General features: G+C 64.5%; 205 protein-coding genes, 5 tRNA genes, 1 other RNA gene, 1 pseudogene and 1 riboswitch. Of the genes and pseudogenes, 98 read left to right on the top strand and 114 right to left on the bottom strand.

Annotated elements, in window-relative coordinates; translation table 11 throughout:
• Window positions 1-87 precede the first annotated feature (87 nt).
• Window positions 88-705: a c-type cytochrome gene (locus WFP39_RS03380; protein ID WP_336917725.1), complete on the top strand. Its 618-nt coding sequence runs from the start codon at window positions 88-90 to the stop codon at window positions 703-705.
• Window positions 706-767: 62 nt separating this feature from the next.
• Here WFP39_RS03380 and WFP39_RS03375 read toward each other — a convergent pair whose 3' ends face one another.
• Both WFP39_RS03375 and WFP39_RS03370 read right to left on the bottom strand, forming a co-directional pair.
• Window positions 768-1,466 carry an RlmE family RNA methyltransferase gene (locus WFP39_RS03375; RefSeq protein WP_336917724.1) on the bottom strand — a complete coding sequence of 233 codons (699 nt, stop codon included), beginning with the start codon at window positions 1,464-1,466 and terminating at the stop codon, window positions 768-770.
• Window positions 1,466-2,737, bottom strand: a complete 1,272-nt coding sequence (locus tag WFP39_RS03370) for a Ppx/GppA phosphatase family protein (protein ID WP_336917723.1) — start codon at window positions 2,735-2,737, stop codon at window positions 1,466-1,468. The genes WFP39_RS03375 and WFP39_RS03370 overlap by 1 nt, the downstream gene beginning before the upstream one ends.
• 155 nt (window positions 2,738-2,892) lie before the next feature.
• Here WFP39_RS03370 and WFP39_RS03365 point away from each other — a divergent pair.
• Window positions 2,893-2,966: transfer RNA gene (locus WFP39_RS03365), tRNA-Gln, on the top strand.
• A 92-nt stretch (window positions 2,967-3,058) separates the two neighbouring features.
• Window positions 3,059-3,970: an LOG family protein gene (locus tag WFP39_RS03360; RefSeq protein WP_377923243.1), complete on the top strand. Its 912-nt coding sequence runs from the start codon at window positions 3,059-3,061 to the stop codon at window positions 3,968-3,970.
• 4 nt (window positions 3,971-3,974) lie between these two features.
• On the opposite strand, the gene thiD is transcribed toward WFP39_RS03360, so the two are convergent.
• The 3 genes from thiD to glmM are packed head-to-tail and all read right to left on the bottom strand — an operon-like array spanning window position 3,975 to window position 6,285.
• On the bottom strand, window positions 3,975-4,727 hold the full coding sequence (gene thiD, locus WFP39_RS03355; protein WP_336917721.1) for a bifunctional hydroxymethylpyrimidine kinase/phosphomethylpyrimidine kinase: 753 nt from the start codon (window positions 4,725-4,727) through the stop codon (window positions 3,975-3,977).
• A complete protein-coding gene (locus tag WFP39_RS03350; RefSeq protein WP_336917720.1) occupies window positions 4,724-4,948 on the bottom strand; it encodes a DUF1272 domain-containing protein in 225 nt (74 codons plus the stop codon). The genes thiD and WFP39_RS03350 overlap by 4 nt, the downstream gene beginning before the upstream one ends.
• A complete protein-coding gene (gene glmM / locus WFP39_RS03345) occupies window positions 4,948-6,285 on the bottom strand; it encodes a phosphoglucosamine mutase (RefSeq protein ID WP_336917719.1) in 1,338 nt (445 codons plus the stop codon). Before glmM ends, WFP39_RS03350 begins: the two co-directional genes overlap by 1 nt.
• A 159-nt stretch (window positions 6,286-6,444) precedes the next feature.
• On the opposite strand from glmM, the gene WFP39_RS03340 reads away from it, so the two are divergent.
• Window positions 6,445-7,056: a superoxide dismutase gene (locus WFP39_RS03340; protein WP_336917718.1), complete on the top strand. Its 612-nt coding sequence runs from the start codon at window positions 6,445-6,447 to the stop codon at window positions 7,054-7,056.
• Between the two features lie 60 nt (window positions 7,057-7,116).
• On the opposite strand, the gene WFP39_RS03335 is transcribed toward WFP39_RS03340, so the two are convergent.
• From WFP39_RS03335 to WFP39_RS03325, 3 genes are all read right to left on the bottom strand, one after another.
• Complete coding sequence (locus WFP39_RS03335) at window positions 7,117-8,304, bottom strand: AI-2E family transporter (protein ID WP_336917821.1); 1,188 nt, start codon at window positions 8,302-8,304, stop codon at window positions 7,117-7,119.
• Between the two features lie 100 nt (window positions 8,305-8,404).
• Window positions 8,405-9,052 carry a sigma-70 family RNA polymerase sigma factor gene (locus WFP39_RS03330; protein ID WP_336917717.1) on the bottom strand — a complete coding sequence of 216 codons (648 nt, stop codon included), beginning with the start codon at window positions 9,050-9,052 and terminating at the stop codon, window positions 8,405-8,407.
• On the bottom strand, window positions 9,049-9,222 hold the full coding sequence (locus tag WFP39_RS03325; RefSeq protein ID WP_336917716.1) for a NepR family anti-sigma factor: 174 nt from the start codon (window positions 9,220-9,222) through the stop codon (window positions 9,049-9,051). Before WFP39_RS03325 ends, WFP39_RS03330 begins: the two co-directional genes overlap by 4 nt.
• Before the next feature lie 265 nt (window positions 9,223-9,487).
• Here WFP39_RS03325 and WFP39_RS03320 point away from each other — a divergent pair, with 265 nt between their 5' ends.
• Window positions 9,488-11,140: a CHASE domain-containing protein gene (locus WFP39_RS03320; protein ID WP_336917715.1), complete on the top strand. Its 1,653-nt coding sequence runs from the start codon at window positions 9,488-9,490 to the stop codon at window positions 11,138-11,140.
• A gap of 62 nt (window positions 11,141-11,202) precedes the next feature.
• Here the strand turns inward: WFP39_RS03320 and WFP39_RS03315 are convergent, their stop codons facing one another.
• The 11 genes from WFP39_RS03315 to WFP39_RS03265 form a co-directional block, all read right to left on the bottom strand.
• A complete protein-coding gene (locus tag WFP39_RS03315; protein ID WP_336917714.1) occupies window positions 11,203-13,428 on the bottom strand; it encodes a xanthine dehydrogenase family protein molybdopterin-binding subunit in 2,226 nt (741 codons plus the stop codon).
• On the bottom strand, window positions 13,421-13,891 hold the full coding sequence (locus WFP39_RS03310; RefSeq protein ID WP_336917713.1) for a (2Fe-2S)-binding protein: 471 nt from the start codon (window positions 13,889-13,891) through the stop codon (window positions 13,421-13,423). The genes WFP39_RS03315 and WFP39_RS03310 overlap by 8 nt, the downstream gene beginning before the upstream one ends.
• A 124-nt stretch (window positions 13,892-14,015) precedes the next feature.
• Window positions 14,016-15,308, bottom strand: coding sequence for an NTP/NDP exchange transporter (locus tag WFP39_RS03305; protein WP_336917712.1), 1,293 nt, complete (start codon window positions 15,306-15,308; stop codon window positions 14,016-14,018).
• Window positions 15,295-16,224: an aldo/keto reductase gene (locus WFP39_RS03300; RefSeq protein ID WP_336917711.1), complete on the bottom strand. Its 930-nt coding sequence runs from the start codon at window positions 16,222-16,224 to the stop codon at window positions 15,295-15,297. The genes WFP39_RS03305 and WFP39_RS03300 overlap by 14 nt, the downstream gene beginning before the upstream one ends.
• A 148-nt stretch (window positions 16,225-16,372) precedes the next feature.
• Window positions 16,373-17,449, bottom strand: a complete 1,077-nt coding sequence (locus WFP39_RS03295; protein WP_377923242.1) for a glycoside hydrolase family 43 protein — start codon at window positions 17,447-17,449, stop codon at window positions 16,373-16,375.
• A gap of 91 nt (window positions 17,450-17,540) precedes the next feature.
• Window positions 17,541-18,338 carry an ABC transporter ATP-binding protein gene (locus WFP39_RS03290; protein ID WP_336917710.1) on the bottom strand — a complete coding sequence of 266 codons (798 nt, stop codon included), beginning with the start codon at window positions 18,336-18,338 and terminating at the stop codon, window positions 17,541-17,543.
• A complete protein-coding gene (locus tag WFP39_RS03285; protein ID WP_336917709.1) occupies window positions 18,338-19,330 on the bottom strand; it encodes a FecCD family ABC transporter permease in 993 nt (330 codons plus the stop codon). The genes WFP39_RS03290 and WFP39_RS03285 overlap by 1 nt, the downstream gene beginning before the upstream one ends.
• Complete coding sequence (locus WFP39_RS03280) at window positions 19,327-20,082, bottom strand: ABC transporter substrate-binding protein (protein ID WP_336917708.1); 756 nt, start codon at window positions 20,080-20,082, stop codon at window positions 19,327-19,329. Before WFP39_RS03280 ends, WFP39_RS03285 begins: the two co-directional genes overlap by 4 nt.
• A 158-nt stretch (window positions 20,083-20,240) precedes the next feature.
• Window positions 20,241-22,154 (bottom strand): TonB-dependent receptor plug domain-containing protein, encoded by a 1,914-nt coding sequence (locus tag WFP39_RS03275; RefSeq protein WP_336917707.1) that lies wholly within the window; start codon window positions 22,152-22,154, stop codon window positions 20,241-20,243.
• Window positions 22,155-22,264: 110 nt separating this feature from the next.
• Complete coding sequence (locus WFP39_RS03270) at window positions 22,265-22,654, bottom strand: ArsR/SmtB family transcription factor (protein WP_336917706.1); 390 nt, start codon at window positions 22,652-22,654, stop codon at window positions 22,265-22,267.
• Window positions 22,651-23,280 (bottom strand): peroxiredoxin, encoded by a 630-nt coding sequence (locus tag WFP39_RS03265; RefSeq protein WP_336917705.1) that lies wholly within the window; start codon window positions 23,278-23,280, stop codon window positions 22,651-22,653. Before WFP39_RS03265 ends, WFP39_RS03270 begins: the two co-directional genes overlap by 4 nt.
• 106 nt (window positions 23,281-23,386) lie before the next feature.
• On the opposite strand from WFP39_RS03265, the gene WFP39_RS03260 reads away from it, so the two are divergent.
• The 12 genes from WFP39_RS03260 to WFP39_RS03205 all read left to right on the top strand — a co-directional run bounded on the left by WFP39_RS03260 (window position 23,387) and on the right by WFP39_RS03205 (window position 37,387).
• On the top strand, window positions 23,387-24,304 hold the full coding sequence (locus WFP39_RS03260) for an MBL fold metallo-hydrolase (protein WP_336917704.1): 918 nt from the start codon (window positions 23,387-23,389) through the stop codon (window positions 24,302-24,304).
• Entirely contained in the window at window positions 24,301-24,741 is a 441-nt protein-coding gene (locus tag WFP39_RS03255) for a YeeE/YedE family protein (RefSeq protein ID WP_336917703.1), read from the top strand. Before WFP39_RS03260 ends, WFP39_RS03255 begins: the two co-directional genes overlap by 4 nt.
• Window positions 24,738-25,154: a YeeE/YedE family protein gene (locus WFP39_RS03250; RefSeq protein ID WP_336917702.1), complete on the top strand. Its 417-nt coding sequence runs from the start codon at window positions 24,738-24,740 to the stop codon at window positions 25,152-25,154. The genes WFP39_RS03255 and WFP39_RS03250 overlap by 4 nt, the downstream gene beginning before the upstream one ends.
• A 39-nt stretch (window positions 25,155-25,193) precedes the next feature.
• A complete protein-coding gene (locus WFP39_RS03245) occupies window positions 25,194-26,774 on the top strand; it encodes a bifunctional protein tyrosine phosphatase family protein/NAD(P)/FAD-dependent oxidoreductase (RefSeq protein ID WP_336917701.1) in 1,581 nt (526 codons plus the stop codon).
• Between the two features lies 1 nt (window position 26,775).
• A complete protein-coding gene (locus WFP39_RS03240) occupies window positions 26,776-28,548 on the top strand; it encodes a SulP family inorganic anion transporter (RefSeq protein ID WP_336917700.1) in 1,773 nt (590 codons plus the stop codon).
• The gene (locus tag WFP39_RS03235) at window positions 28,545-29,147 is read left to right on the top strand and encodes a c-type heme family protein (protein ID WP_336917699.1); all 603 of its coding nucleotides are present in this window, start codon (window positions 28,545-28,547) and stop codon (window positions 29,145-29,147) included. The genes WFP39_RS03240 and WFP39_RS03235 overlap by 4 nt, the downstream gene beginning before the upstream one ends.
• Before the next feature lie 145 nt (window positions 29,148-29,292).
• Complete coding sequence (locus tag WFP39_RS03230; RefSeq protein ID WP_336917698.1) at window positions 29,293-29,922, top strand: peroxiredoxin; 630 nt, start codon at window positions 29,293-29,295, stop codon at window positions 29,920-29,922.
• A gap of 94 nt (window positions 29,923-30,016) precedes the next feature.
• Window positions 30,017-31,426 (top strand): cytochrome ubiquinol oxidase subunit I, encoded by a 1,410-nt coding sequence (locus WFP39_RS03225; RefSeq protein ID WP_336917697.1) that lies wholly within the window; start codon window positions 30,017-30,019, stop codon window positions 31,424-31,426.
• The gene (cydB, locus tag WFP39_RS03220) at window positions 31,423-32,421 is read left to right on the top strand and encodes a cytochrome d ubiquinol oxidase subunit II (RefSeq protein ID WP_336917696.1); all 999 of its coding nucleotides are present in this window, start codon (window positions 31,423-31,425) and stop codon (window positions 32,419-32,421) included. Before WFP39_RS03225 ends, cydB begins: the two co-directional genes overlap by 4 nt.
• Complete coding sequence (locus tag WFP39_RS03215) at window positions 32,421-32,528, top strand: DUF2474 family protein (protein WP_336917695.1); 108 nt, start codon at window positions 32,421-32,423, stop codon at window positions 32,526-32,528. Before cydB ends, WFP39_RS03215 begins: the two co-directional genes overlap by 1 nt.
• Before the next feature lie 86 nt (window positions 32,529-32,614).
• The gene (locus WFP39_RS03210) at window positions 32,615-34,591 is read left to right on the top strand and encodes a TonB-dependent receptor domain-containing protein (RefSeq protein WP_336917694.1); all 1,977 of its coding nucleotides are present in this window, start codon (window positions 32,615-32,617) and stop codon (window positions 34,589-34,591) included.
• A gap of 168 nt (window positions 34,592-34,759) precedes the next feature.
• The gene (locus tag WFP39_RS03205; protein WP_336917693.1) at window positions 34,760-37,387 is read left to right on the top strand and encodes a G8 domain-containing protein; all 2,628 of its coding nucleotides are present in this window, start codon (window positions 34,760-34,762) and stop codon (window positions 37,385-37,387) included.
• 39 nt (window positions 37,388-37,426) lie between these two features.
• Here the strand turns inward: WFP39_RS03205 and WFP39_RS03200 are convergent, their stop codons facing one another.
• From WFP39_RS03200 to WFP39_RS03185, 4 genes and pseudogenes are all read right to left on the bottom strand, one after another.
• Entirely contained in the window at window positions 37,427-39,229 is a 1,803-nt protein-coding gene (locus WFP39_RS03200) for a hypothetical protein (protein WP_336917692.1), read from the bottom strand.
• A 268-nt stretch (window positions 39,230-39,497) separates the two neighbouring features.
• Window positions 39,498-39,866 (bottom strand): annotated as a pseudogene (locus WFP39_RS15225) (class I SAM-dependent methyltransferase); the annotation flags it as partial.
• Between the two features lie 336 nt (window positions 39,867-40,202).
• Window positions 40,203-40,278, bottom strand: a tRNA-Thr gene (locus WFP39_RS03190).
• 63 nt (window positions 40,279-40,341) lie between these two features.
• Window positions 40,342-40,415, bottom strand: a tRNA-Cys gene (locus tag WFP39_RS03185).
• 93 nt (window positions 40,416-40,508) lie between these two features.
• Here WFP39_RS03185 and WFP39_RS03180 point away from each other — a divergent pair.
• The 3 genes from WFP39_RS03180 to WFP39_RS03170 are packed head-to-tail and all read left to right on the top strand — an operon-like array spanning window position 40,509 to window position 43,749.
• A complete protein-coding gene (locus WFP39_RS03180) occupies window positions 40,509-41,798 on the top strand; it encodes an aconitase X catalytic domain-containing protein (RefSeq protein WP_336917690.1) in 1,290 nt (429 codons plus the stop codon).
• On the top strand, window positions 41,798-42,241 hold the full coding sequence (locus WFP39_RS03175) for an aconitase X swivel domain-containing protein (protein ID WP_336917689.1): 444 nt from the start codon (window positions 41,798-41,800) through the stop codon (window positions 42,239-42,241). The genes WFP39_RS03180 and WFP39_RS03175 overlap by 1 nt, the downstream gene beginning before the upstream one ends.
• Window positions 42,238-43,749, top strand: a complete 1,512-nt coding sequence (locus WFP39_RS03170; protein WP_336917688.1) for an FAD-dependent oxidoreductase — start codon at window positions 42,238-42,240, stop codon at window positions 43,747-43,749. The genes WFP39_RS03175 and WFP39_RS03170 overlap by 4 nt, the downstream gene beginning before the upstream one ends.
• An 18-nt stretch (window positions 43,750-43,767) precedes the next feature.
• Here the strand turns inward: WFP39_RS03170 and WFP39_RS03165 are convergent, their stop codons facing one another.
• From WFP39_RS03165 to WFP39_RS03140, 6 genes are all read right to left on the bottom strand, one after another.
• Window positions 43,768-44,319 carry a beta-xylosidase family glycoside hydrolase gene (locus tag WFP39_RS03165; RefSeq protein ID WP_336917687.1) on the bottom strand — a complete coding sequence of 184 codons (552 nt, stop codon included), beginning with the start codon at window positions 44,317-44,319 and terminating at the stop codon, window positions 43,768-43,770.
• 23 nt (window positions 44,320-44,342) lie between these two features.
• Window positions 44,343-45,407, bottom strand: coding sequence for a glycoside hydrolase family 43 protein (locus WFP39_RS03160; RefSeq protein WP_336917686.1), 1,065 nt, complete (start codon window positions 45,405-45,407; stop codon window positions 44,343-44,345).
• 52 nt (window positions 45,408-45,459) lie between these two features.
• Window positions 45,460-47,109: a dihydroxy-acid dehydratase domain-containing protein gene (locus WFP39_RS03155; RefSeq protein WP_336917685.1), complete on the bottom strand. Its 1,650-nt coding sequence runs from the start codon at window positions 47,107-47,109 to the stop codon at window positions 45,460-45,462.
• 12 nt (window positions 47,110-47,121) lie between these two features.
• Window positions 47,122-48,564, bottom strand: a complete 1,443-nt coding sequence (locus WFP39_RS03150; protein ID WP_336917684.1) for an MFS transporter — start codon at window positions 48,562-48,564, stop codon at window positions 47,122-47,124.
• A 52-nt stretch (window positions 48,565-48,616) separates the two neighbouring features.
• Complete coding sequence (locus WFP39_RS03145) at window positions 48,617-49,405, bottom strand: winged helix-turn-helix transcriptional regulator (protein WP_336917683.1); 789 nt, start codon at window positions 49,403-49,405, stop codon at window positions 48,617-48,619.
• 95 nt (window positions 49,406-49,500) lie between these two features.
• A complete protein-coding gene (locus WFP39_RS03140; RefSeq protein WP_336917682.1) occupies window positions 49,501-50,700 on the bottom strand; it encodes an LL-diaminopimelate aminotransferase in 1,200 nt (399 codons plus the stop codon).
• Window positions 50,701-50,857: 157 nt separating this feature from the next.
• Here WFP39_RS03140 and WFP39_RS03135 point away from each other — a divergent pair, with 157 nt between their 5' ends.
• The 3 genes from WFP39_RS03135 (at window position 50,858) to clpS (ending at window position 54,312) form a co-directional block, all read left to right on the top strand.
• Window positions 50,858-52,762, top strand: a complete 1,905-nt coding sequence (locus tag WFP39_RS03135; RefSeq protein WP_336917681.1) for a PHA/PHB synthase family protein — start codon at window positions 50,858-50,860, stop codon at window positions 52,760-52,762.
• Between the two features lie 472 nt (window positions 52,763-53,234).
• Complete coding sequence (locus WFP39_RS03130; RefSeq protein ID WP_336917680.1) at window positions 53,235-53,690, top strand: phasin family protein; 456 nt, start codon at window positions 53,235-53,237, stop codon at window positions 53,688-53,690.
• Window positions 53,691-53,907: 217 nt separating this feature from the next.
• Window positions 53,908-54,312, top strand: a complete 405-nt coding sequence (gene clpS, locus WFP39_RS03125) for an ATP-dependent Clp protease adapter ClpS (protein ID WP_336917679.1) — start codon at window positions 53,908-53,910, stop codon at window positions 54,310-54,312.
• Window positions 54,313-54,335: 23 nt separating this feature from the next.
• On the opposite strand, the gene WFP39_RS03120 is transcribed toward clpS, so the two are convergent.
• Entirely contained in the window at window positions 54,336-55,385 is a 1,050-nt protein-coding gene (locus tag WFP39_RS03120) for a hypothetical protein (protein ID WP_336917678.1), read from the bottom strand.
• Window positions 55,386-55,540: 155 nt separating this feature from the next.
• Between WFP39_RS03120 and WFP39_RS03115 the strand changes: the two genes are divergently transcribed.
• A complete protein-coding gene (locus tag WFP39_RS03115) occupies window positions 55,541-56,809 on the top strand; it encodes an LptF/LptG family permease (protein WP_336917677.1) in 1,269 nt (422 codons plus the stop codon).
• Window positions 56,799-57,899, top strand: coding sequence for an LPS export ABC transporter permease LptG (gene lptG / locus WFP39_RS03110; protein ID WP_336917676.1), 1,101 nt, complete (start codon window positions 56,799-56,801; stop codon window positions 57,897-57,899). The genes WFP39_RS03115 and lptG overlap by 11 nt, the downstream gene beginning before the upstream one ends.
• 1 nt (window position 57,900) lies before the next feature.
• Here the strand turns inward: lptG and WFP39_RS03105 are convergent, their stop codons facing one another.
• Entirely contained in the window at window positions 57,901-59,439 is a 1,539-nt protein-coding gene (locus tag WFP39_RS03105; protein WP_336917675.1) for an MBL fold metallo-hydrolase, read from the bottom strand.
• A gap of 89 nt (window positions 59,440-59,528) precedes the next feature.
• Window positions 59,529-60,593: a fatty acid desaturase family protein gene (locus WFP39_RS03100; protein ID WP_336917819.1), complete on the bottom strand. Its 1,065-nt coding sequence runs from the start codon at window positions 60,591-60,593 to the stop codon at window positions 59,529-59,531.
• Between the two features lie 155 nt (window positions 60,594-60,748).
• On the opposite strand from WFP39_RS03100, the gene WFP39_RS03095 reads away from it, so the two are divergent.
• Both WFP39_RS03095 and WFP39_RS03090 read left to right on the top strand, forming a co-directional pair.
• A complete protein-coding gene (locus WFP39_RS03095; protein ID WP_336917674.1) occupies window positions 60,749-61,909 on the top strand; it encodes an N-acetyltransferase in 1,161 nt (386 codons plus the stop codon).
• A gap of 299 nt (window positions 61,910-62,208) precedes the next feature.
• Window positions 62,209-63,000: a response regulator gene (locus WFP39_RS03090; protein WP_336917673.1), complete on the top strand. Its 792-nt coding sequence runs from the start codon at window positions 62,209-62,211 to the stop codon at window positions 62,998-63,000.
• 4 nt (window positions 63,001-63,004) lie between these two features.
• On the opposite strand, the gene WFP39_RS03085 is transcribed toward WFP39_RS03090, so the two are convergent.
• From WFP39_RS03085 to WFP39_RS03040, 10 genes are all read right to left on the bottom strand, one after another.
• The gene (locus WFP39_RS03085; protein WP_336917672.1) at window positions 63,005-64,360 is read right to left on the bottom strand and encodes an MATE family efflux transporter; all 1,356 of its coding nucleotides are present in this window, start codon (window positions 64,358-64,360) and stop codon (window positions 63,005-63,007) included.
• A 22-nt stretch (window positions 64,361-64,382) separates the two neighbouring features.
• Window positions 64,383-65,384, bottom strand: coding sequence for an alcohol dehydrogenase catalytic domain-containing protein (locus tag WFP39_RS03080; protein ID WP_336917671.1), 1,002 nt, complete (start codon window positions 65,382-65,384; stop codon window positions 64,383-64,385).
• 13 nt (window positions 65,385-65,397) lie between these two features.
• The gene (locus WFP39_RS03075; protein WP_336917670.1) at window positions 65,398-66,285 is read right to left on the bottom strand and encodes an MBL fold metallo-hydrolase; all 888 of its coding nucleotides are present in this window, start codon (window positions 66,283-66,285) and stop codon (window positions 65,398-65,400) included.
• Between the two features lie 23 nt (window positions 66,286-66,308).
• The gene (locus WFP39_RS03070; RefSeq protein WP_336917669.1) at window positions 66,309-67,427 is read right to left on the bottom strand and encodes an NAD(P)-dependent alcohol dehydrogenase; all 1,119 of its coding nucleotides are present in this window, start codon (window positions 67,425-67,427) and stop codon (window positions 66,309-66,311) included.
• Window positions 67,428-67,454: 27 nt separating this feature from the next.
• On the bottom strand, window positions 67,455-68,306 hold the full coding sequence (locus tag WFP39_RS03065) for an SDR family NAD(P)-dependent oxidoreductase (protein WP_336917668.1): 852 nt from the start codon (window positions 68,304-68,306) through the stop codon (window positions 67,455-67,457).
• Window positions 68,303-68,863, bottom strand: coding sequence for a 2,4'-dihydroxyacetophenone dioxygenase family protein (locus tag WFP39_RS03060; RefSeq protein ID WP_336917667.1), 561 nt, complete (start codon window positions 68,861-68,863; stop codon window positions 68,303-68,305). The genes WFP39_RS03065 and WFP39_RS03060 overlap by 4 nt, the downstream gene beginning before the upstream one ends.
• 13 nt (window positions 68,864-68,876) lie before the next feature.
• On the bottom strand, window positions 68,877-69,413 hold the full coding sequence (locus tag WFP39_RS03055) for a 2,4'-dihydroxyacetophenone dioxygenase family protein (protein ID WP_336917666.1): 537 nt from the start codon (window positions 69,411-69,413) through the stop codon (window positions 68,877-68,879).
• Between the two features lie 13 nt (window positions 69,414-69,426).
• The gene (locus tag WFP39_RS03050; RefSeq protein WP_336917665.1) at window positions 69,427-69,960 is read right to left on the bottom strand and encodes a 2,4'-dihydroxyacetophenone dioxygenase family protein; all 534 of its coding nucleotides are present in this window, start codon (window positions 69,958-69,960) and stop codon (window positions 69,427-69,429) included.
• Window positions 69,961-70,041: 81 nt separating this feature from the next.
• Window positions 70,042-71,337: an MFS transporter gene (locus WFP39_RS03045; protein WP_336917664.1), complete on the bottom strand. Its 1,296-nt coding sequence runs from the start codon at window positions 71,335-71,337 to the stop codon at window positions 70,042-70,044.
• Between the two features lie 11 nt (window positions 71,338-71,348).
• Window positions 71,349-71,894: a VOC family protein gene (locus WFP39_RS03040; RefSeq protein WP_336917663.1), complete on the bottom strand. Its 546-nt coding sequence runs from the start codon at window positions 71,892-71,894 to the stop codon at window positions 71,349-71,351.
• 132 nt (window positions 71,895-72,026) lie between these two features.
• Here WFP39_RS03040 and WFP39_RS03035 point away from each other — a divergent pair, with 132 nt between their 5' ends.
• Both WFP39_RS03035 and WFP39_RS03030 read left to right on the top strand, forming a co-directional pair.
• Complete coding sequence (locus WFP39_RS03035; RefSeq protein WP_336917662.1) at window positions 72,027-72,800, top strand: class II aldolase/adducin family protein; 774 nt, start codon at window positions 72,027-72,029, stop codon at window positions 72,798-72,800.
• 18 nt (window positions 72,801-72,818) lie between these two features.
• On the top strand, window positions 72,819-73,379 hold the full coding sequence (locus WFP39_RS03030; RefSeq protein ID WP_336917661.1) for a (2Fe-2S)-binding protein: 561 nt from the start codon (window positions 72,819-72,821) through the stop codon (window positions 73,377-73,379).
• Window positions 73,380-73,398: 19 nt separating this feature from the next.
• Here the strand turns inward: WFP39_RS03030 and WFP39_RS03025 are convergent, their stop codons facing one another.
• Entirely contained in the window at window positions 73,399-75,498 is a 2,100-nt protein-coding gene (locus tag WFP39_RS03025; protein ID WP_336917660.1) for a TonB-dependent receptor, read from the bottom strand.
• A gap of 317 nt (window positions 75,499-75,815) precedes the next feature.
• On the opposite strand from WFP39_RS03025, the gene WFP39_RS03020 reads away from it, so the two are divergent.
• Window positions 75,816-76,442: a class I SAM-dependent methyltransferase gene (locus WFP39_RS03020; RefSeq protein WP_336917659.1), complete on the top strand. Its 627-nt coding sequence runs from the start codon at window positions 75,816-75,818 to the stop codon at window positions 76,440-76,442.
• A 6-nt stretch (window positions 76,443-76,448) separates the two neighbouring features.
• Here the strand turns inward: WFP39_RS03020 and WFP39_RS03015 are convergent, their stop codons facing one another.
• Window positions 76,449-77,267 carry a glycerophosphoryl diester phosphodiesterase membrane domain-containing protein gene (locus WFP39_RS03015; RefSeq protein WP_336917658.1) on the bottom strand — a complete coding sequence of 273 codons (819 nt, stop codon included), beginning with the start codon at window positions 77,265-77,267 and terminating at the stop codon, window positions 76,449-76,451.
• 78 nt (window positions 77,268-77,345) lie between these two features.
• Between WFP39_RS03015 and lipB the strand changes: the two genes are divergently transcribed.
• Together lipB and WFP39_RS03005 are read left to right on the top strand one after the other, a co-directional pair.
• On the top strand, window positions 77,346-77,999 hold the full coding sequence (gene lipB / locus WFP39_RS03010) for a lipoyl(octanoyl) transferase LipB (RefSeq protein ID WP_336917657.1): 654 nt from the start codon (window positions 77,346-77,348) through the stop codon (window positions 77,997-77,999).
• Window positions 78,000-78,002: 3 nt separating this feature from the next.
• Window positions 78,003-78,284, top strand: a complete 282-nt coding sequence (locus WFP39_RS03005) for a hypothetical protein (protein WP_336917656.1) — start codon at window positions 78,003-78,005, stop codon at window positions 78,282-78,284.
• Between the two features lie 16 nt (window positions 78,285-78,300).
• On the opposite strand, the gene WFP39_RS03000 is transcribed toward WFP39_RS03005, so the two are convergent.
• From WFP39_RS03000 to WFP39_RS02985, 4 genes are all read right to left on the bottom strand, one after another.
• Complete coding sequence (locus tag WFP39_RS03000) at window positions 78,301-79,185, bottom strand: HpcH/HpaI aldolase/citrate lyase family protein (protein WP_336917655.1); 885 nt, start codon at window positions 79,183-79,185, stop codon at window positions 78,301-78,303.
• A gap of 98 nt (window positions 79,186-79,283) precedes the next feature.
• Window positions 79,284-80,192 (bottom strand): restriction endonuclease, encoded by a 909-nt coding sequence (locus WFP39_RS02995; protein ID WP_336917654.1) that lies wholly within the window; start codon window positions 80,190-80,192, stop codon window positions 79,284-79,286.
• Window positions 80,189-81,178 carry a quinolinate synthase NadA gene (gene nadA / locus WFP39_RS02990; RefSeq protein WP_336917653.1) on the bottom strand — a complete coding sequence of 330 codons (990 nt, stop codon included), beginning with the start codon at window positions 81,176-81,178 and terminating at the stop codon, window positions 80,189-80,191. The genes WFP39_RS02995 and nadA overlap by 4 nt, the downstream gene beginning before the upstream one ends.
• Window positions 81,179-81,231: 53 nt before the next feature.
• A complete protein-coding gene (locus tag WFP39_RS02985) occupies window positions 81,232-82,119 on the bottom strand; it encodes an MBL fold metallo-hydrolase (protein ID WP_336917818.1) in 888 nt (295 codons plus the stop codon).
• Between the two features lie 25 nt (window positions 82,120-82,144).
• Between WFP39_RS02985 and glpK the strand changes: the two genes are divergently transcribed.
• On the top strand, window positions 82,145-83,620 hold the full coding sequence (gene glpK / locus WFP39_RS02980; RefSeq protein ID WP_336917652.1) for a glycerol kinase GlpK: 1,476 nt from the start codon (window positions 82,145-82,147) through the stop codon (window positions 83,618-83,620).
• Between the two features lie 3 nt (window positions 83,621-83,623).
• Here the strand turns inward: glpK and WFP39_RS02975 are convergent, their stop codons facing one another.
• Together WFP39_RS02975 and WFP39_RS02970 are read right to left on the bottom strand one after the other, a co-directional pair.
• Complete coding sequence (locus WFP39_RS02975; RefSeq protein ID WP_336917651.1) at window positions 83,624-84,091, bottom strand: DUF1465 family protein; 468 nt, start codon at window positions 84,089-84,091, stop codon at window positions 83,624-83,626.
• A gap of 117 nt (window positions 84,092-84,208) precedes the next feature.
• Window positions 84,209-84,406 (bottom strand): YdcH family protein, encoded by a 198-nt coding sequence (locus tag WFP39_RS02970; RefSeq protein ID WP_336917650.1) that lies wholly within the window; start codon window positions 84,404-84,406, stop codon window positions 84,209-84,211.
• Between the two features lie 194 nt (window positions 84,407-84,600).
• Between WFP39_RS02970 and WFP39_RS02965 the strand changes: the two genes are divergently transcribed.
• From WFP39_RS02965 to tilS, 5 genes are all read left to right on the top strand, one after another.
• Window positions 84,601-84,756, top strand: coding sequence for a DUF465 domain-containing protein (locus WFP39_RS02965; protein WP_336917649.1), 156 nt, complete (start codon window positions 84,601-84,603; stop codon window positions 84,754-84,756).
• A gap of 189 nt (window positions 84,757-84,945) precedes the next feature.
• On the top strand, window positions 84,946-87,219 hold the full coding sequence (ptsP, locus tag WFP39_RS02960; RefSeq protein WP_336917648.1) for a phosphoenolpyruvate--protein phosphotransferase: 2,274 nt from the start codon (window positions 84,946-84,948) through the stop codon (window positions 87,217-87,219).
• A gap of 125 nt (window positions 87,220-87,344) precedes the next feature.
• Window positions 87,345-88,322: a helix-turn-helix domain-containing protein gene (locus WFP39_RS02955; RefSeq protein WP_336917647.1), complete on the top strand. Its 978-nt coding sequence runs from the start codon at window positions 87,345-87,347 to the stop codon at window positions 88,320-88,322.
• 148 nt (window positions 88,323-88,470) lie between these two features.
• On the top strand, window positions 88,471-89,451 hold the full coding sequence (locus tag WFP39_RS02950; protein WP_336917646.1) for a tetratricopeptide repeat protein: 981 nt from the start codon (window positions 88,471-88,473) through the stop codon (window positions 89,449-89,451).
• Window positions 89,417-90,391 carry a tRNA lysidine(34) synthetase TilS gene (gene tilS, locus WFP39_RS02945; RefSeq protein WP_336917645.1) on the top strand — a complete coding sequence of 325 codons (975 nt, stop codon included), beginning with the start codon at window positions 89,417-89,419 and terminating at the stop codon, window positions 90,389-90,391. Before WFP39_RS02950 ends, tilS begins: the two co-directional genes overlap by 35 nt.
• On the opposite strand, the gene WFP39_RS02940 is transcribed toward tilS, so the two are convergent.
• The 13 genes from WFP39_RS02940 to WFP39_RS02880 all read right to left on the bottom strand — a co-directional run bounded on the left by WFP39_RS02940 (window position 90,360) and on the right by WFP39_RS02880 (window position 105,083).
• On the bottom strand, window positions 90,360-91,130 hold the full coding sequence (locus tag WFP39_RS02940) for a L,D-transpeptidase family protein (protein ID WP_336917644.1): 771 nt from the start codon (window positions 91,128-91,130) through the stop codon (window positions 90,360-90,362). The two genes, tilS and WFP39_RS02940, sit on opposite strands and share 32 nt — an antisense overlap.
• Before the next feature lie 97 nt (window positions 91,131-91,227).
• On the bottom strand, window positions 91,228-93,999 hold the full coding sequence (locus tag WFP39_RS02935) for a phosphoenolpyruvate carboxylase (protein ID WP_336917643.1): 2,772 nt from the start codon (window positions 93,997-93,999) through the stop codon (window positions 91,228-91,230).
• Entirely contained in the window at window positions 93,999-94,619 is a 621-nt protein-coding gene (gene eda / locus WFP39_RS02930) for a bifunctional 4-hydroxy-2-oxoglutarate aldolase/2-dehydro-3-deoxy-phosphogluconate aldolase (protein WP_336917642.1), read from the bottom strand. Before eda ends, WFP39_RS02935 begins: the two co-directional genes overlap by 1 nt.
• On the bottom strand, window positions 94,616-95,602 hold the full coding sequence (locus tag WFP39_RS02925) for a glucokinase (protein WP_336917641.1): 987 nt from the start codon (window positions 95,600-95,602) through the stop codon (window positions 94,616-94,618). Before WFP39_RS02925 ends, eda begins: the two co-directional genes overlap by 4 nt.
• On the bottom strand, window positions 95,602-97,428 hold the full coding sequence (gene edd, locus WFP39_RS02920) for a phosphogluconate dehydratase (protein ID WP_336917640.1): 1,827 nt from the start codon (window positions 97,426-97,428) through the stop codon (window positions 95,602-95,604). The genes WFP39_RS02925 and edd overlap by 1 nt, the downstream gene beginning before the upstream one ends.
• The gene (gene zwf / locus WFP39_RS02915; protein ID WP_336917639.1) at window positions 97,421-98,863 is read right to left on the bottom strand and encodes a glucose-6-phosphate dehydrogenase; all 1,443 of its coding nucleotides are present in this window, start codon (window positions 98,861-98,863) and stop codon (window positions 97,421-97,423) included. Before zwf ends, edd begins: the two co-directional genes overlap by 8 nt.
• Before the next feature lie 171 nt (window positions 98,864-99,034).
• Window positions 99,035-99,835, bottom strand: coding sequence for a transglutaminase-like domain-containing protein (locus tag WFP39_RS02910; RefSeq protein ID WP_336917638.1), 801 nt, complete (start codon window positions 99,833-99,835; stop codon window positions 99,035-99,037).
• 58 nt (window positions 99,836-99,893) lie between these two features.
• Window positions 99,894-100,310 carry a secondary thiamine-phosphate synthase enzyme YjbQ gene (locus WFP39_RS02905; protein WP_336917637.1) on the bottom strand — a complete coding sequence of 139 codons (417 nt, stop codon included), beginning with the start codon at window positions 100,308-100,310 and terminating at the stop codon, window positions 99,894-99,896.
• Window positions 100,311-100,312: 2 nt separating this feature from the next.
• Complete coding sequence (gene rimO, locus WFP39_RS02900) at window positions 100,313-101,683, bottom strand: 30S ribosomal protein S12 methylthiotransferase RimO (protein WP_336917636.1); 1,371 nt, start codon at window positions 101,681-101,683, stop codon at window positions 100,313-100,315.
• Between the two features lie 49 nt (window positions 101,684-101,732).
• On the bottom strand, window positions 101,733-102,794 hold the full coding sequence (locus WFP39_RS02895; protein ID WP_336917635.1) for a potassium channel family protein: 1,062 nt from the start codon (window positions 102,792-102,794) through the stop codon (window positions 101,733-101,735).
• A 2-nt stretch (window positions 102,795-102,796) separates the two neighbouring features.
• A complete protein-coding gene (surE, locus tag WFP39_RS02890) occupies window positions 102,797-103,552 on the bottom strand; it encodes a 5'/3'-nucleotidase SurE (protein ID WP_336917634.1) in 756 nt (251 codons plus the stop codon).
• Complete coding sequence (serS, locus tag WFP39_RS02885) at window positions 103,552-104,832, bottom strand: serine--tRNA ligase (protein ID WP_336917633.1); 1,281 nt, start codon at window positions 104,830-104,832, stop codon at window positions 103,552-103,554. The genes surE and serS overlap by 1 nt, the downstream gene beginning before the upstream one ends.
• 62 nt (window positions 104,833-104,894) lie before the next feature.
• Complete coding sequence (locus tag WFP39_RS02880) at window positions 104,895-105,083, bottom strand: YgaP family membrane protein (RefSeq protein WP_336917632.1); 189 nt, start codon at window positions 105,081-105,083, stop codon at window positions 104,895-104,897.
• Window positions 105,084-105,235: 152 nt separating this feature from the next.
• Window positions 105,236-105,337, top strand: a riboswitch (SAM-I-IV-variant riboswitch).
• 45 nt (window positions 105,338-105,382) lie between these two features.
• On the opposite strand from WFP39_RS02880, the gene WFP39_RS02875 reads away from it, so the two are divergent.
• Entirely contained in the window at window positions 105,383-105,691 is a 309-nt protein-coding gene (locus WFP39_RS02875; protein WP_336917631.1) for a hypothetical protein, read from the top strand.
• Window positions 105,688-106,002 (top strand): hypothetical protein, encoded by a 315-nt coding sequence (locus WFP39_RS02870; RefSeq protein ID WP_336917630.1) that lies wholly within the window; start codon window positions 105,688-105,690, stop codon window positions 106,000-106,002. The genes WFP39_RS02875 and WFP39_RS02870 overlap by 4 nt, the downstream gene beginning before the upstream one ends.
• A gap of 27 nt (window positions 106,003-106,029) precedes the next feature.
• On the opposite strand, the gene WFP39_RS02865 is transcribed toward WFP39_RS02870, so the two are convergent.
• From WFP39_RS02865 to WFP39_RS02855, 3 genes are all read right to left on the bottom strand, one after another.
• Window positions 106,030-106,788, bottom strand: coding sequence for an HpcH/HpaI aldolase family protein (locus tag WFP39_RS02865; protein WP_336917629.1), 759 nt, complete (start codon window positions 106,786-106,788; stop codon window positions 106,030-106,032).
• Window positions 106,789-106,865: 77 nt separating this feature from the next.
• Window positions 106,866-108,434, bottom strand: a complete 1,569-nt coding sequence (locus WFP39_RS02860; protein ID WP_377923237.1) for an alpha-N-arabinofuranosidase — start codon at window positions 108,432-108,434, stop codon at window positions 106,866-106,868.
• A gap of 16 nt (window positions 108,435-108,450) precedes the next feature.
• Window positions 108,451-109,377, bottom strand: a complete 927-nt coding sequence (locus tag WFP39_RS02855) for a Gfo/Idh/MocA family protein (RefSeq protein WP_336917628.1) — start codon at window positions 109,375-109,377, stop codon at window positions 108,451-108,453.
• Between the two features lie 128 nt (window positions 109,378-109,505).
• On the opposite strand from WFP39_RS02855, the gene WFP39_RS02850 reads away from it, so the two are divergent.
• Entirely contained in the window at window positions 109,506-110,294 is a 789-nt protein-coding gene (locus WFP39_RS02850; RefSeq protein ID WP_336917627.1) for a FadR/GntR family transcriptional regulator, read from the top strand.
• Here WFP39_RS02850 and WFP39_RS02845 read toward each other — a convergent pair.
• Window positions 110,279-111,598 carry a sugar MFS transporter gene (locus tag WFP39_RS02845; RefSeq protein WP_336917626.1) on the bottom strand — a complete coding sequence of 440 codons (1,320 nt, stop codon included), beginning with the start codon at window positions 111,596-111,598 and terminating at the stop codon, window positions 110,279-110,281. The genes WFP39_RS02850 and WFP39_RS02845 overlap by 16 nt on opposite strands.
• 178 nt (window positions 111,599-111,776) lie before the next feature.
• Between WFP39_RS02845 and WFP39_RS02840 the strand changes: the two genes are divergently transcribed.
• From WFP39_RS02840 to WFP39_RS02825, 4 genes are all read left to right on the top strand, one after another.
• A complete protein-coding gene (locus tag WFP39_RS02840) occupies window positions 111,777-112,895 on the top strand; it encodes an aldose epimerase family protein (protein WP_336917625.1) in 1,119 nt (372 codons plus the stop codon).
• A gap of 8 nt (window positions 112,896-112,903) precedes the next feature.
• Window positions 112,904-114,703, top strand: a complete 1,800-nt coding sequence (locus WFP39_RS02835; RefSeq protein ID WP_336917624.1) for an IlvD/Edd family dehydratase — start codon at window positions 112,904-112,906, stop codon at window positions 114,701-114,703.
• A 25-nt stretch (window positions 114,704-114,728) separates the two neighbouring features.
• Window positions 114,729-116,675 carry an NPCBM/NEW2 domain-containing protein gene (locus WFP39_RS02830; RefSeq protein WP_377923236.1) on the top strand — a complete coding sequence of 649 codons (1,947 nt, stop codon included), beginning with the start codon at window positions 114,729-114,731 and terminating at the stop codon, window positions 116,673-116,675.
• Between the two features lie 155 nt (window positions 116,676-116,830).
• Window positions 116,831-118,321, top strand: coding sequence for an MBL fold metallo-hydrolase (locus tag WFP39_RS02825; RefSeq protein WP_336917815.1), 1,491 nt, complete (start codon window positions 116,831-116,833; stop codon window positions 118,319-118,321).
• Here WFP39_RS02825 and WFP39_RS02820 read toward each other — a convergent pair whose 3' ends face one another.
• Window positions 118,322-118,768 carry an XRE family transcriptional regulator gene (locus tag WFP39_RS02820; protein ID WP_336917623.1) on the bottom strand — a complete coding sequence of 149 codons (447 nt, stop codon included), beginning with the start codon at window positions 118,766-118,768 and terminating at the stop codon, window positions 118,322-118,324.
• A 106-nt stretch (window positions 118,769-118,874) separates the two neighbouring features.
• On the opposite strand from WFP39_RS02820, the gene WFP39_RS02815 reads away from it, so the two are divergent.
• A complete protein-coding gene (locus WFP39_RS02815) occupies window positions 118,875-119,555 on the top strand; it encodes a murein L,D-transpeptidase catalytic domain family protein (RefSeq protein WP_336917622.1) in 681 nt (226 codons plus the stop codon).
• A gap of 57 nt (window positions 119,556-119,612) precedes the next feature.
• Here WFP39_RS02815 and WFP39_RS02810 read toward each other — a convergent pair.
• Together WFP39_RS02810 and sppA are read right to left on the bottom strand one after the other, a co-directional pair.
• Window positions 119,613-119,687 (bottom strand) — tRNA-Val (locus tag WFP39_RS02810).
• Between the two features lie 76 nt (window positions 119,688-119,763).
• Window positions 119,764-121,686: a signal peptide peptidase SppA gene (gene sppA, locus WFP39_RS02805; RefSeq protein ID WP_336917621.1), complete on the bottom strand. Its 1,923-nt coding sequence runs from the start codon at window positions 121,684-121,686 to the stop codon at window positions 119,764-119,766.
• Window positions 121,687-121,795: 109 nt separating this feature from the next.
• Here sppA and WFP39_RS02800 point away from each other — a divergent pair, with 109 nt between their 5' ends.
• Both WFP39_RS02800 and WFP39_RS02795 read left to right on the top strand, forming a co-directional pair.
• Entirely contained in the window at window positions 121,796-122,833 is a 1,038-nt protein-coding gene (locus tag WFP39_RS02800) for an aspartate carbamoyltransferase catalytic subunit (protein WP_336917620.1), read from the top strand.
• Window positions 122,830-124,062 (top strand): dihydroorotase, encoded by a 1,233-nt coding sequence (locus tag WFP39_RS02795; protein WP_336917619.1) that lies wholly within the window; start codon window positions 122,830-122,832, stop codon window positions 124,060-124,062. Before WFP39_RS02800 ends, WFP39_RS02795 begins: the two co-directional genes overlap by 4 nt.
• Window positions 124,063-124,075: 13 nt before the next feature.
• Here WFP39_RS02795 and WFP39_RS02790 read toward each other — a convergent pair whose 3' ends face one another.
• Genes WFP39_RS02790 through WFP39_RS02780 form a run of 3 tightly spaced genes read right to left on the bottom strand, consistent with a single transcriptional unit; the run spans window position 124,076 to window position 126,846 of the window.
• On the bottom strand, window positions 124,076-125,554 hold the full coding sequence (locus WFP39_RS02790) for an SPOR domain-containing protein (protein WP_336917618.1): 1,479 nt from the start codon (window positions 125,552-125,554) through the stop codon (window positions 124,076-124,078).
• A 16-nt stretch (window positions 125,555-125,570) separates the two neighbouring features.
• A complete protein-coding gene (locus WFP39_RS02785) occupies window positions 125,571-126,122 on the bottom strand; it encodes a hypothetical protein (RefSeq protein ID WP_336917617.1) in 552 nt (183 codons plus the stop codon).
• A gap of 1 nt (window position 126,123) precedes the next feature.
• Window positions 126,124-126,846: a ParA family protein gene (locus tag WFP39_RS02780; protein ID WP_336917616.1), complete on the bottom strand. Its 723-nt coding sequence runs from the start codon at window positions 126,844-126,846 to the stop codon at window positions 126,124-126,126.
• Window positions 126,847-127,134: 288 nt separating this feature from the next.
• Between WFP39_RS02780 and WFP39_RS02775 the strand changes: the two genes are divergently transcribed.
• The 4 genes from WFP39_RS02775 (at window position 127,135) to bfr (ending at window position 130,490) form a co-directional block, all read left to right on the top strand.
• On the top strand, window positions 127,135-128,259 hold the full coding sequence (locus tag WFP39_RS02775; protein WP_336917615.1) for an SPOR domain-containing protein: 1,125 nt from the start codon (window positions 127,135-127,137) through the stop codon (window positions 128,257-128,259).
• A gap of 33 nt (window positions 128,260-128,292) precedes the next feature.
• Window positions 128,293-129,576 (top strand): DUF418 domain-containing protein, encoded by a 1,284-nt coding sequence (locus WFP39_RS02770; protein ID WP_336917614.1) that lies wholly within the window; start codon window positions 128,293-128,295, stop codon window positions 129,574-129,576.
• Window positions 129,577-129,669: 93 nt separating this feature from the next.
• Complete coding sequence (locus tag WFP39_RS02765) at window positions 129,670-129,861, top strand: (2Fe-2S)-binding protein (RefSeq protein ID WP_336917613.1); 192 nt, start codon at window positions 129,670-129,672, stop codon at window positions 129,859-129,861.
• 146 nt (window positions 129,862-130,007) lie between these two features.
• On the top strand, window positions 130,008-130,490 hold the full coding sequence (bfr, locus tag WFP39_RS02760; protein WP_336917814.1) for a bacterioferritin: 483 nt from the start codon (window positions 130,008-130,010) through the stop codon (window positions 130,488-130,490).
• A 15-nt stretch (window positions 130,491-130,505) separates the two neighbouring features.
• Here the strand turns inward: bfr and WFP39_RS02755 are convergent, their stop codons facing one another.
• The 3 genes from WFP39_RS02755 to WFP39_RS02745 all read right to left on the bottom strand — a co-directional run bounded on the left by WFP39_RS02755 (window position 130,506) and on the right by WFP39_RS02745 (window position 132,839).
• Window positions 130,506-130,715: a hypothetical protein gene (locus WFP39_RS02755; protein WP_336917612.1), complete on the bottom strand. Its 210-nt coding sequence runs from the start codon at window positions 130,713-130,715 to the stop codon at window positions 130,506-130,508.
• A 65-nt stretch (window positions 130,716-130,780) separates the two neighbouring features.
• On the bottom strand, window positions 130,781-132,316 hold the full coding sequence (gene der, locus WFP39_RS02750) for a ribosome biogenesis GTPase Der (RefSeq protein ID WP_336917611.1): 1,536 nt from the start codon (window positions 132,314-132,316) through the stop codon (window positions 130,781-130,783).
• A gap of 67 nt (window positions 132,317-132,383) precedes the next feature.
• Window positions 132,384-132,839, bottom strand: a complete 456-nt coding sequence (locus tag WFP39_RS02745) for a VOC family protein (RefSeq protein WP_336917610.1) — start codon at window positions 132,837-132,839, stop codon at window positions 132,384-132,386.
• Between the two features lie 102 nt (window positions 132,840-132,941).
• Here WFP39_RS02745 and WFP39_RS02740 point away from each other — a divergent pair, with 102 nt between their 5' ends.
• Window positions 132,942-133,694 (top strand): SIMPL domain-containing protein, encoded by a 753-nt coding sequence (locus WFP39_RS02740; protein ID WP_336917609.1) that lies wholly within the window; start codon window positions 132,942-132,944, stop codon window positions 133,692-133,694.
• Window positions 133,695-133,756: 62 nt separating this feature from the next.
• Here the strand turns inward: WFP39_RS02740 and WFP39_RS02735 are convergent, their stop codons facing one another.
• Window positions 133,757-134,485 carry a TorF family putative porin gene (locus WFP39_RS02735; protein WP_336917608.1) on the bottom strand — a complete coding sequence of 243 codons (729 nt, stop codon included), beginning with the start codon at window positions 134,483-134,485 and terminating at the stop codon, window positions 133,757-133,759.
• A 313-nt stretch (window positions 134,486-134,798) separates the two neighbouring features.
• Here WFP39_RS02735 and WFP39_RS02730 point away from each other — a divergent pair, with 313 nt between their 5' ends.
• Complete coding sequence (locus tag WFP39_RS02730) at window positions 134,799-135,596, top strand: metallophosphoesterase family protein (protein ID WP_336917607.1); 798 nt, start codon at window positions 134,799-134,801, stop codon at window positions 135,594-135,596.
• A gap of 22 nt (window positions 135,597-135,618) precedes the next feature.
• Here WFP39_RS02730 and rnpB read toward each other — a convergent pair.
• The 4 genes from rnpB to WFP39_RS02710 all read right to left on the bottom strand — a co-directional run bounded on the left by rnpB (window position 135,619) and on the right by WFP39_RS02710 (window position 138,301).
• An RNA gene (gene rnpB / locus WFP39_RS02725) (RNase P RNA component class A) lies at window positions 135,619-136,045 on the bottom strand.
• 56 nt (window positions 136,046-136,101) lie between these two features.
• The gene (aqpZ, locus tag WFP39_RS02720; RefSeq protein WP_336917606.1) at window positions 136,102-136,797 is read right to left on the bottom strand and encodes an aquaporin Z; all 696 of its coding nucleotides are present in this window, start codon (window positions 136,795-136,797) and stop codon (window positions 136,102-136,104) included.
• Between the two features lie 100 nt (window positions 136,798-136,897).
• Window positions 136,898-137,620 (bottom strand): N-acetylmuramoyl-L-alanine amidase, encoded by a 723-nt coding sequence (locus WFP39_RS02715; protein WP_336917605.1) that lies wholly within the window; start codon window positions 137,618-137,620, stop codon window positions 136,898-136,900.
• Window positions 137,621-137,635: 15 nt separating this feature from the next.
• On the bottom strand, window positions 137,636-138,301 hold the full coding sequence (locus WFP39_RS02710) for a histidine phosphotransferase family protein (protein ID WP_336917604.1): 666 nt from the start codon (window positions 138,299-138,301) through the stop codon (window positions 137,636-137,638).
• 116 nt (window positions 138,302-138,417) lie between these two features.
• On the opposite strand from WFP39_RS02710, the gene WFP39_RS02705 reads away from it, so the two are divergent.
• From WFP39_RS02705 to WFP39_RS02690, 4 genes are all read left to right on the top strand, one after another.
• Window positions 138,418-139,386: an RluA family pseudouridine synthase gene (locus tag WFP39_RS02705; protein WP_336917603.1), complete on the top strand. Its 969-nt coding sequence runs from the start codon at window positions 138,418-138,420 to the stop codon at window positions 139,384-139,386.
• 122 nt (window positions 139,387-139,508) lie between these two features.
• Window positions 139,509-140,411, top strand: a complete 903-nt coding sequence (gene rpoH, locus WFP39_RS02700; RefSeq protein WP_336917602.1) for an RNA polymerase sigma factor RpoH — start codon at window positions 139,509-139,511, stop codon at window positions 140,409-140,411.
• Between the two features lie 82 nt (window positions 140,412-140,493).
• Window positions 140,494-141,165 (top strand): monofunctional biosynthetic peptidoglycan transglycosylase, encoded by a 672-nt coding sequence (gene mtgA / locus WFP39_RS02695; RefSeq protein ID WP_336917601.1) that lies wholly within the window; start codon window positions 140,494-140,496, stop codon window positions 141,163-141,165.
• A gap of 6 nt (window positions 141,166-141,171) precedes the next feature.
• Window positions 141,172-142,089: a cation diffusion facilitator family transporter gene (locus WFP39_RS02690; protein WP_336917600.1), complete on the top strand. Its 918-nt coding sequence runs from the start codon at window positions 141,172-141,174 to the stop codon at window positions 142,087-142,089.
• Here WFP39_RS02690 and WFP39_RS02685 read toward each other — a convergent pair.
• From WFP39_RS02685 to WFP39_RS02675, 3 genes are all read right to left on the bottom strand, one after another.
• Complete coding sequence (locus tag WFP39_RS02685) at window positions 142,086-142,442, bottom strand: DUF1648 domain-containing protein (RefSeq protein WP_336917599.1); 357 nt, start codon at window positions 142,440-142,442, stop codon at window positions 142,086-142,088. The two genes, WFP39_RS02690 and WFP39_RS02685, sit on opposite strands and share 4 nt — an antisense overlap.
• Window positions 142,443-142,461: 19 nt before the next feature.
• Entirely contained in the window at window positions 142,462-143,730 is a 1,269-nt protein-coding gene (gene clpX, locus WFP39_RS02680; protein WP_336917598.1) for an ATP-dependent Clp protease ATP-binding subunit ClpX, read from the bottom strand.
• 171 nt (window positions 143,731-143,901) lie between these two features.
• Entirely contained in the window at window positions 143,902-144,585 is a 684-nt protein-coding gene (locus tag WFP39_RS02675; protein ID WP_336917597.1) for an ATP-dependent Clp protease proteolytic subunit, read from the bottom strand.
• 139 nt (window positions 144,586-144,724) lie between these two features.
• Between WFP39_RS02675 and WFP39_RS02670 the strand changes: the two genes are divergently transcribed.
• Together WFP39_RS02670 and WFP39_RS02665 are read left to right on the top strand one after the other, a co-directional pair.
• Window positions 144,725-146,239, top strand: a complete 1,515-nt coding sequence (locus WFP39_RS02670; protein WP_336917596.1) for an amidase — start codon at window positions 144,725-144,727, stop codon at window positions 146,237-146,239.
• A 131-nt stretch (window positions 146,240-146,370) separates the two neighbouring features.
• Window positions 146,371-148,500: a TonB-dependent receptor plug domain-containing protein gene (locus tag WFP39_RS02665; RefSeq protein ID WP_336917595.1), complete on the top strand. Its 2,130-nt coding sequence runs from the start codon at window positions 146,371-146,373 to the stop codon at window positions 148,498-148,500.
• 63 nt (window positions 148,501-148,563) lie between these two features.
• On the opposite strand, the gene tig is transcribed toward WFP39_RS02665, so the two are convergent.
• A complete protein-coding gene (gene tig, locus WFP39_RS02660; RefSeq protein ID WP_336917594.1) occupies window positions 148,564-150,105 on the bottom strand; it encodes a trigger factor in 1,542 nt (513 codons plus the stop codon).
• Window positions 150,106-150,163: 58 nt separating this feature from the next.
• Window positions 150,164-150,248, bottom strand: a tRNA-Leu gene (locus tag WFP39_RS02655).
• Between the two features lie 153 nt (window positions 150,249-150,401).
• Here WFP39_RS02655 and WFP39_RS02650 point away from each other — a divergent pair.
• From WFP39_RS02650 to WFP39_RS02625, 6 genes are all read left to right on the top strand, one after another.
• The gene (locus WFP39_RS02650; RefSeq protein ID WP_336917593.1) at window positions 150,402-150,731 is read left to right on the top strand and encodes a DUF3297 family protein; all 330 of its coding nucleotides are present in this window, start codon (window positions 150,402-150,404) and stop codon (window positions 150,729-150,731) included.
• Window positions 150,732-150,935: 204 nt separating this feature from the next.
• Window positions 150,936-152,453 (top strand): glycosyl transferase family protein, encoded by a 1,518-nt coding sequence (locus WFP39_RS02645; RefSeq protein WP_336917592.1) that lies wholly within the window; start codon window positions 150,936-150,938, stop codon window positions 152,451-152,453.
• Window positions 152,450-153,709: a hypothetical protein gene (locus WFP39_RS02640; protein WP_336917591.1), complete on the top strand. Its 1,260-nt coding sequence runs from the start codon at window positions 152,450-152,452 to the stop codon at window positions 153,707-153,709. The genes WFP39_RS02645 and WFP39_RS02640 overlap by 4 nt, the downstream gene beginning before the upstream one ends.
• A gap of 54 nt (window positions 153,710-153,763) precedes the next feature.
• Window positions 153,764-154,675, top strand: a complete 912-nt coding sequence (locus WFP39_RS02635; protein WP_336917590.1) for a sulfite exporter TauE/SafE family protein — start codon at window positions 153,764-153,766, stop codon at window positions 154,673-154,675.
• Window positions 154,672-155,451 (top strand): TIGR02186 family protein, encoded by a 780-nt coding sequence (locus WFP39_RS02630; RefSeq protein WP_336917589.1) that lies wholly within the window; start codon window positions 154,672-154,674, stop codon window positions 155,449-155,451. The genes WFP39_RS02635 and WFP39_RS02630 overlap by 4 nt, the downstream gene beginning before the upstream one ends.
• A gap of 108 nt (window positions 155,452-155,559) precedes the next feature.
• On the top strand, window positions 155,560-157,326 hold the full coding sequence (locus WFP39_RS02625; RefSeq protein ID WP_377923233.1) for an ATP-binding protein: 1,767 nt from the start codon (window positions 155,560-155,562) through the stop codon (window positions 157,324-157,326).
• A gap of 9 nt (window positions 157,327-157,335) precedes the next feature.
• On the opposite strand, the gene WFP39_RS02620 is transcribed toward WFP39_RS02625, so the two are convergent.
• From WFP39_RS02620 to WFP39_RS02610, 3 genes are all read right to left on the bottom strand, one after another.
• Window positions 157,336-158,808: an MATE family efflux transporter gene (locus WFP39_RS02620; protein ID WP_336917588.1), complete on the bottom strand. Its 1,473-nt coding sequence runs from the start codon at window positions 158,806-158,808 to the stop codon at window positions 157,336-157,338.
• A complete protein-coding gene (locus WFP39_RS02615; RefSeq protein WP_336917587.1) occupies window positions 158,805-159,539 on the bottom strand; it encodes a 7-carboxy-7-deazaguanine synthase QueE in 735 nt (244 codons plus the stop codon). Before WFP39_RS02615 ends, WFP39_RS02620 begins: the two co-directional genes overlap by 4 nt.
• Window positions 159,540-159,774: 235 nt before the next feature.
• On the bottom strand, window positions 159,775-162,474 hold the full coding sequence (locus WFP39_RS02610) for a valine--tRNA ligase (protein ID WP_336917586.1): 2,700 nt from the start codon (window positions 162,472-162,474) through the stop codon (window positions 159,775-159,777).
• A 120-nt stretch (window positions 162,475-162,594) separates the two neighbouring features.
• Between WFP39_RS02610 and WFP39_RS02605 the strand changes: the two genes are divergently transcribed.
• The 4 genes from WFP39_RS02605 to WFP39_RS02590 are packed head-to-tail and all read left to right on the top strand — an operon-like array spanning window position 162,595 to window position 166,195.
• Window positions 162,595-163,704 carry an MlaE family ABC transporter permease gene (locus tag WFP39_RS02605; protein WP_336917585.1) on the top strand — a complete coding sequence of 370 codons (1,110 nt, stop codon included), beginning with the start codon at window positions 162,595-162,597 and terminating at the stop codon, window positions 163,702-163,704.
• Window positions 163,705-163,709: 5 nt separating this feature from the next.
• The gene (locus tag WFP39_RS02600; protein ID WP_336917584.1) at window positions 163,710-164,651 is read left to right on the top strand and encodes an ABC transporter ATP-binding protein; all 942 of its coding nucleotides are present in this window, start codon (window positions 163,710-163,712) and stop codon (window positions 164,649-164,651) included.
• 9 nt (window positions 164,652-164,660) lie between these two features.
• On the top strand, window positions 164,661-165,608 hold the full coding sequence (locus WFP39_RS02595; protein ID WP_336917583.1) for an MlaD family protein: 948 nt from the start codon (window positions 164,661-164,663) through the stop codon (window positions 165,606-165,608).
• A complete protein-coding gene (locus tag WFP39_RS02590) occupies window positions 165,605-166,195 on the top strand; it encodes an ABC-type transport auxiliary lipoprotein family protein (RefSeq protein ID WP_336917582.1) in 591 nt (196 codons plus the stop codon). The genes WFP39_RS02595 and WFP39_RS02590 overlap by 4 nt, the downstream gene beginning before the upstream one ends.
• Before the next feature lie 7 nt (window positions 166,196-166,202).
• Here the strand turns inward: WFP39_RS02590 and WFP39_RS02585 are convergent, their stop codons facing one another.
• Genes WFP39_RS02585 through crcB form a run of 5 tightly spaced genes read right to left on the bottom strand, consistent with a single transcriptional unit; the run spans window position 166,203 to window position 169,434 of the window.
• A complete protein-coding gene (locus tag WFP39_RS02585) occupies window positions 166,203-166,898 on the bottom strand; it encodes an ATP12 family chaperone protein (RefSeq protein WP_336917581.1) in 696 nt (231 codons plus the stop codon).
• Window positions 166,895-167,146 carry a hypothetical protein gene (locus tag WFP39_RS02580; protein WP_336917580.1) on the bottom strand — a complete coding sequence of 84 codons (252 nt, stop codon included), beginning with the start codon at window positions 167,144-167,146 and terminating at the stop codon, window positions 166,895-166,897. The genes WFP39_RS02585 and WFP39_RS02580 overlap by 4 nt, the downstream gene beginning before the upstream one ends.
• Window positions 167,130-167,816: an HAD-IA family hydrolase gene (locus WFP39_RS02575; RefSeq protein WP_336917579.1), complete on the bottom strand. Its 687-nt coding sequence runs from the start codon at window positions 167,814-167,816 to the stop codon at window positions 167,130-167,132. Before WFP39_RS02575 ends, WFP39_RS02580 begins: the two co-directional genes overlap by 17 nt.
• Window positions 167,813-169,030 (bottom strand): RluA family pseudouridine synthase, encoded by a 1,218-nt coding sequence (locus WFP39_RS02570; protein ID WP_336917578.1) that lies wholly within the window; start codon window positions 169,028-169,030, stop codon window positions 167,813-167,815. Before WFP39_RS02570 ends, WFP39_RS02575 begins: the two co-directional genes overlap by 4 nt.
• A complete protein-coding gene (gene crcB / locus WFP39_RS02565) occupies window positions 169,027-169,434 on the bottom strand; it encodes a fluoride efflux transporter CrcB (RefSeq protein WP_336917577.1) in 408 nt (135 codons plus the stop codon). Before crcB ends, WFP39_RS02570 begins: the two co-directional genes overlap by 4 nt.
• A gap of 246 nt (window positions 169,435-169,680) precedes the next feature.
• Between crcB and rpsU the strand changes: the two genes are divergently transcribed.
• From rpsU to gatB, 7 genes are all read left to right on the top strand, one after another.
• Window positions 169,681-169,887, top strand: a complete 207-nt coding sequence (gene rpsU / locus WFP39_RS02560; protein WP_336917576.1) for a 30S ribosomal protein S21 — start codon at window positions 169,681-169,683, stop codon at window positions 169,885-169,887.
• 114 nt (window positions 169,888-170,001) lie between these two features.
• The gene (locus tag WFP39_RS02555) at window positions 170,002-170,589 is read left to right on the top strand and encodes an FKBP-type peptidyl-prolyl cis-trans isomerase (protein WP_336917575.1); all 588 of its coding nucleotides are present in this window, start codon (window positions 170,002-170,004) and stop codon (window positions 170,587-170,589) included.
• Window positions 170,590-170,616: 27 nt separating this feature from the next.
• Complete coding sequence (locus WFP39_RS02550) at window positions 170,617-172,296, top strand: DUF4153 domain-containing protein (RefSeq protein ID WP_336917574.1); 1,680 nt, start codon at window positions 170,617-170,619, stop codon at window positions 172,294-172,296.
• Window positions 172,297-172,356: 60 nt separating this feature from the next.
• Window positions 172,357-172,659 carry an Asp-tRNA(Asn)/Glu-tRNA(Gln) amidotransferase subunit GatC gene (gene gatC, locus WFP39_RS02545; protein WP_336917573.1) on the top strand — a complete coding sequence of 101 codons (303 nt, stop codon included), beginning with the start codon at window positions 172,357-172,359 and terminating at the stop codon, window positions 172,657-172,659.
• On the top strand, window positions 172,659-174,143 hold the full coding sequence (gene gatA, locus WFP39_RS02540) for an Asp-tRNA(Asn)/Glu-tRNA(Gln) amidotransferase subunit GatA (RefSeq protein ID WP_336917572.1): 1,485 nt from the start codon (window positions 172,659-172,661) through the stop codon (window positions 174,141-174,143). The genes gatC and gatA overlap by 1 nt, the downstream gene beginning before the upstream one ends.
• A complete protein-coding gene (locus WFP39_RS02535) occupies window positions 174,134-174,319 on the top strand; it encodes a glutamyl-tRNA amidotransferase (protein ID WP_336917571.1) in 186 nt (61 codons plus the stop codon). Before gatA ends, WFP39_RS02535 begins: the two co-directional genes overlap by 10 nt.
• Window positions 174,316-175,812: an Asp-tRNA(Asn)/Glu-tRNA(Gln) amidotransferase subunit GatB gene (gatB, locus tag WFP39_RS02530; protein WP_336917570.1), complete on the top strand. Its 1,497-nt coding sequence runs from the start codon at window positions 174,316-174,318 to the stop codon at window positions 175,810-175,812. Before WFP39_RS02535 ends, gatB begins: the two co-directional genes overlap by 4 nt.
• Before the next feature lie 30 nt (window positions 175,813-175,842).
• Here gatB and WFP39_RS02525 read toward each other — a convergent pair whose 3' ends face one another.
• The 4 genes from WFP39_RS02525 to WFP39_RS02510 form a co-directional block, all read right to left on the bottom strand.
• On the bottom strand, window positions 175,843-176,862 hold the full coding sequence (locus WFP39_RS02525) for a hypothetical protein (RefSeq protein ID WP_336917569.1): 1,020 nt from the start codon (window positions 176,860-176,862) through the stop codon (window positions 175,843-175,845).
• Window positions 176,863-176,872: 10 nt separating this feature from the next.
• Window positions 176,873-177,505: a hypothetical protein gene (locus WFP39_RS02520; RefSeq protein ID WP_336917568.1), complete on the bottom strand. Its 633-nt coding sequence runs from the start codon at window positions 177,503-177,505 to the stop codon at window positions 176,873-176,875.
• A 207-nt stretch (window positions 177,506-177,712) separates the two neighbouring features.
• Complete coding sequence (locus WFP39_RS02515) at window positions 177,713-179,245, bottom strand: methyl-accepting chemotaxis protein (RefSeq protein WP_336917567.1); 1,533 nt, start codon at window positions 179,243-179,245, stop codon at window positions 177,713-177,715.
• Window positions 179,242-179,577: a hypothetical protein gene (locus WFP39_RS02510; protein ID WP_336917566.1), complete on the bottom strand. Its 336-nt coding sequence runs from the start codon at window positions 179,575-179,577 to the stop codon at window positions 179,242-179,244. The genes WFP39_RS02515 and WFP39_RS02510 overlap by 4 nt, the downstream gene beginning before the upstream one ends.
• 139 nt (window positions 179,578-179,716) lie before the next feature.
• On the opposite strand from WFP39_RS02510, the gene WFP39_RS02505 reads away from it, so the two are divergent.
• Window positions 179,717-180,175, top strand: coding sequence for a tRNA (cytidine(34)-2'-O)-methyltransferase (locus WFP39_RS02505; protein ID WP_336917565.1), 459 nt, complete (start codon window positions 179,717-179,719; stop codon window positions 180,173-180,175).
• Here WFP39_RS02505 and chrA read toward each other — a convergent pair.
• Together chrA and WFP39_RS02495 are read right to left on the bottom strand one after the other, a co-directional pair.
• Entirely contained in the window at window positions 180,172-181,380 is a 1,209-nt protein-coding gene (gene chrA / locus WFP39_RS02500) for a chromate efflux transporter (RefSeq protein ID WP_336917564.1), read from the bottom strand. The genes WFP39_RS02505 and chrA overlap by 4 nt on opposite strands.
• Before the next feature lie 19 nt (window positions 181,381-181,399).
• Entirely contained in the window at window positions 181,400-184,204 is a 2,805-nt protein-coding gene (locus WFP39_RS02495) for a M16 family metallopeptidase (RefSeq protein ID WP_336917563.1), read from the bottom strand.
• Window positions 184,205-184,514: 310 nt separating this feature from the next.
• On the opposite strand from WFP39_RS02495, the gene clpB reads away from it, so the two are divergent.
• Window positions 184,515-187,094, top strand: coding sequence for an ATP-dependent chaperone ClpB (clpB, locus tag WFP39_RS02490; protein ID WP_336917562.1), 2,580 nt, complete (start codon window positions 184,515-184,517; stop codon window positions 187,092-187,094).
• A gap of 39 nt (window positions 187,095-187,133) precedes the next feature.
• Here the strand turns inward: clpB and WFP39_RS02485 are convergent, their stop codons facing one another.
• Both WFP39_RS02485 and WFP39_RS02480 read right to left on the bottom strand, forming a co-directional pair.
• A complete protein-coding gene (locus WFP39_RS02485) occupies window positions 187,134-187,934 on the bottom strand; it encodes a hypothetical protein (protein WP_336917561.1) in 801 nt (266 codons plus the stop codon).
• Between the two features lie 106 nt (window positions 187,935-188,040).
• A complete protein-coding gene (locus tag WFP39_RS02480) occupies window positions 188,041-191,493 on the bottom strand; it encodes a TonB-dependent receptor domain-containing protein (protein ID WP_336917560.1) in 3,453 nt (1,150 codons plus the stop codon).
• Between the two features lie 374 nt (window positions 191,494-191,867).
• Between WFP39_RS02480 and WFP39_RS02475 the strand changes: the two genes are divergently transcribed.
• The 3 genes from WFP39_RS02475 (at window position 191,868) to WFP39_RS02465 (ending at window position 194,093) form a co-directional block, all read left to right on the top strand.
• Complete coding sequence (locus WFP39_RS02475) at window positions 191,868-192,650, top strand: SDR family oxidoreductase (RefSeq protein WP_336917559.1); 783 nt, start codon at window positions 191,868-191,870, stop codon at window positions 192,648-192,650.
• A 16-nt stretch (window positions 192,651-192,666) separates the two neighbouring features.
• Window positions 192,667-193,548, top strand: coding sequence for an S-methyl-5'-thioadenosine phosphorylase (mtnP, locus tag WFP39_RS02470; RefSeq protein ID WP_336917558.1), 882 nt, complete (start codon window positions 192,667-192,669; stop codon window positions 193,546-193,548).
• A 71-nt stretch (window positions 193,549-193,619) separates the two neighbouring features.
• Window positions 193,620-194,093 (top strand): MarR family winged helix-turn-helix transcriptional regulator, encoded by a 474-nt coding sequence (locus WFP39_RS02465; RefSeq protein ID WP_336917557.1) that lies wholly within the window; start codon window positions 193,620-193,622, stop codon window positions 194,091-194,093.
• Window positions 194,094-194,174: 81 nt separating this feature from the next.
• Here the strand turns inward: WFP39_RS02465 and WFP39_RS02460 are convergent, their stop codons facing one another.
• The 7 genes from WFP39_RS02460 to WFP39_RS02430 form a co-directional block, all read right to left on the bottom strand.
• The gene (locus WFP39_RS02460) at window positions 194,175-195,173 is read right to left on the bottom strand and encodes a type II secretion system F family protein (protein ID WP_336917556.1); all 999 of its coding nucleotides are present in this window, start codon (window positions 195,171-195,173) and stop codon (window positions 194,175-194,177) included.
• Window positions 195,174-195,195: 22 nt separating this feature from the next.
• Window positions 195,196-196,167, bottom strand: coding sequence for a type II secretion system F family protein (locus WFP39_RS02455; RefSeq protein WP_336917555.1), 972 nt, complete (start codon window positions 196,165-196,167; stop codon window positions 195,196-195,198).
• 93 nt (window positions 196,168-196,260) lie between these two features.
• Window positions 196,261-197,550, bottom strand: coding sequence for a pilus assembly protein CpaE (locus WFP39_RS02450; RefSeq protein WP_336917554.1), 1,290 nt, complete (start codon window positions 197,548-197,550; stop codon window positions 196,261-196,263).
• A 4-nt stretch (window positions 197,551-197,554) separates the two neighbouring features.
• Window positions 197,555-198,211, bottom strand: a complete 657-nt coding sequence (locus WFP39_RS02445) for a CpaD family pilus assembly protein (protein ID WP_336917553.1) — start codon at window positions 198,209-198,211, stop codon at window positions 197,555-197,557.
• Window positions 198,212-198,225: 14 nt separating this feature from the next.
• Window positions 198,226-199,773, bottom strand: a complete 1,548-nt coding sequence (locus WFP39_RS02440; protein ID WP_336917552.1) for a type II and III secretion system protein family protein — start codon at window positions 199,771-199,773, stop codon at window positions 198,226-198,228.
• Window positions 199,774-199,853: 80 nt separating this feature from the next.
• Window positions 199,854-200,897, bottom strand: a complete 1,044-nt coding sequence (gene cpaB, locus WFP39_RS02435; RefSeq protein ID WP_336917551.1) for a Flp pilus assembly protein CpaB — start codon at window positions 200,895-200,897, stop codon at window positions 199,854-199,856.
• Window positions 200,898-200,975: 78 nt separating this feature from the next.
• Entirely contained in the window at window positions 200,976-201,467 is a 492-nt protein-coding gene (locus WFP39_RS02430) for an A24 family peptidase (protein WP_336917550.1), read from the bottom strand.
• On the opposite strand from WFP39_RS02430, the gene WFP39_RS02425 reads away from it, so the two are divergent.
• From WFP39_RS02425 to WFP39_RS02415, 3 genes are read left to right on the top strand one after another with little or no spacing between them, the layout of a single operon-like run.
• Complete coding sequence (locus tag WFP39_RS02425; protein ID WP_336917812.1) at window positions 201,393-202,529, top strand: alpha/beta hydrolase; 1,137 nt, start codon at window positions 201,393-201,395, stop codon at window positions 202,527-202,529. The two genes, WFP39_RS02430 and WFP39_RS02425, sit on opposite strands and share 75 nt — an antisense overlap.
• Window positions 202,529-203,623: an NAD(P)/FAD-dependent oxidoreductase gene (locus tag WFP39_RS02420; protein WP_336917811.1), complete on the top strand. Its 1,095-nt coding sequence runs from the start codon at window positions 202,529-202,531 to the stop codon at window positions 203,621-203,623. The genes WFP39_RS02425 and WFP39_RS02420 overlap by 1 nt, the downstream gene beginning before the upstream one ends.
• A 36-nt stretch (window positions 203,624-203,659) precedes the next feature.
• Window positions 203,660-203,836 (top strand): YegP family protein, encoded by a 177-nt coding sequence (locus WFP39_RS02415; protein WP_336917549.1) that lies wholly within the window; start codon window positions 203,660-203,662, stop codon window positions 203,834-203,836.
• 12 nt (window positions 203,837-203,848) lie between these two features.
• Here WFP39_RS02415 and rnhA read toward each other — a convergent pair whose 3' ends face one another.
• Genes rnhA through ispH form a run of 3 tightly spaced genes read right to left on the bottom strand, consistent with a single transcriptional unit; the run spans window position 203,849 to window position 206,264 of the window.
• Window positions 203,849-204,295 carry a ribonuclease HI gene (rnhA, locus tag WFP39_RS02410; RefSeq protein ID WP_336917548.1) on the bottom strand — a complete coding sequence of 149 codons (447 nt, stop codon included), beginning with the start codon at window positions 204,293-204,295 and terminating at the stop codon, window positions 203,849-203,851.
• The gene (gene thrB, locus WFP39_RS02405) at window positions 204,292-205,266 is read right to left on the bottom strand and encodes a homoserine kinase (protein ID WP_336917547.1); all 975 of its coding nucleotides are present in this window, start codon (window positions 205,264-205,266) and stop codon (window positions 204,292-204,294) included. The genes rnhA and thrB overlap by 4 nt, the downstream gene beginning before the upstream one ends.
• 8 nt (window positions 205,267-205,274) lie before the next feature.
• Window positions 205,275-206,264 carry a 4-hydroxy-3-methylbut-2-enyl diphosphate reductase gene (ispH, locus tag WFP39_RS02400; RefSeq protein ID WP_336917546.1) on the bottom strand — a complete coding sequence of 330 codons (990 nt, stop codon included), beginning with the start codon at window positions 206,262-206,264 and terminating at the stop codon, window positions 205,275-205,277.
• A 77-nt stretch (window positions 206,265-206,341) separates the two neighbouring features.
• Here ispH and WFP39_RS02395 point away from each other — a divergent pair, with 77 nt between their 5' ends.
• The 9 genes from WFP39_RS02395 to tatC all read left to right on the top strand — a co-directional run bounded on the left by WFP39_RS02395 (window position 206,342) and on the right by tatC (window position 213,638).
• Complete coding sequence (locus tag WFP39_RS02395) at window positions 206,342-206,989, top strand: hypothetical protein (protein WP_336917545.1); 648 nt, start codon at window positions 206,342-206,344, stop codon at window positions 206,987-206,989.
• 69 nt (window positions 206,990-207,058) lie between these two features.
• Window positions 207,059-208,804 (top strand): arginine--tRNA ligase, encoded by a 1,746-nt coding sequence (argS, locus tag WFP39_RS02390; protein ID WP_336917544.1) that lies wholly within the window; start codon window positions 207,059-207,061, stop codon window positions 208,802-208,804.
• 3 nt (window positions 208,805-208,807) lie between these two features.
• Entirely contained in the window at window positions 208,808-209,539 is a 732-nt protein-coding gene (locus WFP39_RS02385) for an SPOR domain-containing protein (protein ID WP_336917810.1), read from the top strand.
• Window positions 209,540-209,616: 77 nt separating this feature from the next.
• Window positions 209,617-210,630 carry a beta-N-acetylhexosaminidase gene (gene nagZ, locus WFP39_RS02380; protein ID WP_336917543.1) on the top strand — a complete coding sequence of 338 codons (1,014 nt, stop codon included), beginning with the start codon at window positions 209,617-209,619 and terminating at the stop codon, window positions 210,628-210,630.
• 26 nt (window positions 210,631-210,656) lie between these two features.
• Window positions 210,657-211,433 (top strand): segregation and condensation protein A, encoded by a 777-nt coding sequence (locus WFP39_RS02375; protein WP_336917809.1) that lies wholly within the window; start codon window positions 210,657-210,659, stop codon window positions 211,431-211,433.
• Window positions 211,430-212,047 (top strand): SMC-Scp complex subunit ScpB, encoded by a 618-nt coding sequence (gene scpB, locus WFP39_RS02370; RefSeq protein WP_336917542.1) that lies wholly within the window; start codon window positions 211,430-211,432, stop codon window positions 212,045-212,047. The genes WFP39_RS02375 and scpB overlap by 4 nt, the downstream gene beginning before the upstream one ends.
• 34 nt (window positions 212,048-212,081) lie before the next feature.
• Complete coding sequence (gene tatA / locus WFP39_RS02365; protein WP_336917541.1) at window positions 212,082-212,327, top strand: twin-arginine translocase TatA/TatE family subunit; 246 nt, start codon at window positions 212,082-212,084, stop codon at window positions 212,325-212,327.
• A 24-nt stretch (window positions 212,328-212,351) separates the two neighbouring features.
• Window positions 212,352-212,804: a Sec-independent protein translocase protein TatB gene (gene tatB, locus WFP39_RS02360; RefSeq protein WP_336917540.1), complete on the top strand. Its 453-nt coding sequence runs from the start codon at window positions 212,352-212,354 to the stop codon at window positions 212,802-212,804.
• Window positions 212,805-212,807: 3 nt separating this feature from the next.
• The gene (gene tatC / locus WFP39_RS02355; protein ID WP_336917539.1) at window positions 212,808-213,638 is read left to right on the top strand and encodes a twin-arginine translocase subunit TatC; all 831 of its coding nucleotides are present in this window, start codon (window positions 212,808-212,810) and stop codon (window positions 213,636-213,638) included.
• Here the strand turns inward: tatC and WFP39_RS02350 are convergent.
• The gene (locus WFP39_RS02350) at window positions 213,635-215,404 is read right to left on the bottom strand and encodes an amidohydrolase (RefSeq protein WP_336917538.1); all 1,770 of its coding nucleotides are present in this window, start codon (window positions 215,402-215,404) and stop codon (window positions 213,635-213,637) included. The two genes, tatC and WFP39_RS02350, sit on opposite strands and share 4 nt — an antisense overlap.
• Window positions 215,401-216,315 carry an NAD(P)-dependent oxidoreductase gene (locus WFP39_RS02345; RefSeq protein ID WP_336917537.1) on the bottom strand — a complete coding sequence of 305 codons (915 nt, stop codon included), beginning with the start codon at window positions 216,313-216,315 and terminating at the stop codon, window positions 215,401-215,403. Before WFP39_RS02345 ends, WFP39_RS02350 begins: the two co-directional genes overlap by 4 nt.
• Window positions 216,316-216,396: 81 nt before the next feature.
• Between WFP39_RS02345 and WFP39_RS02340 the strand changes: the two genes are divergently transcribed.
• The 4 genes from WFP39_RS02340 (at window position 216,397) to WFP39_RS02325 (ending at window position 225,042) form a co-directional block, all read left to right on the top strand.
• On the top strand, window positions 216,397-217,644 hold the full coding sequence (locus WFP39_RS02340) for a threonine ammonia-lyase (protein WP_336917536.1): 1,248 nt from the start codon (window positions 216,397-216,399) through the stop codon (window positions 217,642-217,644).
• A 168-nt stretch (window positions 217,645-217,812) separates the two neighbouring features.
• Complete coding sequence (locus WFP39_RS02335; protein ID WP_336917535.1) at window positions 217,813-218,664, top strand: arginyltransferase; 852 nt, start codon at window positions 217,813-217,815, stop codon at window positions 218,662-218,664.
• 31 nt (window positions 218,665-218,695) lie between these two features.
• A complete protein-coding gene (locus WFP39_RS02330; protein ID WP_336917534.1) occupies window positions 218,696-220,816 on the top strand; it encodes an autotransporter assembly complex protein TamA in 2,121 nt (706 codons plus the stop codon).
• On the top strand, window positions 220,816-225,042 hold the full coding sequence (locus WFP39_RS02325) for a translocation/assembly module TamB domain-containing protein (RefSeq protein WP_336917533.1): 4,227 nt from the start codon (window positions 220,816-220,818) through the stop codon (window positions 225,040-225,042). Before WFP39_RS02330 ends, WFP39_RS02325 begins: the two co-directional genes overlap by 1 nt.
• The last annotated feature ends 71 nt before the right edge of the window (window positions 225,043-225,113 follow it).

Below are 225,113 nucleotides of genomic sequence, written 5' to 3'. Positions count from 1 at the left end.
ATCGCACTTGCGCCTTGCCGCTTGCCTTACTAGAGCGCCCGGAAACGGGCTTTTTGCCTCTGGTTCACTCTGGCAGATGATTCACCCATGACTGACCGTCTCAATACCATTTTCGGCTGGCTGCTGTTTGCCGGTGTCGTCGCGCTGCTGCTGCGTTTCGTGGTGGGCCTGATCATTCCCGATCCCGAACGGCCGGAAAATCTGGGCTATGTGATCGAAGGCGTGGAAGCCGGCGGCGCAGCCGAAGGGCCATCGCTTGCAGCGCTGCTCAACACCGGTGATGCGGCTGCGGGCGCGGCCAGTTTTGCCAAGTGCGCGGCGTGCCACACGATCGAACAGGGCGGCGCAAATGGCATCGGGCCGAACTTGTGGGCGATCATGGGCCAGCCGGTGGGCCAGCACATGGCGGGCTTTGCCTACTCCAGCGCGCTGTCGGGCCATGGCGGCGTCTGGGATTTCGAAAATATGGATGCCTGGTTGAAGAGCCCGCGTGCCTTTGCCAATGGCACCAAGATGAGCTTTGCCGGCCTGTCCGATCCGCAGGAACGTGCCAATGTGATCCTCTATTTGCTCTCGATGGGCGGTGGTCCGGCGATCCCGCCGCCTCCCGCCGCGGAAGAAGAGGCAGTGGAAGGCGAGGCTGCGGAAGTCGAAGCCGGAACCGAGGGTGAAGCAGCACCGGCCGAAGAAGCCGCTGCCGCCTGAGCCGGTAGACCCTTCCAGTCACGCGAAAAGGCCGGGTGCAAACCCGGCCTTTTTCGTATCTTCTATCCGTGATTCTCCGGCTCGTCCGGTTCGGCAGTGGCACGTCCCTTGAACCCCTCTGCAATCACATACCATTCGCTGCTGCCCTTGCGGCTGGCAGGCGGCTTGGCATGTTTGACGCTCCGGAAATGCGATTTGAGCAGGGAGAGCAGTTCGGTATCGGTGCCGCCCGCCAGCACCTTGGCGACGAAGGCCCCGCCGGGCGCCAGATTCTCAATCGCGAACCACGCACCCGCTTCCACCAGCGCCATGGTGCGCAAGTGATCGGTCTGCTTGTGACCCACCGTGTTCGCCGCCATGTCCGACAGCACCAGATCGGGCGGACCGTCGAGCGCGGCGGTCAGCAGGCCCGGCGCCTTGTCGTCCATGAAATCCATTTGCAGGATGGTCACGCCATCCAGTGGCTCTGTTTCCAGCAAGTCGATGCCGACAATGACTGCCCGCGGGGCAAGCTTGCGCACGACCTGCGCCCAGCCGCCTGGCGCGATGCCCAGATCGACCACGCGGGTGGCGCGTTTCAGCAAGTCGAAGCGTTCGTCCAGCTCGATCAGCTTGTAGGCGGCGCGGCTGCGATAACCATCGGCCTTGGCGCGCTTGACATAGGGGTCGTTCAATTGGCGTTCGAGCCACTGGGTGGAGCTTTGCTTGCGCCTGCGGTTGCTTTTGAGCCGCCGCGTCGAATCCTGTCCTGCACGCGCCATTACGGAATCTTTCGGCCAAAGGCGGCGGCGTTGCGCGCGCCGGCCAGATCGGTTGACATCAGCGATCGCAATATGCCCTCGCGGATACCGCGATCGGCCACGCCCAGCCGGGGCGCGGGCCAGATGTCGAGTATTGTTTCCAGAATGGCGCAGCCCGCCACCACCAGATCGGCCCGTTCGTGGCCGATGCAGGACAATTGCCGGCGTTCCTCTGGCTCCATGGCCGAAAGGCGGGCGGAGATGCTGCGCATCGCCTCTGCCGGCACGATCAGCCCGTCCACCGCGCGTCGGTCATATTGCGGCAGATCGAGATGCAGGCTGGCGAGCGTCGTCACCGTCCCGCTGGTGCCCAGCAGCCTGAGATCGGGTGCGCGGTGCGGCGCCAGCCGCTCGGCAAACGCACGGAAGCTGTCATGCACCAGCGCCTTCATCCGGGCATAGCGGGCAATGCGGTCGCCGGGCGCGGTGCCTTCCTCTCCCACGGTTTCGGACAGCGAGACAACCCCCCAGGGCACGCTCTGCCAGTCGAGGATGCGCGGCGGGCCCGCCACTATTCCGCGGCGCGCGGTCTTGTCCGGCTCGATCAGCACCAATTCGGTGGAGCCGCCGCCGATATCGAATATGACCGCCGGGCCGGGGCCATCTTCCAGCAGAATATGGCAACCCAGCACGGCAAGGCGCGCCTCCTCCTCGGCGCTGATGATGTCGAGCGCTATGCCGGTCTCGGCGCGCACGCGGGCGATGAATTCAGGCCCGTTCTCCGCCTGCCGGCAGGCTTCGGTGGCGACCGAGCGGGCAAGATGCACATTGCGCTTGCGCAGCTTGTCGGCACAGATCCGCAGCGCGCCAACCGCGCGGTCCATTGCCGCGTCACTCAGCCGGCCCGATTGCGCCAGTCCTTCGCCAAGCCGCACCACGCGGCTGAACGCGTCGATCACCACGAAGCCGTCATCACACGGCCGCGCGATCAGCAAGCGGCAATTATTGGTGCCTAGGTCGATTGCGGCATAGGCCTGCCGCAAGCCGGGGGAGCTTTCCGGTGCGCCGGTAGGCCGGACAGCAATTTGCGGGGCGCGCGCAGCGGCAGGCGACAGCGCAAAGGGGCCTGGGGGCAGGGGGCGTCCGCCGGCGCTGTGGCTGGCCTTGCCGAACCTGCTTTTGCCGGTATGCGGGCGCTTCTTGCCGGGCTTGGCGGAAGGGCGCGCACCGCGCCTGCCCCTTGGTCCACCGGCCCTGTTGCTGCGGCCGTCCGGCGGAATCTGATCCGCCATGAAATACTCACTTGCTCTGCAAAACCCGCCACATCGGAGCGGAACCTGCCACGTGGTTACCCGATGTGAACCCCACGGGCAAGCAGGCTGAGGCACGGGGCCCTTGCGAACCCCTTGACGCGATGGGGCACGCATTATAGAGGCGCGCGCTCTGTTGCCCCGTCGTCTAATGGTAAGACTACGGATTCTGATTCCGTCTATCGAGGTTCGAATCCTCGCGGGGCATCCATTCTCTCCCTCTTTATCGGCCTGTGCTGCCTTGCCACGGCAAAGCGCTCTCCCTAGGTCAGCGGCGTGATGAGTGGAGAAGATGCCTTGGATATGCCTGCTGACCGCCCCGAAGATGGTGATAACGAGCTGGGCGAACGCAAGTTCTACCCCGCCAAGAAGGAAGCCGATTTTGCCGACAAGGCCCCGGCTTCCACTGCGCAGACGCGGCATCCTTCCTATCGCCTCGCCTTTCGGGACACCGATTTCCTGCTGCGTGAAGAGCTGCGGCCCGTTCGTTTCCAACTGGAATTGCTCAAGCCCGAAATGATCCTGGAAGAAGCGCGTGTCGGCTCCACGCTGGTGATGTACGGGTCGGCGCGCATTCCCTCGCCCGAACAGGCGGAGAAAATGCGCGAAGGGCTGGGCTACTTGTCCGACCGCGAGCGGACGGTTCAGGAAAACCTGATCGCCAAGGCGAAATATTACGACGAAGCCTACAAGCTGGCGCGAATGGTCAGCGAAAAGGGGCTGGTCGATCAGGGGCAGCGGCAATTCGTCGTCTGTTCAGGCGGCGGCCCGTCGATCATGGAGGCCGCCAACAAGGGCGCGAGCGATGCAGGGGCGGAAAGCATCGGACTCAATATCGTCTTGCCGCATGAACAGGCCCCCAATCCTTATGTGACGCCTTATCTCTCGCTCAATTTTCACTACTTCGCGCTCAGGAAAATGCATTTCCTCATCCGTGCGCGGGCGGTGGCGATCTTCCCCGGCGGCTTTGGTACCTGCGACGAATTGTTCGAGCTTCTGACGCTGGTGCAGACGGGCAAGATGAAGCCGGTGCCGATCATGTTGTTCGGCCGCCAGTTCTGGAACCGGATCGTGGATTTCGAGGGGTTGGTGGAGGAAGGGACGATCAGCCCGGCCGATCTCGACCTCATCCACTGGTGCGAAACGGCGGATGAAGCCTGGCAGTATATCTGCCAGTTCTACAAGCTGAGCGATCCGATCATGGGCTGCGATTGATCGTTCAGCGCACTGCCTGATGGCCCATGGGGCCGTGGCCGGACCCGTATCCCGGCGCGGCCTCCATCGCGCGGCGCACGAACTGGCGCGCCTTTTCAATCGCGCTCTCCAGCTCCTGCCCCTGCGCCAGCAGCGTGGCAATGGCACTGGCGAGCGTGCAGCCGCTGCCGTGGGTGTGGCGCGTCTGGATGCGCGGGCCTTCCCACATCACTGGCACGCGGCCGGGGCGGTGGAGCACGTCCTCTACCGTTGCCCCTTCGGCATCACCGCCCTTGGCAAGCCAGGCAATCTCCTTCGCATCCAGCGCCGCCGCGCCGCCCAGCGCGGCGAGTTCGGGCACATTAGGCGTGGTGAGTGTGGCAAGGTCCATCAGCCAGCCGAACACATCGCGCGTCGCCTCGTCCGCCAGCACGCTGCCGCTGGTGGCGACCATGACGGGATCGAACACGATGGGACAGGGCAGATCTTCCAGCCGGTCGGCCACCACCTCGGCAATGTCGGCGCTGCCCAGCATCCCGATCTTGACCGCGTCGACGCCGATATCGGTCATGCAGGCGTCCATTTGCGCTGCGACCATATCGGGGCTGAGCATTTCCACGCCGGTCACGCCGCGCGTATTCTGCGCGGTGACGGCGGTGATGGCCGTCATGGCATAGCCGCCCAGCATGGTGACGGTCTTGATGTCGGCCTGAATGCCTGCGCCGCCCGAACTGTCCGATCCGGCAATGATCAGGATGCGGGGCGGACGAGTGGTCATGCCTTGTGCCGCCGTACGGTGGAGGGGGGATAGGCGGCGTGATGCCGCCGCGCCCGCGTTGGCCGGTCGAGCAGTTCACCGCCGCAATTAGGACACAGCTCGTCCAGCGCATCGGCGCAGGGCGCGCAATAGGTGCATTCAATGCTGCAGATGAAGGCACCGGGCGCCTCGGCGGGCAGATCAGCGCCGCAACGCTCGCAATCGGGGCGCATTTCCAGCATCAGATGGCAGCTTCCACCGCGCGGCAGATATCGTCCACCACGCGTGTCACCAGCGCCTCGTCATCGCCTTCGGCCATCACGCGGATGAGCGGTTCGGTGCCCGATTTGCGGATGACCAGACGCCCGCCGCTGCCCAGATCCGCCGCGCCATCGGCGATCGCCTGGCGCACGCTGGCAATTTCAAGCGGATCGCCCGCCTCATAGCGCACATTCCTGAGCAATTGCGGCACACGGTCGAACAGATGCAGCACTTCGCTGGCAGGCTTGCCGGCACGCACCAGCGCGCACAGCACCTGCAGCGCGGCAATCGTGCCGTCGCCCGTGGTGGCGTGATCGGTCAGGATCATGTGGCCGGATTGCTCGCCGCCCACATTGTATCCGCCGCGCCGCATCTCCTCCAGCACATAGCGGTCGCCCACCTTGGTGCGCACCAGATCGAGGCCTTGCGCGGCCAGATGCCGTTCCAGCCCCAGATTGGACATGACGGTGGCCACCACGCCGCCGCCGCGCAACTGCCCGCTTTGCGCCATGGCCGTGCCGATCAGCGCCATGATCTGATCGCCGTCCACCTCGCGGCCCTTCTCGTCGATCACGATCAGCCGGTCGGCATCGCCATCCAGCGCGATGCCGATATGTGCGCCTTCGGCCACCACGCGCGCCTTGATCGCGGCGAGATCGGTGGAGCCGACGCCGTCATTGATATTGGTGCCGTTGGGCGACACGCCCATGGCGATCACTTCTGCGCCCAGTTCCCAGATCGCGGTGGGCGCCACGTTGTAGGCCGCACCATGCGCGCAATCGACCACGATTTTCAGGCCATCGAGCCGGATATCGTCGGGCACCGATTGCTTGACTGCGTGGATATAGCGGCCGCGCGCATCGTCGATACGCCGGGCGCGCCCGATATGGTCGCCCTGTGCCAGCTCCTGATCGCGCGCCATTTCGGCCTCGATCGCTTCCTCGTCCGCGTCCGACAGCTTGTAGCCATCCGGGCCGAACAGCTTGATGCCGTTATCGGCAAACTTGTTGTGGCTGGCCGATATCATCACGCCGATATCGGCGCGCATTTCGCGCGTCAGTAGCGCCACGGCAGGCGTGGGCAGCGGGCCGGTGAGGATCACGTCCATGCCCACGCTGGTAAAACCGGCGGTCAGCGCGTTTTCCATCATATAGCCCGACAGGCGGGTATCCTTGCCGATTACCACGCGGTGCTTGTGCGCCCCGCGCAGGAACAGCTTGCCGGCGGCCTGCCCCACCTTCATTGCGGTGGCGGCATCCAGCTTGCCGGCATTGGCGCGGCCCCTGATGCCATCGGTCCCGAAAAGCTTGCGCGCCATGGATATTGTATTCCTTTTTCCCCTGACAGGATTCCTGCGCTTGCAATGCCCAAGGTGAACACCAATGTCACGCCTGCAATCGGGTGGGCAACCAAAGCGCCATTGGCGCGTTAGAGGATGACCCCCGCATGGCGTCAACACTGGCAAGGATTTTCCCCCATGGCTTTCGATCTTCTCCCGCTTCCCTATGACAACGAGGCGCTGGCGCCGGCTATCAGCGCGGAAACGCTGGGCTTTCACCACGGCAAGCACCACAAGGCCTATATCGACAAGACCAATGCCGCGATCGAGGGCACGGACCTTGCGGACAAGAGTCTGGAAGACGTGATCGCAGCCGCCCGTGGCAGCAATCAGGGCCTGTTCAACAACGCGGCGCAAAGCTGGAACCACGGTTTTTACTGGCATTCGCTGGCGCCTTCCACCAACGGCCCCAGTGGCGATCTGGCGGACAAGATCGACGAAGCGTTCGGCTCGCTCGACGATCTCAAGAAGCAGCTCAAGGATCGCGGCGCGGGCCATTTCGCCAGCGGCTGGGTGTGGCTGGCGGAAAAGGGCGGCAAGCTGTCGATCGAGGAAACGCATGACGGCGACACGCTGGTCGATCAGGGCTTCAACCCGCTGCTCACCGTGGATGTGTGGGAACACGCCTATTACCTCGACCACCAGAATGCCCGTCCGAACTATCTGGCGGCGGTGATCGATAATCATCTGAACTGGGATTTCGCGGCCGATAATCTGGCGCGTGGCAGCGCCTGGACCTATCCGGCCTGATAGCGCGATTGCGCGACCGCCAGGGCCCGCCGCGCCGCATCCGGCGCGGCGGGCCTTTGTTCAATCCAGATCGCTCAGTTCGAGCACATTGGCGGCGAACAGCGGCTCGCCAAACAGGAAGCCGATCAGATTGGGCTTGCCCAGATGATCGACCAGCGCGGTCAAGGCCAGCAAGATGGGCACAGACAACAGCGCGCCGGTGACTCCCCAGATCCAGGTGAAATAGGACAGGGCCAGCAGGATCATCACCGGGTTCATGGTGAAACGCGCACCCAGCACTGCCGGGGTCAGCACATTCGATTCCACCGTATGCAGCGCCAGATAGGCCGCCGCCGGCAGCAGCCCGATCAGCGCCACTTCGGCAGAACCAAGACCAAACAGCGCCAACAGCGCCGTCATCACCAGCGGGCCGACATAGGGGATGAAGTTGAGCAATGCGGCAAGTCCGCCCCACATCACCGGCGCATCCAGCCCCATCGCCCACGCCCCCAGCGCCACGATCACGCCCACGCCGAGATTGATGACGCCCACCGTCAGGATATAGGCGGCCACCCTGTCCTGCACATCGCGCATCACCCGCGCGGCCTTGAGGCTGGCATCGACCGGGCTGCGCTGGCCGGAGAGGCGACGGCGCAGCCGCACCCGCGCCTCGATCATGAAGAAGGCGAGCAACAGAGTAAGCAGCACCTCCAGCAACACGGTGGGCGTGGCAAAGGCCAACTGCTCCAGGATACTCGGCCCGGCCAGCACGACTTCACGCCCCTTCTGTTCGCCCACGATCGCGGCAATCTGTTCGTTGAGCTGGGTCACCCAGGCCAGGCTGCTGCGCAACTGGCTGAAATGGTCGCCCACGCGTGCGATCATGGCGGGCACCTGATCATAGAGCGAGACCGCCGGGCGCAGCACCGCAGTCAGCGCAAGCGCCAGAATGCCGATAAACACCAGCATTGCGCACAGCGAGGCGAGGAAATTGGGCAGGCCCAGGCTTGCCAGCTTGTCCGCCAGAGGAGACAGGAGGACGGTAAGAATAAGCGCGGCAACCAGCGGCAGGAACACGACTGCGCCGATGGACAGCACGAAGGGCAGAGCGAGGAACAGGCCCACCGCGATCAGCAAGACAAGCGCGGAAATCAGCCGCAATTCCTGTTCGGCCAGCGCGGTTGCGCGGCGGCGAGGTGCTGGTCCGGTAGCTGGCCCCGTAATTGGCCCTGCCGGCTTCGCGCTCTTGCTGTCACCCCCGGAACTCATCACCGCGCTGCCCCATTCCGGATCAGGCCGTTATCCGACCTTCCCGCACCTGTTTCCGCAACCTTGATGGCGCGGCGCCAGATTACATTCAAGGGAGGCGTCAGCGAAGATGTGCGGACAAACCGTTTCCTGCTGCGACCATTTCCAGTTCGTCCATGATGGCGCGATGTGCGGCAGGATCGCTGCTGGCGCGGTCGGGAACGGTGCCGTCCTCGATCATGCTGGCAAGCGCGGCGCGCGCGCGGCCCACCCGGCTCTTGATCGTGCCCACGGCACAGCCGCAGATTTCCGCCGCTTCCTCGTAGGAAAAGCCGCCTGCGCCCACCAGCAGCAGGGCTTCGCGGCGCTCAGGAGGCAAGGTCAGCAGCGCGCGGTGCAGGTCGGAAAGGTGGATCGGCCCTTCCTGCCCGGCAGGTGCAATCATGATGCGTTCGGCCACCGTCTCGTCATACTCGCCGCGAAAGCGGTTGCGGCGCATATCGGTCAGAAAGACATTGCGCAGGATTACGAAGGTCCAGGCGCGGATCGATGTGCCCGGTTCGAACCGGTCCTGCGCGGCCCAGGCCTTGAGCAGCGTTTCCTGCACCAGATCATCCGCCATGTCCGGACGGCCGCACAGGCCGCGGGCAAAGGCGCGCAGATGCGGCACAACATCGGTGAGCTGTTGTTTGAAGGCGCGCTTTTCCTGAGCCGTGCGGACCGGCGAAGCGCCGACGCCTTCCTGCGCGGCCGGAAGGGGCGCGCTCATTTCTCACCGTCGGCGTCAAGACTGGCGAGCAGTGCCAGCATATCATCGGGCAGCGGTTCGTTCACCACCGAATCGTAGATGTTGCGCAGGCCATCCGCCCATTGGGGCGAGGGTTGGTCGCCCGCACCATTGCCACGGCCACGCCGCCCCTGATTGCGCTTCTCACTCATGTGCTGTTGCATCAAATACCTGGTTTGCCCTCGGCAAAGCTTGCCTCCAACCCTGCCCTGCTGCAAGTGCGCAAGGACAGGGCTGGGGGCCATGTGATCATTTTGCTCGAAAGTTGGAACGAAATCGCCGCAATCCGGTTCCCGCACATGAATTGCTTTTTCTCGCGCGCGAATGATCGTGCAACGGGCAGGCCATGGCGTAAGTGATCTCAGTGTGCGTCGATACGGCGCGCAAGGCGGAGTTTTCTAGGTGGACGGGCGGATTGTGAGGCGCAGGAAAGCCAACAAGTGGCTTATCGCTTATCCGCGCGCCCTGCCTGTGGGGATCTTCATCCTTGTGGCCGCAATCACGATCCTGTCCATCTTCGCCATCGAGAAGAGCGAGGCCGACCGGCTCAACGCGCAATTGAACAGCCGCACCGTTGCCATCGCTTCCGCGCTGGAGCGGCGGGCCAATGCCAGCAGCGCCTATCTGCGCGCAGGTGCCGCCTTGCTCGCCTCGCTCGACGCGGTGGAGCGGGACGGGTTTCGTCGCTTCGTCTCCGAACTGCGGCTCGATTCCGATTACCGCGGCGCGGACGGCCTGGGATGGGCGATGGTGGTGCGTCCGGGCGAGGAGGAACGGTTCGAGGCGATCCTTAACGAAGGATCGCCCGTTCCGCTCCGCATGTTTCCCCGGCCAACGGGCGATCTGCCCTATGCGGTCCCGGTAACCTTCCTGCAGCCCGATACTGAGCGCAACCGCCGGGCGCTGGGTTTCGATATGTATTCCGAGCCTGTGCGCCGCCGCGCCATGCTGGAGGCGGAACGCAGCGCAAGCCCGGTGGCGAGCGGGAAGGTCGTGCTGGCGCAGGAGGTGGACCAGGACAGGCCCGGCTTCCTGATATATATGCCGGTGTTCGAGGCGGCGCCTGGCGGGCGGCGCCTGAAGGGATTCATCTACAGCCCCTTCAATGCCGAGGATTTCCTCGCCAGCGCGCTGGCGCTGGAGGAAAGCGGTGATTTCGGCGTCAGCTATTACGATGGCAGGGTGAGCGAGGAAAACCTGATGGCAAGCACTCTGTCCGATGCGCAGGACAGGATCACCATGCCAGGGGTAACTGTGCCTATCGCCAATTCGCCTTTCATTCTACAGGTCACGCGGCGGCCTGCCGGGGTGTTGACCGGCCTGTCGATGGCCACGCTGATCTTCGGTCTGCTGGTGGCAAGCCTTCTCATGCTGTTGGTTCGTATGCTCACGCGTCAGGCAATCGAGGACGAGCGCTCGCTGGTATGGTTCGAGGAGCAGGCATCGATCCGCAACTCGCTCACCCGCGAACTCAATCACCGGGTGAAGAACACGCTGGCGAATGTGCTTTCGATCATTGCGCTGACCCGCCGCCGGGCCGACAATGTGGATGATTTTGCCAACTCGCTCGACGGGCGCATCCGTGCACTTTCCGCCACGCACGATCTGCTGACACGTTCGGACTGGGGGACGACACCGGTAGCTGAAGTGGTGCGCGCGGAACTGCGCCCCTATGCGCATGAGGCCGACCGTGTGGTCGACATGGGCGGGCCGCCAGTGGAACTGGCCCCGAACGATGCGCTGTCGCTGGGGCTGGCGATCCATGAACTGGCGACGAATGCCGCCAAATACGGCGCTTTGAGCCAGCCGGGCGGACGGGTCAGCGTGATGTGGGAACTGGCCGCGCCCGACCTGGTGCGGGTGGACTGGCGGGAAAGCGGCGGCCCGCCCGTGCCCAAGCAGCGCGGGCGCGGTTTCGGCACCGATCTGATCGAACGGATTGTCGCGCATGAATTACGCAATCCGGTGAAGCTGGATTTTGATCCTGAGGGCGTACGCTGCCGCCTGTTGATCCCCGTGCGCCAGCGCAGCGAATTCGCCATCCGCGCGCAAGCGGCAAGCCTGTCCTAGACAGCAAAACGCCCCCTTCCGGGTGCCGGAAGGGGGCGGGCCTGTTTCGCTGCCTGTATACCTCAGGCGAACAGCGAGGTATCGATCGGCAGGCTGCGCACGCGCTTGCCGGTGAGCGCAAACAGCGCATTGGTCAGCGCCGGGATCACCGGGGGCAGGGCAGGTTCGCCAAGGCCTGTGGGCGGGTTGTCGCTCAGCACGAATTCGGCATGAATCGTGGGCGTCATCGGCATACGCGGCAGTTGGTAATTGTGGAAATTGGACTGCTTGACCGCGCCGCCCTCGATCTCCACCGCCAGTTGCAGCGCCTGACCGATCCCGTCGATGATCGATCCCTCGACCTGGTTCATCGCGCCGTGCGGGTTGATGATATGCGCGCCCACATCGCCGGCGCACCATACATTGTGCACCACCACCTGGCGGCGGGCATCAAGGCTGGCTTCGACCACTTCGGCGAAATAGCCCTGGTGGCTGTAGTAATAGCCAAAGCCCAGCGCATGACCTTCCGCCACCGGCTGGCCCCACTTCGCCATTTCCATGACCTTGCGCGTCACCGCGCGCACGCGGCGCGGGTCGAACCCGGCCTGCGGGCCGGTAAAGCCCATCACGGTGCCTTCCGGCTCTGCCCCTTCGAGAATATCGAGCAGGAGCGTGGGCAGATCGCGGCCGCTTGCGTGCGCCACTTCGTCAAGGAAGCTCTGGAACACAAATGCGACCGCGTTGGAGGTAGGCGCACGCAGCGCACCCATCGGCACCGCGGTGCGCATCTTGGTCTGTCCATAGCGGACATTGGGCACGAACTTGGCCGGAAACTCGTCCGCCGGCATGGCCGCGGGGTTGAACGCGCCGCCGTTGATGTCGAAGGTGACGAAGTGATCCTCCAGCCCCACGATCTTGCCGCTGGCATCCAGCCCCGCGCGCAATTTGTGCCATCCGGCCGGGCGGTAGAAGTCCGACCGGACATCGTCCTCGCGGCTCCAGATCAATTGCACCGGCGTGCCGGGCATCCGGCGGGCAATCGCGGCCACCTGCACCATGTAATCGTTATTCAGGCGCCGGCCAAACCCGCCACCCATGCGAGTGATGTTTACCTTCACCTTGTCCGGCGTGGTCCCCAGATATTGCGCCACGGCCATCTGTCCCGCTTGCGGCAGCTGGCTGGGGGCCCACATTTCCATCACGCCGTTTTCATGCAGCAAGGCGGTGCAGTTCATCGGCTCCATCGCCACATGCGCAAGGAAGGGATAGGAATATTCCGCCTCGATCACCTGCGCGGCAGAAGCAAGTGCCGCATCGACATCGCCGGTATTGGTGAACACTTCCTGCGGGTGGCCTGCCGCCATCGCGGCGCGGGCATCGGCATCGTATTTGGCGGTGGAATGGGTGGCCCATTCGCCGTTGTCCCACTGCACGTTCAGCCGTTCGCGCGCCTTGTTGGCGAGCCACCAGTTGCGGGCAATCACGGCAACGCCATCCACCAGCTCGTCTGCCTTGCCATTGCCCTCCACCACGAAGGCGTCGATCACGCCGGGTGCGGCCTTGGCGGCCTCGATGTCGGCCGACACAAGCTTCGCACCGAATACAGGCGAGCGTTCATAGGCGGCATAGACCATGCCGGGCAGCTGCGTATCGACACCGAAAATGCCTTCGCCGCGCACGATCCTGGGGCTGTCGATCCCGCCAATAGCGCGACCGATGATGCGGAAATCGGAGGCGTTCTTGAGCCGCACGCTGTCCGCCGCCGGAACCGGCAGCAGCGCTGCATCGCTCGCCAGTTCGCCGTAAGTGGCGCGGCGGCCTGATGCGCGGTGCACCACCACGGAAGGTTCGGTGGTCAGTTCTGCCATCGGCACGCCCCACCGGGCGGAGGCCGCGCCCAGCAGCATGGCGCGTGCGGCAGCGCCGGTCTGGCGCATGGGGATCCAGTTCATCGGCGTGGCAAAGCTGCCCCCCGCAATCTGCGGGCCGTATTTGGCCGCATCGGTATGGCCCTGCACGATTTGCACCTGATCCCAATCGGCGTCCAGCTCCTCGGCAATCAGCATGGGCAGCATCGTCTTGATACCCTGGCCGATTTCGGGGTTCTTGCCGACAATGGTTATGACATTGTCCGGGCTGATCGTGACAAAGGCGTTGAGTTCGGCAGACGCGGCCCCGCCCGCCGCTGCATGGGCGGCAACCGGGAAGCTGGCTGACATTGCCAGCCCGCCGCCCGCCAGCGCGGACACTTTCAGGAAAGCGCGGCGGCCCAGCTGCGGCCCGCGCTCTTGGGGCAGGTCCTTAAGCATTGGCCACGCCCTCCTTTGCGACTTCCGCAATCGCGCGGTGGATGCGGGTATAGCAGGCGCAGCGGCAGATATTGCCCTGCATTGCGCCTTCGATCTGCCGGTCGGTGGGATTGGGGTTGTTGGTGAGCAGTGCGGTGGCGGTCATCAACTGGCCCGCCTGGCAATAGCCGCACTGCATTACATCCTCGTCCAGCCAGGCCTGTTGCAGCGCCTGGCCCACGGGGGTCTTTTCCAGATGTTCGATCGTGGTCACCTGCCGGTCGCCGATCGAACCGATGGGAAGCGAGCAGGAACGCGCGGCCTGCCCGTCCACATGCACGGTGCACGCGCCGCACATGCCGATGCCGCACCCGAACTTGGTGCCGACCATGCCCAGTTCCTGGCGCAAGACCCACAACAGGGGCATTTCGGCGGGCGCGTCAATCTCGCGCGTTTCGCCGTTGATAGTGACCGAAAAGGCCATGCAGCGTCTCCCGATAAAACCAGCGCGCGGATGGTAGGACGGCGCGCGAAATTGATCCTGTCCGGAATGCAGGATACCCCGTGGCGCCTCTTGTGCCAAGTGGGCCAAGGGCCATGCGCCTGCATCAATGTGTCGCAGGAATATCCGCGACCCGGTCATGCCGCCTGCCGATGGCATATCCCAGCAACGCCCAGATGCCTGCCGCTGCCATCCCGGCAAATCCGACCATGCTGAGCGAGGCGACCGCGACAATGCCCGTATAGGCCCAGCCCGAAATCAGATCGCCCCCACGGTAAACCAGCGTGTCGATGGCGTTTTTCGCCTTGTACTTCGTTTCGGCATCGAGCGGCGCGAACAGCATTTCGCGGCCCGGCCGCACCAGCGCATATTCCCCCACACGCCGCACGATCATCACGAAAGCGAGCACCGGGAATGTTGCCGCCATGGCGAGCAGGCCAAAGCCGAACATCATCATGGCCGGAACCGCCACCAGCAGCACCGTCACACCCAGCCGCCGCGCCAGCCGTCCAGTGAAGAACAGCTGGATGCCGATGGTAAGTGCCTGCACCGTCACATCGAGTGCGGCAAATACCTGCGTCTGCTGCGCCCGGTCCGGGAAAGTCGCCTCCACGATGCGGGCCTGTTCAAAATAGAGGAAGGTGGTGGCAGTCGTCAGCAGCAGAACGAAAGCGGAAATCGAGAGAAGATAGGGCGAACGCGCAATCAGCGTCAGCCCTGCCCAGACAGACCCGGCAATGCGCGGCGGCGGCGGGCCGTCGGCACGCGGGCCCATCCTCTCGCGCCAGGCCAGAAGGCGGCGCACGAACACCAGCGTCACGAGCAACAGCGCGGTGGAAATCAGCAGCAGCCCCGGTTCGCCCACATGGCCCACCAGCAGTCCGGAGATCAGCGGCCCCGCCAGCCCGCCCAAACTCGCCCCGGCGGCGATCTGCCCGAACAGCCGGTGGCCGCGGTCGCGCTCGAACATGTCGGCCATCAGGCTCCACGCGATGGAGATGACGAACAGGTTCATCACCGACAGCCAGATGTAGAAGGCGCGCGCGATCCACACATTGTCCGGGTCCAGCGCCAGGCTGGCGGCAAAGCCTGCCATCACGACGGCAGATACGGAATAGAGGATCGGCAACAGCCGTCGCCGCTCCATGCGCGAGGCGACCCAGCCATAAAGCGGCACCACTACCAGCGTGGCGACGAAAGTGCCCGTCCACAGCCATTGGATATTGTCGACGCCGCCCGCGATCGCGAAAGTCTCACGCACCGGGCGCAGCATGAAATAGCTGGCGAACAGGAAGAAGAACAGCGCGAAGCCATCGGCCACTGCGGGCACTTCATCCCGTTCGGCCACGATCAGGCGGGCAAGGCCCCTTATCGGAGCCGCCCCGTCAGAGCGCGTCAATGAACGCTTCCATTCGCGCACGCAGCGCGGCATCTGGCAACACGCCCGCGGCCGCGCCCAGATTGTCCTCGGCATAGGCGACCCGGTCGGTGCCCGGAATGGCGATGGGCCGGCAGGGGTGTGAGATGATATATTTCAGGAACACCTGCGCCCAGCTCGTCGCGCCGATGTCCGCCGCCCAGCCGGGCAATTCCAGCCCGCGCGTGACCGAAAACAGGCGTTCGCGGCCAAAGGGGAGATTGATCATCACCGGCAGGTTCAAGTCCTGCGCCAGTGGCAGGATGCGTTCGGCGGCGCTGCGGTTGTCGAGCGCGTAATCGATCTGGATGCAATCAAGCGGCTCGCGCCGCATCACCGCTTCGAATTCCTCGTATTGCGGCTTGAACGAGGTGGTGATGCCCACCGCCCCTACGCGGCCGGCATCCTTGGCCCGGCGGATCAGCGCCAGCTGGTTATCCAGATCGCGCAGATTGTGCACCGCCACCAGATCGAGGAAATCGGTCTGCAGATGCGCAAAGGACTGCTCTAGCTGCGCCGCGCCTTCCTCTGCGCTGCTCGCGCCGATCTTGGTGGCGATGTAAAGCTGGCTGCGCGTCCCGGTTTCGGCGATCAGGCGGCCCAGCACTTCCTCTGCCCGGCCATAGGACGGTGCAGTGTCGATTACTCTGCCGCCCAGCTCGGCGAAGCGGGCGATTGTGGCGCGTAAGGGGGCGTGATCCTCTTCGGTCTGCGGATCCTGGTAATTGCGCGCGGTGCCCATGCCCACCAGCGGCACATCGCCCGCGGGGGGCAAGGGGCGCATATTGTATCCGGCCTGCGCCAGCGCGGCGTTGCCAAGCAGCGTGCCCGACGCAGCAGTGACCAAGGGGGCGGCGGCAAGACCAGCCAGGAATTCGCGACGATCAAGAGCCCGCATCAGCCTGTCCTCGTGATGAACCCGTCCGGGCGGAAGTCTAGCATTGCGACCCTTTCGCAAACCAGTCGCATTTTGTCGCAACGCAAAAGGGCCGCCTCCCCATCCCGGAAAGCGGCCCTTTCATGCAGCGGTTTGCACCGCCTGATTTTTACTTGAACGGGTTGATCGTCTGGATCGTGCCGTCTTCGTTGAAAGTCAGCGGGGTCATCTTCACATTGCGCAGGTGGGTTTTGCCCGACAGCTGCGTGTCGTGATAGGACAGATACCACTGGCCGTTGATTTCGGTGATCGAATGGTGCGAGGTCCAGCCCTGCACCGGCTCCAGCACGCGGCCGCGATAGGTGAAGGGGCCATAGGGCGACGTGCCGGTGGCATACACGATGTAGTGCGTGTCACCGGTCGAATAAGTGAAGTAATAGGTGTCGCCGCGCTTGAACACCCACGCGCCTTCGAAGAAGCGGCGCGCATTGTCTCCGCCCAGAAGCGGGTTGCCCTCTTCGTCAAGCAGCATCACCTCGCGCGGAGTTTCCGCAAATTCCAGCATGTTGTCGGCCATGCGCGCAATGCGTGGCATGATCGCGGGCTGATCGGGCTGGCGCAGATCGTCCACCGTGCCGTTGGGGTCGTAAACGCCGTTCTGCCAGCGCTGCAGCTGGCCGCCCCAGATGCCGCCGAAATACATGTAATGCGTGCCATCGCTGTCGCGGAACACGTTCGGGTCCATCGAATAGCTGCCCTGAATGGGCTGCGGCTGCGCGGTGAAGGGGCCAACCGGGCTGGTGCTGGTGGCAACACCGATGCGGAAGATGTCTTCCTTGTCCTTGGCCGGGAAATACAAATAGTATGTGCCATCCTTGTAGGCGGCATCAGGCGCCCACATCTGGCGGCCGGCCCAGGGCACATTGGCAATATCCAGCGCCACCGGATGCACCGTTACCGGCCCGCCCACGCGATCCATCGACAACACCTGATAATCGCGCATGGCGAAGTGGCTGCCCAGATCATCTTCGGGAATGCCCGATTCGATGTCGTGCGAGGCGTAGATGTAGATCCGCCCGTCTTCCCACACATGGGTGGAAGGGTCGGCGGTGTAGATTTCGCTTACCAGCGGCTCGTCCCGGAACTGCGGGCCAGCCTCGGTCTCGATCGTGGATGCTTGCGAGCAGGCGACTGCTCCGAAAGCGATGATAGCGCTACCAATTGCAAGAAAACTCTTTCGCACCAGTCTCTCCGTTCGCTTCTTTTGGGGATGAGTGGGTTATGCGGGATTGAATCGGCGCTGTCAAAGGGATGCGGCTGCAACCCGGCCAGATGGCCTATTCCGGGCGCAATTCTGCCCCCTTTTCATGGATTTCCCACGGCAACAGCCACGCCTCGCCGTCATGCACGCCAGCCAGTGGCTGCACCCCAAAGACCGCTGCGATCCTGTCTGGCACGAGCACTTCGAGCGGTGGGCCGTCGGCGACGATCTGCCCCCGGTGCATCAGGATCACCCGGTCGAGAAAGCGTGCAGCCAGCGGCAATTCCTGCAATACTGCCAACACACCCGTCCCGGCCCGCGCACGGGCGCGCAGCAATTCCATCACCGCCAGCTGGTGCCGGGGATCGAGGCCGGCGACCGGCTCGTCCGCCAGCAGCAGCGGTGCTTCCACCGCCAGTGCACGGGCGAGCAGGACGCGCGCCTTCTCCCCGCCGGACAGGACATGGGCCGGGCGCGTGGCAATCGCGGCGATACCGGTTTGCGCCATGGCGGTTTCCACCGCCGCAGCATCGGCCATCGAAGGCGGCGCCAGCGCCCGGCGATGGGGGAAGCGCCCCAGCGCCACCACTTCGCGCACCGGCACGGCCCAGGCGATGGTCCGATCCTGCGGCAGATAGGCGAGCAGGCGCGCCCTTTCACCGGGATCAAGCCGGTCGAGGCGGTGCGCGCCAAGCAGCACCTCGCCTTCCGCCCTGGCGGTGCCGACACCGGCCAATGCGCGCAGCAGGGTGGATTTGCCCGCACCGTTCGGCCCCAGCAGGCCCACCAGTTCCCCTCGGCCGAGGCGCAGGGAAATCCGGTCGATGATCGGACAGGTGCCCGCGCGAACGGTTACTCCGCGTGCCTCCAGCATCAGCCCGCTCCCCCGCGCGACCGCAGCACCAGCCACAGAAAGAACGGCGCGCCAACAAGCGCGGTCACCACACCCAGCTTCAGCTCGGCACCCGGCGTCACCAGACGCACCGCGATGTCGGCAAGCAGCAGCAGAAGGCCGCCGCCCAGCGCGCTCATCGGCACCAGCAAACGAGGGCGATGGCCCAGCACGGGGCGCAGCAGGTGCGGCACGACGAGGCCGACAAAGCCGATCACGCCCGCCACAGCGGTTGCCGCCCCCACGCCGAGCGCGGTGCCCAGCACCACTTGCCAGCGCAGGCGTGCGAGATCGACGCCCAGACTTGCCGCCGCTTCTTCGCCCAAGGTCAGCACGTCCAGCGCGCGGGCGGCGAACAGCAGAAGCATAAGGCCAGCAAGGATGAAGGGTGCGGCAAGGGCGACATGCAGCAGCGAGCGATCGGTCAGCGATCCCATCAGCCAGAACACGATTTCCTGCGCGGCAAAGGGGTTGGGCGACAGGTTCAGGACAAGCGCGGTGAGCGCTCCTGCCAGGCTCGACAAGGCAACGCCTGCAAGGATCAGCGTCAGGATCGAGGCCCGGCCGGCCAGCGCATACAGCAACCCCGCCGCCAGCAGGGCCGCACCGATGGCCAGCAGCGGCAAGGCCAGCGGCATGGCGGCGGACAGTCCAGTATAGAGTGCAATCACCGCCCCCAGCGCTGCCCAGGCCGAGACGCCGATCACGCCCGGTTCGGCCAGCGGATTGCGCAGGAAGCCCTGCAAGGCCGCGCCCGATGCGCCCAGCGCCGCGCCGATCAGCAGGGCCAGCAAGGCGCGCGGCAGACGGATTTCGCGCATGATCAGCGTGGCGGCATCGCCGTGCAATTCGGGCCCCGGCACGAACAGCGCCGCAGGATGGATAGCCACCGGCCCCAGCATCAGCGAGGCGGCAAAGGCCAGCGCGGCCGATGCGGCAAGCGTGGCGCCGATCAGGGGTGGGATGCGGTTCATGCGTCAAGCCCCCGCCGCGCCGCCACCAGCGCCTCCAGCGCCCGCAAAGTGCGCAGATTGCCGCAGGCGGTGTAGCGCGACGGAATCGCCAGCACTTTGGCATCGTGCAGCACATGGCGCATGGCCGGGTGGCGCGTGTTTTCCTGCGCCAGCGCGGGTGCGGAGCCGGGATCGCCCAGGTCAATTACCGTGGGAGGGGTGTGCAGCATTTGTTCAAGCGAAACCTGCCGCACGCCGTTCCATCCCAGATGCTGCCCCAATGTGCGAAACCCCGCGCGATTGGCGACCTCTGCCAGCAGCGTGCCGTTCCCCGACGAAAAGCCGTTGGCGGCATAATCTGCGTAAAGCGGTGCATCTTGCGGCGCGGGCGGCACGGCGGCGAGGGCGGTTTCCAGCTCGCGCACCAGCGCTTCGCCGCGTTCCCGCTCCCCCACGGCGGCGGCGAGGAGCCGTATATTGGTGGTAATTGCGGCGAAATCGCTTTCGGGCGCAAGCTCGACCACCGGATAGCCCAGTCGCCTCAGCATCGCGACCGCCTGTCTTGCGCTGAATGTGCCTGCCAGCACGAGATCGGGCCGAAGCGCGATGACCTCCTCTGCCGTGCCGCGGGTGACGGGCAGTCGCCGCGCTTCGGCGGCCATGGCGGAGAAATGCGGATCGGCGGCAAGTTGCGTGACGGCCGCAATGCGGCGAGGTTCCACCAGTTGCATCAGCAGTTGATCGGTGCACAGGTTGAGCGAAACGATACGCATCGGGCGCGGGTCTGTGGCCGATGGCGGTGAAACCATACTCGCACGATCGGGCGCAAGGCCAACCCCGGCCATTAACAGCAGGCTTGCCGTTGCGACGGCTGCCCCCGCTACTGCCGTCAAGCCCGCCATCCGCCGCACATCAACCCTCGCTAAACCTGTCAGGGAATTACAACCCTCAGTCCAGCATAAGCGGCGCGGCCCGGCGCGCCATAGCTGATCGCCTGTTGATAGGTTTCATCGAGCAGATTTTCGACGCGCGCGGTCACTTCCAGCCTGTCCGATACCCGCAGCGAACCCGCCAGTCGCAGCAACACAAGGCGGTCGAGCGGGGTCTTGGTGGCCGCGAAATCCACGAAGAAGTCGCGGAAATCGGTGTCGAGCATCCGCCCGTTATACACCGCACCCACCGCGATGCGGCCTGCGCCAATCTGCGCATGGGCATCAAGGCTGGCCTGGTGGCGCGGTCGGCGCACTTCACGTGTGCCATCCGGATCGCGCGCAGAAAGGCGGGTGAAACTGCCTGCAAGGCCAAACCAGCCCAGATCCATCCGCCCGCTCACCTCGACGCCGTGGCGGCGGCTGCGGCCGGCATCGTTCACCACGGTGGGAAACAGGCTGACAATCTCGTCGCGCAAGGTGGCCGTGAACCAGGTCGCATCCACCAGCAACCAGTCGGCCACGCGCTGTTCTACCCCGAAGTCGAAACCGCGCGCCTTTTCGGGGCGCAGATCGGGATTGCCTACGAAGGTGCCGGGGTTGAAGCCGAATTGTTCGGTGAAGGTCGGGTTGGTCACGCCGGTGCCAAAACTGCTGTGCAGCCGTGTCCCGGTGCCGGGAAGCTGCCACGCGGCGGTGAGTGCCACGGTGGTCGCATCGGCAAAATCCTCGTTATCGTCATGCCGTGCCGATGCACGCAGAAACACCTGGTCGAACAAGTCCACCCGGTATTCAGCGCCCAACCCGGCCATGCTGCGGCGCTGCACGGGAATCTGTTCGGGCGCGAAAGGGAATGTGTTGCGGTAGCGTTCGGTTTCGTAATCTGCGAAAACGGTGATGCGGTGCACCGCATCGCCGCCACTGCTGGCAAAAGCATATCCGCTGCGCGCGGAAATCCGAAGCCGCGCGCCCCGATCACCGAAGAAATCGGCACCATCCGCCCCGCCGGTCAGCCGGCCGAAGGAGTAGCTGGCTGAAAGGGCTGCGTCCCACCCCTCCATCGGAGCAAGGGCGAGGGTGGCGCCAGCCGCGATGTCGCGCGTGTCGGAATAGCTTTCATCATCCACCGCCAGCCCTTGCAGCGGGCCACCCGAAAAATCGAACCCGTCGGTCTGCGTGCGCTTGTCGACAGCGCGCAGCATCGCGTCCAGCCTCACGCCCGTTGCCAGTGCCGCCCCGCCGCGCAGATTCAGGCTGGCATTGCGATCGCCATCGCGCTCGGTGCCGATGGCTGCTGCGCTGATGCCGTCGGTGCGGCGGTATTGCGCCGTCGCGGCAAGGAAGGTCTCGCGGTTGCCGATCGCCGTTGCGGCATGGCCCATCACAGTGCCGAAGCTTCCCGCTTCCATCGCCGCTGCAAAGGCCGGGCCATCGCCCCCACGCGTGACAATATTGATGACACCGCCCAGCGCATTGGAGCCGTAAAGGCCCCCCTGCGGGCCGCGCAATACCTCGATCCGGTCAATCGCGCCGGTGAGCAGGGTGGAGAAATCGAATTCCCCGTTGCCGACAGGGGCCACTTCGATCCCGTCGATCAGCACCAGCGTGTGGTTGCCCTCTGCCCCGCGGATACGCACTTGCGCCAATTGCCCGACGCCACCCGGCTGGCTTACGGCAAGACCCGGCACGGCGCGCAGAAGATCGATGACATCGGTATCGCCGCGCCGCGTGATGTCCGCGTTCCCGATCACCGTCAGCGAACTGCCGATGCGCGGGGCGGGCACGGGCAGGGCGCTGCCGGTCACGACAATCGGCTCCTGCTCCGGCGGGGCATTCTGCGCGGCGGCCGGAATCGCCGCCATGCTCAGGGCCAGCAGGGTTGGAACAAGGGCGGCATAACGTGGGTAACGTCGCATATGCTTAGGGGATGCTCCTCGCGGTAGTCGCGGCGCCCTAGACAGGATATTCGGTTGCAAATCAAGGGGATCGGCGGCGATCAGCTGCCTGGGCCAGTGTCGTGCACCCTTTATCGCACGATCCGCGCAAAGCCCGCCACGCCGCCGGGCGTCATCTCTGCCACGGCGGCGCGGGTCGATGCGGCCGGCGCGGCAATCTGATCCTGGCCGCAGAACACCGCTTCCATCGTCTGAACACATGATATCACCCGGTCATCCGCCAGCGCATACCACACTTGCTTGGCTTCCTTGCGCGTATTGACCAATTCGGCACGGCGCAGTTCCGCCAGTTGCTGGCTGAGAGCGGGCTGGGTGATGCCCGTAATTTCGCCAATTTCGGCGACAGTGCGTTCGCCGCGCAGCAGGCAGCTCAGGATCATCAGGCGCAGCGGCTGGGCGTAGACGCGCAGGCGTTCCGCCACATCAGCGGCAATGTCGCGGTTTTCGAAAAGCGCGGTCATGCCAATGTGCGGCAGAACCAGTCCGCCTCCTTGTTGGTGGCTACTGCACCGTCAGGTGGCGGCGCAAGCAGCGGATCGCCCGGCTGCCAGCCGGCGGGGGCAAAACCCTTGCCATCCTCCGCCGCTTTCAGTGCGGCGACGAGGCGCAGCATTTCCTCGGCGCTGCGGCCAACATTGTGCGGGTAGGTGGTAATGGCACACAAAACGCCCGCAGGATCGATGAAATAGGCTGATCGCATCGCCATGGCATCGGGGCTGGAATGGTCGATCATGCCATAGGCCTGCCCGATCACCATGCTGGGATCTTCGATAATGGGAAAGCTGATGGGGACGCCAAAGAGTTCCTCGATCGCCTTGACCCATGCAAGATGTGCGTAGAGGCTGTCCACCGACAGACCGACCAGCGCACAATCGAGTGCATCGAATTGCGGTTGAAGCCGCGCCAGCGCCACAAACTCGGTTGTGCAGACCGGCGTGAAGTCCGCCGGGTGCGAGAAAAAGACCACCCAGCGCCCGCGCTGTGAAGACAGCCGAAACGGCCCCTTGGTGGAGCGGGCGATGAAATCCGGCGCGGTGTCACCAATGCGCAGCGGGCGGGCATGGGAAAGGGTGGGCGTATCGGTCATTTCGTCGGGTTTCTCATCCGGTCTCTCTGCCAAGCATAGGGACTTGACGCAATGGCCCTACAAGATTACATAGTTTATGTAAATACGATTTCAAAAGGAGAGTGTTATGGCCGATTCTGCCGTTGCCAAGGCTTCCGCCCAGATTGCCGCTGCGCAGGCTGGCGTGCCGCAGATCAAATCGTTCTTCGATCCGGCGACCTTTACGGTCACCTATGTGGTGCACGATCCTGAAACGAAAATCGCGGCCATCATTGACAGCGTGCTCGACTTCGATCCGGCCTCAGGTCGCACATCCCACGCCTCGGCCGATCAGGTAATTGCCTATGTCGCGGACAAGGGGCTGACGGTCGAATGGCTGCTGGAAACGCACGCGCATGCCGATCATCTGACCGCCGCGCCTTATCTTCAGCGCAAGCTGGGCGGGAAGATCGCCATTGGTGAACATATCACCACGGTGCAGGATGTGTTCGGCAAGCTGTTCAATGCGGGCGAGGATTTCCGCCATGACGGCTCGGATTTCGACCAGCTGTGGAAGGATGGCGACCAGTTCAAGATCGGCAATCTGAATGTCACCGTGCTGCATGTGCCGGGCCATACGCCGGCCTGTGTCGCCTATGTCATCGGTGATGCGGTGTTCGTGGGTGATACGATGTTCATGCCCGATTACGGCACGGCGCGTGCGGATTTTCCTGGTGGCGATGCGCGCACGCTCTACCGTTCGGCGCGCCGCATTCTGAGCCTGCCGCCCGAAACCCGGCTGTTCATGTGCCACGATTACCTGCCTGCCGGACGCACCGAATATGTCTGGGAAACCACGGTGGAGGCGGAACGCGCCGCCAATATCCACATCCATGATGGCATTACCGAGGACGAGTTCGTCGCCATGCGTGAAGCGCGTGACGCAACGCTCGACATGCCGCGCCTGATATTGCCGTCCGTGCAGGTGAATATGCGTGCCGGCCATTTGCCGCCGGCAGAGGAGAACGGCGTGACTTACCTCAAAATCCCGGTGAACGCGGTATGATCCCCGGCTTTCCCCATGCCATGCCGGTCGAAGGCTTTGCCGGCGGCTTGCTGATCGGCCTTTCCGCAGCGGTGATGCTGCTGGGGCTGGGCCGTATCGCGGGCGTCAGCGGGATGGCGGCACGCGCCACCGGCATCGCCGATACAGGCGCGCCGCGCGGACTTGCCATTGCCTTTGTCGTTGGCCTGCCGCTGGGCGCGCTGGTTGTCTCGCTGCTGGCGGGCGGGGTGGAAGTGCGCTTCCCCTCTTCCGTGTGGCCGTTGGTGATCGGCGGCCTGCTGGTGGGCTTTGGCACGCGGCTGGGTTCGGGTTGCACGAGCGGCCACGGCGTGTGCGGCCTGTCGCGCCTGTCGCGCCGGTCGATGGTGGCAACGGGCCTGTTCATGGCGAGCGGATTTGCGACCGTCGCCGTGCTGCGCATGGGAGGCTTGCTGTGAAACAGAACCTTATCGCTCTGGCGGCAGGTGTGCTGTTCGGCGCAGGGCTTGCCTTTTCGGGCATGGCGGATCCTGCGCGCGTGCAGGGATTTCTTGATCTGTTCGGGCAGTGGGACCCCACGCTCGCCTTCGTGATGGGCGGGGCGATAATCCCGATGGCGCTCGCCTGGATGCTGCAGCGCCGGATGCAAAGCCCGCTGGCCGTGTCGAAGTTCAGCCTGCCGGGCACCACGCAACTCGACCGCCCGCTGGCAGTGGGCGCGGTGCTGTTCGGCATGGGCTGGGGCATTGCCGGCCTTTGCCCCGGCCCGGCGCTTGCGGATCTGGCGATCGCGCCAACGGCTGTGCTGCCTTTCGTGGTGGCAATGGTGGCAGGCATGGCGTTGCACCGGATGCTGCCTTCGCAACATTAGGGAAAAGGCGCCGCTTCCGGTGCCGGATTGGAAAAGAATATGTCCATCACACCGATTACGCCTGCCTTTTCCGTGACTGGCCAGCTTCGCGCTGCCAATCTGAAGGCTGCGGCAGAGCAAGGCTTCAAATCTGTCATCTGCAACCGCCCCGATGGGGAGGAGCCCGATCAACCCACCGCCGCGGACTTGCAGCGTGGGGCGGAAGGTCTTGGCCTGCAGTTCCGCCATATTCCCGTGGTGCCCGGCATGTTCACCGATGCCGGTGCGGCGCAGATGGCGCAGGCTTTGGCTGAAATGCCCGCGCCCGTACTGGCCTTCTGTCGCACCGGCGCGCGTTCGACCAAGCTTTTCGAAATGGCGCAATCGGCGCAGCAACTGCCCGCCTCCGCGCCCAAAACCTACGACATCGTCATCGTGGGCGGCGGCAGCGCGGGGATCGCCACTGCATCCAGCATCCTGCGCCGCCGCAAGGGTCTTGCCATCGCCGTGATCGAGCCGAGCGAGGTGCATTATTACCAGCCCGGCTGGACGATGGTGGGCGCAGGGGTGTTTTCCGCCGAATTCACCCGCCGCACCGAAAAATCGGTGATGCCACGCGGGGTGGATTGGATCAAACAGGCGGCAGCGGGCTTTGCGCCCGAAAGCAACCGGGTGCTCCTCGCCGATGGCAGCGCGGTTGAATATCGCGTGCTGATTGCCTGTCCCGGCATCAAGCTCAACTGGGGTGCGATCGAAGGGCTTGCCGAAACGCTGGGCAAGAACGGCGTCACCTCGAATTACCGCTATGACCTTGCCCCCTACACCAACCGGCTGGTCAAGGATCTGAAAGGCGGGCGTGCGCTGTTTACGCAGCCGCCCATGCCGATCAAATGCGCCGGCGCGCCGCAGAAATCGATGTATCTGTCGTGCAGCAAATGGGAAAAGGCCGGCGTCCTGAAAGACATCGACGTGCAGTTCCACACGGCAGGCGCGGTGCTGTTCGGCGTGGCCGCCTATGTTCCGGCGCTGATGGAATATGTCGAGCGTTACAACGCCCACCTCAATCTTGAATCCAGGCTCGTCGCAGTGGACGGGGCGCGCAAGGTCGCGACCTTTGAACAGAAGCGCGGCGAGGAAGTGGTGCGCGTGGAAGAACCTTTCGACATGATCCACGTAGTGCCGCCGCAAGTCGCGCCCGATTTCGTGGCGAGCAGCCCACTCGCCGCCGCCAGCGGCTTTATCGAGGTGGACGAGGCAACCTTGCGCCATGTCCGCTATCCCAATGTGTTCGGCCTTGGCGATGCCTGTTCGGCCTCCAACGCCAAGACGATGGCCGCCGCGCGCAAACAGGCGCCCGTGGTCGCAGTCAACGCGCTCGCCGCGCTGGATGGCAAGCCGCCGGTGGCCGATTACGATGGCTACGGCTCGTGCCCGCTTACGGTGGAAAGCGGCAAGGTGGTGCTGGCCGAGTTCGGCTATGGCGGCAAGCTGTTGCCCAGCTTTCCCAATTGGCTGATCGATGGCACGCGCCCGTCGCGCCTTTCTTGGCTGCTGAAAGACACCATCCTGCCGCCGATCTATTGGCACGGGATGCTGAAAGGGCACGAATGGATGGTCAAGCCGCACAAGATCGGCGCGTAAGATGAGGGCTTTGGCGCGGTATCTGCCCATTCTGGAATGGGGGCGGGGCTATAACCGCACAGTGCTGACCAGCGATCTGGTGGCGGCGATGATCGTCACCATCATGCTGATCCCGCAGAGCCTTGCCTATGCCATGCTTGCGGGACTGCCGCCCGAAGTGGGCCTTTACGCCTCTATCCTGCCGATCTTCGCCTATGCCCTGTTCGGCACCAGCCGGGCTCTGGCGGTGGGGCCTGTGGCGGTCATCAGCCTGATGACGCTGACCGCGGCGAGCAGCGTTGCCGCGCCGGGTAGTCCGGAATTTATCGCCGCCGCGCTTATCCTCGCGCTGCTGTCGGGCCTGATGTTACTTGCCATGGGCATATTGCGGCTCGGCTTTCTGGCGAACCTTCTGTCGCATCCGGTCGTATCGGGTTTCATCACGGCCAGCGGCATCATCATTGCCACCAGCCAGGTCAAATCGTTGCTGGGCGTGCAGGCCAGCGGGCAGGCCATGCCTGAACTTGTGAGCACGCTTGTCAGTTCGATCCCGCAGACCAATCTCCCCACACTGGTGATCGGCGTTGCCGCCACCGCGTTCCTGTTCTGGGTGCGCAAGGGCCTGAAGCCTTTGCTGGTGAAAGCGGGCCTGCCGCCGCGCCCGGCGGATTTGCTGGCCAAGGCCGGGCCGATTGCAGCGGTGGCGGTGTCTACGCTGGCGGTGATTGCCTTCGATCTGGAGGCGCAGGGCGTCAAGGTCGTCGGCGATATCCCGCAAAGCCTGCCGCCCTTCACCGTGCCGCTGTTCGATGCCGAATTGTGGGGCAAGCTGGCCGTGCCAGCTCTGCTGCTCTCGATCATCGGCTTTGTCGAAAGCGTTTCGGTGGCGCAGACCTTGGCTGCCAAGAAGCGCCAACGCATTTCGCCCGATCAGGAATTGATCGGTCTTGGTGCGGCGAATGTCGCGGCCAGCTTTTCGGGCGGCTATCCGGTGACGGGCGGCTTTGCCCGTTCGGTCGTCAATTTCGATGCAGGGGCCGAAACCCCGGCGGCGGGCGCGTTTACCGCCATCGGTATCCTGATCGCTGCGCTGTTCCTGACCCCGCTGCTTGCTTCCTTGCCCATTGCGACGTTAGCGGCGACGATCATCGTGGCCGTGCTGAGCCTGGTTGATTTCAAGACTCCGCGCGAGGTGTTCAGGTATTCACGCGCCGATTTTGCGGCGATGATGGCGACGATCCTTGTCACACTGCTGGTGGGGGTGGAGCCGGGGGTGATCGCGGGTGTCGCGCTCAGTCTGGCGCTGTTCCTATGGCGCGCGTCGCGCCCGCATGCCGCGATTGTGGGTCGGGTGCCGGAAACTGAGCATTTCCGCAATGTGAAGCGGCACAAGGTCTTTACCGATCCGCGTGTGCTGACCATCCGCATCGACGAAAGCCTGACCTATCTCAACGCCCGGTGGCTGGAGGAGTTCGTGCTGGAGCAGGTGGCCGACGCGCCGCAGCTCCGCCACCTGATCCTGATGTGTTCGGCGGTGAACGCGATCGACGCATCTGCTCTGGAAAGCATGGAGGCGATCAATCACCGCCTGTCCGATGCCGGGGTCACGCTGCATCTGTCGGAAGTGAAAGGGCCGGTGATGGACGCGCTGGAGCGCAGCCATTTCCTCGACGCGCTGACGGGCAGCGTGTTCCTGTCGCAGAACGCTGCTTTCGACGCGGTGGTGGCTCTCGCCAATGCCGAGGAAGCATCAAACGGGGAGCCCGATCCGTTGCTGGCAAGGGGGATGATATGAGGGCGCCCGGAATTGCCGGCTCGGCGCTAGGCCTCGCGCTTGCCTTGTCTTCTTGCGCCACCGTGCCGGTTCAAGCGCCTGATCTGGCGCGGGCAAGCGCCATTGCCGACCAGTTCCAGCAACGCCTGTCGCTGCAACTGGTAACCGCGCTGCGCGAAGGCGGGCCGGTTGCCGGGATCGAGGTTTGCGCGCGTGAAGCGCCCGCGATTGCCGCGGCGCTTTCGGCGGAAACGGGCGCCGATGTACGGCGCATATCCTTTGCCCCGCGCAATCCGGCGGCGATGGCCCCGGAGCATTTGCTTGCACCATTAAGCGATTTGGAGGCCCGTCCGCTTGATGAAGACGGCCGCCCCCGCATGATCGGCTGGATCGAAGGGCGGGGCGCTGCGGCACGGCAAGTGACGCTGCGCAGCTTGGTGATGCAGGATCAGCCCTGCGGCACCTGCCACGGGCACGATATCGCGCCTGATGTGCAGGCGGCGCTGGCTCGGCTATATCCGCAAGACCGGGCGACCGGCTTTTCCGCCGGGCAATTACGCGGAGCGATCCTGGTGAGCCAGCCGGTCGCGCCTTCTGCCGAGAATGCCGCGACGCGGTGAGAGACAGGCCAAGGGATCGGCCCAAGGGGAACGAAAGAGCACTTACAGATTTCTAATCTATAGATTACATTAATCGTGTAATTAGGTTTGTGCCAGCTCGGAGTCGGGTGTAAGAAGGCTGGGTTACGAGGCGAAAGGAACTCTCATGGCATTGCACATTGGCGATATCGCCCCCGATTTCACCACCACGACCCAGTTCGGTCCGTTCAGCTTTCACGAATGGGCGGGCGATTCCTGGGTGTTCTTCTTCAGCCATCCGGCCGATTTCACCCCGGTCTGCACCACCGAAATGGGCCGCACCGCGCAGCTGGCGGGTGAGTTTGCCAAGCGCAATGTGAAGCCGCTGGGCCTCTCCACCGACACGGCGGAAGAGCATCTTGCGTGGATTGCGGACGTGAACGACACGCAGAACACCGATCTGCAATTCCCGATCCTGGCCGATGCCGACCTGTCGGTGGCACGCCTGTATGACATGATCCACCCGCATCAGAGCGAAACGGCGGCGGTGCGTTCGGTGTTCATCATCGATCCGGAAAAGCGCATTCGCCTGACCATGACCTATCCGATGAGCGTGGGGCGCAACTTTGCCGAAATCCTGCGGGTGATCGACGCGCTGCAGACCAGCGACAAGTACCGCATTGCCACCCCGGCTGATTGGGAAGTGGGCAAGGACGTGATCATCCCGCCTTCGATCAAGGACGAGGAGGCGGCCAAGCTCTTCCCGCAAGGGTGGAAGGAATACCGCCCCTATCTGCGGACAACCAAGCTGGATTGACGAAAACGAAATCCGCCCGGCCTGCGTGAAGCAGCCGGGCGGTTTTTCGCATGAAATGTGTTGAAAGCACCCAGGGATCAAAGGACGGCGGGTTATGGTGATCGAACAGGAATGGGCCATCTTGCTGGCGCGCATCCAGTTTGCGTTTACGGTCAGCTTTCATTTCCTTTTTCCCGCCTTCTCCATCGGCCTCGCCAGCTATCTGGCGGTGCTGGAAGGGCTGTGGCTGAAAACGGGGAAGGGGGTTTACGCCAATCTCTACCGCTACTGGCTGAAGATATTCGCCGTGGTGTTCGCCATGGGGGTCGTGTCGGGAATTGTCATGTCCTACCAGTTCGGCACCAACTGGTCGGTTTTTTCGGACAAGGCCGGGCCGATCATCGGGCCGCTGATGGCCTATGAAGTGCTCACCGCCTTCTTCCTTGAGGCCGGCTTTCTGGGCGTCATGCTGTTCGGCATCAACAAGGTGGGGCGCAAGCTGCATTTCGTGGCAACGCTGGCGGTGGCCATCGGCACATTCATTTCCGCCTTCTGGATCCTGTCGGTAAACAGTTGGATGCAGACGCCGGTGGGGTATGAAATTGCCGCCAACGGCCAGTTCCTGCCGGGCGACAGCTGGTGGACAATCGTGTTCAATCCCAGCTTCCCCTATCGGCTGGTGCATACGCTGCTGGCGGCCTATCTGACCACCGCCTTTATCGTGGGCGCGGTCGGCGCGTGGCATTTGCTGAAGGATCGCGCCAATGAAGGCGCGCGCAAGATGTTTTCGATGGCAATGTGGATGGCGGCGATTGTCGCGCCGCTGCAAATTGTCGCAGGCGATTTTCACGGCCTCAACACGCTGGAACATCAGCCGGCGAAAGTGATGGCGATGGAAGGCCATTACCAGAGCCACCCGGATGGTGCGCCGCTGATCCTGTTCGGCATCCCCAACAGCGCCAAAGAGCGCGTGGATTACGCGGTGCAGATCCCCAAGGCGTCCTCGCTGATCCTGAAGCATGATCTGAACGCGCCGCTGGCGGGCCTCGATACCATTGCCGAGGAAGACCGGCCACCGGTGGGCATCGTGTTCTGGGCCTTCCGCATCATGGTGGGTATCGGCTTTGCCATGCTGGGCATCGGGGTATGGAGCCTGTTCGCGCGGTGGCGCGGCAGACTGTATGACTGGCCGCTGCTGCACCGGTTTGCCCTGCTCATGGGGCCATCGGGCCTTGTCGCCGTGCTTGCGGGCTGGGTGGTGACCGAAGTGGGGCGCCAGCCGTTTACCGTCTACGGCCTGCTGCGCACGGCGGACAGCGCCTCGCCATTGGATGCGCCTGCCGTGGCGGCATCGCTGGTGGCGTTCGTCGTCGTGTATTTCGCGGTGTTCGGCACGGGCATCTGGTATCTGCTGCGCTTGATGAAAAAGCCTCCGCAAGCGCACGAACCCGCGTTGGAAGATGCGCCCATCCGCAGCGCCGGTATCACGCCTGCCCCGGCTGTTCTGGAAGGAGAACCGGCATGATCGACCTGACCGTGATCTGGGCCTGCATCATCGGCTTTGCCATCGTCGCCTATGTCGTGATGGACGGGTTTGACCTGGGCATCGGCATCCTGTTTCCCTTCTTCAAGGTGGGCAAGGATCGCGACACCGCGATGAACAGCATCGCGCCCGTATGGGACGGGAACGAGACATGGCTGGTGATGGGGGTGGGCGGATTGCTCGCCGCCTTTCCGCTGGCCTATTCGATCATTCTGCCCGCACTCTACGCGCCGATGATTGCTATGCTGCTGGGCCTTGTGTTCCGCGGGGTGGCGTTCGAGTTTCGCTGGCGCGATCCGGCGCACCGCGCCTTCTGGGACCGGGCGTTCACGACGGGTTCTGTGGTCGCGACTTTTGCGCAAGGGGTGGCGCTGGGCGCGCTGCTGCAGGGCATTACGGTGGAAGGGCGCGCCTATGCGGGCGGCTGGTGGGAATGGCTTTCGCCGTTCAGCGTGCTGACCGGATTTGGTCTGATGGTGGGATATGCGCTGCTCGGCGCGTGCTGGCTCAACTGGAAGACCGAGGACGCGTTGCAGCGCCAAGCGGTAACCTATGCCGGGAGGTTGGGCCTTGCGCTGCTCTTGATGATCGGCGTGATCAGCCTTGCCACGTTGACGCTGGAGCCGCGCTACCTCGACCGTTGGCTCAGCTTCCCCGGCGTGCTGGCCACCGCGCAGGTGCCGCTGGCCACGCTGATCGTCACCTTCCTGTTCTACCGCGCGCTGCGCCGGGGCAAGGATGCGCAGCCCTTCTTCTGGGCGCTGGCACTGTTCGGCCTGTGTCTGGTGGGTTTGGGCGTGTCGATCTGGCCCGATGTGATCCCGTCGCGCGTCAGCATCTGGGAAGCCGCTGCCCCGCACCGCAGCCAGGTGTTCATGCTGGTGGGGGCGAGCATCATGATCCCCATCATCCTTGCCTATACCGCCTGGTCATACTGGGTGTTCCGCGGCAAGGTAGGCCACGACGGATACCATTGATGCGCAAGGGGCTGAAACAGCTGGGCTGGTTCGTTGCCATCTGGGCGCTGAGCGTGCTGGCGATCACTGCTGTGGGTTTCGTAATCCGCACGGTGATTGCGCCCTAGATCACGCCCAAAGTTCCGCTGGCTGACGCGCCATCTGCGACAAATAGCGTATATGGCGAGGGGGCGGGCAACCCTACGAGCAGGGTATGACCCTCCTGATTGGCTCTGCCCGCATTTCGGGCCGCCCGCGCCTGCGCACCGCTGTGTTACCCCTGCTGGCGCTCGCCCAGCTTCCGTGCCATGCGGTGCAGGCCCAGGTCAGCCGGACCGAGGATAACGCAATTACCAATGCCGATGATGCCTTTGGCCAGTCGGTCGGCAATGAGCGTGTGGGCCTTTATGGCGCCGACGATGTGCGCGGGTTCAACCCGACCGAAGCCGGCAATGCGCGGATCGAGGGGCTGTATTTCGTGCAGGCATCGTCTCCCGGTGGGCGCGCCATTTCGGGGAATAGCATCCGGGTGGGTCTGTCGGCACAGGGTTATCCGTTCCCTGCGCCCACGGGGATCGTCGATTACACGCTGTTCCGCAATTTTGGCGGGCTTGGCGGCAATCTGCGCCTCGAATACGGGCAATATGGCTCGCCCATCCTGCTCGCTGATGCGCAATTGCCGTTGGGTGCTGATGCGGGCGTTACGCTCTCGCTCAACCTGCGCGAACAGGAACGCCACGAAGGCGGCCGGGCGAACAATATGGGCTTCGGGGCAACGGCGGCGGTCCGCCCGTGGGAAGGCGCGCAGATCATCGCCTTCGCTTCGGAATTCCGCTTCTGGAAGGATCCTGCCCCGCCGGTATCCTTTCCCGATGGCGATTTCCTTCCCCCCAAATACAAGCGGCGCGAGCTGCTGTCCCAACCCTGGGCGCTGCGCGACAACAGCAACAGCCTGTTCGGCGCGGTGGCGAAACTGCCTTTTGGCGATTGGCGCGTGGATGCGGGCATCTTCCAGTCCGGGCGGCGCGTGCCCGAAACCTATGCGGATCTGTTCACCCGGCTGCGCCCCGATGGCACCACGCCCGCCCGCGTGATCGTGGCAAACGGCAACAACCGGCATGACGAGACATCGGGCGAGGTCCGGCTGACGCGCAGCCTTGTCACCGGGCAAGTAGCGCACAAATTGATGGTAAGCGCGCGCGGTCGCCGGGGCGAGAGGGTGTTTGGCGGCCCGCAGCGGATAAACCTTGGGGAAAGCACGCTGCTCGCCCCCGATTTTCGGGACCCGCCCGCGATCATGCTGGGGCCCGACAATATCGACCGCGTGCGGCAGGGCAGCCTTGGCCTTGCCTGGAGTGCTACTGCGCCGGGTCGATTCTCGATTGATGGCTCGGTCACGCAGTGGAGATATCGCAAGGATGTCGATTTCGGCCCGCCCGCGCGTGAGGACGTGCTTGTGCGTGACACGCCGACAACGGGCAGCCTGACCGGTTCGGTATTCCTTACGCGCGATCTGGTGCTGTTCGGCGGCCATGTGCGCGGGTTCGAGGAAGCGCTGGTGGCACCCGAAGTCGCGGTAAACCAAGGCGATGCGCCGCCGGCCTTGCGCACGCGCCAATCGGATATCGGGCTGCGCTATGCCCTGCCGGGCAATATCCGGCTGGTCGCCGCGCTGTTCACTATCTCCAAACCCTATTTCAACCTCGATGAGAACCAGGTTTTTCGCGAACTGGGTTCCAACACCAACCGCGGCGCGGAATTGAGCCTGGCGGGACAGCTTCTGCCGGGCCTCAACATTGTCGCCGGCGCGGTGCTGCTGGATTCGCGGATCACCAGTCCATTGGTCGATGCGGGGATCATCGGCAGCAGGCCGATCGGCACTGCACGCCGCCGCATGATCTTCGATGCGGATTGGCGACTGGACGGCGGCGACAGCCCGTTTTCCTTCGACATCAGCGTGAACGGGCTGTCCGCACAGGTGGGCAATGCGGCGGGCACCTTGCTGGCCCCGGCCAACACCACTCTCGATCTGGGGATGCGGTATCGCTTCACCATCGGCTCCGTCACCGCGCTGCTGCGCGGACAGGTGTTCAACATCGCGAACAGTTATGGCTGGACGGTGTCTTCGAGCGGAGCCTTCCAGTACCGCCCGCGCCGCCATGCCAGCTTGGCTCTGATCATGGATATCTGATCCGGCCAGAGTGCTCCCTGAGGCGGTTCCGGCCCCTTCGTGTTACAATGAATTACAATTTGGACGCGGCTTGTCCGTTGGACCGGCTTGGCAAGCGGGGCCGCGCAATGCATCCTCTCCGATCAAAAGAAGCAGGGCGCGAAAGTCCTGCGGGAGGGGAGAAGAGTGATGCGCAAGCGGCTGGGCCAGCATCTGTTGGCGTTGCTTGGTCCTGTTTTGGTGGCGGGTGTCGCCAGTTTGAGCGTTGCCGCCCAGACCGATAACACGCTTGCCGGCCATCACGACCACGCGGCAGATGCTGCACCCGCACCATCCGCGCCGACACAGAACGCCCGGTGGTCCGATCCTGCCGCATGGCCCGATGGCCGGGTTCCTGCGGCTGGCGACGCGGTCACTATCGGCCGCGGCGTTGCCATGCTGCTTGATATCCAGCCGCCTGCCCTGCGCAGCCTGACGATAGAAGGCAGCCTGACCTTTTCGGACGAACGCGACATTGAGCTCGTGACCGACTGGATTTACCTGCGCGGCGGGGCGCTCCACATCGGCAGCGAAGCCGTGCCGCACACGCGCAATGCAACCATCACCCTGACCGACACGGTGCCGGGCGAAGACATCAACACGATGGGGGATCGCGGCATTCTGCTGATGGCGGGCACGCTCAGCCTGCATGGCAACCGGGATCACAGCTGGACGAAGCTGGCCCGCACGGCCGAAGCCGGCGCCACGCAGATCGAAGTGCTCGACGCGCGCGGCTGGCGCGTGGATGACGAAATCGTGCTCGCCTCCACCGATTTCGACCCAAGGCAGGCCGAAAAGCGCACGATCACGGCTATTTCGGGCAACAGGATCACGCTCGACCGGCCGCTGGAATACATGCATTTCGGCGAAGTGACCTTCGGCGTCGACCAGCGCGGCGAGGTTGGGCTGCTGACACGCAATATCCGCATCCGCGCTTCCGAGGACGCCGAAAGCAGCTATTTCGGTGGGCACATCATGGCGATGATCCGGTCGCAGGTGCAGGTCTCAGGCGTCGAACTCACCCGTATGGGGCAGCATCTGAACCTGGCGCGCTATCCCATCCACTGGCATTTGCTGGGTGAGGGGGAAGGGCAGTATCTGCGCAATTCCGCGATTCACGACACCTATAACCGCTGTGTCACGGTGCACGGCACCAACAATGTGCAGGTGGAAAACAACGTCACCTTCAACACGGTGGGGCACTGTTTCTTCCTTGAAGACGGGATCGAGACGGGCAACCGCTTCGTGCGCAATCTGGGCATTCAGACCAAGTGCCACCCGACGCTGCCCTGCGTGCCGACCAATCTGGCGCCGGGGCGCGGTATCGGCACCCCGTCGGGCCAGCGGTCGGAGAATGTGCTGATCCCGTCTGACAACACGGTCACGACCTTCTGGATCACCAATCCGGACAATATCTTCATCGATAATGTGGCGGCCGGGTCTGACCAGATCGGGTTCTGGTTTGCCCTGCCGGTGCACCCGACCGGCGCGTTCGAAGGATCGGAACTCAGCCGCAACACCTGGCCACGCCGCACCCGTGTGGGCGAATTCCGCGGCAATACCGCGCATTCCAATTTCGACGGGTTGATGTTCGACCGCGGGCCAAATCCCGATGGCACTTTCAGCGTGGGCGGCAGCAATTACCATTTCCCCACGGCCGATCCGGCCGATCCGAACAGCGAGCCGCTGGTTTCGCATTTTGCCGATTTCACCGGCTACAAGAACCGCAACGGCGCAGTCTGGGGGCGCGGCGAACTGCACCTGTTCACCAATCTGCGCGTGGCCGATAATGCCATCGGCTTCACCCACGCCGCATCCGCTGTGGGCCGCGCGCCCTACACCTCCAAGGTGGTGGATTCGATCTTCGTGGGAGAAAGCGCGAATATCGGCAATCCGCGCACACCGGCGGAGGTGGCCTATGGCCGCAGCTTGCCCAGCGAACATGCCGATTTCCCCATTCGCGGCTATGAATATTACGACATGCGCCACGATGTGGAGAACACCACTTTCATCAATTTCCAGCCCAATGCGCAGCGCGACGCCGGGGCGGTGTCCTATCTCATGTATACCAGTTTCGGCATGAGCACGGAAAACGCCATCGAAGGGGCGACTTTCGTCAATTCCAAGCGGGTCAGCTTCCCCCCGGTGGTGCGGCGCTGGGCGTCCGATTTCGGGCGGCAGAATGCGTGGCGCGGCGCGGCCTTCCTTGACCGCGACGGCTCCGTCGGCGGGGTGCCGGGCGCCTATATTGTGATCGACAACGGCATCGCGTCTGACGAGGAAGCCTGCGATATCCGGCCCGACTGGGGCGCAGCGGTGTGCCGGGGCGATTTCGGCCGGTTCGGCGTGGGCGGCAATTTCGGTTTTGGCAGCGAGCCCATTACCGACCCGGTAATGATGAGCCGGGGCGGTCGCCGGTTTGAATATACCGGCGAAACCACGATCCGCAGCGGGGCCGAAGTGCGGCTGGAAACCGCGCGGCAGGCGCTGTCGCTGTCCCTGCGCGAAATGGACAATGGCTCGTGGGTGATCTTCGAACTGCCCGGCTTCACTACCCCCGCAGGCGGCGTAGAGATGGCGAGCCTTGCCGATCTGCGCGCGGCACAGCAGACTGCCTACTACAAAGCCGATGGCACGCTGTGGGTAAAGCTGGTGGTTGATAACGGTGCGGGCCTCAACGTCACTATCGGCCGCCCTGGTGCCGGTGTCAGCACCGTGGGCACCGGCCCCGGCGGCGCGTTTCAGGCCGGCGCCAGCCTCGATGTGAGCCGGTCTTGAACTGATAGCGCGGCCTGTCTCCGTTGGCGCGCGGGCGCATCATCGCCATGACGCCAGCGCCTGTTCCAGTTGGGGCATATCGGCAATCTGGGTGAACGTGCCCGAATAGGTCGACAGGATCCGGATGAGGACATCCTCAGGCTCCGCCACAAAAGCGATTGCGGTATCGCAGCGGTCAACCGGCAACCCGTGCGTCGCAACCGTTTGCGGATCACAGACAATGAACAGACGCTCTGCCAGGGGATTGCGCAGGACCTGTCGTGTCTGCACGTAGAGCTGATTCTCTGGCGTGCATCCTTCGGCGAAGTTGCCGGCAAGGGGCGTAGTGCCCACCCCACATCGCCCACCGATAACCCACCCGTCGTTGGCGTGGATGGGCAGGGCACGGCCTATCGCTTCATGTCTGGCGGCCTCGGTTGGCACCAGCATTACAGGGATACGGGCCGCTTCATCGCCCAGGATTTTCTGTCCCACCACTTCGGGCGGGATACCGGCGACGATGGGCACGCGCAGGCCCGGTGTTTGATTGACCTCCAGCACCGCGCCTTGTGTGGTGAATGACGCCTCGATGTCCTCGCAAACATAATCGATGCCGCAAATCGCAAATCCCAGCGCATCGGCCAGCATTTCGGCCATGCGGTGAATGTCGGGGTGGGCCTTTGCCGTGACATCGAAATGAACAGCCCCGGTGGCGAGCAGCGGCACCTTTCGCAACCGGATTTCCACACCCTGCGGCACTATATCGTCGAGGCGGATATTCTGCCGCTCCAACTCGTCGTGCAAATCGCGGTCCAGCGGCGTCTCCCCGCGGAAACTACCGGGCCGCCGCGCCTCGGCAAGGCGACGGTTATGATCATCGACAAGCTTTTGCAGCGTTCGCCGCCCATCGCCGGTGACAAACGGGGGCGAGCGGCGAATGATCCACGCAACCCTGCCGCGCACAACCATGATGCGATAGACATCGCCCGGAACGAAACGCTCGACCATGATCGGCGCTGAACTGTTCGCGCGCGCTGCACGGAAGGCTTCCACCAGGGCAGGCAGGCCGGTGACATTGGTCGTCACCCCGATGCTTCGCCCCCGATCGGACGGCTTGACCGCGCAGGGCCACCCAATACTTACCGCTGCCGCCTCCAGCTCTGTTTCGGTATTGACCAGCCGGTGCGGGGCGAAGGGGATGCCCAGCGCTTCGAACAGGATCTTTGTCGCCGGTTTGTTCTGCGCCACATGGGCGCCAAGCCAGGAATCGGCCATGGACGCGGATTCAAGAAAGACGCGCCCGTTGCAGCCCCATCCGTATTTCCATAACCGCATATTCGGGACGAAGGGAAGAAACGGAATATCCCTGCTGCGCGCGCCCTGCATGACGAATTGCGCTTGGTAATCGGGATGCGATTGTTGGCACGCCTGCCACAGATGCGCGAAATGGCGTTCCACATCGACGGACGATATCGGGCCGGTGCCGTTCACCAGATCAAGCACACGCGCCACTGCCAGCAGGCTTACCTGCTCGTGGTGATAGCCAAGATAGATCCGCAGTCTGCCGTCTTCGTCCACGACCAGCGCGGACTGGATGTCGCCCCTTATCTCGTTGAGAGCGGCGCGCGATAGACCAGCGACAAATCGGGCAATATCGCGCGTGCTTTTCAGCGCGGCGGCAGTTTCATCGCCATTCCCATCCGTGTTGCGGAACCAGGTGCGACAGGCCACGCCAATCTCTTCGCAACGCGCACACGCTGTGGCGATATCCACCGCATCCAGATCGAGGCCGATCAGAAGGCCCGGCTCCGCCCCGTAGATATTGGGCCCCTTGAAGGTTCTTAGCAGATGCGCGCGGATCACGGGCGTAACATCCAGGCTTGCGCGCGTGGCAATAGGACAGCTGCCATTCGACAAGGCACGTATCACCCAGTTCGTGAATGGTGAAATAGCTGTCCAACGCCCGGTCGATTTCTGCGCAAGGCAGATCGAGGTTGAACAAGCCTTGGAAGAATGTGGCGATCTGCGTTCTCTCGCCAAAAACCCAGGGCACATCGCGAACTTCTTCGGTGATGGCGACGAAACCGACACCTGCGGCGAGGCGCGACATGCTTCCGACTTCGGGAAAATTGCCATCATGTCCCGCCGGACAATGCGCATCGACGAATTCATTGAACCAGCTGGCGAGACGGCTGGCCCTTGGCACATCGCAAATCGCCATTTCGCCCCCTGGCTTCAGGACACGCCACGTCTCGGCAATCGTCGCCCGGTGCGACGCGCTGTGGTGCAGGCCGATCAAGCCCAGCGCCAGATCGATCGAATGATCGGGAATGCTGGCGAATTGCTCGACCGGATCGGCAAGTGCACGGAAGGCCGGATTCAGGCGCGCGCGAAGTTCGGGATTGGGTTCCACGCAGACAAGCGACACTGCACCGTTCAATCGCCGATACACTTCATCGGACAGATATCCACCCGCAGCCTGAATATCGAGAACGCTCATCTCCGGAGAAAGCGTGACGTAATCCAGCAGCCTGTCGCGCTCATTATCCCGCACATGAGGAAAGTTGCGCATCGCGGCTGGTGCCGAAACGGTCGGAAAATTGTGCGCGGCGACAAGATCAGACATCGCCTATCCCCATCAATGCGACCGTGTGGCACAGGCGCTCCCAGACGGAGGCTAAACGAGACGCCCATGATCGATCATCGAATTTTGCCCGCCAGGGTTCGGACGGACCATACGAAAGCCGCCACGCCGAACTCCGCACGAAACTGGCGAAAGTGCGTGCCCGCAGCACGCCACGGTGTGGCTTTCAGGGGGTGTTGGCGAATGGTCTGATGGTGCCGCTTACAGGACTCGAACCTGTGACCCCCGCATTACGAATGCGATGCTCTACCAACTGAGCTAAAGCGGCCCGTCATGTGCCTTGGCCCTGCCCATATCGCCAGCAAGGCGCTGGCGCAATGCGCAAGTAAGGTGGAGGCCCGAGCCGGAATCGAACCGGCGTGCAAGGATTTGCAGTCCTCTGCGTAACCACTCCGCCATCGGGCCGGAAGGCGCGCACCTAGCGAATGGGACGAAGGCTTGCAATGTGTTTCATGCCCGCGCATTGCCTTACCCAGTGCAAAGGGAGATTGCGCGGCAATGGTAAGGCTCAGCGATGATGAGCGGGCGATGCTCGACGGGCGCGATGGCGCGGCCGTGGCGCGGGCGATGGACTTGCTGGTCCGCTATGCCGAGGCGCTGGGTGCAGAGGGTTTCGTCTATACCAACAATGTCGCAGGCGTGCCCGGTTCCTCCCCGCAATGGGTGAAGGATTACTATGCCGCGGATGGCGGGGATTACCGCGCCGTGTTCAGCCGGTTCGACCTTGATTCGGATGATGTGGTAGATGTGCCGGTAATTCAGGGCTTTGCCTGCCATCTGCAAGGCGGGATGGACCCCGACCAGTGGCGCGAAATGGGCATGTCCGAGGCGGCAAACGCCAATTTCCGAAGCGACGAGGCCGAGGTTGCCGCGCATGGCGTGCAGGTGCTGAAAACCTGCACCCCCTATTTGGCGGGCAATGTGCCGGTGATGGGCGAACATTGCGCGTGGATGGAATCGAGCGCGGTGGTCTTTGCCAATTCGGTGATCGGCGCGCGCACCAATTGCGAAGGGCGCGAATCGACCAGCGCCGCAATGCTGGCCAAGCGGATCCCCAATTGGGGCTTTCACCGGCCCGAAGGGCGGCGCGGGCACCATTCGATCCGCGTGGATGTGCCGGTGGATTCGATCTTCGAATGGGGGATGCTGGGCTATTACACCGGCTGGGCGGTGGAGGATGCGATCCCGGTGCTGGAAGGCCGTGTCGCCGCGCCCAGCCTGATCAAGCACAAGCATTTCGGTGCCGCAGCGGCAAGTTCGGGCGGCGTGGAGATGTATCACATGGTCGGCATCACGCCCGAAGCGCCCACGGCAGAGGCGGCCTTTGGTGGCGCGCGGAGGGGGGAGCGCTTCGCCTATGGCGCGGCGGAGCGGCGGCGGGTTTACGAACGGCTCAATTCCATCGGCGACAGCCGCGATGTTGACTACGTGATGCTGGGTTGCCCGCATGCCAGCATTGACCAGATTGCCGAGATCGCCGCGCTGCTGGAAGGGCGGCGGGTGCATGAAAACAGCGCGCTGTGGGTGTTCACCAGCCGTGCGGTGAAGGCGACCGCGATGGCCAGCGGCCATGTCGCCCGGATCGAGGCGGCGGGCGCGCGGGTGATGACCGATACCTGCTCTGCCATCAGCCAGGCGGTGCCGCCGGGGACGCGCGTTGCCGCGTTCGACAGCGCCAAGCAGGCGCATTACCTGCCCGCGATGATGGGGATCGAGGGGTGGTTCGGCACTACGGCGGAATGCGTGGATGCCGCCTGCACCGGCACATGGGCGGGGAGGCTTGCCTGATGGCGACAGTGGACATTCGCCCGCCCGACATTGTGCTGCGCGGCCGCCGCGTCGTGGGCGGCGTGGCCGAAGGCGAGGCGCTGGTGACACGGCAGACGATCAGCGGCTGGGGCGGCATCAATGCGATGACCGGCACCGTCATCGAAAATCACCATGAACTCAAAGACATCAGCTTTGCGGGCAAGATTCTCGTCTTTCCCGGAGCCAAGGGATCGTCCGGCTGGTCGGGCGCGTTCCACACCACGCGGCTGACCGGCAAGGCGCCGCTGGGGATGCTCTATACCGTCACCACCACCAAGGCGGCGCTGGGCGCAGTGGTGATGCGGGTGCCGACATTGACCGATTTTGACCGCAATCCGATTGATCTCATCGCCACGGGCGACCGGGTGCGGATCGATGCGGATGCAGGCGAAGTGCTTATCTGGAAGGCAGACACAAAGTGACAGACACCCCCCCGAATGCGACCGGCCCCGGCGGCGTGAAGCTGCAACGCGTCGAAGGGCACAGCGAGGAGCGGTTCCTCGGTTCTGACGTGTTTGAAAGCAATGCGCGCAACCTGCCGCCGCCCAACGGAACCGGAACGGTGCGCGAGGAAGCGCGTGACATCGCGATCTATCACGAATGCGATGTGGCGGTGATCGGCGGCGGCCCGGCGGGCTGCGCGGCGGCATGGGCGGCGGCCAAGGCTGGTGCGCGGGTCACGCTGGTGGAGCGGTACAATTGCCTTGGCGGCCTGAGCACTGGCGGGCTGGTGATGTGGATCGACCGCATGACCGATTGGCAGGGCAACCATGTGATCCAGGGCTATGCCCGCCACTTCATCGACCGGATGCCCGCCGATGGCGTGGCCGGCCCCCCGCGCGAGGATTGGGGCAGCCGCGATCCCGCCAAGTTCGCCTATTGGGGCAACCGCACCACCGCGTTTCACGGCATTGTCCAATGGGCGCCCACGCTGTGCCCGGAACGCATGAAGCTCAACAACCAGGAAATGCTTCTGGAAGCGGGCGTGCGCATCGTGTTTCACGCCTTTGCCGCCCGCCCGTTGGTGCAGGATGGCGCGGCGCGCGGGGTGATCTTTGAAAGCAAGATGGGCCGCCACGCGCTGATGGCGAAGGTGGTGGTCGATACCACGGGCGATGGCGACATGTTCGCGCGCGCAGGTGCGGATTTCGATACCGATATCGAGGAGGGCGATGTCCACCATTCGATGAATACCGGCTGGGTGCTGGGCGGGGTCAATATGGACCGCTGGATCGACTGGAAAGTGCATCACCCGGACGAGCTGCGCCAGTTCATGGAGCGTGGGCGGCAAGAGCTGGGCTATTTCCAGACACCCTATGTCAGCTGGCGGCCCGATATCGCGCTGTTCCTGGGGCCGCGCCAATCGGGCCTGTCGGCGCTGGATGTGGACGACATGACCGAAGTCGAAATCCGCAGCCACCGCTTGATGGAAGGGCATTGCCAGTTCTTCCGCCGCCACGCGCCGGGTTTCGAGAATGTCTACAGCCTGCAAAGCGCCAGCCAGCTTGGCGTGCGCCACACGCGGCGGCTGGCGGGCGTGGGCCGGATTGAACGCAAGGATTGGGGCAATGGCACACCGGTGGCGGACGAGGTGGGCGTGTCCCCCTCGATCAGCCCGAAGTTCCCGGTGATCTCCGTTCCTTACGGCGCGCTGGTGCCGCGCAATCTCGATGGCCTGCTGGTGGGCGGGCGGCATATCAGCTGCGATGCCAACAGCCACGGCTTCATGCGCGAGATTCCGCAATGCTGGCTGACGGGCCATGCGGCGGGCGTGGGTGCAGCGCTGGCGGCGGACAAGGGCGTTCAGCCGCGCGCCGTGCCGGTGGACGACATCCGCCGCGTGCTGCGCGAACAGGGCGCGCATCTTTCGGATGACAGCGCGGTGGCCGCAGTGCGGGCAGGGCAGGCGGAGCCGGTGGCGGCGAAATGATGCCCAGCAGGGCGGGGCTTACCGCTCCGCCCCGTCCACCGCGAATACGCCGGCTTGTGCGGCATCGCCCGTGGGATCGCTGATGGGCGGGCCAAGGCTCTGCCAGTCGCCGCCTTCCACCCGGTAGGCCAGCGCGATCATTGTGCCCTCGCGCTGCATCCGCAAACCGATGCGCCCTTCGTACCAGCCAGGAACGGCGGTGGTGGCGATCAACCGTCCATGCACGTGTGGCTCGCCCGGTGCATGGCGGCGGGCGGCGATGAGCAGCGCCGGGGTGATATGTTCCAGCTGGATGCTCACCCAGCCGCCATTTGCGCCGCGAAGGGCAATCCCCGCTTCATCCCCGTCGCGCAAATGCTGATAAATCAGCGTGGTGGTGAGTGTGAAATCGCCCGGCGGGAGGGGTGCGCCCGAAAAGGCAGGCTCACGCGGCCCGGACAATCCGCTGCGCCCGGCTTCCACCACAACCGGCAATGCGGGGCCACCGGGCAGAGACCATTCCTCAACCGTTATCGCTGGCGGCTGATGCGTTTGGGCAGATGCCGATGTGGCAAGCCCGACCGCTGCCACAGCAGCGCAGCAGATGGCGAACCTCACGGCCGGGGCAGGATGCCCCGCGCGGTGTGCTGCACCGGCAGGATCAGGCCGTTTTCGTCAAACTCCATTCGCTCCACCGCCACCGCGCGGCGGCCAAGGCCGCCCGGCTGGTCGCCAATGTCGAGCGTGCCGACATGGTAGAACAGATACCATTCGCCCTGAAACTCGACCACGCCGGGATGGATGGTGAAGCTGTTCGCGGCAGAGCCGGTGACTTCGCCGCGCCATGTCCACGGCCCTTCGATCGAGGGCGCGGTGGCGTAGGAGATCCGCTCATCCGGGCTGATCGCCTTGTCCATGCTGGCATAGATCAGATAATACAGGTCGCCGCGCTTGAAGACCCACGGCCCTTCCTCGAAATCGGGCAGGTCGATCAGGCGGATGGGGCCGTCGAGGCTGATCATATCCGGCGCCAGCCTGGCGATCTTCACCTCGGCATTGCCCCAGATCAGCCAGCTTGTGCCGTCCTCCTCGGTCCACACGGTGGGGTCGATATCGTCCCAGTGATGCGGGCCATTGGTGTCCTCGTTGCGGACCAGAGCGCTGCCGCGTGCATCGACAAAGGGGCCAAGCGGATTGTCCGCCACGGCGACGCCCACCGCCTTGCCGTGCGATCCCTGCACCTCGTCATGTTCCACCGTGGTGTAGAACCAGAACCGGCCGTCCTTTTCGTGCACCTGGCTGGCCCAGGCATCGCGGCTGGCCCAGCTGAAATCGGTCGGGCGCATGATCGGGCCGTGATAGGTCCAGCTCTGCATGTCCTTGGTCGAATAGGCGAGCCATTCGGTGATGTTGAACATCTGGTCGCCGCGCGCCTCGTCATGGCCGACATAGAGGTAAAGCGTATCGCCCACCACCAGCGGCGCGGGGTCGGCAGTGTGCCGGTCGCGGATCAGCGGATTGCCGGTGTTGGCAAAGGTGTCGCCCGGTTGCAGCGGGGCCACAGCGGGCACCGGCGGGGCGGCGACCGCAGGCGATGCACCCGCGGCATAGGTCTGCGAACAGCCAGCCAGCGGCAGGGCGCAGGCCAGAGCAATGAGAGGGCGAGTTATCAAGGACATGACACCCCTGATAACTCCGACAAATGAAGATGCAAAGCCTTGTGAGCTGAAACTACTCCGGCAAAAGAACCCCGCCGGTTTCGAGCCCGCGCACGGCCTGTCGGAAGTTCGCCAGATAGCCGGTGGCAGGCACGCGCACGCCCACGCCTTCGCGCCGCGCCAACTCGTCAGCGGGAACATCGATGTCGATGCTGCGGTTCGCCACGCTGATCCGGATGATATCGCCGCTTTGCACCTTGCCGATGGGGCCGCCGGTGGCGGCTTCGGGGGAGACCTCGGCCACGGTCAGCCCTTTCAGGCACAGGCCCGACAATTGCCCGTCGGTGACAAAGGCGGTTTCCTTGGCAAGGCCCGCGGCATCAAGCGCGAACAGGATCAGCGAGGCACTGCCGCCCATCGCCGGTCCGCCCACCAGCCCCTGATTGCGGCTGATGACGACATCGCCGGGCTGCACCACCTTGTCCTCGATCGCTTGCAGACATTCCGTCGTGCTTTCGAACACGCGCGCGGGGCCGACGAATTCCTCCGGCCGGCTGCCATCGCGAATGCCCAGCCGCACCACTGCGCTGCTGGCAAAGCTGCCTTTCAGAATGGCAATCGCGGGGCCTTCGCTCACCGGATCGTCAATCGCGTGGATCACGTCCGGGCCGGGAATGACATAGCCTTTCAGATTCTCGGCCAGCGTCTTGCCGGTGCAAGTCAGCGCCTGCGTATCGATCCGGTCTTCCAGCCGTTTCAGCACCGCGCGCGCGCCGCCCGCGTCCTCGAACGTCTCGATCCGCACATGCCCGGTGGGGCGCACGGCGGAGAGGACGGGCACATCGGCCATCTCCTCCATCAGCGTGAAGATATCGAGATCGAGGCCCGCCTCGACCGCGGTTGCCTGCATATGCTTGATCGCGTTGATGCTGCCCGACACGGCGAGCAGCGTGGCAACGCCGTTGCGAAACGCGCTTTCGGTCAGGATCTGGCGGGGCAGAAGCTGTTCGTGCACCATTTCCACGATACGGCGCGCGGCGGCGCGGGCATTGGCCTGCATCTTGGGGCTGTTGCCGCGCACCGGCGCGTGGCCGGGAAGGCACATGCCCAGCGCTTCCACCACGCAATGCATGGTGTTGGCGGTTGCCATCCCCGCGCAAACGCCGGGGCCCATGATGGCGTTTTCGGCCATGTCCTTCACCGGGAATTTCGGCTGTTTGCCAAAGCGCACGCCGATCTGGCCCGACCAGACGTCTTCGACATCCACCGGCTCGCCATCGATCTCGCCTGCCTGCTGGTATCCGCCGATAACGAGGATGGTGGGGATGTTGAGGCGCGCGGCCGCCATCAGATGACCCGGCGGGGTCTTGTCGCAACTGGTCAGGCAGATCATCCCGTCAAGCAGCGCGGCTTCGACCTGCACTTCGATATCGTTGGCGATAATGTCGCGCCCGGCGAGGATATAGCTGCCCGTCTTGCCTGCGCCCGTGATGAAATCGGATGGCGCGGCGGTGCGCACTTCGAACGGGACGCCGCCCGCCGCGCGGATTTCCTCTTTCACCATTTGCGCGATGCCATCCAGATGCGCGTAGCAGATCGCCAGTTCGCTGCTGGAATTGACCACCGCGATCTTGGGCTTTTCCATGTCTTCGGCCGACAGGCCCAGCGCACGCCAATTGGCGCGGCGGCTGGGGGAATTGGCGGCTAGGCTGCGCAAGGTCATGTCAGGGAAATCCTATTCGGCGGGTTGATGGGCAGGGGCATTGGCCCGTTCGCGCAAGCCCCGCGCAAACCACGAGAGCGCCAGCACACACACCGCGATGCCCAGCAGGCAACCCACAGTGAAGATATAGCCATCGAGCGCGCCCTGCCGCCCCGCAAGAAACTGCGCCCCGAATATCGGCGCGGCAACCGCGGCGAACTTGGCCATGAAACTGGCCCAGCCGCCGCCGGTGGCGCGCACCGCGCTGGGGTAATAGATGCTGGTGATCGATATAACCGCCGCATGGCCTGCGCCCACCAGTGTCGCGCTGATCAGCAGGAAGGGTACGAACCACGGCCCGCCTTCCACCATGTCGAGACCAATCAACAGGGTGAAGGGAAGGGCGATGAGAGGCGCGAGCGCAATCCAGCCTGGCCCGCGCTTTTCGGTCATCATCAGCAGGATCACCCCGCCAATCGCGCCCATGATACCCGATGCGCTGCCCAGCCAGGCGGCATCGGTGCGCGCCATGCCGAGGTTTTCCATGAAGATCACGCCGTAGCTGCTCTTGAGGTAGATCGCGAAGCTGGAGAAGAAATAGGCTGCCCAGATCAGCGGAGTCACGATCAGCAGCGCGCCGATGAACAGTTCGCGGAACTTGAGCAGGGGGTTGGCGCTGTCGGTTGTCTTGCGTTCATCGGGCAGGGTGAAGGCGTCGTAATCCTCTGCCCGGAAAGCCGGGTTGAACCGGGTCAATGCCGGCGCGATGCGTTCCTTTGGCAGGTTCTTCGCCACCATCCAGCGCGCGCTTTCGGGCAGGGTGAACAGCAGGATCAGCGCGAACACGCCGGTCATCGCGCCGCAGACCCAGAAAATGCCCTGCCAGCCGAGCACGGGGGCAACCCAGTTGGCAATCGGCGCGGCGGATGCGCCGCCGAAGGAAAAGCCCATCATGATGACCGTCACCGATGTGGCACGCATCGATTTGGGCATGGATTCAATGCTCAGCGCCCAGACCGGTGCCAACAATCCGCCAATCGCCAGACCGGAAATGAAGCGCAGCGCGATCAGTTGTTCTGCCGAACCGGCAAAGCCGACAATGGTGGTGAACACCGCACTGCCGATTGTGCAGGCGATGATAACCGGCCGCCGCCCGAAGATATCGCCCAGATAGGAGCCGAACAGCGACCCGATCATCTGACCCAGAAACGCCGCCGCGCTGACATAGCCGGTCATCTCGTTTGTCAGCGCCATATCGTCGCGAATGTAAGGCAGGGCATAGGCGAGCGCGGAAAAATCCTGCCCGTCGAAAAAGGTCACCAGGCTGCACAACAACAGCAATTGCAAGTGATACGCGGTCAGCCCCGTATTGAACCCTTTGCGCAGGAAGGGCAGCCGCAAGGTTACAAAACGCTGCGGTTCGACCTCTTGCAGGAATTGCGTAACGTCGAGCGTACGGGCCGCTTGGCGTGTCATTGGTGATCCTCTCTCCCAGGAACGTCGTCGGACGATAATGCGCCTGCCGCTGCTAAGCTAGCGGCGATTTTGTGGCAGACTGTCGCAGATAGGTGTCATCGGCCGGCAACTCCGAAGCATGGCCCGCACCCTTCCAATCGAGATCGCGCAAGAAGCGATCCAGCCGGTCGGCTCCGGCAGGCGGCCGACCAAACATGAATGGGGCATTGCCGCCCAGCCGGTATCCCCCCTGCGGTACGGTTTCCACCAGCCGTTCGCAGCCGACAGAGGCGAGCTTGCCGCGGAGGCGCGACACATGCACTTCCACACTGTTGGTGCCCGGTTCATGCGCCAGCCGCCAGACATCGGTCAGCAATTGCGCACGGCTTACCGCCTCGCCCGGATTGTCTGCCAGCCGCCAGAGCACGCCAAATTCGCGCGGATGCAGGTTGAGCCAACGCGTGCCATGGCGCACATCGCGGTGAAACAGGTCAAGCGTCAGCGGCCCCAGCAGCCGCCAGCGCGGCAACAGGTCGAACATGTCGGCCACCCGCTGCGCGCGGGCAGCCAGCTCGCCAATCGTGGTGGAGGCGGACAGCGCTTCGGCGCAGCCGATCGAGAGCAGGTGCGCGCGTTCAGCCGGTTCCTCCACGCCGATCAGGATCAGCCGCCAGGCGGGCCGATCTGCTTCGGCAAGGCCGGTCCTTTGCTCCGGCGTAAGGCGCCGCACATCGCAGGCGAGGACGTGTCGGCAATCGGCGCGATGTCCCCCTTGCCCGTGGCACAGCGTCCATCCCTCCTGCCGCAAATCCCATTGCGGTGCGGGCATTTGTTCGGCAGCGACCCAGCCGAAAGTTTTCACATTGCCACTCCCGCCATTGTGGGCTGTGCATGGCAAAGGCAATCGGGCGCGAAAACAAGCCCGGCATGATTGCGGACCCGGTCAATAATACGCGATCAGGCGGCCGTTGAATTCACACCCATGCTTTGCAGATAGCGTTTGATGTTGCGGGCTGCCTGGCGCAGCCGCTGTTCGTTTTCCACCATGGCAATCCGCACGAAGCCTTCGCCATCCTCTCCGTATCCCACGCCCGGCGCCACTGCGACTTCGGCATGGGTGAGCAATTGCTTGGAAAACTCCAGGCTGCCCATTTCCTTCAGGGCCGGGGGCAGCGGTGCCCAGGCGAACATGGAGGCAGGCGGCGCGGGAATCTCCCATCCGGCGCGGCCAAAGGCTTCCACCATGACATCGCGCCGCTTGTGGTAGAGCTGGCGGTTTTGTTCCACGATATCCTGCGGGCCGTTGAGCGCGGCAACGGCGGCGGCCTGCATCGGGGTGAAAGCGCCGTAATCGATATAGCTTTTCACCCGTGTCAGCGCGGCGATCAGCGTCTGGTTGCCCACCGCAAAGCCGATGCGCCAGCCGGCCATCGAATAGGTCTTGGACAGCGAAGTAAACTCGACCGCGACGTCCTTTGCGCCCTTCACTTGCAGGATCGAAGGGGTGGGCTTGCCGTTGTAGTAGAGTTCGGAATAGGCCAGGTCAGACAGCACCCACACCTTGTGGAAGCGCGCCCAGTCCACCAGCTTTTCATAGAAAGCCAGATCGACCACTTCGGCGGTGGGATTGCTGGGGTAATTCACCACCAGCACCGTGGGGCGCGGGACGGTGAAGTTCATCGCCTTTTCCAATTCCGCCCAATAGCGGTCATCCGCCGTGGTGGGCACATTGCGGATGCTGGCCCCGGCGATGATGAAGCCGAAGGTGTGGATCGGATAGCTGGGATTGGGCGCAAGGATCGTATCGCCCGGCGCGGTGATCGCGGTGGCAAGGCTGGCGAGGCCTTCCTTCGAACCCAGCGTCACCACCACTTCGCGTTCGGGGTCCACTTCGACGCCCCAGCGCCGTTCGTAATAGGCGGCCTGGGCGCGGCGCAAGCCGGGGATGCCCTTGGACTGCGAATAGCCATGCGCGCCCGGATCGCGTGCCACTTCGCACAATTTGTCGATCACGTGCTGGGGTGGGGGCAGATCGGGATTGCCCATGCCCAGATCGATGATGTCGCGCCCTTCCGCACGTGCGGCCGCGCGCATCGCGTTGACTTCAGCGATGACATAGGGCGGCAGGCGCTTCATGCGGTAGAATTCGGTATCCATGGGCACTTTCGAAATGACAGGTTGATAGGATCGCGCAAATGTGAACGAATCCGCCGCGTTGCGCAACGCGCCGCTAACAGCTTGCTTGCCCTTGCCCAAGAGGGTGCGTGGCAATCTGTGTCTCCCCATCGCCAATTTTCCTGCTTATGCTGCCGGCATGAGCACAGGCAGCGTCACAACGGGCAGCGGCAGCGATGCCGCGGACATCTTCACCGAACTGCTGCGCATCCAGGGCGAAGCCGCGCGGCAGGTGATGGCCGCCTTCGTCCCCGCCGCGGCCGAGGCGCTGCCGGACAAGCAGGACATCGACGCGTTGGGCGCATCGATCATCGCGTTTCAGGACAAGTGGTTCCGCCTCAATTCGCGGCCCGACGGGCAGGGCGGGGTGCTGCCCTTTCCCTTCTGGGCGGATCCCGCGCAATGGCTGGAGATGGCGCAGGCGATGCAGCGCCAGTTCCCCGCGCTAGACCCCGTACGGCAGGCGGAATTGTGGGAAGAAGGCGCCGAATTGTGGGAACGCATCCTTGCTCACTTCACGCCGGAAGGTGCGGCGCAGGATGCGCAGGCAGGCGCGCTTGATCCGCATTTTCCGAGGGCCGATCGCCGTTTTGCCGATCCGCGCTGGCGCGACCAGCCTGTCTTCGCACTGATCCATCAGACCTATCTGTTGCTGGCCGAACGCGTGGCTGAGGCGGTGGATGCGGTGGACGGCCTGGACGAGGAGGAGCGGGCCCAGCTTCGCTTTGCCACCCGCGCGGCGCTGGACGCGATGAGCCCCGCCAATTTCCCGCTGATGAATCCAGTGGTGCTGGAGCGGACAATCGAAAGCCAGGGGGAGAACCTCGTCAAGGGAATGCAGCGGCTGGCCGCCGACCTTGAAAAGGGGCAATTGACCCACACCGACACCAGCCGTTTCGTGCTGGGCGAAAATGTGGCGGCAACACCGGGCAAGGTCATCTACCGCAGCCGGTTGTTCGAAATCCTCCACTACACGCCGACGACCGAAAGCGTTCTGGCGGTGCCGTTGCTGATCTTTCCGCCATGGATCAACCGGTTCTACATCCTCGACCTGAACCCGGCCAAGAGCTTCGTGCGCTGGGCGGTGGAACAAGGGCTTTCGGTGCTGCTTGTCAGCTGGCGCTCGGCGGATGAAAGCATGGCCGATGTGGGGTGGGACGATTATGTGCGCGCCCAGATCGAGGCGATCGATTTCGTGCGCGACCGGCTGAAAGTGCCCGCGGTGCACACGATCGGCTATTGCGTGGCGGGCACCACGCTGGCCGCCACGCTGGCGGTTCTGGCGCGCCGGGGGCAGGCCGACAAAGTTGCCAGCGCCACCTTCCTGACCGCGCAGGTGGATTTCTCGCACGCGGGCGAACTGAAGCTGTTCATCGACGATGCGCAGCTGGAACTTATCCGGCAGGCCAGCCAAGGTGGCTATCTCGACGGGCGCTATATGGCGGCGACCTTCAACCTGTTGCGCGGGCCGGACCTGATCTGGAACTATGTCGTCAACCATTATCTGCTGGGCGAGGATTATCCGGCGTTTGACCTGCTGTATTGGAACGGCGATGTCACCAATCTGCCGGCCAAATGGCACCAGGCCTATTTGCAGCATTGTTACCGCGACAATCAGTTGGTTGTGCCCGACGCGCTGGAGGCGGACGGCACGCCGATCGATCTGACGCGCATTACTGTGCCCGCCTATGTCCAGGCAGGGCGCGAGGATCACATTGCTCCGCCCGAAAGCGTGTTCCGGATGCTGAAGCATCTACGCGGCCCGGTGCGCTTCGTTCTGGCGGGCAGCGGACATATCGCCGGCGTGGTCAACCCGCCATCGGCCAACAAATACCAGTATTGGACCGGCCCCGCGGATGCCCCATCGCTGGAGGATTTCGTGGCTGTGGCGGACGAACACAAGGGCAGCTGGTGGCCCGATTGGGTCGCATGGGTGGAACGCCTCGCCCCCGCGCGGGTCAAGGCCAGCGGGCGCCGCATTCCCGGCGGCAAGGGTAACCCGGTGCTGGACGATGCGCCCGGTTTGTACGTGCGCCAGCGATAAGACCCGATGGCTGGTCATATCGGGGCCGGAAAGCGGCCCGATATGACCGAATTGTGCACTGCACCATTTTTCTTGACTTTCTCGCCCTGGATGCTTATTGTGCGATGCAACATGACGCGATCGCGCGTCGATGGACGATACAAACAGCAAGGGTTGAACCATGGCAGAGCAAAGCGAGACAAAGCCCGAAACGCCCGTAAAGGCGGCGGAGGCTGCCGTGCCCGCTCCCGCCGCGGCTGCCCCGCTTGTCGAGCAGCCAGATCCCGCGCCGGTTGTGGCTCCGGCAGCTCCGGCGCCCAAGAAGGATGCCGCCAAGGCTGCCACACCCAAACCGGCTCCCGCAAAACCGGCTTCGGCCAAATCCGCAAAGCCCGCCCCTCGGCGAGCAAAGGCGACAGCTCGCAAGGTCTCCCCCCGGCCTGTGCCTGCTTTCGCCGTCAACTCCAGTGTTACCGAATTGAAGGAAAAGATCATGGCTACCAAGAACACCGCCGCCGACCTGACCGGCATGATGAGCAAGTCGATGACCGACGCCGTGGCCGAAATGCAGGCCAAGGCGCAGGAAGCCTATGACAAGGGCACCAACATGGTTTCGGAAATGACCGAAATGGCCAAGGGCAATGTCGAGGCGCTGGTGGAAAGCGGCAAGATCCTGGCCGCCGGTATGCAGGACATGACAAAGTCCTATGCCGAAGAAGCCAAGGCCGCTTACGAAACAATGACCGCTGACCTCAAGGAAATGGCGAGCGTCAAGAGCCCGACCGAACTGTTCCAGCTTCAGGGCAAGATCCTGCGCCGCAATTTCGACGCGATGATGGCCTCCACCAGCAAGGCGCCTGCAAGCGCGATGAAGCTGGCCAACGACGTGATCGCTCCGATTACGGCGCGCGTGAACCTGGCGGTGGAAAAGATCTCCAAGGCCGCCTGAGGCACCTTTACGAACTCTCCCTCGCCGGAATCTCTCCTCTCTCCCTTCCGGCGAAACGAGCGGGCCGGGCAGGCAACTGCCCGGCCCGTTTGCGTTGGCGGTCCCTCGCGCCATCCGCCACCCGACCAAGGGCCATCATGCGTGGGCGCCTGTCTCGCGGCAAAAATGCGCGCGCCATCTTGCACCTCGCATTGCCGATACGATATTTGAAGGCCCGATGACTTGCCCGTATGATCTCCATCTGCCGCCGCTGGCCGCCTTTCCCGTTTTCGCCGGGGACGATGATGATGCCGGTGATGGCGGCGGCGCAAGCGGTCCCGGCACCGGCGGACAGGTCGGCCTTGCCACCCGCACACGCACACGGCCCAAGAAGCCCAGCATGTACAAGGTGCTGATGCTGAATGACGATTACACGCCGATGGAATTCGTGGTGCTGGTGCTGAAACGCTATTTCCGGATGGATCTGGAACAGGCGACGCGGGTGATGCTCCACGTCCACCAGCGTGGCGTGGGCGTCTGCGGCATCTTCCCGCTCGAAGTGGCTGAGACCAAGGTCAACCAGGTGATGGACTTTGCCCGCCAGAACCAGCACCCGCTGCAATGCACGCTGGAGAAGGCGTGATTGCAGGGGGGTGGCAGCATCGGCTAAGAGGCTGGCCGAAGCGAAGGCACCCAGTTGGGGGGGAATGAATTGACAGGGGCCGCCGGTTCCGTCGTCGTCTCCGGTGCCGAACCATCCGGCGCAACTGGCGCAGCCGGATCTGGCGAACCTTGGCCATCGCCTGCTCCGTCTCCGGCTCCGTCCCCGGCTCCATCACCTGCTCCCTCTCCCTCTCCATCACTTCCCGGCGCAGGGGCCGCATCTTCCGGCTTCGTTGCCGGTGCAGGGGTCGGTTGAGCCCGGCTTGCTGCGATAGCTTCGATTGCAGCCGCCTCAATATTGTTCGACAGGCACAGTTCCACATAACCTTGGATGGCGCGCATGGCTGCCGCACGGCTGGTGTAGCTGTCAGGTAAGGCGCTGACATAAGCGCGTTGGCGATCTTCCACCATGCGGCCAACCACTTCGGGAGGAAGCGAGAACAACAGGCTACTGCCGGCATTCTGGATGGTGTCGTTGACCAGGGTAAACCCCAGCGGCGTCAGGCCCACCAATTGGCGCGAGGCATCCAGCACTTCCATTGCGGCCGCCGAAGCAGAGCCGAACAGTTGCGATTGGCGGCTCGCGGCATTTTTGGCTCGGTTCAGCCAGAATACCGCCTGCATGTAACCGCTGCAGCGGACATCCACGTAGTGTATACCGGCATCGACCACTGGGCGAAGATCGGCTTTAAGCGGAGCAGGGGGCGTGGCCTCGGCTGCACCTGCTTGACCGGCATTTGCCGCAGGGGCCTGATCTGCAACGGCAGCCGGGGTTTGTTCTTCTTCGGCAATCGGAGCTTCTGCCGGTGTTTCATCGTCAAGCTTCACACCAGCAAGAAGTGCGAACTGCCGGAAAATGGCATTCTGGGCCGCGACAAAATCTTCCACAGCTCCCAAGGCCAGCGCCGGACTGTTGGCGTTGTAGGCGTTCCAATGCTCGTTCACATTTGTGCACGCGCCCAGCAGCGCACACCCCGCGAGGGCAGCCAGTTTTTGCATGATTGATCCCCAAGACCGCCGGACCCCGATTCCGGCATGGGCAGAGAGTTTCATGAAATATCCTGCAGACAAAGCGGCAAATGTCCTGCACGTGGGTATTTTCGGCAATCCGGTGCATGACCTGCCCGCCATTCTGCGTTAAGGCGAGGTCATCCAGACTTTGCCGGAACGATCCGCTACCGCTTTCACGCCTGAACGAGACCTCCTCCTTGTCCCGCTTCATCACCGCCACCGACCGCTATATCTTCCGGCTCGTTCTGGTGCCGATGCTGGGCATTTTCGTGCTCGCCGCCAGCCTGCTGATGCTGGAAAAGATGCTGCGCCTGTTCGAATTCGTGTCCACTGAAGGCGGGCCGATCAACATTGTGTTCGAAATGCTCGTCAACCTCATCCCCGAATATGCCGGGCTGGCAATTCCGCTGGGGCTGATGCTGGGCATCCTGTTTGCCTTCCGCCGCTTGGCAATAACCAGCGAGCTCGATGTGATGCGTGCGGTCGGTTGGTCCTATTTCCGGCTGCTGCGTGTCCCCTATCTGATGACCATCGCGCTGATGGCGCTCAATTTCGCGATTGTCGGCTATATGCAGCCCAAGGCGCGCTTTGCGTATGAGGAGATGGAGTTCCGCCTGCAGTCGGGCGCGCTGGGCGCATCGATCCGGGTGGGCGAATTCAACACGATCGAGGACCGCATGGCGCTGCGGATCGAGGAAAGCCGCGATGACGGGCGGCAGCTCGTGGGCATTTTTGCCCGCGTAGCGAACGACAAGGGGCAGGTGTTGTCGATCTCCGCGCGCGAAGGGCGTTTCCTGGCCAATCGCGAAGACCGCAACACCATCATCCTGCGGCTGACCGACGGCACCATCATTCATGCCGTGCCCAATGGCAGCCCGCGCGTGCTCAGCTTCAGCCAGCACGATCTGCCGATCGATCTTCCCGCGCTCGAACGGTTCCGTGCCAGAGGCGAGGATGCGCGTGAATTCGTCATACCCGAATTGCTTGAAATCGGGTGGAGCCGCGATTCCACGGTCGAGGAACGGCAAAGCAGCCTTGCCAATTTCAATTACCGCATGGTGGAGGTAGTGATGATGATCATGCTGCCGTTGCTGGCGGTGGCGCTGGCGGTGCCGCCCAAGCGGTCGACATCGGCGCTGGGCATATTCCTGTCGATCGTGATCGTGGTCGCCTATCACAAGATCAACCAATACGGCGAAAGCGTGGCGCAGCTGGGCCGGGTCGATCCCTTCCTGGCGTTGTGGGGGCCGTTTGCGGTGCTCTTCTGCCTGATTGGCTGGATGTTCTACCAGATTGCCTTTGTCCCCGGCGGACAGCCCATCGGTGCTCTGGAAAATGTGTATGGCAAGCTGGCGCGCAGCGTGAAGAAGCTGCTGCGGCGCGGCGACCGGCGACGCGGGATAACCCATGCCGACGATGCGGATGATCCTTATCTTGCGGGGGAGAGCGCGCTTCGTGCTGCTTAATTTCTTCCCTTCGCGCCAGCTGACCTTCTACATCGGCAAGATGTTTGCGGTGCGCATTATCGCGGTGCTGGCCATGCTGGTGCTGGTGCTGATGATGCTCGACCTGCTCAGCCGCACGGGCGACATTCTGGCCTATGCCGGCAATGGCGAGGCGGAGCTGCTGCAATATGCCTCGCTGCGCATGCCGCAATTGGTGAAGCGCTTTCTGCCCTATTCGGTGCTGCTGGCCACCATCATCACGCTCGCCACGCTCAACCAGAACAGCGAAGTGACCGCGATGAAGGCGGCAGGCCTTTCCGCGCATCAGATTCTGGCACCGCTGCTGCTGGTGGCGGTGGTGGTGGCGGGCGCAAGCTTTGCCTTCAACGAGCGGGTGGTGACCCGCGCCACCGCTACGCTCAAGGCGTGGGAGCGGGTGGATTATGGCCCGATCCCAACTGATCCCGACATCCGCACCAATGTCTATTTCAACGATGGCAACGATGTGCTGATGGCGCGCGAATTGTCCGGGCAGGGCGCGGATACGGTGCTGACCGGGGTGACCTTCTACGAACGCGACGATGCCGGTATGATTGCGCGGCAGATTACCGGCTCGCGCGCCACCTATGCCAATCCCGGCTGGCTGCTGGAGGATGCGCAGATATTTTCGGTTGCCACGACGCAGACGGTTTCGGCCGATGGCCCGCTGCTGGTTGCACCGGGCACGACGCTCGATCAGGTGGCGCTGCGCCGGGTGGATGCCGACGCCGAAACGCTGGCGCAGCTTGCCGATTCCATCGCCGCGCTGAAGGCGGCTGGCCGCCGCACGGCGGAATTGGAGGGGCGCTGGTGGGCCAAGATATCGGGCCCGTTGTCCGCCATATTGATGCCCCTGCTGGGGGCGGTGGCGGGCTTTGGCCTTGCGCGCAGCGGCAATCTGTTCATCCGCGCGGTGATCGGCATGGCGCTGGGCTTTGCCTATTTCGTGGTCGAGAACGCTGCGCTCGCCATGGGCAGTTTCGGCGGATATCCGCCACTGCTTGCCGCATGGTCGCCCTTCGTGCTGTTCCTGCTGGTGGGCGAGACGGTGCTGATCCGCACCGAGGAATAGGTCAGCGCGGCTCCAGCGGCACCGCCCCCTCCGCATCATATTGCACGGGGCAGCCCATCACGAAGCGGCCGCCCGCCTCGGCGTTCCGGCAATATTCGACCGCTGCGGCAATCTGCCGACGGGTATTTGCGAACACCTGTTCTATCGGGACCGGGCCTGCGCCATGGACCGGCACATTGGTTTCGGGCGCAATCCTGTAATGGCGGATATTGGCGGCATAGGCGCTGCCCCACCAATGGAGCTGCCATGCTTCGTCGCCGAGGTCGCCTTCCAGCAAGATCCGTTCGGCGGGCAGATAGGCGAACACGGCATTGGGCATGTGGCTGTGTTCGATCACCCGGTAGATTTCCAGCCGCCGCGTCGCGTCTTCCAGCACCATATGTTCGTCCACAGGGGTGAAGCGCAGCGGATGCGGATGGCGGGCCAGCGCATCGGGGAACACCGTGGCGGGTCGCTCCACCATCTCGCGGATGATGCCTTCGTTGCCGCGGTGCGAGATCACTTCCAGCCCGCGTGAGACAGCGGCGCGCAGGCCGCCGGTATGGTCGAAATGGTGGTGCGACACGATCACGGCCTCCACGCGCTTGCCGGGGACAAGCGCGTTGGCTGCATCGATACGCAGCAGCGTCTGCGCCTCGCCGCCATAGGCTTCGAACATGACGAGGCGATTGGCAAACTCCACTACCGCGCCGCCTGCCCCGTTCACCCGCACATCCCAAACGCCCGGTGATAGCTGCGTGACTTGTGTCGACGGTGGCCGGACAGGCTCGGCCGCTATTGGCTGGGCAAAGGGTGGCAGTTGAGCGGCGGAGGCGTTCACCCGGTAGGAATCCACCTGAAACATCAGGTTCACCTGGCCGCGCCAGTCGAGAACCTGCATCAGGCCCATCGGCAATTGCACACCGTCGAACGGCAGATAGCCGGAAAACCACGCGGTGGTTGTCAGGTCGCCCAAATTGGGGTGCGGGGCCACCCAGCGGGTGAACCGGGGCAGGTGCGTAGCCGGATCCATGCCGATCCACGCCGGCGTGCGGTCGACCTGAAAGCCGACCACGATCAGCCCATCCTCCTGCGTCACCGCGCCCAACCTTGTATCCGGGTGCAGCGCAGCAAGCAAAGCGGGCAAAGGATGATCGAGCACCAGCTCGCCGGACTGCACGGTTTGGCGTCGCGGGAAATCCATTCCAAACAGGCCGGCAAACGGGAATTCCTGCCCCCAACGCTCCTGATAGAGCGCGCGGCCGCCGGGCAGATCGCGGGCGCCAAGATCGAATGTCCGCTGGACATCGGTGAGCTGTTGCCACTTGGTCGGGGCCATGGGATCGCCGGTGATATTGCCGCCGCCCTGGAAATAGGCGCGCTGGCCGAAACCGGTATAGACCACGCTGTCAAGCGATTGCAGCCGATCCAGCCCGCCCATCGCCTCTGCCGCGCGCATCAGCACGGCGCGGGGATCGTCCTGCGCCAGCGCGGGGCGCGTAAATCCGAATACGGCGCACAGGATCAGGCAGGCAGCGGCAAATATGCGGCGCATCGTCATGGCAATCCCCTCCCGGACATCTCTTGTGCGGGAGTAGACCAGCAAGCGCGCCGCTGTGCAACAGGGGCGCGGGAAGCGTGTAAAGGGGGTTAGCCGCGCCGCATCGTGCTGCGGGCAATCTTCGCTACCAACGGGATCATGCCCTTGTGGTTCGCGCCTTCATAGGTCGATCCGGCGCCCAGATGCGCGGAGATGCGGCGATGCGCTTCGTGCAGCGAGTGATAGGGCAGGCTGGGCAGCAAATGATGCGTGGCGTGGTAACGCAGGCCCACCGGCGCCCAGATCGCCGCCGACCAGTGCGGCACATTCACCGAATCGAGATATTGCGCGGTGGTCGACAGGCGATCGCCGTCATTCTCCCACAGATGCGCCACCAGCGTGCGCAACTGGTTGAACACTGCCACCAGCGAGGTGATCGCCATCGCGACCAGCAGCGGCTTCCACCCCAGCCAGAACGGCGTGGACATCACGAACAGTGCCCACAGGCTGGCCCCCGCCTGCTGCCAGGCGAACCAGCGGCGCTGCTCCGGTGTTTCGGGCGCGCGGCGGCGGAAGTCGGGATTGATCGACAGCGACGAACCGCGCTCCCACGCGAACGTGCGCACTGCTGGAAACACCACGCCCAGCGGCGCGAGCACACCCCAGCGGAAAAGCAGCGCGATCGGGGCGAGCGCGGCGATCAGGATGAAGGCGGGCAGGCTCCACGGCTTCATCAGCGCGAGCGGCAGATATTCGGGATCCTCCGCCGTGCCATATCGCATCCGCGAATGGTGGATCGTGTGCACCTGCTCATACATCAGGCTGGGGGTGAGCATCGGAATGCCGACCAGCAGGTTCCACGCCGTGCGAAAGCCGGGCAGGGCGTTGCGATGCAGATGGGTGATTTCGTGAATGAACAGCAGCGCCCGGTACAGCGCCATCACCGCCACCGCACCGCTCAGCACCGCCAGCCACAGCGGCTGGAACAGGATAGCGCCTGCCAGCGCGGCATATCCGATTGCGGCGGAAAGCAACATGTCGGGCCAGTAGATATCGGGCCGGGCCTTTGAAATGTCGCGGGTAAGCTCCGCCGCGGCGCGCAGCATGGCCATGTCGTCCGGAATGGCGGACTTCTTCGCCGGCGCGGCGCCGGCCGTGTCGATCGCAGTGGTCATGTTCATCGTGCGGCCTCTGGCCAAACCTTTGCATTTTCGCCTTGCATCCGCTTTGTCGCGGATCAAGGCCCTTATCCGGTTTCCCCGACGCTTGACATCGGCGCCCAAGCACACGCACTGAAAACGGCGCATGAACGCATGAGGAAACACGCAGCTTGACCGACAAAATAGATATCGCACCTGTATCCGGCAAGCGCGACCTCGATGCCTTTATCGATCTGTCTTATCGGCTGAATGCAAATGACCCCAATTGGGTGCCACCCCTGCGCGCCGATATGGTGGAATTGCTCACCCCCGGCCGCAACCCGTTTCACGATCATGCGCGCGTCCAGTATTTCCTTGCCCGCCGCGCCGGCCGCGTGGTGGGGCGCATTTCGGCGCATATTGATGAACTGGCACTGGCGCAGCCGGCGGAACAGGGCATGGGCCCCGGCACCGGCAATTGGGGGCTGATGGAGGCCGAGGACGAGGCGGTGATGCACGCGTTGATCGGTGCCGCCGAAAACTGGTTGCGCGAACAGGGCATGACACGCGTGGTCGCGCCGCTGTCCATGTCGATCTGGGAAGAGCCGGGCCTGCTCACCATGGGCCACGACCACCCCCCGATGATCATGATGGGGCATCATAACGCCGCCTATCAGGGATGGGTCGAGAGCGCGGGCGGTTATCAGGTTGCCAAGAAGCTTTACACCTACGACCTCGATCATGTGCGCGAAGGGTTTCCGGAGCTGGTCAACCGCATCGTGGCGATGGGAGAGAGAAACCCGCGCATCCGCATCCGCCGCGTGAACAAGGCCGATTTCGAGAATGAGGCGCAGATCATCATCCGCATCCTGAACGAAGCCTGGTCGAAGAACTGGGGCTTTGTTCCCTTTACCGAGCGCGAAAAGTCCTATGCCGGCAAGAAGCTGAAACCGATCATCCTCGAAGGCACCAACATGATCGCCGAACTGGACGGCGAACCGGTGGCCTTCATGATGAGCCTGCCCGACATCAACACCCGGCTGATCCACATGGGCGGAAAGCTTTACCCGTTCAACTGGGTCAAGCTGTTGTGGTGGCTGCGCAACCCCAAATGCGAGAATTTCCGCGTGCCGTTGATGGGCGTGGTCACCCGCCTGCAGAACAGCCGCATGGCCAGCCAACTCGCTTTCATGATGATCGAATATATCCGCCGCAGTGCCGCGGGGGATTACGGCGCACGCCGCGCCGAAGTCGGCTGGATCCTGGAGGATAATCAGGGAATGGTCGCGATTGCCGATGCCATCAATTCCAAGCCCAATCGCGAATACACGATCTGGTCCAAGAGCCTTTAAGGCAAAAGAAAAGGGCCACCGCTCGGGGGAACGGTGGCCCCAGAAAGCAAAAGAAAAGGGCCACCGCTCGGGGGAACGGTGGCCCTGGGGATCGTGTCACCGTCGGCTTGGACGGGAGGGGGGTGTCTCGGCGGTGACAAAGGGATAACGACGACCCCGCGGCCCGGTTCCCGCCGTGGGGCAACATTTTTATCATTGGCGATTTTGCCCCTCATCCGGCAAAATGCGCGCAAGCCGGGAACCGCAAGCTCAACAGCGCGTTACCGCCGGGTAGAGTTCAATCCGGGAAGGGACCCTTCATGTCGATCGGGGCTGAAATTGCCGCACACCTGCCATTCCTGCGCCGTTACGCGCGTGCGCTCACCGGCTCGCAGGCGACTGGCGACGCCTTTGTAAAAGCCACGCTGGAAGCCGCCATTGCCGATGCCGAGCTGGCGGAAAGCCTTCGCGGTGGGCGCGTGCCGCTCTACCGGGCGTTCAGCAAGCTGTGGGCGAGCGCTTATCTGGAACCCGTTGGCGATCCGCGCGGCGCATCGCTGCACGAACTGGCGGCGCAGAACCAGCTTGCCCGCATCACCCCGCCCGCGCGGCAGGCGCTGCTGCTCACCACGGTGGAGGATTTCAGCCTGGCCGAAGCTGCGCAGATCATCGACCAGGATGAAGACACGGTACGCGATCTCGTGGCCGAAGCGATTGCGGAGATCGACCGCGAAGCCGCCACCAGCGTGCTCATCATTGAGGATGAACCGCTGATCGCGATGCAGTTGGAAGATCTCGTTTCCTCATTGGGCCACGAGATTTGCGGCACTGCCGCCACCCGCACGCAGGCGGTCGAGGTGGTGGAACGCAATATGCCGGGGCTGGTTCTGGCCGATATCCAGCTGGCCGATGGCTCGTCGGGCCTTGATGCGGTGGACGATATCCTCGCCATCGCCGAAGTGCCGGTGATCTTCATCACCGCCTATCCCGAACGCCTGCTGACGGGCAACCGCCCGGAACCGACCTACCTCATCACCAAGCCTTTCCAGGAAGACACGGTGAAGGCGGCCATCAGCCAGGCGCTGTTCTTCGGATCCAGCCGCCCGCTTTGACGCGCTATCCTGTCGCATCGTCTTTGCGGCGGTGCGACAGGAAATACCACGCCAGCGCCATCGAGACCGTCCCGCCAAGCAGATTGGCGGCGAGTTCGGCACCGTAAACCGCGTCCGCGCCCCATACCGGGCGCAGAAGCAGCGCGAGCGGAATCATTACCATCGCCACCCGCGCAAGGGACAGCGCCAGCGCGGTGCCGGCATGATCGAGCGCATTGAACGCGCCATTGCCCATGATGAACAGGCCATAGGCGGCATAGCCCCACACCGCGATTTCGAGATAGCGCGCAGCCGCAGCCACCGTGGCCGCGTCGCTTGCGAACAGGCCTGCGAGCCAGAACCGCGCGAAATAGAGGATCAGCGCGGCGGCGATGCCGTAAATCACGCAGAACATGCCCGCCTGAACCATGGCAAGCCGTGACCGGTCCGGCTGCCCCGCGCCCCAGTTCTGCCCCACAATCGCCCCGATCGAGCCGGACAGCGCCAGCAGCGGCACCACGGCCGCAATCTGCAGCCGCCCGCCCACGCCAAAGCCCGCAATCGCTGCTTCGCCCGCGCCCGCCAGCAAGCCAGTCATCACCGCAAGGCCCACGGGATTGATCGAACTCGTCACCGCCGCAGGCACTGCCACACGTCCGACCGCACGCAGCGAAGGGCCAAGGTCGCCCCCCAGAAGGAGGCGCGGACGGAACGGCACCTCGCCATTGCGCACCAAATAGAGGCCCAACGCAGCGCCGATCACCCATCCGGCAACCGTGGCCCAGGCCGCGCCCGCAATCCCCATGCCCTCCCAGCCGAATATGCCGTGTATCAGAATTGGATCGAGCGCCCAGTTCGCGCCCGCAAAGCAGAGTGATATCAGCGTGCTCCTGGTGGCGGCGCCTTGCGCGCGCAAGACGCCGTTCATGCCCGATATCGCCAAGAGCAGCGGAAAACCCAGCGCATAGGGCAGCATGTAAAGGCTGATCTGCCGCAGCATCTCGCCATCCGCCCCCATCGCGCCGAACAACAGATCGTGCCCCAGCGCCAGCAAGGCCGCGGCAACCAGCCCGGTGGCAAGCCCCAGCACCACGCCCAAGGCAGCGCAGCGCAGCGCCCGTTCGCGGTCGCCCGCGCCAATCGCCCGCGCCACTACGGACGAGGTGCCCGCCATCACCCCCACGCCCACGCTGCCCAGCGCGGTGGACACAGGGAAGATGAAGCTCATCGCGGCAAGTTCCGTCGGCCCCAGCCAGCCGACATAATAGGCATCGACAAGCCCGATCGACATCATCGCGCTGACGCCCACCACCAGCGGCGCGGTCTGCCGCAGAAGATGTCCGGAAATCGAGCCGCGCGTCAGCCGCGCCTGCTGGCTCATCGTTTTGCGGGGAAGTGTGCCATCACGGCGCGATCATGACCTTGCATTGCTGCGTGCGATGCTTGAGCGCTTCGTATACCGCAGGCGTTTCGGCAAGCGTTATCGTGCCCGTCACCATGACGCGCGGGGTCACTGCGCCTGATTCCAGGGCTTTGAGCGCAGCCTCGTATTCCTGCACGGTGAAGAAGGCGGAGGTGACCAGCCGCACTTCCTTGCTCAGCATGGCAAAGGAATTGAAGGTGTCAGGCTTGGTGCACAGGCCCAGCAGCAGGATCGTGCCGCGCGGGCGCACCTGCTCCACGGCTTGCGCGATCAGGCCGGGCACGCCGACACATTCGAACACGATATCGGCCTTTCCGCCTAATGCTGTTTCAGCGCTGGCAACCGGATTGGCGGGATCAACCACAAAGGCATCCGCGCCCATCTCCAGCGCGCGTTCTTGCTGATAAGTGGCGATGTCCTGCACCGCCACGCGCGATGCCCCCAGCCGCCGCGCCCAGAAGGCGACCGCCAGCCCAATCGGCCCCGCGCCCAGCACCAGCACCTTGTCGCCTGTCTTCATGCCCGACAGGTTGATGCCATGCAGCGCCACGGCCAGCGGTTCGATCAGCGCACCGTCAGCCAGCGTCAGATCGGCGGGGAGGGGCACGCATTGATTGGGCCGGGTGACGGCATATTCGGCGTAGCCGCCGCCTTGCAGGCCAAAGCCGGTGCACCACTGCACTTCGCCCTTGCGGCAGGGTTCACACCCACCGCAGCTTCTGAGCGGGATGACGCTGACCAGATCGCCCACCTTTGGCCCGGTCGTATTCTTGCCCAGCGCCACCACTTCGCCTGCGAATTCGTGGCCGAGGATATCGCCGTGCTTGCAGCCATAGGCGGCATCCTCGGTCATGTGCAGATCGCTGCCGCAAATGCCGCAGCGACCGACCTTGACGACCAGCTCACCCTCGCCCGGCGTGGGATCGGGGATTTCCTCGAAAGCAAGCGGGGTGTGCAGGCCTTGGAAGGTGACGGCTTTCATCTTGTATGGCGTCCTATTCGGTCCAGATCGGCTGTTCGCCCTTGGCAACCTCGGTCGAGTTCACAAGGATGAAATTGCCGAGCACATCGATAGTGGTGGGGAAGGCGGCGCGCACACGCGCCTGCATATCGGCCGCGCTGCTGCTGGCGGCGACAAGACCCGGCCAGGCCGCCAGATAATCGCGGGTGAAACGCAGGCCGGAAATATCATCGGGCAGGCCGGGGCGCGCATGGCCTGCGACAACGATGGCAGGATCGAGCGCGAGCAATTGCTCCACCGTCTCGCTCCACGCCTGCACGGCGGCGGCATCGTGTTCGCCCAGCCACAAATGCACCTCGTTGAACACGATATCGCCGGGAAGCAACGCGCGGATTGCGGGGATCCACAAGGCAGTCGAATGGCGATGGTCACCCATCATCGGCCCCAGCACGCGCAATTCATGCCCTTCCAGCATCAGCACATCGCTGGTGAGCGCCTGCGGTGCGGAGGGGTAGGCCGGGCCGTTCGCGCCCAGCATCGGGCTCCACCGCGCGACCTTGAAGGGCAGGCTGCGCCAGATGTCGGCGACCACCGTGGGATGCGCCACCACACGGGCATTGGGGAAGGCTTCGGTCAGCACTTCCATCGCGAAGAAGTGGTCGGGATGGTCGTGCGTTACGAAGATGTGGGTGAGCTCTTTCCCGCTGTCGAGCACCATGCCCGCCACGCGGTGCGCATCGGCCAGGGTAAAGGGCGGATCGACCAGCACCGCCTCCCGCTCGCCCATGATGAGCGCGGAATTGACGTGGAGCGACCCTTCGCTGGTGCGCAGCACTTCGATGGTGAGGGGAGGGGCGGTTTCCTGCGCAGCAAGAGGTGCCGCCAGCAGCAGCGCCAGCAGCGAGAATAGCCATTTCACCATGCGTTCCTCCCCCTTGTGTGCGGCTACTCCGCCGCCATGCGCAGCACAGGCTTCACCACATGGCCCGCCTCGCTCGCCTCAATCGCCTCGTTGATCTCGTGAAAGTCGAAATGCCGGATCAGCCGGTCGAACGGGAAATTGCCCGCCACATGGTGGTCGAGCAGTTCGATCAGGAACGGCGCGCCGTCCGAATTGCCACCCAGAATACCCATCACCGTGCGCCCGCCGCCCATGAAGGCCGCTTCGTTGAAAGTCAGATTGTCGGCCGGGTCACTCGCCCCCACAATGCCGCAAATGCCCTTGGGCGCGAGCAGGCCCCAGGCATCCTCGATCACCTTGTTGATGCCCGTGGTGTCGAAGGCATAGCCAAGACCCTGCGGCACCAGCGCCTTGATCTGGCCGATGGCGTCATCCTTGGCATTGAAGGCATGTGTTGCGCCCAGTTCCTTCGCCAGTGCCAGCCGGTCGTCATTCACGTCCACCGCGATGATGGGGCTAGATCCCGCAATCTTCGCCGCCATGATCGCGGCCATACCCACGGTGCCTGCGCCAAACACGGCGATAGGCAGGCCTTCGCGCACCTGCATCGCGTTGAGCACCGCACCCGCCCCCGTCATCAATCCGCAGCCGATGGGGGCAATCATGTCGAGCGGGATGGAATTGAACCGTTCGGGCAGGACAATGGTGTTGCGTTCATGCGCAATGGCCTTGGTGGCAAAGGCGGACTGGCCGAAGAAATTGGCCGCCATCGGTGCGCCGTTATGGTGCATGGTGGGTGTGCCATCGGCGCGGCTGCCGCTCCAGTTGTGCGGGAAGAAATTGTAGCAATAGGTGGGCGCGTCCACATCGCAGCTGGGACAGTGGCCGCAGGAATTGAAGCTCATCACCACCCGGTCACCCGGCTTGGCAGATGTGACGCCGCTGCCCACGGCCTCGACAATGCCGGCGCCTTCATGCCCCAGCACCACGGGCAGCGGCACGGGCAATTGCGCGTCGCGCACGGCCAGATCGGTGTGGCAGATGCCGCAGGCGACAATGCGCACCAGGATTTCGTCGGGCGCAAGTTCAGCCAGTTCCACCGGCTCGATGGTAAAGGGATGGTCGTGTCCGCGGCAGATCGCAGCGTTTGCGGTGGTGGTCATTTTGCGTCCTCAATTCTGCAAACGGTTTCAGGTCAGCGGCTTGATCGGCCCCAACTGCATTCCCCCATCGATCATTACATGCGCGCCGGTCATGTAACTGCCCGCATCCGAAGCCAGCAGCAGCGCAAGCGGTTTTATCTGATAGGTTTCCGCCATGCGGCCCACGGGCACCAGCTCGTCCCATGCCTTCTTGGCCGCCGGGTTCTTCTTCACCCAGCCATCGCCGATATTGGTAACGAAGGGGCCGGGAGCGATGGCGTTCACGCGGATGCCATAGGCGGCCAGTTCATAGGCCGCATGGCGCATGAAGTGCTTCACGCCCGCCTTGGCCGCCATATAGGGCACGCCGACAATCGCCTCGTTCACCTCGGCCGCGTTGGAGCTGGTGATGACGATCGAGCCGCCGCGCCGGTGTTTGTTCGCCTTCATCACACGCGCGGCCTCGCGCACCGTGTGGAACACGCCGTTGAGATTGATGCCAATGCTCTTGTACCAGCGGTCGGGATCGTAAACGTCGATCTGCCCTTCGGGATTGCGCGTGCCTTCGGGCGTCCAGAAGCCGTTGCCGACATCAAGGCCCGCATTGGCGAAGGCCACATCGCACCCGCCATAGGCCGCGACATGGTGATCGAATGCGCGGGCAACCTCGTCCAGTTTCGACACGTCGCACACATCCCAGCGCGCCTCGTAACCCTGATCGACCAGCCGGGCGCATTCGCGCGCCGCGCCTTCGGCGTCGATATCGGTCAGCGTGACCTTTGCGCCCGCCTCGGCCAGTACTTCGGCATAGGCAAGGCCGATCCCGCTGGCCGCCCCGGTGACAAGTCCGGAGCGGCCCGACAGGTCAAACTGGTCGAGCGTCTTGGGCTGCCCACTCACAGATAGAGCTGCCGGTTGATCGGCAGTCCATGTTCCTTGCAGTAGTTTTCGTAGTGCGACATGAACCACCACACATCGAGCGTTTCGACGAAATTGCCGTTTTCGTCGTAGAACTCGTTGGCGCCCTGCATCCAGAAGAACGCTTTCATGCCGCCCGGCTCGTCGGTGACGAGCGTATGCGCGTGGCCCGGAAATTCGGTGATGAAATCGCCGGGGCCAGCGATCCAGTCATATTCCAGATAGCGGAACGTGCCTTCCAGCCCGATCGCCCACACCATGCCGCGGTGCTTGTGCGTGCCGATCACGCCGGGCGACTTGATCCACAGCACATTGGCATAGACATTGTTGCGCACATCGAAGGCGAGATGCCGAATGGCGGCGTTGTCGCCAAAGGGAACCCAGGGGCTCTCCTCCTCGGACTGCCCGACATAGGTGCCCGAAATGCAATACTGGTCCAGCATTGCCTTGTGCGGTTCGGGCACACTGACGATCTTGTAGGCACCGCTGGGCGGTGCCTTGATGCCGCCCAGGCTGGCGGGCTTTTCCTGCGTTGCCATGATGGCCCCTCCCTTACAGATACAGCTTGGGATTGGGCTTCATCTGGTGATCGCGGCAATGCGTTTCGTAATGGTTGATCATCCAGAACACATCGACCGTTTCGACAAGATTGGCATCGCCATCGTAGAAATCGATCGGGCCTTCCATCCAGCCGAACAGCTTGCATCCCTGAGGATGTTCGGTGACCAGCGTGTGGCTTTCCCCCGGCACTTCCAGGATCAGGCCGCCGGGGCTGGCAACCCAGTCATACTCCAGATAACGCACACTGCCTTCCAGGCAGACCATGGTGATGGTGCCGCGGTGGAAATGCGTGCCGATCACGCCCGGTCCCTTCACCCACAGGATGTTGGAAAACAGGTTGCGGCGTACGTCAAAAGCCAGGTGCTTGATCGCGGCGTTATCGCCAAAGGGCACCCATGGGCTGTCCACATCGGTCAGCGCATCGATATAGCGGCCGCCGGGCGAGGTTCGCTCGACAATCTCGCGATAGGGATAACCGATATCGACGATTTCGGCCTTGTCGCTGGGGGGCGCGGTCATGGTTGCCATTGGTAACTCTCCCTTACCTGATCAAACTATCGACATAGGCGGCACCGATGCCGACCTGTTCGTAATGGTCGCGGGCCATTTTCATGTAATCGAACACGTCGAAATGGCCCACCGTGTTCCCCTGTTCGTCCAGCCACATTAACGGGCCGGACACGACGAAAAATACCTTCATCGGGTCAGGGTGTTCATACGCGACGAGGGTATGGCTCTCGCCCGGTGTTTCATAGATGAAATCGCCCGCAGTGGCGGTCCAGTCGTGCTCCAGATAGGCCCATTTGCCGCTGATCGTGTAGGCCCAGATCGGCTTGGGGTGGTAATGCCGGTTCACGATGCAGGGCTTCTTCGCCATCAGCACATCGGCCCACATGTTCAGCGTGGGGCTGATCCAGACGGGCTTGGAATAGACATTCTCGACAATCGGCACCCAGTAACGCTCGTCCCCTTCGGCGATCTTGGCCATATAGGCTTCGGGCATCGCGCCGGGGCGCAGTGCATGGGGCACGGGCGGGGTGCCGGCCCATGGCTCGGTCGTGGGGGCTTCGGGCATTGTGCGCTCTCCGTTTCAGGCTCTCTCACATCCGGCCCCGTCTTGTGCGGGACTCGGCAGGATGGGGCACTCTAACAGGCGTTAGAGTGCCGGGGAAGCTTCGCCGCGCCGCGCCAGCACGGCGGGGGCGGTTTCCTTCAGGCCCATGGCGATAAAGCCGCTGACGATCGACAGGCCGATCAGCAGCCACAGGAAGCTGTCCATGCCAAAGGCATCATTCAACGCCCCGCCGATCACCGGGCCGAACACGCCGCCCAGCACTTCGCAGCTGCCCATGGCAAGGCCCAGCACGGTGGCGTGATGTTGCGGCTTGAAGGTCTCGGACGGGATCGTCGCCATGAAGATCGGGAACACGCCGTTCACCGCCCAGCCGACGAAGAAGATCGCCGCAAGGCCGATCGCCCCGCCTTCCCAGAACATCGCGCCCAGCGGGCCAAGCACGGCGAGGAAAGGCAGCCACACCATCACCGGCTTGCGGCCGATGTAATCGGAAAGACCGGCAATGGTGAAGGAATAGATCGCCGCCGCAATACCCAGCGAGCCCATGATCCAGCTCATCGTGGAGGGGTCATATCCCTTCACCGTGGTGAGGTAGAGCGGCATGAAGGCCCAGGTGGTGACGAAATGCGCCACCATCAGCACGCCCACCACCACGCAAATCCACATATTGCGCACCTTCATCGCCGCACCGACTTCCTTGAGGTAATCGGAGAAGGCCGCGCCAAGGCTCTGCTTGGGCTTGGGCGGGGCCTTGGGCATTTCCGGTTCGCGCAGCATGAACCAGATCATCGCGGCGGAAACGAGGCCCGGCACGGCGGCAAGGTAGAACGCCTCGCGCCAGCTGAACATGGTGGCAAACCACACCAGCACCACCGGCGCGGCAAAGCTGCCCAAAAGGTTGGAGCCAAGGTTCTGCGCCACGCCCTGCGCCAGCCCGCGCCGCTTGGGATCGACTTCGGAGGCGACCATCGCATGGCTGATCGGCATCACGCCGCCTTCAGCCGCGCCCATCAGCAGGCGGGCGGCGAACAGGAACAGGAAGCTGGTGGCTATCCCCGACAGGAAGGAACACAGCGAAAAGGCGACGGTGGCGATCACCAGCAGCAGTTTGCGCTTGCCCAGGCTGTCGGACAGGCGGCCCACGAAGAAGGCGGCAATTGCCCAGCTGAACGACAGGCCGCTCGCCAGCAGGCCGATCTGCGTCTGGCTCAGTTGCAGATCAGGTTCAACGAAGGGCATCAGCGCATTGAGCGCCTGCCGGTCGAAGAAGACGATTCCGAAATTGAGCGCCAGCAGGAACACCAGCAAGGTCTGGTAGGCGGGCGAATTCTTCATCCAGTTGCCGGTGGTTCCAGCATTATCGGGGGCATGAGCCATTTATCGGATCCTTACGCGAAGGGGCGGATGGGGTCGCGGCCGTCCCAGTTGCGGCTCGCTTCCCAGAAACGGGTGAAGGTTGCGTCCATGCCGGGGGTCACCGGCAGAAGTTCGATGAAGCCGGTGGCCGCACCGCTGCCATTGTCGAGATAGACCACCTCGCCGCCGGTGGGCACCGCGGCGCGATACGCCTCGTGCCAGCCGCGCTGCGCATAGGCGGCGACATCGGCTTCCACATCGGCGCAGGCAATGCCCATATGGTGATAGCCGTAGCCGCGCGTCTCGATCGTTTCGCGGTAGACCGAAGGATGATCATCCAGCGGCTGGATCAGTTCGATCATCATGTGCCCGGCAAAACCCATGGCGAGCGTCACATCGGCGCGGCTTTCCTGCCCGCGATAGGTCTGGCCGGGGACGAGCAGATGCGGCAGCACGAAGAACGGCCCGGCGCGCATATCGGCGGCCCATTGACGGATCGCCGCCTCCAGATCGGGCACGATGAAGGCGGTTTGCGCCACACCTCCCATTGGCTGGCCAAAGCCCAGCTCTTGCGTCACCCGCGAATCCTCCCCGAATTATCCTCTGCCGCCGGTTATCGCCCGGTCGTGCATCCGCATGGCTTGCAAGTCGCGCTGACAAAGTCAACTTCGCTGTGCTATCCGGGACGAAAGGATAGGGAGAAGACAGCCATGGCCACGCAGATCAAGCCCAGCGAAAGCAGACCTCCCATCGATTGCAGCGCAGAGGAATGGCAGGCACGGCTGGACCTTGCCGCCTGCTATCGCATTTTCGACCATCTGGGCTGGTGCGAGGGCATCTATAACCACATCACCCTGCGCGTGCCGGGTGAACGGGATGCGTTCCTGATCAACCCCTTCGGCCTGATGTGGGACGAGGTGACGGCATCCAACCTCATCAAGATCGACGGCGATGGCAACAAGCTGTCGGACAGCCCGCACCCGGTCAATCTGGCAGGCTTCACCCAGCACGCGACCTTCCACCGCGCGCTCGACTGGGCGCACGCCATCGTCCACACGCATACCCCCGATACGATGGCGGTGTGCTGTTCGAAGGAAGGGCTCACCCCAACCAACTTCTATTCCTGCTTCTTTGAAGGCATGGTCGGCTATCACGATTTCGAAGGGATCACCGTGCGCGCGGAGGAAGGCGAGCGGCTGGTGCGCAATCTGGGCAACCGGCAGGTGCTGATGCTGCGCAACCACGGCCCCGTGCTAATGGGCAAGACCATCTACGAGATGTTCTTCCTCTATTACATGTTCCAGCGCGCCTGCGAGGTGCAGGTAAAGACGCTGGCGATGGGCGAGCCGATCGTCGTTCCGCCCGAAGTGATCGAGGTGCACCAGCGCGACCGCGACCTGATGCTTGTGGACGATTTCGGCAAGCTGGATTTCCGCGCCTGGACAAGGCGTATAGACCGGATCGACCCCAGCTGGCGCAATTGAAGGTAAATTGCTGATTTCATGCCTGCCCTGACGCTCAATGACCGCCCCGTGCAGTTCGAAATGGACGCGCAGACCCCGCTTTTGTGGGCGCTGCGCGATGCAGCCAATCTGACCGGCACCAAATATGGCTGCGGGGTGGGCGATTGCGGCGCGTGCATGGTGCTGATCGACGGAGAGGCGCTGCGATCCTGCCTTGTGACGCTGGCGGAGGCGGAGGGGCGCTTTGTCACCACGATCGAGGGCCTAAGCCGGGATCGCAGCCACCCGGTGCAACAGGCGATGGTGGCTGAACAGGCCATCCAGTGCGGATTCTGTACGCCGGGCATCGTGATCGCGGCGGCCGCGCTGATTGCGCGCAATCCCTCCCCGTCAGAGGAGGAGATTGTCGCTGCCGTGCCCAATCTGTGCCGCTGCGGCGTCTATCCGCGCTTGGTGGCAGCGATCCAGCGGGCCGGCCGCGTGGCGAGGCGGCGCGAACGCCTCGATGCCGCCCCTGCGCCGGGGATTGACCCGGCCGATGCGGCGCTGGCCGTGCCCGCGATGAGCAGGACCACGGCAGCGGAAGCGGGCGGCGAGTAAACCCGCCGCCCCATGACCTTCAGAATTTGATCCGCGCGCTGAGCGTGGCGTTGAACGGCTCGCCCGGCTGGATGTTGTTGTCGTTGTGCGACGAGGGGTAATAGGTCGCGTCGAACAGGTTCTCGACATTCAGTTGGAATGTCAGTTCGGGGCTGACATCATAATACAGCGCCGCATCGACGCGGGCATAGGACGGCAGCTCCACCGCATTGGTCAGCGTGGTGAACTGGCTCGACTGGTGGATCAACCCTGCGCCGATGCCAAACTGCCGCGTCAGCTGATACCGCGCCCAGGCACTCACCTGATGGCCGGGCACCTGCTGCAATTCGCGGCCCGCCGGGGCAGAGCTGGTGGTGCGCGTGATCTTGCCGTCGAGCAGGGTGTAGCCCAGCGTCACTTGCAGGTCGTCAGTCACCTCGCCCGCCAGGCTCAGCTCTATCCCCTTGGTGCGCGTGGCGCCCGTCAGGATAATCTGGCCCGGATTGGCGGGATCGGGCGACTGGGTATTGGTGCGGTCAAGCTGGAACACGGCGGCGGTTGCCACCAGTTCGGGCGTGATCGCATATTTGACGCCCGCTTCCCAGTTCTCGAACTTTTCGGGCACCAGCGTTTCGCTGACTGCCGAAAGCACGGTGAACTGGTCGCCCGATTGCGGCAGGAAGCTGGTGGCATAGCTGGCATAGAGCGACAGTGCTTCAGTCGGCTTGACGATCACGCCAAGGCGCGGGCTCCACTTCTCGTCCACCCGCTCGCCCGCAAAACCGTTGCGGATGTTGAGCGTTTCAAGATCGAACCGGTCGTAACGCAACCCCGCCACCAGCTGCACCAGGCCGAAATCGATCTGATCCTGCACATAGAAGGACAAGGTGTTCAGGCTCGATTCGCTTTGCGAATTAGGCACGATGGTGAAGGCAGGAATGGTGAAGCTGTTCGCCAGCGGCAGGGTGACACTGCCCGCGCCGCCAAAGCTGACATCGTTGCGGATGGCGGTGGAATCCTGATCCATCGCCTCTGCACCCAGCAGAAGCGTGTGACGCGCAGGGCCGGTTGCGAATTCTGCGACCAGATTGGCCTGGCCGATCAGGTTCTGGCGCGTAGTGCCGCTTTCATAGCCGGACAAAGTGACCGTGCGGGCATTGGCCGGGCCGCCCAGCGCACCGGGCAGGATATTGCCATAGAACTTGTCGTAATCGGCAAACTGCACCGATGCGTTGAAGCTGAGCGCTTCGCTGAACGCATGGTCGATCCGCGCGCGGGCGATATGCGCCTGGTTGGTGCTGATGTTGTAACCACGGGTATCGCCAAAGAAGACCTTGTCGAATCCGCGCAGCGGCGCGCCATTTTCCGACGGGATGCCGCGATCGACCACACGCCGGTCGTCGTCATAGGTGTAGCTGGCCGTCAGCCGCGTGTTCGGGCCAAGCTCCGCCGTTAGAGTGGGGGAAATGCCGAAGAAGCGCCCGTCATAGAAATTGCGGTGGTTGTTCAGTTCCTCGTAAGTGCCCGTCACGCGCAGCGCCACATTATCGGTCAGCGGCTGGTTGAGGTCGACCGCGCCCGAAAAGCCGCCAAAGCTGTCCACGCTGAAATCGGCACCGACAAGGCTGCTCATGGTGTCGGCGGTCTTCATCACGCGGTTGATCGCGCCGCCGCCCGCGCCGCGGCCGAAGATCAGCGCATTGGCGCCCTTGAGCACCTCGATCCGCTCCACATTGTAAAGCGGGCGGTAATATTGCGAATCATCGCGCAGCCCATCGATGTAGAAATCGGCGGTGGTGGACTGGCCGCGCAGCACAATCTGGTCGCGGTGGCCTTCGCCCGTGCCCAGCGACACGCCGGTGACGAAACGCAGCGCATCGTTGAGGTTGCGCAGCGCCTGGTCCTCGATCTGGTCGGAAGTGATTACTGTCACTGCCTGCGGCACATTGATGAGCGGGGTGGGAGTCTTGGTCGCGGTGGAGCCGTCCTCGGCGGCATAGCTGTCGCGCTGGCCGGTCACGATAATCTCGCTGCCCAGATAGTCGCGCTGCGTTTCATCGGCTGCATGGGCGGGAATGGCGGCGACAAGCGCACTCCCGGCGAGGATGATGGCACGAAAACGGATGGCAGAACGGATCATGTAAGGCCCCTGGTCTTGTGGCAAACTGAGCAGTCAGAATGCTGTTGCGAATAATTTGCAAGAGCCCCTATTGCGAATCATTTGCAGTTGCAACACCAAAGTGCGCGGCGGTGCGGATTTGATTGCTGACCCTTGCGGACAGGCCTGTGCGACGGCCCGCAAAATACCGGGCCGCACCGATTGCAGGCGGAGAAGCGGCGGTGGCCCATTGCCAAGTGGCGCGGCATTTGCAATCGCGGTTTCGGGATCAACCGGCTTTGGCCCGTGGCAATCCATGCCATGGGGAACGGGTGCAATGGGGAGCAGTTGCCACCTTTATGTCCAGCAATGATATCGCCACTTCGCGCCTGCGCGACCGGATCAGCGCCCGCCTTTCGCGAATGAAGGGGCCAGGCTGGATTTTCCTGCGCGGCTTTCTGGAACATCCGCGCATGGTGGGGGCGATCATCCCGTCGGGCCCGGTGGTGGTGCGCACCATGCTGTCGCGCGTGGACTGGGCCAATACGCGACTCTTTGTCGAATACGGCCCCGGCGTCGGCACCTTTTGCCAGCCCGTGCTCGACCGCCTGCCGCGCGATGCGGAGTTGCTGGTGATCGACACCAACCCGCTTTACATTGATTATCTGTCCCATGCGATCACGGACAGCCGGTTTCATGCCGTGCTCGGCTCGGCCGAAGATGTCGAGGAGATAATCCGCTCCATCGGGCATGAGCAGGCGGATTATGTTCTGTCGGGCCTGCCCTTTTCCACGCTTCCCGATGGGGTCGGCCCGGCGATTGCGGCCGCCACCCAGCGCGTGCTGCGCAAGGGCGGCGCGTTCCTCACCTATCAATATGCCGGCACTGCGCGCGATTTGACCGCGCGCTACTTCCCGCGCGTGGAAAGCTGCCGCGTCTGGGCCAATGTGCCGCCATGCCTGCTCGCCTGGGGCTGGAAAGCCTGAGCACGCCTATTCGAAGGTGCTGGCGGTTCCCTGGGCATGGCCCGAAAGCTGTTCCCACAAGGATACCAGAATGGCGGCAAGCACCAGGGCCACTGCTGCCCCGGCGACGCCATTGATCAGCCCGGTGACAAACAGGCTGCCCGCCAGTCCCACCACTGAAAACAGCAGCATCGAAATCACCAGATAGGCGATCATCAGCAGGAAGAAGAACAGCACCAACTGCCGACGCACAGGCTTTGTCAGCCGCCAGGACCGTTTGAATGGGGCCAGCGGATTGCGCTCCCCCTCCAGCATCACCACCGGCACCACCAGAATGAACCGCAGGGCCAGCGCGAAAAGCACCGCTATCAGCACAATCACCCCGATAGTCGCGGCAACCGCCTGCCCCACTGCAACCGCCAGAACAGCGCCGATCAGCCCCACGGCGAGAGCACCGATGATGACCACCGCGCTGTAACCGATCACCCCGACCGCCAGTGTGCCCAGCAAGACAGGAAAGGCGCGCATCGCTGCGCCCAGAGCTTCGCCCACCGTGGGACGCGACGGGCCGAGCAGCGCAACCATCGCGCCGTAACCCAGCATCGAGAACAGCGCCGCCAGCATCACCACGAACAGCAGCGGCCCCAATTGCGCGCCCAGTTGCTCGGCCATCAGCTCCGGATCGCCGCCTGGCCCGATCAACATCCCCATCATGTCGGGCATGGCAATCACCAGCGCCAGATTGGGCAGCAGGAAGAAAACGCCGGCAATCAGCGATAGATACTGCCAGTTGGCCCGCACCATCGCGAGCGATTGGGCCCAGGTGCGGTTCATGTCGAATGTCATTATGCGGTTGGCCCTTTCACTCGGCATGTCTTGGGGCTTGATAAACGCTTTGCCCTTCGCCACGCAATCGCTTCGAGTATGCCGCACCTTGACCCCACCTTTCCCGAATGGCGTGTTTCGGCCGCGCCCGTGCCCTATGCGCAGGCGCTGGCGGAGCAGGAGGCGCGCGCGGCGGCCATTCGTGCCGGGACGGCGGACGAACTCATCTGGCTGCTCGAACATCCGCCCGTCTACACGGCGGGAACCAGCGCAGACCCTGCCGAAGTGCTCGACCCGCGTTTCGAGGTGGTCGAAACGGGGCGCGGCGGCCGGCACACCTATCACGGGCCGGGCCAGCGGGTGACCTATGTGTTGCTAGACCTCGACCGGCGCGGGCGCGATGTGCGCCGCTTTGTCCACGCGCTGGAAGGCTGGGTGATCGCGACGCTTGCCACCTTCGGCGTGGAAAGCTGGGCGGTTCCCGACCGCGTGGGCATCTGGACGCGCGACGTGGACGGAGGCGAGGCGAAGATTGGCGCGATCGGCGTGCGTGTGCGCCGGTGGGTTACTTTGCACGGCCTTGCGGTCAACCTTGCGCCCGACCTGTCGCATTTTGGCGGGATCGTGCCCTGCGGCATTGCCGAATACGGCGTGACCAGCCTGGAAAAGCTGGGCATCGCGCTTGCGCCGGAGGCTTGGGATGAGGCATTGCGAGCCACAAGCGGCGCGTTTCTGGCCGCGCTGGAGGATTAACCGATGCCGCCATTGCGCCCCGTTGCATTTCCTGCCCTCGCCGCCCTGCTGGCGCTGGCCGCCTGCGGTGACGGTGCGGCCCTCGTGGCAGAGGAAGGCACGAGTTCAGGTGAAGTGCTGCCCGGATCGATCAGCGATACCATGCTGCCGATCGACAGCACGCGCAGCGAACCGCCTCTGATCGAGGAAGCGCCCGTGGCCACGGCCACTGCTCCACCTGGCGCCGCACCTGTCGAGGCACCAGAGGATGGGCCGGCGGCAGAGCCGGAAAGCGTCGCAGAATAGCCGGGCGGCTTGGCCTTCAGCCTGCGCGGTCCAATATCCGCCGCGCCCAATCCAGATGTGGCTTTTCCACCATGCGCCCGTCCAGCGGCAAGGCTCCCGCGCCCGGATTGGCGGCAAACAGATCGACAATGGTTTGCGCCTGTTCGACCTGTTCGGGCGTGGGGGTAAAGGCCGCGTTGATTACCGGCACCTGATCCGGGTGGATCGCCAGCATCCCGGCAAAGCCATCGGCGCAGGATGCTTCGGCAATGGCCTTCAGCGCAGACAAGTCCCGATAATCCGCATGGATTGTATCAATCGGCGTCAGGCTGCGGCTGCGCGCGGCGAGCAGCACTTGCGCGCGCACCATGCGGAACACATCGGCCCATTGCCCGCTTGCATCGCGTTTGCGCGTGGCCCCAATGGCGCTGGCAAGATCTTCCGCCCCCCAGGTGAGGCCAGCAAGGCGCGGCATATCCTCGCGCGCGTAATCTGGGATGCTGAGAGCCGAGAGCGGCGTTTCGCCCAATTGCGGCAGGATCCGGGTGGAGCCGCTGGGAACGGCGTTGCGCTGCTCCTGCTCGTATATTTCGGCGGCAAGGATGCGCAACTGATCCGGCTCTGCCACCTTGGGCACCATGATGCCATCGGGTCGCCCCTGCATCGCCGCGATCAGATCATCGCGCCACAAATGGCTGCTGAGCGCATTGATGCGCACAAACCGGCCGAACCCGCCGCCCGCCACGACCTGCCGGCTGTGGGCGCCAAGCCACCGCGCCGCCAATTCGCGCGCGGATGCCTTGGCAGGAGGCGCGACGGCATCCTCCAGATCGACCACGACAACATCCGCGCCCACACTGGCCGCCTTGGCCAGCTTGGCCTCGCTGTCACCCGGCACGAACAGCCAGGAACGGGTTTTCATCGTGCGCGTCCTTTCCCGCAACGCTTTAACCCGCTGACGGATAGGGGCAAGGCGTTGGAAACGCGTGCAAGGACAGGGTTAAGCACGGAGTAGGGGGATCAATCGAAGAAATCTTCGTCAAAGTCTTTCACATGCAGCGCGTATTTATCCCGGCAACCGACATTGTAACGCACCATCAAACGGCCAAGCTGATGCCCGTCAATCAGCACAATGCGCCCACCGATTTGGGTAGCTGTCTCAAGCGCGCTCTTGGTGAAGCCTGATGTGGTGACAAAAATGCCCTTCTGCGCCTTCTTCATGCTGAGTGCGCCAAAAAACTCGCGGATTGCTGCGGGGCCTACAATATTGTCCGGCTTGTAGCGCTTGGCCTGAATATAGATTTGATCCACGCCGAGCGGGTCTTGGTCTATGACGCCATCCACCCCGTCATCCCCGGCTTTGCCGATTGCCCTTCCAGCGTCTACCGAGCTTCCCCCGTAACCCATTGCTAGAAGTAACTCGACGATCGCTTTTTCGAAAAAGGCTGGTGAGCCCGCGATCAGCCTGTCGATCAGTTCGGTGATAAAAGCATCCGTGATTTGTTGATAGGCGGCGGTGAGGACATCTTCAGGGGAAGCGCTGGCGTCCGCCTGCGTTTGCGGAATGGTTATGTCGCCATCTGACTTTTTCCCGCGCTGCTTGAACCGACGAAACTCCTCAAACTGGTCGAGGAATGCGTTATCGATCCGTTCGGGTGCATTTTGGAGCACTGCGCGCCCACGATCAGTTATGCGGAAATGACCTCGTTTGGTTGGTTCAACCAGCCCGGCTTGTGTGAGATAGGCCTTGGCCCAATGCACGCGGCTGCGGATCGTCGTGAGTTTTCCACTGGGCAAGAGTTCGTTGCGCTCGTCTTCGGTCAGATTGAAGAGATCTGAAACTGTCTCGGTCGCAGCGTTTATACTTGCCTCGCCTTCTGCTGCCAGTCGCAAAACTGGCAACATTAGGGTTTGGTAGTCCGGGATCACCCGCGCGCCCCCAGGTCGCCCTTGCCCACGGTGCCGCTGGCCATTTCCAGCATCCGGTCGAGGCTCTGCTTGGCTTTGAGGCGCAGGCCTTCCTCAATCTCGATCCGGGGTTGCAGGTCGCGCAGCGCGACGTAGAGTTTTTCGAGCGTGTTCAATGCCATATAGGGGCAGATATTGCAGTTGCAGTTGCCGTCAGCCCCCGGCGCGCCGATGAAGGTTTTTTCGGGCAGCGCCTTTTCCATCTGGTGGATGATGTGCGGTTCGGTCGCCACGATCAGCGTGTCACCGGGGAAAGTCTTGGCAAAATTGAGGATGCCGCTGGTCGATCCGACATAATCGGCATGGTCGATGATGTGCGGCGGGCATTCGGGGTGCGCGGCGACGGGGGCATCGGGATGCTCGGCCTTCAGCTTGAGCAATTCGCGCTCGCTGAAGGCCTCGTGCACGATGCACACGCCCGGCCACAGCAACATTTCACGGTTGAACTTGCGCGACAGATACCCGCCCAGATGGCGGTCCGGCCCGAAGATGATCTTCTGATCCGCCGGGATTTGCGACAGGATCGTTTCCGCGCTGCTTGAGGTGACGATGATGTCGGACAGCGCCTTCACCTCGGTCGAACAGTTGATATAGGTCAGCGCGATGTGATCGGGGTGGCGTTCGCGAAATGCGGCGAACTTTTCGGGCGGGCAGCTGTCTTCAAGGCTGCAACCGGCTTCCATGTCAGGCAGCACGACGATCTTGTTCGGCGACAGGATCTTGGCCGTCTCCGCCATGAATTTCACCCCGCAAAAGGCGATCACCTCGGCGTCGGTTTCCGCTGCCTTGCGGCTGAGTTCCAGCGAATCGCCCACGAAATCGGCCAGATCCTGCAATTCGGGGCGCTGGTAATAATGCGCCAGGATCACCGCGTTGCGTTCCTTGCGCAGGCGGTTGATCTCTGCGATCAAATCGGTGCCGACGGGGTTCGGGGTCTGGACGCTCATCAGGGGTTCCTTGCTGCAATGCCCGCCATATAGCGCGGGCAGCGTGGATTGCATTACCGCTTTGGGGCCGGACGCCAAATGTCTCCGTCAAGCCGGGCGATACCCCGTCGTTCCAGATCGAGCAGGTGGGCGTGCACGCTTTGCGCGGCGGCGGGCCAGAGATATTCGGCCACGCCCTTGTACATCACCGGCACCAGCGCGGCGATGGATCGCGGCTGTTCGCCCAGCAGCTTCACGATCTGCCGCTCGCGCATCAGGCGGTGGCCGATCATGCCGCGCACCAGTTGGCGGGGCTTGGTTACCGCCGGGCCATGCGCCGGGTAATAGATGCGGTCGGCGCGGTTATACAGCTTGTCGAGGCTGGCCATGTAATCGGCCATGTCGCCATCGGGGGGCACCACCACGCTGGTGGACCAGGCCATCACATGATCGCCGGTAAACAGCGCGTCCGTCTCCTCCAGGGCATAGCACAGATGGTTGGAGGTGTGGCCGGGCGTGGCGACTGCGGTCAGCGTCCAGCCGGGGCCGCTGATCTGCTCGCCATCGGCCAGCACACGATCGGGCGCATAGCTCTTGTCGAACGGGGCATCGACGCGCGGCGCGTCGCTTTCAATATGCAGGGCTGCGCAGCCAATGATGGGCGCACCCGTGATAGCCGCCAGCGGGGCGGCGGCGGGGGAATGGTCGCGGTGGGTGTGGGTGCACAGGATCGCCAGCACGCTCCGCCCGGCAATGGCGCTATCCAGCGCCGCCAGATGCACCGGATCATCGGGGCCGGGGTCAATTACTGCCAGCCCATCCTCCGATCCGACAAGATAGGTTTGCGTGCCGGTAAAGGTGAAAGGCGAACCGTTGGGCGCCAGCACGCGGGCGATAAGCGGTTCGACCTGATCGGCAAGACCCGTAGGCCAGGGTTGCGGGGGCAGGGACATGGGCGGCATATGGCGCAGGAGAGAGGGGAATGCCATGACCGATAAGCTGATCCTTGTCCTTGACGAAGGCACCACCTCCACCCGCGCCATGCTGTTCGATGCGGAGGGCCGCGTGCACGGCGTGGCGCAGCGCGATCTGACGCAGTTCTATCCCGCCGCGGGCTGGGTGGAGCATGATGCGAACGAGATCTGGGCGCGCACGCTGGCCTGCGCGCTCGACATGGCGGGGCAGGTGGGCGGCGCGGGAAATATCGCCGCCATCGGCATCACCAACCAGCGCGAGACGGTCGTGGCGTGGGATCGGGTGACGGGCGAGCCGCTTGCCCCGGCGATCGTATGGCAAGACCGGCGCACTGCCGACGCCTGCGCGGAGCTTAAGGCAGCGGGACACGAGGCGGGAGTCCAAGCGAAAACAGGGCTGCTGCTCGACCCCTATTTTTCCGGCACAAAAATGCGCTGGCTGCTCGACAACGTGCCCGCCGTGTCCGATGCGGCGCGCGAAGGACGGCTGGCACTGGGAACGGTGGAAAGCTGGCTGGTGTTCAGGCTGACCGGGGGGCAGGCGCATATCACCGATGCGACCAATGCCAGCCGCACGCTACTGATGGCGTTGGACGGCAAGGATTGGGACGGGCACCTGCTCGCCCTGTTCAATGTGCCGCGCGCCTGCCTGCCCGCCATTTGCGACAATGCCGGCGTGCTGGCGACCACCGCACCGCATTTGCTGGGCGCATCCGTCCCGATTTGCGGCATGGCAGGCGATCAGCAGGCAGCCACCATCGGGCAGGCCTGCCTCGCCCCCGGCGAGACGAAGGCGACCTATGGCACCGGTGCCTTTGTGCTGGCGAATATGGGCGCAACCGTCCCGCAATCGGCGCACCGCCTGCTTGGCACCGTGCTGTGGCAGCTTGGCGGTCAGCGCACCTATGCGCTCGAAGGCTCGGTTTTCGTCGCCGGATCGCTCATCAAATGGCTGCGCGACAGCCTGGGGGTGATTTCCAGCGCATCCGAAACCGAAACGCTGGCCCGCAGCGTGCCCGACAATGGCGGTGTGGCGCTGGTGCCCGCGCATTCGGGCTTGGGTGCGCCGCATTGGCAACCCGATGCGCGCGGGCTCATCACCGGGCTGACGCTGGGAAGCACAAAGGCGCATCTGGTTCGCGCAGGACTGGAGGCGATGGCACACCAGACGGCAGACCTTGCCGCCGCCTTTGCTGCCGATGGCGCGCGGTGGTCGTGCCTGAAGGTCGATGGCGGGATGGTGGCAAACGGCTGGATGGTGCAGGACATTGCAGATATCCTCGATCTGCCGGTGATCCGCCCGGCGCTGGCCGAAACAACGGCGCTGGGCGCAGCCATGCTGGCCGCGGTCGGGGCGGGCATTTACGCCAGCCTTGCCGATGCCGCCGGTGCGATGAGCGGGGAGGCGGAACAATTCACCTCGCAAATGGACGGTGCTACGCGCGCGGCGCGCAATGCGCACTGGCAGGCGGCGATCAGCCGAGTGTAGCGGCTAGAGGCTCTGCACCGCCTGACCCAGCCGCTGACGAAGGCGGTGCACGGCGGCGGGCTGCATCGTGAAACGGCTTTGCCAGGCCTGATCGAGCCGTTCGATCCGCGCATAAAAGCGCCGTGTGCGCAGCACCAGATCCTGCAGCGGGAGCGGAAGCAGCGCGAAATGTTCCGGCTCGCTTTCGGGCTGGGCGGGCGGCAGGCGGCCATGGCGGCGCAGCTGGAATTCGGACAATTCGCCGGCAAAATAGGCGCGGTGATTGAGCAGCCATGCCAGCGCGTGCATCATGCGCGTGGTGGTGCGCAGCGCCTCGCACGACAAGGCAATGCGCGCGACTTGCGCGTCGCCGCTCACCATATCGAGCCGTCCCGACAGGTCGAACGCGGCGCGCGCTTCATCCGCCAGCGCCAGCGCATCGCCGTAAAGCGCATCCACGATGGCGGGGCTAATATCGGCAGGCTCTCCCATACCGTTATCGCTAGCCTGCGCGGGAACCTTTCGCCAGTGGCGCAAGACGCAATTCCCCAGATCGAATTGCGTTGTCCCGCCGCGAAACGCTTTGGCGCAATGCTTTGCGCCCGTGCATCAGGCGATGATGTCGGGCGTCAGGTAATCTTCGAGCAGCGCGATCTGGTCCTTCAGCGCCAGCTTGCGCTTCTTCAGGCGCGCGATCTGCAACTGGTCGCCGCTGCCTGTCTCGCTGAGCGCGGCGATGGCGGCGTCGAGATCGCGGTGTTCGACCTTCAACTGGGTCAGCCGCTTGCGCATTTCCTGTTCGGTCAAGCTGCCATCCCCTGCCAACCCTGGCCGCATCCTTTCCGGCCCATCAATGCAACGCCTCGTAGCAGGCCTGCATTGCTGATCTAGGGCTTCTGTGATTTGATGACAATTGCGCGGCTCGTGAACGAGTTGCGAGTCGCGTTTGTGTTCGCTGAGGGTGCCCTCTCGAAGGGTGCCCCTACGACAGGAGAACGCCCATGGAACAATCACATATCGCTTCCCTTCAGGCCAAGCATGAAGGGCTGGAACGCCGTCTCAAGGAGGAGATGAGACGACCAGCGCCCGATATGTCGATGATCCAGAAGCTCAAGAAGCAGAAGCTCCGCCTGAAGGAGGAGATTTCGTTCCAGTAATGGCCTTTTGGGCATTGGATTGACCGGCGGCGGCGACGGTGGGGGCGGCAGGACAGCCGCACCATCGCCGTCTCCGCCAGACTGGGCAATCCGTCCTGCCTGATCGCCCGGCGTGATGGACAGACATTGGCGGTATCCGCTTGCCGCAACCCGTTTCCAAAGGCTTCGTAATGCTATAGGCCTCTGCCCATGCAAGGAGCCGCCGCAGCCGCCAGATCGATCCTCACCCGCCTGCACGAAGTAATGGCCGCGCGCAGCCATGCGCAGGCCAAGCTGAACCAGGTGGTCGAAATCATCGGCGATGCACTGGATAGCGAGGTGTGCTCGGTCTATCTGCTGCGCGAGGGTATGCTGGAACTCTTCGCCACGCGCGGCCTCAACCAGAGCGCGGTGCACGTCACCCGGCTGGGGGTGGGCGAAGGGCTGACCGGCACGATTGCCGCCAATATCGAAACGCTCAACCTCGATGAGGCCGCGACTCATCCCGAATTCCAGTACCGCCCTGAAACGGGCGAGGAAAAGTTTCACTCCTTTGCCGGCGTTCCCATCGTGCGGCGCGAGCGGGCGATTGGCGTGCTGACCGTGCAGCATGTCGAGCCGCGCCGGTATGAAGATGTCGAGCTCGAAGCGCTGCAAACCGTGGCCATGGTGCTGGCCGAACTGATCCACAACGCCGGATTGGTGGACGAGGAGGAGCTGGGCCAGCGAACGGGTGCGCAAAGCGGGCAGCAGGTGATTGCCGGCCTTGGCCTGGTGAAGGGACTTGGGCTGGGCAAGGCAGTATTTCACCAGCCGCGCGTGCACATCGAACAGACCATGGCCGACGATATCGAAGCCGAGCGCCAGCGCGTCTACCTCGCCTTTGACAAGATGCGCGAGCAGATCGAGCAGATGGCAAACCAGGCCGATTTCGGCACCGGGGGCGAGCATGAGGAGGTTCTCGAAACCTACAAGATGTTCGCCTATGACGAAGGCTGGAGCCGCCGCATCAACGAGGCGATCGACAGCGGCCTGACGGCGGAGGCCGCGATCGAGCGCGTGCAACAACGCACCCGCCAGCGCATGCGCGAGATTTCCGATCCGCTGCTGGCCGACCGGATGCACGATCTGGAAGATCTTTCGAACCGGCTGCTGCGCATCGTCTCTGGCCAATTGGGCACGGCGGCCAGCATGGGCCTGCAAGGCGACACGGTGTTGATCGCCAAGAATCTGGGGCCTGCCGAACTGCTCGAATATGACAAGCGCCGCCTGAAAGGTGTGGTGCTCGAAGAAGGCAGTCTGACCGCGCATGTCGTCATCGTCGCGCGCGCGATGGGCGTGCCGGTGATCGGGCGTGTGCGCAATGTGCGCGGCCTCGTGCGCGAAGGCGACACCGTGCTGGTCGATGGCGATGCTGCCTCGGTCACGCTGCGCCCGGCACAGGGCGTGCTCGATTCTTTCGAAACGCGGCTCGCCGCGCGCAAGCAGAGGCTGGCCGAATATGCCAAGCTGCGCGATGTCGAACCCTTCACCCGCGATGGCGAACGCATCGAGGTGATGATGAATGCGGGCCTGCGTGACGATGTGGCGATGCTGGGCGTGACCGGCGCCGATGGCATCGGCCTTTACCGCACCGAATTCCAGTTTCTTGTGTCGGCGCAATTGCCGCAGCGTGACCGGCAGACGCGGCTGTATCGCGATGTGCTTGAAGCGGCCGGCGACAAGCGCGTGATCTTCCGCACCGTCGATATCGGCGGGGACAAGTCGCTGCCTTATCTGTCGAGCGATACAAGCCGCGAGGACGAAAACCCCGCGATGGGGTGGCGGGCACTGCGTCTGGCGCTGGAACGCGGCGGCCTGATGAAAAGCCAGGCGCGCGCCTTGCTGGAAGCCGCCGCAGGCCGCGAACTCAACGTGATGTTCCCGATGGTGAGCGAACCGTGGGAGTTTGACGAGGCGCAGGCCGTGTTCCAGCACCAACTCGATTTCCTGCGCAAGCAGCGGCGCAAACTGCCAAGCGCCATTCGCTATGGCGTGATGCTGGAAGTGCCTTCGCTGGCCGAAACGCTCGATATGTTGCTGCCGCGCGTTTCGTTCATCTCGATCGGCACCAATGATCTGACGCAGTTCCTGTTTGCGGCGGACCGGGCCAATCCGGCGCTGGCCGAACGCTATGACTGGCTCAGCCCGGCGATCCTGCGCTTTTTGAAGCGCGTGGTGGTGACCTGTTCGGGCTGGCCGGTGCATCTGGGTGTCTGCGGCGAAATGGGCGGGCGGCGGCTGGAAGCGCTTGCGCTGATTGGCCTCGGCATCCGCCGCCTGTCGATCACGCCGGCCGCTGTCGGCCCGATCAAGGCGCTGGCCCGGCAAGTGGACAGCCGTGAAATTGCCGAGGCGATGAACGGCTGGCTTGCCAATCCGCCCCCATCGCTGCGCGCCAGCCTGCAAGCCTGGGCGGAGGAACGCGGCATCGAGGTGGAATAGACGCAGAATAACGGCGTTCTGGCGTCACTGTCCTTGACTTGTCATGCCTCAGCCGCATTGTGGCGCGCAAAGTGGCGCAGCCCATTTTGGGACAGGGACTGCGCCAAAGGGTCGGCGGGAACTTGATGACCGAACAGATTGAAATGCCTGAAGAGTCGCTGTTGCCCAAGGGCGCTGGCGCGCAATTGCGTCTGGCGCGCGAGAAGATGGGTCTCAGCATCGCGCAGATGGCCGAACGCACACGCATCCCGCAGCGACAGATCATGGCGATCGAGGCGGGCAATCTGTCCGCGCTCCCCGGCCGCGCCTATGCGGTGGGGTTTGCCCGCACGATGGCGCGCGAATCCGGGCTGGACGAGGAAGCTATTGTCGCCGCTGTCCGGGTGGAACTCGACCAACTCGGCCCCACCGAACGCGACCAGCGCCAGACATATGAGCCGGGCGATCCCGCGCGTGCGCCGTCTGCGCGGCTGGTGTGGATCTCAGCGATTGCCGTGCTCGTATTGCTGGTCGGCCTGTTCATGGCCGCACGCGTGCTGTTTGCGCCCGCTGCGCAATTGCCTTCACTTGTCGAGGAGCACGAGGAGGCGGGACAGTCCACTGGCACCGATGCCGTTGCGCCGGCAGCGCCGGATCCATCGGGCGCAGTAACATTCACGGCCAAGGACACGGTCTGGGTGCGCTTTTCCAACAGCGATGGTACGCGTTTGATGGAAGGCGAACTGGCTGCCGGACAAAGCTACACCCTGCCTGCCGATGCCAGCGGGCCGCGGATCCTGACCGGGCGGCCAGATCTGCTTGAGGTGACGATTGCCGGGCAAGCGGTGCCGCCCTTGTCCACTCTGCCGCAAACGGTGAGCAATGTGCCCGTAGACGCGGCATCGCTGCTCGCCCGCACCGCGGCGCCCGCCGCAAGCGCCAGCCCGGCGGCGATTCCGCCGGGGGCGCAGGGCGCTGCCAGCCGTCGTCCGGCAGCGGCAGCCGCCCCGACCCGCGCGGGAACGGCTACCACAGTCCCTGCCGACACGCCTACCGCATCGCCCGAAATTGCCCCGGCGCCCGAACGCGATGCGGACGGGACACCGGAATCGCCGGTGCAATAGGCGTTTAGGTAATGCCCGCAGGGGATTTCGCCCTCGCACACCTCCCCGCGGCGTGGTTAATCCGCTATTCGGTTGGCAACAGGCACATGGGGAAATGGGGACCCTGCCCATGCAGCGGCAGTCGGCCCTTGTGAAAGGAAGGATTGGGATGGCTCGCACACTGGCAATCTGGCGCGGATCAGGAACGGCGGTGACCGCATCGCTGATGGCGGTTGGGCTGGCGCTGGGAACGGTGCCGCAAGCTGCATGGGCGCAAAGCCAGCCCTCGGCCGACCAGCGCCTGCAAAGCATCGAACGCCAGCTGCGCGCCTTGCAGCGCGCGGTATTTCCCGGCGGTGACCAGCGCTTTTTCGAAGCCGAGATCGCGGCGCAACCCGCCGACAGCGCCGCGCCTTCGGCCAATGCGCCTACGCCCGGCGCGCTGACCGGCGTGCTTGACCGGCTGGAAGCGATCGAACTGCAACTGGCCCGTATGACCGAGGCAACGGAGATCAACCAGAATGCGCTGAGGCAGATGGAAACCCGTCTGGCTACGCTGGAGCAACGCGCCGCAACGGCCAGTGCGGCCCCGGCCTTGTCGAACCCGCCGGCCCCTGCGGCCGGGGCGGTAGCAGGGGCGGTAACTGCGCCAGCTGCCTCCACGCCTCCGCCCGCTGCCGCTGCGCCCCCTGCTGCAGCCCCGGCTCCCAGTGCCGAGCGGCTGGCGCGGGTTCAGGCCGTGCTCAAGCCCGCCACCGCCGATCCGGGCGAAGACGAATATGTCTATGGCTTCCGCCTCTGGGAAGCGCAGCTTTATCCCGAAGCGCAGCAGCAACTCGCGCTGTTTCTGGAGCGTTACCCGAACCACCCGCGCGTTACCTATGGCCGCAACCTGCTGGGCCGGGCCTATCTGGATGCGGGCGATCCGCGCCGCGCGGCGACCTTCTTCTTTGAAAACTACCAGGCGAACAAGCAGGCCGCCCGTGCGCCCGACAGCCTGCTGTTTCTGGCCGAGAGCATGATTGCGCTGAACGATACCAACCGCGCCTGTATCGCGCTGGCAGAGTTCGGGGAAACCTATCCCGCGCTCGCCACCGGGCGGCTGGCGCAGCAATATGACGCAGCGCGGGGCCGTGTCCGCTGCCAGTGAGGCCATCCCGGCCGAAATGGCGGGGCAGTTCAAGGCGGCACTTGATCGGCTGAACGCTGGCGAGGACCGCATTGGCCTTGCGGTCAGCGGCGGGCCGGATTCGCTGGCAATGCTGCTGCTCGCCCACGCCGCCATTCCCGGCCGTTTTGCCGTGGCGACGGTCAACCACGGCCTGCGGGCAGAAGCGGCGGACGAATGCGCATTGGTGGCGCAGATTTGCGCCGAGCGCGGTATTGCCTGCGACATCCTGCGGGTGGAGGTGGCTGCGGGCAATGTGCAGGCCGAAGCGCGCCGCGCCCGCTATGCCGCGCTGGAAGCGTGGGCGGTTGAACGCGGCCTTGCCGCCGTCGCCACCGCCCATCATGCCGATGACCAGGCTGAGACGCTGCTGATGCGTCTCAATCGGGGCAGCGGGCTGGCCGGCCTTGCGGGTGTGCGTTCAACGGGCGCTATCGGCAGACTGCGCGTCATCCGCCCCTTGCTCGATTGGCGGCGTGCCGAGCTGGCCGCAATCTGCCGCCTCGCCGCCATCAGCCCGGCGCAGGACCCTTCCAACAGCAATGCCGATTACGACCGTGTGCGCATAAGGCAGGAATTGGCGCAGGCGGGCTGGCTCGATCCGCTGGCGCTGGCGCGCAGCGCCCGGTTCCTGGCCGAGGCCGAGGCGTTTGTAGAGCAGACGGTCGAGGGCGAATGGCTCCGCCGCGTCACGTGCGAGGGACAGCAATGGCGCTTTAACCCGTGCGACAGTGCCTTTGCGAATGTGGAGATTGTGCGTCGTATCCTGCGCAGGCTGGGCGGAGAGGTCAGCCGCACCGATCTGGCGCGCATGGTCGAGCGCCTTGCACAAGGGCACAGCGCGTCTTTGGCAGGAGTGCTCGCCCGCATGGACAATGGCGCGTGGCTGTTCAGCCCTGAACCGCCGCGGAAATCGGCCTAGTTCCGTTGGCGAGCGGCGTGCCCACACCGGCACGCTGGCCATCGGTGATGATCACCCGGTCGCCCACGCGGGCAACCGCGAACAGACGGCTGGCAAATTCATCGGGCACCCCGATGCAGCCGTGGCTGGCATAGCCCCGCTCCACGGTCGATCCGCCATGGATGGCAATCCCGTCCCATGTCAGGCGCAGCGTCCATGGCATGGGAGCGTTGTTGTATTTCTCCGAAACGTTGTGGCGTTCCTTGGTCAGGATGGGGAAACTGCCCACGGGCGTGGGGTGTTCGGGCGTGCCCAGCATCGCGGCCGCCGCGCCGATTTCATACCCGTTGCGGAACACGCTGATGACGCGCGCCTGCAAATCCACCGTGACAACCAGCGGGCCGGCAGGCACGCCTTCATCGTCCCAGTGCCATTCGCCATAGCGGATCGGGCCGTCGATAGGCAGCACGCGCTTGATGACGAAGGGGTTGTCGGCATCGTAAGCGGGTGCCTGTTGCACAACCGGTTCGGAAACAAAGGCGGGCATTTGCACATTGCGCGCATCGACGGAGAAATCGATCCCTTCAGCCGCGCCCGCCAGCGGCGCTTCCTCGCCCAGCACATCTTCGGCGGCGAGCCAGCTTGCCGTCTCCCGATCGGTATCGCCTGCAATCAGCGCATTGCCGCCAAACACGAGCGTGCCGATCATCACCAGCACCACCAGGGTCGTTCCCCCGATCCATTTCACGATTGCGTCCATAGTGGTGATTATGCGCCCGAATCGCCGGTTTTCCAACGGCTCACCGCGCCAAGTCCCGTTTCTGGACGCCTGCCGGGCAAGCGCTTAACGCGCCCTTTCACCCATGCGCGCCGAAGATATTCGCAATCGCGGTGGTGATGCGCAAAGACAAGTCGTAGGCCTGTTCGATCGGGTCGATGAAATCGCGCCGGATGGCGGCATAACCCTGATCCTCGCCTTCCGGATAATCGGTGGGCTCGTCGAGCTGGAAATCGGTGATCTGCGGAAAGCTGGTGGGATAGGCGCGCCTGAGTTGGGACAGCGCTTCGTCCACGCGCAGGGTGAAGACCATTTCCAGCACATCGTCGCGGCTGACATCGTTGGCGCGGCTGAAGACCGGCACACTAACCGCCCGGATGAACATGTGCTGGAACAGCGCCAGCCGCAGCGCCTGTGCCGCGCCGATCATCCGGCGGGTATCCTCGCTGGCTGGTACGCTGTTTTCTTCGGGTATCAACGCCAGCAGGCGGTGCAGTTTCAGCGCATCGACGCGCAGGCGGCTGGCGAGGCGTCGGAACACGCCCACCCGGTCGTCCTTCACCAGATATTCGGCCAGATATTCGCATGCCGACGCCAGATGGCTTTCGGTGCCGCGATAGGGGCGGCTGGCCCAATAGGCGGAATTGAACAACTCGCCATAGGCGGCGACCGTCTTCACGCTGGCCAGCGCATTGGCGGCGCGCACAAGGCGGATCAGCTGGCGGCCCCGCTCGCTGTCTTTCAGCAGCGCAGCCATTACCTCGTAATTGCCTTCGGCGGCTTCGCCTACGCCCGCAATCACATTCACCGGATAGCCCAGCTGTTGCAGCACCGCATTGTGCGGAATGGCGCGGATTTGGCGCAGGCTCATCTCGCGGTCGGAGGAGATATCGCTTTGCCGGCGCGACACGCGGCTGCCGGTGGGATTGAGCATCCCCAGGCCGAACGCCGTCACCGCGCGGGCATAGGTGCGGCTTGCCAGATGCGCGCGCTGGTGATCCTTGATCGCGCGGTAGAAATCGAGCGAGAGGTCGGTGCGCTGGTAGAACGGATCCTTGGGCGCATCGGGATCGGTATCGGCAGGGGCAAGTTCGGCAATGCGGGTGAGTGTTGCCAGCGCCAGTTCGGGGGTGGCGAACCACAGATAGCCGTCGCCGCCTTGAAAGCTGACCTCCGGCTCCAGCGCGATCCCCGCACGGGCAAAGCGGCGCCGCGCCCAGAGGCTGAGCGGCCAGGCGAGGCGATCCTCCAAGCTGGAGGGGTGCGCGCCGCGCCCCATGCTTTCGCCATGCGTGTTGAAGATCAGCGCAGCAACATCGGCCATGCCGTTTTTCGCCATCGCTTCGGCCAGTCGCCCTTGCAGCCGCTCGATGGCAAGGCTTGCCGGGATTTGCCCGACAAAGCGGCCCGCATCCGAAAAACCGGTCTGGATCGCCACCCGGCCACGCGCGCGGGCGTAATCGCGGTAGATTTCCTCGGCCAGCAATTCGTCCAGAAAGCGCCCGCCATGTTCCAGCGCGCTTTCGGTTTCGAACAAAGGCGAGACATCGACCTTGTCCGCAATCCCGAACAGCTTGGCGAAATAGAGCGCGCAGAGCAGCGTTGCCGGCTCCTCGCACTCGGCAATCAGCATCCGGATCGGCGCGTCGGCATCCACATGGTGCAGGATCTGCGCCATCGCCAGGAATTGCCGGATCGCGGTGCTGCTTTCGATGGCCAGCGCGGCAAAGTTGGAGCGGTGCGGCGTTACCTGTTCAATCGCGCGGCGCAGGTGAAGGATAGCGCCCTTGCTGGCGAGGTCGAGCGTGCCTTCGGGGTCAAGCTTGCGGCGGATCGCATTGCCCAATTGCTTGGCGTTCACGCGGAAATGGATCCAGCCCATGCCAAGGCCATCGGCGCGCATCGCTGCGGCGAGTGTTTTGAGCGCTATGGCCCGCTCGGCCCCCGTCTGTGTCGCTTCGGTTTCCAGCGCGGCGATCAGCGGTTTGAGCGACAGGAGCTTGCGCGGGTCTTTCGCGGTCAGCCGGTTGGCGGCAACCGAAAGCGCGGCAGGATCGGAAAGGTCGGCGGCAAAATCGCTCGCCCGGTCGGCCGCGTAACCGGCAGCAGGGCGCAATTCCTTGAGCAGCGGATGCCCTGCGTCAATCGCGGCCAATTGATCGCAATACCGGGCCAGCCGCTCGGCCTTTTCCGCCAGCCGGAACCCGATGGATGCCGACCAGGTGATATCGGTGCGGCCGTCCATGTCATAGCCGACCCAACTGGCAAAGCGGAAAGGCAGAGGGGCAAGTTCATGCCAGCGATCGGGCCATGTCTTTGCCGCATGCGCCAGAATGGCGCGCACGATCTGGTCGCGGGCATCCTGCGCATGGGCAATCGCGCGCATGGCCTCCGCATGTTCGTGCGCCAGCGTTAGCTTGGGCCTTGGCCCCTTGATGGCGGCGGGCATGATGGGATCTGCGCTGGCGGTAGCCAATGCCAGCGCCTCAGTCTGCGCCGGGGTGAGCAGGAAAGTCGGATGCGCGGTGAAGACCGCGTGCAATTGCGGCCGCTGCCAGCGCGCGGCGAAGGCATCGAAAGCGGTTTCGGTGAAGCACGAGGCGAGCGCGGCGGCATTGTCTGCGGCATCGGTCGGGGACAGCAGGCGGCCGAGATGCCGCGCCCGGTGCGACAGCGCGCTGCATTCCAGTTCGGTTATCAGCGCGGCGCAATCGGCCAGCGTCAGTTCCCCACTCTCGATCAGGCGCGACAGATCGAGCGAGAGCTGGAAGACGGGGTTGAACAGCGGCGTTTCGGCGGTGCGCAGGTGCAATTCCTGCAAGCGGTGGGTGAGGTGCGCCAGCGACCTCATCAGCCTTGCGCCCCGCCAAGCGCGGCAGCCTCGACCGCCAGCGCGTGTATCTGCTCCGGACTCGCACCCGGCTTGACGATCCAGCTGCCTCCCACGCACAGGACTTGTGGATGGGCCAGCCAATCGGGTGCGGTGGCGGCGGTGATGCCGCCGGTGGGGCAGAACTTCGCCCGGAAGAACGGCCCGGCCAAGGCTTTCAGAGCAGGCAGGCCGCCCGCAGCCATGGCGGGGAAGAATTTGAAATGTTCCAGCCCCAAATCCATCCCGCGCATGATATCGCCTGCCGTGGCGGTGCCGGGCAGGAAGGGCACGCCCGCCTTGATCGCAGCCTGTCCCAGCGGCTCGGTCAGGCCGGGCGAAACGATAAACTCGGCACCCGCCGACAGGGCGCTGTCGAGCTGCTCCTTGTTCGTCACTGTGCCCGCGCCCACAATCGCGCCGCGCACAAGGTTCATCCGCCGGATCACGTCGAGAGCATTGGCGGTGCGCAGCGTGACTTCGAGCACTTTCAGACCGCCTTCGACGAGCGCATCGGCAATCTCGCGCGCTTCGCCGGCATCCTCGATCACCAGCACGGGGATGACGGGCGCGGTGCGCATGATTTTCTCGATGGGGGTCATGTCGTATGCTCCGCTGCAAAGGCTGCCGCGGCGCCGAACAGGCCGGGCTGTGGGTGAGTGATAAGCTTGACCGGGATTTCGGCCATCATCGATTCAAAGCGGCCCTTGGCGCGGAACCTTTCGGCAAAGCCCGAACGCGGCAGAAGGTCGCGCAGGCGGTAACCCAGCCCGCCAGCGATCACTACGCCGCTTGCGCCCTGCGCCAGCGCGGTATCACCCGCCACCGCGCCCAGCGACAGGCAGAACCGATCCATTGCGGCGGCGGCCAGGCTGTCCGATCCGTCCATCGCGGCGGTCCAGATCGCCACGTCCGACATGGCAGGGACAGAGCGCCCCTCCATCGCGGCGAGCGTGTTGTAGATTTCCACAATTGCCGGGCCGGACACCACCCGTTCCACCGAAACGCGCAAATGCGCCTTGCGCAGGCGGGCAAGGATCGCGTCCTCGATATGGTCGAGCGGGGCGAAATCGACATGGCCGCCTTCGGTCGCCTGCACATGAACAAAGCCGTGCCCGTCGCGCCGCAGCCATGCGACGCCAAGGCCCGTTCCGGGGCCAAGCACGCTGATGACGCCGCTGGCCGGCAGCGGACGATCCGGCCCCGCCAAATGCAGGAACTGCCCTTCCGGCGCGGCGGCGACGGCATGGGCAATGGCGGCAAAATCGTTGACCAGCGTATAGGCGTCCACGCCCAGCTTTTCGGGGATCAGCGCGGGGCGGATGATCCACGGATTGTTGGTAAAGCGGATCACCTCGCCGCCCACCGGCCCGGCAATGGCGATGGCCACGCGGGGAGGCAGGGTGCCGCCCATGCGGCCGCGGAAATCCTCCCACGCGGTCTGGAAACTGGCGTGATCGCTGGTGTGCAGCGTGACCGGATCGTCCAGCGTGATCGCCCCGTCTGCGCCTATGCGGGCGATGGCAAGGCGCGCATGGGTGCCGCCGATGTCGACCGCGACCAGATCGGTGGCCTGCGCGTCCATCACAGGCCTGCCGCCGCCATCATCGCGCTGCCGCCTTTTTCCGCCTCGTCCGCGCCGAGGCGGAACATCGCAAAAATCTCGCGGCCTGTGCCGCTGGCGGGCGGGGGCGGTGGGGCGGGGGTACGGGTCGAGAGATCGGCCGTGGTCGAGAGCGTTCCGTCGCGCGCACACAGCCGCACCACATCGCCATCCTGCAGCAGCGAGAGCGGCCCGCCGCCAAGGGCTTCGGGGCTCACATGGATCGCAGCGGGCACCTTGCCGCTCGCCCCGCTCATCCGGCCATCGGTGACCAGCGCGACCTTGTAACCCTTGTCCTGCAACACCCCCAGCATCGGGGTGAGCGCGTGGAGTTCGGGCATGCCGTTGGCGCGTGGCCCCTGAAAGCGCACGACGACGACCACATCGCGGTCCAGTTCGCCCGCCTTGAAGGCGGCAGCCACGTCCTTCTGATCGGCAAAGATGCGGCACGGCGCCTCGATCGTGTAGCGGTCGGGGGTGACGGCGCTGGTCTTGAAACAGGCGCGGCCCAGATTGCCGGTGACAAGCCGCATCCCGCCATCCGGTTGGAACGGATCGCTGGCCGGGCGCAGCATCGAGGGATCGCCGCTTTCTCCCACATCGCGCCAGTTCAGCCTATCGGCGTCCAGCCAGGGTTCGCGCGCATATTCGGCCAAGCCTTGCGTGCCTTCGGGGCTGCCCACGGTCAGGATGTCGTCATGCGCAAGGCCCGCTTTCAGCAATTCGCCCACGACAAAGCCGATGCCGCCGGCCGCGTGGAAGTGATTCACATCGCCCGCGCCATTGGGATAGACATGGGCGAGCAGCGGCACGGCGGACGACAGCTCGTCCAGATCGGTCCAGTCGATAATCACCCCCGCCGCGCGGGCAAAGGCGGGGATGTGGATCGCGTGATTGGTGGACCCGCCCGTGGCGAGCAGGCCGACAGCGGCGTTGATCACCGCCTTTTCATCCACGCACTGCGCCAGCGGACGGTAATCGTTCCCTTCGCGCGTAATCGCGGCAAGGCGGTGGATCGCTGCCCGGTCCAGAGCCTGACGCAGCGGCGTGCCCGGCTGCACAAAGGCCGCGCCGGGCAGATGCAGGCCCATCAGTTCCATCATCATCTGATTGGAATTGGCGGTGCCGTAAAAGGTGCAGGTCCCCGGCGAGTGGTAACTTTTCGCCTCGCTTTCCAGCAGTTCGGCGCGGCCCACCTTGCCTTCGGCGTAAAGCTGACGGACAGCCTGCTTTTCCTTGTTGGGGATGCCGCTGGGCATGGGGCCGGACGGCACGAACATGGCTGGCAGCCAGCCAAACCGCAGGCTGCCCATCAGCAGGCCCGGCACGATCTTGTCGCAAATGCCCAGCAGCGCGACCGCATCATACATATGGTGCGACAAGCCAACCGCCGTGGCCAGCGCAATCACATCGCGGCTGAACAGCGACAGTTCCATCCCGTCGGCGCCCTGCGTCACCCCGTCGCACATGGCGGGCGTGGCCCCGGCCACCTGCGCGGTTGCGCCCACCTCGCGCGCATAGACTTTCAGGCGTGGGGGATAGGCGCCATAGGGCTGATGCGCGGAAATCGTGTCGTTGTAAGCGGAGATGATACCGATATTCGGCCCCGCGCGGGTGGCGATGGCCTGCTTGTCCTCCCCCGCCGCGGCAAAGCCGTGGGCGAGGTTGGAACAGGGCATCTTCGCGTTGCGATCCGCATGACGCTCGGCCTCCTCGGCCATCAGCGCGAGATAGGCACTGCGGCTGGCGCGGCTCCTCTCGATGATCCGGTCGGTAACCCGTTCAAGGGCCGGGTGCAGCCTACTCATGCCAGCTTACTCCGTCTCGTTCGGCCAAGGCGATCGCCGCGCTCGGCCCCCACGAGCCCGCGGCATAGGGTTTGGGCGTGATCCCCTCGCGCGCCCAGGTTTCGCGGATGGCGTCGATCCACTGCCACTGCGCCTCGACCTCGTCCCGGCGGACGAACAGCGTCTGGTCGCCTTCAATCAGATCGAGCAGCAGGCGCTCATAGGCAATCCGCTTGAACTTGCCCGAAAAGGCATCGGGCATGGCGATATCGAGCGGCACGCTGCGCAGCACCATGCCTTGCTGATCGATCCCCGGCACCTTCGCCATCAGGGTGAGCGAAATGTTCTCTTCGGGCTGGATGCCGATCACCAGCCGGTTGGGCTTCATCTTCGCGCCGGGGAAGATCGAATGCGGCACCTGTCGGAACTGCACGATGATCTCGGTCACGCGGCGGGCCAGTCGCTTGCCCGTGCGCAGATAGAAGGGTACGCCGCGCCAGCGCCAGTTGTCGACATGCGCCTTCAGCGCAACGAATGTCTCGGTATCGCTGTCCCGGCCCAGCTCCTCGTCATAGCCGGGCACGATCTGGCCGGCGCTTGCCCCGCCGCGATATTGGCCGGTCACGATCTCGTCCGCCGAAACGGGTCGCAGCGCGCGCAGCACTTTCACCTTTTCATCGCGCACGGCGTTGGCATCAAAGCTGCCCGGCGGCTCCATCGCCACCAGCGCGAGGAGTTGCAGCATATGGTTCTGCACCATGTCGCGCAGCGCGCCGGCATCGTCGTAGAAATCGACTCGGCTTTCGAGCCCGACCGTCTCGGCCACGGTGATCTGCACATGGTCGATATACTGGCTGCGCCACAGCGGTTCGAAAAACAGGTTGGCAAAGCGCAGTGCCAAGAGGTTCTGCACCGTTTCCTTGCCCAGATAGTGATCGATGCGGAAAATGCGGTTTTCGGGGAAGGCGGTTGCCACGGCATCGTTGATCGCGGCGGAGGAGGCCAGATCGCTGCCCAGCGGCTTTTCCAGGCTGATGCGCGCGCCCTTGCCATCCTTGGCCCCGGCAAGGCCGGCACTCGCCAGCCCTTCGATTGTTGGCTTGAACAGGCTGGGCGCGGTGGACAGGAAAATGGCCAGATCTTCACCCGGCCCCGCCTTCTTGGCCAATTCGGCATAGCCTTCGGGCGCGGTCACATCGAGCTGCTGATAAGACAGGCGGTTGAGGAAATCGGCCATTCCGCCGCGGCGTTCGGCAGGCAGGAATTTTTCCAGTGCGTCGCGCGCAAAATTGCGGAACTGCGCATCGTTCATTTCCGAACGCGCGGTGCCCACGATGCGCAAATCTTCGGGCACCAGCTTTTCGGCATGGAGCGCGCAGAGTGAGGGCAACAGCATGCGGCGCGACAGATCGCCCGTGGCACCAAACAACAGCAAGGTATGGGCGCGGCCCGTCATGCGATTCCCCCGCGAAAATCCAATTCGCCGTTCATACTATCCCCTCGTTCATGCTGCGCCGCAATAGAGCGCGGGCAAAAAGTGCCTGTCCATCCCAACGGACATTATTGGGAGCGCTATCATTGCTTTTCAAAAACGGGAAGAGGCGATGGCGGTGCAAAGCGGCGCAGATCAATCGCGCGCGGTGACTTTCACTTCGTGTTCGCCGTAATCGGCATTGCCGAACACGGTCATGAAGCTGACATCGGCGGCATCGTGGCCCACCCCAATCTTTGCCGTGTGGGCCGGGTCGGCCATGCCGGTTGCGTCGACCATATGCCACGCCCCGCCGCCCGGTGTTTCAGGATTGGCGAGGAACACTTCGGCAAGCGCATGAAAATCGGGCGGATCGACGCCGGGCGCGTAACAGCTGACATAGCGAGCCGGAATGGCCGAAGCGCGGGCAAACGCGATCAGCACATGGGCAAAATCGCGGCAGACCCCGCGCCGTTCCACGAAGGTATCGAGCGCGGTGGTGTCGCTCGTGCTGGAGCCGGGAGCATATTCAATCTCGCAGGCGATCCATTCGCGCATGAGATTGATCCGCGCGCCGCCTTGCAGGCCGCCAAACCGCGTGGCGACAAAACTTTGCAGCCGGTCGGCCTGGCAATAGCGCGAATCGAACAGATAGCCGACCGTTTCGGCAGGCAATTCGTGCGGATCGAGCGCGGGCAGGGCGGCAATGTCGGCGAGCTGGCGCTGCACCTCCACCTGCGCGGCATAGGATACCTCAAATTCCCCTTCGGCGCGCAGCAGCAGGCGTTCCCCAATTTGATCGGTCGAAGGAACGCGCGCAAGGTGGAGTGTTTCGCTTAACCGGGTATCGGCGCGCAGCACCGCCTGTTCGGGCAATTGCGCAGCTTCGAACTGCAAAAGCACATCGGTTGGCGTGTCGAGCCGGAAGGTGAAGCGGGCAGAGATGTCGAGAGGCATATGGGATTCCCTATGCCTCAGCCGTCGCGCGGTTCCCAGCGCCGTGTTGGCGCGGTCGCTAATCGGTCAGCAAATGCGCCACAATCTGCCGCCGGTGCGGGTGCGCGCGGTGTTCGGCAAGGTAGATGCCCTGCCATGTGCCCAGAACCATTCGCCCGTCCACCACGGGGATGGAGAGGCTGTTGCCGGTTAGTGCGCTGCGCAGATGCGCGGGCATATCGTCCGGGCCTTCGTCGTCATGTTCATATCCCGCATTTTCCGGGGCGATCTTCTCCAGCCAGCGCAGGATGTCGCGTTTTACCGCGGGGGCGGCGTTCTCGTTAATGAGCAGGCTGGCCGATGTGTGGCGGCAGAACAGGGTAAGCAGCGCTGTTTGCGCGCCGGTGGAGGCAACCCAGGCGGCCACATCGCGGGTGATTTCCACCAGCGCCTTGCCGGATGTCTGCAGCGTGAAAGTGGTGATATGCTGCGGCAAGGTTAGACGATCACGCCAAACAGGTCGTGCGCGTCGGCGTCCTCGATCTCCACCTGCACGAAATCACCCGCCCGCAGCGTTTCGGGCACGTTGCGCAGGAAAACCGCTCCGTCGATTTCGGGGGCATCAGCCTGGCTGCGGCCCGTGGCGCCGATATCGCCGTCCTCGTCGGGTTCGCCCACCTCGTCGATGATGACAGGCAGCGTGCGGCCCACCTTGGCGGCGAGCTTGGCGGCGCTGATACGCTCGGTCACTTCCATGATCCGGGCGTAGCGGTCTTCCTTCACCTCCTCCGGCACGGGGTCGGGCAGGGCGTTGGCGGCGGCACCTGCAACCGGTTCGAACCGGAAGGCGCCCACGCGATCCAGTTGCGCTTCCTCCAGCCAGTCGAGAAGGTATTGGAAATCCTCTTCCGTCTCGCCCGGAAAGCCGACCACGAAGGATGAGCGCACCGCGATGTCGGGGCAGATTGCGCGCCAGTTTTTGAGCCGTTCGAGCACCTTGGCCTCGTTCGCCGGGCGTTTCATCGCGCGCAGCACCTTGGGGCTGGCGTGCTGGAAGGGAATGTCGAGATAGGGTGTCAGCAGCCCCTCTGCCATCAGCGGAATGACCTGATCGACATGAGGGTAGGGGTAGACATAATGCAGCCGCACCCATGGCGTTTCGCCATGCGGCGTGCGCAACTGCCCCAGCTCACGCGCCAGATCGGTCATATGCGCGCGGACCGGATGGCCCTTCCACATCCGCTCCTCGTGCCGCGTGTCCACCCCGTATGCCGAGGTGTCCTGGCTGATCACCAGCAATTCCTTGGTGCCGGCAGCCACCAGCTTTTCCGCCTCGCGCAGCACAGCGTCCACCCGGCGGCTGGCGAGTTTTCCGCGCAGCGACGGGATGATGCAGAACGCACAGGCGTGGTTGCAGCCTTCGGAAATCTTGAGATAGCTGTAATGGCGCGGGGTCAGCTTGACTCCGGCATCGCCGGCCGGGATCAGGTCAACAAACGGCCCCTGGCTTGGCGGCGCGGCTTCGTGCACGGCCTTCACCACATCTTCGTATTGGTGCGCGCCGGTGATCGCCAACACTTCGGGGAAGCGGGCGCGGATCACCTCCGCCTCGTCCCCCATGCAGCCGGTCACGATCACGCGGCCATTTTCGGCAATCGCCTCGCCAATGGCTTCGAGGCTTTCTTCCTTGGCGGAATCGAGGAAGCCGCAGGTGTTGACCAGCACGACATCCGCCCCGGCATAATCGGCGCTCATCGCGTAGCCATCGGCGCGGAGCGCGGTCAGGATGCGTTCGGAATCGACCAGCGCCTTGGGGCAGCCGAGGCTCACCATGCCTACGCGCTTCTGATCGGGAATCTGGGTCGCCATGATACAGGGGCCCCTACACGCGCACGTGGCATTGCGCCAGAGGCGCGATTCAGCAGCCCGCTTCGGTGGTGTCGGTGGGCAGGATTTCCACAATGATGTCGCCGGGTTGAAGCGCGCAGGCGGCGTCTTCCCAAAAGCCGATCGCCTGCCCCTGCCGGTAAATGCGCAAGCCTCGCCCGCCGCTTTTTACCTGGCTCAACGGTTTGCCTACTTCATCGGGGGCAACGGTGCGTTCGACCAGTTGCACCCTTCCGCTGACGCTGGCGAGATCGGCGAGGTAATCGGCGATATGCGCACCCTGCGCGCTGCCCGCCAGCAGCAGGCCGGTAAAACGCACCGGGTTGATGACATTGTCGGCGCCTGCCTGCCGCGCCAGAATCTCGTTATCGGCCGCGCGCACCACTACGCTGATCGGAACCTTGGGCGCCAGATGGCGCACCGTCAGCACGATCAGGATCGAACTGTCGTCGCGGCCCGCGGATACCAGCACGCTCTGCGCGCTGGCGATGCGCACCGCTTCCAGGTTTTCGTCACGCGCGGCATCGGCGCAGATCACGTTGCAGCCCAGATCCTCGGCAATCTGCAGCCGCTCCTCCGATGGGTCCATGACCACGATCGTGCCCGGATCGGTGCCGCGCTCGATCAGTTCACGCACCGCTTCGGAGCCGGAAACGCCAAAGCCCAGCACCACGATATGATCGGTCAGCGTCTTCTGGATGCGGGCCATGCGGAACTTCTCCCAGCTTCGCTTGATGATGAAATTATAGGCCGTGCCCACGAACAGGAACAGCACCAGCACGCGCACCGGGGTCACGATCACCGCTTCCACCAGCCGCGATCGGTCGGAAATTGGTGCGATATCACCAAAGCCGGTGGTGGTGACCGAGATCATGGTGAAATAGACCACGTCAAGGAAGCTGATATGGCCATCATGATGATCAATCAGGCCTTCACGATCCCACCAGTGGATTGCCACCACCAGACCGATAAGGGCAAAGGCCATCACCAGCCGCAGGCCCAGATCGCCCCAGACGGGCACGTTGACCGCGCGCCTGAGCGGGGTGAAGCGCCGCCGTTCAATCTCCTTGCGGAAGGCGAGGCGACGGGTCATCGTCAATCGCTGAACCTGTCGGCCAGCGTCCCCAGCGCGGCGTAATGCGTGAAATCGAGCTGCAACGGGGTTACCGCGATAAAGCCATCCGCCACAGCTTCCAGATCGGTGCCGTGGTCGAGCGTGTGCTCCATCTCCTCCAGCCCGAACCAAAAATAGGGCCGCCCGCGCGGATCGGTGCCTTCGATCAGGCTGCCGCGCTCGTAATCGTGGAAGCCCTGCCGCGCCACGCGGATGCCTTTCACCTGATCGGCGGGCATATCGGGGAAGTTGACATTGATCAGCGTGCGTTTCGCCATCGGTGCTTCGGCCAAGGCGCGCAGAACGCGCAAGGCCCAGCCATCGGCGGCGGCGAAATCCCTCACCCCGTCGCGCTGCGCCTGGGAAAGCGCAATGGCCGGAATACCCGCCAGCGCGCCTTCCATCGCGGCGGAAATGGTGCCGGAGTAGGTTACGTCATCCGCCAGATTCTCGCCCGCATTGATACCCGAAATGACGAGGTCAGGCTTCCTGTCGGCAAACAGCTTGCGCAGGCCCAGATTGACCGCATCGGTGGGCGTTCCGGTCACGGCAAAGCGCCGCTCGCCATATTGGCGCAGCCGCACGGGCATATGCAGGGTCAGCGAATGGCCCGCGCCCGATTGCTCCTCTGCCGGGGCGCAGACCCACACATCGTCCGACAATTCCGCCGCAATCGCCTCCAGCAATTCAAGGCCGGGGGCGTGGATACCGTCATCATTGGTGAGGAGGATGCGCATCAGGCAGCCGGCACCAGCCGCTCCATCCCGCCGGTATAAGGCAGAAGAGCGGGCGGCACGGTAACCGATCCATCGGCTTGCTGGTAATTTTCCAGCACCGCCACCAGCGTGCGGCCCACCGCCAGCCCGCTGCCGTTCAGCGTATGGACAAAGGCGGTGCCTTTCTGCCCTTCCGGCCGATACCGTGCATTCATGCGCCGCGCCTGAAAATCGCCGCACCACGAAATCGAGCTGATCTCGCGGTAGCTATCCTGACCCGGCAGCCATACTTCGAGGTCATAAGTGCGCCGCGCGCCAAAGCCCATGTCGCCGGTGCAGAGCAGCACCTTGCGGTAAGGCAGGCCCAGCGCCTCAAGGATGCTCTCCGCGCTGCGCACCATGTGGTCATGTTCGGCCTGCGCATCTTCGGGGCGGCAGATGGCGACCAGCTCGACCTTTTCGAACTGGTGCTGACGGATAAAGCCGCGCGTATCGCGCCCCGCCGCGCCTGCCTCGGCACGGAAACAGGGGGTCAGCGCGGTGAGGCGAATGGGGGCGGACAGGTCATCCACGATCATCTCGCGCACCGAATTGGTGAGGGAGACTTCGGCGGTGGGGATCAGCCAGCGACCATCAGTCGTGCCGAACTGATCCTCGAAAAACTTGGGCAATTGCCCCGTGCCGAACATCGCCTCGTCGCGCACCAGCAGCGGCACATTGCATTCGGTATAGCCGTTTTCGCTCGTCTGCTTGTCCAGCATGAACTGCGCCAATGCGCGGTTGAGGCGGGCCATCTGGCCGCGCAGGAAAGTGAAGCGAGCGCCGCTCATCTTGGCGGCGGTTTCGAAATCCATGCCCAGCGCGGGGCCAAGATCGGCATGCTCGACCGCCGGGAAAGCAAAGGCGGGCGGGGTGCCCCAGCGGCTGACCTCGACATTGTCCGCCTCGTCCGCGCCATGCGGCACATCGTCGGCGGGCAGATTGGGAATGGCGGCAAGGATATCGTCGAGCAGCTTGGCAGCCTGCCGCTCCTCCTCCTCCAGCGCGGGCATGGCGGTTTTCAGTTCCGCGACCTCGGCCTTCAGCGCCTCGGCCTGCGCGGTGTCGCCCTTGGCCATCGCCTGCCCGATCAGCTTGGAAGCCTCGTTGCGGCGGCCTTGCATTTCCTGAAGGCGCGTCGAGAAGGCGCGGCGCGCCTCGTCCATCGCGGCAAGGCGCGCGGCCATCGGGTCCAGCCCACGCAGGGCCAGGGCGGCGTCAAACTTTTCCGGGTTTTCGCGGATCAGGCGGATATCATGCATGGGTGCGGGCTATGCCCTTGGCACCGGGGCAATGTCCAGCCTTCAGGCGCAGCAAACTTGCCCTATTTCTTGCAGGTATTCACCCCGATCAGGCTGTAGGCCGGGCAAGTGCGAAGCAGGCCGGTCGCAAGCGGGATCAGGCCCAGCCAGCCCCACGGTGTCTGCGGCCCCACGAAAACCAGCGCGATCAGCACCAGCCCCACCACGATGCGCAAAATGCGGTCAGTCTCGCCAACATTGGTCTTGAACATGGCTTTGATTCCTCCTGCTCCCCGCTTGCTAGCTTACCGCAAGCCCTCTGCCTTTGATAGCGGTCAAGTCACCGGGCAAACGGCAGACCGAATTGGTGGCTTATCCAAACCGCATAAGCCGTTGACACCCGATCCGATCGGCCCGATGCTGGATATGACATCAGGAGAAGGGCAAATCGCTCTCGCCAACCTGCCGACCCGGGCAAGGTGGCTCCCGCAAGGGGATGTGGCCGAAGGCAACCAAGCGGGCCTGTCGCGCAACATCGGTTCGTCCTTCTGTAAGCATGAGGAGATGACCGATGGATAGCGAATGGCGGTCCGGAGACCTTGCCCTGTGCATCAAGCAAGGCCAATGGCGCGACAGCGCGACGCAGGAATATGTCGATTTCGGGCCGAGGGCGGGCGCGCTGCTCACGGTTTGCTGGGTCATGGATGGCGCAGCGATGGGCCGCGGCTCTGGCCTGCTGCTCAACTTTGCCCCTTGGCCGCGCGACTTTTTCGCGGCCCGCAACTTCGTGAAGATAACCCCTGATGCCAAGGCGGTGGACGAGCGAGTGGCTATCGCCTTGCCCGGCGGCGCGCCCGTTGTGGAGCCGGCTGACCAATGATCGCACCGCAGGGCCAGCTGGTGCGCGTGGGCGTGCTGCACACGCTGTATGTGTGCAACCGGGATGATGCCCCTTGGGACGCGGCAGCGCGCGGCGAAGTGTGCGGCCTTGTCGGGCAGTATTTCGCCAGCTTCACCGTGCAGGACGCGCTGGGCGCTTTCTGCGGCACGCTTGCCCCAACGCTGGCGATCACGATCGGCAGCGACGATTTGCCGCGCGTGGTGGCGCTTGGTCAGCGTTTGCGGGCCGCCTACGCGCAGGAAGGCGTGGGGCTGGTCAGCCGGGGCGAATATTTCCGGCTGGTTGCTTGAGACATCCTGTCTGGCTGACCCCTGCCTTCACCCCCCGCGCACATCCGCCAGAACGGCGCGCGCGCCCGAAATCAGCAGGCCGATATCGGTGCCCACAGAAGCAAAGGCAAAGCCCTTGGCAAAGGAATCGCGCGCGTGCTGGGGCGACACGGCAAAGATGCCTGCCGGCTTGCCCGCCGCCTTGATTACCGCCAGCGCCTGATCCACCGCCGCGGTCACTTCCGGGTGCAGCGGATCGCCCAGATGGCCGAGCGATGCCGCAAGATCCGACGGACCGATGAACAGCGCGTCAACCCCGTCAACCGCGGCAATCTCGGCCACATTTTCAAGGCCCGCCCGGCTCTCGATCTGCACGATCAGCGTGATGTGCTGGTCGGCATTGTGCAGGTAATCGGCATCCACGCCGAAATCCGCGCCGCGGCTGGTGGCGCTGGATACGCCGCGAATGCCGCGCGGGGGGAAACGGCAGTAGCGCACCAGATCGGCCGCTTGCTCCGCACTTTCCACCATCGGCACCAGCAGGCTGTGCAGCCCAAGGTCGAGATATTGCTTGAACACCACCGGTTCGCCAAAAGCCACGCGAACAATGGTTTCGACCGGGAAAGGCGCGATCGCCTGCGCCTGTGCCAGCAGCGTCTGGATAGTGTTGGGCGAATGTTCGGCATCCAGCAGCAGCCAGTCAAACCCCTGCCGGGCGCAGATTTCGGCGGCGTAATTGTTCGCCAGCGCCTGCCACAGGCCGATCAGCGGTTTTCCTGTCCGCAGCTTGTCACGGAAACTGGTCACAAAAACTCCTGCGAATCATAGGGTTGATTGCCGGCCCTTTGGCGGATTTCGTGCCTGTTGGCCAGTGCTGGCCGCAATCAATCCAGTTTCAGCATCACGACCGATTTTGCGGGCATGGTCACCTCCAGCCTCCCCTCCGCAAGCCGCGCGCCGCCGAAGGGCGCAGGGGCGACCGCATCGGGATCGGCAAAGCTGTTGCGCGCATTGACTGCATCCCCGGTGAGCACCTGCCCGCTCACGCTGTGCGCGGTTACTCCGGCAAGGCTGAGCGAGACGGGAATAGCGCGGTTGGGATCGCCATTGGTCAGCGCCACATAGACATGGCCATCGGTGCCGCGCACCGCCGCCGCGCTGACGGCGGGCATGGTGTAGGGGCCGAAGGTATAGTCGGGCGTGTTGAGGTCCAGCGGCAGCACGGTGCCATCCTGGAACGGCACATACATCGCAAAGACATGGAAGGTGGGCGTGCGCACCATTTGCGGCCCGTCGGTAATCACCATGGCCTGCAACACGTTCACCATCTGCGCAATCGCGGTCAGCCGCACCCGGTCGGCATAGCGGGCGAAGATGTTGAGATTGATGCCCGCCAGAACCGCGTCGCGCAGCGTATTGCCCTGCTGCAGGAAACCGGGATTGGTGCCGGGATCGGGCGCATACCACGCGCCCCATTCGTCCACCGCCAGAAACACGCGCTTTTCCGGGTCGTATTCATCCATCACCGCGGTGTGTTCGGCCAGCAGCCGGTCCATCTGCCAAGTGGCGGAAAGCTGGTGCGCCCAGCCTTCCTCGGCAAAATCGGTGGCGGAAATGGAGGGCGGCCAGCCGCCCGCGATCGAGTAGTAATGCAGCGACAGCCCGTCGATATGGTCGCGCGCCACATCCATGAACACGCGCGTCCATTCGGTGTCGCCGCTGTTCGCGCCCGCCGCGATCTTGGTGATCTTGGTGCCCGCGGGCGCCTTGATGAAGGTGGAGAAGCGGCGCGTGACATCGGCGGCATATTCGGCCCGCATATTGCCGCCGCAGCCCCACAGCTCGTTACCGATGCCGAAGAATTCGAGGGTCCACGGCTCCTCGCGTCCGTTTTCGGCGCGCATCTGCGCCAAGCTGCCCGCGGGCGAGGTAATGTATTCCACCCATTCGGCGCTTTCGCGCGGAGTGCCATTGCCGACATTGCCCGAAATGAACGCCTCTGCCCCCAATTGCCGGGCCAGTTCGAAGAACTCGTGCGTGCCGACCGCGTTGGGCTCCTCCACGCCGCCCCAGTGGGTGTTGATCTTGACCGGGCGATCCGCCTTGGGGCCGATCCCTTCGCGCCAGTTGTATTCATCCGCAAAGCAGCCGCCTGGCCAGCGCAGAACCGGCACGCGCAATTCGCGCAAGGCCCCGATCACATCGCTGCGGAAGCCGTTGACATTGGGGATGGGCGAATCCTCGCCGACATACAGCCCGCCATAGATGCCGTAGCCCAGATGCTCGGCAAACTGGGTGAAGATGCGGCGGCTATAGACCGGGCCGGGCGTGTCGGCGCGGATCGTGCCGGTCGCCTCCTGCGCGGTAAGAGGCGCGGGCGATGCCATCAGCGCCAGCACCGGCGCGAGGCATGCTGTGACCACGGCTTTCCATCGGCGGGTTGCGCTGCGCATATCGGGGATCCTCTTCCTATTCATGAAAATCATCGACCTGCACCACTTCCCCCAGCAGGAAAGCGTCCGCGACCAGCGCCAGCGGGGCGAGGTCAAAATCGCTCGTGCCTGTATCCAACAAGTGCGCAAAGCGGCGGTAAAGCGCGGGATATTCCTCGTCCGGCGCAATGGCCGGCGCAGAACCCGGCAGCGTCAGCACCGCGCCGCCATTGTCGAGCAGCAACGCGCCCGCATCGGTATCCACGCGGATGCGCCAGGTCTGTTCGCCTTCCTGCCGGAAATCGAAATCGGCGGTGATGGGCGTGCCGTTTGCGCTGCGCAGGGAAAGCCGCGCGGCAATCGGCGTCTGGCAATTGCCGGGAACTTCCAGCCGTGCCGCTTCCAGCATCACGGCATCGGGCAGGATGGCGGTGAGGATCGACAACGCGTTTATCCCCGGATCGAACACGCCCATGCCACCTGCTTGCCAGATCCATGGCTGGAGGGGATGCCATTGGCGGACATCTTCGCGCCAGGTGATCGTCACCTCCTCAATCACCCGCCCTGCCAGCCATTGCCGCGCCGGTTCCACCCCTGCAGCCATGCGCGAGTGCCACGCGGTGAACAGCGTCGCACCGCTGCACCTTGCGGCATCGGCAAGCAGCGCGGCCTGCGCCATTCCGGCGGCGGGTGGTTTTTCCAGAAATGCGCCGATTCCGCGTGCGAGCAAGGGCAGAGCGATGGCGGCGCGCATTTGCGGCGGGGTGCAGATGGCGGCAGCATCGAGCCGGATGCCCGCATCGAACATTGCCTCCACCGATGCGAAATGCGGCACGCCGGGCAGGGCAGCCGCGACCGGATCGACCGTGGCCGCCAGCGTCAGCGCGTCGCATCCGGCCAAAGCGGGCAAATGCTGATCCCGCACGATCTTGCCCAGCCCGATTATGGCGAGTGCATGGCCCATGTGTGGCGGAATCCCTCAATCCTCTATTACTCCGACATATCGGCAAGGGCTGGGGAAGGCAATCGCTGCTGCACGGCAATATGCACAGCAGTTGCCCTTCGCCGCCTGCAAGCCTAGCAGTGGCGGATATGGCAGAGGGGAAATCGTCCAGCACCGTGAAAGTGGGCGCAGCGTCGCCGCGCGCGCCCAACCGTTCTCCGGGCCGCCGGCTGCACGGCGCAGTTGCGCACAAGCTGGGCGTGGCGATCGTATCGGGCCAGTACGCGCCCGGCGATGTGCTGGCGGGCGAAGTGGCCTTTGCCGAGGAGCTGAACATTTCGCGCAGCGCCTATCGCGAGGCGATTCAGGTGCTCACCGCCAAGGGGCTGGTCGAGAGCCGGCCCAAGGCGGGCACGCGCGTGCTGCCGCGCAGCCGCTGGAACGTGCTCGACCCCGATGTGCTGGCCTGGGCCTTTGCCGGGGCTCCCGATCGCAAATTCGTGCGCGACCTGTTCGAACTGCGCGCGGTGGTGGAACCTGCGGCGGCGGGGATGGCAGCGCAGCGGCGCGACAAGGCGCAGCTTGCCGAAATGCGCGAGGCGCTGGCGCAGATGCGGCGGCATACGCTGGCGTCCGACGAAGGGCGCATCGCCGACCGCGATTTTCACAAGGCCATCCTGCGCGCCACCGGCAATGACGCGATACAGGCGCTGGCGGCGGGCATTGGCGCGGCGGTCAACTGGACAACGCAGTTCAAGCAGCGCGCCCGCGCCTTGCCGCGCAATCCGCTACCCGATCATGTGCGCGTGTTCGATGCGATTGCGGCGGGCGATGCGGCGGCGGCGCAGGCGGCGATGCGCACGCTGGTCGATCTGGCGCTGGCCGATACGCAGGACGCGATGGAGGATGGCGGGGAAGCCGATCAGGCTGAAGCCTGAAGCGCATCTTCCTCGGTAATGCCTTCCTTTTCCGCGCGGGTGCGCGATCCCACCAGCGCATACCACAGCACATAGACTTCGCAGGCCACGGTCAGCCAGAAACTGGCCTGCAGGCCATAGCTGTCCGCCAGCCAGCCTTGCACCACCACCAGCGCGCCACCCGCAATCGCCATGATCAGCAGGCCCGATGCCTCCTCGGTCAGCGGGCCAAGGCCCTTGATTCCCAAGGCGAAAATCGCGGGAAACATGATCGAATGGCCAAGCCCCACCAGAATCAGGCACCACATCGCCACCGGGCCGTGCAGCGTGGCCGCGCCGATCATCACCAGCATGGCGAAGAGCGCAAAGGCGGCGAGCACATGGCGCGCATTGTAACGGCGCATCAGATACGCACCGGCAAAGCGGCCGACCATCATCCCGCCCCACAGCAGCACCAGGTAATTGGCCGCCACGGCCGGGGTAATGCCGGCAATATCGGGCTGGATCACGAACAGGATGAACAGATTGGCAACGCCGATTTCCGCAATCAGATAGATGAAGATCGCGGGCACGCCGAACACCAGATTGGGGTGCTTCCACAAGGACAGCTTCTTGCGCGCCTCCTTGCTGACCCGGCGCGTTGCGGAGCCTAGCGCAGGCAGGTTCGAGCGCCAGATGACCAGCGCAATGGCCAGCAACACCACCGCCACCATGACATAGGGAAGCTGTGTTGCCTGCGCATCGGCGAGCCGTTCCGCCTCGGTCAATTGTGTGCCTTCGAGCGAGGTGCCGCCGACCGTGCGGCTGAGGATCAGATAGCCGCCGAAATAGGGGGCGAAGAAGGTGCCCATCGAATTGAAAGCCTGCACCAGCGTCAGGCGCGATTCGGAGCTTTCGGGCGGGCCGATCACCGCGACATAGGGGTTGGCCGCCACCTGCAGCAGGGTGATGCCGCTGGCAATCACGAACAAGGCGACCAGCGTGACCTCGAACGACGGGATCTGCGCCGCAGGCACCATGCCCAGCGCGCCCACCGCCATGACGCACAGTCCCGTGACGAGCGCCGGCTTGTAACCGATGCGCTGGATCAGCTTGGCCGAGGGGATGGAGGCGACGAAATAGGCGATGAACCACACCGATTCGATCAGCGTTGTCTGCGTGTAGTTGAGGTCGAACACGCTGCGCAGATGCGGCAACAGCGTGTTGTTGATGACGGTGATGAACCCCCACATGAAAAACAGGCTGGCCAGCAGCGCCAGCGCGGGGCCGTAACGCACGCCCGCGACTGTCCCTTGCGGCGCGATTCCCGGATTTGTCTCGACCATTCCCGCTATTCCCCTCCGCCAAGGGCGCCTGGCTTTGGTGCCAAAGGCCGCTTGCGCACATTTATTTTGTCGGAGTATATGCGGCGCACCTGATCGTCAATATCCACCGGAGGGGGAAATGTCCTTGCACACACGGCGCTCTAGCGGGGGCAGAACGCCTCTCAAGCTTGTAACCCTGATGCTGGCGGGCACCGCGATGGTTCTGCCCGGCGCCGCGCTGGCGGGCGAAGCCGTGCGCGAGGCGGCAGGCCGGCTGGCCGATGGCAGCGTGGTGGAAGCTGTTACGCTGACCAATGCAAACGGCGTGTCGGCGCGCGTCATCACCTATGGCGCGACGCTGCAATCGCTGGTCGTGCCGGGCCGCGGCGGCGAGATGGCAGATATCGTGCTGGGGCATGACGATGTGGCCGATTACGAACGGTTTCCCAATTACCTTGGCGTCACCGTGGGCCGCTTTGCCAACCGCATTGGCGGCGCGCGTTTCACGCTGGACGGGCGCGAATATGTCCTGCCCGCCAATGACGGGGCGAATTCGCTGCATGGCGGCGGCGCCGGGTTTGACAAGGTGAACTGGCGCATCGTCTCGGTTGAAAGTGGGCCGGTGGCGCGCGTGGTGATGGCGATGCAAAGCCCGGACGGCGATGCAGGCTATCCCGGCAATCTGGATGTGCGCGTCACCTACTCGCTCGACGATGACGGGGCGCTGGGCATTATCTTCGACGCGGTAACCGATGCCCCCACCGTGGTGAACATGACGAACCACGCGCTGTTCAACATGGCGGGCGCAGGTTCGCCCACCAGCGCGCTGGAAAATGTGCTGACCATTCCCGCCGCCGCCTATACCCCGGTGGACAGCGCGCTGATCCCCACGGGCGAATTGCGCAGCGTGGAAGGCAGCGTGTTCGATTTCCGCACGCCCCGCCGCATAGCCGATGGCGCGCGGCAGACCACGGACGAGCAGATCCTCTTGGGCCGCGGATACGACCATAATTTCGTGCTCGACAAGGGGCTGACGACGACGCCCGGCCTTGCCGCCCGGCTGGAGGATCCGGCATCGGGCCGCGTGCTCGAAGTGTTCACCACCGAACCCGGCGTGCAGTTCTATTCGGGCAATTTTCTTGATGGCACGCTGGTCGGGCGTGACGGGCTTGCCTACCGCCAGGGCGACGGGATTGCGCTCGAACCGCAGAAATTCCCCGATGCGCCCAACAAGCCGGGCTTTATCTCCGCCCGTGTCGATCCGGGCCAGCCCTACCGCCACCACATGATCTACCGCGTGTCCTGCGCCTGCGAATAACCGAGAAGATGAGCGAAAGCACAATGCCAAAGAAGCTGCGGTCGCGCGAATGGTTCGCCAATCCCGACAATATCGACATGACCGCGCTTTATCTGGAGCGGTATCTCAATTTCGGCCTCAGCCTTGAGGAATTGCAGGGCGGGAAGCCGATCATCGGGATCGCGCAAACGGGCAGTGACCTTTCCCCCTGCAACCGGCACCATATGGTGCTGGCCGAACGGGTGCGCGAAGGCATTCGCGAGGCGGGCGGCATCGCCATCGAATTTCCCGTCCACCCAATTCAGGAAACGGGCAAGCGCCCCACCGCCGGGCTGGACCGCAACCTTGCCTATCTGGGTCTGGTGGAGGCGATCTATGGCTATCCGCTCGACGGCGTGGTGCTGACCACCGGCTGCGACAAGACCACGCCCGCGCTGCTGATGGCGGCGGCAACGGTCAATATCCCCGCCATCTGCCTCTCGGTCGGCCCCATGCTGAATGGTTGGCACAAGGGGCAGCGCACGGGTTCGGGCACGATCGTGTGGAAAGCGCGCGAAATGCTGGCCAAGGGGGAGATTGACGATGCGCAGTTCATCCGCCTCGTCGCCTCCTCCGCGCCGTCCACCGGCTATTGCAACACCATGGGCACGGCCACCACGATGAATTCGCTGGCCGAGGCGCTGGGCATGATGCTGCCCGGTTCCGCCGCGATCCCCGCGCCCTATCGCGACCGGCAGGAATGTGCCTGGCGCACGGGCCGCCGCATCGTGGAGATGGTGCACGAGGATCTGAAGCCTTCCGACATCCTGACGCGCGAGGCGTTCCACAACGCCATCGTCGTCAATTCCGCCATTGGCGGCTCCACCAATGCGCCGATCCATCTGTGCGCGATTGCGCGCCACATGGGCGTTGATGTGCCCTTGCAGGATTGGGAGGATGTCGGCCACGACGTGCCGCTGCTGGTCAATCTGCAACCGGTGGGCGAGTATCTGGGCGAGGATTATTACCGCGCGGGCGGCGTGCCTGCGGTGGTGGGCCAACTGCTGTCTGCCGGGCTGATCCATGCCGATGCGATGACCGTGAACGGCCGCACCATTGGGGAAAATTGCCGCGACGCAGTGATCGAGGACGAGAAGGTGATCCGTCCCATCACCAATCCGATGGCGGAAAAGGCCGGCTTTCTGGTGCTCAGCGGCAATCTGTTTGGCGCGGCGATCATGAAGACCAGCGTGATCGGCCCCGAATTCCGCGCGCGGTATCTGTCCAACCCCGACGATCCCGAAGCGTTTGAAGGCACTGCCGTGGTGTTTGACGGGCCGGAGGATTACCATCGCCGCATCGACAACCCCGAACTGGGCCTCGATCAGAACTCCATCCTGTTCATGCGCGGCGCAGGGCCGGTGGGCTATCCCGGTTCGGCCGAAGTGGTGAATATGCGCCCGCCTGCCTATCTGCTGGCGCAGGGGATCGATGCGCTGCCCTGCATTGGCGACGGGCGGCAATCGGGCACCAGCGGCAGCCCTTCGATCCTCAATGTCAGCCCCGAAGCGGCGGCGGGCGGCGCGCTCGCTCTGCTCAAGACAGGCGACAAGGTGCGTGTCGATCTGCGCCAGCGCCGCGTCGATGTGCTGGTGGATGAGGCGGAGATGGACCGCCGCCGGACGGAGCTCACCGCAGCGGGCGGCTATGCGTATCCGCCGTCGCAAACGCCGTGGCAGAAGATCCTGCGCGATCTGGTGGGGCAGATGGACACCGGTGCCATTCTCGAAGGCAGCGAAAGCTTCCAGCGTATTGCGCAGACAAAGGGCGTGCCGCGCAACAACCACTAAGACAAGAACAAACAGGAGAGGCGTGATGCGGCAGGCGGGGTGGAACTGGGCAGCGGCCTTGCTGGCGGCAACTGCGCTGGCCGGGGCTACGCCCGCGCTGGCGCAAATGGCGGGGCAGGTGATGGAAACCGGTAATCCTGCCGCCGATCCGCTTGCCCCCACGGGCCAATGGAGCGCCTTTTCCGGCGGCCATGCGCCCTTGCCGCCAATGGGGTGGAACAGCTGGAACGCGTTCTACCACGATATTGACGAGGAAAAGGTGCTCGCCGCCGCGACCTATATCGTGGACAGCGGCCTTGCCGCGCGCGGATACCGATACATCAATATCGACGATGGCTGGTGGCTGAAACGCGATGTGGATACGGGCCGCATGGTCATCAACGCGGCGAATTTCCCGTCTGCTGCGCAGGGCGATGGCACCACCAGTTTCCGCCCCTTTACCGACCTGCTGCACGCAATGGGCCTGAAGGTGGGCATTTACAGCGATATTGGTCGCAATTCCTGCGGGCAGACATTCGGCCATGGCGCGGCCAACAATCCGCAAGGCAGCGTGGCCGAACGCGAAGTGGGCCTGTATGGCCATATCGACCGGGACATTGCCCTCTATTTTGGCGAATGGGGCTTTGATTACATCAAGGTGGATGGCTGCGGCATCCGCGGCATGGGCGCGGGCAATCCCAATGTGGCGGCCGGGATTTACCGTGAATTTGCACCGCTGATCGATGTCGATTCGATCGGCAATACCGATGTGCCCGCCGTGCAGGCTCTGTTCGGCGAAGTGCGCGATGCGCTGATCCGGCACAATCCCGACGGCGATTTTGTGTTTTCGCTGTGCATCTGGGGCAGTTCGGATGTGCGCGCCTGGGCGCACAAGTTCGGCAACCTGTCGCGCACCAGCGAGGATATCTCGCGGCATTGGGGCCGGATGCTGCACAATCTCGATTCCGCCTCGCGCCGGGAACTCTATGCCCAGCCGGGGAACTGGAACGATCCCGACATGCTGTTTGTCGGCACGGGCGATTTCGACGCGAACCATCTGGTGGAGGCGCGCAGCCATTTCAGCCTGTGGGCGATGCTCAACGCGCCGCTGATCATCGGGTTCGACATGCGGCAGATGACGGGCGAACTGCTCGCCATTCTGGGTAATGAGGAGATCATAGCGCTCAATCAGGATGCCGCCGGCAATCAGGCGGTGCTGGCGTTTGACACCGATGATATCCAGATTTTCGTCAAGACGCTGGCCGATGGCAGCAAGGCGACAGCCTTGTTCAACCGCACATCGGCCCCGCTCGACGTGGTGCTCACCGCCGATCACCTGAAACTGCGCGGCGATCAGCCTGTCGCCTTGCGCGATCTGTGGAGCGGGGAAACGACCAGCTTTACCGGCGAACTGACGCTGACCTTGGCCCCGCGCGAAACGCGCGTCCTTGCCGCCAGCGGAGCGCGCCTTCTGGATGGCGGGCTGTATCTTTCCGAAATGCCCGGTGCTATCAATGTGGCCGAAGATGGGGTGGTGGTTCCCGAACACGATCCGCTGGTGCATCGCGGGATTCTGCCCTGGCAGCAGACGCGTGGAGTGGGCGACCGGCACCGCTACACCGGGTGGGGCGGCGCGCGGGCCGACAGCACACCGCACGGGCAGGCGCTGCGCATCGCCAATCGCGATTTTGCCACCGGAATCGGCGCGCTCGCCAATTCGCGGCTGGAAGTGCGCAATAACGGCTTCACCCGTTTCCGGGCCGAAGTGGGGGTGGACGATACCAGCGTGGACACGTCCACGCCCGTGCGCTTTGAAGTGTATGGCGATGGGCGGCTGCTGGCGCAGAGTGACTGGACCCGATTTGGCGAGGCGCCCGAACTGCTGGAGGCGAATGTGGCCGGCACGCACATCGTGGAGATTGTCGCCCGCAGCGAAGGCGCACCCGCCCGCGCGCTGGCCGTGGTATGGGGAGAAGCCGCACTGCTGCGGTGAGGCCGGGCCTGTTACCCGGCTCGACTGGGTGAGAGGGGAGGGAGCCTTTGGGTAGCAACGCGTTGACGCTGAGGTTCCATGGCGCCGCACGCACCGTGACCGGATCGTGCCTGCAATTCCGCCATCGTGGGCGGGACCTGCTGGTCGACTGCGGCATGTTCCAGGGATCGCGCACGCTGGAGCGGCTGAACCTGGAACCCTTTGCCTTCGATCCCGCGCGCCTTGATGCGGTGATCGTGACGCATGCGCATATCGATCACAGCGGCCTTCTGCCCAAGCTGGCGGCGGCAGGCTTTACCGGGCCGATCTGGTGCACCGGGCCCACGCGTGACCTGCTGGAACATATGCTGGCCGATGCCGCACGCCTGCAGGAATACGAGACCGAGCGGCATAACCGCCGCCGCGACCGTGCAGGCGAAGACCCCTTCGATCCGCTGTTCACTGCCGCGGATGCCGCCGCGGCCTTTGCCCTGTGCCGCACGGTCGATCTGGAGGAGGAGTTTCTGCCCGCACCGGGCTTTCGCGCCCGGTTGTGGAATGCGGGGCATATTCTGGGGTCAGCATCTGTGGAACTGGAAGCAGGCGGGGTAAGCGTGTTGTGTTCGGGCGATCTGGGGCCAGATAACAAGGCCTTCCAGCGCGATCCGCACGGGCGATCCGGCTTCGACCATGTAATCTGCGAGTGCACCTATGGCGACACGGTGCGCGATCCGGTGTCGATTGAGGAACGCCGACGCCTGCTTCAGGCCGAGGTGGAGGCGGCGCTGGTGCGCGGGGGCAATCTGGTGATCCCCGCCTTTGCGCTGGAACGCACGCAGGAATTGCTGCTTGATCTGGGCCATCTGTTGTCGGAGCGGGCGATTCCAGCGGTGCCGGTATTCATCGATTCGCCGCTCGCCATCCGCACCACCGAAGTCTTTGCCCGTTATGCGCACGAGCTGGAGGATACCGGCAAGAGCGATGTTTTCGCCCATCCTGCATTTCACTATGTCACCGACATTGCGGGGTCGGTCGCGCTCAATTCCATGTCGGGGGCCATCATCATCGCGGCATCGGGCATGTGCGAGGGCGGGCGCATCCGCCACCATCTGCTGCACAATCTGCACCGGCGCGATTCGACCGTGCTCTTCGTCGGCTATCAGGCGCAGGGATCGCTGGGCCGGGTGATCACGGACGGGGCACAGCGGGTGCGGATAAGCGGGCAGGATGTGCGCGTGCGCGCCCAGATCCGCAGCCTGCACGGATATTCCGCCCATGCCGACCAGTCCGAATTGCTCGCCTGGATTGCGGAGCGCAGCCCGATCGCCGGCTCGCTGTTTCTCGACCATGGCGAGCAGGAGGCGCAAGAGGCCATGCGTCGCGCATTGCAGCGCCGGTTCCCGCAGCTCAATGTCCGGCTACCTGAAATCGGCGAGGAATATCTCCTCCCGCCGGGGGAGTCGGCCTTGCGCAGCGCCACCGGGCGAACCGATCTGGGCGATGCGCTGGGGCGCGACTGGCAGAACGATTATGCGGCCTTCGCCTCCTCGCTCAAGCAGGATCTGATGCGGCTGAAAAGCGACCGGGAGAGGAAAGAGGCCATCGCCCAGATGGCGCGGATCCTGCAATCCTATGCCGCCCACAAGGAACGGCACCGCAAGGCCTGATCAGCAATCCCCCGCCCGCGCGATCAGGCTGTCCAGCGCGCTGCGTCCTTCGCGCAAGGAGGGGAGGATTTGCCGCAATTCGCCCCGCGTGATCTGCCGCCCGCCTTCGCTTTCCCGCGCCTGGGCTTCGACGATACGGTGCAGCGCGGCGACCAGCGCCAACAGGGGATTGGCCGCATGGTTGGCCTGCGGCAGCGGCACCGCGCGGGCATTGCCCAAGGCCAGCACCGGATCGATCGCGCCGGGTCCGAATTCCTGTTCGATTCGCAGCAGCAGGGCCGGATCAAGGCTGGTCAGGCGGTTGCGCGCATTCCGCACGGTGGAAGCCGAACAGCCGATCCGGGTGGCGAGCTGCCTGTCGGCCAGCCCATGTGCACGGCGCAGGTCGCCAATGATCTCGCACACCGCCTCGCGATAGGCATCTGCGGTAATCGCCTTGCTGGTCATACCAGTGCCATCCTTCTTGCACGGGAGTTTATTGCGCAACATCCTATGCGCCTGCGCACCAGCTTGTCCAAGACCCTGCGCGCGCCATTGCCTTATCGTGAGGGAGATGAACCTTCACCGACGCGACTTCCTGTGCGGCCTTGCCGCGATCGCCGGCGCCAGCGCCTTTCCCGGAAGGGCCGCCGCACCTCGTTCCCTTGCCAGCAGCGCATCCGCCCTCGCGGAACCACCCGCTGCCAGCGGTCCCATTGCCGCGCCGCCGGGGTGGCCGGATCGCGCCCGCGCCGTGTGGGCCAATGCCATGGCCGCGCTGGAACGGCACGGGCCGCGCGCGGCGCGCGACAGGCTGGCCATTGCCGACTTCGGCGCACCTTCGGCACAGCCGCGCCTCTATCTGGTGGATCTGGAGGCGGGCAAGTTTCAGGCGCTGCATGTCACGCATGGATCGGGTTCCGATCCGGGGCACACGGGATTGCTGCAAAGCTTCTCCGACCGGCCCGGTTCCAACGCGACCAGCCAGGGCGCTTTCGTGACGCGCGATTATTACACCGGTCGGCACGGCCATTCGCAAAGGCTGGAAGGTCTGGATCCCACCAATTGCAACGCGCTGGATAGGGCGATTGTCCTTCATTCGGCCTGGTATGCCGAACCCGATGTGCTGGCGCGCACGGGGAAGCTTGGCCGCAGCCAGGGATGCCTCGCCTTTTCCGGGCAGGATCTGGCGCGCGTGTTCGGCTTTCTGGGGGAAGGGCGGCTCATCTATAGCGGCAAGGCGCCCACAGCCTGACCATACAAATTACGCCAAGGCGTTGCCTGCTCCATCTCCCCAAAATGTCGAGAAAGATGGTGGGCGCGACAGGGATTGAACCTGTGACCCCACCCGTGTGAAGGGTGTGCTCTACCGCTGAGCTACGCGCCCATCGGGACATTTGCTGTCCGGACAGGGGCGGGCCTTTGCCATGGCTTTGGTCGGCTGGCAAGCGCTCAATTGGCGTTCAATTGCCGAAAATGCGCACCGCGAAGGCCTGCCACCAGCTTGGCCTTTGACGCAGCTCTGCCCGAACGGCCGGCGTGTCGCCCGTGCAGGGCAGGCACAGCGCCTGCGCGCCAGTGCTCGCCATCAGCCGGTTCATGTCTGCCACCACGCGGGCCAGCGCGGTCTGTTCCTGCCCGGCGATCAGCGTCGACACGCTGGCAAGTGCCGGGCGGGCCTGTGCGCTCTGCCCCGCGAGAAGGCCCGCCAGCATTGCCTTGAACGGATCGGGCGGGGTGGCAAGGAACCGCTCCTCCCACTCGCCCTCGGCCAGCCCTGCCTGCTCCGCCGCCCAGGCGATGGCAGCATCCAGCCCGCCGAACTGGTCAACAAGGCCCAATTGCCGCGCCGCTCCGCCGGTCCAGATTCGACCTTGCGCCAGCTCGTCGGCACGCGCTGCCGAAACGCCGCGCGCATCGGCCACCAGGCCCACGAAGCGGCCGTAAATGGCCTGCGTTTCCGATTGGAGAAGCGCGTCCGTCTCTGGCGTGAAGCCCCCCAGAATATCGGGCTGGCCCGATAGCGGCGTGGTGCGCACGCTTTCCGCGTTCACGCCGTATTTGCCCAGAATATCCTCGAAACTGGGCACCACCAGCACCACGCCGATCGAACCGGTCAGCGTTTCGGGTTCGGCAAAGATGCGCTGGCCCGCGGTGGCAATCCAGTATCCGCCGCTGGCCGCCATATTCCCCATCGAAATCACCACGGGAATATCCTGCTGCCGATAGCGCATCAGCGCGCGGCGGATGCTTTCCGAGCCTGTCACCGTGCCGCCGGGCGAATCGACGCGCACCACAAGAGCTGCGAGATCATCGTCCAGCGCATCTTCGAGCAGTGCGGTAATCCGCGCGGCGCCTGCGCTGCCCGGCCCGGCATTGCCGTCACTGATTTCACCAGCCACAGTGACGATACCGATGGTCTTCTTGCCGCCGCCGGTCAGACTGGGCAGGCCGCCGCCATCGGTCTGGGCGCTGGCCGCAATCCATGTGCCAAGATCGGTTGCGGCAAAGGCGCCGGGGCGCTTGTCCAGCCGGTCTGCGCCGGCCACTTCGACCAGCCGCTCGGCCCATTCCTCGCGCGTGCCGAGCCGATCGACCAGCTTTGCCTCCAGCGCCACGCGGGCCAGATCTCCGCCCGCCTGCTCAACCGCCGCGACAAGGCCGGTGCTCACCATTTCCAGATTGGCATCCGGACGCGCGCGGCGCACGTGCGAGAGATATTCCTCCCACATTTGCGCGGTATAGGTTTCCAGGTTTTCGCGCAAAGCGGGCGACATCGCCGAATTGGTGAACGGCTCGCCCGTGCCCTTGTAGGTGCCGACCTGATAGACATGCGCGGTAATGCCGAACCGTTCCAGCGCATCGGCATAGAACAGAATGCTGCCGCCGGGGCCGCGCAGGGCCACGCCGCCCATCGGATCGAGCCAGACCTCGCTCGCCTGCGCGGCAAGCAGCACGGCGTCATCCGCCATGGCCACCCCATACGCAATCACCGGCTTTTCCGAGGCGCGGAACCGGGCGAGCGCCTCGGCCACTTCGCGCACCGATACCGCAGGCCCGCCGGTGAAGGTGGACAGGTCGAGCGCGATGGCCTTTATCCGGTCGTCCGCGATGGCGGCATCAATGGCGCGGGTGAGGTCGCGCGCGGCATATTCCTGCATCGGCAGCGAGCCCGACAGTACGGTCTGCACCGGATCGATCAGCGCCGGCTCCTCCACAATCTGCCCGTCCAGTTTCAGCAGCAGCGCGCCTTCACGCACCTGCGCCGGGCTGGGCCGCGCGCTGAGCGCGGCGAACAACACGCCGAAAAACAGCAGCAGGAACAACAGGGCCAGCGCATCCTTGATGCCCACCAGCAACCGCCACACCTTGCCTGCGAAACTCATAAACCTGCCCGTCCAGTTGATTTGCGATCCACGCTAGGGCCGAAGCCGCGCATGATCCAGCCGAAACCGCTTGAAGCGGTGATGCGGCTCGATTAGGGGCTTGGCTTTAATGACATCGCCACAATCACCCACGCCATCGGCACGCTATCCAGCGGGCGGACGGGCCTTTCCGCACCGCGATCTGATCGCCATTGGCGCATTGCAATCGCACGAAATCCTGTTCCTGCTGGACGAGGCGGAACACTGGGTGCGGTTCAACCGGCAGCCGACCAAGCACTGCGATGCGCTGGCGGGGCTGACCATCATCAACGCCTTCTTCGAAAACTCCACGCGCACGCTGCTGTCGTTTGAAATCGCGGGCAAGCGGCTGGGCGCGGATGTGGTGAACATGCACGCCGCACAATCCAGCGTGAAGAAGGGCGAGACGCTGATTGACACGGCCAAGACGCTGAACGCGATGCGCGCCGATGCGATGGTGATCCGCCACGGCTCCAGCGGTGCGGTGGGGCTGATTGCGGGCAAGGTAGATTGCCCCGTGCTCAATGCGGGCGATGGGCAGCACGAACATCCGACGCAAGGCTTGCTCGATGCGCTCGCGCTGCGCCACGCGCTGGCCGAACGCGGGGAGGCGAGCAGCGACGGGCAATTGACCGGGCTCACCGTGACCATTTGCGGCGATATCCTGCACAGCCGCGTGGCGCGGTCCAATATCCTGTGCCTGCAGGCACTGGGCGCCACGGTGCGCCTGTGCGCCCCGCCTGCGCTGATGCCCGCAGGGGTTGCGGCAATGGGCGTCGAGGTGTTCCACAATTTCGATGCGGCGCTGGCGGGCGCGGATGTGGTGATGATGCTGCGCCTGCAGAATGAGCGGATGGACGGCCAGTTCATTCCCAGCCCCCGCGAATACCGCCATCTGTATGGCCTTACCCGGCAAAGGTTGGCGCTGGCGCGTGATAACGTGATCGTGATGCATCCCGGCCCGATGAACCGCGGGGTGGAGATCGACAGCGACGTGGCCGACGACGCGCGTTACTCCATCATCACCAATCAGGTGGAAATGGGCGTGGCTATCCGCATGGCCTGCCTCGACGTGCTGACGCGAAAGGCGCGCGGCATTCCCGGCTGGGGCGAGGGGGAATGGGTATGAAGCAGCAGCGCCCCATTTCGATCACCGGCGGCACGCTGGTGACACCGATCGGCCTGGCAGAGGCCAATCTGCGGCTGGTGGACGGGCTGATCGCTGTGGTTGGCGGGGGCATTTCCGAAGGCGACGAGGTGGTCGAGGCACGCGGTCTGCTTGTCACGCCGGGCCTGGTCGATTGCGGCGTGTTTGCGGTGGACAAGCCGGCCTTTCATTTCGGCGGGATCACGCGCGCCGCGCTGATGCCCGACCAGTCGCCCCCGCTCGATCACCCCAGCCGCGTGCGCTATGCGGCGCAAAGCGGCAAGCCCGATCTGTGGGTGCATCCGCTGGCTGCTGCGACGGTAGGACTGGCGGGCACGCATCTGGCCGAAATCGCGATGATGCGCGATGCGGGTGCGCGGGCGATCGCCACCGGACGCAGCTGGATCGCCGATTCGGGCGTTATGCTGCGCCTGCTGCAATATGCCGCGATGCTCGACATGGTGGTTGTATCCCATGCCGAGGATGGCGGGCTGGCGGGCCGTTCCGCCTCTGCCACGGCGGGCGAAATGGCGACGCGGCTGGGCCTGCCCTCCGCTCCGGCGCAGGCCGAGGCGCTGGCGGTGGCGCGTGACATTGCGCTGGCCGAGATGACCGGCGCACGGCTGCATCTGCGGCAGGTGACGACGCGCGGCGCGCTCGATCTGGTGCGCGCTGCACAAAAGCGCGGCGTCGCGGTGACCGCAGGGGTTACCCCGGCGCATTTCATGCTGTCCGATCTGGCGCTGGCGGGTTTCCGCACCTTTGCCCGCCTCTCGCCGCCCTTGCGGTCGGAGGATGATCGGCAGGCCGTGCGCGAAGCGCTGGCCGATGGCACGATCAGCGTGGTGGCCAGCGGGCACGATCCGCGTGGGCCGGAAGACAAGAACCTGCCTTTTGCCGACGCCGCGCCGGGCATGGCGGGGGCCGAAACGCTGCTGGCCATGGTGCTGACGCTGGTGCGCGACGGCGTGATCGACCTGCCGCGCGCCTTTGACCTGGTGGCGCGCAACCCCGCCCGCCTGCTGGGTGTGCCTGCGGGCGCGCTGGAAGCGGGGCTGGAGGGCGATGTGGCGCTGATCGATCCCGAACGCCCGTGGGTGGTGGATTCGCGCAAGATGGAAGCGAGCGCCGGCAATACCCCCTTTGATCGCCAACCGGTGCAAGGCCGCGTCATCGCCCTGTGGAAGGGCGGCGTGCGGATTACGCGCTGAGGTTTTCGGATCCTTAGCGGCTGGCCATCCGGATCCCGCGATCGACCGCGCCGGGAAGCGGGCTTGCCGCAGCCCAGCTTATGCAGCCATCGCTGCTGCGGGCGTTGATCTGGCCGCACATGGCGCGGCTGGCGCTGCGGTCAAACCCGCCTGCCGAGACGCGGAAATAGCGGCGTCCGTTCACCACCGCTTCGGTAATTACCATCTCGTGATTGGCAAGCTGCGGGTGGCGGCTGACATAGATGCCCCAGGCACGGCGTGCGCCCTGTTCGGATGAGAAGCTGCCCAATTGCACCAGATGCGAGCCATCGCTGGCGGCCCGGCGGGTGGCCGGTGCTGCAGGAGCGCCAGCCTGAACGCTCTCGCGCGGCTGCGTGGCGGCGGCATAGCGGTTGGTGACAGGCGCAGCGGGGCGGGCGGCCGGCGCGGCGGTCGACGTTGCGCGCTCGGCAACGGAAAAGCTGCTGGCGTCGAGGGCGGGAATTGCGGTCTGGCTTTGCGTTTCGCCGGAAAAAGCCTGCGCGAAGCGGGTGTTGGCGGCCATGCGGGGCGCTTCCGGCACCGAGACCGGAGCCATGGCCGAAACCGGCGCGAGTTCTGTCAGCGATGCGCTGCCCACGGCGGGCAATTCCTGGCCGTTCGCCGGAACCGCCATCGCCAGAGGGGCGGGCGGTTGGGGGACAGCGGCAAGTGTGGGAAGCGGATCAGCGGGTGCCTGCGCCGCGGCAAGCGCGGTGGCCTCTGCCCCCAATTGCTGCGGCGTGGGCGTGTTGGACAGCGCCAGATGCAGCGGCTGGCCGGCATCGCGCACGCCAGCGGGCACACCCAGCAGGCGGGCAACGCGCTGTTCATACGCTTCCGGAGCAGCCATGGCCGCCCATTGCTCCATACGTGCACCCACCTGATCGGCGGGCACATCTTGCGAGGCCATCAGGCGCGATTCGCGCCAGCGGCCCGCCACGGCATAGGCATAGGCGAGGTTCTGCCGCATCTTCACCGTGTCGTCACCGCCGCGAATCGCGTTGGTCATCAGGTGGATGCCGCGATCCGGCTGTCCGGCCAGCGCCAGCGCAAGGCCCAGATCGGCCACCGGCAGGCGGCCTTCCCACGCGTTCAGCAATGCGCCGGCTTCGGTATATTTGGCCTGTGCGGTCAGCGCGAGAGCGAGGCTGAGCGCGGTGCGCGGGCTGTTATCGCCCAGCATCATCGCATCGGTAAAGGTCGTTTCTGCCGAGGCAAAGCGCCCCGCATCAAGATAGGCCTTGCCCAGCAGCGCGCGGGTGGCGGCATTGTGCGGATCGGCCTCAACCGCCTGTTCGGCGAGGCGCAGCGCGCGGTCGTGGCGGCCCTCTGCCATGGCGGTCTGCGCAGCGGTGGCGGCGGCATCGGCCGATTGCGGGACCGTAGTTGCGCAGCCAGCCAGCAGCACGGATGCCATTGCGCTGCCAAAGGCGAGGCCGGTCAGGCGAAGGCGGGTGTCTGTCATGGGCATGATACGCGTCTTTCCCTCAATCCTGCGAATTGCGGCGGCCGCGGCCGTAACGGGCCGGACCGCGCACTTTGGCGGCAAGTTCATCAATTTCCGGCATTTCGGCCAGAAGGCTGTCGAGCGCACGCGTCACGATGGCCTGCGCGCTTTCGCCCTTTACCGTGCTGGCAAGGCGCAGCCGCAGGTGGCGTTCGGCATCCAGACGCAGCGTGAACGCGGCACGGCGCGCGGCATCCTCCCGCCGTTCCTGTTCCTGCATTGCGGCAAGGTTCGAATCGGCAATGCGGTGCACCAGATCGTTCTGCTGGCGGCGCACAGCCGGTTCAGCGGGCGCTGCGTTTTCGCCTTCTGTCGGAGAAGCCGTGCCGGTTGCAGCAGGTGTTTCATCGCCCATGTCGTTCCAGCCCAGCGCTTCCTGGCTGGCGGCCAGTTCGTCCATCGCATCAAGATTGCCGCGCGAATCGGCATCCAGCTGAACCCGCATCGCCGGTTTGGCCGTGCCCTTGCGGGCCAGCAGCAGCGGCCCAAGTGACGCAAAGGATTTGACTTCGCCCACCGCCGCCCTCGCCACGTTACTGTGCCACGCGGCGGCCAAAGCCGCCTTGCTGCGGGCGCATCACGCCATTGCCCGCCGCCATCTTGCTGCCCGGCGCGGCAAACACGGTGCGGCGGAAGTTCTTTTCCAGCCGGTCGGCGACATAATGCCACAGGGCGACGACTTCCTGCGCGCTGCGGCCTTCGGGATCGACTTCCATCACCGTGCGCCCGTCAATCATGCTGGCGGCAAAATCGGTGCGGTGGTGAATGGTGATCGGCGCAACGGTGCCGTGCTGGCTCAGCGCCACAGCGGCTTCGGAAGTGATGCGTGCCTTGGGGGTGGCGGCGTTCACGACGAAGATCAGCGGCTTGCCCGCGCGCTCGCACAGATCGACGGTGGCACCAACGGCGCGCAGATCGTGCGGGCTGGGGCGGGTGGGAACCACCATCAGTTCGGCAACCGAGATGACCGACTGGATTGCCATGGTAATGGCCGGCGGCGTATCGATCACCGCCAGCTTGAAACCCTGCTGGCGCAGAACCGCCAGATCGTTGGCCAGGCGCGCCACCGTGGTCTGCGCAAAGGCGGGAAATTCCGCCTCGCGCTCGTTCCACCAATCGGCCAGCGAGCCTTGCGGATCGATGTCGATCAGAACCACCGGGCCAGCCCCTGCGCGCTGCGCCTGCACGGCGAGGTGCCCGGCAAGCGTCGTCTTGCCCGATCCGCCCTTCTGAGATGCCAATGCCAATACCCGCACTGAGGTGTCCCCCTGAGAAATCCGGCCGGGCAAATGGGTTGCACCGGCGCTTCACTGACAGGGAGTTCGCAGATCACCGTTTATTTTGGGTTAAAGGCACGGAAATAGATGAACAATGCGCGCTGCCAGGTGGCGGATGCGATGGCTTGCCGCATGCCGAAAGTCCGAATGGCATGGCAGCATAAATCTTTTGCTAATTGCTGGTTTACTATGATGATGCCGATTGGTCCTGCGGGCGGGCTGCACGCAGGCCCGAAATGGCACCCGAATCTGCAAGAGGGTTGATTGATGGCACGCGCGGCACACAGCACATGGGTGGCAGCAGTCTTGCTGGGCACGGCCGCCTTGGCAGCGCCGGCTCTGGCCGATGTGCGCGGCGGGGTGGATGCATGGGGACGGGGCGATTACGCGGCGGCCGTTGCCGCATGGGAAGGGCCGGCGGCGACCGGCGATGCCGATGCGATGTTCAATCTGGCGCAGGCTTACCGGCTGGGCCGCGGTGTGCCGCAGGACGAAGCGCGCGCCGAGGCGCTGTATTTCCGCGCAGCGCAAGCGGGCCATGTGCAGGCGGCTGACACATACGGCCTGATGCTGTTCCAGGCAGGCCGGCGGGCAGAAGCGCTACCCTATGTGGAGGATGCCGCGCGGCGCGGCGATCCCCGGTCGCAATATTTGCTGGGAATTGCGCATTTCAACGGGGATTACGTCGCGCAGGACTGGGTGCGCGCCTATGCGCTGCTTACGCTGTCCAATTCGGCCGGTTTGCCGCAGGCCGCGCCCGCAATTGCACAGATGGATGAACACATTGCGCTGGCGGACCGCCGCCGCGCGGCGGAACTGGCCGAAGCCATGCGCGCCGAGGCACTGGCGGCGCGTTCGGCGGAGCTGGCGGCGGCCGATCTGGCGCTGCGCGCTGCGGGTGAGAGTTCGGCCAGCGCGTCGCCTGCCGCCACATCCAGCCCGCGCGTGCCGCTTCCCATTGCCAGTGTCGCGGTATCCCCGTCGGTCGCGGCGGCGCGCTCTGCCATCGAGGAAGCGCGCAGCGTCACCGGAACCGACAGCCCGGCGCAGGCGGGTGCCGCCTTCGCAATGGCCGCACCTGCCGCGCGCCCGGCGGCACCTGCCGCCTCTCCCGCCCCTGTGCGGACCACCCCTGCCGCTGCGGCATTGCAAGCCGCCACTGGCGGGCCGTGGCGCGTACAACTGGGCGCGTTCTCGGTACGGGCCAATGCTGAACGGTTGTGGAGCCAGCTTTCGGGCCGTCCCGAACTGGCCGGGGCGGAACGCATGATGGTGGCATCGGGCAATGTCACGCGCCTTCTGGCGGGCGGCTATGCCAGCCAGGCTGCCGCGCAGAATGCCTGCAACGCGCTGAAGCGCGGCGGGACCGATTGCCTTGTGACCCGCAACTGACCTAAGCGCGGCCTTTCAACAAGGAAGGCCCGCTTGGAACAGCCATCTGCCCCACCGGCTACCCCCGTTCCCCTGCAGGAGAGGCTGGTCGCGCTCGACCTGATGCGCGGCATTGGCGTGCTGGGCATCCTCCTCGCCAATGTTACCGCCTTTGCCCATGTCGATCTGGCCTACTATTGGCCCGGCGCGCTGCCGGACGGCGGGAATGTGGCGGACCGTTGGATCTGGCTGGCGCAATTTGTGGCGGTGGACGGCAAGTTTCGCGGCCTGTTCACGTTGCTGTTCGGGGCTGGGCTGTTGCTGTTTGTCGAGCGTGCCGAAAAACGCATGGCCGGGCACGCACGCGCGGTGCGTTTGCAAGTGCGGCGACTGGCGTTGCTCGCCCTGATCGGACTCGTGCATTTCGGGCTTTTGTTCCACGGTGATATCCTGTTCACCTATGCCTGCGGCGGCTTGGGCGCGCTGTTCTTCCTGCGCTTGCCTGCCGAGCGGTTGCTGGCCATCGGGCTGATCTGGGCGCTGCTGGGCGCGGGGTTGCAGGCTATGGCTTTCCTGGCGCCAGCCTTGGCGGAAACGGGCCACCAGCCGGCGGCAACCGGCGTTGCGGAGTATTTTGCCGCCTTCTGGCAAGAGCAAGTGGACGAGGCGGCAGCGCAGGCTGTGGTAATGGCGCAGGGCAGTTACGCCGATGTGCTGCGTTACCGCCTTGCCGAACAGGCGGGGCTGCTGGTTTTTTACGTTCAACTTGCCTTTTACGAGACGATTCCGCTGATCCTGATCGGCATGGCACTGTTTCGCAGCGGCAGTTTCGCCGGCAATACGGCAGCGGATTCGAACGCGCTGGTGTCGCGCAAGGCGGCAGGCGTGCTGGTGGCGGCGGGGCTTGCCGGCAATCTGGCCGCAGGTCTGTGGGTAATGGGTCAGGGATTTTCGCCCTATGTCACGCAGTTCGCCTTTTTCGGATTGGGACCGTTGGCCAATATCCCGCTGCTGCTGGGAGGCGCGATCCTGCTTGCGGAGTGGGCGGCCCGCCCGCGCGAGGGCTGGCTGGCCGAACGGCTCACACTGGCGGGGCGCATGGCGCTGTCCAACTATGTCGGCATATCGCTGGTGATGATGCTGGTGTTCCAGGGCTGGGCCGGGGGGCTGTTCGGCACGATGCACCGCGCGGAATTGCTGCTGGTGGTGCTGCTGGGATGGGCGCTGATGTTCGGTTTCTCACGCATCTGGCTCGCCCGGTTCCGGCAAGGACCGCTCGAATGGCTGTGGCGTTGTGGAACCTATGGCCGGATTTTTGCCAATCGCCTGCCGGGATGAACAACGCGAGTGATAATCGCTCGCAATAATGCTTGCTATTGAAAGCGACTCGCATTAACTCTCACGCATCGACGGCAAGGTGTCTTTCGCTCCATGTATATCTGCATCTGCAATGCCATACGCGAGACTGATCTGCGGGACATGGCGCGGCGCAGTGGCGGTTGTGCGGAAAGCGTCTATGCCGCGCTGGGCAAGCGTCCCAATTGCGGCCAGTGCCTCGACGATGCGAACGACCTGATTGCCGAGGAACGCGAAGCCGCCGCCCCGGCCACGATCGCGGCCTGATTCGCATTAGCGCAGCTATCCTGAAACGCATTCGCAAAAGCCCGGTTTTCCGCCATTTTTGATCTGTCTGGCGGCGGGTTTTGCTTGCCACCCCATGCCCCCCCGCGCCTATGATGCGGGCATTGGATCAACAGGAGACCCGCGCCATGAAGGGCGATGACAAGGTTATCGACTATCTCAACCAGTGCCTCACCAACGAACTGACCGCGATCAACCAGTACTGGCTGCATTACCGCGTGCTCGACAATTGGGGCATTGCCAAGCTGGCCGCCTACGAACGCCACGAATCGATTGACGAGATGAAGCACGCCGATGCGTTGGCCGACCGGGTGCTGTTCCTTGGCGGGCTCCCCAATTTCCAGGCGATCCACAAGCTGAAGGTGGGCGAGACGGTGGAGGAAATCCTCAAGGCCGATCTGGCGCTGGAAATGGAAGCCATTCCCTTGCTGCGCGACGCGATCGCACATTGCGAAACCGTGCGCGATTATACCAGCCGCGAGCTGTTCGAGGATATCCTCGAAAGCGAGGAGGAACATGTCGACTTCCTCGAAAAGCAGTTCGACATGATCGCGCGCATGGGCCTTGAAAATTACGTCCAGTTGCAGAGCAAGGCGGCGGGAGAGGAATAATCCCCGTCCGGCGACCTAGCCGATTTGCCAGTATCCCCCGGTTCCGCCCCTTTCGCGGTGGAGCCGGGCGATCTGTTTTTCCCCGTCCCACAATTCGACATCGCCATGCGGGCGGTTGATATCTGCAACGACAAGGCCGGTTGCCAGATTGGGCACGGGCAGGCTCAGCCTTTCGCCGCTGGTCATGCCTTCACGGAAATATTCGATCCGGTAATGATGCTGCATAACCTGTCTCCCCAAGGTCGCTGCCCCAGAATGAAGGTCTGCCTCATCGATATGAAACGCAAGCGTCACCGCTTGCGGTCGAACGGGTTTTTCGGGCTTTTCAGCGTAAGACGAACAGGAACCGCGCCAAAACCCAGTTCGCGCCTGATACCGTTCACCAGATAGCGTTCGTAACTGGTCGGCAATTGATCCAGCCGCGTGCCGAAAATCACGAAGCGCGGCGGGCGCGTGCTGGTCTGGGTGATATAGCGCAGCTTGATCCGGCGGCCGCCGGGTGCGGGCGGCGGATTGGCGGCCAGCGCCTCGTCAAACCAGCGGTTGAGGCCCGCAGTGGGCACGCGCCGGCTCCACGCCTCCCGCAGGTCAAATGCAGCGGCCAGCATCTGGTCAAGCCCCTTGCCCGTCTTGGCCGAAACCGCCAGCAACGGCACGCCCTTGAGCTGCGCCAGCCCTTCATCCAGCGCGGCGCGCACGCCGTTGAACAGGCCGCTGGCATCTTCGGCGACGTCCCATTTGTTGATCGCCACCATCAGCGCGCGGCCTTCTTCGAGCACGAGATTGGCAATTTTCAGATCCTGCACTTCCAACCCGCGCGTGGCGTCGAGCAGCAGAACCACGACTTCGGCGTAATCGATCGCGCGCTTGGCATCGCTGACCGACAACCGTTCCAGCTTGTCCTGCACCTTGGCGCGCTTGCGCATGCCCGCCGTATCAACCAGCCGGATATCGCGCACTTCGCCGCTCTTGGGATCGGTCCATTGCCAATCGACCGCGATCGAATCGCGTGTAATGCCTGCTTCCGGCCCGGTCAGCAGCCGGTCTTCGCCCAGCAGGCGGTTGATCAGCGTGCTCTTGCCCGCATTGGGGCGGCCAACAATGGCGAGGTTGAGCGGTGCGGCGGGGTCGTAATCATCGGCCTCGTCCCCCTCGGCCATGTCGTCCCCCTCGTCTTCCCATTCCTCGCCGTTCTCGATCGCTTCGGCGCGCAAGGCGGCGCGTTCGGCGCGGGCTTCGGCACGCGCCGCGCGGGCCTTCGCGGCATCGGCGGCCTTGGCGACCTCCGCCTCGTATTCGCGTTCGAGCAGATCGCCCTTTTCCGCGATCAGCGGCACCAGCGCGGCATAGACCTCGGCCATGCCTTCGCCATGTTCCGCCGAAACCCCGATGGGTTCGCCAAGGCCCAGCGAATAGGCTTCCAGAATGCCGGCATCGCCTGCGCGCCCTTCGGCCTTGTTGGCAAGCACAATGGTCGGCACCCCCTGTCCGCGCAGCCAGCGGGCGATCTCCTCGTCGAGCGGGGTGATCCCGGCGCGCGCGTCGAACACGAACAGCGCCGCGTCCGCGCCTTTCACCGAAACTTCAGTCTGCGCGCGCATCCGGCCGGGCAGGCTTTCGGGATCCTCGTCCTCCCACCCGGCGGTATCGACCGCCTCGAACTCCAGCCCCATCAGACCCGCATGGCCAAAACGCCGGTCGCGGGTAACGCCCGGCTGATCGTCGACCAGCGCGATCTTCTTGCCCACCAGCCGGTTGAACAGGGTGGATTTGCCGACATTGGGCCGGCCAACAATGATGACCTGAGGGTATTTGCGCTGCGCCATAGGGGGTGCGGTGGCGGCAGAGGGGCAGTTTGGCAAGCTTAACTTGCCCCTCAATACCTGCGGCGGCTTACCAGACGCCCGTGTTCTCCATGCTGGCCCAGGGCTCCCGCGGTTCGCGCGCGCCGCCCTTTTGCAGCAATTCGATCGAGATGTTGTCGGGCGTGCGGATGAAGGCCATGTGCCCATCGCGCGGCGGGCGATTGATCGTCACGCCCGCATCCATCAGCCGCTGGCAGACGCCGTAGATATCGTCCACGGCATAGGCGAGGTGGCCGAAATTGCGCCCGCCGGTATAGGTTTCGGGCGCGCTGCCATCTTCCGGCGGCCAGTTATAGGTCAGTTCCACCTCGGCCACATCCTCCTGACCCGGAGCGGCGAGGAAGACCAGCGTGAAGCGGCCCTTCTCACTTTCCTTGCGGCGCACTTCCTCCAGCCCCAGCAGGCTGAAAAAGCGCAGCGTTTCGTCCAGATCGGTCACGCGGATCATGGTGTGGAGGTAGGAAATGCTCACGGAAATCTCCATTCATCGCTATTCAAGCACGGTTCATCGCTACCATAAGATATGGGGAAGCGCGCCGCCATCCTCAAGCGCAACCCTTGGCGTGTGCCAGCGAAGGAACCAGACATGACCGGTAATAGCGAAGAACAGTTGCCGTCCGCCACTCCTTTCTGGAAACGCCCGCCCGGCCCGCTGGTGCTGAGCGCGGCGGCGATCCTGTCGCTGGGGTTGGTGGCGGGCGGATATCTGCTGGGCGATGGCCTGACGCGGATGAAGCTGGCCGAACGCTCGGTCACCGTGCGCGGGCTGGCCGAGCGGGATGTGATGGCGGATCTGGCCACCTGGACGATATCCTATTCCGCCACGGCCGGGGATATGGCCAGTGCGCAGGCGAGCGTGGATCGCGACACCGCCAGCATCCGTGCTTTCTTTGCCGGGCTGGGCTTCCCTGAAGATGCCGTGCAGCCCACGGGCGCGAATGTGTCGAGTTTTACCAATAACGGCATTACCTCTTTCACCGTGCGCCAGCGCATGACCCTGCGCACCACCGATATCGACCGGGCGCAGCGCGCGGTGCGCGAGCAAAGCGATCTGGTGCGGCGCGGGGTGCAACTGGAAGAAGGCTCTGCCATGGCCTATACCTTCACCAAGCTCAACGACATCAAGCCCGAAATGGTGGCCGAGGCGACGCGCGATGCGCGTGCCGCGGCGGAACAATTCGCGCAGGACAGCGGCGCGGGCGTGGGCGGCATCCGGCAGGCGACGCAGGGCTATTTCGAAATCTATGCGCGCGACGGCGATGGCGGCGGCTGGGGCGTGGCCGACACGCCGTTCAAGAAAGTGCGCGTGGTGACCACTGTCGATTTCTACCTCGATTGAAGGCACGAAAAAGCCCGCCCTGTTGCCAGGGCGGGCCAATCCGTTTGCGTATCAGGCAGCTATCAGAAGCTGGCCGACAGGCTCACCACCACTGCGTCATCGACGAAGTTGTAGGGGGCCGAATTGCCTTCCGCGCCGACATAGGCAACGCCCAGCGACAGGGTTTCACCCAGACCGACCGACGCGCCGATCGAGTAGTCCCACGCCTTGGAATTGGCGGTGTAGGTCAGGAAGCCATCGGTGTAGCCCAGGTGACCGTCGATCGAGATCGGGGTGCCCGGCAGGCCAACGCTGACATCCGAATAGATGTAGAAGTTGTCGGTGTTACCCAGCGAATCCTGCTTCGGCGCGTAAGCCACGCCCAGCGTCAGGCCAGCGGGGCCAGCTTCGAAGCCGACCGAGGAGTAGAGTTCGTAATAGTCGAAATCACCCGCGCCGGCATTCGGATACAGGTAGAAGATGCCGCCGACATCGAAGGTCACGCCGGGGGCGACTTCGCTCGACCAGCCGCCATAGATGTCGAGTTCGGTGTGACCATAGCCCACGGTGGTTTCGTCCAGCGACGAACCCCAGGTGCCGACATAGAAGCCAGCCGGCAGCGCCAGATCGATACCGCCCTGCACGGCGATGTCGCCGCCCGACAGGTCAACACCGCGGAAACGGTATTCGCTGACGATTGCGGCATTGGCGGAAATTTCGACGCCAATGTCCTGTGCAGCTGCGGGAGCAGCGACGAATGCGGAACCGGCGAGAACAGTAGCAGCCATCAGGCTGCGAACGGACGTGAGCATGAGCAATATCCCTCAATTGCTGTGGTTAAACAGGATGCCTCGTCCCACCTGCGTGAAAGCGTTCCGGCCTCTTTCTTTGCGGGCCGGTTATCGCAAGCACGCAAGGAAAGTGCCCATCGGTGCTGCGTTGCACAAGTTTAATTGCGCATTGCAGCGCGAATCGCGGGGTATGTGTTGATTTCTTGCACCAGTTTGACAGTCCGGCAGTGCATATTCGCAACGCATTGTGCGAAACGGCGCAAAAAGCGAAACCGGCCGTTGAAACAAGGGGCCGCCATTCCCAATGACATCAGGGAAAGGCGTTTATTCCGTCATGTTGCAATTCCTTCGCACACTGCTTGCACCGCGCGCCCCAGGCCCTGTTGCGCATATACCGCAGGGGCAGCGCGTCTATGCCGTGGGCGACATTCATGGCCGTCTCGATCTGTTCGAGGCGCTGGCCGGTGCGATCGAGGCGGACGATGCCCGCGGCACTGCCGATACGACCGTGATCCTGCTGGGCGATCTGGTCGACCGAGGCCCGGCTTCTGCCGGCGTTCTGGCGCTGGCGCGCGAATGGCAAGCGCGCCGGAAAGTGCGCATTCTGTATGGCAATCACGAGGAACTGCTCGTCAAAAGCCTCACCAGCCTCGAAACCATGCGCCATTTTCTGCGCCATGGGGGGCGCGAGACAATGCAGAGCTTCGGCATATCCGCAAAGGATCTGGCCAGCGCACCGGTGGACGAATTGCAGGAGCTGTGGGCAGCAGCGGTGCCTGCCGATGTGCTCGATTTCATTGCCGGTTTCGAGGAGATGATCCGCATCGGCGACTATCTGTTCGTCCATGCCGGGATCAATCCGGCAATGCCGCTGGCCGAGCAGAAGGTGAGCGATCTGCGATGGATCCGCGAGCCGTTCCTGAGCCATCAGGAACCGTTCGAGGCAGTGGTGGTGCACGGACATTCGATTACCGACCAGCCGCAGGACAAGGGCAACCGCATCGGCATTGATACCGGCGCCTATTCCAGCGGCCGCCTGACCGCGCTGGTGCTGGAAGGTGCCACCCGCCGCTATATCGAGGCGGTCGAGGCGGGCGGCACGATCAGCATCAGCCACTTCGCATCAGCCTGAGCGCGACTGAAAGATACCTAAAGGAGCCAGGGGGCCTGTAAGCCGGGTTCTGTGCCGCCGACGGTATCCTGAAAACAGGACCGTATCGGCGGTGGCAGCCATTCATCTGGGCGGCCCGTTGCCGGGGCGCGCTCTAGCAACCAACCCAGGTTCCAACGGGGCGAAGCACCCCTGCCTTTCTTGCGATTGGCGCGGAACCCCTATTTGGTCTTGCTCCGGGTGGGGTTTGCCATGCGCGCGCTGTTGCCAGCGCCCCGGTGCGCTTTTACCGCACCCTTTCACCCTTGCCTGTGCCTTTTGAGGGGCCATCGGCGGACTGCTCTCTGTGGCACTTTCCCTTGACCATTGGCTTGCGCCGCTGGCCCGGCGGGCGTTACCCGCCACCCTTGCTTCGTGGAGCCCGGACTTTCCTCGATCCCGTGCGGGACCGCGACTGCCCGGCCCCCTGGCGTGGCCGATATAGGCGGGGCGGCAGCGTTTGACCAGCCGCCGCCCGCCTCTTGCCTTACTCTGCGCCCTTTGGCTCAAGCAGATAGCGCCAAATCGCAGCCCCGATCACCGCCCCGATCAGCGGCGCAGCCCAGAACAGCCACAGCTGCCCCACCGCCGCGGTTTCGGCATAGAAGGCAACCCCGGTCGACCGCGCAGGATTGACCGAGGTGTTGCTGACGGGGATCGAGATCAGGTGGATCAGGGTCAACGCAAGGCCAATGGCAATCGGCGCAAAGCCCGCCGGTGCCCGCGCCGAAATCGCGCCCAGGATCACGATCAGGAAGCCCGCGGTCAGCACCACTTCGATCAGCAGCACGGCCTGCAGCGAATAACCGCCGGGGGACAGGTCGCCAAAGCCGTTGCTGGCAAATCCGCCAGGGCTCCACCCCGCCATGCCCGATGCGATGACAAACAGCGTGCCCGATGCGGCAAACGCCCCCAGCACCTGCGCCGCCCAATAGGGCAGCAGATCGTTCCAGCCGAAGCGCCCGCTTACCGCCAGACCCAGCGACACCGCCGGGTTGAAATGCCCGCCCGAAATATGCCCCACGGCATAGGCCATGGTCAGCACGGTGAGACCGAAGGCAAGCGACACGCCCGCAAAACCGATCCCCAGTTCCGGAAAAGCCGCCGCCAGCACGGCTGACCCGCAGCCGCCAAACACCAGCCAGAAAGTGCCGAAAAACTCGGCAAAAAGCTTCTCTTGCATCCCCGTACCCCCTACCTGCGTCCGCCATTTGTGGCGTGACGGGCGGAAGAATAAACCCGAATCGGGAAAATGCCTAATGCGATGCTAAAGCAGGAAAAGTCTAACGCGCACGCCCCTCATCGCGATCGAGCAAAAGCTGGAACAGGATCGCGCGGCATTCGCCATCGGGCAGGCCGTCGATCACGTCGGGCCGCCAGCGTCGCTGAAACGCCTCGATCGCTTTTACCGGATCGGAAATGTCATAGCCGAACCGTTCCAGCGCCAACAGGAACGCGCCATCATTGCCGAAGGGATCGCCCAGGTCCAGCCGTTCGGGCTGCGGCAGGCACAGCTTGTAACGCGCCAGCCGGTCCCACGGAAACAATTCGCCCGGATCGACTTTGCGCGCCGGGGCAATATCCGAATGGGCGACCACATTGGCGTAAGGGATCTTGTAGCGGCGCACGATCGAATCGAGCAGCGGGATCAGCGCTTCGATCTGCGCGTCGGCAAAGGGGCGATAGCCGAGCGCGTGGCCGGGGTGATCGAGTTCAATCCCCACGCTCGCGCTGTTCACATCCGCTTGCCCGCGCCAGAACGATTTGCCCGCGTGCCAGGCGCGCTTGTCTTCGGGCACAAGGCGGATCACTTCGCCTTCTTCGGTGATGCAGTAATGCGCGGAGACTTCGGCGGCCGGATCGCACATCCGCTCCAGCGCGGCCTCGACCGGCTTCATTTCGGTATAGTGCAGCACCACCATGTTGATGGGGCATTTGCGCTCGTTCCAGTTGGGCGAGGGCATTTCGCGGTGAACCAGCGGATCGCGCGGAAACGGGCTGGGCATCGCGAGAAGCCCGTATCAGCCGATCAGGCCGTCAGGCGCGGGCAAGGTGACGCCCACCACCAGCGCATCGGGTGCGTGCGCCACCTGCAGGCTGCCGCCTTCCTGCGCCACCAGCAGATGCACCATATGCGCCGGCGCCGTGCGGCCCGACAATTCGGACGCCGCCAGCGTGCCATCCAGCGCCCGGCCGATCGCTTCGTCAAAGGCGACGCGCGGCCCGCTGGCGCGCATGGCGATTTCGGTCACCTTGCCTTTTGCCGTGTCGCGCATTTCCGCCGCCACCGCCAGCACCCCGCCGCGCACCAACGCATCCATGCCGATGGCTGCCAGATTCAGCAGCACCTTGACCGCCGGCTTGGGCAGACTGCCCAGCGGAACCGCCCAGTCGAGCTGCAGCCGCTCGTTCGCCGCGACCAGTGCCCCGATCAATGCACGCGGTTCGTCGGTTGGCACCATTTCGCCAAAACCCCCGGCCGCGCCGAAAGCCAAGCGGAAGAACTTCAGCTTGTCCGCGCTGACCCGTGCGCTTTGTTCCAGCAGCTCGATGCAGCGCTGGCGCATTTCGGGGTCTTTTTCTTCTGCCAGCAATTCCAGCCCGTTATTGATCGCGCCAACCGGGCTGAGCAGATCGTGACAGAGCCGCGAACAGAGCAGGGCAGCAAGATCAAGCGAAGATGTCATCGAGAGTTTCCGGGCCTTTAAGGAGTGGGCGCTTGGCCGCTGACTTAGCGATGCGGCCCTCTCATGCAAAGGGTTTCGCACCTGCTTTTGCATACACGCTGCGGCCAATTGCCGCTATGACGCGGGCAATGGCGGACAATGGCACCACGATTGCGGGAACGCTGGCAACAGGGGGGCGGCTGGACAAGGCGCTGGCCGAAGCGTCCGGCCTGTCGCGCGAACGGGTGAAGGCGCTAATTGCGGAAGGGCAGGTCATCGTCGCCGGGCAGTTGGCGGCCAGTGCATCGGCCAAGGTGGCCGCCGGGGTAAATTACGCCATCGCGGTGCCGCCGCCTGATGATCCACAGGCTCATCCACAGGATATCCCCCTGGTTGTCGTGTTCGAGGACGCCGACCTGATCGTGGTGGACAAGCCCGCCGGAATGGTGGTGCACCCGGCTGCGGGCAATGCCGACGGCACGCTGGTCAACGCGCTGCTGCACCATTGCCAGGGGCAGCTTTCGGGCATTGGCGGGGTCGCGCGGCCGGGCATCGTGCACCGGATCGACAAGGACACATCGGGCTTGCTGGTGGTGGCGAAAAGCGACCGCGCGCATGAAGGGCTGGCACGGCAGTTTGCCGATCACTCGGTGGAACGTGCGTATATGGCGGTGTGCCAGGGACATCCTTCGCCGCCGCAGGGCACGATTGCCAAGCGGCTGGGCCGATCGGATGCCGACCGCAAGAAGATGGCGGTGCTGCCCGACGATGCCAGCCGCGGCAAGCACGCTGTCACGCATTACCGCACGCTGGAAAAGCTGGAGGGGTGCACGCTGATCGAATGCCGATTGGAAACCGGGCGAACCCACCAGGTGCGGGTTCACCTTGCGTCAATCGGTCATGCGCTAGTGGGCGACCCTGTCTATGGCCGAACAAGCACGCAGTTGCGTCCGATTCTCAACAGGCTGGGTTTCCAGCGGCAGGCGCTCCACGCCGCGGTTCTGGGCTTTGTTCACCCGGCAACCGGCACATTCCAGCGCTTTGAAAGCCCGCTTCCGCCCGACATGCGGGAACTTATCGACGAATGCGGTCATTCAAATCGATGAATTGCGTCCTACATTGCGTGCCGTTCGTCTATATGGATGGACCAACAGGTGGCCGCTAAACGTCAGGTGCCCAGCAGGGGCCGGCATCAGGCGGTCGACAAGAGAAAGGTTCAGGTAATACCATGAGCACCAAGCGCACCACCATGCCAGCGCTGAGCGGGGAGCAGAGCCTCAACCGCTATCTGGCCGAAATCAAGAAGTTCCCCGTGCTGACGGCAGAGCAGGAATATATGCTCGCCAAGCGTTATCGGGAACATGAAGATCCCGAAGCCGCCGCGCAGTTGGTGACCAGCCATCTGCGCCTCGTGGCGAAGATCGCGATGGGTTACCGCGGCTATGGCCTGCCGGTGTCCGACCTAATTTCCGAAGGCAATGTGGGCCTGATGCAGGGCGTCAAGAAGTTCGAGCCCGATCGCGGCTTCCGCCTTGCTACCTATGCGATGTGGTGGATCAAGGCGAGTATCCAGGAATTCATCCTGCGCAGCTGGAGCCTCGTCAAAATGGGCACCACTGCCGCGCAGAAGAAGCTGTTCTTCAACCTGCGGCGCATCAAGCGCCAGATGGAAGCCTATGAAGACTCTGACCTGACCCCGGAAGAAGTGGCCAAGATTGCCACCGATCTGGGCGTGCCGGAACAGGAAGTGATCAACATGAACCGGCGCATGATGATGGGCGGCGACGGGTCGCTCAACACGCCCATGCGCAACGGTGAAGAAGGCAGCGGCGAATGGCAGGACTGGCTGGCCGATGACCGCCCCTTGCAGGACATGGTCGTCGCCGAGGCCGAGGAAGCCGACATGCGGCGCGAAATGCTGATCGAGGCGATGGAGAGCCTGAACGAGCGCGAGCGCCACATCCTGACCGAACGGCGTCTGGTCGACAACCCGCAGACGCTGGAGGAACTGAGCCAGCACTACGATGTCAGCCGCGAACGCATCCGCCAGATCGAGGTGCGCGCATTTGAAAAGCTGCAAAAGGCGATGCAGCGGATCGCCAGCGAACGCCTGCTGCCGGCAATGGCGTGATCGACCAGCCATGATTTGCGAAAGGGCCGGGCGGCAGTGTCCGGCCCTTTTGATTCGGGAAACCATTCGCTAGAGCCGGCCCATGGCCACCCGCATCGCCCTGTGGATCGCAAAGGCAATTGCCGTCTTCATCGCGCTCAGCCTGGTGCTGGTCGTGCTGTTCCGCTTCGTTCCGGTCACCTACACGCTCACCATGCTGTTCGACGAAAACCCCGTCACGCGCGATTGGGAACCTTTGAGCCGGATCGACCGCAACATGGTGTCCGCCGTGATCGCGGCCGAGGACAGCAAATTCTGCACGCATAACGGTTTTGACGCCGAAGCGATCGAACAGGCGATTGAGGAGCGGCTGGCGGGCGAGCGCGAGCGGGGCGCCTCGACCATCAGCCAGCAGACCGCCAAGAATGTGTTCCTGTGGCAAGGCGGCGGCTGGTTCCGAAAGGGGCTGGAGGCCTGGTTCACCTTCCTGATCGAGACGCTGTGGACCAAGCGGCGGATCATGGAAGTCTACCTCAATGTCGCGGAAACGGGCATCGGCACTTACGGCGTGGAGGCCGGCGCACAGCGCTATTTCAACAAATCCGCCGCGCGCCTTTCGCGCGACGAGGCAAGCCGCATGGCCGCAGCCTTGCCCAGCCCCAAGCGGCGCGAGGTGAAAAACCCCACCGGTTTCACCCGCCGGTATGGCAACACGATCGAGGCGCGCATCGGCGTGGTGCGCCGCGACCGGCTTGACGCCTGCGTATACGATTGACGCGTGATGGGCGGGGGGCATCACCATCATCACGCGCAGGAGCACGGGCATCACCAGCACGGCCCGGTCAATCACGACCGCGCCTTTGCGCTTGGCGTTGCGCTCAATTCCGCTTTCGTGGTGGTGGAGGGGGCCTTCGGCATCCTTGCCGATTCCATGGCGCTGCTGGCCGATGCCGGGCACAATCTGTCCGATGTGCTGGCGCTGCTGATCGCATGGGGGGCCAGCCTGGCCGCGCGGCGCCCCGTTACGGCGCGTTACACCTGGGGGCTGAAAAGTTCCACCATCCTGGCCGCGCTCGCCAATGCCATGCTGCTGCTGGTGGCGATTGGGGCGATCCTGTTCGAGACCGTGCACCGCCTGATCGATCCGGTGGAACCGCAGGGTTGGACGATGATCTGGGTGGCGGGCGTGGGCATCGTCATCAATACCGCCACCGCGCTGCTGTTCCTGCGCGGGCGCAAGGGCGACATCAACATACGCGGCGCGTTCCTGCATATGGCAGCAGACGCGCTGGTGTCCGTGGGCGTGGTTCTGGCAGGGGCGGTGATCCTGCTCACCGGGTGGGCGCTGGTCGATCCACTGGTGAGCCTTGCCATCGTGGCAGTGATCGCGGTGGGCACGTGGGGCCTGCTGAAGGACAGCATGAAGCTGGCACTGGGCGCGGTGCCGCCCAATGTCGATGTGGACGCCGTGCGCGGCTTTCTGGAAGGATTACCCGGCGTTGCCAGCCTGCACGACCTGCACATCTGGCCGATGAGCACCACCGAAACCGCCATGTCGGTGCATCTGGTGATGCCAGCGGGACATCCGGGCGACGCCTTCCTGCACGATCTGGCAGAGGAATTGGCGCATCATTACGCCATCGGCCATGTCACGGTGCAAGTGGAGGTGATGGGCGCGGATTGCGCGGGCTGCGCTTAGCGCTGCTGCCGCACCCAGCGCAGCATCAGCCACATGACGAGGCCATGCGCGACCAGAACGATCAGGCTGGTGACAAGGTGGCCGAGCAATGCCGGAGCAAAATCTTCCGGGTTGATCCGATCCGGCCGAATTGCCGCCATCCACGCCGTGACCACGCATAACGCGCCATAAATCGCAGGCAGCAGCGCCAGCGTCACCCAGCGCGAGCCGAACCTGTCGGGCTGGCCGCGCCAGTTGAAATGCACGGGAACTTCGCCGGACGCCGGCAAGTGCCCCGCAAGCCAGCGCGACATGGTCAGCATTACGCCAAGAAACAGTGCCGAAACGGCCAGAATGGCGATCGGCGCCGTCATCCGTTGGAAGGGGCGGGCTCTACGCCGCTTCTTCCTTCTTCGCCTTCTTGCCGTCCATCACGCGCACGGGTTCCTTGCGGCCGTGAACCACATCGGCATCCACCACCACTTCGGAAATGCCGTCCATGCCGGGCAGGTCGAACATGGTGTCGAGCAGCAGCGCCTCCACGATCGAGCGTAGGCCACGCGCGCCGGTCTTGCGCGTGATCGCCTTCTTGGCGATTTCTTCCAGTGCCTCGTCGGTGAAGGTAAGCGTTACATCTTCCAGCTCGAACAGGCGGGCATATTGCTTGACCAGCGCGTTCTTCGGTTCCTTGAGGATCGTCACCAGCGCGGGAACATCGAGATCGTGCAGCGTGGCGATCACCGGCAGGCGGCCGACGAATTCGGGGATCAGGCCGAATTTCAGCAGATCTTCCGGCTCGCACTTTTCCAGCATCTCGCCCACGCGCGCCTTGCTGGGGTCAGATACATTGGCACCAAAGCCGATACTGCGCTTTTGCAGACGGTCGCCGATGATCTTTTCAAGCCCGGCAAACGCCCCGCCGCAGATGAACAGGATGTTGGTCGTGTCGACCTGCAGGAACTCCTGCTGCGGATGCTTGCGTCCGCCCTGCGGCGGCACGCTGGCAGTGGTGCCTTCCATCAGCTTGAGCAGCGCCTGCTGCACCCCTTCGCCGCTGACATCGCGGGTGATGGAGGGGTTTTCCGACTTGCGGGTGATCTTGTCGATCTCGTCGATATAGACGATGCCCTGCTGCGCCTTTTCGACATTGTAGTCGCTGGCCTGGAGCAGCTTCAGGATAATGTTCTCCACATCCTCGCCGACATAGCCCGCTTCGGTCAGCGTGGTGGCATCGGCCATGGTGAAGGGCACATCGAAAGTGCGCGCCAGCGTCTGCGCCAGCAGTGTCTTGCCGCTGCCGGTGGGGCCCACGAGGAGGATGTTGGACTTTGCCAGTTCCACATCGTTCGCCTTGCCCGAATATTTCAGGCGCTTGTAATGGTTGTGCACCGCGACGCTCAGCACCTTCTTCGCGCGGTCCTGCCCGATCACGTAATCGTTCAGCGTTTCGAAGATTTCGCGCGGGGTGGCGATTTCGCCGTCCTTTTTGGCCCCGACGCCGCCCTTGGCTTCTTCGCGGATGATGTCGTTGCACAATTCCACGCATTCATCGCAGATGAACACGGTGGGGCCAGCTATCAGCTTGCGCACCTCGTGCTGGGATTTGCCGCAGAAGCTGCAGTAAAGGGTGCTCTTGCTATCGGATCCGCTCAACTTGGTCATAACCTTCCTTGCTGCGCCGGCCCGGTCCAATACCGGCAAAGACGCAGGAGTCGCCGCGCCAGTGTAAAGCCGGCGCACGCAATATCAATCGGGCCTATCCTATATCCGCTTGGCTTGCGCCAGCCTGAAGGGACAGGGTTGCCAAAATGCTACAAGCGGGCAGGGGTTTCCTTACTCCGGCGCGCCGCCTGTTCCGGGGGCCGTTTCCTCGCCATCGGTCTTGGGCCGATGCGCAAACACGGCATCCACCAGGCCGAAGGCCTTGGCTTCGTCGGCCTCCAGGAAGGTGTCGCGGTCCATCGCGCGTTCCACCGCTTCCAGGCTCTGCCCGGTATACTTGACATACAGGTCGTTCATGCGCGCCTTGATGCGCAGGATTTCCTTGGCCTGAATCTCGATGTCGGACGCCATGCCGCGCGCGCCGCCGCTGGGCTGATGGATCATGATGCGCGCATTGGGCAGCGCCACACGCATCCCCGGCTCGCCCGCGGCGAGCAGGAAGCTGCCCATCGATGCCGCCTGCCCGATGCACACGGTGCGCACCTTGGGCTTGATATATTGCATCGTGTCATGGATCGCCATGCCCGCCGTCACCACGCCGCCGGGGCTGTTGATGTACATGGAAATGTCCTGGCTGTTCTCGCTTTCGAGGAACAGCAATTGCGCGACGATCAGCGACGCCATGTTGTCTTCGATCGGGCCGGTCACGAACACGATGCGTTCGCGCAGCAGGCGGCTGAAAATGTCAAAGCTGCGTTCGCCGCGGCTGGTGGATTCCACCACCACGGGCACCAGCGCGCCGGTAACGGGATCGGTATGGAAACGGTCGCGGCTGTCGCCGAACAGATCGAACATGAATGCCCTCGCAAGTAATAAGGTGGCGCCTATGTCGCGCCTGATGGCGCGATGTGCAAGGGGGGCACGAAATTGTCCGCAATGGCGCACGGCTTCGGGCCATATTGCCAAGGTAATCCGAGCGGCGCAGAGAATGCGAATGAAACATCGTATTGTCGCTGCCGGACTTGTTTTCGCTACGCTGATCCCGTCGCTGTGTGTGGCGCAAATCTCTGCGTCCCACCATCCTGAACCGGATTACGCACTGCCAGACAGCTATTTGGAACGCATCGCGGCGCTCGACGATGCCGGGCCTGTGCTCAATGCGGTTATCGTGCAGGCCGCTACCGCCGAGGATGCTATTCAATCGGTAGAAGACGTGCGTGGAAACCTGTTCGCCCGCAGTGTCTTGGTGAAAGACAACATCGAAACGCGCGAATGGCCGACAACCGCCGGATCGCTGGCGCTGAATGGTAACGCCACGGGACGCGACGCGCCGCTCATCACGCGCTTGCGGCAAAGCGGCGGCGTGGTGCTGGGCAAGACCAACCTTTCGGAATGGGCCAATATCCGCAGCTCGCGTTCCTCCAGCGGGTGGAGCGCGATTGGCGGGCAGACGCGCAATCCGCACGCGACCGACCGATCCCCGTGCGGATCGTCGAGCGGCAGCGGCGCGGCGGTGGCGGCGGGCCTTGCCTGGGCAGCCATCGGCACGGAAACCGACGGGTCGATCACTTGCCCCGCCAGCGCGAACGGCATTGTCGGTTTCAAGCCCACCGTGGGCATGGTCAGCCGCACGCATATTATCCCCATCAGCCATTCGCAGGACACCGCTGGGCCGATGGCGATGAATGTGCGCGATGCGGCGATGCTTCTTACCGCGATTGCGGGCAGCGACCCGGCAGATCCGGCCACCGCCGACGCGGCGGAGTTTGCACGCGATTTCACCCAAGGGCTGGACGCCGCATCGCTGGCGGGCGTGCGCATCGGCGTGCTGCGCGCGCAGATTGGCCCGCATGAAGGCGTGGCTGCGGTATTTGCGCAGGCCTTGGCCGATCTGGAGCGGGCGGGCGCGGTGCTGGTGGATGTGGACTACACCCCCGATCCGCAGATGTGGGCGGATGAATATACCGTGCTGCTGTATGAACTGCGCGAAGGGCTGGACACCTATCTTGCTGGATCGCCCGCCGATATTCCGGTGCGCAGCCTTGATGATGTGATCGCCTTCAACCGCGCCCATGCGGTGGCGGAAATGCGTTGGTTCGGGCAGGACATTTTCGAGACCGCCGCCCAAACCACCGATGCCGCCGCCTATTCCGCCGCACGGGCCAATTCCCTGCGGCTGGCGGGGGCCGAGGGGATCGACCGGCTGCTGGCCGAGCACGATGTCGCGCTGCTGATCGCCCCGACCGAAGGGCCGGCATGGTCGATCGATCTGGTGTTGGGCGACCATTTCACCGGCGGGATCGGTGCGGGCAGTCTGGCCGCGATTGCGGGGTATCCGCATCTGACCGTGCCGATGGGCGCGGTGGAAGGGCTCCCTGTGGGCCTGTCCTTCATCAGCCACAAATGGAGCGACCACCGCGTGTTGCAGGCGGGCGCCGCCTATGAACGCGCGCGCACGGCGGTGCTGCCGCGCCCGCGATTTGGACCGTGGTCACCCGACGGGGAATGACAGTTTGTTACATTAAGCCCGTTGCCACCCCTGCCCCTTGGGTCTAGCCGAACCGGACTTAGTCAACTTGCTGCGCCAAGGGGGATGAAAAGCTGCTGTCCAACTGCCTGAACTGGTCGGGCCGCTTCGCCATGGCTGTCGCCATGTTGGGCGGGGCTGTGCCAGCGTTTGGGCAGGACGCGGCAGAGGCTCAGGCGCAGGCGCCGGTCAATCCGGGTGATCTTCTTGCTCATCCCGCTGATGAAAACGCGGTGCTGCCTCCCGCCGAACTGGCGCTGACCAATGCGCCGCGCGTCTATTACCCTGCGGATTTTGCCCGCGTCGCGCCGCGCACCGCGCTCGACATGGTGCGGCAGGTACCGGGCTTCCAGATCAGCAGCGGCGGCGGGCCGGGCGGCGGCGGGCGCGGCTTTGGCGAGGCAAGCGGCAATCTGCTCATCAACGGCGATCGCATATCCAGCAAATCGAACAGCGTGCAGGATGAACTGGCCCGCATCCCGGCGGCCAATGTGGTGCGGATCGAGATCGTCGACGGAGCCAGCCTGCAGATCCCCGGCCTTTCGGGACAGGTGGCCAATGTCATTGCCCAGACCAGCACCATTGCCGGCAATTTCAGCTGGCGCCCGCAGGCGTCCACCGGCCCTGCACCCATCGGCTGGAGCGAGGGTGACATATCCGCGCGCGGCACCTATCGCGGGGTCGATTACTCGCTGGGCCTGTCAGTCAATGCCTTTATCCGCGGATCGGCAGGGCCGGCGATCTTCACCTATGCCGATGGCATGGTGGACCCGCGTTTCAACACGCAGGCAGGCAATTTTCGTAGCCCCCAGATAACCGGAAGCTTCGCCTTTGAAGCCGCGCCTGATGTGAAGGTGAATCTCAACCTCACCGGCGGGCTGGTGATCTTCCGAAGCTACGAAAACGAAAGCCGGATCACCGGCAATCCGCTGCCCGATTATCTGGAGGCGCTGCGCACGCAGAATAACGAGCGGCGCTATGAATTGGGGGCGGATGTCGAATTTCCGCTGGTGGGCGGGCGGCTGAAGCTGATCGCGCTGGAAAGCTTCCGGCGCGGCAATTTCCGCACGCAGGCGCTGTTCGATATCGGCAACGATCCCACCTTCGGCACGCGTTTCACCCGGCAAAGCGACACAGGCGAACGGATTGGGCGCGCCGAATATTCGTGGAATATGCTGGGCGGCGATTGGCAGCTTTCCGCTGAGGCGGCGTTCAACCGGCTGGATAATGTCGGCAGCCTGTTCGTCTACAACCCGGCGCAAACGGCGTTTGTCGAAATCCCATTCCCGGCGGGCAAGGGCGGCGTGCGCGAGGACCGGTATGAATCGATCCTCAGCTACGGCACACAGATTGCCGACGGGCTGAATCTCCAGATCGGCGCGGGCGCGGAACATTCCACCATTGCGCAGACCGGCAGCAACGCGCTGTCGCGCACTTTCCTTCGGCCCAAGGGTTCGCTCTCGCTGGCATGGGCGGCGGCAGACGGGCTGGACATCCGCTTTCGCCTGGCGCGGCGGGTGGGCCAGCTCAATTTCGGTGATTTCCTCGCCAGCGTGAACCTGTCGGAAAACAACCAGAATTCGGGCAACAACCAATTGCGCCCCGATCAGAGCTGGGAAGGCGAGATCGAGATCACGCGCAATTTCGGCGCGCTGGGTTCGGCCACGCTGGCTCTGTTCGATCACCGTGTGGAAGATTTCATCACCATCATTCCAACGGCGGGCGGGCTGGAATCGCGCGGCAATATCGACCGTGCGCGCCGCTATGGCCTGCGCTTCAACGGGCGGCTGCAACTGGGCCCGGCGGTGGGCTGGCAAGGCGCGCAGCTGGATGCGCGCGTGACGGCAGAGGACAGCTCGCTGATCGATCCGGTCACGGGCGAGAAGCGGCGGTTCGATCGCAATTCGCCGTTCGAACTGCGGCTCGACCTGCGCCACGACGTGCCGGAAACCGATTGGGCCTGGGGGCTGGAATTCCGCCACACGACCAACGCGCTCGCCTACCGCGTGGCGGAAGTGACGCTGGATTACAACGTGCCCACCTTTGGCGCGGTCTTTGTCGAGAACAAGGATGTGCTGGGGCTGACGATGCGGCTGCGCGTGGGCAATCTGTTCGATGGGCGCAGCGTGATGGTGCGCACGATTTATGACGGTCCGCGCAACACTTCCCCGCTGCTGTTCACCGAAGACCGGCGCCTCGCGATCGGGCAGGTGTTCAATTTCAGCGTGTCGGGCAGCTTCTAGCCCACGAAAAAGGGCGACCCGTTGCCGGGCCGCCCCTTTCGCAACCAAACTTGCGGCTGGGCCTTACTTCTTGGCCGCCGGCTTCTTGGCAGCGGGCTTCTTCGCGGCGGGCTTTTCCTCAGCCGGGGCGTCCGCCTTCTTCGCAGCCGCCTTCTTGGCCGGAGCCTTCTTTTCAGCCGCGGGCTTTTCCGCATCGACGCTCGTGGCTTCTGCCTTCTTGGCAGTGGGCTTTTTCGCGGCGGCCTTCTTGGCAGGCTTGGCGTCAGCGGCAGGCGTTTCCTCGGCCTCGATCGCGGCTTCCAGTTCCTCGCGCGTCACTTCGCGGGTGGTGACTTCGGCCTTGTCGAACAGGAAATCGACCACCTTGTCTTCGTAGAGCGGGGCGCGCAGTTGCGCCTGCACCATGGGTTCGCTGCGGACATATTCGATGAAGCGCTGGCGATCTTCCGCGCGGTATTGCGCGGCGGCCTGCTGGATCAACATCGACATTTCCTGTTGCGTGATTTCCACGCCATTCGCCTGGCCGATTTCAGACAGCAGCAGGCCCAGGCGCACGCGGCGCTCGGCAATGCGCTTGTAATCGTCCTTTTCCGCCTCGATCTCGGCGCGGGCGGCTTCGGGGTCGGCTTCGCGCGCGGCTTCGGCCTGCAGTTGCTGCCAGATCTGCTCGAACTCGGCTTCCACCATGGTCGGCGGCACCGGGAAATCGTGATCGGCGGCCAGCTTGTCGAGCAATTGGCGCTTCATCTGCGTGCGGGTGAGGCCGGCGGTTTCCTGTTCCAGCTGAATACGGACCAGATCCTTCAGCTTGTCGAGGCTTTCAAGGCCCAGCGACTTGGCGAAATCCTCGTCCACCTTGGTTTCGTCTTCCACCTTCACCGCCTGCACGGTGACGTCGAATTCGGCGTCCTTGCCCTTGAGGTTGGCAGCCGGGTAATCGGCGGGGAAGGTGACGGTGATGGTCTTGGTGTCACCGGCCTTCACGCCCACCAGCTGATCTTCGAAGCCGGGGATGAACTGGCCCGAACCCAGCACCAGCGGGGTGTTTTCGGCCTTGCCGCCTTCGAATTCCACGCCGTCCACGCGGCCCACGAAATCGATGATCAGCTGATCGCCATTAGCGGCCTTCTTGGTCTTGGGCGCGTCCTTCCAGCTCTTCTGGTTGGCGGCAAAGCGGGCCAGCGCCTCGTCCAGCTCCTTGTCGGTGACGGGCACAACCAGCTTTTCCAGCTTCAACCCGTCAACCGAAGGCGCTTCGATTTCGGGAAGCACTTCGACTTCCACCGTCAACAGGGCGTCCTTGCCCCGTTCATAACCTTCGGCCATGTCGACGCGCGGTTGCAGCGCAGGGCGCAGGGCCTTTTCCGCGATCAGGCCGTTGACCGATTCGCGCAGCGCCGTGTTCAGCGCATCGGAATGCAGCGCATCGCCGTGCATCTTGCGGATCAGGTTTGCGGGCACCTTGCCCGGACGGAAGCCCGGCATCCGCACCTGAGGCGCGATCTTCTTCACTTCGCTGTCGATCCGTGCCTCGATATCCTTGGCCGGGATGGTCAGCGTGTAAGCGCGCTTGAGGCCTTCATTGCTGGTTTCAACGATCTGCATTGGGTAACCTTCTTTTCAAACCGATCTGGGGCCGGAAACGGGGAAACGGGACGGACGCTGGTGCGGGCGAAGGGACTCGAACCCCCACATCTTGCGATACTGGAACCTAAATCCAGCGCGTCTACCAGTTCCGCCACGCCCGCAAGGCCGACGAATTCTTTCAGGCTGCATGCCTGACAAACAGGCGCTCGCCCTTAAATGCGCCCGCGCAAAAGGGCAAGCGGCCATTGGGCGGGTATCGGGCGAGATCGGGTGCGGCTTGATCTGGGGGCGGGGCTGCGGCTAAGCGCGGGCCTATGACTGACGAAACCCCCAGCGATCCGATCAAGGACGCCCAGCCTGCTCCCACCACCGCTTCAGCGGCCGATATGCCGCCCGATCGCCTGGCGATCGACCCGTCCAGCCCGTTCTTCGATGCGGAGAAGCTGAAGCGCGGCGTAGGGATCCGCTTCAAGGGCCGCGTGCGCACCGATATCGAGGAATATTCTGTGTCCGAAGGCTGGGTGCGCGTGCAGGCGGGCAAGGCGATGGATCGCCGCGGCCGCCCGCTGACCATCAAGCTGAGCGGGCCGGTGGAAGCCTGGTACGAGGATCTGGGCGAGGACGCGCCGGTCAACAAGACCTGATTTTTGAGCGGCACATGCGCCAAAGGCGGGCAGGAGTGATCCGGCCCGCTTTTTGCCTGACCTGCGCTGGCACAACGATTCTCGCAGCCCTTCCCCTCCACCCCATTGCCTTTTTTGTCATCTGGGTTAGGCCGAACAGACTAGGTAGTCGCGCGTAGGTTGCGCAGGCTGCCGGGGGCTCAACAGGCGGGACGCAGGGGAAAGATGGGCGACTGGACGTTGCTGCATTGGCTGACGCTGATGGAGCGTGAACTCTTGCTGTTCGCCGGGGTGTTCTTCCTGATCGGCGCGTTGGACGAATTGCTGGTCGACGGCCTGTTCGGCTGGCTCAAGCTGTCGGGTCGCGCCAAGCGGCTGGTGGTTGACCGCGAGGATCTGCGGTGCCGCCATCTGGCAGGCACGGTGGCGGTGTTTATCCCTGCCTGGCGCGAAGACAGGGTAATCGGCCATACCATCGCCCACGCGCTGCGGGCTTGGCCGCAGGCCGAGTATGTCATCTATGTCGGCATTTACCGCAATGACCCGGCCACGCTGGAAGCGGCGATGCGCGGCGCGGGGACTGACCGGCGCGTGCGGCTGGTGGTGCATGATTGCGACGGGCCCAGCACCAAGGCCGATTGCCTGAATCGCCTCTATCGCGCGCTGGAAGTCGACGAGGCGCGGCGCGGGCAGCCTGCGCGGCTGATCCTGCTGCACGATGCCGAGGACATGGTCGATGCGGCCGAACTGGCCTTGATCGACCGCGCGGTGGATCACGCCGAATTCGTGCAGATCCCCGTCCTGCCCCTGCCGCAGCCGCAGTCGCGCTGGATCGGCAGCCATTATTGCGAGGAATTTGCCGAAGCGCACGGCAAGACCATGGTGGTGCGCAACTGGCTGGGCACCTGCCTTCCCGCCGCCGGGGTGGGTTGTGCGATCGAGCGGGGGATGCTGCACCGGTTGGCCCAGCAGATGGGCAGCGCCGATGCGGGATCGCCCTCACCCGGCCCATTCTCGGTCGAATCGCTGACCGAGGATTACGAGATCGGGATGCGGGTCCATGCGCTGGGCGGGCGTTCGCGTTTCCTGCGCGTGCATGGTGACGACGGATCGCTGATCGCCACGCGCGCCTTCTTCCCCGCGCGGCTTGATCAGGCGGTGCGGCAAAAGGCGCGTTGGGTGCACGGCATCGCCTTGCAGGGGTGGGACCGGCTGGGCTGGGGAACGGGTTCTGGCAGCGCAGCCGGATCAAGGCCTGTCGCAGGCATGGGCCGCCTGCTCGAAGGCTGGATGCGGCTGCGTGACCGGCGCGGGCCGTTCGCCGCGCTGGTGCTGGCCTGCGGATACAGTTTCTTTGCGCTGACCGCGCTGTTCCTGCTGCTCGACTTTGGCGGACTGTCGCGCCCGTGGCAGGCCGATCCGCTGCTGACATTCCTGGTATCGGCCAATCTGGCGGCGTTCATCTGGCGGGCGGCCTGGCGTTTTGCCTTTACCGCGCGCGAACACGGCTGGGCCGAAGGAGTGCGGGCCGTTTTGCGCATTCCGGTTGCCAATGTCATCGCGATCATGGCGGGCCGGCGGGCGCTGGCGGATTATTGGCGGCAGTTGCGCGGGGGCAGGCTGCATTGGCACAAGACGCTGCATGACAGACATCCGGCCGCTGCGCTGGAAACGGCGGAGATTCCGCTTGCGCCCGCCCACTGGCACAGCGGCGTTATGCCCGGCCGCGAGTTTGCGGCATGAACGGTTCGCCCAACGCCAGTTCCGCCGCGCGTGGACAGCCGCTCATGCTGCTGGCCTTGGTGCTGGCAGGATGGGTTCTGCTGCGCGCTTTCACCTGGACGTCTCCACTGCCCGAACTGGGCCCGGTCGTCCCGCAGATCTCGGCACGGTTCGTGGCCGCCCCGCAGGCGGTTCCCCGTCCCCCCGCGCCTGCACCGGAAACCGCAAGAGGTTTGCCGCAGGACACAGATGCGCTGTCGGGCCCGTTCGACCCTGCCAACTGGAACCCGGCCCCGCTGGAGCCAGCTTCTCCGCCCGCGCGCGACGCTGCCCCGGAACCGCCATCCGCATTGCCTGCCGCCCCTGCTGCGCCCGGTGATCCGGCAGCAGAAATCAGGCGCGCGGGAATGGCCGAAAACAAGCTGGCAAGGCCCGTCCAGCCGAAAATAGCGGCCGGACACGCGCTTCTGATGGCGGCGGGTTTTTCCCAGATGCGGATGATTCCGCAGATCGCCCAGTATTTTGCTGCCACCACCGTGATGCAGGCAAGCGCCACTGCGCCGGCAGCCCCCAGCGTGAGTGCAGCACCACCAGCCGCCGCTGCGCGCAGTTCCGCAAGCAATGCAAGCCGCTGGAGCGCGGATGGCTGGATGATGTGGCGCAAGGACACCACCACGCCGATCACATCGGGCCGGCCGTCCTATGGCCGCAGCCAGGCAGGCGCGGTGCTCCGTTTCGATCTGGCGGCCGCCTCGCACCAGCGTCCGCAGGCCTATCTGCGCGGCGCGGCGGCCTTGCAGGGCGCGCCTGAGGAGGAGGCGGCCCTTGGTCTGTCGATCCGCCCGCTGGCCGTGCTGCCGGTGCGCGTCGCGGCGGAAATGCGCATGGGCAATCGGGCCGGTCAAACAGCGCTGCGCCCTGCGGCCTATGCGGTAACCGAATTGCCGGTGCAGCGCCTGCCTGCCGGCTTTGCAGGCGAAGCCTATATACAGGCGGGCTATGTGGGCGGGCGCGATGCCACGGCCTTTGTCGACGGGCAGGCGCGGGTCGACCGCAGCCTTGCCAGCAATGCGCGCGGATTTGACCTGCGCGCAGGCGGCGGAGCCTGGGGCGGCGCGCAAGCGGATGGCGCGCGGCTGGATGTGGGGCCAAGCGCGTCGCTGGCTTTCCGCCTTGGCGATGCCCGCGCCCGGCTGGCGGCCGATTACCGGTTCCGCGTGGCGGGCGATGCCGAGCCTGCGAGTGGCCCCGCGCTCACACTATCCGCCGGTTTTTGAGTCAAAGGCACCGTTCACCTTCTATCCAGCCGGACTATGAGTTAGGCGGGTGGTATGGATGTCTATCTGCCCATCGCCAACCTTGCGGTGAACGGTCTGCTGATCGTGCTGCTGGGTGGTGCCACGGGCATATTGTCGGGCATTTTTGGTGTGGGAGGCGGGTTCCTCACCACGCCGCTGCTGATTTTCTACGGTATCCCGCCAACCGTTGCCGCCGCCTCGGCCGCCACGCAGGTGACAGGGGCGAGCGTGTCGGGCGTGATTGCGCAGAGCCGCCGGGGCGGGGTCGATTACCAGATGGGCGGGGTGACCGTGGCGGGCGGCTTGCTGGGATCGTTGCTGGGCGCGTTGATCTTCAACCTGCTCGAAGCCTGGGGGCAGATCGACGTGGTCATCTCCGTGCTCTACGTCCTCCTGCTCGGCACGATCGGTGCGCTGATGGCGCGCGAAAGCCTTGCCACGATGAACCGTCGCCCGGAAGACGCGCCGCGCCCTGCGAAAAGGCGGCACCACCCGCTGATTGCCAGCCTGCCGCTGCGCTGGCGGTTCTATCGTTCGGGTCTCTACATCTCGCCACTGGCCCCGCTGCTGCTGGGCATGGTGGTCGGCATACTGACGATGCTGATGGGCGTGGGTGGCGGCTTCATCCTCGTTCCCGCGATGCTCTACATCCTGGGGATGAGCGCGAATGTCGTGGTGGGCACCAGCCTGTTCAACATCCTGTTCGTGACCATGATGACCACCATGGTTCACGCGCTCACCACGCAGGCCGTGGATCTGGTGCTGGCGGGCCTGCTGCTGATCGGATCGGTCAGCGGCGCGCAGATCGGCACACGCATCGCGATCAGCGCCAAGCCCGAATATCTGCGGCTGGCGCTGGCCGTGATCGTGCTGCTGGTGGCGCTGCGGATGCTGTTCGGCCTCGGCGTTGTGCCGGACGAGGTATATACCGAGGTGCCGCTGTGAGGGGGATAGGGATTCTTGCCGCACTGCTGGCGGCGCTCGCGGCGCTGTGGGCCGCACCTTTGCGTGCGCAGGCCGATCCGATTCTGGTAACAGAAATCAGCCAACATGAAGTTCTGGTGCGGCAGGGCTTTACCGGTGCCGAATTGCTGCTGTTCGGAGCCATTCTGGAACCGGACGGGCGGCGTGGCGGCGACGATTACGATATCGTGGTGATCCTGCGTGGCCCTTCGCAGGCGATCCGCATCCGCGAGAAGCAGCGCATTGCCGGGATTTGGGTGAACGCGGAATCGACCTCGTTCCGTTCGGTTCCGTCCTTCTTTGCACTGGCCAGTTCCGCGCCGGTGGCCGATATTGTCGATCCGCGCACGGCGGCAATTTACGAATTCGGCCTTGACCAGTTGCAGCTTTCGCCCACCGGCACGATCGATCAGGCGCAATATGACCGCTTTACCGCCGGGCTGGTGGACCTGCGCCGGCGGCTGGGCCTGTTCCAGCAGAACGAGAACAGCGTGACCATTTCCGAAGGCGTGCTGTATCAGGCGCGCATCTCGCTGCCCTCCAACGTGGTGGTGGGCCGCTATGTCGCGGAAACCTTCGCCGTGCGCGGCGGGCGGGTGATTGCATCGGCCAGTGTCGATGTCGATGTGCGCAAGGAGGGGTTCGACCGACTGGTGGCCGAACAGAGCCAGGAGAACGCCTTTGCCTATGGTTTGCTGGCGGTGGCGATGTCGGTATTCATGGGCTGGGCCGCAGGCCGCCTCTACGCCTTGGTCTGACGCCTGCCGGGCCTTGTCCTGCGCAGCCAATGGCTTGAAGTTGACCTGATATTAACCTCGTGTGCCTAGGCCCGATGGCGGACAATCTGCCACCGGATAACGCCCAAAATGAACGAAATGCCGCGGTCGCCCTTTCCTGAAGCTCCGGTGCGGGATTACCCGCATGAGCAGCGCAACGCCCCCAACGCCCCCAACGGCCCCAACGGCCCCAACGCCAATGCTCACCCGGCCCCGCAGGCGACGGCGCGAGGAACTGGGGATGCCTCCGACAACCGGATGCAGCCAATTGGCGTGGTGCTGGAAATTGCGGGTTCGGGCTCGCAGATTGCGCTCGACATGGGGCGGCTGAATGAATGCATGGAGGATCCCGATCCCTCGATCGCGCTTGCCGGGCAGGTGGGCAGCCAGATCAAGATCCGCACCCGCGACGGCTGGCTGCTGGCCAGTGTGCGCAACCAGCGCCGTGATCGGCGGGGCGACAGCAATGCGGTGATCGCCAATATCGATTTCATGGGCGAAGGGATGGAAGAGCGGCTGACTGGCAAGATCCACGGATTCCGCCGCGGCGTCACCCGCTATCCCATTCCCGGCGCGCTGGTCTATCCGGCCAGCACCGACGATCTGCGGCAGATCTATTCGAGCGACGGGCGCAGCGCGATCGAGATCGGCACCGTCTATCCCACCACTGATATTCGCGCCGGCATCTATGTCGATGCGCTGCTGGGCAAGCATTTCGCGCTGCTCGGCTCCACCGGCACGGGCAAATCGACAAGCGCCGCGCTGCTGCTGCACCGCATCTGCCAGGCTGCGCCACAGGGTCATATCGTGATGATCGACCCGCACGGCGAATATTCCGCCGCGTTCCGTACCACGGGCACCATTTTCGACGTGTCGAACCTGCAGATGCCCTATTGGCTGCTCAATTTTGAAGAGCATTGCGAAGTGCTGCTGAAATCCAGCGGCAACGATCTGCAGGAAGACAAGGACATCCTCGCCAAATGCCTGCTCGCCGCGCGGTCGAAAAACCGGATGGCGCAGCAAATGGGCAAGATCACCGTGGATTCGCCCATTCCCTATCTGCTCAGCGACCTGACCAATATGTTGCAGGACGAAATGGGCAAGCTGGACAAGGCGACCACCACCGCTCCCTATATGCGCATCAAGACCAAGATCGAGGAACTGAAGGCCGATCCGCGGTACCAGTTCATGTTTTCGGGCATGCTGGTGGCCGATACGATGGCCAAGTTCATCGGCAAGGTGTTCCGCATGCCGGGCGACGGGCGGCCGATTTCGATCATCGATGTGTCGGGCGTGCCGTCGGACATTACCTCCACCGTGGTCGCGGTGCTTTCCCGCATGGTGTTCGATTTCGCGATCTGGGGCCGGCAGGAAAAGACCCGCCCCATCCTGCTGGTGTGCGAGGAAGCGCACCGTTATGTGCCCAACGAACGCAATGCCGATGGCTCCAGCGTGGGCCGCATCCTGTCGCGCATTGCCAAGGAAGGGCGCAAATACGGCATCAGCCTGGGCCTCATCACGCAGCGGCCCAGCGATCTGGCCGAAGGCGTGCTGTCGCAATGCGGCACGATCATTTCGATGCGCCTCAACAACGACCGCGACCAGGCCTTCGTGAAAGCCGCCATGCCCGAAGGCGCGCGCGGTTTCCTTGATTCGATCCCCGCCTTGCGCAACCGCGAATGCATCATCTGCGGCGAAGGCGTGTCGATCCCCATCCGCGTCAGCTTCGACAACTTGGAGGAGGCCAAGCGCCCCGCTTCCGAAGACCCCAGCTTCCTCCAGCTGTGGAGCGAGCATGGCGGCGAGGAAGAGCAGGTCGACCGCGTTGTGCAACGCTGGCGCACGCAGGGAAGCTGAGCCGACAGATCACAGATCGGGCACCATGCGCCCTGCCGGCTGCCCGTCGGCGTGCGCCTGTTCCTGTGCCTCGGCCGCTGTCTCTGCATGGGCGTGTTCGCGCCAGGGCAGCCTGGCATAGGCCCACCAGGCCATCAGCAGCGCGCTGAACGCCGACACCGGAAAACTCCACCAGATCGCATCCGACCCCAGCGCGTCATAGGTGAGGTAATAGAAGCCAAGCCGCACCGGATAGAGCGACACCGCAAGGATCGCCAGCGGCACCCAAACAGCCCCTGCGGCACGCATCACCGATGTCAGGATCATCGTCACGCCAAAGATGATGAAGTTCCAGCTCGCCAGGAACTGGATATGCCGCGCCATGTCCACCGCCGGACTGTCCGGCCCCAGGAACAACACCAGCGCAGGCCGATCAAACGCCAGCAGCAGCACGGTGACAAGACCCGTCATCGCAAACTGCACCCACATGCCCGCCCGCGTCAGGCGGCCAATCCCGCCCCATTTGCGCGCGCCGATGAACTGCGCGGCCATCGCGCTCACCGCGCCGCCAATCGCCATTGACGGCATCTGGATATAGGTGAACAGCTGCATCGCCGCGCCATAGGCGGCGGTCATCATCAGCCCTTCCTGATTGACAAGGCCGACCACGATAATGCCCGACGCGCTCATGATCAGCATCTGCGCGCCCATCGGCACGCCTTTGGCCAGGATATAGCTCATTTCCGCCGGGTCAGGCCGCAGATAGGCCAGCTCCTTCCCGCGCAGGCGCAGCGGCAGATCGCGGATGTAGACATAGACGACCATCGCCACGAAGCTGAGCACCGAGGCGATCACCATCGACAGCGCGGATCCGGTAATGCCCAGTTCGGGAAACGGCCCCCAGCCGGTGATCAGCAGCGGGTTGAGCGCGATGTCGAGCACCACGGTCAGCCCCATGAAGATCAGCGGCGTCTTGGCATCGCCCGATCCGCGCAGGCCCATCTGGAGGATGATCGAGGCCATCACCACCGGCATCGAGACGAACAGCATCCGCAGATAATCGAAGGCCATCTGCCGCGCCGCGCCGGGCGTGCCCAACAGGTCGAGCAGCGGGGCGGTAAAGATGAAGCCCAGCACGGCAATTGCTGTCATCACAAGAAAGCTGAAGCCGACAACAGTGCCGAAGGTGCGGCGCGCGCCGTCCAGATTGCGCATCCCGAACCGCTGGCCGATCTTCACCGTGCCCGCCATGCCCAGCCCGAATGCGGCGGCCGAAAGCAGGAACATGATGATATTGGCATTGGCGGTGGCGGCCAGCGCGTCCTCGCCAATCAGGCGGCCCACCCAGATCGAATTGATCGTGCCGTTCAGGCTTTGCAGCACATTGGCGAGCAAAGTCGGCACGCTGAACAGGATCAGCGTGCGCGTAATTGGCCCTGCGGTCAGATCGCCGCGAATGGCGGGGCGGGCGGGCTTTTCCGCTTCGGCTTCGGTATCGCTCATGTTCCCCGCGTATCCCCGTAAAGGTGTATGTGAAGCCGGTCGCTTAGCCGGAAACCGTGCCGCAGGCATAGCGGCGCAAGCCAGCCTTCGCGCGTGCGCAAGGTTTCGCTGGCGGTGCCTTCGGGCATCAGGAAAATGCGGGCAGGCGGGATGGCGTAGGTGCTTTGCAGCGCCAGCACCTCCTCCACATCCTCAGGCGCAGCGATCACGAATTTGAAGAAGGCGCGGGCGTCTGCAGCCCATGCCGCCAGCCGCTGCGGGATCAGCGCCAGTTCTGCTGCATTGCCGCTATGCGCCAGTTTGGGGCTGACATTGTATTGGCTGACCCGCGCATCGAGCCGGGGGTGCGGTTCGACTGTGCCGTTCGTCTCGATCTCCACCGTGATACCGGGAAGCAGGTCGATCAGGTCGGCCAGCCGTGCGCCCTGCAGCAGCGGTTCGCCACCGGTAATGACAAGGCGGTTCTGCCCCAGCGCGGTGATGCGCTGCGCAATGTCGGCCAGCGGCAGGGCGATCTGGTTGGCTTGGCGCGCATAGGTTGCGCCGCCGCGATGCGGGCGGTTGTCGCCTTCAAAATGCCAAGTATAGGGCGTGTCGCACCATGTGCAGGCGAGGTTGCAGCGCGACAGGCGCAGAAAAGCCACCGGCATACCTGCACTCTGCCCTTCGCCTTGCAGGCTGGCGAAAATCTCCGGCCCGCCGGTATCGTCGGTGGCAAGGGTGAGTGTCATGCAACCCCGCTCCACTTCCATGTAGGGGGGTGGGGCAGGGGGCGGGCAGACATACGCGAAAGTGACGAAGTTGACATCGTGACAATCGCCGAATTTCCACGCAAAACCCTGATCGCAAAGCGGAATTTGCCCGAAAAGCGAAGTTGACACTTGGCTCGATCAAAACGCTGGCAGGCAAGGCGGGTGGCGCGGGTCAATTCACCCGCGCCATGCCAGATTGCCGCGCTGTAGGAAATCACCCCAGCCGCGCCAAGGCCGCCGCCAGGCGCGCGGCTTCGGCCGTGTGGTGCGCGTGGTCGGCGCGGGCCTTTTCGACCGCTTCGGGCTTGGCCTTTTCGACAAAGGCGGCGTTATTGAGGCGCCCTTCGAGCGACTTGGCTTCCTTGGTGGCGACTTCCAGCGCCTTTTGCAGGCGGGCCTTTTCCGCCGCGATGTCGATCACGCCTTCCAGCGGCACGATCACATTGGCATCGCCCGCGCCGATCTGCATGGCCGCGCCTGCCGGGGCATGTTCAAAGCGTATGCCGTTCAATCGCGCGAGCCGTTCAATCGCGGCGGGGTTGCGTTCGACGATCCCGCGCGTAGCGGGGCTGGGATCGGGCAGAAAAGCGTCGAGCCTTGCGCCCGGCGCAATGCCCAGTTCGCTCCGCGCGGTGCGCATATTGCCGACCAGCGCGATCAGCCATTCCACCTCGGCCTTCGCCTCCGCATCGACGCTGGCTTCCGGCGCGGGCCATTGCGCCAGGATCAGGTCGTGGGCGCGCTTGCCCCCGAAGTTTTCCGCCTGCGCGTGCCACAATTCTTCGGTGATGAAGGGCATGAAGGGGTGCAGCATCACCAGAATCTGGTCGAGCACCCAGCCTGCCACCGCTTTTGTCTCTTCGTCGAAATTGCCTTTCACCAGCTCGATATACCAGTCGCAGAACTGGTCCCACACGAAGTGGTAGATCGCATTGGCAGCCGCATCGAAGCGCAGGTCAGCCAGCGCCTTGTCGAGCGCGGCCACGGTTTCGACCACTTCGCCCACGATCCACTTGTTCACTGCCGATGTGGCAGCAGGCGCGGCGACCGAGGAGGAGGCGCCGATGCCATTGCTCTGGCAGAAACGCGCCGCGTTCCACAGCTTGGTGGCAAAGTTGCGGTAGCCCTCGACGCGCCGCTCATCCATCTTGATGTCGCGGCCCTGGCTTTCCATCGCGCACATGAAGAAACGCAAGGCGTCCGCGCCATAGGCATCAATCAGGCCAAGCGGATCGACCACATTGCCCTTGGATTTCGACATCTTCTGCCCATCGGGCGCCCGGACAAGGCCGTGCAGATAAAGCCGCGGCCACGGGTTCTGCCCCGTCATCGCCTGGCCCATCATCATCATCCGCGCATCCCAGAAGAACAGGATGTCAAAGCCCGATACGAGCAGGTCGTTGGGGTAATGCCGGGTGTAGAGGTCGGTTTTGTCCGGCCAGCCCAGCGTGGCAAAGGGCCACAATGCGGATGAGAACCAGGTGTCGAGCACATCGGGATCGCGGGTGAGGGCCACGCCTTCCCCGGCCAGCGCCTGCGCCTCCGCCTCGCTTTCGGCTACGAAAACGCGCCCATCCTCGGCATACCACGCCGGAATCCGGTGCCCCCACCACAATTGGCGAGACACACACCACGGCTGGATGTTTTCCATCCAGTTGAAGAAGGTCTTTTCCCAGGTCTTGGGCACGATTTCGACCGCGCCCGATTTCACCGCCTCGATCGGCGCCTTGGCGAGTTCCGCGGCGTTTACATACCATTGGTCGGTCAGCCACGGTTCGATCACCACGCCGCCACGGTCGCCAAACGGCGTCTGGATCGTGCGCGGTTCGGCGTCGTGTTCCACCCGCTCGCCATCCTTTTCGGTGACATGCGGGATCAGATGGCCGCTTTCCTTCAGCCGTTCGACCACCAGTGCGCGGGCATCGAAGCGGTCAAGGCCGAGAAACTCCGCCGGGATCAGGCCATCCGCCGTCTGGCACACCGCGGCATCGGCATCGAGCATGTTAAGCATATCCGCCGCCGCAATTCCCGCGCGTTTGCCCACTTCGAAATCGTTGAAGTCATGCCCCGGCGTGATCTTCACCGCGCCGCTGCCCAATTCGGGGTCGGCGTGTTCGTCCGCCACGATGGGGATGCGGCGTCCGGTGATCGGCAGCACCACGTGCTTGCCTACCACGGAGGCATAGCGCGGGTCGTCCGGGTTCACCGCCACCGCCATATCGGCGAGCATGGTTTCGGGGCGCGTGGTCGCGACTTCGATGTAATCCTGCCCGTTATCCAGCGTGACGCCATCGGCCAGCGGATAGCGGAAGTGCCAGAAGCTGCCCTTCACCTCGCGCGTTTCCACCTCAAGGTCGGAAATCGCGGTCTTCAGCTTGGGGTCCCAGTTCACCAGCCGCTTGTCGCGGTAGATCAGGCCGCGGTTGTAGAGGTCGACAAACACTTTCACCACGGCGCGGGTGAAATGCGGGTCCATCGTGAACTGTTCGCGGCTCCAGTCCATCGAACAGCCGAGGCGGCGCAACTGGCGGGTGATCTGGCCGCCGCTTTCGGCCTTCCATTCCCAGACCTTCTCGACAAAAGCCTCGCGCGAATAATTGGTGCGCTTGTCGCCCCGCGCTTCCATCTGGCGTTCGACCACCATCTGCGTGGCGATCCCGGCATGGTCGGTGCCCACCACCCACAGCGCATCCTTGCCGCGCAGCCGCTCGTAACGGATCAGCACGTCCTGAAGCGTATTGTCGAGCGCGTGGCCGATATGGAGCGAGCCTGTCACATTGGGCGGCGGGTTGACGATGGTGAAGGGCTGGGCATCGGGCCGGTCGGGCCGGAAACAGCCGTTTGCCTCCCAATGGGCATACCATTTCGCCTCAATCGCGGCGGGGTCGAAAGTCTTGGGCAGTTCGCGCGTCATATCCACGCGCCTTTGCCAGCGCGCAGGGCCAAGGGCAATGCCCGCTTTGCACGGCGGATGCGCCGGAATGAACCGGCTTTGCCTTGCCCCCGCCCCGATTTGCCAGCATAGGGTGGCGCGATGCGCGAATGGGCCGAATACCATCTGGAGGAAGCCGGCGGGCGAACGACGCTGGTGGTGGAAGGCCCCTTGCTGGTCTCCACCATAGGCAGGCTCGACGCCGCACTGCGCAAGCTGGATGAACCGGTCCAGTTCATCGACATCTCGCGCGCCAATCCGGTCGACACGGTGGGCGCATGGGTGATCCACCGCTTTGCCGAGGACGCCGGGGCGGACATCATCGGCGCCAGCGAACAGGCCGAAGTGCTCATGGAAGCGGTTTCGGCCAGCAGCAACGAGGCGGCCGTATCCCCTCCGCGCGAGGGGGTTTTCCGTTCGGTCACCGGGCAGGTCGGCGCCTGGGTGTACGACTTTCTTGGCGGCCTGAAACGCATCCTGTCGTTTCTGGGAGCGCTGATTGTCGCCTTTTTCGGTGTGCTGACACATCCCCGGCGTTTTCGTTTGCGCGCGCTGGTGCACCAGATGGAACTTGTGGGGGTGACCAGCCTGCCGATCATCGGCCTGATGAGCTTTCTGATCGGGATCGTCATCGCGCAGCAGGGCGCGGTGCAATTGCGGCAGTTCGGGGCAGAAACGCTCACCGTCAATCTGGTGGGCCGCATCACCTTGCGCGAACTGGGCGTGCTGATGACCGCGATCATGGTGGCGGGCCGTTCGGGCAGCGCCTTTGCCGCGCAATTGGGCACGATGAAGCTGACCGAGGAAATCGACGCGATGCGCACCATCGGGGTTTCCCCCATGGAAGCGCTGGTGGTGCCGCGCGTTCTGGCGGCGGTGCTGATGATGCCGCTGCTGGGCTTTTTCTCGGCCTGCATGGGCATTCTGGGCGGCGCGGTGCTGGCTGATCTGACGCTGGGCATCCCCTTTCTCACTTTTCTGGCGCGCATTCAGGAAGTGGTGCCGATTCACGATTTCTATGTCGGCATGGCCAAGGCGCCGGTTTTCGGGCTGATCGTCGCGCTGTCGGGATGTTATCAGGGCCTCCAAGTGCGCGGCAATGCCGAGGAAGTGGGCGCGCGCACCACCAAGGCCGTGGTGCAGGCGATCTTCATGGTGATCGTGCTCGACGCATTCTTCGCGGTGTTCTTCAGCGAAATCGGCTGGGTGTAGGCGGCATGAGCGAGGTCGAACCCGATATCGAAGTGGGCGAACCCAACCCGGAGGTGGATGATACCGCCTTTGACGGCGAATACCCCATAATCATCAAGGGGTTGACCAACCGGTTCGGCGACTTTGCGGTGCATGAAGGTCTGGATCTCAAGGTGCGCCGGGGCGAAATCCTGGGCGTGGTGGGCGGATCGGGCACGGGCAAATCGGTGCTGATGCGCAGCATTATCGGCCTGCAAATCCCCGATGAAGGCACGATCGAGGTGCTGGGCCACGAAATCACCGGCGAACACGCGGACGAGGTGGTGGGCATCCGCAACCGTTGGGGCGTCCTGTTCCAGGGCGGCGCGCTGTTTTCGACGCTGACCGTGGGCGAGAATGTGCAGGTGCCCTTGAAGCAGTTCTATCCCGAACTCTCGCCCCGGCTGCTGGACGAGATTGCGATCTACAAGACCATCCTTTCCGGTCTGCCGCCCGAAGCGGCGGCGAAATATCCGTCGGAATTGTCCGGCGGCATGAAAAAGCGCGCGGGGCTGGCGCGAGCCTTGGCGCTTGACCCGGAATTGCTGTTTCTGGACGAGCCCACCGCAGGGCTTGATCCCATCGGCGCGGCCCGGTTCGACGAACTGCTGCGCGAACTGACCGATACGCTGGGGCTGACCGTGTTCCTGATCACCCACGATCTCGACACGCTGCACGCGATCTGCGACCGCGTGGCGGTGCTGGCCGATGGGAAAGTGATCGCAGTGGGCACGATTGCCGAATTGCTGCGTAGTGATCATCCGTGGATTCAGGAATATTTCAACGGACCGCGCGGCCGCGTGGCGCAGGCGGCCCGGCCGCTGCAATCGACCGGCCTTGTTCCGCAAGGAAGCGAGGCGTCGCAGCGCGCGGCCCCGGCACGCCTGGCGGCCAAAGCGTTGGACAAGACGCCGCAAGGGGAGGCATAGGCAGCTGAGATGGAAACACGCGCCAATCATATCTGGGTAGGGTCCGTCACGCTGCTGCTGATGGCGCTGGCCGCCGGTTTCTTCGTGTGGCTGGCGCGGCTGGGCGATTCGCAGCAGAAGGAATACGACATCTTCTTCCAGCAATCGGTGGGTGGCCTGGCGCGCGGCTCGCAGGTGGCCTTTGCCGGGGTGCCGGTGGGGCAGGTCAGTGAAATCCAATTGTGGGAACGCGATCCCGAATATGTCCGCGTGCGGGTGAAGGTGCAGAACGATGTGCCCATTCTGGTGGGCACCACCGCCTCGATCTCGTTCAGCTTTACCGGCGTATCCACGCTCAATCTGCAAGGCGCGCGGCGTGGCGCGCCGCCGATCACCTGCGAAACCACCGATTGTCCCGAAGGCGTGCCGGTAATCCCGCCCGCAGGCGGCGCGATCGACGAAATCCTCTCCAGCGCGCCGTTGCTGCTGGAACGGCTCGCCACCTTGACCGACCGGCTGACGCGTGTGCTGGACGATGACAACCAGAACGCAATTGCCGGTATCTTGCGCAACACCAATGCCATCAGCGCGGAACTGGCGGGCGCTTCACCCGAAGTGCGCCGCACCATGGCCGAATTGCAGGTGACGCTGGCGCAATCGACCGAAACGCTCGCTGCGTTCGAGCGCACGCTGGACAGCGCGAACGCCCTGCTCGACAATCAGGGCCAGCCGCTTGCCACCGAAATGCGCGCGACGCTGCAATCCGCACGGCAGGCCGCCGATGCCTTGCGTGCCAGTCTGGCGCAGGTGGAGCCGGTCACGCGGCAATTGAATGAAGAGACGCTGCCCGCGGCCGAGGCGACGATGCGCGACCTCAGGCGGACCAGCGAAAGCCTGCGTGGCCTGACCCAGACCCTTGAAAACGAAGGGGCCGGTTCGCTCTTGGGCAGCCGTCCCTTGCCGGAGTATCGTCCATGATCGTCAAGCCCATCTGTGCCGCGCTGGGCGCCGTTCTGCTGGCGGGCTGCGTCAATGTCGGCATTGGCGGCGGCAAGGCGCCTGAACAGCTTCTGACGCTTACATCCAGCGCTAGCGTGGCCACTGGAACCATGCGTGAAGGCCGGCTGGACAACGCGTTGGCGGTGGCGGTGCCTGCGGTGCCACGCCATCTCGATGTGGCGCGCGTGCCGGTGCAGACGGGCGGCAATTCGCTCGCTTATCTGGCCGATGCCTTCTGGGTGGAAAAACCCGCCAGCCTGTTCCAGCGCGTGCTGGTGGAAACCATCCGCGCAGGCGGCAGCCGGATGGTCGTGACCGGCGGGGAACTGGAATACGCCGCGCGCACGCAGCTCGACGGCGAATTGCTGGCGATGGATTACGACGCGGCAAGCTCGCGCGTGGTCGTGCGGTTCGATGCGGTGCTGCGCCAGCCTGATGGCACGATCCGCCAGCGCCGCTTTGAAAGCGAAGTGACCGGCGTTCTTCCCACCGCCTCCGCAGTCGCCCCTGCGCTGAACCGCGCTGCCAATGAAGTGGCCGCGCAAGTGGCGCAATGGGTCGGCTGATCCGCGCCTAGGCCCTCACCGCTTTCACGAAATCCGCCGCGCACGCAAAGGCTTCGGCGCGCAAGGCTCTGCGGTCCTGAGCCATTGGGTCCCAGCCCCAGAGCTCGGCCTGCCAGTCCTCCTCCGCATTGGCGGCGGAAAACAGCGCGGGCACATCTGCGCCATCCTCCAGCACGGCAAGCCCGGTGATGAGCGAGGCGGCGAGCGAGGTGAGGTTGAACAGGCCTGCCAGCGTGAAATTGTCCATCGCCTCCAGCCGGGCGCGCAATGCGGCCAATGTTTCCGGCTTTTGCGCGCGGTGCACCACGCCGCTGATGCGGGTAAAGGCAATCTGGTGGCGCGCCTCGCACGCGCAGATGAGCGGTTCCCACACCTCGCGCTGGCGCTGATAGAGTGGCTCTTCCGGATCGGCGCGGTAGAGCAGCGTGTCGGTATCACCATAGGTGAGCAGCTTTTCGACCACATCGGCGCGTTCGTTCGCGACGATATCGATCGCGTAATCGGCCATGTCGCGCATGGCAAAGCGGGCGATGTCGATCACCTCGCCCTGTTCGCGCCACTCGGCAGCCATCAATTCGGCCAGCGCCTGTGTGGGCACCACTTGCGGCGATCCGCCTTGCGAGCGGATGGGCCGGCTATCGAGCATTACCTGCCAGCCGCCATCAACCGGGGCGACGGTTACATCCTTGTAGAAGCGTTTCATCGGTTTCCGGGGGGGGAGGGGGGATTGCGGTCATTGCTGCTCCACACGCGGGCGAGCATGGTGGGAACAAGGAAGGTTTCCAGCATTCCCAGCAGAATCAGCAGATAGCCGGTCCAGTCGGGCAGGCTGATCATGCCCTGCACCACCGCGATGCCCATCAGGATCATGGCAATCCCGCCGATGCGCATCAGGTTGATGATCATGAAGCGGCCCTTGGCGCGGGCTTCCTCGTCATGGGGTGAGGGCATTGATCATCTCCTCCAGCTCGTCTGCGGTGCGGGCCACGCTCTGCGCCCCGGCGTCAACCAGTTCCTGCACCTCGTGATAGCCCCAGGCAACCCCGATCGCGGCGATGCCCGCGGCGCGTGCGGCCAGCATGTCATACACGGTATCGCCAACCATCACCGCCGGCGCAGGGGGCGCTCCGCTTTCCGCTTCCGCCTCAGCCAGCGCGGCCAGAAGCATCGCGGGATCGGGCTTGGACGGATGCCGGTCGGCGGTTTGCAGCGTGGTGAAATGGTCGAGCAGGCCATGCGTCGCCAGAGTGGATTGGAGGCCGCGATCGCTCTTTCCCGTGGCGACGCCCAGCAGCCAGCCGCGCGCCTTCAGCCCGCCGATCAATGCGGCGATACCGGGAAAAAGCGGTTCGTGCAGCGACCCGTCCATCCGCGCGGCGCGGAAGGCCTGCTTGTAGGCTTCGACCGCGCGCACAAGCTGTTCATGCGCGGCATCGGGCGCCAGCCGCGCCACTGCCTGCGGCAGGCTGAGACCGACAATGCGGCGCACCTGATGCGCATCGGGCGCAGGCAAACCGGCGAGGTCGAACGCCACATTCATGGCGCGGCACACCGCGGCCTGTCCATCGGTCAGCGTACCGTCGCAATCGAAGATGGCGAGGCGTGGGGGAGGTGCACTCACGTGCGCGGACGGCCCGGCTTGCTGGCCCCTCCCGGCTTGCGCGGCCTGGCAGGCCTGCCCGCGGGCTTGCGCGTGGCGGTCTTTTTCGCAGGCGGGCGCTTGCCCGTGCGCGCGCCGCCTTCTGCGCGCAGCTTGCGTTCGCCCCGGCGGGCCTTGCGGTATTGCTTGGCGTGGGCCTTGGCCGCCTGCTTCTCTTCCTCTTTCGAGCGCGGCGCGCGGCCGCGATCAGGTTCCGCCGCACTGGCATTCTCGTCAAAGCCGAGTTGGTCCATGCTGGCGGCAAAATGTTCGGGAAGGGGCGCAGTCTCGTCGATCAGGCCGCCGCCCGGCTCCTCGATGATCAGGCGGCGCGCGTGCAGGTGCATCTTGCGGCTGATCGTGCCGGTGAGGAAGGCCGCCGGGCCGCCATATTTGCCGTCGCCCACGATGGGGTGGCCGATAGCCGCCATGTGGACGCGCAATTGATGCGTGCGCCCGGTCAGCGGCTGCAATTCCACCCATGCGGCGCTGTTGCCTGCGCGTTCGACCACGCGGTAGAGCGTCTTGGCCGGCTGGCCGTTTTCGACATCGACCTGCATCTTCTCGCCGCCGCTGCCCGGCTGCTTGCCGATGGGCGCCTCGATGATGCCTTCCTTCACATCGGGCACGCCCACCACCAGCGCCCAATAGATCTTCTTGGCGCTGCGCCCCGAAAATCGCTTGGAGAAGAAGGCCGCGCTGCCCGGCGAGCGGGCGACCAGCAGAATGCCCGATGTGTCCTTGTCCAGCCGGTGCACGAGGCGTGGGCGCGGTTCGCCCGGATCGGCATAGGCATCGAGCAGGCCATCGACATGGCTCGTGGTCTTGGTGCCACCCTGCGTGGCAAGGCCCGGCGGCTTGTTCAGCACCAGCGCCGATTTGCTGCGGCGGAGCAGCATAGCCTCGGCCATGGCTTCTTCCTGCGGCGACAATTCGCGCCGCTTGGGGACGGATTTGCCCGCATCCTCGCCGCCCGGCGGCACGCGCAGCACTTGCCCGGCGGCAAGCCGGTCCTCTGGCTTCACCCTTTTGCCATCGACGCGCAATTGCCCCGTGCGCGCCCAGCGTGACACCGTGCCAAAGCCCACCTGCGGCAGATGGCGCTTGAACCAGCGGTCGAGCCGCACCCCGTCATCATCAGGGGCGACGGTGAACTGGCGCACTGCCGCATCGGGGCGGGGGGGGTCGAAACTCATGCCCCGATCCGCGATACGGTGAGGCCGAATATCAGGCCGGTCACGCCAAGACCGAGCGAAAGCAGCGCGTAAATGCCGGCAAGGCCCAATTGGCCGCGCTGGATCAGCATCGCCAATTCCAGGCTGAAGGCGGAAAAGGTGGTGAAGCCGCCCAGCAGACCCACGCCCACCAGCAGCCGCCAGCTGTCCGTATCGCCGCCCATGCGCAGCAGGATCCCGGCCAGCAGGCCCATGGCGAGGCTGCCGATCGTGTTGACCGCCAGCGTTGCCCAAGGGAATACACCCATCGGCACCGGGCCGAGCCAGGCGGTCATCCAGCGGCCGGTCTGGTAACGCAGCACCGATCCGACAGCGCCGCCAAGGGCGACATAGAGCGTGGCGAAAAGCGGGGGAGTGATTGTCATGCCCGGTGCCTTAGCCGGATGCGGCGCGTTTCGGAAGTGTTTCGCCCAGGTCCGGCGCGCGTCTTCCCGCATACGCTTGCCTTTCGCTGCAATTTGGCATAGGGCGCGCCATCTGAGGCCGGTCCTTGAGAGGATTCGGCGCATGTTTCATTGGTTTTATACCGTCATTGGTTCGACATGGTGCATCCCGCGCCGATCGCTCGCGGGCTCTGGCCATTGGCAGATTAGAAAAGGTGGCATTGATTTATGCAAATCATCGTTCGCGATAACAATGTGGAACAGGCTCTTCGCGCGCTCAAGAAGAAGCTGCAGCGCGAAGGTGTGTATCGCGAAATGAAGCTGCGCCGCCATTACGAAAAGCCCAGCGAAAAGCGCGCCCGCGACAAGGCCGCTGCTGTCCGCCGCGCCCGCAAGATGGAGCGCAAGCGGATGGAGCGTGACGGTTCCAAGTAAGCGCCGCTTGCGCGAATTGCCAAGCTGGGCCAAACGGGGCGCCTGAGGGAATCCTCCGGCGCCTCTTTTGCATCCGGCTTCCCCAATTTGTTTTGATAACAGCAGGATCATTCGATGGCCGAAGTTACCCGCGTTCCGCTCCAGCCCATTGCGTCTGGCTCGATGATGAAGTTCTGGCTGGGCGTGCTGATTGGCGCGGCGCTGGCCGGGGCCGTGGCCTGGTTCCTGACCCGGCCCGATACGGTCGATGTTGAAGTCATCACCGCCGGCACTGGTCCCAGCCCGCAGGAAACCGATGCGGTGTTCGTGGAATATGTCGGCAAGCTGGCCGATGGCACGGTGTTCGACCAGTCGCCGCCGCGCCCCGAAATCCCCGAAGCGATTGCCGATCTGATACCCGAAGGCTCCTATATGGAACTGCAGGGCGTGGTCCCCGGCTTCCGCGAGGCGATTCTGCAGATGCAGAAGGGCGGCAAGTACAAGGTCGAGATTCCCGCCGCTCTTGCATACGGGGCCAATCCGCCCGCCGGTTCGCCCATTCCCCCCAATGCCGATCTGACCTTCGAGGTCACCTTGCACGAATTCCTGACGCAGGAGCAGCTGCAAGAGCGGGTGACGCAGATCAACACGATCATGGCCGCGCAGCAGCCTGAACCAGGCGCGACCCCGGCTCCGGCCCCGACCCCGACTCCAGGCCAGTAGCCTCTGATGGGTTCGGGGGCAAAGCAGGTGAGCACCGCGCCCGCGCCCGAAGACCTGCTGGAAGATTGGGAGCCCCGGCCCTTCGTCCTTGCCGCTTTGCTGGCAGGTGGCGGGCTGGGGCTCTGTTTTCTTTTTGATGGCAGCGATCCGCAGCCGCTGGCCGGGGCGGGCGCGGCGTTCATTTTCTTTGGCGCGCTGGCGGCGGCGTTTGCGCTCGATCCGCGCAACTGGAAGCCCGTGGCGATATTCGCGCTGGCCCTCGGCGCGATCATGGCGGGCATTGCCTGGCATGTGCTGCGTTTCGAGGAAGCCTATGCCGGGCGGCACTTTGCTTTTGCCGCGGGCGTGTTTGCCAGCGTGATCGCGCTGCCGCTGTTTCAGGCGGGGTTCCACCGCACAGGCCTGAATACTGATTACAAGCTCACCCATTTCCATGTGTGGACCGATGCAATCAGCGGTGCGGGTGCGCTGGCCTTTACCGGCCTGTCGTGGCTGATGCTGTTTTTGCTCGACGGGTTGCTGGGGCTTGTCGGCATCAATCTGATCGAAGATCTGACGCGCCAAGGCTGGTTCGTCTGGATGTGGAGCGGCGGGGCGTTTGGCACGGCATTGGGCGTGCTGCGCAACAATCTGAAAATCATCGGCAGCTTGCAGAACGTGGTGCTGATCGTGCTGTCCTTGCTGGCGGTACCGCTGGCGCTGGCGCTGGTGGTGTTTCTGGTCGCGCTGCTGGCATCGGGCGGGCAGGCGCTGTGGGATGCCACCGATTCGGCAACGCCGGTGCTGCTCGCCTGCGCCGTGGGCTGTTTCGTGCTGACCAATGCGATCATGCGCGACGATGATGTGGCGACCAGCCGCAGCCGCATCCTGCGTCCGGTGGCGATGGTGTTGGCAGCGGGCGTGCTGCCGCTGAGCATTTTTGCGGCGGTATCGATGGGCATCCGAATGAATCAGCACGGCCTTACGCCGGAGCGCATCTGGGCGCTGATCTGCATCGCGGTGGCGGTGGCTTATGGCCTTGCCTATGCGGTCGGATTGGCGCGCGGCAGGCGCCTGGGATGGGCCGCGCATCTTCGCCGGGCAAACCTCAACCTTGCTTCAGCTACCTGCGTATTGGCCCTTATTTTGGCCTTACCGCTGTGGGATTTTGGCGCAATATCAGCGCGTAACCAGATTGCGCGGCTGGATGCGGGGCGGGTGAGTGTGGAGGCGTTCGATTACTCTGCCTTGCGCTGGGATTTCGGCGATGCGGGAAGGCGGGCACTGGCGCGGCTGGGCGAGCGCGAAGGCGAAGTGGGCCGGCTGGCTCGCGCGGCGGCAGAGCAGATTGAACGGCCCTGGCGCGGAATGGAGCCGGCACCGCGCGATGACATCTCCGCGCGTCTGCGCGTGCAGCCCGATGATCCCGAACTGCGGCGCGAAGTGCTCGATTTCCTGACCATTGAAAGCTGGCGCTGTGCAAAAGCCTGCATTGCTCTCGATCTGGGGCGCAACGCCGCGGGCCGCCGCGAAATCGCGTTGATCGAAGGATATGGCTTCGAACGTTTCGCGCTGGGCGGGCCTGACGGCCGCGCCGATCCGGTTTTTCCCGGCGCGCGCGATGAGCCAGAAACACCTTTTGACATCAGCGCCAAGGTTGAACTGCGCGAGGAGCCGCGCCGGTCGATCTACATTAACGGCCGTCGGATCGGGATGCCGGTCGATTGATTTCGCACAGCGCGTTTCCCCCGCTTGAAGGCAGGCCCGCGCCCCGCTAACGCACAGGCCATGTCTGTAACCCGTGAAGAAGTGGCGAAGATCGCCGCCCTGGCGCGCATCAAGGTGGACGAGGGCGACCTCGACCGCATGGTGGGCGAATTCAACAACCTGCTCGCCTGGGTGGAGCAGCTGGGCGAGGTCGATACCTCCGCTGTCGAACCCATGACCGCGGTGATCCCGCAGGCGCTGCGCCTGCGCGACGATGTGGTGGATGCCGATCCGCTGACCGGCGGCAACCGGCGCGACGATATCCTCGCCAATGCGCCGGTGGCACAGCATGGCTTTTTCGGCGTGCCCAAGGTGATCGAATAATGACCCAGCTCACCGATCTTGGCGTAAAGGCCATTCGCGAGGGCGTGGCCGCAGGTGATTTCACCGCGGTCGAAGTGGCCGAGGCGTTCAATGCTGCCGTTGCCGAAGCGGCAAAGCTCAACGCCTTCATCGTCACCACGCCCGACCATGCGATCCGCGCTGCCCAAGCGGTCGATGCCGACCGTGCCGCAGGAAAACCCCTGGGCAAGATGGCGGGCGTGCCGATTGGCATGAAGGACCTGTTCGCGACCAAGGGCGTGCAGACCACGGCGGCAAGCCACATCCTCGAAGGCTTCGTGCCGCCTTACGAAAGCACCGTGTCGCAGAAATTGTGGGATGCGGGCGCGGGGATGCTGGGCAAGCTGAACCTTGACCAGTTCGCGATGGGGTCGAGCAACGAGACAAGCTATTTCGGCAATGTGATTTCGCCCTGGCGACGCAATGACGGCGGCAATGCGCCGCTCGCGCCCGGTGGCTCGTCCGGCGGTTCTTCCGCTGCGATTGCCGCGCGGCTGTGCCCGGCGGCGACCGGCACCGATACCGGTGGGTCGATCCGCCAGCCCGCCGCCTTTACTGGCATTGCGGGCATCAAGCCGACTTATGGCCGCTGCAGCCGCTGGGGCATTGTCGCCTTTGCCTCCAGCCTCGATCAGGCAGGGCCGATGGCGCGCAGCGTAGAAGATTGCGCGATCATGCTGGAAGCCATGGCGGGCTTCGATCCGAAGGATTCGACCAGCCTTGATATGCCGGTTCCGGAATGGAGTGCTGGCCTGAACCCGGATCTGCGCGGCAAGAAGGTGGGTATCCCGCGCGAATACCGCATGGACGGGACCGATGCCGAAATCCTCAAAAGCTGGGACGATGGCATCGCGTGGCTGAAGGATGCAGGCGCCGAGGTGGTCGACATCAGCCTGCCGCATACCAAATACGCGCTGCCCGCCTATTACATCGTCGCGCCCGCCGAGGCGTCGAGCAATCTCGCCCGCTATGACGGGGTGCGTTACGGCCTGCGCGACCTGCCCGATGGCGCGGGGTTGCAGGATATGTATGCCGCCACCCGCGCCGCCGGTTTCGGGGACGAGGTGAAACGCCGCATCCTGCTGGGCACCTATGTGCTGTCGGCGGGCTTTTACGATGCCTATTACACGCAGGCGATGAAACTGCGCACGCTGATCCAGCGCGACTTTGTGGAAGCGTTCAAACTCTGCGACGTGATCTTGGCCCCCACCACGCCCACCGCCGCCTTTGCCCTTGGCGACAAGACCGAAGACCCGCTGGCGATGTATCTGAACGATGTGTTCTCGGTGCCCGCTTCGCTTGCCGGACTTCCGGCGATGAGCGTGCCGTGCGGCCTCAACAAGGACGGGCTGCCGCTGGGCCTGCAAATCATCGGCCCCGCTTTTGACGAACAGGCCGTGCTCAATGCCGGGCTGGCGATTGAACAACGCGCAGGCTTTGCTGCAAAACCGGAGAAGTGGTGGTGACCCCTGAACCCGGATGGATGCCCGACACGGCCCTGATCATCACCGGTGTGGCCATCGCGCTGGCGGTGCCCGCGACATTCCTGGTCGCCAATTGGGTGAGGAAGAACGTCGATCATGGCGAGATGCGCTTTGACACGCGCAACCGCGATGAGGCTGGCGAGGACAGGACGAAATGAGCAACTACCGTATTCAGGGCGCAACGGGCGAATGGGAGGTTGTGATCGGCCTCGAAGTCCATGCGCAGGTCACGTCCAAGGCCAAGCTGTTTTCGGGCGCGGCCACGGCCTTTGGCGCAGAACCCAACGCGCAGGTCAGCCTGATCGATGCCGCAATGCCGGGTATGCTGCCCGTGCCCAACCGCGAATGCATCCGGCAGGCGGTGCGCACCGGCATGGCGATTGATGCCACGATCAACAGATGGAGCCGGTTCGACCGCAAGAACTACTTCTACGCCGACCTGCCGCAGGGCTACCAGATCAGCCAGCTCTATCACCCGCTGGTGGGCGAGGGGAAACTGCTGATCGAGGCGGACGAGAAGGGCGGCATTGCGGAAGACAAGTGGATCGGCATCGAACGCATCCATGTGGAACAGGATGCGGGCAAGCTGATGCACGACCAGCACCCGACCATGTCCTATGTCGATCTCAACCGCGTGGGCGTGGCGTTGATGGAAATTGTCAGCCGCCCCGATATACGTTCCCCGGCAGAAGCAGGCGCCTATGTGCGCAAACTGCGGCAAATCCTGCGCTATGTCGGTTCGTGCGACGGCAATATGGAGGAAGGCTCCATGCGCGCCGACGTCAATGTGTCCGTCCGCCGTCCGGGCGAGGCGTTTGGAACGCGGACCGAGACGAAGAATGTCAACTCCGTCCGTTTCGTGATGCAGGCCATCGAATATGAGGCCAACCGGCAGGTCGATCTGATCGAGGGCGGCGGCAAGGTGGTGCAGGAAACCCGTCTGTTCGATCCCGGCACCGGCACCACACGGTCGATGCGGTCGAAGGAGGACGCGCACGATTACCGCTATTTCCCCGATCCCGACCTGCTGCCGCTGGAACTGGACGAGGCCTTTCTTGAGGAATGCCGCGCATCGCTGCCCGAACTGCCCGATGCGAAGCGTGCGCGCTATACCAGCGAACTGGGACTGTCCGAATACAACGCCCGCGAACTGACCGCGGAGGTTGAAACCTTCGCCCGGTTCGAAACTCTGCTGGCGGCAACGGCTGCGGCGCTGGGCAAGCCGGAGGCCAAGGTGGCTACGCAGGTCGCCAACTGGTCGCTCTCGGTCGCGCCGGGGGTGATGAAGGCGCTGGGTGAGGAAGCCGATCCCGCCAACGCCACGGCATCGGCGCAGGCCGCGATCCTGAAGATGCAGGATGCAGGCGAAATCAGCGGCGGGCAGGCCAAGGAAATCTTCGAGATCGTGCTCAAGACCGGGCGCGATCCGGCCGAAATTGCCGAGACCGAGGGCCTGAAGCAGACCAGCGATACCGGCGCGATCGAAGCGGCGGTGGATGCTGTGCTCGCCGCCAATGCCGACAAGGTGGAACAGTACAAGGCCGGCAAGGAAGCGCTGTTCGGCTTCTTCGTGGGGCAGACCATGAAGGCGATGCAGGGCAAGGGCAACCCGCAGCTGGTCAACCAGGTGCTGAAGGCGAAGCTGAGCTAGCAGCTCGGCCTTCCGCATTTTCAGGCCGCGTTACTCGCTGGCGTTCTGCGCGGTGACGAAGGCGGCAAAGCGCTGATCACCATCGCGCGCCCAGATCACCGGGCCGCCCGCATCGCGCCGCAGAACCGGCCCGTGAAACCCGGCCACCGTGGCGCTTTCGCGGCGGCGGTCCGTTGCCGCGGCAAATCCTTCCCGGTCCAGCGCCAGAACCTGCGGCAGCACTTGCCCCACGCGGGCAAAGGCACTGGTTAGCGCGGCGCGGGCGAGCGCGCCGTCATTCGCGGCCCAGCGGGCAACGTTTTCTTCCTCCACGAAGGACGGGCGCGGCAAGCGGACAAGGGCGATCACCTGCTGCTTGTAGAAAGGCTCCGCCGCATTTTTGCGGACGAGGGTGACATCGGCAATCACCTGCACCTGCGTGAAATCGGGCGACATCTGGTAGCGCCACAGAACTTGCGCGCGTTCGGCCGCATCGGGATAGGCGGCGGCAAAGTCGCGTTCCATCGCGGTGATGGTTTCCCCGGTCGCCCGCACGGCGGCATTGCTGTTGGCAGCCGGGCCGAACAGACCGATGCCATAGGTGGTGGAGACGAGAACTCCCTTTGATCCACCTTCCGTCGCCTGCGGTATTTCCCCGTTCAGCACGTCAAGCTGCACCGTGCCCAGCCAGCCGGTCTGCTCCAGCGCGGCAAGCGTGGCATTGCTGGCAAGCGGGGTGATGTCGAAGCCGTCCAGCGCTTCCACCAGCGGTGTGATCCAGCCTTCGGCTCGTTCCAGCGCGCTGTTGGCGAGGCGTTCGGGAATATCGTTATTGCCGTTGATAATTATTGCGCCCAGTGCGCCGCCTCCCCCGGCGGGAAAGGCGATGCGGCCCAGTTCGATACTGCTGGCAATGCGCTGCTGCGGCAGAAACACGGCCACCGGCCGCGGCGCTGCAAGCTGGCGCGATTCGGCAGGCACGAAGGGGTCAGGCCGCGCAAGGGCCGGGGCGGGCTGCCATGCCAGCAGCACCGCCCCCCCAATCGCCGCTGCCACATGCCAACGGCGCATTGCCCCGCGCCTACTGGAAGCGCGCGGCATATTCGTTGAAATTGGCAAGGAAAGCCTGGCGCAAATCGGCATCGGCGGCGTCACGGCCTTCCGGCGTTTCCGGCGGGAATTGCGACAGCCCGTTGCCGCCGCGCCCGCGCACCATCTGCGCCTGTGTCACGCCATTTCGGAAATCCTTGAAGATGAACCGGTTGTTGAGCGAACGGCCATAGATTGCCCGCTTGGCGTAAAGGTTCTGCGTCACGATCAATTCGGCATAACAGGCCGCCGTGCTTTCGGTCAGCCGTGTCCGCACTTCGGTGGTGACATCGCGGTCAGCGATCGGCGTCTCGTAGATCACCTGCGTCCCTGCCGGCATGCCGACAGACGTGGCCAGATCAATCGTCTGGAACGCGGCAACCTGGAAGCGCGGCCCCAGCGCATCGCGCAGGTATTCGGCATCCGACACATTGCGGTCTTCATTCGCGGCAGCTTCGGCCACGGCACCGATCACGCCCAGTCCGGAGAGCCAGCCGGTGGTGACAGCCTGGCCTTCCACCGTGGGGAAGACATGCAATTCGCAAGCGGCGCCATCCTGCGCCTGAACAGGGGCGAGCGCCCCGGCAAGCAGCAGCGCTGCCATCCCGACAATTCCCGATTTCATAAAAAGTATCCCCGCGTAAACCCACCAAGGCAAGCCCGCAAAAACCGCATGATTGCGGCCATTTACGACCCCCCTGACAGACGCTGCCAGATTCCGCGCATTAGGCAAGCGGATTCATGCGCGGCGGACTGCGAAGCGGATTGTTACGCGCAGCAACCCAAGCTTATTCGGTGGGAAGCAACCGGACCGGGGCCACCTATGCCGCGCTTATGCGGCCTTCAGGCCGCGCGGCGGGGTTGTGTTGGCATACTCATCCTCCGCCTCGAAGCGGGCCACGCTTTGCCGCAGGGCGCCCGCCATGGAGGACAGCGCGTGCGCCGCTGCGCTGCTTTCTTCCACCATCGCCGCGTTCTGCTGGTGCGAGCTTTCGAGCCGCGAAATGGCGCCGGAGATATGCCGCACATCATCGGCGGTCTTCTGCGAACGCTGGGCGATCTGGTCGATATGCGCGTTCACCGCGGCGAAGTTTTCGACAATGCTGGAAAGGACCTGATCCATCTGCGCAACTTGCTGCGATCCCAGATGCACTTCCTCGCTCGATTGCGCGATCAGGCCCTTGATGGAGGATGCCGCTTCGGCCGAACGCTGCGCCAATTGCCGCACCTCGTGCGCGACCACGGCAAAGCCCTTGCCCGATTCGCCCGCGCGTGCCGCCTCGACCCCGGCATTCAGCGCCAGCAGATTGGTCTGGAAGGCAAGGCCGTCGATAATTTCCACAATGCTTTCGATCTTGCCGGAGGAGCTTTCGATCCGGTGCATCGCCGCCGTCACATGGCCGATTGTGGTGAGGCCCTGGTCGACATGATCTTTCATGCGCTGCGTCACGCCGCGCGCATCCTGACACAGGCGCGATGCCTCGTGCATGTCGGTATTGAGCTGGTCGGATGTGCGCGCGACCTGTTCCATGCTGTCGGCATCGGTTTCGATCCGGCGTGCCAGATCATCGGCGGCGCTGCGGATTTCCGATGCGCCTGTCACCACGCCCTCAACCGTTTGCAGCACCGTGCCGACCAGTGCCTGCAATTCGCTGGCCGTGTCATTCACGGCGGTGCGCAGTCCTTCATATTCGGCCGGGAAAGGCGTGCTGATGCGGCCCGACAGGCGGCCTTCGGCCAGCAGCTTGAGCCGGGTGCCGACCGTTTCCAGCACCTCGCGCTGTTGCTGGCTCACCGCCTCGCGCTCGGCCCGGATCAGTGCGTCCTGCTCGGCATTGCGGCGTCTTTCCTCGGCCTGGCCGATAACGAAGGCTTCCAGCTTCGTGCACAGCGCCACCAGCGCGCCCGCTTCGACCAGCACGACCACCGCGTGGAACAGCACCCGCGCGAGATTGGCACCATCGGGAAAGACATAAAGCGGCGCGGAAAAATTGAGCAGCAGATGGTGCAAGGCCGTCACCAGCGTGGCGACCACGATGGGCCGCCAATCGGCCAGCAGCGCCGCAATCGCCATGAAGGCGAAGAAGGTCATGTGCATGTCGATCATCCAGCCGCCGCCCTTGGCCATGGCCGTGAACAGCGCGGCCATGACGGGCAGCGCCGCACCCACCATGCAGCGCGCGGCCGTGCCCGTGTTCCGGCCCAGCGCCAGCCACACCGGCCCCACCGCGACCAGCGCCAGCAGAACCGGCAGAAACCAGTTGCCGGAATAGGCCGCGTAACCAAGGGAAACCGCGCCGCATCCTGCGGCAATCAGTGCGATGACGCGCAGGCCTGCAAAGCGCAGCGTGTCGAGATCGTTCATGACAATCGCTCCGTGGTCTGGGCCGTGCCGCCGCAGATGCCTCTATCGACGCCGATGGGCAGGAAGCCGCTGCCCAAGGCGGCCAGGGCGGCGTCCTGTGAAGGCAGATGCAGAATGGCGGCATCGCCCCAATCGGACAGTCCCAGAAATGGCGCACCGTGATCCTTGCCCCAACCTATCGCCTCGACCGGGTCTTTGCCGCCAAGCGGGTAGAGCACCGCAGGCTGATCGGCCGCAGGCGCAAACACCGCCGCCACCAGTGCCGAGGGCAGCAATGTGCCCAGCCAGATGAGCGGGGCGATGTGTCGTGCAGGCGAAGCGGAAAGGGACATGGTCGCTTCCATCGCAAAACCGGATCAAGATTTCCGCACCCGCCCTTGCGCAAGACAACGCAGCTGCGCGCTATCCTTTCGGAAAGATTTGCAGCGAACGCTTCCCGCCAGCGTGGACAGCAATTATGCGAACAGGCGCATGAACATCACCATCGTCCTCGTCCAGCCCGAAATCCCCGGCAATACCGGCGCGGTGGGGCGCACCTGTGTGGCGCTGGGCATGGAACTGGTGCTGATCCATCCGCTGGGCTTCACCATCACCGACAAGCGGGTAAAGCGGTCGGGCCTCGATTATTGGCCGCACGTGCAGCTTTCCGAATATGCAAGCTGGGATGCCTTTCTGGCCGACCGGGCCCCGCGCGATGCGCAATTGTTCCTGTTCGAGGAGTTTGGTTCGACCAGCTTCTACGAACCGGATTACCCGGATGATGCGATCCTTGTTTTCGGGCGGGAGACCAAGGGCATCCCGCCCGACATCATCGCATGCCATCCGGGGCGGCTGTTTCATCTGCCGATGCGGTCGGATGTGATCCGCTCGCTCAACCTTGCCAACACGGTCAGCGCGGCGGCCTATCAGGCGCTGCGAGGCAAGCTCTAGGCAAAGACAAGCCATCCGGCCGCCCCGCCTGCGGCAAGAATGGCGGGCGCCACCCAGCCGCCTTTCACCAGGAACGCGGCCAGCAAGGCGAGCGCAAAAACCGGGGCAGCCCAGATCAGATCGCTCTCGCCACCGGGCAGGCGGGCCAGCACCGCCGCCCCCAGTTGCAGCAGGGTCGCCGCGATGATGCCCACCACGGCGGCGGCAATCCCGTCCAGCGTGCGGTGCAGCCGCGCATTGTCCACCAGCGCTTCCAGCCGTTCAAAGAAAATCATCGAGAAGGCAAAGGCAGGCAGGAACATCCCCGCCGTGATCGCCAGCGCGCCGGGAACGCCCGCCGCCATGAAGCCGGCAAAGGTGGCAAAGATCACCAGCGGCGCGGGCAGGACATTGGCAATCGCCACCCCGTCAAGGAATTGCCCATCGCTCAGCCAGCCTTGCGCGACCGTATCGGCGCGGACATAGGGGATGGCGGTATAGGCGCCGCCAAAGGTCAGCAGCCCGCCTTTCAGCCCTGCCATGAACAACGCGGCGAGTGCAGCCTGGGTGATGGTGCCGTTTGCTTCCAGTGCGATGGAGACGGGCACTTCGGCTGGGAGCAGGAAATAGGCCGCCGCCACCGCAATCGCGGCCAGCAGGATGCGCGCGGCGGGCTTGTCCTCCTTCGCATAGGCATAGGCGGCGGCGATCAGCGGCACCCAGAATGGCACGTCTGCCAGCGTCGCGCCCGCGCCCAGCACGGCCAGCGCCCACAGCCAGCCACTTGTCAGTATATGCGCGCCAATGCGCTGCACCGCCCGCGCAATGACGGCCAGCACCGCCACCTGCACACCCAAGAGCACGCTGTCGACCCCGCCGCGCCCTTCGATATAGCTGGCATAGGCAAAGCCGCAGGCCAGCATCAGCAGGAAACCGGGCAGCATGAAGCCCAAGCCTGCCAAGAGGCCGCCAATCCGCCCCCGCGCGATCATGCCCATATGCACGCACAATTCATGCGCCTCAGGCCCTGGCAGAACCTGCATCACCGCCAGCAGGCGGTTGAACCGCTGCGGCGTGATCCAGCCTTCTTCCACCACCAGTTTCTGCTTCACCATCGCAATCTGCGCGACCGGCCCGCCAAAGGCGAGGCAGCCAAAGCGCAGGAACTTGCCGAACAGGGCCGGGAGCGAAAGGTGCGGCGGGGCGGGGATGTGATCGTGGTTCATAAGGCCCGCCGGCGCAAGGTCACAATTCCTCTGCCGCCAGATACTCGGCCGCCATGCCCAGAGCTTCGAGTTGCGGGTCGATCACCTGCCGGTCACCCACCACCACGATGGCCATGCCGCGTGGGTGGAGATAAGCGCGGGCGGCCTGGTTGATCGCATCGGCATCAATGCTGCGGTAGATATCGGGCAGACGTTCCTGATAATCGTCCGGCCGGCCCAGCAGCCGGTTTTCCAGCAGCGCGCCCAGCACTTGCGCGTTGGTTTCAAACCGGTTGGGCAGGCCGCGAATATTGCCATCGGTCACGCGCTGCAATTCGATGGGATCAACCGGACGCGAAGCGGGAAACGCCTCCATTTGGTCAAGGATCACGCGGATCGAATCCGCCGTTCGATCGGCCTGCACCGCTGTGGAGACGACCAGCGCCTGCGGCCCCACGCGGGCGGGCAGGCTGGAGCGCACGCCATAGGTCCAGCCGCGCGTCTCGCGCAGATCCATGTTGAGGCGGGACAGGAAGCCATTGCCCATCACCTCGTTCGCCAGTTCCAGCGCTTCCTTGCCCTGATCGGTGCCCATCAAGGGTAAAATGCGGCCCAGCATCAGCACCGATTGCGGCGAACCCGGCCGGTCGATCACCACCAGCCGCGTCGCGGCGGGCGGCACCGGGGCGTCGATCACCTTGGCAGGCGGAGGAGTGGCGGGCGCACGCCATTGACCAAAGGCAGCTTCGAGTTGCGGCAGCAGATCGGCCATCGAGATATCGCCCACCACGGTGAAGCTGGCCAGGTCAGGGCGCATCCACGCCGCGTGCTCGGCGCGCAGATCGTCGGGCGTCAACTGCGCGATGACTTCGGCGCGGCCAATCGTCGAGGCGAGCGCATAGGGGTTGTCCGCGCCGAACAGCAGCGGCCCCATCGCGCGGCTTGCCAGCGCGCCGGGCTGGGTGCGCTCCTCCTCGATCTCGGCCAGGCGCTGGGTCTGCACGCGGCCAAAGCTGTCCGCCGCGAAGGAGGGGTTAAGCGTGATGTCTGCCATCAGCCCCAGCGATTGCGGCAGGTTGAGCGTGAGCGAGGACAGCGTGATCGTGGTCGCATCCACGCCCGCCGATGCGGTAACCGAAGCGGCGAGTTCTTCCTGTGCGATCAGGATGTCGAATGTGTCGCGGCTGGTCGTGCCTTCGGCCAGCATATCCACCATCAATTCGTGCCGTCCGGCGTGCTGTGTGCCGTCCACCACGCTGCCCGCATCGAGCACCAGCGCCACGGTGACGGTGGGCACTGCATCGCGCCGCACCAGCGTGACCGGCACGCCGTTCGACAGCACCGCGCGTTCAGCCTGCGGGAAATCGAGAGCGGGGACATCGCCCGGTTGCGGCAGATCGCGCGCAGGGCCGGATCGTGCCGCCACAACACCGCCGCCCGCGTCAGGGGCGGGCGGGGGGAAGTCGGTCTCGTCGCCGTAACCGCCCATCAGCGCGCCATCGAGTGTCCGTGTCCCCGGCACGATGGTGAGTGTATAGGCCGGACGCGACAGCCAGCGCTGCATCGCGGCGCGCACATCATCGGGAGTGACGGTCGCCACGCGTTCCAGCTCGCGCTTGTAGAACGCCGGATCGCCCGAATAGAGCAGCCCCTCGGCCAGCACCATGCCCTTGCCGCCAAAGCCGCCCACCCGTTCGAGCGAGCCAAGCTGTCCGGCAATGATCTGCGTGGCCGCGCGACGCAGTTCGTTGGCATCCGGCCCTTCGGCAATCAGACGCGCAATTTCGGCATCAAACAGCGCAGTTGCTGCGTCCCGATCACCGCCCGGAACCAGATCGAACTGGGTGGACAGAAATCCGATCTGCTCATGCGCCTGGAACCCGGCCATCACGCTGGTTGCCACTTCGGCATCGTAAACCATCGCATTGTCGAGCCGGCTGGTCAGCAGGCCGCCCAGCACATACATACCCAGATAAAGCGGCACGGCATCGGGATCGTTCAGGCCCGGCCCGGTCCAGTGGCGCGTCACGCGGATCTGGCTGACCTGATCGGTCATTTCTTCGGCAATGGGGGCAGGCAGATCAACGGGGCCAGCGGCCACACTTGCCACATCGGGCCCGCGCGCAATATCGCCGAACCAGCGTTCCACCATTGGCCGCGCGGTTGCGGCGTCGATATCACCCGCCAGTGCCAGCACCACATTGTTGGGGCCGTAATTGTCGCGGAACCAGTTCTGCACATCTTCGAGGCTGGCGGCGGAAAGGTCGGCCATCGAACCGATGGTGGAATGGCGATAGGGGTGGCCCACGGGCAGCAGAACCTCGGTCACGCGGTAATCGACCAGGCCGAAAGGCTGGTTGTCTCCCTGCCGCTTTTCGTTCTGCACCACGCCGCGTTGCTGATCGAGCCGCTCCTGCGAAACCGCGCCGAGCAGATAGCCCATGCGGTCGGCTTCCATCATCAGCGCCAGATCGAGCGCGCCAGTGGGCACGGTTTCCACATAATTGGTGCGGTCATACCACGTCGACCCGTTGGTGGGAGTCGAGCCCGCGCTTTCGAGCGGAATGTCGAAATTCTCGACATTCTCGCTGCCGGTGAACATGATGTGTTCGAACAGATGGGCAAAACCGGTGCGCCCACGCGGTTCGTGCTTCGAACCGACGCGGTAATAGACCGTCACGCCCACGATCGGCGCCTTGCGATCGGTGTGGACGATGGTGGTGAGGCCATTGTCCAGCGTGAAGATCTCGTACGGAATATCGAGCTGCGCGACCAGCGCGGACAGATCGAGCGGCTGCGCCTCTGCGGCGGTGATATCCTGCGCCCAGGCGGGGTGCGACGGCACCGCTACGGAGAGTGCGGTTGAAGCAAGGGCGGCAAGGAGGAAATGCGGTTTCATCTGTATCAACTACCACGCTGAAAGGGGCTGTCCAGCGCCGGAATCGGCTATCGGCAAAGAGGACTTGCTTGATGCACATCATGGTGGCCTGTTCGACGAACCGCCATTATCTATCGGCCAACGCGGACGGCGGCGGGTCTTGCAACCGGCGGCGCGCCACCGATCTAGAGAAGCGAGGTGGATACCGGCTGGCACTTGTGTTGCGCAAATGCAACACTATCTGGTGCGGGACTGCAATTGGAAGGGGCTTGAAGCCATGAACCTTGAGAAATTTACCGACCGCGCGAAGGGCTTTCTGCAAGCCGCGCAGACCGTTGCCATCCGCATGAGCCACCAGCGGATCACGCCCAATCATATCCTGAAGGCGCTGCTGGAAGACAGCGAAGGCATGGCAGCCGGGCTGATCGCCCGCGCGGGCGGCGATGCGCGTCTGGCCGTGGCCGAAGTGGACAAGGAACTGGGCAAGATTCCGGCCGTATCGGGATCGGGCGCACAGGCGACGCCGGGACTCGATAATGATGCGGTACGCGTGCTCGATTCCGCCGAACAGCTCGCCACCAAGGCGGGCGATGCCTATGTCACGGTGGAGCGCCTGCTCACCGCGCTGGCACTGGCCAGCACGACCGGGGCGGGCAAGGCATTGGCGGCGGCAGGCGTGACCCCGCAGGCGCTCAACGCTGCGATAGAGGCCTTGCGCAAGGGCAAGAGCGCGGACAGCGCCAATGCCGAGGCAAGCTATGACGCGCTGAAGAAATTCGCCCGCGATCTGACGCAGGCGGCGCGCGACGGCAAGCTTGACCCCGTCATCGGGCGTGACGAGGAAATCCGCCGCACGATCCAGATCCTGGCCCGCCGCACCAAGAACAACCCCGTCCTGATCGGTGAACCCGGCACCGGCAAGACCGCGATTGCCGAAGGCCTCGCGCTGCGCATTGCCAATGGCGATGTGCCCGACAGCCTCAAGGACCGCACGCTGATGAGCCTTGATCTGGGCGCGATGATTGCGGGTGCGAAATATCGCGGCGAGTTCGAGGAACGGCTGAAGAGCGTGCTCGACGAGGTGAAGGCCGCCGAAGGACAGATCATCCTGTTCATTGACGAGATGCACACGCTGATCGGCGCGGGCGCGTCCGAAGGCAGCATGGATGCAGGCAATCTGCTGAAGCCCGCCCTGGCACGCGGCGAGCTGCACTGCATCGGCGCGACAACGCTCGATGAATACCAGAAATATGTCGAGAAGGATGCCGCGCTCCAGCGCCGTTTCCAGCCGGTTTTCGTGTCCGAACCGAGCGTGGAGGATACGATTTCCATCCTGCGCGGGCTGAAGGAGAAATACGAGCTGCACCACGGTGTGCGCATCACCGACGGGGCGATCGTGGCGGCGGCGCAGCTGTCCAACCGCTACATTTCCGACCGCTTTCTGCCCGACAAGGCAATCGACCTGATGGACGAGGCCGCCAGCCGCATCCGCATGGAGGTGGAAAGCAAGCCGGAGGAAATCGAAAATCTCGACCGGCGCATCATCCAGCTCAAGATCGAGGAATCGGCGCTGGCCAAGGAAAGCGACGCGGCCAGCAAGGACCGGCTGCAGACGCTGCGCAGCGAGCTCGCCAATCTGGAACAGCAAAGCGCCGAACTGACCACGCGCTGGCAGAACGAGCGCGACAAGATCCACGCCGAAGCGCGCATCAAGGAAGAACTCGACCGCGCCCGGATCGAACTGGAGCAGGCGCAGCGTCAGGGCGACCTCGCCCGCGCGGGTGAGCTGTCCTATGGCACCATCCCCGCGCTCGAAAAGCAGCTGGCCGATGCGCAGGCGCAAAGCGAAAACGCGCTGTTGCGGGAAGAAGTGACCGAGGATGACATCGCCTCTGTCGTCAGCCGCTGGACGGGCATCCCGGTGGACAAGATGATGGCAGGCGAGCGCGAGAAGCTCCTCAAGATGGAGGATGTCCTCGGTGCGCGCGTAATCGGGCAGCAGGCGGCCGTTCAGGCGGTGTCGAAGGCGGTCAGGCGTGCACGGGCAGGCCTCAAGGATCCTCAGCGTCCGCTCGGATCCTTCCTGTTCCTTGGCCCCACGGGCGTGGGCAAGACCGAGCTGACCAAGGCGCTTGCCGAATTCCTGTTTGACGACGACAGCGCGATGGTGCGCATCGACATGAGCGAATTTATGGAGAAGCACTCGGTCGCCCGCCTGATCGGCGCGCCTCCCGGCTATGTCGGCTATGACGAGGGCGGGGTGCTGACCGAAGCGGTGCGCCGCCGCCCCTATCAGGTGGTGCTGTTCGACGAGGTGGAGAAGGCGCACAGCGACGTGTTCAATGTGCTGCTGCAGGTGCTCGACGATGGCCGTCTGACCGATGGACAGGGCCGCGTGGTCGATTTCTCCAACACGCTCATCATCCTCACCAGCAATCTGGGCAGCCAGTATCTGGCAGGGCTGGCGGACGGGCAGGATGTGTCCGAGGTGGAACCGCAGGTGATGGACGTGGTGCGTGCCCATTTCCGGCCCGAATTCCTCAACCGGCTGGACGAGATCATCCTGTTCCACCGCCTGGGGCAGGAGCATATGGCCCCGATTGTGAAGATTCAGGTCGGCCGGGTGCAGAAGCTGCTCAAAGACCGCAAGATCACGCTCGACCTCACCGAAGGCGCGCTCGCATGGTTGGGGCGGGTGGGTTACGATCCGGTCTATGGCGCAAGGCCGCTGAAACGCGCGGTGCAGCGTTATGTGCAGGATCCGCTGGCCGAGATGATCCTGGCGGGCGAGGTGCCCGATGGCTCGACGGTGCAAATTGACGAAGGCGACGGTGCGCTGAAGATGACGGTAGGCTAAGCAAAAAGGGGGGCCGGGCAGCGATGTCCGGCCCTCTTGCTATTCGTAGCCGAGAAGCTTGCGCAGCCCCGGCGCGGCGTAGGCAATCAGTTCCTTGTGCTCATCGCTCAACTCGTCGGGAATGGTGATCTTCACATCGCGCAGGTTCTCGCGCGCGGTGCCGCTCTGCTTGCGGTCCGACCCGATCTTCACCCGTTCACGCCAATCATCGGGTAGGCCGGGAAGGCCCGCCAGTTCCATCAGCCTGAGGAAGAAGGCCTCGCCCGCAGGTGTGTCCACATTCTTTACCGCGTGCACCAGGTCTTCGTATTTCACCCAGGTCGATTGCGGCCCACGCCAGGCAACCGCTGTCAGGTTGAACATGTCGCGCATAGGCAGCGCCTGCTGGTGGATGCCGAAGATCATCAGGTTGATGAGGTGTTCAGCCGACATGCCCGACTGCTTGATGACGGTGGAATTGTCGCCGAACTGGTCGGAGACATAAAAGCGCGCGCGCGCCAGCACCCAGCTGTGCGGATCGCGCACCAGGATGATCTTGCGCGCATGGGCGGTGTGCGCGGCGGATGTATCGGTAAACATCAGGTGCCCCCAGCTTAATTGCGGGCGGCGCGGGTCGAAGGCGGCAATATGTTCGCGCAGATTGCCCCACTGGATGAAATGCTTCCCGTAATGGTCCTGCAGCGGCACGAACATGCGCATGATATTCTTGAGCAGGTGCGAGCCGGATTTGGGCACCGAATTGAGGAAGATCGACTGCCGCAGCCGGGGGCTGGCGAACTTCACGGTTTCCTGGTCGAGCGTATCGGCCTTCAGCCGGATCGGGGTGCGCTGCTGCGCCATAGGGCCAACTTTCGGTTGTCGCTTTTTGGGTTGAGGACAGCGGATAAACCAAGGGCGGCGGGTTTGTCACCCGCCGCCCCGGTTATTTCAGCTTCGGCTGCCGCGATCAGTAGCGGAAGTTGAGGTTCACGAACGCCCGGCGGCCGAGCAGGTCATACTGCGAATACAGCAGGCCCTGACCCAGGCTGCGCGTGCCGTCGCCACCGATCTGGGTGGTGCGCGGCGGGCGGTTGTTGGTCACGTTCGACATACCCGCCGTGATGCGGAAATTGTCGTTGATTTCACGGCTGACCGACAGGGCGTGATAGAACTGCGCCTGGGTCCGCAGGTTCACACAGACCGTGCCCAGCGACCGGTAGGTCGGGCACAGCGTGCCGTTCTGGTCGATGAAGTCTTCTTCATCGTTCGTCTTGCCGATCACGTCGAGGCCATAGAAGAAGTTCCACGGGCCGGTTTCGAGGTTAAGCACGAAGTCGCCAACCCACACCGGATCGCCGGCTTCGCCGTTATTGTCCTCGAACAAGCCGCTGAACAGAGCCACACGGTCACGCGTCTGCCAGGTCATCTGGGCCTGGAAGGTCAGCGTGGTGTCGCCGGAGAAGTCGTGGACGATGCGGGTCGTCACGTCCACGCCACGGTTCTGCTGGCTGTTGATGTTGAAGAACTTGTCGAAGATGACCGCGACGTTGTTCCGGTTGCCGCCCGTTGCGTTGTAATTCTCGAACTCCGCAGGGACATTGCCGTTGTCGAAATCGTTGAAGCGGTAGAACGACTGGCACAGCGGATCGTTCGGGAAGAAGTCCGAAGCATAGCACTGGGCCATCACGTTACGGGCGCCCAACTGCGCGATTTCCCCGTTCACCTCGATGTTGAAGTAATCGACCGCGAAGCTGAACGTGGTGTCGGGCAGGAAGGCGAAGCGCGGCGTGAACACTGCCGAAGCGGTCCAGGCCTTCGAGGTTTCCGGCTCCAGCACGCCGATGCCGCCGCCCGAAACGACCGCGGTCGAAACGCCCGCGCCGGTGTGGTTGGCCGGCACGCCATCGGCTGCGCAGTTATCCGCAAAACGCTGGCTGATATTGCCCTGCGCCAGGTTGAGGCCCCACTGGATACAGGGGTCTGCGTTGCGCTGCGAGGTGAAGCCTACCTGATCGGCCAGGAACTGTTCGAACAGGGCAGGCGCGCGGTAGGAGGTGCCGTAGGTGCCGCGGAAACGCAGCCAGTCGTTCACTTCCCAGTCGAGGCCCAGCTTGTAGGTCCAGTTGCCGTTGGTGGTGTCCGAGAAGCCATCCGATGCGCGGGTCGCCTTCACATTGGTGACGCGGGCGGCACCGGTGAAGTCGAGGCGCTGGATGAAGGGCACATCAGCCAGCAGCGGGATATTGATCTCGCCGAAAGCCTCTGTCGTGACCGACCGCCCCGCGGTGACGCCCGAGCCGCCGAAGCTGAAGCCGTTATCGGCCTGACGGATCGGGCCGGGCACGTCATTGATCTTGTCTTCGCGGATCGTGCCGCCGAAGGCCACGCCCACAGTGCCGGCCCACAGATCGATCAGGTCGCCGCTGACAATGCCTTCCGCATACATCTGGGTGTAGGTGGTCTTGCCCACGTCCCAATCGAACAGGAAGTTGTATTCCGCCTCGGTGAAGTCGCCGTAATTGAAGCGCGGGCTGAACCAGTCCACGATCACATTCTGGCGGTTGCTGATCGGGGTGACGCCTCCGGGGCAGTTGCCATTCGAATAACCCTTCAGGCCGCTGCGGAAGTTGGCGCATGCGATCGCGTCCTTCAGCGCGGTCTGGCTGGCATATTCGCCTTCCGAACGCGAATACTGGCCATAAATGTCATACGACCAGTTCGAGTTGATGTCGCCGCGGAAACCGGCAACGGCGCGCCAATATTCCACATCAACCGAGCTGTCGGCATGCGGGTTGAAAGCCGTCGGGCTGAACACGGCCGGGCCAAGCCAGCCAGCTGCGTAGGGGTCGAAACCAAAGCCGCCGATGTAATCATTCGTGCCCGCGCCGGGGAATTGCAGGCCGTTACCTCGCACAAGCGGGGTGGGATCGCCGAAGGACGGATCGGTCGAAGTGACGAACCTCCCGTCCTCATCGAAGTTACCATACAGGATGGCGCCGTTTGCGTCCGTTACATAGACTGGGTTGCCGTCATCATCCAGTACCGGAGTGAAATCATAATCGTAGTAATAGTCATAAACTTCACCCAGACCGAACTGGTAGATCTGGCCTGAAGCGTTCACGAAGTTGTCGCGCTTGTTGTACAGCAGCTCGGTATAGAACTCGATGCCGCCCGTCAGCTCGTAAGCCGCGTCGATATACAGCGTGTACAGATTGGTCTGGGGGATGACCGTGTCATTGTCCATCAGCGGGTGATAGTAATTGGTCACCGCTGTCGAAGCACGGTCGTAGGCTACTGGATACCAGCCAGCGGGAACGCCGATCTGGCCGAAATCTTCGCGGACTACTCCGGGCAGGTATTGGCCCAGATTGTCATTGCCATAGCTGAATTGGAAAAGCGTAGCCACGCCGCTTCCGTCGCTGCCCGGAATGTTCGAGCCGTTCGGGTGGCCGATGTTTGCAAAGCCATCGGTGTCACGACCCTCGAAGAAACCGGCGCCACGATAAGGCTCGCCAGCGCGAGGTTCGTAGTCAAGATAAGTGTAATCATACGTCCACACATGGCCCCAGGTGTTGCCGCTGTCCGAAGCTTCGCAGGCAAAGCGGCCGGTGCGCGGGTCGATCAGGTCGGCGCGGGTGGTGTAGGTTTCGTCGGTGAAGACGTAGTTTTCGCCGCAACCCAGATAGTCGCGGTCGCCGCGGGCCAGTTCGTTCCGGCGCGAATAGCTGCCCGAAACCATGATGTGGCCGCGGTCGAAAGTCTTGCCCCAGGTGGCGGAGGCGGACCATTGTTCGCCGCCCGTTTCAAAGGGAACCGAGCCGAAGAAGTCGAATTCGATGCCGTCCAGGTCGCGCTTGGTAATCAGGTTGACCACGCCCGCAACCGCGTCCGAACCGTAGATCGAGGACGCGCCATCCTTCAGCAGGTCGACCTGACCCACGATCGACTGGGGCAGGACGTTGAGGTCGAACGAGGACACGCCGCCGCGCGTGCCCGACGGGCCGGCGCGGCGACCGTTGAGCAGCACCAGCGTGCGTTCGGCGCCAAGGCCGCGCAGCGAGATCGTTTCCGCGCCCGTGCCGCCATTGGTGAGGAAGTTGGACGAAAGCGCAGCGGTGATCTGGTCCGAGCCGGCGGCAATGGGCGAACCCTGCACCATGGCGGCCGTGCTGTTCAGGCCTTGGCGCGCAGAAATTGCCGGATCGATCACGGTCAGCGGCGCGGGCGAGCTGAACTCGTCGCGGCGGATGCGCGAACCGGTCACGAAGATGGTGTCGCCCGTGGTCACCGCTGCGTCAGCGGCCTCCTCTTCCTCGGCCGGGGCCGGCGCGGCTTCCTGCGCCACTGCCGGCTGGGCCAGCAGGGCAACGGACAATGCGATCGGTGCGCTGGCACCCTTCAAAGCGGTTCGAAACTTCACAGGTTAGTCCCCATTTTTCAGCCGGCGGGCGGCCTGGTTTTTGTTTGGTCTGCACGAATCCGGCGCGGGCCGGTGAGCGGACGAAAATAGCAGTGCGCTGAACGTGGACTGCGGGAAGGTGAAACTGGTTTCAATTCCAATTATACTTTCCTGCCCGATTTGTTGCAGTCCTGTTGCAGTTTCACCACATCGGGGTTTCCAGCAGGTGAAGATCGAGCGCGCAGCGCGTTGAGCGCGCTCTTGACCCTCACTTGGGGTTCATTAGGAGCCTGTTCTGCCAGCAGGGATACTGTGGCATAGCCGCAACGCGTGCCGGCCATGGGGCGCTGCTGGCGGATAAGGCCGCACGGCACAGCTTTTGGGGAGAGAGCCAGATGAAGATCGATTCCAGCATTGCCGCCGTGGTGACCGGCGGGGCATCCGGGCTTGGCGAGGCAAGCGCGCGGGCGCTGGCGGCCAAGGGCGCCAAGGTCGCCTTGTTCGATCTTAACGCCGAACGCGGTGAGGCGGTAGCGGCAGAGATTGGCGGCACATTCTGCCGCGTTGATGTGGCGGACGAGGAATCGCTCGATGCCGGTTTTGCCAAGGCACGCGCCGCGCACGGTCAGGAACGCGTGCTGGTGTGCTGCGCCGGGATCGGCACGATCGGCAAGACGGTGCGGCGCGACAAGGAGACCGGCGCGCCCGTGCCGATGGAATCGGCGCTGTTCCTCAAAACGCTCAAGGTCAATCTGCTCGGCACGTTTCAATGCGTTGCCAAATCGGCGGCGGGAATGATGACTCTGGACGGGCTGGAAGATGGTGAGCGCGGGGCGATGGTGTGCACGGCCAGCGTGGCCGCGGTGGACGGGCAGATCGGGCAGGTCGCCTATTCCGCGTCCAAGGGCGGGGTGGTGGGCATGACGCTGCCCATCGCACGCGATTTCATGTCCGAAGGCATCCGCATCAACACCATCCTGCCCGGCATTTTCAACACGCCGCTGCTGGCGGGCCTGCCGCAGAATGTGCAGGATGTGCTGGCCGCATCGGTGCCTTTCCCCAAGCGGCTGGGCAAGCCAGAAGAATATGCCAATCTGGTGCTGACGATGGTCGAGAACGGCTATTTCAACGGCGAATGCGTGCGGCTGGACGGCGGCATCCGCATGCCGCCACGCTGAGGCGGGAAGGGGCACCATGGCGGGTAGCTGGCATATCGGGGTAATCGGGGGATCGGGCCTCTATGATCCCGGCACGCTGGACGACGCGCAGGAGATCCCTGTTGCGAGCGCCTTTGGCGAGCCGTCCGGCCCGGTGATAACCGGCTGGCTGGCCGGGGTGCGCTTTACCTTCATCGCCCGTCATGGGCCGGGCCATCGCCTTTCGCCCTCGCATGTCAATTACCGCGCCAATATCGACGTGCTCAAACGCTGCGGCGTGACCGATGTGCTGGCGATTTCGGCGGTGGGTTCGCTGGCCGAGGATATCGCACCGGGCAGCTTCGTCGCGGTTGACCAGTTCATTGATCGCACGGCGGGCACGCGGGCGCGCAGTTTCTTTGGTGATGGTGTGGTGGCGCATGTGCCCATGGCCGATCCGGTGTGCCCGCGCCTGTCTGCGCTGGCGGCGGATGCAGCGCAGGGGGCGGGGGCCACGGTGCATCGCGGGGGCACCTATCTGGTGATCGAGGGGCCGCAATTCTCCACCCGCGCCGAAAGCCGGCTTTATCGGCAATGGGGCGCGAAGGTGATCGGCATGACCGCGATGCCCGAAGCGCGTCTGGCGCGCGAGGCGGAACTGCCTTACGCGCTGCTGGCCATGGTCACCGATTACGATTGCTGGCGCGAAGCGGGGGAAAGCGTTGATATGTCGGCCATCCTGAAGGTCATGCAGGCCAATGCCGGCCTTGCCCGCCAGACATTGGCCGCGCTGGCGCAATCACTGCCGCCCGATCGTGCTGCCAGCCCGATCGACGCCGCGCTCGATCACGCAATGGCCACGCCGCGCAGCCATTGGGATCCGGCGACCAGTGCGCGGCTCGATGCGGTGGCGGGGCGCCTGCTGAAAATTGCCCCTTAACGGTGCGCTGCGCAATAAGCTTGCGCGAAGGGCTTGCAATACGCAGCCTGCTGGAACATGGATAGTTGCCTATGCAACCGACAACGCCTCTTTCCCGGTTTCTGCCGTACCAGCTTTCGATCACCTCCAACGCGGTGAGCGGGCGGATTGCGCAGGAATACCGCCAGCGGTTTGGCCTCAGCGTGCCCGAATGGCGCGTGATGGCGGTGCTGGGCGATTCCGGCCCGCTGACGCAGCGCGACCTGACGCAGCGCACGCTGATGGACAAGGTCGCGGTGAACCGTGCCTGCAAGGTTCTGGAGGAACGCGGCCTTGCCGCCCGCACGCCCAACGCGCAGGACGGCCGCTCGCACCATCTGGGCCTGACCGAAGCGGGCCGGACGATGCACGGCCAGATCATGCCGCTGGCGGTGGAAATGGAAAGCCGCGTGTTCGCCAGTCTGACGCCAGAGGAGATCGGGCAGTTCCGCACCCTGCTGCACAAGGTGCGCGAACAGGTGGGCGATCTGGACACCGACGGGATCGACAGCGGCAATATCGGCTGATTCGCGCTGCCGAACGATACGAAAAGGCCCCGCCGGTCATGCCCGGCGGGGCCTTTTGTTTGGCCCTCGCGATCGGCTGCCTCAGTTCTCGGAAAAGGCGTCCGAGATGGAACAGGCCGCCGGGCCAAGAATGACCACGAACAGCACCGGCAGGATGAACAGGATCAGCGGCACGGTCATGATCGCGGGCAGACGCGCGGCCTTTTCTTCGGCGCGCATCATGCGTTCGTTGCGGAATTCGGCCGACAGGACGCGCAAGGCCGAGGCAAGCGGGGTGCCGTAGCGTTCGGTCTGCACCATGGTGGTCACCACGCCGCGCACGGCGTCCAGATCGACGCGGTAGGCGAGGTTCTCGAATGCCTGGCGGCGTTCGGTCAGGAAAGACAGTTCAATCGCGGTCAGCGCGAATTCGTCGCCCAGTTCGGGATAGGCGCGGCCGAGTTCGCGCGCCACCCGGTTGAAGGCAGCGTCCACCGTCAGGCCGGCTTCGGCGCAGATCACCAGCAGGTCGAGCGCATCGGGCAAGCCCTTCTGGATCGCCTGCGTGCGCTTGGTGGAAAGGTTCTTGATGTAAAGATCGGGTGCCTTGTAGCCCAGCACGGTCATGCCGGCAAAGCCCAGGAAGCGCTTGAGCGAACCCCAATCGGGGAACATGTCGCTCCAGTAGAAGATCAGCACCCCCAGCACGCCCATCACCGCGGGCAGCACCATGCGCCCGAACAGCACGAACACCGCCAGTTCCTTGTTGCGGATGCCCGCCTGCGCCAGCTTCTGCTGGATCAGCTTGACCTGGCTTTCCTGAAGAACCTTCATGTTCTCCAGCACGCTCTTCATCCGGTCGGTCGTTTCGGATCTGCGGACAAGGCTCTGCCGCTTTTTCGACTTGCCGGTGATCATGCCCGTTTTCAGCTCCGCCCGGCGGGCGTTGAGCGATTTGACGCGCTTGGCCATCGGATCTTTCACCGTGACTGCGGCATAAATTGCCAGGAACATGGCCGCTGCGGCGATCCCGGCAAGGATCGTGCCGACCAGCATCACATCGACGCCGAGAAGCGTAGGGCCGGGAGGAGAGGTAAGCATTATCTTGGTGTCCTTCCCGCGATCAGATTTCGAAGCTGACCATCTTGGCCATGATGAAGCCGCCAATGCTCATCCAGACAAGCCCGCCAAGGCCCGCCACGATCAGCCGGTCGTCCTCGAAAAAGCCGCTGAGGTAGCCAGGATTGACCCAGTAAACCATGGTGAACACGATGAAGGGCAGCGAGCCGACGATATAGGCCGAGGCCTTGGATTCCGAGCTCATCGCGCGGATCTTCAGCTTCATCTGCGCGCGCTTGCGCAGCACATCGGCCAGGTTGGAAAGCGTTTCGGCCAGATTGCCGCCCGTCTCGCGCTGGATGGCAAGGGTGATGACAAAAAACTGGAACTCCGCCGTGCCCAGCTTGTTGGCGGTTTCCTGCAGCGCTTCTTCCATGGTGCGGCCGATCTTGATGCGTTCGGTCACCGCGCGGAATTCCTCGCCCACGGGGCCGGGGATTTCGGCCGATACCACGCCCAGCGTCTCGCCCACGGGCAGGCCGGACCTGAGGCCGCGGACAAGCAGTTCGATGGCATCGGGGAACTTGGCGTTGAAGGCGTTGGTGCGCTTGTTGATGAGGTATCCCACCACCATGTGCGGCAGGCCTGCACCCACCAGCAAGCCCACGATCAGCGACAGCGGCAGCGCGCCGGTCTGCAGAAAAAGCACTGCGGTCACCGCCAGCGCCAACCCGGCCGAACCATAGAGATACTGGTTGAGCGTCCAGCTCGTGCCGGTGCGGTCGAGGCGCAGAATCAGCGCGGCGATGCGCGAATCCGCGCCGGCCTTGGTGAAATTCTTGGGCTTGCGGGCTGCAATCGCCTTCTTCAGTTGCGATTCCACGCGGTCCTTGGTGCTTTCCGAATGGCGGTAGCGCACCGCTTCCAGACGGCGCTGCCCCTCTTTACTCACCGAGGGGCCGGCCACGAGCAGATACAGGATGACCATCAGGCTGGTCAGCCCGCCAGCGATAATCAGAAGCTGGATGATTTCCATTGTCTGCCCTTGCCTTCCTAAAACCCGATCATTTCACCGGTTGCCGCGCGCCGCGTTCTGCATTGCGCAGGACGCATTGCGCGCGGCGAACTGTCACTCTGCCGGCATGGCGGCAGACTTGTCCTTCTTCGAACCCAGCAGCGATTTGAGCGCCAGCTTGTCGAGCAGCGAGCCCGACTTGCCATCCGCCTTTTCCTCAGCACCGCCCGCTTCGCCCGCGCCAAGGATGGCGCCCGCGATATCGCGCATGACCTGAGCCGATTTGGCGCTCTTGTTCGCCTCGGCAAAGGTCTGGCCCAGCTTGGCGGCGTTCACGGCCGCCTTCTGGTCGAGCGGGATCATGAAGTTGATCTTGCGTTCGATCGAGGCTTCGAAATCGGCCTTCGAAATCTCGCTGCCGCTGGTCAGCATCCGGTTGCAGACGATCATCGGCGTGGCGCCGGGCGCATTGCTTTTCAGCCACGACAGGATGCGGATCGTGTCGCGCGCGGAGGCCAGCGTCAGTTCGCTCACCAGCGCCACCACATTCACCTCGGTCAGTAGATGCGGGAAATTGATCAGCATGTTGCGCGGCAGATCGATCACCGTCATTTCGAACGACTGGCGGAATTCCTCCTCCAGTTGCAGGAAAGCGGTGCCATCGGTCATCAGCGGCGCGTTGATCGGCGCCTCGGCGCTCATGATCGCCAGCCGGTCGTTCGCACGGATCATGGCGCGTTCGATGAACAGGCCGTCAATGCGGCTGGGGTTCTCGATCGCATCGGTCAGGCCGCGGCCCGGCTCCAGATCGAGGCTGAGCGCGCCGGTTCCGAAATGCACGTCGAGGTCGAGCAGGGCGGTGGAGCGCTGGTGTTCCATCGAGAACAGCCAGGCGAGTGAGGTTGCCAGCGTCGAAGCGCCCACCCCGCCGCGCGTGCCCACGATGGCGGTGGCAATATGCGGCTTGTCGCCATCGCCATCCACATGACGCGGGGCGGAAAACACCGCCTGCGCATTGGTCAGCGCGTCGCGCAGCTGCGTGGCCGACAGCGGCTTCAGCAGGTAATCGTGAATGCCGCTGGCCAGCAGATCGCGGTACAGCCGCACATCGTTGACCTGACCAGTGGCGATCACCACCGTGCCCGGTTCGCACACTTCGGCCAGTGCGTTGATGTCGTTCAGCGGGTCGCCGCTTTCGGAAAGGTCGACCAACAGGATGGCCGGGCTGGCCGAGATCGAGAGCGACTGCACCGCGTTCCGCAGGCCGCCCCTGTAGCATTTTTCCGGTGCCCAGCCCATTTCCACCACCACCGGACGCAGCACATCGAGCGTGGCCTCGTCGCAGATATAGGCGGCAAAGGGATCCCGGTTGCCCATGGGCCCTGATTTCCAAGGAGCGTTCATAGCATTAGTTCCCCGTGTCCTGGCTGGATACTTGGTTCAGACCGCCCGCGCCGGTGGGGGCCTGCTCGCGATAGGACTGGATGGCCTTGGTCGAGCTCATCACCACCGTCTCGCCCGTGCCCACGGCCCCTGCCAAAAGGTGCTGCGGATCAGCCACCATTGCGGCGTAATTGCTGTTCACCGCGCAGCCGAACCCGGCCGAGGTGTGATTGCCCAGATTGCCCGACGCATTGCCGTGCCAGTTGGGGCAATTGGGGACATAGGCGGTGGAGCGCGTCACCACGACGCGGACGAAGCCGGGATCCATATAGCCCGCCGTTACCGGCGCAGCGTTTTCCAGCAGCAGGCCATAACGGCTGGCGAGAGCGGCGACGTGGGCGCGCACCCCGTCATTGGCCATCGGATCGTCGATCGAGATCCGGTCGCCGTAACGCAGGCCCAGCGCTTCGAACCATTGGGCAAGGCGGGCCTGTTCGGGCACGGTCAGGCCGCTTTGCGTGGCGCGAAGGTCGAGCGTGAGGTTCTGGCTCTGCACCACAGGCTGGTTGACGCTGTTGAGCGAGGTGTTGAAGGTTCCCTTGGGCGCAGTGCAGGCGCCAAGGCTGGCCACGAGGGCGAGAGCAATGGCCGGGGCGGCGGTGCGCGTCATACGATGGGTCATGGCAATCACCTCTCTCAATTCAGGCTGAAGCCGGGGGCAGCAGCACCGCCGGCCAAGGCTTCGCCGCCCTGGTCGATGATGCCGATGGCCGGGTTGGCAGGTGCGGGATCAGCCGCGCGCGGCATGGGGCGCAGTTCGCCCGACACGCCATTATGTTCGCGGTTGAGCAGGAACTGTTCCGCTGCCGTGGCCGCGCGGAAGCCGTCGGTGGGCAGGCGGATATCGCGGTCGTTGACCGGCTGCACCAGATAGGGCGTGACCACGATCACCAGTTCGGTTTCGCCCCGGCGGAATTCGGTGGAGCGGAACAGATTGCCCAGGATCGGGATTTCGCCCACGCCCGGTGCGCGGTCGATCGTGTTTTGCGCGCTGTTGCTGAGCAGGCCCGCGATCATGAAGCTTTGCCCCGAACCCAGCTCGATCGTGGTTTCGGCGCGGCGGATGGTCAGCGCCGGAACCTGGAAGCCGTTGAGCGTCACCGCACCCTGGCTCGACAGTTCGGACACTTCGGGCCGGACGCGCAGCGAGATGCGCCCGTTGGCCAGCACGGTGGGGGTGTAAGCCAGGCTGACGCCGTAATTCTTGTATTCGATCGTGGTGGTGCCCAGGCCCTGGCTCAGCGGGATCGGGAACTCACCTCCGGCCAGAAACTCGGCCGTCTCGCCCGACAGCGCGGTGAGGTTGGGTTCGGACAGCGTCGTCACCAGACCTTCGCGTTCGGCCATGTCGAGTGCTGCGCCGATATCAAGGCCCAGCAGGCGGCCCACGCCGCCCAGCGTGGTGCCGGGCGAGATCGGGTTGATGCTGGTGCCGTTGACTTCGATGAACTGGCCCGGATTGTTGGGGTCGGGGATAAGCACTTTGAGCTCCTGGCCCACACCCGTTGCGCTGTTCGGACGGAAGGTCGGGGCAAAGCCGGGGCGGCCCTGGCCGATGCCGAACTGGAAGCCGCCGGTGCCGTCAATCGTGGTGAGGTTTGCGCCGAGCGAACGCACCAGCGAGCGGCTGACTTCGGCAAAGCGCACGCGCAGATTGACCTGTAGCGGCGTTGCCATGCGCAGGCGCGAGACGACATTGGTGTTCTCGCCCACAAAGGCGGCCACAAGCCGTTCGGCCTCCGCCGCGTCTTCGGGTGCAGCCACGGTGCCGGTCAGCAGCACCGTGTTGGTGCCCATGGTCGCCACCTGGATATTGGCTTCGGGCATGGCGAGCGAGAGCATCTGGTCGATGCTGTCAATGTTGGAACCGACGCGCACATTGGCCGACCAGATGATGTCGCCCGCAGCGTTGCTGGCATAGATCGTGGTGACCCCGCCCGACAGGCCCATGACGAAGAGCTGGCGCTGCGATTTCACCTGCACATCGGCAATCTGTTCATTGGCGACGAAAATGTCGGCCATGTTGCCGGGCACATTGATGAGTTCGCCGCGGCCGATCGACAGGACGATGTCCTGCGCCGGGCTGACGATCGACTGGGCGTGGGCGATGCTGGCAGGCACGGCGGCCAGCGGGGCCAGCGCGCAAGCCGCGCCGAGTACGGTCTTGAGAAGGCGGGTCTTCATGGTCTTGCCTCTCGACTGGGATCCGCCTGCGGGCTGCGATCCGGTGGAGTTGTGGTGAAGGTGGGTTGCGATCATGGCGGTCACCGGGTTCCCGTGGTGCGAGCCACGGGCACTTCGGTGGTTTCCTTGCCGCGCGTTACGCGGACCACGGGGCCGGCGGGCCGGGCGGGCTGGGCCGCGCCGCCGGGAACGCTGGGCATCCCGAAATTGGCCGGAGCCGGCGCCGCGTTGGCGTTGGTGCCGCCCATTGCCGGCATGGTGCGGCGCTGGAAGCGCGACACATCGCCGCCGGTCACATAGGTGGTAGCCCCTTCGCGCGGGCGGGAGACGACCTGGCGCAGGATGCGTTCCTCGTCCTGGCGGGTGGCACCGGCGGGCATTTCCACATCACCGGCTGCAATCGCACGGTCGAGTTCGGCCTGGTTGTCCGCGATCGAACGCAGCGACAGGCTGAGCGTGCCGATGGTCTGCGCGACCGAAATCTTCTCGGCAATGCGCGGGGTCACTTCCAGCGTCACCGTGCGGAAGGCGCGCACCACGGTGCGGCCGTCTTCGGTGGTGGTGGTTTCGGTCGACTGGTCGGTGGCGAGCACGCGCAGATTGGTCAGGATCGTTTCGGCAGCGCGCAGGCCCTGGCCTTCCTCGCCTTCGACGGTCTGGGTCAGCACCAGATCGACCCGGTCGCCCGGAAACACGAAACCGGCAACGCCCGTGCGGGCCGACACCGGCACTGTCACCGCGCGCATCCCCGGCCCCAGAGCCGCCGCCAGGAAGCCGCGGTCGCCCGGTGCCACCAGCGAGCCCTGAGTCACCGGCTCACCCGCAGTGATCGGATGGCGCACCACGGTGCCCAGCAGCGTGTCCATATTCGCTTCGCCATCGATGAAATAGGCGTCCTGCACCAGTTCTTCCGGCCAGAGCTGGAAGCCGATGGCATCAGCGGTGATGATCGTGCCCACGGGCAGGGCGCGCTTGGCGACCAGCACCTTGGGGCCTTGCGGTTCAACCGGGGCAGCTTCCACCTGAGGGGCGGCCGCGCCGGCGAACATGCTGCGTGCGGCAAGGGCGGTACCGATCGCGATGACCAGCGCCCCCATCAGCAGAATGAGCTTCTTCTTGTCCATGGTGCGTCAAGCCCCCTTAGTGTTCCGTAACGGAATTGAAGTTGTGTCCGGGTTACAGGTGATTGGTTAAAATGCGGTTCACCCCGAAAGGCCGGGAATGGCCGATTGGGGTATGTAGAAGCTGGCGATGACCCACAGGCCCGCGGCGGAAATCGCCACGCCATAGGGAATGGCGATCCGGTCCTTGCGGCGGCGCATCACGTGCCAGGCGCCAAACACCAGCGTCAGGACGCCGCCCAGCAGGGCCATCATCACCAGCAGTTTGAGGAAATGGGCAGGCGCGATCCACAGCGCGAGTGCGGTAAGCAGCTTCACATCGCCGCCGCCCATCGCCTTCAGCGCAAACAGGATCGACAGCAGCAGGAAGGTCGCCACCGCGACGCCGATCTGCATCGCTATGCCCGGCCACAGCGACAGGCCGTCGGCATACCAGAACACCGGCGCCCCCAACGCAATCGCGCCGTTCAGCCAGTTGGCAATGCGGCGGCTCTTGAGATCGGTAAAAGCCGCCACCAGCAAGCCAATTGCCAAGGCCGCCAGCAGTGCATACTTGATCGGTTCGTCCAGCATTCTAAGTCCCCGAGAAACCCCTGGACTTCGCTGACTAGCGGGGATCACTTACTAAAAAGTAACCAAGCGCAGGAGGCTGGTATTCAGCAAAGTGACGGCAACCCGCCCCGCGCGTTCGACAGGCGCGCCATTCCGGCAGGTGCAGCGGAACGAATCTGGCGCGCCGCGGACGGGCATCCCATCCGCCTGATCGACTGGTCTGCCCCCGCTGGCGAAGGCGCGGCACGCGGGCATATCCTGTTCCTGCCCGGACGCGGCGATGCCTATGAAAAATATCTAGAAACCTTCGAACATTGGCGCAGGCAAGGCTGGCAGGTCAGCGCAGCAGACTGGCGCGGCCAGGCCGGATCGGGCCGGCTCGGCGCCGATGCCGTCACGGGGCATATCGACGATTTCGGCATCTGGATTGCCGATCTGGCCGCGCTCTGGCGCGACTGGGCCGCAGGGAAAAGCGGCCCGCTGGTGCTGGCAGGCCATTCGATGGGCGGGCATCTGGTGCTGCGCGCGGCGGCCGATGGCGCGCTGTCGCCGGCGCCCGCAGCGCTGATCCTGTCGGCGCCAATGCTGGATGTCGCCCCCTATTGGGCGCCGCTCTGGCTGAAAGGCGCGCTGGCAGGCATCATGGCACGCGCAGGCGATCCACGCCGCCCGGCATGGAAATGGAGCGAGAAGCCCGGCGAACTGCCCCAAGGACGCGGCGCGCTGCTCACGCATGATCCGGCGCGCTATGCGGACGAGGCGTGGTGGCGCGAGGCGCGGGGCGAACTGGTCATGGGGCCGGGAAGCTGGGGCTGGGTGGCGGCGGCTTCGCGTTCGATGCGGCATCTGGCGCAGGCCGGAAAACTTGAGAAAGTGACCCTGCCGGTCATGCTGCTTTCCACGCGGGGTGACAGGCTGGTATCGCCGAGCGCCATCCGCCGCGCTGCTGCGCGCCTGCCAAAGGTGTCTTTCCTCGAATTCGGCACCGAAGCGGCGCACGAAATCCTGCGCGAGGCCGATCCGGTGCGGAACAAGGCGCTGGCGGCGATTGACGCCTTTCTGGAGGGGTTGGTTACCGCGTGATTGACCATGCCGACTTTGCCGTGATCGGTGCCGGCATTGCCGGGGCCAGCATCGCGGCTGAACTTGCGCCGCATGGCAGCGTTCTGGTGGCGGAGGCGGAACGCCATCCCGGCTATCACACGACCGGGCGATCGGCGGCCTTCTGGGAAGAATGTTATGGCGGGCCGGGCGTGGTGCCGTTGACGCTGGCATCGGGCCATTGGCTGCGCGAAGGCGGGTTCCTGCGCGAACGCGGCGCGCTGTATATCGCCCGCGCCAATCAGGTGGATCAGCTCGATGCGTTCGAGAAGTCCTTTGTCGGAACCGGTGTGTCAATCACGCGCATTGCCCGCGCAGGGATGGAACGGCTGGTGCCGGGGCTGAACGGAGAATGGGTCGAAGCGATTAGCGAACCGCATTGCGCCGATATCGACGTCGCCGCGCTCCACCAGCATTATTTGGCGCAGGCGCGGCGCAGCGGGGCGCAGATAGTCACCGGCCACCGCCTGATCGCGGCGCAGCGCAGCGGCCGCATCTGGCATTTAGCGTTCGAGAATGGCGCAGAGGCTTCCGCGCGCGTGCTGGTCAATGCGGCGGGCGCGTGGGTGGACGATGTGGCGCAGATCGCGGGTGCGCAGACGATAGGCATCACGCCGCTGCGCCGCACAGTGGTGCAATTGCGGGTCGAGCCTGAAATGCATCCTGGCCTGCCGCTGGTGCTGGGGATCGACGGATCGTTCTATTTCAAGCCCGAAAGCGGGCGCATCTGGCTCAGCCCGCATGACGAAACGCCCAGCCCGCCCTGTGATGCCGCGCCGGAGGAACTGGATGTGGCGCTCGCCATAGACCGGTTTGCCCAGGTGATCGACTGCCGGATTGCGGCGGTGGAGCGCAAATGGGCGGGGCTGCGCAGCTTCGCGCCCGACCGGCTGCCGGTCTATGGATGGGATGGGCAGGTCGAAGGATTCTTCTGGTTCGCCGGCCAGGGCGGCTTCGGCATCCAGACCGCGCCTGCCGCCGCGCGCCTCGCCGCGCAGATCGCCACCGGCAGCGCGCCCGACGCCATGACGCAAAGCATTGACGCGGCTGTTTACTCTCCCGAACGCTTTGTCTAGCCTGTCCGCTCCAACAACCACCGGGGATGCAGTGCAATGGCTCACAAGTTCGAAATCTACAAGGACAAGGCGGGCGAGTTCCGCGTGCGCTTCAAATACAATTCGGAAACGATGTTCTCGTCCGAAGGCTATTCGAGCAAGGCCAGCGCGCAGAACGCGATCGATTCAATCAAGAAGAACGGCCCCGACGCGCCGGTGGAAGACAACAGCTAAGCGGGCCTTGCGTTAAGCGGGTTTGCGGCCCGCCTCGTCGGCGGCATCGCTGGCGAGGCGGTCCACCCGCTCGTTCTCCGGGTGCCCGCTGTGGCCGCGCACCCATTCCCAAGAAACCTTGTGCCGCTGTGTTGCCTCGATCAGGTCGTGCCACAGATCGGCGTTCTTGACCGGCTGCTTGCTGGCATTGACCCAGCCGCGCTTTTTCCAGCCATCGATCCATTTGGTCATGCCGTCGATCACATAGCGGCTGTCGGTATGGATCGTCACCTCGCACGGCTCGATCAGGGCGTTGAGCGCGCGGATAACCGCGGTCATTTCCATGCGGTTGTTGGTGGTGGACGCCTCGCCGCCCGCCATCTCCTTTTCGTGCCGCCCCATGCGCAGCAGCACGCCCCAGCCGCCGGGGCCGGGATTGCCCTTGCAGGCCCCGTCGGTGAAGATATCAACCCGCTTCATGCCGCAAACAGCGCGGGCCCTTGCGCGGCGTAGAAATCCAGCCGCCGCACGAAATCCATCGGGTCCTTGCGCGTCACCAGGGCATCGGCAGGGGTATCGAGCCAATCCTGCGCCCTGCTGGAGACAAAGCGCAAGGCTGCCGCCTGCGCCAACACCGGCATGGCGGACCGCTCTGCCGCTTCCAGCGGGCGAATCTGCTGATATCCGGCCAGCAGAGCCGCGCCCACATCATGGCGGAAAGCGCGCCCGCCTGCGGTAAAGCTCCAGGCCGCGTGGGTCACCGCCAGATCATAAGCCATCGCATCGTTGCAGGCGAAGTAGAAGTCGATCAGCGCGGAAACCTCGTCCCCTCGCATCAGCACATTGTCAGGGAACAGGTCGGAATGGATCACCGATTGCGGCAGGCCCTGCGGCCAGCCCGCCGCGATCCGTGCCGCAATGCCGATGGTGGCGGGCAAGGCCGGGTCAATCAGCGCAAGGCTCTGCGTCCCGCATTCGGCCAGCACCTTTGCCGAGGCATCCGCCCCCAGCGCATTGGCGCGGGTCTTGGGAAAATCCATGGCCGCCAGGTGCATCTGCGCCAGCACGCGGCCCACCGCGTGCGCCTGTGCGGGTGAGGGCAGATCGACCGAGACACCGGGCAGAAATTCGATAAGAGCGACCGCCTTGGGCCCGATCCAGCGGAAGCTGGCGCCATCGCGGTCGTGGATCGTGCGCGGTACCGGGCAGCCCTTAGCGGCCAGATGATCGAGCAGGTCGAGAAAAAACGGCAAATCGCCCAGGTCGATCCGCCGTTCATACATGGTGAGGATGAAGCGCGCGCCGCCCGATCCGCTTCCTGTCGTCTCGATCAGCCAGTTGGAATTGGACACGCCTTCGGCAATGCCCTTGGCGCTGACGAGCTGGCCGACATCGTAATGGCCGATCAATTCTTCCAGATCGGCAGAGGTAAGCTGGGTATAGACCGCCACGAACGCGCCTATTCCGTAAGCTGGCGCGGCAGCTTGAAGATCATGTTCTCCTCGGCCGTCAGCACCGGCTCCTCCGTGATGGCGCGCCATTCGGCCAGCCGCGCGACCACTTCGCGCACCAGCGCTTCGGGAGCAGATGCGCCGGCGGTAAGGCCTACGGTGTGCACATTGTCGAGCCAGGCCGGGTCAATCTCGGATGCCCGCTGGATCAGCCGCGCGGGCGTGCCGCAGCGTTCGGCCACTTCCACCAGCCGCAGCGAATTGGACGAATTGGGCGCGCCGATCACCAGCACCAGATCAGCCTTGGGCGCGATGGCCTTCACCGCCGCCTGCCGGTTGGAGGTGGCATAGCAGATATCTTCTGCCTTGGGTGCGACAATATCGGGAAAGCGCGCCTGCAAGGCGGCGATGATGTCGGCTGTATCGTCCACCGACAACGTGGTCTGCGTCAGGAAGGCGAGCGGCCGGCCTTGCGGCACCTCAAGCGCTGCGACATCCTCGACCGTTTCCACCAGCGTCATCGCGCCATCGGGAACCTGGCCGAATGTGCCGATCACCTCCGGATGGCCCTTGTGGCCGATGAACAGGATATGCCGCCCGGCCTCGATCTGGCGTTCGGCCTGGCGGTGCACCTTGGACACCAGCGGGCAGGTCGCATCGACATAGATCATCTGCCGCCGCTCCGCCTCGGCGGGCACGCTCTTGGGCACGCCGTGCGCGGAAAAGACCACGGGCACGCCTTCGGGCACCTCGTCCAGTTCCTCCACGAAGATGGCACCCTTGGCTTTCAGCCCGTCCACCACATAGCGGTTGTGCACGATTTCGTGGCGGACATAGACCGGCGCGCCATACCTTTCGAGAGCCCGTTCCACGATTTCGATCGCGCGGTCTACCCCGGCGCAGAATCCGCGCGGCGCGGCGATCAGGATGTTGAGCGGCTGCAAACCGGCCTTCACAGCCGTGTCCGGAAATGGCGTTTCGGGAAAGGGAGCGTTCATATCCACGGCACTAGCGGTTGTCGCGGGATAGCGAAAGGGGTAGGGGCAGCATCTTGCAAAGGACACAAGGATCCGGAATGACCCTGCGTATCGTATTGGTTGCCGCCATCGCCGCCATTGGCCTTGCCGGTTGCAAGACTTCCGGCGACATCGTGGTGCAGCAAGGCGTGGGCATTACGGCCGTGCGCACGGCCTGCCCGGCGGTGGGTATTGCCGACTATACCGGCGACATCACCCTGTTCGCGCCCGCCACCGCGACCACTGCCGATGCCATCGATGTGACCGCGATCATCACCAATGTGCGCAGCACCTGCACCGAATCGGCCGCCGAAGTGCAGACCAATGCCACCTTTGAAGTGCAGGCCACGCGCCGCAACACCACTGGTGCCCGCACCGTGGAGCTGCCCTATTTCGGCACCGTGCTGCGCGGCGGGGATTCGGTCGTGGCCAAGCGGCTGGGCACGGTCACGGTCAGCTTTGCCGATGGGCAGGCCCGCGCCAGCGCCATGGGCACGGCGGGGGCCGTGGTCAACCGGGCCGAGGCGACACTGCCGCCGGAAATCCGCGAACGCATCACGCGCACGCGCCGCGCCGGGGACGAGGACGCCGCGATCGATCCGTTGACCCTGCCCGAAGTGCGCGCCGCCGTGACTCGTGCCACGTTCGAACTGCTGATCGGCTTCCAGCTGACCGACGATCAACTGGCCTATAACGCGACCCGCTAGGCTTGCGCTGCACAGCAGGTCGCGGCCGCGCCTTCCGTTCGCGGGTCAAACCGGCTAACGGCGCTGGCCATGACTGATGTGAACACGCTCTACGCCGCCTTCTCGGCCCGGATCCACGCTGTGCTTGCCGCGCTGGAAGCGGAAGGCCGGCTGCCCGCTGGAATTGCACGCAGCCATGTGAGCGTGGAACCGCCGCGCGACCCCGCGCATGGCGATCTGGCCACCAACGCCGCGATGGTGCTGGCCAAGCCTGCTGCCACCAATCCGCGCAGTCTGGCAGAACAAATCGTGGAAAAGCTGGCCGCCGATCCCGCGATCACCAGCGCCGAGATTGCCGGGCCGGGATTCATCAATCTGCGCCTCGCAAATGTAAACTGGCTGGAGGAACTGGCCGCGATTGCCCGGCTGGGGGCGGATTACGGCCGTTCCACCATGGGGCAGGGGCGGCGCGTGAATGTCGAATATGTCTCTGCCAATCCCACCGGCCCGATGCATATGGGCCATTGCCGCGGCGCGGTGGTGGGCGATGCGCTGGCCGCGCTGCTCGAATATGCTGGGCATCAGGTGATCCGCGAATATTATGTCAACGATGCGGGCAGCCAGGTCGACACGCTCGCGCGCTCTGCCCACCTGCGTTACCGCGAGGCGCTGGGCGAGGAGATCGGCGAAATTCCGGCGGGCATGTATCCCGGCGAATATCTGGTGCCCGTGGGTCAGCGTCTGGCGGACAGGTTCGGCGCCAGATATGTCGGCCAGCCTGAGAGCGAATGGCTTGCGCTGTTCAAGGCCGAAGCCGTCGCCGCGATGATGGACCAGATCCGCGCCGACTTGGCGCTGCTGGGCATCCGCCACGATGTGTTTTCGTCCGAGGCGGAATTGCAGGCTGCTGGCAAGCCGGAAGAGGCCGAGAAGTGGCTGCGCGCACACGATCTGGTCTATGATGGCGTGCTCGAACAGCCCAAGGGCAAGGTGCTCGACGATTGGGAGCCGGTGGCGCTGCCGCTGTTCCGTTCCACCAAGTTTGGTGACGATCAGGATCGCCCCATCCGCAAGAGCGATGGCAAGTGGACCTATTTCGGCGCGGATCTCGCCTACCACATGCAGAAGGCGGAAACCGCCGACGAGCTGATCGACATCTGGGGCGCGGACCATGCGGGCACGGTGAAGCGGATCAAGGCGGCCGTTGCGGCGCTGAGCGAAGGGCAGGGCAAGCCGATCCCCTTCGATGTGAAGCTGGTGCAGATGGTGCAATTGCTGCGCAATGGCGAACCGGCCAAGATGTCCAAGCGCAGCGGCAATTTCGTCACCATCGCCGACATGGTGGAGGAAGTGGGCAAGGACGTGGTCCGCTTCACCATGCTGGCGCGCAAGCCCGAAGCACAAATGGATTTCGACTTTGCCAAGGTGGTGGAAGCCAGCAAGGACAACCCGGTTTTCTACGTCCAGTATGCCCATGCGCGCATCTCCTCGATCCTGCGCAAGGCGGCGGCGGAAGGTCTTGCTCCTTCGGATGCCCATCTCGACTTGCTGGGCGAGGATGACCTCGCGCTGGTGAAGCTGGCGGCGCAATTCCCGCGCGAGGTGGAAGCCGCCGCCAAGGCGCGCGAACCGCACCGCATCGCCTTCTATCTCTATGATCTGGCGGCCGCTTTCCATGCCTATTGGAACCTCGGCAATGACGATGCGGCAAAACGGGTCATGGTGGCACATTCCCCAGAGCTTACGCAGGCGAGGCTTTTCCTGTGCGTCCAAATCGGGCAGGTAATCCGCAACGGGCTTGCCCTGCTGGGCGTGGAGGCGGTGGAGGAATTGTAAGTGATGCACATGGTGGGTGGGGAACATGATGACATCGACGGGACCGGGCAGGACGAGGCCTATGACGCGGGCGAGCAGTTGCGCCTGACGGGCGACGATGACGACGCTCTGCCCTGGCTCGAATCCGATGAAGACGAGGAAGAGCCGGGGAGCGATTACCGCATCCTGATTTTCGCCGCGATTGCCGTGGCGGCGCTGGCGGCAATCCTGTTGGCGGCCAATCATTTCCTTTCGCGGCAGGCGGCCGGCGATGCGGTTCCCGATGGCAGCACCATCGCCGCGCCGGAGGAACCCTACAAGGAACGCCCCGAAAATCCCGGCGGCAGCGAAGTGGCAGGCACCGGCGACATGAGTTTCGAGGTGGGCGAGGGGCAGCGCCGCGAAGGCCGCATCGCCAGCGATGCGCCTGCTCCTTCGATCGACGTAGAGGCCGCTCCGGCTGCTGCGCCAGCGACTGGCTCCGGCGCTGCGGCAACCCCTGCGCCTGCCCGTGCCGCCACTGGCGTGGGCGTGCAGATCGGCGCCTATTCCACGCGCGCCGCTGCCGAAGCAGGCTGGACCCAGCTTTCGGGTCGATATTCCGCCTTGCAGGGTCTTGGCCACCGCGTGGTGGAAGGCACGGCCGACAGCGGCACGATCTTCCGGCTGCAGGCAATTGCCGGCGATGTGGAGGCTGCCAATGCCCTGTGCCGTTCGATCCGCAACGCGGGGGGCGATTGCCAGGTCAAGCGGTAAGCTGTCCCCGGTCGCTGTCCACATGAACGCAGTGGACTGCGCTTGAAGCGGCGGTGTAATCCTGCGAAGTTTCGCACATGACGCCTGCCATTTTCGGCCTTTCCGGCACCGTGCTGACCGATGCGGAGCGCAGCTTTCTGCGCGAGGCTGACCCTGCGGGCTACATCCTGTTCGGCCGCAATGTGGAAAGCCGTGCGCAATTGCGCGCGCTGACCGACGATTTGCGTGCGATCCACGGGCGTGATCGGCTGCTGATCTCTATCGATCAGGAAGGCGGGCGCGTGGCGCGGATGAAGCCGCCAGTGTGGGATGCCTATCCCTGCGGCTGGGCCTTTGCCGAATTGTGGGCCGTGGCCCCTGCCAGCGCGATGGAGGCGGCACGCGCCAATGCGCACTTGCTGGGCCTCGATCTGGCCGAAGTGGGCATCACGGTGGATTACGCGCCGCTTCTCGATGTGCGGCAAGAGGGCGCGCATGACGTGATCGGCGACCGGGCGCTGGGCAGCGATCCGCTGGCCGTGGCGGCCCTGGGGCGCAGCGTGCTCGAAGGGCTGGCGCGCGCCGGGGTGACCGGCTGTGTCAAGCATATGCCGGGGCATGGCCGCGCCATGGCGGACAGCCACAAGGAATTGCCCGTGGTGGACGCGGACACACAGGCGCTGACACGCGACCTGGCGCCCTTCAAGGCGCTGAAGAACGCGCCCATCGGGATGAGCGCGCATGTCCTTTACGCTGCATGGGATGCGGACAATCCCGCCACGCTGTCGCCCCGCATCATTGCCGATGTGATTCGCGGCGAAATCGGCTTTTCCGGCCTGCTGCTCACCGATGATATCGACATGCAGGCGCTCACCGGCACAATCCCCGAACGCGGGGAGCGGGCGATTGCGGCGGGCTGCGATCTGGTGCTCAATTGCTGGGCGAAGATGGAGGACATGGAGGGCCTTGCCAGCCGCCTGCCGCCGATGAGCGCGGCGGCACGGGCGCGGCTCGATGCGGCGCTGGCTTATCCGGACGCGCACCGGCAGGACGGCGACCGCGCCTTTCTGCTGGCGCAGCGCGATGGGTTGCTGGCGCAGGTTGCCGCCTGATGGAGGACGCGGCGCTGCTCCCCGGCATGGAACAGCCGCCTTTGCCCGAATGGGATGGTGCCGCCAGCCAGCCGGGCGGCGATGCCGCGCTTTATCTCGAACTCGATGGATGGGAAGGCCCGCTTGACCTGCTGCTCGATCTGGCGCGGCGGCAAAAGGTTGATCTGAAAGCGATTTCGATCCTTGCCCTAGTTGACCAATATATCGCCTATATCGAGCGGGCCGAGGCGCTGAAGCTGGAAATCGCCGCCGATTACCTGGTGATGGCAGCCTGGCTTGCCTACCTCAAATCCGCCATGCTGCTGCCCAAGGAGGAGCAGGAGGACCCTTCGCCCGAAGAGCTGGCGCTGCGCCTGCAATTGCGGCTCGAACGGCTGGGCGCGATGCGCGATGCCGCCGCGCGGCTGATGGCGCGCGACCGGCTGGGCCGCGATGTGTTCGCCCGCGGTGCGCCCGAAGGCGTGCGGGTGCTGCGCCGCAATCAGTGGCAATGCGACTGGTTTGACCTCATTCGCGCCTATGGCGATGTGAAACGACGGACGCAGCCGGTGGTGCATATGGTGCGCGAGCGCCCGGTGATGACGCTCGATTCGGCGATCGAGCGTGTGTCCGCGATGCTGGGCGTGACGCTCGACTGGATGGAACTGCGCGCCTTCCTGCCCCCGCACGCCGATCCGCGCCTGCGTCGCTCGGCGCTTGCCTCCAGCTTTGTGGCCGCGCTGGAACTGGCGCGGCTGGGCAAGGCGGAATTGCGGCAGGACGATGTGTTTGGCCCCTTGCACCTGCGGCGGGTGAAGGGATGAGCGGCGCACCAGACGACCTGACACGCGCGGTGGAGGCGCTGCTGTTCGCGGCCGAGACGCCGCTGAGTGCTGATGAGATTTCCGCGCATCTGGAAGGGGCGGATGTGAAAGGCGCGCTTGCCCAATTGCAGGCGCATTACGCGCCGCGCGGCGTCAATCTGGTCGAACGGGGCAAGCGCTGGCAGTTCCAGACCGCGCCCGACATGGCGCATCTGCTGCGCCGCGAGAAGGACCAGCTGCGCCGCCTGTCGCGCGCCGCGACCGAAGTGCTGGCGATCATCGCCTATCACGAACCCGTCAGCCGCGCGGAGATCGAGGCGATCCGCGGCGTGCAGACCAGTGCGGGCACGCTCGATGTGCTGATGGAGGCCGGCTGGGTGCGCGTGGCAGGACGGCGCGATGTGCCGGGCCGGCCGGTGATTTACGCCACCACGCCCGATTTCCTGAACCATTTCGGCCTTGCCAGCCGCCGCGATCTGCCCGGTATTGACGAGCTGAAAGCTGCCGGCCTGCTCGATCCGGTGGACGAAGCCTTCGACGAAGCGATGGAACAGCGGGCCGATATTTCGCCCGAAGCGACAGACTCGCTGGAAAACCCGAAGGAAAGCGCCTAGGTTGCCTGGACACGCTTAACGCAAGGAATTCACAATGCAGCCCGGTATCTGGCAGATCCTGATCGTCGCAATCGTCGTGCTCGTGCTGTTCGGGCGCGGGCGCATTTCCGAAATGATGGGGGATTTCGGCAAGGGTATCAGCAGCTTCAAGAAAGGGATGAGCGAAGGCAGCAACGCCGCCGCCCCGCCGCCCGCGCAAATCACGGGAGACGCCCGCCCGGCTGACTCGACCGCCGCCCAATCTGCCGACAGCGCGCCTGCCGACAAGACCGTCAACTAATCCCCTCTCAGGGCGCCGCAGGCCATGTTCGATATCGGCGCAGAGGAATTGCTGCTCATCATTGTGGTGGCGGTGATCGTCATCGGCCCGAAGGAACTGCCCGCCGCCCTGCGCGTGGTAGGCCGTTTCGTGGGCAAGTTGCGGCGCATATCCTCGCATTTCCGCACCGGGCTCGATGCCATGATCCGCGAGGCGGAGATGGAGGAGCTGGAAAGGAAGTGGAAGGCGCAGAACGAGAAGATCATGGCGATGCATCCGAATGGCGGCCCACCGGGAACGGAGCAGACCGGCGCCTATCCGGCCAAGCCAATGATGCCCGCACCCACCAGCGATCCGGCCCCGGCTGGCCCGCCGCTCGACGCGTCAAGCGATGCGGCAGCCACTGGCGCCCGTGCCGAAAGCGCCGCCACGCCCGCGCCTGCAGCGGCACCGGCAGAGCCACCTGCGGTGTCCCCTGCACCGGATAAGGCAGGCTGACGCATGGCCTTCAAGCTGAAAGACCTTGACGATACGCAATCCCCGCTGCTCGATCACCTGATCGAACTGCGCACGCGGCTGGTGCGCGCGGTGCTGGCATTTCTGGTGGCCTTTGGCGTCTGCTTTTACTTTGCGGATGACATTTTCGGCTTTCTGGTGCGGCCGTTGACGCAGGCCTTCCCCGAAGGGCAGGGACAGCTCATCTTCACCCGCCTCTACGAAGCTTTCTTCGTCGAGGTGAAGGTGGCCATGTTCGCGGCCTTCTTCGTCAGCTTTCCGGTGATTGCCAACCAGATGTGGGCGTTCATTGCGCCGGGCCTCTATGCGCGGGAGAAGAAGGCGTTCCTGCCTTTCTTGCTGGCAACGCCGATATTGTTCACCGCTGGGGCAAGCCTTGCCTATTTCGTGGTGATGCCCACCGCGTTCAAATGGTTCCTGGGATTTCAGGGCAATGCGGGCGGGCTGGAGGCGCAGGCGCTGCCCGCGATGGGCGATTACCTTGATCTGGTGATGCGGTTCATTCTGGCCTTCGGGATCAGCTTCCTTCTGCCGGTGCTGCTGCTGCTGCTTAACCGCGCAGGGATCGTCAGCCGCGCGCAATTGGTGGGCGCGCGCCGTTATGTGGTGGTGGCCGTCTTTATCCTTGCCGCCTTCATCACGCCGCCTGACGTGATATCGCAGCTGCTGCTGGCGCTGCCTCTCTTGATGCTGTTCGAAGGATCGCTGGTGCTGATGCGGATGGGCGAGAAGAGGCGCGAAAAGGAAAAGGCAGAAGCAGAGGCTGCCGAGGCCGCCGAATCCGCCGCGGGCGAGGGCGCGCAAAAACCGCTCTAGCGGCCTTCTGGCACGGGGCCGTAAACGTCGGCATCTTGCGGCAGGCCAGGCACATCATCGGGCAGGGTTTCGGGCAGGGTATCGGCGGGCGCATCCTCGCCCAGCGCCCATACCCTTTGCCCGGCAATCCATGTCTGGAGAACCTGCGTTGCGCGAATGCCATCGGCGTTTAGGGCCAGCGGGTCATCGCTCAGCACCGCAAAATCGGCGCGTTCGCCTACTGCCAGACGGCCAAAGCGCCCTTCGGCAAAGCCGGCGTAAGCACCGCCGGCGGTATAGGCGGCGAGCGCGGCCTCGCGGCTGATGCTTTCCTCCGGTAGCCATCCGCCTGCTGGTTGGCCCGCCGCATCGGTGCGGCTGATGGCAACCGCGATGCCTGACAGCGCGTCGGCGCGCTCCACCGGCGCATCCGATCCGAAGGCGAGCGGAGCGCCCGTCGCGGCGATCGAGGCCCAGGCATAGGCACCACGCAATCGATCCGGCCCCAATCGCGCCTCGGCCATCAGCCTGTCCGATGCCTGGTGTTCGGGCTGCATACTGGCAATGATGCCGTGGCGGGCAAAGTGGGCGATATCCGCCGGATCGACGATCTGCGCGTGTTCGATACGCCAGCGCCGGTCGCCGGGGAAATCCTCCGCCAATTGCGCAATGGCATCGAGGGCATCCTGATTGGCGGCATCGCCAATGGCGTGGATCGCCACCTGGAAACCGTCCATGCTCGCCCGGCTCATCAGATTGCGCAATTGCGTCCCGTCGAGCAGCGAAAGGCCGCGATGGCCCGGCCGATCGGCATAGGGCGATTTGAGCAGCGCGCCGCGCGATCCCAGCGCTCCATCCAGAAACAGCTTCACCCCGTTCAGCCGCAGCCGGTCCTCATACAGCCACGGCGTCGGCCCCGGCCCGCCGATGAGCAGCATGGCCGGCACACCATCGGCATAGGCCATGATGCGCAGCCTCAGGCGGCCCGCATCGCCCGCGCGGCGGAATGTCATCCAGTCTTCGACACTGGTGCCCATGTCTGCCACAGCAGTCACCCCGTGGCGGAAGAACTCGATCTGCGCCTCGTGCAAGGCAAGGTCGGCATCCACCGCGCGCGGCGGGGGGATATGCGCGGTGACAAGCTGCATCGCATTGTCGATCAGCACGCCTGCCGGTGCGCGGGCCCCCGGCCCGGCCCCTCCCCGGCGCACGATCTGCCCGCCCGCAGGATCAGCCGTCTGCGCGGTGACGCCGCCGGCGGCCAGCGCCGCGCTGCTGGCCCATACCGCATGGCCATCGGCGCGGGTCAGCACCACCGGCCGGTCGCCGACAACCGCGTCGAGTTCGGCCGCTGTAGGCAGGCGGCCAAGTCCCCACCGCTCCTCGTTCCAGCCGCGCCCGACCAGCCACGGGCGCAAGGGGTATTGCTCGGCATAGGCGGCGATGCGCGCCAGCGCGTCCTCCAGCGAGGTCGTGTCCGACAGGTCAAGCGAGAGCTTGGACAGGCCCAGCGCCATCACATGGGTATGGGAATCGACGATGCCGGGAACGACAACGCGCCCTTCCATGTCCACGCGAAAGGCAATGGAGGTGCGCGGCCGGTCGCCGAAATCGAGCAGTTCGAGCACGCGCCCGTCCTCGCCCACCACCATGCCGGCGAAGCGATCCACCCGGCCATCGCGGGTGACTGAAATGCCTTCCAGATTGTCGAAATGGGTTTGCGCGGCAGCGGGGGAGGCCAAGACGCAGGCAAGCGCCACGCTGGCGATCATGGCAAGGCGCTTCATGCCGCATTCCCCTTGCCCAGATGGCGGACAAGCGCGCTGGTATCCTGCCGTCCGCCGCCCATCTGCTGGACGGTGGCGTAGAACTGGTCAACCAGAGCGGTGACGGGAAGCGACAGGCCACATTCGCGCCCTTCAGCCAGCGCAATCGCCAGATCCTTGCGCATCCAATCGACCGCAAAGCCGAAATCGAAGGAATCGGCGGCCATGCTGGCCCAGCGGTTGTCCATCTGCCAGCTTTGCGCCGCGCCGCCGCTGATGGCGTCAAACACCTTGGCCGTGTCCAGCCCGCTCGCCTGCGCCAGCCGCAGCGCTTCGGAAAGGCCCGCCAGCACGCCGGCAATGCAGACCTGGTTGACCGCCTTGGCTCCCTGACCCGCGCCCGCCGGGCCTATATGCACGATGGCCTTGGCATAAGCGCGCAGCACGCCCTGTGCGGCCTGCATCGCCGCTTCGCTGCCGCCGCACATGATCGAGAGCGCGCCGTTTTCCGCGCCCGCCTGTCCGCCCGATACCGGCGCGTCGAGGGCGAGCAGTCCGCGCGCATCCGCCTCTGCCGCAATGCGTCGGGCAAGTGCCGGGCTGACCGTGGTGTGATCGACAAACAGCGCGCCCGGCTTCATCGCCGCCAGCACGCCGCCATCGCCCGGATCGGCCCCCAAGACCACTTCGGCCAGATCATCGTCCTTGCCAAGACAGGTGAGCACCACATCTGCGCCAACCACGGCGTCGGCGGCACTGGCGGCCAGTTTGACGGCGAGGCCCGCCGCGCTCGCGCGGTGCAGAAACGCCTGTCCGCGCGCTTCGCTGCGGTTCCAGCCGGTCACGCGGTGGCCCGCGCGGGAAAGGTGGCAGGCCATAGGCGCGCCCATGGTGCCAAGGCCCAGAAAGGCAATCGAAAGGGAATCTGTCATCGCCGCCTGACTGCCCGCATGGGCGCGGTAAAGCAATCATGGGGTTTGGCTTGGCGTCATTTCTGCGATAGGCCGCTGCGCATGACCACGACGACCCCGATGCAAACACCGGCCAAGGCCCGCCTCGACATTGCCGATATCCGCGCCGCTGCGGATGCGATTGGCGATGCCGTGGTGCGCACGCCCACCCTGCACAGCAAGACCCTGTCGGCCATTACCGGCGCGGACATCTGGCTCAAGTTCGAGAATCAGCAATTCACTGCCGCCTACAAGGAACGCGGCGCGCTCAATGCGCTGCTGCACCTGTCGGCAGAGCAGCGCGCCAAGGGCGTGATCGCGGCGAGCGCGGGCAACCATTCGCAAGGGTTGTCCTATCACGGCACCCGTCTGGGCGTGCCGGTCACGATCGTGATGCCGCGCACCACGCCGACCGTGAAGGTCATGCAGACCGAAAGCGTGGGCGGCAAGGTGGTGCTCGAAGGCGAAACCTTTGACGAAGCCTATGCCCATGCCCGCGCGATGGAGCGGCAATTGGGCCTCACCTTCATTCACCCGTTCGACGATCCGCTGGTGGCGGCCGGGCAGGGAACGGTCGCGCTGGAAATGTTCGCCGATGCGCCCGACCTTGATACCATCGTCGTGCCGATTGGCGGCGGTGGGCTGATTTCGGGCATGGGGACGGTGGCGCGCAGCCTTGGCACCGGTGTTGAAGTGGTGGGTGTGCAGGCCGCGCTGTTCCCGTCGATGTTCAGCCATATCAAGGGACAGGAACTGCCCTGCGGCGGCGACACGCTGGCCGAAGGCATCGCGGTGAAGGAACCGGGGCATTTCACCCGCCAGATCATTCGCGATGTGGTGGACGATATCGTGCTGGTCGAAGAACCGCATCTGGAAGAAGCGGTCTCGTTGCTGCTGCAGATCGAAAAGACCGTGGTCGAAGGCGCGGGCGCGGCGGGGCTGGCGGCGGTGCTGGCGCACCGGGCGCGCTTCCGCGGCAAGAGGGTGGGTCTGGTGCTGTGCGGCGGCAATATCGACACGCGCCTGCTGGCCAATGTGCTGCTGCGCGATCTGGCGCGATCGGGCCGGCTGGCGCGGCTGCAGATCACGCTGCAGGATCGCCCTGGCGCGCTGTTCAAGGTGATGCACCTGTTCAACCGGCACAATGTGAATATCCTGGAAATCTACCACCAGCGCATCTTCACCAATCTGCCGGCGAAGGGGCTGATCACCGATATCGAATGCGAGGCAAGGGACCGTGAACAGCTCGAAGCGCTGATTTCCGATCTGCGCGCGCAGGGCTATTCCGTTAGCCAGGTGGAACTGAACTGATCCGTTTCGGGGCGGGTGCCGATGCGTTGACCCCGATCCTGTGCAAATAATTTCTGACCTTGTGTCGTTTTATGGTTAAGATTGTATCGCGATACGAATCCGGCAGGCATAACCGGGTTCTGTCGCAAGACGGATCAACCCATTCAAGGCTACAGGATCAGCCCACAGGTGACAGCGCCCGTCCGATTTCCCCGGTTTTTCGTAACCAGCCCGGCCCCATGCCCCTATCTGCCCGGCAAGACCGAGCGGAAGGTGTTTACCGAGCTGAAAGGCCCGCATTCGGAACAATTGCACGATGCCCTGTCGCGCATCGGCTTTCGCCGCAGCCAGACGGTCGCCTATCGCCCCAGCTGCGTGGATTGCCGCGCCTGCGTGTCGGTGCGCGTCGTGGCGAACGAATTTCAGCCATCGGCAACGCAGCGCCGCAATCTGAAGCGCAACGGCGACCTGATCGTCAACGAATGCCGCCCCTGGGCCACCAGCGAACAGTTCGCGCTTCTGCAGAAATATCTGTCTGCCCGGCATCCGGGCGGCGGGATGGCCGCCATGGACGAGGTGGATTATGCCGACATGGTGGAACATACTTCGGTCTCAAGCTTTGTAATCGAATACAGGGAGCCCGATCCCGATGGCGGACCGGGCCGGCTTGTCGCCGCCTGCCTGACCGACCGGCAGGGGGATGGCCTGTCGATGATCTACAGCTTTTACGATCCGGAGTGCGAGGGGCGTAGCGGGCTTGGCAATTTCGTCATCCTCGATCATATCCGCCGCGCTGCGGAAGCGGGATTGCCCTATGTCTATCTGGGCTACTGGGTCGATGGATCGCCCCGGATGCAGTACAAGGTGCGTTATCGCCCGCTCGAACAGCTTGGCCCCGACGGGTGGGCCCGTATGCCCGAAACCGAGCAGTCTGCCCGCATCGCCGCTGTGGCAAAAGGCGCCGCGCGGCTGGATCAGGAAATGGAAGGGGGATCAAAGGATGGCGCCCCCGGCGAACACAGGCAGTACCGTTTCGTCTGATCCTGCCGCCATTGCCGCCCGTAATGCCTGGTTGACGCGCGCAAGCGCGGCAGCGATGGGGCTGGCGATCGCGCTGTGCCTGCCCGCCTTGCCGCTTGCCGCGCAGAGCCTTCCCACTCTCGATGATCTGATCCCGCAATCGGCGGTGAACGATCCGGAAGGCTGGGCCTTGGACGGCGCCGGGCCCCCGCCGGCGGACGAGGAGGCCAACGCGCTCGATGCCGGTTCGCCGATGGATCCCATGCCATTGCTGACGCTGGAGGCACCCGACGATCTGGTGATCGAGGATGCTGCGCCGCTCGAACCCGATGCCGAGCCGGTGGAATTTGTCGCCTTCGACGCGGTTATCCCGCCGCTTCCCGGTGCCAGCGAGGAGCGGCTTTCGGGCGAGCTGGTCCTCTCTTTCCCTGCCGATCTGGCGCAATTCCCCGAACGCGAGGAAATTCTCGAACGTTTCCGCGCGCTGTCCACCGTGGTCGATCTGGACGATGGCGGCAGCCGGGCGCGGCTGGCGGCGCAGGCGCGCGCGGACGAGGAATTGCTGCAACGCCTGCTGCACACCTATGGCTATTTTGATGCGCAGGTGATCCGTTCGGTCGATGTGCCCGAAGACGCCGCCGAACGGGCCGAGGGTGCCTTTGCCCGGCTCGATATCATCCCCGGTCGCCGGTTCCCGGTGGGTATGGTCGATCTGGGCAATCTGACGGCGGCAGGCGCCGATTACCCGGCTTTGCGTGCGACTTTCGCCGTATTTCCCGGCGATCCGATCTCGCTCGACGCAATAGAGGATGCACGCATCGCGCTGGACGAAGCACTGGGTGAAAGCGGGTATCCCTTTGCCATGCTGGCCGAACCGGAATTGCTGGTCGATCATGCGCGGGCCGAAGGCGATGTGCTGATGCCGGTGGAGCCGGGTGGCCGCTATGTCATCGGTCAGCTCATCAGCAACCGCGAGGATTTCCTGCCCGCGCGCCATCTTTCGCGGATCGCGCGCTTCGACGAAGGCGATCTGTACCGGCGGAGCGAGGAGATCGACCTGCGTCGGGCAATCCTGGCGACCGGGCTGGTCGGGACGCTGGATGTAACACCGGTCGAAGTGCGTGCCCCGCAGGGCGACCAGCCGGGCACAGTTGATCTGGCGGTGGACATGACGCCTGCCCCCTTGCGCACGCTGGCAGGCTCGATCGGTTACGGCACCGAAGAAGGCTTCCGTCTGGCGGGAAGCTGGGAACACCGCAATCTGTTCCCGCCCGAAGGCTTGCTGCGCGTGCGCGCCATTGCGGGCACGCAGGAACAGCTGGGCGGGATTACATTCCGGAAGAACAATTTTCACGGCCGCGACCGCATCCTGACAGCGGATGCCTTTGTGTCCAATGTCGATAATGTCGCCTTCGCGGCGCGCAGGGTTTCGGTTGTGACCACCTATGAACGGGTGAGCACGCTGTTGTTCCAGAAACCGCTGTCCTATGGCGGCGGGCTGGAACTGGTGGCGAGCCGCGAAACCGACCGCAAGCGGCGCAGCGTGATCCTGCCACGCGAAACCTTCCTGATTGCGGCCCTGCCGGTCTGGGCGCAGCTTGATTCGAGCAATGACCTGCTTGATCCCACGCAGGGCTTCCGTCTGCGCGGTGCAATCAGCCCTGAACTGTCGCGTACGAATGGCGCCAATTCCACCTATGCCAAGGTGCAAGTCGATATGAGCTGGTATCACCCGGCCAACGACAGCGTGGTGCTGGCGGCGCGTGCGCGGGCGGGCAGCATTGTGGGCGCGGATCTTGCGGCCATCGCGCCGTCGCGGCGCTTCTACGCGGGCGGAGGCGGCTCGGTGCGCGGCTATGGCTATCAGGCGATCGGCCCGCGCGATGCTGTGGGCGAACCCAATGGCGGGCGCTCGCTGCTCGAACTGTCGGCCGAGGCGCGCATTGCCACCGGCCTGTTCGACGGGGCAATTGCCGTTGTGCCCTTTATCGATGCGGGCGTTGTCAACCGCGATTCAGTGCCCGATTTCAGCGACATCCGCCTCGGCGCGGGGGTGGGTGTGCGATACCAGACCGGCTTTGGCCCCATCCGCCTTGATGTCGGCGTGCCGCTCAACCGCCGCGAAGGTGATGCGCCGGTGGCCGTCTATGTCGCGCTGGGGCAGGCGTTCTGATGGCCGAGGTGGAAGCCGCTTCTGCAACCCCCGCGCTTGCACGGCGCGGTATGCCGGGTGGCCGCGCGTTGGTTTGGGCGGGGCGCGTGCTTGCCGTTCTCGCCGCGCTGTTGCTGGCGGCGGTGGCCTTTCTGCATACGCCGCCGGGCAGGCAATTCCTGCTGAACCAGATTGCCGCCTACGCCCCCGCATCGGGCCTGTCGGTCGAGGCGGGCGGCATAAGCGGCTCGGTGCTGTGGAGCGCCAGCTTCACCGATGTGAAGTTCCGCGATGCCGATGGCGTGCTGTTTCTGGAAGTGCCCGAAGTCGATCTCAACTGGCGGCCGTGGAAGTGGTTCTTCACCGGGCTGGATATTCGCCACCTGATTCTGATCGACGGGCAATTGAACGCGGTTCCCCATCTGTTGCCCGGCGATCCTGATGCGCCGATCCTGCCCGATTTCGACATCCGGGTGGATCGGCTGGTGGTGGAGGACCTGCGCGTGGCCGAGGCGGTGCTGGGGCAGGAGCGCATGGTGCAGTTCCGCGCGCGCGCCGATGTGCGCCGGGGCCGGGTGTTCGTGGATGCGGGCGGCGAACTGGGCGGCGGCGATGTCTTGCGCCTGCTCGCCCATGCCGAGCCTGATGGCGACATTTTCGACCTGGAACTCGACTGGGCAGCGCCGCAAGGCGGATTTCTGGCCACAATGGCAGGCGCGAACGAAGCGCTGGATGTGCGGCTGCGGGGCGAGGGGCGCTGGACGCGCTGGAACGGCACCTTGCAGGCGCAGCTTGGCGGGGAAGACCTGATCGACCTCTCGCTGTTTAACGAGGCGGGGCAGTACCGCGTGGTCGGGCGCGCAATGCCGGGCGATCTGGTGGAAGGGTTTACCGCCCGTGCGCTGGGGCCGGAAGTGGCCTTCACGGCCGCCGGAACGCTGGAGGCGAGCGTGGCCGAGGGCAGTTTTGCCTTGCGCGGGGCGGCGCTGGATGTCGATGGCAGCGGCGCGGTCGATTTGGCCGATAACCGCTTTCGCGGGCTTGAGGTCGATGCCCGCCTGCTTGACCCCACGCTGTTCGGCGAGGCGGTGGCGCTGGAAGGCGCGGTGCTGAATGCGCGGCTGGATGGCCCCTTTGCCACGGCAGCGGCCGATCACCGGCTGACGGTGCGGCGCATTGTGGCGGGCGAGATCGTCGTGTCCGATGTGGTGCAGCAAGGCCGCCTGTCACGCAATGGCGATGCGTGGCTGGTGCCGCTCGATGCAACTATCGGCCGGGTGGTCAGCGGGGCCGAACTGTTCGATCCGCGGCTGGTGAATGGGCGCATGCGCGGTGCGCTGGTGCTGGATGGCAACCGCCTGGTGGGCGAGCGGCTGGATGTCGCCTTTCCCGGCCTGACCGGGCAATTGGCGCTTGCCGCGGATCTGGCGTCGGGCGCGGTGCGTGTGACCGGACCTGTGCGCGCGACGCGCCTCGCCTTTTCCGATATCGGCACGGTGGACAGCAATGCCCGGATCGATTTTGCGATCGGCGGGGGGCGTCCGTGGTCCTTGGCGGCGCAACTGGACGGGCGCGTGGCTGAGGCGACAAACGCCACGCTGGAAACGCTTGCGGGGCAGGACATCCGTTTTGCAGGCGGACTGACGTTGGGTGAGGGGCAGCCCTTGTCCTTTGCCACCATGCGCATCACCGCGACCAAGCTGGAAGCGGTGCTCGATGGCCGCGTGGAAGAGGGCGGAACCCGCCTTGTGGGCTCAGGGCGGCACGTCGATTATGGCCCCTTCACGGTGGAGGCCACGCTGGCCGATGATGGCCCGCGTGCCGAACTGGTGCTGGCCGATCCGCTGCCTGCCGCGGGCCTGCGCGATGTGCGCGTGTCGCTGGAGCCGCAGGGCGATGGCTTTGCAATCCTGACTCGCGGCGAATCGCTGCTGGGGTTGTTTGATGGCGATCTGTTCCTGCTGGCCGCCGAAGCGCAGCCGGTGCGTATCACGGTGAACCGCCTTGACGTGGCGGAGACGCGTCTGAGGGGACAGCTGCAGCTGGCGGAAGGCGGCGTGGATGGCGGCCTGCTCCTGTCGGGCGGCGGGGTGGAGGGGCGCATCGGCCTTGCTGCACGGCCTGAGGGGCAGGGCTTCGTGATTGACGCCACCGCGCGCAACGCCCGCTTCGGCGGCGAAGCAGCCTTGCAGATTGCCGAGGGAGACATTGCACTGCGGGGCTTCGTGCCAGCTGCGGGGGGCAGTGAAGGCGTCACCATCGAAGGCGATTTAGCTGCGGTTGGCGTCAGTTACGGCCAGCTTTTCGTGGGCAGGCTGGCGGGAAATGCGGCGCTGCGCAACGGCGTGGGTGCCTTTGACGCGGCGATTGCGGGGCAGCGCGGCAGCCGCTTCGAAATGCAGCTCAACGGCACCGCCACGGGCGACGAGATCAGCCTGGCGCTGCGCGGATCGCATGCGGGGCGCAGCATCGCCATGCCGCGCCGCGCGGTCATCTCGCGCACCGGGGATGGCGGCTGGGAATTGCAGCAGGCGCAGATTTCCTATGGCCGGGGCTTTGTGATCGCCAATGGCCGCTTTGGCGGGGAGGAGCCGGTGCAGGGGCGCCTCGCTCTCGCCCGAATGCCGCTTGCGGTGGCGGATGTCGTTCTGGGCGATCTGGGGTTGGGAGGTTCCGTTTCGGGCGTCGTCAATCTTGCGGCGGATGCAAGCGGCGTGCCGGTGGGCGATGCGCGGCTGCTCGTGCGCAATCTCAGCCGGTCGGGCCTGCTGCTCACTTCGCGCCCGCTTGACCTCGCGTTGGTGGCGGATCTTTCCCCCAGCCTGTTTCAAGCCCGCGCGGTGATTCGCGATGGCGACAGTGCCAGTGGCCGGCTGGACGCGCGGATCGCCGATCTGCCGCTGGCCGGCGCAGGCGGGGATCGCGGCCTTGCCGCGCGGCTTTATGCGGGCGATCTGCTGGCACAGCTGCGGTATCAGGGCCCGGCCGAAGCCTTGTGGCGGCTGGCCGCGATTGAGGTGCTCGACGTGGCGGGCCGGGTAAACGTGGCGGCCGAAGTGCGCGGGACGCTGGGCACCCCGCGAGTGCGCGGATCGGTTTCGGGCAATGGCTTGCAGGTGCAGGGCGCGGCTACCGGCACCGATATATCCAATGTGGCAGTGCAGGGCCGGTTTGACGGGTCGCGCCTGCGCCTGACCCGGTTCAGCGGGACGTCGCCGGGTGGCGGGAGCGTTGTTGGCAGCGGCTTTGTCGACTTTTCGAACATGACCCGCGACCGCGGCCCGCAGCTCGATGTGCGCCTTGCCGCGCGCAATGCCCGCTTGCTGCAATTGCCGGGAATGCGCGCGACGGTGACCGGGCCGATGCGCTTTGTATCGGACGGGGTGAACGGCACGATTGCCGGGCGGCTGGAAGTGCGCGAGGCGTTCTGGCGGCTGGGCGCGGCGGCGGAAACGGTGGAACTGCCTGATATCGCCATTACCGAGATCAACCTACCACCCGATATTGCGCCCGCCCGGCGCGCGGCCCGGCCGTGGCGTTATCTGGTGGATGCGCGCGCAGTGCGCGGGCTGGAAGTGGATGGCATGGGGCTGGATAGCGAATGGGGCGGGGAAATCCGCCTGCGCGGCACCACCGCCGATCCGCGCATTGGCGGCGAGGTGCGGATCGTGCCGCGGCAGGGCTATTACACCTTTGCCGGGGTGCGTTTCGAAATCACCCGCGGGCGCATCGATTTCGACGAGAGCGAGCCGCCCAATCCGCGGCTGGACATTCTGGCCGAATCCGAAGTGGACGGGATCAGCGTTGATGTCACCGTGCGCGGCAATGCCAGCCGCCCGGAAATCGCCTTCTCCTCGGTGCCTTCGCTGCCGGAGGAGGAGTTGATGGCGCGGCTGCTGTTTGGCGGATCGATTACCAATCTGTCGGCCACCGACGCGCTGCAACTGGGGGCTGCACTGGCGGCGCTGCGCGGCGGCGAGGGGCTGGATCCGATCAACCGCCTGCGCACCGCGATCGGGCTCGACCGGCTGCGCATTGTCTCCGCCGATGCGGCACAGAACCGGGGAACGGCTGTCGCCCTGGGCAAGAACATCACGCGTCGCCTGTATGTCGAGCTGATCACCGACGGGCAGGGCTATAACGCGACCGAGCTGGAATACCGCATCACGCGCTGGATTTCGCTGCTCGCCGCGATCAATACGCTGGGCCGGGGAAGTGTCGCGGCCGAATACAGCCGCGATTACTAGGCTTCGTGGACAAAGGGTATCCAGAGTTTGATTGAGGCCAGTGCGACGAAGCCGAGGTATGATTCTTTGGT

Source organism: Alteraurantiacibacter lauratis (genome assembly GCF_037154155.1).
Lineage (GTDB): Bacteria > Pseudomonadota > Alphaproteobacteria > Sphingomonadales > Sphingomonadaceae > Alteraurantiacibacter > Alteraurantiacibacter lauratis.
This window is presented reverse-complemented; position numbering and strand designations above follow the sequence as displayed.

What these genes read in the sequence shown, in the direction of transcription:
- WFP39_RS03380 (WP_336917725.1), top strand. Translation starts at nt 88, where the DNA reads ATGACTGACCGTCTCAATACCATTTTCGGCTGGCTGCTGTTTGCCGGT.
- WFP39_RS03375 (WP_336917724.1), bottom strand. Translation starts at nt 1,466, where the DNA reads ATGGCGCGTGCAGGACAGGATTCGACGCGGCGGCTCAAAAGCAACCGC.
- WFP39_RS03370 (WP_336917723.1), bottom strand. Translation starts at nt 2,737, where the DNA reads ATGGCGGATCAGATTCCGCCGGACGGCCGCAGCAACAGGGCCGGTGGA.
- WFP39_RS03360 (WP_377923243.1), top strand. Translation starts at nt 3,059, where the DNA reads ATGCCTGCTGACCGCCCCGAAGATGGTGATAACGAGCTGGGCGAACGC.
- thiD (WP_336917721.1), bottom strand. Translation starts at nt 4,727, where the DNA reads ATGACCACTCGTCCGCCCCGCATCCTGATCATTGCCGGATCGGACAGT.
- WFP39_RS03350 (WP_336917720.1), bottom strand. Translation starts at nt 4,948, where the DNA reads ATGCTGGAAATGCGCCCCGATTGCGAGCGTTGCGGCGCTGATCTGCCC.
- glmM (WP_336917719.1), bottom strand. Translation starts at nt 6,285, where the DNA reads ATGGCGCGCAAGCTTTTCGGGACCGATGGCATCAGGGGCCGCGCCAAT.
- WFP39_RS03340 (WP_336917718.1), top strand. Translation starts at nt 6,445, where the DNA reads ATGGCTTTCGATCTTCTCCCGCTTCCCTATGACAACGAGGCGCTGGCG.
- WFP39_RS03335 (WP_336917821.1), bottom strand. Translation starts at nt 8,304, where the DNA reads ATGAGTTCCGGGGGTGACAGCAAGAGCGCGAAGCCGGCAGGGCCAATT.
- WFP39_RS03330 (WP_336917717.1), bottom strand. Translation starts at nt 9,052, where the DNA reads ATGAGCGCGCCCCTTCCGGCCGCGCAGGAAGGCGTCGGCGCTTCGCCG.
- WFP39_RS03325 (WP_336917716.1), bottom strand. Translation starts at nt 9,222, where the DNA reads ATGAGTGAGAAGCGCAATCAGGGGCGGCGTGGCCGTGGCAATGGTGCG.
- WFP39_RS03315 (WP_336917714.1), bottom strand. Translation starts at nt 13,428, where the DNA reads ATGCTTAAGGACCTGCCCCAAGAGCGCGGGCCGCAGCTGGGCCGCCGC.
- WFP39_RS03310 (WP_336917713.1), bottom strand. Translation starts at nt 13,891, where the DNA reads ATGGCCTTTTCGGTCACTATCAACGGCGAAACGCGCGAGATTGACGCG.
- WFP39_RS03300 (WP_336917711.1), bottom strand. Translation starts at nt 16,224, where the DNA reads ATGCGGGCTCTTGATCGTCGCGAATTCCTGGCTGGTCTTGCCGCCGCC.
- WFP39_RS03290 (WP_336917710.1), bottom strand. Translation starts at nt 18,338, where the DNA reads ATGCTGGAGGCACGCGGAGTAACCGTTCGCGCGGGCACCTGTCCGATC.
- WFP39_RS03285 (WP_336917709.1), bottom strand. Translation starts at nt 19,330, where the DNA reads ATGAACCGCATCCCACCCCTGATCGGCGCCACGCTTGCCGCATCGGCC.
- WFP39_RS03280 (WP_336917708.1), bottom strand. Translation starts at nt 20,082, where the DNA reads ATGCGTATCGTTTCGCTCAACCTGTGCACCGATCAACTGCTGATGCAA.
- WFP39_RS03275 (WP_336917707.1), bottom strand. Translation starts at nt 22,154, where the DNA reads ATGCGACGTTACCCACGTTATGCCGCCCTTGTTCCAACCCTGCTGGCC.
- WFP39_RS03270 (WP_336917706.1), bottom strand. Translation starts at nt 22,654, where the DNA reads ATGACCGCGCTTTTCGAAAACCGCGACATTGCCGCTGATGTGGCGGAA.
- WFP39_RS03265 (WP_336917705.1), bottom strand. Translation starts at nt 23,280, where the DNA reads ATGACCGATACGCCCACCCTTTCCCATGCCCGCCCGCTGCGCATTGGT.
- WFP39_RS03260 (WP_336917704.1), top strand. Translation starts at nt 23,387, where the DNA reads ATGGCCGATTCTGCCGTTGCCAAGGCTTCCGCCCAGATTGCCGCTGCG.
- WFP39_RS03255 (WP_336917703.1), top strand. Translation starts at nt 24,301, where the DNA reads ATGATCCCCGGCTTTCCCCATGCCATGCCGGTCGAAGGCTTTGCCGGC.
- WFP39_RS03245 (WP_336917701.1), top strand. Translation starts at nt 25,194, where the DNA reads ATGTCCATCACACCGATTACGCCTGCCTTTTCCGTGACTGGCCAGCTT.
- WFP39_RS03240 (WP_336917700.1), top strand. Translation starts at nt 26,776, where the DNA reads ATGAGGGCTTTGGCGCGGTATCTGCCCATTCTGGAATGGGGGCGGGGC.
- WFP39_RS03235 (WP_336917699.1), top strand. Translation starts at nt 28,545, where the DNA reads ATGAGGGCGCCCGGAATTGCCGGCTCGGCGCTAGGCCTCGCGCTTGCC.
- WFP39_RS03230 (WP_336917698.1), top strand. Translation starts at nt 29,293, where the DNA reads ATGGCATTGCACATTGGCGATATCGCCCCCGATTTCACCACCACGACC.
- WFP39_RS03225 (WP_336917697.1), top strand. Translation starts at nt 30,017, where the DNA reads ATGGTGATCGAACAGGAATGGGCCATCTTGCTGGCGCGCATCCAGTTT.
- cydB (WP_336917696.1), top strand. Translation starts at nt 31,423, where the DNA reads ATGATCGACCTGACCGTGATCTGGGCCTGCATCATCGGCTTTGCCATC.
- WFP39_RS03215 (WP_336917695.1), top strand. Translation starts at nt 32,421, where the DNA reads ATGCGCAAGGGGCTGAAACAGCTGGGCTGGTTCGTTGCCATCTGGGCG.
- WFP39_RS03210 (WP_336917694.1), top strand. Translation starts at nt 32,615, where the DNA reads ATGACCCTCCTGATTGGCTCTGCCCGCATTTCGGGCCGCCCGCGCCTG.
- WFP39_RS03205 (WP_336917693.1), top strand. Translation starts at nt 34,760, where the DNA reads ATGCGCAAGCGGCTGGGCCAGCATCTGTTGGCGTTGCTTGGTCCTGTT.
- WFP39_RS03180 (WP_336917690.1), top strand. Translation starts at nt 40,509, where the DNA reads ATGGTAAGGCTCAGCGATGATGAGCGGGCGATGCTCGACGGGCGCGAT.
- WFP39_RS03175 (WP_336917689.1), top strand. Translation starts at nt 41,798, where the DNA reads ATGGCGACAGTGGACATTCGCCCGCCCGACATTGTGCTGCGCGGCCGC.
- WFP39_RS03160 (WP_336917686.1), bottom strand. Translation starts at nt 45,407, where the DNA reads ATGTCCTTGATAACTCGCCCTCTCATTGCTCTGGCCTGCGCCCTGCCG.
- WFP39_RS03155 (WP_336917685.1), bottom strand. Translation starts at nt 47,109, where the DNA reads ATGACCTTGCGCAGCCTAGCCGCCAATTCCCCCAGCCGCCGCGCCAAT.
- WFP39_RS03150 (WP_336917684.1), bottom strand. Translation starts at nt 48,564, where the DNA reads ATGACACGCCAAGCGGCCCGTACGCTCGACGTTACGCAATTCCTGCAA.
- WFP39_RS03140 (WP_336917682.1), bottom strand. Translation starts at nt 50,700, where the DNA reads ATGGATACCGAATTCTACCGCATGAAGCGCCTGCCGCCCTATGTCATC.
- WFP39_RS03135 (WP_336917681.1), top strand. Translation starts at nt 50,858, where the DNA reads ATGAGCACAGGCAGCGTCACAACGGGCAGCGGCAGCGATGCCGCGGAC.
- WFP39_RS03130 (WP_336917680.1), top strand. Translation starts at nt 53,235, where the DNA reads ATGGCTACCAAGAACACCGCCGCCGACCTGACCGGCATGATGAGCAAG.
- clpS (WP_336917679.1), top strand. Translation starts at nt 53,908, where the DNA reads ATGACTTGCCCGTATGATCTCCATCTGCCGCCGCTGGCCGCCTTTCCC.
- WFP39_RS03120 (WP_336917678.1), bottom strand. Translation starts at nt 55,385, where the DNA reads ATGAAACTCTCTGCCCATGCCGGAATCGGGGTCCGGCGGTCTTGGGGA.
- WFP39_RS03105 (WP_336917675.1), bottom strand. Translation starts at nt 59,439, where the DNA reads ATGACGATGCGCCGCATATTTGCCGCTGCCTGCCTGATCCTGTGCGCC.
- WFP39_RS03100 (WP_336917819.1), bottom strand. Translation starts at nt 60,593, where the DNA reads ATGACCACTGCGATCGACACGGCCGGCGCCGCGCCGGCGAAGAAGTCC.
- WFP39_RS03090 (WP_336917673.1), top strand. Translation starts at nt 62,209, where the DNA reads ATGTCGATCGGGGCTGAAATTGCCGCACACCTGCCATTCCTGCGCCGT.
- WFP39_RS03085 (WP_336917672.1), bottom strand. Translation starts at nt 64,360, where the DNA reads ATGAGCCAGCAGGCGCGGCTGACGCGCGGCTCGATTTCCGGACATCTT.
- WFP39_RS03080 (WP_336917671.1), bottom strand. Translation starts at nt 65,384, where the DNA reads ATGAAAGCCGTCACCTTCCAAGGCCTGCACACCCCGCTTGCTTTCGAG.
- WFP39_RS03075 (WP_336917670.1), bottom strand. Translation starts at nt 66,285, where the DNA reads ATGGTGAAATGGCTATTCTCGCTGCTGGCGCTGCTGCTGGCGGCACCT.
- WFP39_RS03070 (WP_336917669.1), bottom strand. Translation starts at nt 67,427, where the DNA reads ATGACCACCACCGCAAACGCTGCGATCTGCCGCGGACACGACCATCCC.
- WFP39_RS03060 (WP_336917667.1), bottom strand. Translation starts at nt 68,863, where the DNA reads ATGGCAACGCAGGAAAAGCCCGCCAGCCTGGGCGGCATCAAGGCACCG.
- WFP39_RS03055 (WP_336917666.1), bottom strand. Translation starts at nt 69,413, where the DNA reads ATGGCAACCATGACCGCGCCCCCCAGCGACAAGGCCGAAATCGTCGAT.
- WFP39_RS03050 (WP_336917665.1), bottom strand. Translation starts at nt 69,960, where the DNA reads ATGCCCGAAGCCCCCACGACCGAGCCATGGGCCGGCACCCCGCCCGTG.
- WFP39_RS03045 (WP_336917664.1), bottom strand. Translation starts at nt 71,337, where the DNA reads ATGGCTCATGCCCCCGATAATGCTGGAACCACCGGCAACTGGATGAAG.
- WFP39_RS03035 (WP_336917662.1), top strand. Translation starts at nt 72,027, where the DNA reads ATGGCCACGCAGATCAAGCCCAGCGAAAGCAGACCTCCCATCGATTGC.
- WFP39_RS03030 (WP_336917661.1), top strand. Translation starts at nt 72,819, where the DNA reads ATGCCTGCCCTGACGCTCAATGACCGCCCCGTGCAGTTCGAAATGGAC.
- WFP39_RS03025 (WP_336917660.1), bottom strand. Translation starts at nt 75,498, where the DNA reads ATGATCCGTTCTGCCATCCGTTTTCGTGCCATCATCCTCGCCGGGAGT.
- WFP39_RS03020 (WP_336917659.1), top strand. Translation starts at nt 75,816, where the DNA reads ATGTCCAGCAATGATATCGCCACTTCGCGCCTGCGCGACCGGATCAGC.
- WFP39_RS03015 (WP_336917658.1), bottom strand. Translation starts at nt 77,267, where the DNA reads ATGACATTCGACATGAACCGCACCTGGGCCCAATCGCTCGCGATGGTG.
- lipB (WP_336917657.1), top strand. Translation starts at nt 77,346, where the DNA reads ATGCCGCACCTTGACCCCACCTTTCCCGAATGGCGTGTTTCGGCCGCG.
- WFP39_RS03005 (WP_336917656.1), top strand. Translation starts at nt 78,003, where the DNA reads ATGCCGCCATTGCGCCCCGTTGCATTTCCTGCCCTCGCCGCCCTGCTG.
- WFP39_RS03000 (WP_336917655.1), bottom strand. Translation starts at nt 79,185, where the DNA reads ATGAAAACCCGTTCCTGGCTGTTCGTGCCGGGTGACAGCGAGGCCAAG.
- nadA (WP_336917653.1), bottom strand. Translation starts at nt 81,178, where the DNA reads ATGAGCGTCCAGACCCCGAACCCCGTCGGCACCGATTTGATCGCAGAG.
- WFP39_RS02985 (WP_336917818.1), bottom strand. Translation starts at nt 82,119, where the DNA reads ATGCCGCCCATGTCCCTGCCCCCGCAACCCTGGCCTACGGGTCTTGCC.
- glpK (WP_336917652.1), top strand. Translation starts at nt 82,145, where the DNA reads ATGACCGATAAGCTGATCCTTGTCCTTGACGAAGGCACCACCTCCACC.
- WFP39_RS02975 (WP_336917651.1), bottom strand. Translation starts at nt 84,091, where the DNA reads ATGGGAGAGCCTGCCGATATTAGCCCCGCCATCGTGGATGCGCTTTAC.
- WFP39_RS02965 (WP_336917649.1), top strand. Translation starts at nt 84,601, where the DNA reads ATGGAACAATCACATATCGCTTCCCTTCAGGCCAAGCATGAAGGGCTG.
- ptsP (WP_336917648.1), top strand. Translation starts at nt 84,946, where the DNA reads ATGCAAGGAGCCGCCGCAGCCGCCAGATCGATCCTCACCCGCCTGCAC.
- WFP39_RS02955 (WP_336917647.1), top strand. Translation starts at nt 87,345, where the DNA reads ATGACCGAACAGATTGAAATGCCTGAAGAGTCGCTGTTGCCCAAGGGC.
- WFP39_RS02950 (WP_336917646.1), top strand. Translation starts at nt 88,471, where the DNA reads ATGGCTCGCACACTGGCAATCTGGCGCGGATCAGGAACGGCGGTGACC.
- tilS (WP_336917645.1), top strand. Translation starts at nt 89,417, where the DNA reads ATGACGCAGCGCGGGGCCGTGTCCGCTGCCAGTGAGGCCATCCCGGCC.
- WFP39_RS02940 (WP_336917644.1), bottom strand. Translation starts at nt 91,130, where the DNA reads ATGGACGCAATCGTGAAATGGATCGGGGGAACGACCCTGGTGGTGCTG.
- WFP39_RS02935 (WP_336917643.1), bottom strand. Translation starts at nt 93,999, where the DNA reads ATGAGGTCGCTGGCGCACCTCACCCACCGCTTGCAGGAATTGCACCTG.
- eda (WP_336917642.1), bottom strand. Translation starts at nt 94,619, where the DNA reads ATGACCCCCATCGAGAAAATCATGCGCACCGCGCCCGTCATCCCCGTG.
- WFP39_RS02925 (WP_336917641.1), bottom strand. Translation starts at nt 95,602, where the DNA reads ATGGACGCGCAGGCCACCGATCTGGTCGCGGTCGACATCGGCGGCACC.
- edd (WP_336917640.1), bottom strand. Translation starts at nt 97,428, where the DNA reads ATGAGTAGGCTGCACCCGGCCCTTGAACGGGTTACCGACCGGATCATC.
- zwf (WP_336917639.1), bottom strand. Translation starts at nt 98,863, where the DNA reads ATGACGGGCCGCGCCCATACCTTGCTGTTGTTTGGTGCCACGGGCGAT.
- WFP39_RS02910 (WP_336917638.1), bottom strand. Translation starts at nt 99,835, where the DNA reads ATGCCTCTCGACATCTCTGCCCGCTTCACCTTCCGGCTCGACACGCCA.
- rimO (WP_336917636.1), bottom strand. Translation starts at nt 101,683, where the DNA reads ATGGCGACCCAGATTCCCGATCAGAAGCGCGTAGGCATGGTGAGCCTC.
- WFP39_RS02895 (WP_336917635.1), bottom strand. Translation starts at nt 102,794, where the DNA reads ATGACCCGTCGCCTCGCCTTCCGCAAGGAGATTGAACGGCGGCGCTTC.
- surE (WP_336917634.1), bottom strand. Translation starts at nt 103,552, where the DNA reads ATGCGCATCCTCCTCACCAATGATGACGGTATCCACGCCCCCGGCCTT.
- serS (WP_336917633.1), bottom strand. Translation starts at nt 104,832, where the DNA reads ATGCATGATATCCGCCTGATCCGCGAAAACCCGGAAAAGTTTGACGCC.
- WFP39_RS02880 (WP_336917632.1), bottom strand. Translation starts at nt 105,083, where the DNA reads ATGTTCAAGACCAATGTTGGCGAGACTGACCGCATTTTGCGCATCGTG.
- WFP39_RS02875 (WP_336917631.1), top strand. Translation starts at nt 105,383, where the DNA reads ATGGATAGCGAATGGCGGTCCGGAGACCTTGCCCTGTGCATCAAGCAA.
- WFP39_RS02870 (WP_336917630.1), top strand. Translation starts at nt 105,688, where the DNA reads ATGATCGCACCGCAGGGCCAGCTGGTGCGCGTGGGCGTGCTGCACACG.
- WFP39_RS02860 (WP_377923237.1), bottom strand. Translation starts at nt 108,434, where the DNA reads ATGCGCAGCGCAACCCGCCGATGGAAAGCCGTGGTCACAGCATGCCTC.
- WFP39_RS02855 (WP_336917628.1), bottom strand. Translation starts at nt 109,377, where the DNA reads ATGGGCCATGCACTCGCCATAATCGGGCTGGGCAAGATCGTGCGGGAT.
- WFP39_RS02850 (WP_336917627.1), top strand. Translation starts at nt 109,506, where the DNA reads ATGGCAGAGGGGAAATCGTCCAGCACCGTGAAAGTGGGCGCAGCGTCG.
- WFP39_RS02845 (WP_336917626.1), bottom strand. Translation starts at nt 111,598, where the DNA reads ATGGTCGAGACAAATCCGGGAATCGCGCCGCAAGGGACAGTCGCGGGC.
- WFP39_RS02840 (WP_336917625.1), top strand. Translation starts at nt 111,777, where the DNA reads ATGCTGGCGGGCACCGCGATGGTTCTGCCCGGCGCCGCGCTGGCGGGC.
- WFP39_RS02835 (WP_336917624.1), top strand. Translation starts at nt 112,904, where the DNA reads ATGAGCGAAAGCACAATGCCAAAGAAGCTGCGGTCGCGCGAATGGTTC.
- WFP39_RS02830 (WP_377923236.1), top strand. Translation starts at nt 114,729, where the DNA reads ATGCGGCAGGCGGGGTGGAACTGGGCAGCGGCCTTGCTGGCGGCAACT.
- WFP39_RS02825 (WP_336917815.1), top strand. Translation starts at nt 116,831, where the DNA reads ATGTTCCAGGGATCGCGCACGCTGGAGCGGCTGAACCTGGAACCCTTT.
- WFP39_RS02820 (WP_336917623.1), bottom strand. Translation starts at nt 118,768, where the DNA reads ATGACCAGCAAGGCGATTACCGCAGATGCCTATCGCGAGGCGGTGTGC.
- WFP39_RS02815 (WP_336917622.1), top strand. Translation starts at nt 118,875, where the DNA reads ATGAACCTTCACCGACGCGACTTCCTGTGCGGCCTTGCCGCGATCGCC.
- sppA (WP_336917621.1), bottom strand. Translation starts at nt 121,686, where the DNA reads ATGAGTTTCGCAGGCAAGGTGTGGCGGTTGCTGGTGGGCATCAAGGAT.
- WFP39_RS02800 (WP_336917620.1), top strand. Translation starts at nt 121,796, where the DNA reads ATGACATCGCCACAATCACCCACGCCATCGGCACGCTATCCAGCGGGC.
- WFP39_RS02795 (WP_336917619.1), top strand. Translation starts at nt 122,830, where the DNA reads ATGAAGCAGCAGCGCCCCATTTCGATCACCGGCGGCACGCTGGTGACA.
- WFP39_RS02790 (WP_336917618.1), bottom strand. Translation starts at nt 125,554, where the DNA reads ATGCCCATGACAGACACCCGCCTTCGCCTGACCGGCCTCGCCTTTGGC.
- WFP39_RS02775 (WP_336917615.1), top strand. Translation starts at nt 127,135, where the DNA reads ATGGCACGCGCGGCACACAGCACATGGGTGGCAGCAGTCTTGCTGGGC.
- WFP39_RS02765 (WP_336917613.1), top strand. Translation starts at nt 129,670, where the DNA reads ATGTATATCTGCATCTGCAATGCCATACGCGAGACTGATCTGCGGGAC.
- bfr (WP_336917814.1), top strand. Translation starts at nt 130,008, where the DNA reads ATGAAGGGCGATGACAAGGTTATCGACTATCTCAACCAGTGCCTCACC.
- WFP39_RS02755 (WP_336917612.1), bottom strand. Translation starts at nt 130,715, where the DNA reads ATGCAGCATCATTACCGGATCGAATATTTCCGTGAAGGCATGACCAGC.
- der (WP_336917611.1), bottom strand. Translation starts at nt 132,316, where the DNA reads ATGGCGCAGCGCAAATACCCTCAGGTCATCATTGTTGGCCGGCCCAAT.
- WFP39_RS02745 (WP_336917610.1), bottom strand. Translation starts at nt 132,839, where the DNA reads ATGGAGATTTCCGTGAGCATTTCCTACCTCCACACCATGATCCGCGTG.
- WFP39_RS02740 (WP_336917609.1), top strand. Translation starts at nt 132,942, where the DNA reads ATGACCGGTAATAGCGAAGAACAGTTGCCGTCCGCCACTCCTTTCTGG.
- WFP39_RS02735 (WP_336917608.1), bottom strand. Translation starts at nt 134,485, where the DNA reads ATGCTCACGTCCGTTCGCAGCCTGATGGCTGCTACTGTTCTCGCCGGT.
- WFP39_RS02730 (WP_336917607.1), top strand. Translation starts at nt 134,799, where the DNA reads ATGTTGCAATTCCTTCGCACACTGCTTGCACCGCGCGCCCCAGGCCCT.
- aqpZ (WP_336917606.1), bottom strand. Translation starts at nt 136,797, where the DNA reads ATGCAAGAGAAGCTTTTTGCCGAGTTTTTCGGCACTTTCTGGCTGGTG.
- WFP39_RS02715 (WP_336917605.1), bottom strand. Translation starts at nt 137,620, where the DNA reads ATGCCCAGCCCGTTTCCGCGCGATCCGCTGGTTCACCGCGAAATGCCC.
- WFP39_RS02710 (WP_336917604.1), bottom strand. Translation starts at nt 138,301, where the DNA reads ATGACATCTTCGCTTGATCTTGCTGCCCTGCTCTGTTCGCGGCTCTGT.
- WFP39_RS02705 (WP_336917603.1), top strand. Translation starts at nt 138,418, where the DNA reads ATGACGCGGGCAATGGCGGACAATGGCACCACGATTGCGGGAACGCTG.
- rpoH (WP_336917602.1), top strand. Translation starts at nt 139,509, where the DNA reads ATGAGCACCAAGCGCACCACCATGCCAGCGCTGAGCGGGGAGCAGAGC.
- mtgA (WP_336917601.1), top strand. Translation starts at nt 140,494, where the DNA reads ATGGCCACCCGCATCGCCCTGTGGATCGCAAAGGCAATTGCCGTCTTC.
- WFP39_RS02690 (WP_336917600.1), top strand. Translation starts at nt 141,172, where the DNA reads ATGGGCGGGGGGCATCACCATCATCACGCGCAGGAGCACGGGCATCAC.
- WFP39_RS02685 (WP_336917599.1), bottom strand. Translation starts at nt 142,442, where the DNA reads ATGACGGCGCCGATCGCCATTCTGGCCGTTTCGGCACTGTTTCTTGGC.
- clpX (WP_336917598.1), bottom strand. Translation starts at nt 143,730, where the DNA reads ATGACCAAGTTGAGCGGATCCGATAGCAAGAGCACCCTTTACTGCAGC.
- WFP39_RS02675 (WP_336917597.1), bottom strand. Translation starts at nt 144,585, where the DNA reads ATGTTCGATCTGTTCGGCGACAGCCGCGACCGTTTCCATACCGATCCC.
- WFP39_RS02670 (WP_336917596.1), top strand. Translation starts at nt 144,725, where the DNA reads ATGAAACATCGTATTGTCGCTGCCGGACTTGTTTTCGCTACGCTGATC.
- WFP39_RS02665 (WP_336917595.1), top strand. Translation starts at nt 146,371, where the DNA reads ATGGCTGTCGCCATGTTGGGCGGGGCTGTGCCAGCGTTTGGGCAGGAC.
- tig (WP_336917594.1), bottom strand. Translation starts at nt 150,105, where the DNA reads ATGCAGATCGTTGAAACCAGCAATGAAGGCCTCAAGCGCGCTTACACG.
- WFP39_RS02650 (WP_336917593.1), top strand. Translation starts at nt 150,402, where the DNA reads ATGACTGACGAAACCCCCAGCGATCCGATCAAGGACGCCCAGCCTGCT.
- WFP39_RS02645 (WP_336917592.1), top strand. Translation starts at nt 150,936, where the DNA reads ATGGGCGACTGGACGTTGCTGCATTGGCTGACGCTGATGGAGCGTGAA.
- WFP39_RS02640 (WP_336917591.1), top strand. Translation starts at nt 152,450, where the DNA reads ATGAACGGTTCGCCCAACGCCAGTTCCGCCGCGCGTGGACAGCCGCTC.
- WFP39_RS02635 (WP_336917590.1), top strand. Translation starts at nt 153,764, where the DNA reads ATGGATGTCTATCTGCCCATCGCCAACCTTGCGGTGAACGGTCTGCTG.
- WFP39_RS02625 (WP_377923233.1), top strand. Translation starts at nt 155,560, where the DNA reads ATGAACGAAATGCCGCGGTCGCCCTTTCCTGAAGCTCCGGTGCGGGAT.
- WFP39_RS02620 (WP_336917588.1), bottom strand. Translation starts at nt 158,808, where the DNA reads ATGAGCGATACCGAAGCCGAAGCGGAAAAGCCCGCCCGCCCCGCCATT.
- WFP39_RS02615 (WP_336917587.1), bottom strand. Translation starts at nt 159,539, where the DNA reads ATGACACTCACCCTTGCCACCGACGATACCGGCGGGCCGGAGATTTTC.
- WFP39_RS02610 (WP_336917586.1), bottom strand. Translation starts at nt 162,474, where the DNA reads ATGACGCGCGAACTGCCCAAGACTTTCGACCCCGCCGCGATTGAGGCG.
- WFP39_RS02605 (WP_336917585.1), top strand. Translation starts at nt 162,595, where the DNA reads ATGCGCGAATGGGCCGAATACCATCTGGAGGAAGCCGGCGGGCGAACG.
- WFP39_RS02600 (WP_336917584.1), top strand. Translation starts at nt 163,710, where the DNA reads ATGAGCGAGGTCGAACCCGATATCGAAGTGGGCGAACCCAACCCGGAG.
- WFP39_RS02595 (WP_336917583.1), top strand. Translation starts at nt 164,661, where the DNA reads ATGGAAACACGCGCCAATCATATCTGGGTAGGGTCCGTCACGCTGCTG.
- WFP39_RS02590 (WP_336917582.1), top strand. Translation starts at nt 165,605, where the DNA reads ATGATCGTCAAGCCCATCTGTGCCGCGCTGGGCGCCGTTCTGCTGGCG.
- WFP39_RS02585 (WP_336917581.1), bottom strand. Translation starts at nt 166,898, where the DNA reads ATGAAACGCTTCTACAAGGATGTAACCGTCGCCCCGGTTGATGGCGGC.
- WFP39_RS02580 (WP_336917580.1), bottom strand. Translation starts at nt 167,146, where the DNA reads ATGCCCTCACCCCATGACGAGGAAGCCCGCGCCAAGGGCCGCTTCATG.
- WFP39_RS02570 (WP_336917578.1), bottom strand. Translation starts at nt 169,030, where the DNA reads ATGAGTTTCGACCCCCCCCGCCCCGATGCGGCAGTGCGCCAGTTCACC.
- crcB (WP_336917577.1), bottom strand. Translation starts at nt 169,434, where the DNA reads ATGACAATCACTCCCCCGCTTTTCGCCACGCTCTATGTCGCCCTTGGC.
- rpsU (WP_336917576.1), top strand. Translation starts at nt 169,681, where the DNA reads ATGCAAATCATCGTTCGCGATAACAATGTGGAACAGGCTCTTCGCGCG.
- WFP39_RS02555 (WP_336917575.1), top strand. Translation starts at nt 170,002, where the DNA reads ATGGCCGAAGTTACCCGCGTTCCGCTCCAGCCCATTGCGTCTGGCTCG.
- gatC (WP_336917573.1), top strand. Translation starts at nt 172,357, where the DNA reads ATGTCTGTAACCCGTGAAGAAGTGGCGAAGATCGCCGCCCTGGCGCGC.
- gatA (WP_336917572.1), top strand. Translation starts at nt 172,659, where the DNA reads ATGACCCAGCTCACCGATCTTGGCGTAAAGGCCATTCGCGAGGGCGTG.
- gatB (WP_336917570.1), top strand. Translation starts at nt 174,316, where the DNA reads ATGAGCAACTACCGTATTCAGGGCGCAACGGGCGAATGGGAGGTTGTG.
- WFP39_RS02525 (WP_336917569.1), bottom strand. Translation starts at nt 176,862, where the DNA reads ATGCGCCGTTGGCATGTGGCAGCGGCGATTGGGGGGGCGGTGCTGCTG.
- WFP39_RS02520 (WP_336917568.1), bottom strand. Translation starts at nt 177,505, where the DNA reads ATGAAATCGGGAATTGTCGGGATGGCAGCGCTGCTGCTTGCCGGGGCG.
- WFP39_RS02515 (WP_336917567.1), bottom strand. Translation starts at nt 179,245, where the DNA reads ATGAACGATCTCGACACGCTGCGCTTTGCAGGCCTGCGCGTCATCGCA.
- WFP39_RS02510 (WP_336917566.1), bottom strand. Translation starts at nt 179,577, where the DNA reads ATGTCCCTTTCCGCTTCGCCTGCACGACACATCGCCCCGCTCATCTGG.
- WFP39_RS02505 (WP_336917565.1), top strand. Translation starts at nt 179,717, where the DNA reads ATGAACATCACCATCGTCCTCGTCCAGCCCGAAATCCCCGGCAATACC.
- chrA (WP_336917564.1), bottom strand. Translation starts at nt 181,380, where the DNA reads ATGAACCACGATCACATCCCCGCCCCGCCGCACCTTTCGCTCCCGGCC.
- clpB (WP_336917562.1), top strand. Translation starts at nt 184,515, where the DNA reads ATGAACCTTGAGAAATTTACCGACCGCGCGAAGGGCTTTCTGCAAGCC.
- WFP39_RS02485 (WP_336917561.1), bottom strand. Translation starts at nt 187,934, where the DNA reads ATGGCGCAGCAGCGCACCCCGATCCGGCTGAAGGCCGATACGCTCGAC.
- WFP39_RS02475 (WP_336917559.1), top strand. Translation starts at nt 191,868, where the DNA reads ATGAAGATCGATTCCAGCATTGCCGCCGTGGTGACCGGCGGGGCATCC.
- mtnP (WP_336917558.1), top strand. Translation starts at nt 192,667, where the DNA reads ATGGCGGGTAGCTGGCATATCGGGGTAATCGGGGGATCGGGCCTCTAT.
- WFP39_RS02465 (WP_336917557.1), top strand. Translation starts at nt 193,620, where the DNA reads ATGCAACCGACAACGCCTCTTTCCCGGTTTCTGCCGTACCAGCTTTCG.
- WFP39_RS02460 (WP_336917556.1), bottom strand. Translation starts at nt 195,173, where the DNA reads ATGCTTACCTCTCCTCCCGGCCCTACGCTTCTCGGCGTCGATGTGATG.
- WFP39_RS02455 (WP_336917555.1), bottom strand. Translation starts at nt 196,167, where the DNA reads ATGGAAATCATCCAGCTTCTGATTATCGCTGGCGGGCTGACCAGCCTG.
- WFP39_RS02450 (WP_336917554.1), bottom strand. Translation starts at nt 197,550, where the DNA reads ATGAACGCTCCTTGGAAATCAGGGCCCATGGGCAACCGGGATCCCTTT.
- WFP39_RS02445 (WP_336917553.1), bottom strand. Translation starts at nt 198,211, where the DNA reads ATGACCCATCGTATGACGCGCACCGCCGCCCCGGCCATTGCTCTCGCC.
- WFP39_RS02440 (WP_336917552.1), bottom strand. Translation starts at nt 199,773, where the DNA reads ATGAAGACCCGCCTTCTCAAGACCGTACTCGGCGCGGCTTGCGCGCTG.
- cpaB (WP_336917551.1), bottom strand. Translation starts at nt 200,897, where the DNA reads ATGGACAAGAAGAAGCTCATTCTGCTGATGGGGGCGCTGGTCATCGCG.
- WFP39_RS02430 (WP_336917550.1), bottom strand. Translation starts at nt 201,467, where the DNA reads ATGCTGGACGAACCGATCAAGTATGCACTGCTGGCGGCCTTGGCAATT.
- WFP39_RS02415 (WP_336917549.1), top strand. Translation starts at nt 203,660, where the DNA reads ATGGCTCACAAGTTCGAAATCTACAAGGACAAGGCGGGCGAGTTCCGC.
- rnhA (WP_336917548.1), bottom strand. Translation starts at nt 204,295, where the DNA reads ATGAAGCGGGTTGATATCTTCACCGACGGGGCCTGCAAGGGCAATCCC.
- ispH (WP_336917546.1), bottom strand. Translation starts at nt 206,264, where the DNA reads ATGAACGCTCCCTTTCCCGAAACGCCATTTCCGGACACGGCTGTGAAG.
- WFP39_RS02395 (WP_336917545.1), top strand. Translation starts at nt 206,342, where the DNA reads ATGACCCTGCGTATCGTATTGGTTGCCGCCATCGCCGCCATTGGCCTT.
- argS (WP_336917544.1), top strand. Translation starts at nt 207,059, where the DNA reads ATGACTGATGTGAACACGCTCTACGCCGCCTTCTCGGCCCGGATCCAC.
- WFP39_RS02385 (WP_336917810.1), top strand. Translation starts at nt 208,808, where the DNA reads ATGCACATGGTGGGTGGGGAACATGATGACATCGACGGGACCGGGCAG.
- nagZ (WP_336917543.1), top strand. Translation starts at nt 209,617, where the DNA reads ATGACGCCTGCCATTTTCGGCCTTTCCGGCACCGTGCTGACCGATGCG.
- WFP39_RS02375 (WP_336917809.1), top strand. Translation starts at nt 210,657, where the DNA reads ATGGAACAGCCGCCTTTGCCCGAATGGGATGGTGCCGCCAGCCAGCCG.
- scpB (WP_336917542.1), top strand. Translation starts at nt 211,430, where the DNA reads ATGAGCGGCGCACCAGACGACCTGACACGCGCGGTGGAGGCGCTGCTG.
- tatA (WP_336917541.1), top strand. Translation starts at nt 212,082, where the DNA reads ATGCAGCCCGGTATCTGGCAGATCCTGATCGTCGCAATCGTCGTGCTC.
- tatB (WP_336917540.1), top strand. Translation starts at nt 212,352, where the DNA reads ATGTTCGATATCGGCGCAGAGGAATTGCTGCTCATCATTGTGGTGGCG.
- tatC (WP_336917539.1), top strand. Translation starts at nt 212,808, where the DNA reads ATGGCCTTCAAGCTGAAAGACCTTGACGATACGCAATCCCCGCTGCTC.
- WFP39_RS02350 (WP_336917538.1), bottom strand. Translation starts at nt 215,404, where the DNA reads ATGAAGCGCCTTGCCATGATCGCCAGCGTGGCGCTTGCCTGCGTCTTG.
- WFP39_RS02345 (WP_336917537.1), bottom strand. Translation starts at nt 216,315, where the DNA reads ATGACAGATTCCCTTTCGATTGCCTTTCTGGGCCTTGGCACCATGGGC.
- WFP39_RS02340 (WP_336917536.1), top strand. Translation starts at nt 216,397, where the DNA reads ATGACCACGACGACCCCGATGCAAACACCGGCCAAGGCCCGCCTCGAC.
- WFP39_RS02325 (WP_336917533.1), top strand. Translation starts at nt 220,816, where the DNA reads ATGGCCGAGGTGGAAGCCGCTTCTGCAACCCCCGCGCTTGCACGGCGC.